This is a genomic window from Moraxella pluranimalium (assembly GCF_002014825.1).
GTDB classification, from domain to species: Bacteria; Pseudomonadota; Gammaproteobacteria; order Pseudomonadales; family Moraxellaceae; genus Moraxella; species Moraxella pluranimalium.
Map to the genome: position 1 here is coordinate 1 of NZ_MUYU01000006.1, position 230686 is coordinate 230686.

The window sequence follows — 230686 nt, forward strand, 5'->3', positions numbered from 1 at the left end:
TTGAAATCACAATGCAACATACAAAATGTAAAAAGCAAACAGTGATACTAAAATAAAATAACAGACTCATAACAGCGTTGTTAATCCTTTTACGCTGACGACAATAGCAAGATGGAACCACCTGATCCCTTCCCGAACTCAGAAGTGAAACGTCTTAGCGCCGATGGTAGTGTGGTTCGCCCATGTGAGAGTAGGTCATCGTCAGCACCTTATTTGAAGCCCCCGCCAAGAGATTGGTGGGGGTTTTATTATGCAATTTTCGCTAACTTTGATATAATGCTTATCAATCGTGTTATGGTGTGATGACGGTGCAAAAAGGCTTTACGCTCATTGAGATGCTTGTGGTGTTAGCGATTATCGCTGTGATGGCGATGGTGGCGATACCTGCTTATCATGCGATGATGCAGCGATTCGAGTCCCAAAGTAGCAAACGGCATATTGCCGAAGCGATTCGCCGTGCTAAGATTGAAGCCAATTTACACCAAAAAGACATCATTTTATGCCCTTATGGTGTCAATGAGCAGTGTGATAGACTGGGGCAGGTGGGTTTGCTGGTATTTGTTGATAAAAATAGCAATAACCGCTTGGATGATGCGGACATTGTTTCGATGAAACAGCCGCTTGATTTGCGCTACGGGTTATTGTCCATGCGGGTATCGCTTGGGCGGCACTATATCAAATTCATGAGCGACAATGCCAAACCGCGTGGACATATTGGCAATATTCGCTACTGCAACACCGAACAAAACAACAGTCTAAGCCATCTGACGACCATCAATATGCACGGTGTGGTTACAGCCAAATCGGGTGATGTGGTGAGCATTGACTGTGGATAAGAGATAAGATTATGGCGGTAGATTTTTCAGAAACGCTAATTGTTGCGATTTCGGCAACGGCACTATTTGATTTGGCGGATAATGAAGCCAAATTAGCAGATTTTATTGCAACGGATAAAGACAGTGCCGCTCGCAATTTTCAAAATTACTTACAAAAACACGAAAACGAAATCCTGCAAAAAGGCTCGGGTTATCCGCTGATTGAAGCCTTGTTAAACCTGAATCAATTCCAAGAAAATCAAGATTATGAAGTTGAATCACCTTATGTTGAAGTGGTGATTGTTTCCAAATCTTCGCCTGATATGGGTATTCAGGTGCTAAACTCCATCCGTGCTTATGGGCTTGGCATCACCCGCTCGGCATTTATCTCGGGTGATTCGGTAGCAAGTTATATCAAAGATTTTAATGTTGATTTATTCTTAACAACCAATCGTGAAGATGCACAAGCTGTCGTTGATGCTGGTGTCTGTGCTTGTGCGGTGCTTGATACGACGCCTGTCAAGGTGCATGAGCTAGATAGCGAACAGTTGCGCATTGCCTTTGATGGTGATGCGGTGCTGTTTGATGATGCGGGTGAACTGGTGTTCCAACAAGAAGGTTTGCAGGCATTTCATCATCACGAAAGCACCAAAGCGGATTTACCGATTGGTAAAGGTCCGTATGCTGATTTTTTAATAAAACTATCAAAACTACAAGCCAAATTGCCCAACCAAAGCACCGATGCACCGCATAATCCCATTCGTATTGCGCTTGTGACCGCTCGCAATGCACCAGCGGATTTGCGTGCGATTAAGACCTTGCGTGAGTGGGGCGTGGTGGTGGATGTGGCGTTTTTCTTGGGTGGGCTTGATAAGACGGGCGTGCTCAAGACCTTTGCGCCGCACATTTTCTTTGATGATTCGATTAAGCATATCAATGCAGCTCGTTCGGTTGTGCCATCGGCATTGGTGCCGTATCATTCTGAATCATTGCTAAATGGTTTTGGGCAAGCGACTCGTGCGACACATGACACATTGACCCGTGTCAAAGAGAGTAAAGCTACCAAAGAGCCAAAGTCTAGCCATGCCAAAAAGAGCAAATCATCATGAAGACAGCATTAAAAGTTGCCATTGTATTGGCTTTGGTGTTATTGCCAAGACGCAGTAGCAAAACACCACAAGCCAAAGCCACACGGCATGACAGCCAAATAGCGAATTGAACACAACCATGATTCCCAAGTTGATTGATACGCACACGCATTTTGATGTGCCTGAATATGACGACACTCGTGTCCAGATGGCAAATCGTGCTCATCAGCATGGCGTGCGTCATTTGATTTTGATTGGATTTCTTGCCAAATATTTTGGGCAGATGGCAGCTGCCAATGAGCAAATCAATGGATTGGATGGTGCGCCAAAGTCGCATTTGGCATCTGGCTTGCATCCTTTATATATCCAAGAGCAACAGCATCAAGATTTAGAGATTCTTGAAGAATTTATAAAAAATCATAAGCCCATCGCCATCGCTGAAATTGGTTTGGATACTTATCCAAGTGAATTAAAAGAGCCAAAAATCTTTGCCAAACAAGAGCTATTTTTTGTTGAACAGATAAAGCTTGCCAAGGCGTATGAGCTGCCGATTTTATTGCACATTCGCAAAAATCATGCCGATGTCCTACGCCTGCTTGAGCGGTATCGCTATGATGCACATGAGCGTGGCGGTATTGCACACAGCTTTAGCGGTGGCGAACAAGAAGCCTTAGCCTTTGTCAAACGGGGCTTTAAGCTTGGTATCACGGGACAAATTACCAACCCTAATGCCAAAAAACTGCGTCGTGCGGTGATGGCGGTGTTTGCCAAATATGGGGCGGATGCTTTTGTGATTGAAACTGATTGTCCTGATATGATGCCGCTGCCGTGTCAGCACTTGGGGCAGTTCAATGAGCCTGCCAATTTGCCCTATGTGCTTGATGAGTTATCAAGTCTATTTAATATTGCTAAAGATGAATTGGCACGCACTTTGTGGGATAATAGTTGCCAAGCTTTACAAGTTGATTGGAAATATCATGACCCAAATTGATGATTATGAACGCCGATTTACCGGTGTACGGACGCTGTATGGCGATGCGTTTGACAAATTTACCAATGCCATTGTCTATGTCATCGGCGTCGGTGGTGTCGGTTCGTGGGCGGCTGAGAGTCTTGCACGCACAGCGATTGGCAAAATCGTGCTTGTGGATATGGATGTGCTGGTGGCCAGTAATATCAATCGCCAGCTGCCTGCACTGACTGACACCATTGGTGAGAGTAAGATTGATGTGATGGCAGATCGCATCCGTGGGATTAATCCAAAGATTGAGCTTGAGCTGATTGATGACTTTTTGACACCTGAAAATGTGGCATCGATTTTGCCAAACAAGACACAAGCACAAGCTTTGGTAGCTGATGGTAGGCAGGTGGTTGTGCTTGATTGTGTTGACGATATGGCAGCGAAATTTGCCATCGCCATGCATTGCCGATACCACAAAATCCCATGTATCGTCTCAGGTGGTGCAGGGGCGAAATTTGACCCAACACGGCTGAAAGTCGCTGATTTGCGTGATGTTACCCAAGATCCACTACTTGCCAGACTGCGTGCCAAACTGCGTGAAAAAGGCATCGCCAAAGGGGGTAAGACCAAATTTGGGCTAAAATGCGTCTATTCGGATGAGCAGCCGACGGTGAATAAGTCTTGCCAAGCAGGACTTAACTGCGGTGGCTATGGCTCGGCGGTGGTGATGACAGCGACGGCAGGAATGGTGATGGCAAGTACGGCACTACAGATGATTGCTAAGAAATAAAAAAATTGGGCGTATCATCGGATACACCCAATTTTTTTTATGCAGATGAATGATTATTCAGCACGCAATAGGTCGTTTAGACTTGTTTTGGCACGAGTTTGTGCATCGACTTTTTTGACGATGATGGCAGCGTATAGGCTGTATTTACCATCTGCTGATGGTAGGCTGCCTGGTACGACGACAGAGCCTGCTGGTACACGACCATAGTGGATTTCGCCAGTTTCACGATCGTAGATACGAGTTGATTGACCGATATATACGCCCATTGAGATGACTGAGCCTTCTTCGACGATGACGCCTTCGACGATTTCAGAGCGAGCACCGATAAAGCAGTTGTCTTCGATGATGGTTGGGTTGGCTTGTAGCGGCTCAAGTACGCCACCGATGCCGACACCGCCTGATAGGTGGACATTTTTACCGATTTGAGCGCATGAGCCGACAGTCGCCCAAGTATCAACCATCGTACCTTCATCGACATATGCGCCGATATTGACATAGGATGGCATTAGTACGACATTTTTGGCTTGATAGCTGCCGCGACGAGCGACCGCAGGTGGGACGACACGCACGCCAGCTGCTTTAAAATCTTCTTCGCTCCAGTTGGCGTGTTTGGTAGCAACTTTATCAAAAAATTGCAAATCGCCTGATTGCATTGGGGCGTTGTCATTGAGTTTGAACGATAGTAGTACAGCTTTTTTTAGCCATTGATGTACGACCCATTCACCGTCGATTTTTTCGGCGACGCGGTATGAGCCATTATCAAGACCTTCGATGGCTTGTTCAACAGCATCACGAATCTCGGCTGATACGGTTTCGGCGGTGAAATTGGCACGGTCTTCGAACGCTTGTTCGATGATGGCGGCTAGATTTGACATAAAATTTCCTTAAGGTTGGTGAAGTGAATGGGTGTTAAGCTGGTCTTTGAGCCAGCACAAAATATCTTGGTGTACCCGCTGATAATCACGCTCATGCAGTGGCTCATGACGCATATTCGGGTATAGATGCACTCGCACATTGTGTCGGTTGGCACGGATGAGCGCTTGCTGCAGCTGTCTGATATCAGTGCCTAGATTGCCGACGGGATCGTCTTTGCCGCTGACTAGGAGTATGGGATAATGGGCATCCATCATCTGATACCAGTCGCTTTGGCAGGCACGGGCGATGAGTGCTTGCAAGGTGACAAAGCCATTATTGGTAAAACAAAATCCGCATAAAGGGTCGGCTTCAAAGGTCTTAACGGCATCGATATTCTCGCTAAGCCATGCAAATGGTGATGCGCTGATTGGTGATCGCAGCTGATTAAGCAGGTATTGATTGAGTAGATAGCCCATGCGTTCGTTAATTTGCTTGGGGGCAAGGCGATTCATTAGGCTTAATGCACCTAGGCTAAGCTGATTGATCAGTCCAAAGCGATTGCCCGTACCCATCAAAATCACGCCATCAAAGCTTGTGGCATGATGCACAAGCACTGTACGCACGATGAACGAACCCATCGAATGACCCATGATAAAGTGTGGCACGGTGGGTGCTTTTTCTTTTAGCTTGTCTGCCATGATGATAACATCTTTGCACAAAGTCTGCACGGGGTGTTTTTCGTCAAAAAACCCAAGCTCGTATTTGTCCTTGACCGTCTGTCCATGCCCAAGTTGATCATAAGTCGCAACAAGAATGCCATGCTCGGCAAGGAATTTGGCAAAGGCATCGTAGCGACCGCTATGCTCACTCATGCCATGCACGATGAGTAGGGTTGCTTGTACATCGCCTGTCGGCTCATAGAACCGATGGTGTAGGCGATGGACTTGGTTGGATGATAAAATCACACTTTGCATGAGTCACCTGCGATGCTATTTGTGAATTAACAGCCTGTTTTGCCTTCGGCTGCCAATGCCTTGGCACTACGCACAGGCGGTGGGCAGTCTTCGCCATAGTATTGGCGATCGGCAAAGTAGCTTGAGCGTACCATTGGGTTTGCCCAAATGTTAAAAAAGCCTAATTTTTTGCCGTATTCGGTATAGCGTGCGAACTCATCAGGGTGTACATAGCGATCGACTGGCGCATGGTTTTTGCTTGGTGCCAGGTACTGACCGATGGTGACGATATCGACATCATGGGCTTTTAGGTCGTCCAGCAGTGCATAGACTTCTTCTTCGGTCTCGCCAAGTCCCACCATAAAGCCGCACTTGGTTGCCACATCAGGACGGCGTGCTTTATAGTCTTTTAGTAAATTCAATGAGTGCTGATAGTCTGAACCTGGACGAAATGCCTTATATAGGCGTGGCACAGTTTCGATGTTGTGGTTGAAGACATCGGGCGCTGTCTCGGTCAATAGGTCCAGTGCGATGGCTTCACGACCACGAAAATCAGGCACAAGAATCTCAATCAAGCAATTTGGACTAAGTTTCTTGGATTCGGTGATGACTTCAACAAAATGACCAGCACCGCCATCTTTTAGGTCATCACGATCGACTGAAGTGATGACGGCGTATTTTAGCCCAAGACCCAAGATGGTCTCGGCAGTATGGCGTGGCTCATCTTTATCCAGTGGATTTGGTCTGCCGTGTGCCACTTCACAAAACGGACAACGGCGTGTGCAGATATCCCCCATGATCATAAAGGTCGCTGTACCATCACCAAAGCACTGCGGTAGGTTCGGGCAGGCGGCTTCTTCGCAGACGGTGTAGAGCTTTTGTTTGCGAAGCGTGGCTTTGATGCGATCAACTTCGGCAGGGCTTGAGAGCTTGACACGAATCCAGTCAGGTTTTTTTGGTGTTTCGACCGTTGGAATGACTTTGATGGGAATGCGAGCAACTTTATCATAGCCACGCAATTTTTCGCCTTGGACGGCTTTTTTTGGGGCGGGCTTGGCTTCTGGGGTAAAGGTTTGGACAGTCATGGCTTATCCTAATGGTATGATAGCTAATTTGATAGAGGGTGTTGCGATAAATAGTTTATAAAAATTATCGTGTAAAAATCGCCTTATTATACGCCAAAATGCCAAAAATAACACGCACAAATTGGCATTGTCTGTATCTCGGGGCGAATGTCAAAAATACAATCAGTGTGAAATAAAATGTCTGGCTGATTTGAGTGGATTCATAGGATTGATAATCATTTATATTTATAATATACTAAGTTGTATAAAAATCAATCAAGGTGGCGATGTTATGCAAGCATTGGTGGATGCGTTGATCTTTGTGGCAGTACCCACGGTATTTATGTTGTCTGTCCGATGGATGCCATGAATACAAAAGATTTGGATAAAAAACGGCAAATGGCGCACTTGGCGATTTATGCCGATAATTATGTCATTGATTATTATCCAAAATATCATCACAAAGGCGTTTGGTCAGCCAATCACGGCTTGGCTGATAACACAAGGCGTGAGCTTTGGGGCAGCATATGCCGTCTATACACTACTTGTGGTGGTGGCTGTGATGTTGAGTCAAAATACTTCTAAAACTTCTCAAACAACTCCAAAATGGCTGGGTGTTGGCATTAATGTGGTGCTATGTGTGTTGATGCTATCAATGCCATTTTGGGCGTGATAGTATGCAGAAAATGTATAAATATTTACATTCATTCAACATATTTTGATAACTTTTATCATCATTTACAAAATAAATGTTGATTATGGCATCAGATTTTTTGAATTTATGTTAATTTTCCGTTATTATTAGAAGTGGAAACGCAACAGGAAAAAATTGTTGTGCCATACAGCGTCTCTAGGCACTTGGGGTTGACACAAGGCGTGCCACTCAAGCACCGATGGGGACGGTTTTTAAATGAGGAAGCGATTATGTTAGAACAATACAGAGCACATGTCCAAGAGCGTGCCGCATTGGGCGTACCACCACAACCATTGACCGATGCACAGACAGCAGATTTGGTGGCACTACTAAAAAATCCACCAGCGGGCGAAGAAGCATTTTTGGTGGACTTGCTAGAAAACCGTGTACCTGCAGGCGTTGACCAAGCTGCGTATGTCAAAGCGGCATTCTTGTCAGCTGTTGCCAAAGGTGAGGCAGCATCACCGCTAGTCTCAAAAGAGCGCGCTGTATATCTACTAGGCACGATGCTAGGTGGCTATAATGTCGCACCACTGATTGAGCTACTAGACAATGCTGAGCTTGGCGGTTTGGCTGCAGAAGCTTTGAAGAAAACTTTGCTTGTATTTGATGCATTCCATGATGTTGAAGAAAAAGCCAAAGCAGGCAATGCCAATGCTAAAGCAGTGCTAGAATCATGGGCGGAAGCTGAGTGGTTCACTAGCCGTGCTGATGTACCAGAAGAAATCACCATCACTGTATTTAAAGTCACTGGCGAAACCAACACGGACGATCTATCACCAGCACAAGATGCTTGGAGCCGTCCTGACATCCCACTACACGCCAACGCCATGCTAAAAAATGAGCGTGACGGCATCAAGCCTGAGCAGCCAGGCGTGGTTGGCCCACTAAGCCAAATCAAAGAATTGGTTGCCAAAGGCAATCCTGTTGCTTATGTGGGTGATGTCGTGGGTACAGGTTCAAGCCGTAAATCAGCGACCAACTCAGTGCTATGGTTCTTTGGTGATGACATTCCACACATTCCAAACAAGCGTGATGGCGGTGTGTGTCTGGGTGGCAAAATTGCACCAATTTTCTTCAACACGATGGAAGATGCGGGCGCATTGCCAATCGAAATCGATGTGTCTGATATGAACATGGGTGATACTGTTACCCTAAAAATTGACCATGCAACAGCAACTGTGACCGCAGTCAAAGATGGCGCACAAATCGCTGAAACTAAGCTAAAAACCCCAGTACTGCTAGATGAAGTGCGTGCAGGCGGCCGTATCAACCTAATCATCGGTCGTGGCCTGACTGCCAAAGCTCGTGAAGCACTAGGTCTAGCACCATCAACGCTATTCCGTGCACCAGAACAGCCTGCTGACACTGGCAAGGGCTTTACCCTAGCTCAGAAGATGGTTGGTCGTGCTTGTGGTCTGCCAGAAGGTCAAGGCGTACGCCCAGGCACTTACTGCGAGCCTAAGATGACTACCGTTGGTTCTCAAGATACCACAGGTCCAATGACTCGTGACGAGCTAAAAGATTTGGCTTGCCTAGGCTTCTCATCAGACCTGGTGATGCAGTCATTCTGTCATACTGCCGCTTATCCTAAGCCTATTGATGTCATCACGCATCACACACTACCTGATTTCATCATGAACCGTGGCGGTGTATCACTACGCCCAGGTGACGGTGTGATCCACTCATGGCTGAACCGTATGCTACTACCTGATACCGTGGGTACTGGTGGCGACTCACACACTCGCTTCCCAATCGGTATCTCATTCCCAGCGGGTTCTGGTCTTGTGGCGTTCGCTGCAGCGACTGGTGTGATGCCACTGGATATGCCTGAGTCTGTACTTGTGAAGTTCAAGGGCAAAATGCAACCTGGTATCACCCTGCGTGACCTAGTCCATGCTATCCCTTACTATGCAATCAAAGAAGGCGATTTGACTGTTGAGAAAAAAGGTAAGAAAAACATCTTCTCAGGTCGTATCCTAGAGATTGACTTGACCGAGATGGAAAATGACTTGACCGTTGAGCAAGCATTTGAGCTATCAGACGCATCGGCAGAGCGTTCAGCAGCAGGCTGTGCGATCACTGTCTCTGAAGAGAAAGTGGCAGAGTACCTACGCTCGAACATCGTCATGCTAAAATGGATGATCGCAGAAGGCTATGGTGACGCTCGTACACTGTCTCGTCGTGCAGAAAATATGCAAAAATGGCTGGATAACCCAAGCCTAATGAAAGCAGACCCAGATGCAGAATACGCCAAAGTGTATGAAATCGATCTGTCTGAAATCAAAGAGCCAATCCTATGCTGCCCGAACGATCCAGATGATGCTAAGCTACTATCAGAAGTCGCTGGCGACAAGATCGATGAAGTATTCATCGGCTCGTGCATGACCAACATCGGTCACTTCCGTGCTGCAGGTAAGCTACTATCAGAAGTCCCTGCAGGTAGTCTATCTACTCGTATGTGGATTGCGCCACCAACCAAGATGGATGAGCGTCAATTGATGGATGAAGGTTACTACAACACCTATGCGCAAGCAGGTGCTCGTACCGAAATGCCGGGCTGCTCACTATGTATGGGTAACCAAGCGCGTATCGCACCAAACTCAACGGCTGTTTCGACTTCTACTCGTAACTTCCCGAACCGTCTAGGTCAAGGCGCAAATGTCTATCTAGCATCAGCTGAATTGGCATCTGTGGCTGCGGTACTTGGCAAGCTACCAACTGTTGAAGAATATCAACAGTACGCAGGTAAGCTTGACAATATGCAAGCAGAAGTTTATAACTACCTAAACTTCGACCAAATGGCAGATTACACTGGCAAAGCAGACAAAATCAATGTTGCTCAGCTAAGCTAATCGACCATATTGGTAAAAACACCGCTATCACTATGATGGCGGTGTTTTTTTTGGCTTTGATAAGAGCTCGATAAGGCGAATGGGGATTGTGGTGAGAATTGGTTGGTGTGATGACGATAAGTTTCGGCTAAATCGTCGCCCACCATAGCCGAGCGTGTAGCGACCATAGGGGTGCGATGCCGGTAAATCGCTGAACGACTTGCCCATCTTTGATGATGACAAATGATGGCGCCACTTGTCCTTGCCAAGCATCAAAAATCCGCCCATCCATGTCATGCACCACTGCAAAATCATAGCCGTGATTTTTCATAAACTGATGCACTTCATCGGCCGTACCTGATTGGATGGCGATGGTCTGCACGGGGTAGGTTTGGCTGATGGCTTGGATATTGCCACTGGTGATACTGCACACACCGCACCATGTCGCCCAAAAATAGACAAGCACAGGCGTCTGATGACTTTGTTGTAGCACGGCAGGCGAGATGCCAAGTGTCGTGGATGTCTCAAGCGTGCTGACTTGGGATGATAGGGGTGCTGATACTGGCGCACGCCAATAATTCACCACTGTATAGATGATGGCAAAGATAAGCGCATAGCTGACTAAGGTTTTAATCCATTTCATGATAAATCTGCTGGCTCAATAAAACAAAAGCCCTGACGAGCAGAGCTTTTGGGGATATACAAGATTAATCAAAAATCTTGCCCGGATTGATGATGTTGTTCGGGTCAAAGATGGCTTTGACCGCTTTCATATAATCAATCTCGGCGGGCGTACGGGTATAGGTGAGATATGGTTTTTTGGTCATGCCGACGCCGTGCTCCGCTGAGATTGAGCCTTTGTATTTTTTGACCGTATCAAAGACATATTGGTTCACGGTTTGGCATTTTTCAAAGAACTCATCTTTGGTCAGATTGGCAGGCTTTAAGATATTTAGGTGCAAGTTGCCATCGCCGATATGACCGAACCAGCAGATTTCAAAGTCAGGGTAGTTGTCCTTGACAATCGTCTCGATATCGCTGATAAAATCACCCAAGTGGCTAATCAGCACCGATACATCATTCTTGTACGGGGTGAATACCGAGATGGTCTCCGAGATAGACTCACGCAGTTTCCATAGCTCGTGTAGCTGACCGACGCTTTGGCTCATCACGCCATCGACAATCAAACCTTCTTCAGCACAAGTTTCAAAGACGCTCATCGCAAGCTCAAGCACTTCATCATTGAGTGCTTCAAATTCAAGCAAGACATAAAACGGCGTTTCGCTCTCAAACGGTGCTTTGGTATGACCTGCTTCGATGACTTTGGTCACGGCAATATGGTCAAAAAATTCAAAGGCGGTTAGGTTTAACGCCTTGCCAAATTTATCCAGTAAGCCAACCACGCTATTAAAATCAGGCACGCCAAGCACCATTGCGGTTAGATTGACCGGCTGTTTTTCAAGCTTAATCAGTGCTTTGGTCACAAAGCCAAGCGTCCCTTCAGCGCCGATGAATAGATGGCGAAAATCATAACCGGTAGCGTTTTTTAGCATACCACCGTTCAATTCTAGGATGTCACCTTTGCCGGTGACGACGGTCAAGCCTAAGATTTGGTTACGAGTCATGCCATAGCGGATGACTTTGATACCGCCTGCGTTGGTGCCGATGTTGCCACCGATTTGGCTTGAGCCACTCGATGCAAAATCCACGGCATAGTATAGGTCTTTTGACTCGGCAAATTCTTGTAGGGCTTTGGTGACGACACCTGCTTCGACTTCGACCATGCGGTCAGCTTCATAAAATGTGCCGATTTGGTTCATCTTATCAAAGCTCACCACCACTTCGCCAAAGGCAGCCACCGCACCTGCTGACAGACCTGTGCGACCACCGCTAGGTACGAGCGCTGTGCCGTACTCATTGGCTAGGCGGACGATGGTGGCGACTTCTTCGGTGGTCTTTGGAAATAGTACGGCTGTGCAGTCCACCGCAAAATGCACGGTCCAATCACGACCCCAATGGGCAGTGCTGTCGGCATCGGTTTTGATGGTAAGTGATGGCAGCTCGCTACTTAGGGCGGTCAAAAAAGCTTGTGTGGTCATGGGGCTTCCTTTGGTGTATGGCTTGGGAAATTTATTAATTATACCTTATCTATGGCAAATGGGGTAGCTTATCCTGCCAAAATAATCCCAAAATAATCAAAGAAATGAGCACCGATGTGATGCCCATTTCTGATGAATGTTTGTTGATAAAAAGTTATCAGAGTATCAATCAAACACAATGCCCTGTGCCAAAGGCAGTTCTGATGAATAGTTCACCGTGTTGGTTTGGCGGCGCATATAGTTTTTCCAAGCATCCGAGCCTGATTCACGACCACCGCCAGTTTCTTTTTCGCCACCAAAAGCACCGCCGATTTCAGCACCGCTTGTGCCGATATTGACATTGGCGATACCGCAATCACTGCCGCTAGCACTCAAAAAATACTCCGCTTCTTTGACGCTATCGCTAAAGATACATGATGACAAGCCTTGTGGTACATCGTTTTGAAGGGCAATGACTTCGTCAAAATCACTATAGCTCATCACATATAAAATCGGCGCAAAAGTTTCGGTCTTGACCGCATCAGTTTGGCTTGGCATCTCAATGATGGCAGGCTTGACATAATAGGCATCAGGATGAGTGTCCGCAAGCACTCGCTCGCCACCTGTCAGCACGCCACCTTCGGCAACGGCACGGCTGATGGCGATTTGCATGGCATCAAAGCCGTCTTTGTCAATGAGCGGCCCAACGAGATTGCCCTGCATCGGATTGCCGATACTTACGCTGGCATAAGATTTTTTGACACGCTCAAGCACGACATCTTTGATACTGTCATGGACAAACAGACGGCGTAGCGTGGTGCAGCGCTGACCTGCCGTACCCACCGCCGAGAATAAAATCGCCCGCACTGCCAGCTCCAAATCCGCACTTGGGGTGACAATCATGGCGTTATTGCCACCAAGCTCAAGTAAGCACTTGCCAAAACGCTCGGCAACTTTTGGGGCAACCAAGCGACCCATGCGTGTGCTACCTGTAGCACTGACCAAGGCGACATCATGGCTTTCAACTAGGGCATTACCGACATCCGCCTTGCCGAGTAATAGTGCTGATAAGCCCTGTGGCACGGTGATGCCTGTGCTTTGGGTGAATTTGGTGGCTGCTTTTTCAAACAACGCTTGGCAAGCAATCGCGGTCAGCGGTGTTTTTTCGGACGGTTTCCAGACCACCGAGTTACCACACACCCACGCAAGGGCAGCATTCCACGACCAGACCGCCACAGGAAAGTTGAACGCAGAAATCACGCCCACCACCCCAAGCGGATGCCATGTCTCACGCATATGATGGCTTGGGCGTTCTGATGCGATGGTCAAGCCGTACAGCTGACGAGACAGACCAACCGCAAAATCACAAATATCAATCATTTCTTGGACTTCGCCCAAGCCTTCGGCGGTGATTTTACCTGCTTCAATCGACACCAAAGCCCCCAAATCGTCCTTATGCTCGCGCAATACTTCGCCCAAAATACGCACCAACTCGCCACGCTTGGGCGCAGGTATGGTTCGCCATGTGATAAAGGCAGCTTTGGACTGGGCGATAGCGGTGTGGGCATCATCGGTGGAGTGTAGGGCGACTTTGGCAAGTTCACTGCCATCAATCGGACTGTGGACGGCGTAATCACCATTTAGATAGGCATCTGATACGCCCATTTTGGCAAGTAGGGCTTGGGTTTGATTGGCTAAAGACATAAAAACTCCTTGTAAGTTACGGTTCGCTTGATACGAATAACTTATCGTGTTTTGCATAAAAGTGCAACTGCTGAAATTTCTTGGTGCTATTCCTAGGTGGAATGGTGGGCGGAAAAAAGGTTTATTGTGCTAAAATAATGCAATCGCAACGCCTAAGCGTTAAACACAATCTTACCAACAACTAGCAATCAACCCATGACCGCAATAAAAGCCATCAGCATTGGCATATCCATAACCATCTGCTTTGTAGTATCATTTTTTCTAAATAAATATGATACTTGGGGATTGTCCGAAGGTATATGTGTGTATAATGCCGGCTCGGCGGTTACTGCTTTGCTTTTGGCTACTGTATTATTTACAATCAATTTTTTATCATTATTTCTTAATAATACAAACCGACTTGTTCACGGTGTGTTTATCTGTATCGCCATTGGTTTGTTTATCTATTGGTATTCATCGATATATATCGACTTAATTATCTTTTTAAATGAATATGTCGGTATTCAAATTGAGCAGTTGGGACAGGTTGTGGTTTGTGAATGGCAACGCTATGCCGATTTACGCACTTTAGGCACTACAGACTAACCGATACAAAACACCCCAAAGACCACGCTTTGGGGTGTTGTAACTTGCTAAAGCTAATTTATTTAGATAATTTTTCTAAACACTCTGCCAATGACTTGTCCATCATCGCTTGATAGAGCGTGCATTCATCATAGACGGCCACACCCAAATCACGCTCAAAGGCGACTTGGTTGGATGCACCATCATAGCCTGATTTGGCATCATCACCCAGATTGGACTGAAAAATCCCTGCCGCCGACACAGGCAAAAAGTCTTCATAGACAATCGGCTCAAGTCGCAGTACGCCATTGTTTAGCAGGGTTTGCACCGATTTATCGCCCATATCTTTGCTGGCAAAATCATCGCTAAGCTGATAATAAAAATACGCCAAGCCGTCATTGTAGAGTGTCTGATAGTCATCAGGGAAAGCGGTAAAGCTCTCTGACAAAGCCTGATAATACGCATCAGGGTCTTTTTCGGGCGTGGTGGCAAGATTGGCTCGTGCTTTGGCAAGTAGCTCATCGTACAGCGCGCGACCCTTTGGTGTCAAGGCAATGCCACGCTGTTCAATCTCGCCAAATCGTGCGGTATGACTACCTGCTTCTTGCCCATCGCCTGTAAAGATAATGGCTTCATTGAGTGCCTTAAAGCTCGTTTGGCGTAGCAAAATCGGGCAGTTGCGGCGTGGCGGCCCTTCAATGATTTCTTTGGCGGTGATACCACGGCGACCCATTTCGTCCTGTACTGCATCAATATCTAGCGTGCGTGGCGTTAGGTGATTGATGTGTGGACCATAAAACCCTACCACATCGGCAATCAAGCGATGTTGGGATAATAGCTGTTCATAAAACGCCTTGGAAATGGGCGATGTTTTGTGCCATTGAAAGGTTTTGATGGCTTCAGATACAAACTTATCAGCATCATCGGCGTTCAGTCCGCCGTCTTGTTCGCATTTGTCAATCAAAGCTAGTACGCCATCGCTAAAAATTTGGCGGTTTTGCAAGGTTTGTAGGGCGGTATCACGCAGTTTGTCATCGTCAATGAGCTCTGGGCGTAGTAGCGAGCAAAACACCCGAAACGGACTTATCTGTAGCTCGGCACTGTCAATGGCACGAAACGCCGTTGAATGTACGGGCACACCCGCAGGGGCAAGGTCATAATAGCCCACAGGATACATCCCCATCACCGCAAATAGACGACGCATGGTGGCAAGCTCACTCGGTAGCCCCAAGCGAATCGCCCCATGTCGCTCCAAATCAATGCGAGACAGCTCGCCTGTATTGCTAAGGTGTTGTTTTAATTCACCATCTTTGGCAAGCGTATCGGCATTGATGTCCGCCACCAAGTCCATTAAATCTTTGTACAATGGCACTTCGGTTTGGTACATCTTTGACATTGCTAGCGAAAAGGCGTGGCGAATATCAGCTTTTGGGATAAATTGACTCATAAAAAACTCCATTTATTGATTAGCTAATTGGCAATCATAAAGACAATTAATGATAAATTTACTGAACGATCTCATCAGGAATACTTGCCAAGACATCTTTTAAAATAGTCAAGCCTTCATGCAAGGTTTCCATCTCAATGGTCAATGGGGGCAACAGGCGGATGATATGGCGATATTTACCACTTGGCATCAGTAGCAAGCCTTTATCTCTTGCGGTGGTGAGCACATAGTCCATGACCTTAGGATGCGTGCCGTATTTGGGGTGCTTTAGGATGATGCCACGCATCGCACCAATGCCTGTCAAGCCTGCCACCCAGTCGCTGATACCGTCTTGTTGCCAAGTGCTGATGGTCGTCTCAAGCGTGTCGGCGTAGCGTTTGGCATTTTGCCACAGCGTATCATCCGCCATAATCTCAAGCACCGCCATCGCAGCAGCGCACGCCACAGGGTTGCCCGAATAAGTCCCACCAAGACTGCCTTTAATCAGCCCTTGCATGAATTTATCCCGCCCAACGACCGCCCCAAGTGGCATACCGCCCGCCATACTTTTGGCAAGTAAGAGTATGTCAGGCTCAATGCCTAAATGACTAAAGGCAAACGGCGTGCCTGTACGCCCAAAGCCTGCTTGGATTTCATCAAAAATCAGCACAATGCCATGCCTATCACAAAACGCACGCAGATACTTGGCAAGCTCGCTATCCATCACGGCAAACCCGCCTTCGCCTTGTACAGGCTCGGCAATCACCGCACCGATGTTTGCTATATCTACTTCAACGCTAATCAGTCGCTCAAGCGCATCAATCGCCGTCTGAACGCTCACGCCTGTATCACGGCTAGCAAAAGGAATGTGATACACGCCACTTGCCAAGAGTCCCAAGCCTGATTTGTAGGGGGCGACTTTACCATTTAGATTCACTGTGCCAAGCGTACGCCCATGAAATGCCCCATCAAAGGCAATCACGCCTGCTTTGCCTGTGGCTTGGCGGACGATTTTTAGGGTGTTTTCGACTGCTTCAGCACCGCTATTGGTGAGCATGACCGATAAATCATCATCAATCGGGATGATGTCAGTGAGTCGATTAATGTAGTCTGTATAAAGGGTGTGATAAGTGGCGTTATAAGCGGCATGGGTGAGCTTGATTGCCTGTGTGGCGATGGCATTGACAATGGCAGGGTGGCAATGCCCAAAATTAAGCACGCCAATCCCACCAAAAAAATCAATATATGCTTTGCCGTCCGTGTCCCATACACGGGCATTGTTGCCATGACTTAGGGTGATGGGGTGGACGATGCCCATGCCATCGGGCAGATGTACTGGTGTTGCCATGATACTTCCTTATACAAATACACAAAAAATTCAATCATGATGAGTGTAATAAGGGTATTTTGGCAAGTTTGATTCAGTGCATCAAACGAATATTTGGCGGTGGGGTATTCTGTTTTGTCATGGCAATATGGCAAAACTTGGCGATGTGCTGACAGGACACATTATCCACTGTGCTGCTTCAGATACTGATGAATCCAATCAAGCATGGTGCGTACCTTGTGGCTATGACCAAGCTCGGTGCGATATACCATATAGTATGCGCCACGACCTACCATTTGATAAGGGTGGGCTTGGATAAGCTCGCCTTGGCTAAGCTGATTTTTGACAAATCGCAAAGGCACAAGCGCCACGCCACAGCCTAACTTGGCGGCTTTGATACAGGCATTAAAAGTATCAAAACGCACGCCCATCAGCGCCGTATCGGTGGGGTGATTTTGTTCGGCAAAATATTCATACCAAGCACGGGGGCGGGTGCGTACTTGCAGTAGGTGTGATGTGGCAAGTGTAGATAAATCATTGATTTTATCCAAATAATCAGGCGCACAGACCGCCACCGAGCATTCATCAAACAGCTTCACCGCTTCCATACCTGCCCACACGCCATCGCCATACACAAAGCCCATGTCGATATTATCGCCGAGTAGAGCACTGGCTTGTTCGGCGATGTCTAGATGGATGAGTGGATGCGCTTGGCGAAAGCCTTTGAGTGCAGGGATGAGCCACTGCGCACAAAAAGTTGCGTGCGAGATGATGTGCAGGGTATCAGCTTCAACACCATGTGCCATCAGATTGAGCGTAGAGAGTTCAAGCTGTTGTAGGATGTTTTGGGCATCGTGGTAGTAGGCTTGACCGGCAGGGGTCAAAAATAGCCCCGAGCTTGAGCGGTGAAATAGCTGAACGGCGAGCAGTTCTTCAAGTTGGGCGACTTGTTTACTCACCGCACTTTGGGTCATGTGCAGCTCTTTGCTTGCACGAGTAAAGCTAAGATGGCGGGCGGTGCACTCAAAGCACTGCAAGGCGGTGGTGGATGGATAACGGCGGTAGTTGAGCTGGGTCATGGTGGCGATGGCAATAAGTTATGTCAATTTCACATAGAATAGCATACCGCCACTTGCTTTCACAACACGCCCAAAACAAATGACGACATCACCGATTCATGAACTCATCAGTTTATTATTTTGCTATTGATAAATGCAGGGTGTGCCAATACATTTGTGTAATATTTTTCTATTTTATGATTTGGCAAGCCCAAGACAGCCATAGGGGGCTGATAATGACTCAAACAACTAACCCAACCACCAAGCTCTCCATCCTAAACCTAGTACCCGTCCGCCAAGGTCAGACCAATAAAGATGCCATCGATAGCATGATTGCACTTGCCAAGTTTGCCGAGCAGGCAGGCTATCATCGCTACTGGATCGCCGAGCATCATAACACCCGCTCACTAGTGAGCTCAGCAACCCAAGTACTCATCGGTCATACGCTGTCGCAGACCGATCGCATCCGTGTCGGCAGTGGCGGGGTGATGCTACCCAATCACAGTCCGCTGATGGTCGCTGAGCAGTACGGGACGCTTGCGACGATGTACCCAGATCGTGTGGATTTGGGGCTTGGGCGAGCGCCAGGCACCGACCCTAAGACTGCAGCGGCGCTCAGACGCCATGCGCATGATATTTCGCATCAGTTTCCGCAGGATATTGCTGATTTGCAGCGGTATTTTGGTGATGATGCAGTACAGAGTGATGTCAAGGCGATCCCTGCCATCGGCACCCAAGTCCCGCTGTATATCCTAGGCTCGAGTACCGACAGTGCGTATTTGGCAGCCAAGCTTGGGCTGCCTTATGCCTTTGCCAGTCACTTTGCGCCATCGCTGATGCCCGAAGCATTGCATATTTATCGCACTCACTTTGTGCCATCGGATGTGCTGGATGAGCCTTATGTCATCATCGGCTGTAATGCCATCGTCGCTGACAGCGATCAGCACGCTGAATATCTGGCGACGACACAGCAGCAGTCGTTTTTGAATGTCGTGCGTGGTCGGGGTCAGCCGATGCAGCCGCCGGTCGATGACATGAATGCCATTTGGCTACCGCACGAAAAAGCTGCCGTGATGCACATGACTGCCTGCTCATTCATCGGTGGTCGTGATACCGTGAAGGCTCAGCTGCAGGCATTCCAATCACGCTATCAAGCCGATGAGCTGATGGTGATGAGCCATATTTTTGATGAAAACTTACAACAAAACAGCTATCAGATGCTGTATGATATCGTCCAAGATCTCAATCAGACTGCCAAAGCTGATTTGAGTAGTTAATGTTAAATTTTTAATAATTTAATAAATTTAAAAAAATAACCCAAATGATTTTTATAAATCTTTTATGATTAATTAAAAAGAGAAACACTATGCCAAGCTTTCGCCATCTACACACGCCATTTCGCATCAAAAATTTAACACTCAAAAACCGCATCGTCATGCCACCGATGTGCCAATACCAAGCCACAGACGGTATGCCCAACGACTGGCATTATGTGCATTATGTCAGCCGAGCTATCGGTGGTGTGGGCTTGATTATCGTTGAGATGACCAATGTTGCGCCCAATGGCCGCATCTCGCCACGCTGTCTTGGACTTTGGAATGATGAGCAAGCCGACGCATTCAAGCGTATCGTCGATGGCGTACACGCCCAAGGTGCCAAAATCGGTATCCAAATCGCCCACGCAGGGCGTAAGGCGCAAGACTGCCCTGATGCCGTTGCCCCTAGCGCCATCCACTATGGCAAGCTTGACTATGAAGGGCAAAACCTAATCACGCCAAAGGCAATAAGCGTGCAGGAGATTGATGATACCATCGCTGCTTTTGCCGAATCTACTCGTCGTGCGGTGGCGGCAGGCTTTGATGTGATTGAGCTACATGGCGCGCATGGCTATTTGATTCATCAATTTAGCTCGCCTAAGTCTAATGTGCGTGATGATGAATATGGTCAAGATAAATTCTTATTTGGCGAAAAAGTCATCCAAGCGGTCAAAGCTGTGATGCCTGCTGATATGCCACTCATCATCCGTATCAGCGCCCAAGAATACGGCGAAAATGGCTATGATAGCGACTATGGCGTACAGATGGCACAGCGCTTTGCTAAAGCAGGCGTGGATATGATTCATGTCAGCGGTGGCGGTGATGGCGTGTTGGCTCAGGGTCATCACCCAGCCTTTGGCGCAGGGTATCAAGTGGGCTTGGCGGATAAAATCAAAAAAGCCACCGATTTGCCCGTCATCGCTGTGGGTATGCTTGATGATGCGCTGGTCGCTGATTTTGTGCTAGAATCGCAACAAGCTGACCTAGTCGCCATCGGTCGTGGACTGCTCAGAGACCCACATTGGTGGCTAAACGCTCAGCAGAAGTTGGGGCTAACAGCACAACAAATGCAAGACTTGCCACCGTCATATGCTCGGGGGTATTGAGCATAGTCGGATAATCAAACCCTATTCCCAAAACTTACCAATATCACGGCAGGTTTTGGGAATTTTATGACTTTTGGTAATCCTTAGTGGCATACTCGGAATTTTTTGGTATAATAGTCTTTAAAAAACTAAAATGATACTGCGTAGGCTCGCCTTGCTGTACTATTTTGTACTATCTACGGCTCGCCGCCTAGTCTCATTTTGTTTTTTAAGCGACTATATAATATTTTCCCAATATTTCTCATACTTTTTAAAAGAATCACACAGGCAGCCGATGATGAGCCAAACCGCCAATCAACCTACTTCGCCAACCAAAAAAGCCGAACTGCTTTGCCCGGCAGGGACATTCAAGAATATGCAATACGCCTTTGCCTATGGCGCAGATGCCGTCTATGCAGGGCAGGCGCGTTATAGCTTGCGTGTGCGTAATAATGACTTTGATGAAGACAATCTGCGTCGTGGCATCGAGTATGCACACAGTCTTGGCAAGCAGTTTTATGTGGTGGTCAATATCCAAGCGCATAATGCCAAGCTTAAGACCTTTATCGAAGACATCCGCCCTGTGATTGAGATGAAGCCTGATGCGCTCATCATGTCGGATGCAGGCATGATTATGATGGTGCGTGAAGCATTCCCCGAGCAGGCGATTCATCTGTCAGTGCAAGCCAATGCGGTGAACTGGGCGACGGTGAAATTTTGGAAACAAATGGGCGTCAGCCGTGTCATCGTCAGCCGTGAGCTGTCGATGAAAGAGATTGAGCAAATCATCGCCGAAGTCCCTGATATGGAAATCGAAGTATTCGTGCATGGTGCGCTGTGCATGGCGTATTCAGGTCGCTGTCTGCTGTCAGGCTATATCAATAAACGAGATGCCAATCAAGGCACTTGCACCAATGCCTGCCGTTGGTCGTACAACACCTACAAAGCCACCGAGAACGAAACCGGCGACATCGTCCCTGTGACCCAGAGTACAGACACCGCACAAGTCTTTGTCCCAAATCAAACAAACGACAGCAACGCCATCGGCACAATCAACCTAAACGGCGATATGGTGATGGGTGATGACTATGTCGAAAAGCCATCGGATGAAGTGGTGCTCATCGAAGAAGAAGGTCGCCCGGGCGAGCTGATGGCGATGTACGAAGATGAGCATGGTACTTATATCATGAACTCTAAGGACTTGCGTGCGGTGGAGCTTGTGCCTGATTTGGTCAATATGGGTGTACATTCGCTCAAAATCGAAGGGCGTACCAAGTCGCACTACTATGTGGCACGCACCGCCCAAGTCTATCGCCGTGCGATTGATGATGCAGTGGCAGGCAAGCCATTTGACACCAGTCTCATCACAGCACTGGATGGGCTTGCCAATCGTGGCTATACCGAAGGATTCTTGCGCCGTCATGTCCATAGCGACTACCAAAACTATGAATACGGCTCATCCAAGACCGATCATCAGCAGTTCGTCGCCGAAGTCTCTGCCATCAGTGATGAGCGACTCACCCTAGAAGTCAAAAACAAACTGATGGTCGGCGACACCATCGAAATCATGACCCCGCAAGGCAATATCACCTATACACTCGATCAGATGTGGAACAAAAAAGGCGAGCCGATCGATGGCGCACTAGGCTCGGGTTGGATCTGCCAAATCACCAATCCATTCAAAGATATGGATCATGAAGTGCTAAAATTCGCCCTAATCATGAAACAGGTTAATGAGCCGATTTATACATGAGTGATGAAAATAAGGTAGTTGAGATACTGCCTTATTTTATTGAAAATCAAAAATGATTTCTGGTATTGCACTTTGGATGCGGTTTAGTATGTCGTAGCGAAGAATGTCGTCATCCATGCCATTGCAATAGATTTCTATTTGATGAGCATTCAGATGGTCAAATTGAAATAGATAACGAATTTCTACATCTATTTCTTGATTTGTTAGGATGGTGAATTGCCATTCTTGTTGCTCAAAATCAATTGTGCTTAAAAAACTATTCGTCATTAAATCTTGTAGCTTTTTAAAATTTGATAACTTGATGATTAGCATCATTGGCGTACCTTGCGATAGCGACCGCGTCCCAAAAATTCAATCATGCCTTTATCCCTTAAAAATTGTAACTGTTGTCGAATTTTGTCTTTAATATGAGCGTTATTAGGATATTTTAACGCCAATTCATGCTCAAAAGCATACATTTGTTTTAATGAAAACTCATCGTCTGCAATTCTATCAAGACAATTCATAGTTGTTAAAAGCCAGCCTTTGCTGTCTGATTTCATTTCACGCAAATAGAAATTTTTCTTCCACTGTTCTATCACTTTGTCTTGGTTAATAACTTGACCGTGTTCAATGATGCTGATTTTACCATTACTAGGCAGTGCGCTAGTATTTATAGAACACATGATGTAATTGGGGCGATTGGGAATACCTTTTTGTCGTGGAATGATGATATCGGCGGTGAAAAAGTGTTTGGGAACAATGATTAAGTTATTGACTTTGTATTCTTTTTTGTCGTAGCTTAAAAAGAAAAAGCTTGGGTTGGTGTCAGATGTAATGCGCTCAAGCATGGTGCGGTATGCACCATCAGCAATACTATTTCCTAGACTTTTGCCATTTTTACTTTTTAATTCGTATTGCTCTTGGCATGATGTGCAGAAAAAATCACCCACAGGGTTGTTGTTGTCAAATTGAGAAACAGGAAATTGACCACAACAAGGGCAGTAAACATTGTTGGCAAGCCAATCTTCTGTTAATATACGAATAATTTGCGAGTTATTTTGATAATCTTTTGCCAAGTCTTTATTGAAATACAAGTTCATTGATAAAACAACCCATTAAGCATTGAAGAATAAATTGTTATGCCAAATTTTCAAATTGAAATTGTCGAGATGTTGAGTACTGTCATTGATATTCAGGCGGAAAACCTAGATGAGGCGCTATATCTTGCCGAAAAAAAGTATCATGATGAAGAGGTGGTTTTGACAGAAGCTCATCACATGACAACTGATTTTAGGGATTATAACAAAGTCAAAAATGATTTAACATACACATCTAGCACTTATTATTCGGATGAATGATTTATCACTCGCCAAAAGACGATTTCTTGCCATCAATGATGAAAGTAAAATAATTATGAAACAAAAAATCCGTGAGCAAATTAGTTTGATATAATAGTGTTTTATTTGATTACCTTAAAACCCAATGGCACTAAAAATCACCACCGACTGTATCAACTGCGACATCTGCGAACCAGAATGTCCCAACGATGCCATCAGCTACGACCAAAAAGGTCAAAAAACCTATGTCATCAATCCCGACCTATGCACCGAGTGCGTGGGCTTTTATGACGAGCCGACTTGCGATAAGGTCTGCCCGATTGACTGTATCATCAAAGACCCCGAGCGTGTCGAGTCACCCGATGAGCTGATGACCAAATATAAAACCATTTGGAATAAATAAACTTATTCACCTGACACCAATCACCAAATCCGCCTGTGAATCACTGTATCACAGGCTTTTTTTGTGTCTTATCGATAGCCAAATATCAATCTTAATACATCTATAAATACAAATAATTCCCATTTATTTTAGCAAATAGCACTAATTATCATTTACAACTAAGAATTATTCTGCTAAAATTCATTTCCGTAGCGTAACTGATATCACACAAGCATTGCTGCTTTTTGGGTTTTGTAGCGGTGTGTCATGTTATCGTGATGGTTTTTTTTGGCTACGGGACTATTTTTTGAGGGTAATATGAAACGATTTGTAAAATTGCCACTAAGTTTGGCTGTAATGAGTGCGCTGGCGACATCGGCATTTGCCAATGAGCAGGCGGTAGAGCCAACGGTGGTGCTAGAAGGCGACACGATTGTCATCGACCGTCAAGGTACAAAAGTTAAGACCAATGTCGTGACCGAAGAAGAAAAGGACGAAAGCACGGCGACTGATTTGCGTGGTCTATTGACCGAAGAGCCAGCTATTGATTTTGGTGGCGGTAATGGCGCATCGCAGTTTTGGACGATTCGTGGTATGGGTCAAAACTCAATTGATGTCAAAATTGACAATGCTTATTCGGATGCCCAAGTGCTGTATCACCAAGGCAGATTTACACTGGATCCAAGTCTAGTAAAAATCGTCAGTGTCCAAAAAGGTTCAGGATCGGCATCAGCAGGTATCGGTGCGACCAATGGTGCGATCATCGCCAAGACCATCGATGCAAAAGATTTGCTAAAAAATAGCGATAAGAACTATGGCGTAAAAATCAACGCAGGATACAGCAGTAATGATGAATATTCGTATGGCTTGACAGCATTTGGTCGGACGGATAATTTTGACCTATTAATCAGTGGTAACCGTGTCAATCAAGAAAACTATAAGCCAGGCAAAGGTTATGTTAGCCCTTATGATGGCTCAGATAAGGTGGCATTTAGTGCGCTTGATAAGGTCAGTTATCTTGCCAAAGCAGGTCTAAATGTGGGCGACCATCGTTTTGTGTTAAGTCATTTTAAAGAAACCAACAAAGGCACTCGCAATATCCGTGAAGAGTTCGACTATTTTGCTGGTCAAGATCCGCAGTATCGTGAGCTGTCTTTAGAAAATACCAACCTTGAGTGGAAAGCGGATAATATCGGCTTTGATACCGCCGTCGATGCCAATGTGTATTTGATGAAAAATGAGCGCCTGTCAGGCGATGATTCACAGAGCAACTATGGCGGTCGCTTGGCGGGCGAGAACAAAACCGAAGTTGAAACTCGTGGTGCGAACCTAAACTTCACCACCGATGCTAATGATACAACGACATTAAAATACGGTGTCAATTATCGCCATCAACAAACCACGCCGAACCAATACGGTGCAGGTGTGACTGACCAAGAAAAAACCGACACAGGCGTGTATCTTGAAGCCATCGGCGAAATTGGCAATGTAACAGCAACAGCAGGCGTGCGCTATGATCATTTTGATTTCTTGGCGATGGATGGTAAAAAAGTGTCACATGACTCAATCAATCCAAGCGTTGGTTTGATTTGGCAGCCAACCAGTACGCTAAGTTTCAATGCCAACTATTATCAAGCGACTCGCAGTCCCCGCATGGTAGATGCTTTGCTGTCGCATGGCTTGCGTGGTGTGGTGTCGATTGCAGACAATGTTAAGCCAGAAACTGCCAAAAATACCGAAGTTGGCTTTAACTACAATAACGGTAATCTATCGGTGAGCGGTAGTTATTTTTGGCAGCGTATTGATGATTTGCTAAACTCAGGCTCAATCGCTCGTCATGGCACAGGTGCGACGCTATATGACCGCGGTATCGATAATGTCGGCTATGCCAAAAACCATGGCTATGAAGTGAATGCTGCTTATCGTTTGGGTGGCTTGACTGCTCGTGTCGGTGTCGCCGAAAGCAATCCAGAGTTTTATAGCACCCCAGATGATGCAGGTAATCTACCAAGCTTTGCGACATCATCATACGCTGCACGAGTGGGTCGAATTTGGACGGCGGGTCTAGCATATCGCTTTGCTAAGCCAAATCTTGAAATCGGTGTCAATCATCGCCTAGCCGAAGATGCACAAGGCTCAAGTGCATGGATGGTGCATCAAGGCACCGCTGCTCGCCAAAACAACATCTATGCAGAGCGTCCAGGCTACAATGTCACCGATGTTTATGCCAACTGGAAGCCATTGAATAATGATATGTTGAATGTTAATTTTGGCATCAATAACATCACCGATGAGCTGTATCGCTCACATAGCCAAGGCGCTGGTGCTAACAGCTTGCCAGGCGTCGGCCGTGAATACCGTGTGGGTGTGAATTATACCTTTTGATTGACATCATCGGATAATCCTTTCTCCACCTAAAACGCCCAAGTAGATATGCCTACTTGGGCGTTTTTCTGTATAATTAAGAAATGAATCAGAAGTTGAAATTAAGTGTGTCTAATGATGATACAGCTTATCATACACTGAATCTTAGACTGATTGGCGGATAAAGGTGCTGACTTGCCTGCTTAGAATCTGCCATAGCTTGGCTTGTGCGCCAAGACTACCCCAAGCGTTATGCGGGGTGAATAGCACTCGTGGATGGTCTTTGATGCCAAGCAGGGCATCATCATTGGCAAATGGTTCATCATCAAAGACATCGGACGCATAGCCAAGAATTTGCTGTTGATTGAGTGCCTTGACGATGCTATCACCATCCACCACCGCACCACGAGCGACATTGACGATCAGTGGTCGCTTGGTCATCTTGGCAATGGTGTTATCATTGATCAGTCGCAAGGTATCATCGGTCAAAGGGCAATGCAGGCTGATGATATCACTGTCAGCGAGCACGGTGTCAAAGTCGGTATAATCAGCATTGCGTGGCGATTTGCCTTGTCGTTCGGCGTATAGCACAGTCATGCCAAAGACACGAGCAATCTCACCGACGCGGCGACCAATATTGCCACTGCCAATGATGCCAAGTGTACGACCTGCCAAGTCATAAATCGGCTCATCAAGCAAACAAAACCGTCCATCGGCTTGCCATGTACCATCGGTGGCAACACGATGATAATGATTGAGCGCACGCATGGCAGACAGCATCAGCCCAAAGGTATGCTCGGGCACGCTTGCCACCGAGTAGCCGGCGACATTATACAGCTGTACGTCATGCTCATCGCAGGCTGTCTTGTCCACATTATTCATACCTGTGGCGGTCAGTTGAATAAGCTTGAGTTTGGGCAAAGCACTGATGACATCACGAGTGATAAGCACTTTGTTGGTGATGATGATATCAGCGTCTTGACAGCGTTCGATGATGGTGGCGGTGTCGTTTGGCGTGGCATCATAGATTTGATAATCGCTGATGCCATCAGGGGTGAGCAAGCTAACTTGTGCCGAAAACGTGGCTCGATCCAAAAATACAGCTTTCATGGTTTATCCTTATCATACAAAATCTACAGATGGGTGTGATGGCATTGTAGCATATTTTGGTGAATAAGCCATGAATGGATAAAGGGTTGAAAAATTGCCCAAGCGTACAAATTTTAGCCATCAACTAAAGAAAAATAATGCGAAAATCGCCAAACTCAAGTAAAATATAAGGTTTGGTGTTTTATAACAAAATTCGTCCAGTTGCGAAAAAACAATAAGAGCAAGTCAATGAGTGAAAATTTTGCCATCGGTCAGCGTTATTTATCAGACAGTGAAACCAGTCTAGGGCTTGGCGTTGTCATCAATGTTGATGAACGCTGTGTGCACATCTTATTCCCCCAAAGCGAAGAAACCCGAGTCTATGCCAAGGCATCTGCTTTGCTGTCTCGTGTGGTGTTTTCGGTGGGTGATGACATTACCGACCAAGATGGCAATCAGTTCACCATCGAGCGTTGTGAAGACATCGCAGGCGTGATGCGTTATCATCTGACCTGTGGCAAGAGCCTGATGGAGACTCGTTTGGCGGCAAATATCACGCTTGCCAAGCCACTTGAGCGACTGCTCGCTGGTCGTATCGAAGGGGCGGATTGGTATGAGCTACGCCAAGATGCCTTGCGTATCAATGCGATGCTAAGCCGTCATCCTTTGCGTGGCTTGATCGGTGCTCGTGTGGATATCATCAAGCATCAGCTGTATATTGCTCATGAAGTCGGTAAGCGTCTATCGCCACGAGTGCTGTTGGCAGATGAAGTGGGTCTGGGTAAGACCATTGAAGCAGGACTCATTATGCATCAGCAGATTTTGACCGGTAAGGTTGATCGAGTGCTTGTGCTTGTGCCTGATAGCTTGCAGTATCAATGGATGATTGAACTTAAGCGCCGTTTTAATTTGGATTTTGCGCTGTTTGACTTGGTGCGTACTGCATCCATTAAGGAACATAACCCTGAGCAGAATGTGTTTTTGACCGAGCAATTTATCATTGCCGGTATTGATTTATTACTTGACCATCATGACCTGTATGAGCAGGCTTATGCCGCAGGTTTTGATTTGCTGGTCGTGGATGAAGCGCATCATTTGCACTGGGATAGCGAGCAAGGCGGTAATGATAAATATGAGATGGTGGCGGATTTTGCTGCCAATATCGCAGGCGTGCTACTACTGACAGCGACACCAGAGCAGCTTGGCGTGGAGAGTCATTTTGCTCGCCTAAGACTGCTTGATCCGCATCGCTTTGATGATTTGGATGATTTTATCGCTGCCCAAGATGCCTTTGCGGATGTGGCGATGGTGGCGACACTGCTGATTGATGGTCAAGAATTATCCGAAAAGCAAATCCGTGCCGTAGCAGGGTTGCTTGGCTTTGATGAACCTGAGCTTGCTGATATCAATGCCAATGAGCGACTACGCACTCATGTGATTAATGAGCTACTGGATCGTCATGGTACGGGTCGTGTGCTGTTTCGCAATACCCGTGATAGCGTTCAAGGTTTCCACGGGCGCATGAGTATCCCTTATCCATTGCCACTGCCTGATGCATGGAAAGGTACGCACTATACCGATGGCAAACTGCGTGAACAGCTGTGGGGCGAAGAAAATCACCCTGATGGCTCATGGCTTGAGACTGACCCTAGAGTATCATGGCTGATTGGGCTATTACGCCAAGAGCTGAAGCACAAAAAGGTACTGCTGATTGCTCGCAGTGGGGCGACGATTGAGAGTCTGGAAGCGGTGCTACGCTTGCACGCGGGTATCAAGACGGCGATTTTTACCGAGCAGATGAGCCTACTTGAGCGAGATCAAGCGGCGGCGTATTTTGCTGATGATGCGGGGGCGCAGATTTTGTTGTGCTCGGAGATTGGTTCAGAAGGGCGTAATTTTCAGTTTGCCCAAGATTTGGTGCTGTTTGATTTGCCTGCCAATCCAGATACGCTTGAGCAGCGCATCGGACGACTTGACCGTATCGGTCAAACTGCCCAAATCCGCCTGCACGTGCCTTTTGTCATGGGGACTGCCCAAGAGCGTCTGTACAACTGGTATGATGGTGCATTGAACATTTTCCATCAAATCAGCCCAACCGCCCAATCTGTCCAAGAAGCCTATATCGCCACACTCAAGCCACTGCTTGAAGGTGGCGAGAGCGAAGAGAACCGCACAGCGCTGATTGAGCTGATTGCCGAAGCTGCCATCTATCGTGGAGAGCTTGAGGCTGAGCTACAAGCAGGGCGAGATCGCTTGCTTGAGTATAATTCATGCCGTCCAAATGTCGCCACACGCATTGAGACCGCCATGCATGAGCTTGATAACAACAAGCTATTACCTGTGTTCCTAGATCGCTATCTGACTGCAGTCGGTATGGATTATAGCGTTCAGCGTGATGGCTCGTGGATTATCCATCCTGTCGATGCATCCGAAGTGGATATTGAAGGCATTGAGAGCCTACCGATTGATGAAGATGGCATGACTTTGACCTTTAGCCGTCAGCAGGCATTGGCTCGTGAAGACATGGAATACATGACTTATGAGCATCCGCTGGTGCAGGCGGTGCTTGAGATGGTGCTGTCAGGGACTTTTGGTAATACCCAAGTTGCCCTGCTCAAATCATCTGCCTTGCCAAAAGGTATGCTGCTCATCGAAAGTCAGTATCGTATTGAAGCCATCGCTGCCAAGTCATTGAATTTATCCGCTTATTTACCGCAGCAGAGCCTAAGAGTGTTCCTAAGCGAGCGTGGTGATGACTTGACCAAAGTCGCCACCACCGACAAGATTATGCCGCTGATTGACCGCCTTGACAAGCCAAGAGCACGCCAAGTGACCAAAGCTCGTGCCGCCATCATCGATGCCCGTGCCCAAGATGCCAAAGCCCGTGCCACAGCTCAGCTTGATGAGATTAGTGCGCAGGCGATGAGTGCCTTTGGGGAGTATATGGATAAAGAAATCGGGCGTCTGACCCGCTTACAAGCCATCAACCCCAATGTGCGTGATGATGAGATTATCGCACTCACCAAGCGCAAAGAACAAGGTCTATCGGCACTTGCCAATCTATCGCTCGTGCCTGATAGTATCCGAGTGCTGGTGGTGGTCTCGCCTGAATAACGCATTGCGCCGCTGCCACGCTCATTGTGGTATTGATGAATAAAACGGATTGATATGTCATTTGCCAAAGTACATACTCGCTCGGTCATCGGGCTTAATGCCCCGCAGGTCGAAGTCGAAGTGCATTTATCTCAAGGCTTGCCTGCTTTGACCATTGTCGGCTTGCCCGAAGCAGCGGTGCGTGAGAGTAAGGACCGTGTGCGTTCAGCACTCATTAACTCAGGCTTTGAGTTTCCCAATCGGCGCTTGACGATTAATCTTGCACCGGCGGATTTGCCAAAAGATGGCTCACGATTGGATTTGCCGATTGCCTTAGGGATTTTGGCGGCCAGTGGGCAGATTGATGATAAGATACTCGATGGCTTTGAGTTTATTGGCGAATTGGCATTAAATGGTGAGCTGCGTGCCATCACAGGTGCACTGTCTGTGGCTCGTGCGATTAAAAATATGCCTGATACTAGACAGCTGATTGTGCCGACCGCTAATGCCATCGAAGCTGCCAAAGTCGGCGGTATCACCGTGCTATCAGCAGATACGCTAGCGTCGGTCTGTCGCCACCTAGATGTGGTATGCGGTGTCAATCGCAATCAAGCGGATTTATTGTCCATTGCGCCCACCCCTGAATGTGGTGAAGTCGTCAGCTATCAGCAGGATTTGGCAGATGTCAAAGGTCAGCACCATGCCAGACGAGCACTTGAGATTGCCGCAGCAGGCGGACATTCGCTATTATTCAAAGGCACACCCGGTTCGGGCAAGACCATGATGGCATCTCGCTTGCCAAGCATCCTACCGCCACTCACCGACGCCGAAGCACTCGAAGTGGCGAGTATTTATTCCATCGCAGGCGTGGAATATCGTTTTGGCGAGCGACCTTATCGTCAAGTCCACCATACGATATCATCAGCGGCATTGGTTGGTGGGGGTTCAAAACCTAAGCCGGGCGAGATTTCTCTAGCCCACAAAGGCGCAGTTTTCTTGGATGAACTACCTGAATTTGATAGAAAAACTTTAGAAACTTTACGACAACCAATTGAATCTAAAGAAATTATCATATCAAGAGCCAATTCTCAAGTGGCATTTCCTGCCGATTTTCAGCTGATTGCAGCGATGAACCCTTGTCCTTGCGGTTATCATGGCGACTCATCGAACCGCTGTGTTTGCCGTCCCGAGCAGGTCAAAAAATACCAAGAACGGCTTTCAGGGCCGCTGCTTGACCGTATTGATTTGCACATCACAGTGCCGGCATTGCCGATTGATGATTTACAAAATGCCCCAACAGGCGAGCCATCGAGCGTCGTGCGTGAGCGAGTCATCAAGGCACGGCAGATTGCCATCGCTCGTCAAGGCAAGGCAAACTATGAGCTGACACCGAGCGAGCTTGATGGCGTTGCCAAGCTTGGCGAGCACGAACAGCAGATGCTCAAGCTAGCGAGCGCACGGCTTAATCTGTCAGCACGCAGTTATCATCGCATCTTGCGTGTGGCTCGCACCATTGCTGATTTGGCGGGGGCTGACATGATTGGCAGTGCACATCTTGCCGAAGCGCTAAGCTATCGATAGTAGTATTGAGCTATCGATAAGTCGCCACAATCCACGATACAAGACCGTCAAAATCATCAAAGGCAGCATCAGGCTCGCTTGAGTCTATCGGCTCGCCATAGTTATAGCCATAGCGTAGTGCTAGCGTCGTCATACCGCACGCTTTGCCTGCTTGGATGTCGTTTTTTGAGTCACCGACCATGATGGCATCATCAATGGCGACGCCGAGCGTCGTGCAGATATGCTGTAGTGGCGCAGGGTCAGGCTTTTTGGTGGGTAAGCTATCACCGCCCAGCACAATATCAAAGCTATCTGACCAGCCCATCGCCGCCAAAATCCCTGCCAAAAAGCGATATGGCTTATTGGTGCATAACGCCAAGCGAAAGCCATTGGCTTGTAGTGTCGCTAGCCCATCATGCACGCCAGCATAGGCGGTGGTGTCATTGGCGATTTGGCTGTATTCAGCCAAAAAAATCTCATGCGCATCATGCACCGCCTTGTCATCACTTGGCGCGCCATGATGGGTGAGAGCACGGGTAACCAGATTATACGAGCCATTACCCACCCAGCTTTTGACCGTGTCGATGGCAACCACAGGCAAATCAAGCTTGGTTAGCATTCGATTGACCGCCGTCGCCAAATCCAGTGCGCTATCAATCAGTGTCCCATCCAAATCAAAAATAATGACTGATTTTGACATCACATTCCCCTTTTTTGTTGTGCCTTATCTTGGCTTATCATCTGCTTAGTTGGGTGGCGTGCTTGTTCAATAAAAAAATGCACGGTTGTGGCTAAAAATTGACCGCTAAGAATGACTTTTTTACTGAATTTATTAAAAATCCACCCAAAACTGATTGTAACATATCCGATGGCATTTGGCGAAATTTGCCTAAGTGCGTAACAATGCTCAAATTTTCGGCGATTTTGATGAATTTTTTGGGAATAAAAGGATAAAATTATCCAACAAAATCTTTGACAACAACAATTTGCCAAAATCGTGTGATTAAATTCGCCAAAAAAACTTGCCAAACATCAAAAATCACCACCAATTTCCCAAAAATCCCCAAAAATTTGCTAAAATTGATTAAAATTTCATCAATTGGCGATGACTTGTGCCAAATTGCCTGTCAGAGTTGTGCAAAAGACGGGTCTTGGCAGAGAGTTTTGACACAATTTGTTGCATATTTGGGTAGAGTGTTGCTTGGCACACCCCAAAATTTGCAAAACTTTACACAGAACACTCAAAACACGCACAGTCAGTATGAAATATTTTGTTACTATGAACCCATCGTTTGAGATGACACGATTTGAACCTTTCCAATGTGGCATCTTAATTAACCAACTCACTAAGGAGAAAAACGATGAAAACTCTATCAAAAGCACTACTAGCACTATCAGCATCATCAGTTCTAGCGATGAGCGCAAACGCAGCCATCAGCTATGGCACATCAGAAGCAGCACAGCCTTATGCGGGTGTTAAAGTGGGTCAAATCGATAGCGACCTAATTGACGGCAATGTGACTTCATACGGCGTGTATGGCGGTTACAACTTCGACCAAAACTTCGGCGTAGAAGCTGAATACATGGGTTCTGACACCAAAGACTTCAATATCGGTGCAACCGCTGTTGAAGGTGATGTAAAAACTTATGGCGTCTATGGTACATATCGTTATAACTTCAACAACACCCCAATCTATGCCAAAGGCAAGCTGGGTGTGGCAAAAACTGAAACTGACGTAACTAGCCTATCAGGTAACACACGTCTAAGCAGTGATGAAACTGGCGTTGCTGGTGGTGTGGCTCTAGGCTACAAGCCAACTGCTAACTTCGGTGTTGAGCTAGGCTACAACTACCTATCATCTGATGCAAACATGGCAGCAATCGGTGCGCACTTCGCATTCTAATCTTTGCTTAGCCAAAAAAAGCACATCATGACCGTACAAGTTTTGTGCGGTCATTTTTTGTGATAAATAGAAAGCTGTAAGTTCGAATAACAAAAACATCCAAAAATCCACCCCAAAAAATCCCACATTTGATGGCAAAATGGTTATAATAATCAGTTTATGATAATTAATCTTGACCAGTCATCGGTTGCCGTCCATCATGTCCCAAAGCACAGAATTAAACAGTTTTTTTGGTCGATTTAAATCAAAATCCGCCAACGTGGTTCATACCATTGAGCATTTGTCTTATTTGCCATCTGCACGCACGACACTGCTTGTCAGCTTGTCATTGCTTATTTGTATCAGCTTGTTGATGATTGCATCAGCATCTGTGCCTTTTGCGGTCAAAAACGGCATGAGTGAGCTTAGCTTTTTTTATCGTCAGTTGGGCTATATCATCATGGGTGTGGGCTTTGGCTGGTTAGTATATAAAGCAAAACTCAAGACACTGTGTAATATTAGCTTTATTATGTTTAGCTGGCTGGTGTGCGTGGTTTTGCTGATTATTACGTTGCTGGTTGCGCCTGAGATTAATGGGGCAAAGCGATGGCTGAATTTGGGCTTTGGTAATTTTCAGCCGGCAGAGCTGTGTAAGATGGTCATGGCAATGGTGGTGGCAGAATATGCGGTGCGACGTTCGGCAGAAGTGCGTGAGAGTGCGACATCAAGCCTGCGTCTGATTGTGCCGTTTTTGCCGATTGGGTTTTTGCTGATGCTACAGCCTGACTATGGCACATCGCTTGTGGTGATTGCAACGACGCTTGTGATTTTATTCATTGCCGGTGCGCCAATTCGTCAGTATATCCTCGTGCTATCATCATCTGTGGTGGTGCTGTCAATCCCTGTAGTAACCAGTGATTATCGTATGCGGCGATTGACGGGCTTTCTTGACCCATTTGGCACGTATCAAGGGGATGGCTATCAGTTGGCGAACAGTCTGATGGCGCTTGGACGTGGCGGTATCACAGGGCTTGGCTATGGCGATAGCGTCCAAAAACTCTCACATCTGCCCGAAGCACATACGGACTTTTTGCTTGCCATTACAGGCGAAGAGCTGGGCTTGATTGGTGTGTTGGTGGTATTGACGCTAGAGTTTTTGATAATTGGCTCAATCATGGCCATCAGCTATGCGACACTCAAGCGTCGTCAGTTGATTTTGTCCTACACCACATTTGCTTTTGCGATTATCTTTTTTGGGCAAGTGGTGATTAATGCAGCGATGAATTTTGCGACAGCGCCGACCAAAGGCTTGACCATGCCGTTTTTTAGCTATGGCGGTTCGTCAATTTTAATCTCATGTTTGATGATTGGCTATGTGCTCAATGTCTATAAGAATAGCCCAATTATCGCAGCCGACCGAGAAAGTGCACGATATTAATGCCGATTTGGGCAATCACACATGCATTAAAAAACGGGGCGTATCCATCAGATATGCCCCGTTAGTTTTATAAAGCGTTTTCGTCAAATTCGCCAGTGCGGATGCGGATGACACGCTCAAGTGGCGTCACAAAAATCTTACCATCGCCAATCTTGCCTGTATTGGCAGCTTTGATGATAGCTTCGATGATGGCATCGGTCATCTCATCACTGCAGGCGATTTCGATTTTGATTTTTGGCAAAAAATCCACCACATATTCTGCGCCACGATACATCTCGGTATGACCTTTTTGGCGACCAAAGCCTTTGACTTCGGTGATGGTAATGCCATTAATACCAATCTCAGATAGGGCTTCACGGACATCGTCGAGCTTAAAGGGTTTGATGATAGCAGAAATCAGTTTCATAACTCTAAATCCTTGGCAGTTGGCTGGATTTTTTTATTATATCGGGTATGTGGATAATTCACAACTTAAAATCAGCATAAAGGCGGATTTTTTTTGGTGATAAATGGATGAAAAAATGGGATTTTGGGCGGATGTTTTGGGGTGGCTGTGCGCTTGATTTGGCGATAAAATTGACAAGGACTGTCTGTATTTTGGATAAACAATCTCAACACGCCACGCCCAAAACCTGCTACAATAAGGCAGTTTTTGTATCTTTTTTTATGGTGTGCTATGCAAAATCAAAAATACGCCGTCATCGGGCTTGGTGGTTCAGGTTTATCAGCCGTTCATTATTTGACCGAGCAAGGGGCAATCGTCGCTGTCACTGATGCCAACGCCAATCCGCCACTAGCTGACAAGCTACCTGCACAAGTCGCCTGTCATTTCGGGGCGATTGATGGTGAGCTACTGCAGTCTGTGGATGTGATTGTCATCAGCCCGGGGATTGACCCACGCATCCCTGCGGTAGCGGATGCTAAGCGTGCAGGTATCCCTGTCATCAGTGATGTACAGCTATTCATCGATGCGCTCAAGGCTCGTGATACAGCAAATGGCACACGCACGCCAATCATCGCCATCACAGGGTCCAATGCCAAAAGCACCGTCACCACGCTGGTCGGCGAGATGGCAAAAACAGCGGGGCTCATCACTGGTATCGGTGGTAATATCGGCACGCCAGCGCTTGAGCTACTCAAGATTGATGACATGCAAGTTGCGGTGCTTGAGTTATCAAGCTTTCAGCTAGAACATATCAGTCATCTGGGCGCTCAGGCGGCGACGATACTCAATATCTCAGCGGATCACCTTGATCGTCATGATGGCATGGCGGACTATCTGGCGCAGAAACTTCGTATCTTTGATCAAGCTCATTGTGCAGTGATTTGCCAAGATGATGCTGTACTTGCACAGACTTGTGTCGATACGCTAAAGCGAGTCGCACCAACAGCAAGCATCACCACGACAGACAGCTCACTGCAGGCAGGTCGTGCCGATTTTTATCTGTATGATGATGGTCAGGGGCTTGCGCTGTATCATGGCGCAGATAGGCTACTTGCCACGGACAAGCTAAAAATCAAAGGCAAGCACAATCTACTCAATGCACTCTCGGCACTGGCGCTGGCTCAAGCGGCAGGCGTGCCGATGCCTGCGATGATTGAGACTTTGACGACCTTTAAGGGGCTACCACACCGCTGTGAATATGTCGATGAAGTGCAGGGCAAGGCGTATTTTAACGACTCAAAAGGTACAAATATCGGCTCAACCATCGCTGCCATCGATGGACTGGGCACTGTCTATGGCGAACGCTCGCTTGCGCTGATCCTAGGTGGTATGGCAAAGGGGCAGGATTTTAGCGAGCTAAGCCGTGATGTCGTACGCTGGGTCGATACTGTGTATCTGATCGGTGTCGATGCAGGGCATATCGAGCAAGGACTCATCGCAGGTGATGCTACGCTTGCTGATCGCTTGCGTCATGTCGGTACGCTTGATGCGGCGGTCATGCAGGCGAGCCAATCGACTGCCAAAGCTGTACTGCTGTCGCCTGCGTGTGCTAGCTTCGATCAGTTCAAAAGCTATGGCGATCGTGGCGAGCAGTTCGTACAGATGGTGCAAGACTTGGCAAAATAGCAAAAATAAATATGGACACAACAAAATAGCCTTTGAAAACAAAGGCTATTTTTTTATTGCTTGATCGGTATTGCTGATGCTAGATGGTGGGGTGATGACAATTCTGCCAACAACAATCTTGTCAAAAGCAATCCTGCCAAAAGCAGATTATGCCAAATGCAAAATCGCTTCAATCTCAACCACACCGCCTTTTGGTAGGGCAGCGACCTGTACCGCAGCACGGGCAGGATATGGGGCAGTTAGACGCTCTTCAAAGACCTTGTTAAGTAGTGCAAAATCCGCCAAATCGGTCAATGATACATTGAATTTGACCGTGTCATTAAGACTGCCGCCTGCCGCTTTGGCGATGGCTTCTAGATTGTCAAACGCTTGGCGGGCTTGAGCATCAAAGCCTTCTTTAAGTTCCATCGTGACAGGGTCAAGACCCAGCTGACCTGAGATATAGACAGTATTGCCAACTTTGATGGCTTGAGAATAAGTACCGACCGCAGCAGGGGCATCATCGGTATGAATGACTTGTTTGCTCATAAAAAAATCCTAATGGTTATTGGCTAATCTTTTTGGCTTGAAAATAAGCACATAGTTTATCAAACAGGCTCATCGCTGTGCCTGTGTATTCGATGTGTGGGGCGACATTATCTGCGGTTTTTGGCAGAATGTTTGGTTCACCTTTGCCAAGAAAATGTGCAGCGTCTTTTTGGCTATTTAAATCAATTTTACAACACATAACGGCATCCTTTTGGTTGTGGCTGATGGCTTTATGATAAATCATCTTGATGGGCAAATTCAAGTAATAATGAGTTTTTCACAAGCTTTGCCCGACTTAACTTAGATAAGCTTATCAGATGATTATTGATACAGGCGCATGATGTTTGGATAGCCAAGCAAGGTACGCAGTTTTTCAATCCCTTCGGCAAGATGCGAGCGAGAGCGAACGACCACGTGCAAGGTCGTTGTACCGACTTTGCCGTCCTTATCCGCCTTACCGTCTGCTTTGACATGGGTATGCTCAACGCCGATATTCAAGGCGCGCATCTCATAGATGACTTGGCTGATTTGCTCTTCGTTGAGCATGGCATAGATGCGTAGCATGGCAGGGAAATGCAGCTGATGTGGCTGATTTTCGAGTGCGGATGCTGGTTTCCAGTTGAGCTGAATGACTTGGTATGGGGTATCGGCTCGCACGGCTTGTAGCGAGAAGCATTTGTGACGATGCACGACGAGCCCTTGACGAGACAGATGTCCGACGATGTGGTCGCCGTAGATGGGGTTGCAGCAACGAGCGAAGTCCACTTCCACGCCTTTGATGCCAGCAAGCAGGTGCTTGGATTGGGTAATTTCGTTGCCGTCGGCATAATCGACTTCTTCGCTAAATAAGCGAGAGACGACAAGCTGTGGCAGTAGCACACCTGTTGATAACTGCATAAATAGCTCATCAGCGGTGCTAATACCACGCCATTGTAGGATGTCCGCCCAGTCGTTCTCATCCAGATCATTGATGGATTTGCCATAGGTTTGCAAGGCACGATCCAGCGCTTGCTTGCCATAGTGGATTTTTTGGTCTTCGGGCAAGTGTTTTAGGAATTTTAGAATCTCGCTACGAGCTTTGTTGGTCGCCACAAAGCCGAGCCATTCAGCACGGGGGGTGGCATCTTTGTCGGTATCGATGCTAACCGTATCGCCATCAGCGAGTACTAGCCCTAGCTTGCCATGCTCATTATTGATATCAGCACCAGTGGCGATATTGCCGATGGCAGGGCCGACAGCATACGCAAAATCAAGTGCCGTCGAACCACGAGGCAACTCATAAGCACGACCTTGTGGGCTGTAGCAGACGATTTTGCGTTCATGCAGGTAGCTGATCAGCTCTTCGATGATGGCAATGTGCGCATCATCATCGCCAGCTGCATTGCTATTGCCTGCATTGGCAAGGTCTTGCATATTACGCAGGCTTGCTTGGATGACTGACTGACTGACATCAGTATGATCGCTACTGATGATGCCAAGTCGTGCCGCTTCTTGCATACGGCGAGTCATCAGCGTGACTTTGATGTGGTTATAATCTCGCTCATAGATGAGTGTCAGCGATTGATTGCCACCGGCTAGGGGCTTACGGATATGATCTTGGATATTGCGATCGCTGATTTGGTATTTTTGGATCAGATAGTTTGCCAATTTATCACACGATTCGATGTCATCGAGCACGACATCAAAGTCATATTGGCGAATCAGCTGATTGATTTGCCCACGATTTTTGAAAAATTGACGATACATCGACGCACGATTATCCAGTACTTGTACATTGCCTTGTAAGCCCAAATGCACAAGTAGGTTCTGTAAATAGGTGCTGATTTCGGTTTTTTGGAAATTGCGCCCCAAGCCATGCTGAAGTAGCTTATCGGTGAATTTATTGTACATGGCGGGGTTGAGATTGCGATAACACAGCAATTCGATGTAATCGGCAATGTTATTGAGTCCCATCAAGCGAGCAAACGGAATATAAAAATCTAGCGTCTCACGAGCGGTGCGTTTTTGTTTGTCTTCGCTGACAGCATCGAGCGTGGACATATTGTGCAAACGGTCAGACAGCTTAACAATCAGCACTCGTGGGTCAATCAGCGTAGCGGTAAGAATCTTATGAAAAGTTGCCGCTTGGCTTTGCTGCTTACTCATGCCAGATGATTTTAGCTTGGTGACACCATCGACAAGACGAGCCACTGTTTCGCCAAATTCAGCAGTGATGAGCTCTTCGGTCACTTCGGTGTCTTCGACCGTGTCATGCAAAATCGCTGCAATGATGGTATCACGGTCTAGGCGAAATCCCGCCAAAATCTCCGCCACCGCCATCGGGTGCGTGATATATGGCTCACCTGATTTGCGCTTATCCTTGATATGCGCCACATCCCCAAAATGGCACGCACGCAGTACATCCGCCCGTTCAGCAGGCTTTAGGTAGGCGACGGCACGCATTAGACTATCACGAGCTTCATCCACGAGCGGGTGGCTTAGATGTGTTGGAATGTCGTGTGGATGATAGCTGTCTAACATAACTGGCTCTTTTGGCTGGTGGATGTTCGATTGCCATTAGGCAACCACGAAAGGCAAAACAATGTTTGCCAAATTAGTATAATAAATCATTGATTGGGGGTGTTGTCAATACATTCACAATTTATTTTATCAAATCGCATATTTTATTCAGGTAAATCAGCGTTATCATGATAAATTGGTCATCCGTGACTTTATCCACCAACAAAAAAAGCCACGCATCAGCGATACGCAGCTTTTGTGAGCTTGGCTAAGAATTTAAGAATTATAGCTCATTGCCCAATGCTTCAGGGGTGGTTTCGTAGTTCTTTGGCTTGGCGAACAAGTCATCATCAGGCTCATCCAAGATGCCACGATTGACATTGCCAGCGGCGATCTCACGCAAAGCAAGCACGGTTGGCTTGTCATTGTCCACAGGGACGGTTGGATCGACTTTGCCATTGGCAAGTTGGCGGGCACGCTTGCTTGCCACCAAAATCAGCTCAAAACGATTATCAACATTTGCAAGACAATCTTCAATGGTTACTCGTGCCATAGTTTACTCTCAATGATTAATTCAAACATGGGTTTTTGCCCAAAATAATCGCTTATTATAGCAAGCTTTTTGGGCTTTTTTAAGTGCTTTTTGTCAATTCTTGGCAAATTTTTGACCAAAGTTTGCCAAGTTTGGCTAAGATTTTGCCTTAACATTCATCCATTAAGCAAACAAGGCATCAATCAGCTTGCCATTGCGTGCTTGTTGGGTGGCACGGCTTAGGCGATGGCTTTTGATGATGACTTGTAAGTCGGCGAGCGCTTCGGCAAAGTCATCATTGATGACGACATAGTCGAATTTGTCGTATTGGCGCATCTCGGTCAGCGAGCCTGCTAGGCGTTTTTCGATGACTTCATCGCTGTCTTGACCACGATTTGATAAGCGTGAACGCAAGGCATCACGGCTTGGCGGTAGAATAAAAATCATCACCGCATCGCTAAATTTTTCTTTGACCTGTAGCGCGCCTTGCCAGTCAATCTCAAGAATCACATCGACGCCATCGTGAAGCAGGCGTTCGACCGCTTGGCGTGTCGTCCCATAAAAGTTATCAAACACTTGGGCGTATTCCAAGAATGCTGACTCATCAATCAAGCGTTTAAATTCATCCACTGTGGTGAAATGATAATGCACGCCGTCGCTTTCGCCCGGGCGGGGTGCTCGTGTGGTGTGTGAGATGCTAACGGTGAGATTGTCGGTGGTGGCAAGCAGTTCTTTGACCAGTGAAGTTTTGCCAGTGCCTGATGCGGCGGTGATGATGAATAATTTGCCAGTCATGGGATTTTCCTTGTTCAAATCATGATATTTTAGCACAAATTGGCTGAAATTTGCTAAAATAGCAAACAGTGATTTTGATAAACTATTGAGAAAATTATGAAAATTTTATTAGCCAATCCCCGTGGTTTTTGTGCAGGTGTGGATAGAGCCATCGCCATTGTCAATGAAGCGCTACGCCGTTTTAATCCGCCGATTTATGTGCGTCATGAAGTGGTGCATAATAAATTTGTGGTCGAAGATTTGGCAAGTCGTGGGGCGGTATTCGTCGAAGAGCTCGATGAAGTGCCTGATGGGGCGATTGTGATTTTTTCGGCGCATGGCGTATCCAAAGCGGTCGAAGATGAAGCGGCACGCCGTGATTTGACGGTGTTTGACGCTACTTGTCCGCTGGTGACTAAGGTGCATATCGAAGTGGGTAAATTTGCCAAAGAAGGTATGGATGCGATTTTGATTGGGCACGCAGGACACCCTGAAGTCGAAGGGACGATGGGGCGATTTGACACAAGCTTTGGCGGTCGTATCCATCTGGTCGAAGATGCCGATGATGTGGCAAAGCTTGATTTGGATAAAGAAAACTTGGCATTCGTCACCCAAACGACGCTATCAATGGACGATACTGCGGTGGTCATCGATGCACTCAAAAATAAATACCCAAGCATCAATGCCCCACGCAAAGATGACATCTGCTATGCCACCCAAAACCGTCAAGATGCCGTTAAGCTACTCTCAAAAGAGTGTGATGTAGTGCTCGTGGTCGGTAGCCCCAATTCAAGCAACTCAAATCGCCTAAGAGAGCTGGCCGAGCGGATGGGTAAGCGTGCGTATCTGATTGATAATGCAGGACAAATGGACAAAGCATGGTTCGATGGTGTCAGCCATGTGGGCGTCACCGCAGGGGCATCTGCACCCGAAGTACTTATCCAAGAAGTGCTAAATACCTTGCAATCATGGGGTGCTGATGAGCCTGTGGAGCTGTCAGGTATCGAAGAGAATGTGACTTTTAGCTTACCAAAATCATTGACAAAAGCTTAAAAATCTTAAAAAGTTTAAAATCTTAAGAAATTTGCAAAGCTAAGTAATTTACAAAGCTAAAAAAGTCGCCACAGCCTTGATTGCCCATTATCCACTGGATACGCCATGACCCGTTTGACCCTAACTCCACGCCTAGCCGAGCCGACATCGCAGATGCTGATTGATGCGACGGGCTTTCCATCGCTTGCCCGTGTGCTACAGGCACGCCACATCCACAGCGTCGATGAGCTCGATGTCAGCACGACACATCTATTGCCTGCTGATAGCTTGATGGGGATTGATGCAGCGATTGACTTGATTGATACGGCGATTGATCAAGGTGATAAAATCTTAATCATCGGCGACTTTGATTGTGATGGGGCGACGAGCACGGCGCTGATGATGCGAGTGCTACGGCAGATGGGGGCGGATGCCCAGTTTTTGGTGCCTGATCGCTTTAAGTTCGGCTATGGCTTGACGCCACAGATCGTCGAATATGGCGCATCATTGTACGAGCCCAAGCTGATTATCACGGTGGATAATGGTATCTCAAGCCATGATGGCGTTGCCAAAGCGGCGGAGCTTGGCATTCAGGTGGTGATTACCGATCATCACTTGACCACCAAATCATCACCACCTGCTGATGCGGTGGTCAATCCCAATCAGCTTGGCTGTGAGTTTGGCAGTAAATGGCTGGTGGGCGTGGGTGTGGCGTTTTATGTGATGGGACGACTTGCCAAGCATCGCAGAAATCTGGGTAAATCATCGGCAAATGTGGCGCAGTATCTGGATTTGGTGGCGCTTGGCACGGTGGCGGATCTGGGCGTGCTAGATCGCAACAATCGCATCTTGGTCAGTCATGGACTTGCCCAAATCAGACAGGGGCGGGCGTGTGTGGGGATCTTGGCAATCCTTGAGCAGGCGGGGCGAGATTTTGCCAAGATTACCAGCGATGATTTTGGCTTTGCCATCGCCCCACGCATCAATGCCGCAGGGCGTATGGATAATATGCGTATCGGTGTCGAGTGCTTATTGACCGATGACTGGAGCGAAGCGCACCGCTTGGCGATTGAGCTGAACAAACTCAATCACTCACGGCGTAGTGTCGAGACGATGATGAAAGATGAAGCCATCGCCATCATTGATAGCCTGCCACAGATGAGTGATACTTGTGATAGCACGCCAAAATCCATCGTGCTGTACCAAGATAACTGGCATCAAGGCGTCATCGGTATCGTCGCAGGCAGACTCAAAGAAAAGCTATACCGCCCAAGCATTATTTTTGCGCCTGCGGATAATAACGAAATCGGCGAAGATGACTATATCAAAGGCTCAGCGCGCTCAATCGCTGGTATCCATATCCGTGATGCCATCGAAGCGGTCACCATGCGTCATCCGACACTGATTGAGCATTTTGGTGGTCATGCGATGGCAGCAGGCTTAACCATCAAAAAAGCCAATTTTGACGCCTTTGCCAAGGCATTTGCCGATGAGATTGATCGCTTTGATGCGTCGGTATTTCACGAAGAGCAATTTACCGATGGCGCATTGGATGCTTGTGAGTTTAGCTTACAGTTTGTACAGACGCTATCGCAAATCAGTGTCTGGGGCAATGGCTTTGCACCGCCAAGCTTTGATGGGGAATTTGAAGTGCTCAATCATCGAGTGCTCAAGGATAAGCATCTAAAGCTGACCTTGAAGATGGCAGGCGTGCAATATCCGATTGATGCGATATGGTTCAACTACGAGCCGTCTGTGTGGGATTATCGAGCCAGCCGAGTACATATCCTATATACACTGGATATCAATGAGTGGCAGGGCAGCCAAAGCTTACAGCTTGTCATTAAAGATTTGGCAGTGTGTCAGATTAGTGCGTTGGTGTAGGGTGTATTATTAAAAATAAAACCAGTCTTGCAACTGGCTTTATTTTATTGGATGCGTTCTTATTGCTGAGTAATTTGAGGTTGGTCTTTTTTGATATTTAGAGCTAGAATGCCTCCAATGAATGCCAAAATCATGCAAATGAATACAAAAGTACCACCTGAAATGCCACCAATGATAGAACAGGCGATGATGCCAATACCTGTTTTTTAGTTTTTGCACCCATTGCAACTGCGCCAAAAACAATAACCAAAAAAGAAAATAATAGACCAAGCCAACCCATCGAAACAATGCGCGTGTCATTGTTTAATGCAGCATCAAGACCGCCAAAAAATAGGGTAAACAAAGAGGCAAATACAGCAAAGATGCCTGCGATTAAGGCAATAATACCGCCAGCTTTATTCATAAAAAATCTCCTAAATTGTAATTAATTGCCTAAGATGTAAACACTGGTCCAAAAACCAAAATGATTTGCTGAGTGTACCATGCCAACATAATTCAATGTATCACCAATATTTAGACCAGTCACTAGGCTCTCATATTCTTTTGTGAAATATACAACAGGCTTAACCTCACCCAATGTTTCACATTCTACTTCATAATCTGCATTTTGTACCTGTGATGTCCAATTGACTTTTTGAACTTGGACAACTGTGCAAGACCCTTTGGTTGGAATAACTAGTCTATTTTCTTTGTTCCAAGCATCTCTTTGTAGCTCTGTTAGGGAGTTAAAATGCTGACCAACTGCTATTGCATCAACATATTCAATTTCGGCTACTGGTTCTGTAATTGCAGATGTTGATTCCGTAGTTGTCTGCGTTTGAGTAATTTGTTCTGCTGTGGCTTGTTGCGAAGTTGGCATTAGGATGGATCCCAGAATTAGACTTGCAACTGCCGATCCAAAAAAGATAGCAGATGATTGCCCGCGTGACTTCATACCAAATGCTCGAAAGTTAAAAAGTCCAATGCAGCCTAAAATAAGCAATATTAAAGATCCAAATAGCAATAAAGAAGCAAAAATAGACATATTTTAGATACACTCCACGCAAAATTTTAGTTATTATAGTTTGTTTGTTTGTTTGTTTGTTTGTTTGTTTGTTTTTTGTAATAATTGTTTCTAAAAAATAGTTTATGGAAATAAAAAAATTTAAATTTGACAATTTAAAAAGCGGTTTATGAATGGCATTTTGACTTAGGATCATTTTGATTTGTTCTGCTTAACAAAAAAATCTGTTTTTATTAATTTGAAATAGGTGCTGGTTGCGAGTATGAGTGAACAGCAGTAATGTAACGATATTAATATGGTAGCTAGGTGTATATTGCTAAGATAGAAAGTTTGCTTGGTTGGTTTTTGCAAACTCGCCTAAAGCTTACTCATCCACAAATTCACCGCAAAGCCCAAAAATAGCACGCCAATCAAGCTCATACCGCTAATGCTTAGCCAAGGACGACTGGCAAAGCGATACGCCAAGCCCTTACCTGCGACAATCAGCAGGGATAAATAACTGATACTCACCACCTGCAAAATCAGTGCCAAAATCAAAAAGCTGATATATGGCCTCGGATAAGCAGGATCAACAAACTGCACAAAAAACGATAAGAAAAACAAAATCGCCTTAGGATTGGTCAGGCTAAGGCTTAGCGCACGCATTAGGTAGTTTTGATGTGTGGGCTTGGCAAGTGCAACGGGGCTATTGGCTAGGATATGGCGATTGACAAAGGTCCGATACGCACCCATCAACAGCCGAATGCCAAGATATGCCAAATACAGCCCGCCGACAAGCTTGATCGTATCAAACACCGCAGGATATAGGCGAAGTAGCGTCCCTGCGCCCAAGATGGTGGCGATAATCAAGATGCTATCACCGATGACAATCCCCGTCGCCGCCAAAAATCCCGCTCGCTTGCCCTGTGATGCTGAGACCGATAGACAGTACAAGCTATTGGGCCCGGGCAGGATGATGATCATGATGGTGGCAATCAAAAATCCACTGATGTCTGTAATACCAAACATGGCGTATCCCTGTAGAATATTCCTAAAAGCTCATATACAAAGCAATAGCTATAATAGAACAATAGCCGTCGAAACGGCTATTGGCTGTGCATAAAGCTGTATAAGTGCTGATGGTGCAAAGTTAGCCTTTGATTGACCAACCATTGACCAGTGGATAACGACGCTCTCGACCAAAGGATTTTTTGGTGATTTTGGTGCCGATTGCACCTTGACGACGCTTGTATTCAGCACGATCCACGAGTCCAAGCACTTTTTCGACGGTGGCAGGGTCAAAGCCAGCTGCACAGATGGCCTTGTAGCCCAAGTCTTCATCGATGTACATACGCAAGATGCTATCAAGCAGATCATAATCAGGCAGGCTGTCTTGGTCTTTTTGGTCAGGGCGTAGCTCAGCTGACGGTGCACGAGTGATGACACGCTCTGGGATGACTGGATTGTCTTCTAGGCGGTTACGGTAGTTGGCTAGGCGATAGACATCAGTTTTGTAGACATCTTTGAGCACATCAAAGCCGCCGACCATATCACCGTACAAGGTAGCATAGCCGACCGCATTTTCAGACTTGTTGCCTGTTGAGATGACCATGTGTCCAAATTTATTGGACAATGCCATCAAAATCGTACCACGAGCACGAGCTTGTAGGTTCTCTTCGGTCACATCAGGCTCGCTATTGGCAAGTAGTGGCGCAAGCGCTGAACGCAGACCAGCAACCGCATCATGAATCGGGCAGACGGTATAAGAGACATTTAGACGAGCAGCCTGTGCTTCGGCATCATCTAGGCTGATTTGTGCAGTGTATTCATACGGCATCATCACCGCATAGACACGGTCAGAGCCGAGTGCATCGACAGCGATGCATAGCGTCAGTGCACTATCAATACCGCCTGATAGACCGACGATAACGCCCTTAAAGCCTGAGCGATTGACATAGTCACGCAGACCTACGACCAGTGCTTGATACATTTCTGATTCTTCGGACAGTACAAGCGGGGCTTTGCTTTGGTTGTCAAACTGACGGCTTGCCACATCGTATTTTGCCATCATCAGCTGATTCAAAAAGCGAGAACCTTCGTGCGCCACCGAACCATCAGCCTGCATGATGAGCGAACCACCATCAAAGACGATGTCGTCTTGGGCGCCGACGGTGTTGACATAGATGATTGGTAGCTGATAAGCGGCAGATTGCTTGGCAAGTAGGGCTTTGCGAGCGGTTTGTTTACCGATTTCAAAGGGTGATGCGTTAATCACCACGACCAAATCCGCCCCTTCTTCTTTGAGTGATTTGATTGGGGCATCATGCCAAATATCTTCGCAAATCAACAGGCCAATGGTTGCGCCTTTGTAGTCAAACATCACGCTGTTATGACCTTTTTTGAAGTAGCGTCGCTCATCAAAGATGCCGTAGTTTGGTAGGCATTGCTTATGATAAAAACCTTTTTGGCTACCGCCTTGTAAGATGGCAGCTGAGTTGAATGTGCCATGCTGGTCAATGTGCGGATAGCCAAGAATGATGACGATGCCTTCGATTTCGGCAAGCTTTGCCATCGCATCACGCACTCGCTCGCCAAGCGTTGGGCGTAGTAGCAAATCTTCTGGTGGATAACCGACCAAAGACAGCTCAGGAAAGACCACGATATCCGCACCACGATTTTTGGCATCGATGGCGAGTGCGTGCATTTTTTTGACATTACCTGCGATATCACCTACCCAAAAATTGGTCTGAATCATCGCAAAAGTAATCGTGCCGACTGCTGAATCAGCGGTGTGTAGTGTGGTTTTTGCACCATTTGGCGCATCTGTTGGTTTTGTTTTTGGCATTTTTAATAATCCTAACTGGTGGGCAACTCGTGCATCGTGCCAAGTGCTTAATTGGTATGTTGTACTGCCCAAACTTCACTGTCTGATGCAAATACGGAGCAACGCTCAAAAATAATTAATCAGTTCGCCAAATTACGGCAAACCTGCATGATAGTATAGCACAATTTGCCTTGCTTTGTGGTATAGTAATGCTTTATTTGCCACAAAAAGGTCGTTATGTTTGCATTTATTCTCAATATCGTCATCATTGCGGTGGTGATGTGGTTTTTTTTCAAATTTATGTACCCAAAACCGCCCAAAGCATTTTTTCCAAAAGATGGCGATGACACAAGCATCCGCACTTGTCATCACTGCGGACAACAGCTTGCCACCTATCGGGGGCATTTGTTCCACGAAAAATCAGACAATGAGCGATTTTTTTGTAATGATGAGCATCTCATCGCCTACGCACAGGCACATCCTACAGAAAATTTGCCAATCCCTACGGACAAAACCAGTGCCTAAAGCTTTATCTAGCCATCATTTAGCCATCATCTAAGCACAAAAAAGGACGAGTAATTTTCGTCCTTTTTGATATTTTAATCAGCTAAATCAATCAGTTATAGCATTGAGCGAGCTTCTTTGTTGATTTTATCAATCATCGCAGCGATTTGTTTTTGGTCTTCGGCATGGATGATGGCTTGATTTTGTAGGCTTTGGATTTGGTCGTACAAATCAAGGCAAACAAGCACCAAAAACTCTTCGTTGCTTGGGGTTTTGTGCTTGATTTCACGGCGTAAATCACGGATTTTTTGGTTGATAAATTCTGCGCCATTTTCTAGATTTTTGATTTCATCTACAGGGCAGACGATGCGATGTGGCGTGCCTGCGATGCTGATATCTACAGGGCGAAATTCTTCTTTGGCGATGATGGCAGCCGAGTTATAAGCGGTTTGGGTGTTGTCTTGGCTCATAAAATATCCTTAATAATCAATATAATAATCAATATGGATTGGGTAAAAAGATGACATCAGTTTGAGCGGTCAATTTTACCAAGCCAATCACGAATGACTTCGGCACGAGAGATTGCCAATGCGTTTTTGTCCTTGAGATCTTGGTTTTGTTGTACCAGTGCTTGGTTGGCTTGATACAGATCTTCGACTTGTTTTTGTAGGGCATTGCGAGAATGCTCAAGGCTATCGACTTGTTCGCAGTAGCTGTCGATTTCTTGATTTGCTTTGTTTAGCTGTTGTTGAAGATTGATGATTTGCTGTGGGCTGTCATCGTTGGCAAGTCGTTGTTTGAGATTGGCAAGTTCGGTGGCGGTAACAGCATATTGCTTTTTCATCGCTATGATGGTTTGCTCTAGGGCTTGAAGTTGAGCTAGCATAAGATGTCCTGATAAAGTCAATCGATAGAAATATAGAGATATTGCTATGCTAATCTTATCACGGCTATTAGGTCTATTGTCAAATATTTTTTAAATTCTTGAGTAAATTTTCGATGATTGGTGTGATTTTGGCAAAAGATTGCCCTTGTGATTTGCCAAAATGGACGCATAAATGCATCGGCTGTGATATAATCATGGGTTTGATTTTGAATAATAAAAGGTGTGGCGATGGCGACTGATTTTATGTCAGGTTGGGATGACTGGACAAAGGCATTTGAAACATGGACGGATGTGTCAATTAGCGAATTGCACGGTATTATGACGGGCATCATGACAGTGTGTAATGCAACGGATATCGATGGCTGGACGCAGATTTTAGAAGAGCTAAGCTTTGAAGTGCCAAGCGAAGATGCGCTAGAATTATTGACCGAATACGCCGAAGATGTCAGCTTTGCGCTCAAAGACAAAGACGATGCCTATGGCTATGAGCCACTTGTGCCTGATGATGAGCATGAGCTGTACGAGCGTGTGCTTGCGCTCAAAGATTGGGCAGGTGGCTATATCACGGGTATCGGTGTGGCAGGTATCAGCCTAAGAGATGATGAAAATGAGCTGATTCGCACGCTGATGGAGATTGCCGCCATTCGCCTAGATGACGAAGAGAGCCTGGAAGGTGGCGAAGAGATGTGGCTACACCTGTTTGAGTTTGCCCGTATGGTGCCTGTACATCTAGCGACACGCAAGCGTATCGATGTCAAAAGCTTGCCACTGATTAAGGGCTTGTCACCAGATGCCAAAACTGCCAAAGAAGTCGCCGCCGATAAGCTGTCAGTCCCTGTGATTGATGCGATGGCGAGCAAACAATAATCGATACTCATGCAACTCATTCATCTAAATCCCAAACAGCTACCAACCCTGCCACCGCTTGCGATGACCATCGGCAACTATGACGGTGTGCATTTGGGTCATCAAGCCTTATTGACTGCTTTGGCAAATGATGCCAAGCAGATGGGTTTTGCGTCAGCGGTGATGATTTTTGAGCCGCAGCCCAGAGAGTTTTTTGCGCCGCACAATCCGCCTGCGAGACTGACAAGCCTTGACGAAAAAGCAGCCTATATCGCTGAGCTTGGCGTGGATTATCTGATTGTGGCAAGCTTTGATGATGAATTTCGTTCATTATCCGCCAGTGACTTTGCACTGATGCTCAAGGGGCTAAACGCTCGCCATTTGGTGCTGGGCGATGATTTTCGCTTTGGGCATGACAGAGCAGGGGATAAGGCATTTTTGGCGGCGGCAGGCTTTAGTGTTGATAGCCTAGATAGTATCATGCATGATAATCAGCGAGTGAGCTCATCTTTGGTAAGACAAGCTTTGGCAGATGGCCGCTTGGATAGTGCCAAAGGGCTATTGGGTCGGGATTATGCCATTACAGGGCGTGTGGTGCATGGCGATAAGATTGGGCGTACGCTTGATTTCCCAACGGCGAATATTGCGCCAAGCCGCATCAAGCCTGCCCTGCACGGTGTCTATGGGGCGGATGTGTTTGCTTATCGTGATGGCGTGCGATTGGATTGGGCGACACTTGCTCATGATGACGCTGTCGGTGTGGCAGGTGTGGCACAAGGTAGTCTCTTTGGTGCGGTAAGTGTCGGTCTGCGTCCATCGGTGGGCGGTCAAGATTGGCGTATCGAAGTGCATTTACCGAAGTTTGATGGGGATTTGTACGATGTACAATTAACCGTCGTATTTCGGTATTTTTTGCACGGCGAACGCAAGTATGATGGCATGGATGCGCTAAAGGCAGGTATCAGTCAAGATGTGGCGGATTTGCTTGCGTGGCGAGCATCTGTATCTGTTGAATAACGACTATCACATAAAGACTGCCACATAAAGGCTGTCACATAAAGACTAGGGCATAAAAAAGTGGCATAAAAAAGCTAGGCTCACCATAAACCTAGCTTTTTTCGAGTATTGGCTGTGTGTTTTCGCCAAGTGGTATGTTTGCTTATTGACCATGCAAACGGGCGTTTAGCTCATCAAGCACCATCGCCCACACGGCATCTTTTCGCCATTCTTCACGGACAAATGCCATTTGGCTGTCATTCCAAAATGGGGCTTGGTCAAGCTGTGTATCTTCGTCTAGCTGATGTGCGGCGATGAATTTTTCGATGGCTTCATCACTGCTATCAAGTCCAAGCTGAGCAAATAGCTCGTTCATGGTGTATTCGATGTTTCCTAACATAGTTTAGTCCTGCTTTTGTGGGTTGGCTGATTTTGTTTGGGTATCACTTTTCAAAATCATGACTAGATTGTAACAGCTTATACTTAGCCAAACTTTACAAAATTGTATCGTCTGTGTAATAAAACACTTACCACGATGTGTAAGTTTCTTACCAAATTAAATTTATAAAAAATACCCAACTCAGATGAATCGGGCATTTTTTGGCGGTCAGTCAATTATGCAAATAGATGGTCAATCGCTGCACGCTCTTCTTCAAGCTCGTTTAGAGTGATGTTGATGTATTTTTGGCTAAATTCATCAATCTCAAGGCCCTGAACGATTTTGTATTCACCATTTTCGGTAGTTACAGGGAAACCGAACATCACGCCTTCTGGGATGCCGTATGAGCCATCTGATGGGATACCCATAGTTACCCATTCGCCGTTCGTGCCTAGTGCCCAATCACGCATATGGTCGATGGCAGCGTTTGCAGCTGATGCAGCTGATGACAGGCCACGAGCTTCGATGATGGCTGCACCACGCTTACCAACGGTAGGTAGGAATACATTAGCATTCCATTCTTGGTCGTTGATCATGTCTTTGACGCTCTCGCCATTGATGGTGGCAAAACGATAGTCAGCGTACATGGTTGGGCTGTGGTTGCCCCAAACGGTTAGGTTCTTGATGTCTTTGACTTGCTTGCCAGTTTTCTTCGCTACTTGGGTCAATGCACGGTTGTGGTCAAGGCGTAGCATAGCAGTGAAGTTCTTGGCAGGTAGGTCTGGTGCTGATTTCATTGCGATATAAGCGTTGGTGTTTGCTGGGTTGCCCACGACCAATACTTTGACATCACGGCTAGCGACATCGTTAAGTGCTTTACCTTGAACGGTGAAAATCTTAGCATTTTCTTGTAGTAGGTCGGCACGCTCCATGCCCGGGCCGCGTGGACGAGCACCGACTAGTAGGGCATAGTCAGCATCTTTGAATGCGACATTTGGATCGTCAGTACCGATTACATCAACTAGCAGTGGGAATGCACAGTCATCTAGCTCCATGATGACGCCTTGTAGGGCTTGTTGTGCTTTTTCGACAGGTACTTCTAGTAGCTGTAGGATAACAGGCTGATCCTTGCCAAGCATTTCGCCAGATGCGATACGGAATAGTAGGCTGTAGCCGATTTGACCAGCTGCGCCAGTAACAGCAACACGAACAGGTTGTTTCATGGTAAATCCTTCTTTGTTAAGGTGTTAAGTATAAAAACCTTGTGAGTATCATCAATTTTTCTGATGATGCTATCACAATCGCAATTAGTTTAGCACTTTTACCATCAAAAGACAAAGCCAAAAATGCAAAAATCCAAATTGAGTATGTTTCAATTTGGATTTGGTATAGCAATTATACAAAAGATGGTAAGCATCGTACATCAGCCAACGAGCTGTTTGGCAATCCAGTGCTTGACAGGCGGTAGGTTGTTGCTCACTCGTAGTGCCAAATCACGCACCGCACGCACAGGCTTACGATCATCGGTAAATAGCGTCACCATTGCATTAGTGCCGTGATACAGTGGGCGAGTATGGATTTGATGACGACGATTAAAGGTGGCAAGCAGGCGATCAGATGCGATGTCACGCCCCATGCGGTGTGCTTCGATAATAAGTGGCGCTAGAATGTCGGCGCTGATAAGTCCTAGATTGTAGCCGTGCGCGGTCACAGGGTGCATACCGACAGCAGCATCCCCGATGAGTGCGGCACGCTTGGCGTGGAACTGATGTGCGTGCACACCCATCAGTGGGTAGTGATGCACCGACCCTGCAATGCTAAATGTACCAAATTGATCGCCAAACATTCGCTGTGCTTCGCTGGCAAGTGCTTGTGGTGATAGGCTAAGCAGGGCATCGGCTTGGGTGTTGTCAAGAGTGATGACGCAGTTGGTCAGATGGTCATTGAGCGGTAATAGAGCAAGGGTGCGACCGTACAAAAAACATTCTTGGGCAGTTGCACCATTGGACAGCGGATGACTGACTCGAAACACAATCACCGTCCGCCCAAAGTCATGCATATCCGCACCAATCCCAAGCATACGACGCACGCCAGACAGTCGGCTGTCAGCGGCAATCACCAAATCTGCTGTCAGTGTGCGACCATCAGCAAGGCTCACCGTTGCCTGCACATCATCGGTCTTGACATCGGTGACGCCAATCTCGGTAATCAGTGTGACATTATCCATCGTCGCCACTTCGTCATAGATGGCTTTGCGGATATTGTGATTGGAAATCAGATTGCCGAGTCTATCAAGCAAACGCATGGATTTCATTAGGCTTGGCACTTGAAAATGCAGGGCATAATCAAGTGTACCGCTATACACTTTGGCATCGACCAGCGGATAAACCTCATCGGGGTTGAAGCGTTGCCAAGCGCCAAGATTTTGTAGGATTTCTTTTGAACGATTGGTCAGGGCGATTTCACGGCCGTCATAAGCAGGGTTTTGTAGGCTTGATAAAGGGGCTTTTTCGATGATGGTCAAGCGCAACTCGCTACCCTTAAAATAGCGAGCAAAGGCAAGCCCAGCAGGGCCTGCACCGACGATGATGATATCACTATGCATGGTGTCGCTCATAAAAATCCCCTAAAAATCACACAGTGTCAAAAGTCAATGTTTGGTTGCGCCAAAATCCTGTTAAGCCTTGCTAAGCTTTGTCAAATTTTTCAAACTTTTTAAGCTTTGTAAAGCATTTAAATCATGCCAAGCCAAAATTATCAAAAAGCAAATAAGCGTATCTTGGCAAATGGCTAAGTTGGCTTAGTTTTGACGGCTTAATTTTGGCGTTGATAGTTTGCCAACTCGTTACGAATGGTGGTTTGTAGCCAAGCACGCAAATCATCAGACAACTGACTCATGTGGTCGCCCAAAAACTCATCAATCTGTGCTGATAGATTGTGGTTGAGGCGAGCTTCAAGCGCTTGTAAGTCATTATCGGTCAGCGTGGCGGTCGCTTCGCCATCGAGTGATGTGGTGTCAAGGCTGTGCACCAGTCGCATGGCTTGGGTATTGGTGCTGCTGCCATCTTGCATAAAGCCTTGCATCGCTTGATTAAAATCAGGATGGCTAAAGCGAAAATCGCTCACAGGCTCACTGCTATCAAGCAGGCGAATGATGTCATCAAGCTCATCATAAACAGCAGAGCGAGCACTGGCAGGCGTGCCAAGCCAACGCTTAGCAAACTGAATGCTGGGTGAAAAATTTGCCATGATTATCCCTTATAAAAATAGAATATCTGTATTGTAAATCAAACACTAAGCCAAAGTAAACATCAAGCCATCAATAGCGTGCTATTTTGGGAATTGTTGTTGCATGGCGTCGGTTTTGACGATGTCAAAGCCAGTTTTGCTACTGTTTTCGATGACGAATAGGGCTTGGATGCCTTCACGATTGGCAAGCTTGAGCGCATCTGCGTACGGCATGGCGGTCAATGCCGTCGCCCAACCATCTGCCAAAGCCACGCTGTCATGTAGCACAGTCACGCTTGGAGCATTGCCTGCGACAGGATTGCCTGTGGTGGGGTTGATGGTGTGGCTATAGCGTACGCCATTGTATTCAAATGAATTGCGATAACCGCCTGAAGTTGCGATGTGTAGCGAGCCATCTTTTGGCTGAGTCAGCGTCGTGATGGTGTCACGGGTCTTGACTGAGCTGTCAATGACAGGCGCATCGACTGCCAGTGTCCATGGCTTGCCCTTGTCATTTTGTCCAAGGGTGGCAACTTCACCGCCAATCTCGACCATGTAGTTTGTGATGCCATAGCTGTCTTTGAGCGTCTGAGCGATGACGTCGACGGCATAGCCTTTGGCAATCGCCGAAAAATCCAGCCCCAAGCCATCGACGGTTTTGTGAATTTGTGTGCCATTCACCACAACTTTATCAAGCCCGATGAGTGCTTGAGCCTTAGCAATCTCATCGGTGCTTGGTGGGGATTGTAGTCGCTCAACGCTTTTGTGCTTACCAAATCCCCACAGCTCAACGAGTGGATACACCGTCGGGTCAAAGGCATGATCAGATGCTTGATAGATGGTTTGGCTGTCGCTTAGCACCTTGGCAAAGTCAGCATCAATCTGTATTGGCGTCGCTGACGGCAGGCGATTAAATTTACTAATCGTGCTGTCATCCATATAGGTGGACATACTGATGTTGATGGCGTCTAAGCGTTTATCAATCGCAGCTTGGATGGCTTTGGCATCAGCGCCATCAGGATGCTGATAGCTGATGTGGTAGCTTGTACCCATGGTTTGCCCTTCGATTTTTTGATAAGTCGGCTTGTCACTGCAAGCGCTGATGAGAGCGGCTGAACAGATGATGGCAATCGGAGCGTATTTCATGGGTGTACCCTTTATGCTGTTTTAGTTTTTTGATAAGTGACAAAACGATACGCCAAACCACTTTTGTCACAGATATGCGTATCGCTTTGAGCGACTTTGATAAACTCATCAGTGATGACAGGATAATAAGCATCGCCTGTGATGTCGATATCTACTTCGGTAATCTCAAGGCGGTCAGCCATCGCTAAGCTCTGCTGATAAATCTCACCACCGCCGAGGATATAGATGGCAGACTGCCCACGAGCGATGGCATCGGCTTTGGCGGCATTGATGGCGTCCACGAGCGTATGCGACACGGTCACACCATCGTGATGAAAGGTCGTGTCACGGGTGATGATGTGGTGACTGCGGTTCGGCAATAAGCGACCCAAAGACTCAAAAGTCTTACGCCCCATGACAATCACGCCGCCTGTGGTGATGTTCTTAAAATGCTGTAAATCAGCAGGGATGTGCCATAGTAGCTGATTGTTCTTGCCGATACAGTGGTTCGTGCTTTTGGCGACGACATGGATGATATCGATATCTGTCATATCAGACCGCCACAGCTGCTTTGATGGCAGGATGTGATTGATAATTTTCAATCGTGATATCATCAAAGCTAAAGTCAAAAATGTCTTTGATGTCAGGGTTTAGCTTAAGCTGACACAGTGGCAGTGGCTCACGGCTAAGCTGAAGTTTGGCTTGCTCAAAGTGATTGCTATACAGATGCGTATCACCGCCTGTCCAGATAAATTCACCCACATCCAAATCGCACACTTGGGCAATCATGTGCGTCAGCAGTGCATAGCTTGCGATATTAAATGGCACACCCAAGAACACATCGGCACTACGCTGATACAGCTGGCAGGATAATTTGCCATCAATCACAAAAAACTGAAACAGCGTATGGCACGGCGGCAGTGCCACTTGTCCTGCTTCGGCAGGGTTCCAGCCCGAGACAATCAGACGCCGAGAGTTGGGATTGGTTTTGATTTCGTTAATCAGCCAAGTAATTTGGTCAAAGCCATCGACATTGTACGCACCATCGGCATTTTTGCTTGCGCCAAAATTACGCCACTGATGACCATAGACAGGCCCAAGCTCACCTGCAGGACGACCAAAGCGAGCGGTCTGTTCGGCGGTCGCCCACTCATCCCAAATGCTGACACCGTTTGCTTGCAGATAATCCACGCAGGTATCGCCTTTTAAGAACCATAGCAGTTCATGGATGATGGATTTCATGTGGACTTTTTTGGTGGTCAGTAGCGGAAAGCCCTTTGACAAATCAAAACGCATCTGATGACCGAACACCGAGCGAGTGCCTGTGCCTGTGCGGTCGCCTTTATCGCCACCAGTTTCTAGGATGTGCGTCAGTAGCTCAAGATATTGTTTCATTAGGCTTGTTTCCAATCATAAATGCGTTTTTGATACGCCATCACCATTAAGATAATACCAAAAATAATCATCGGCAAACTGTATAATTGCCCCTTGCTCATCCACCCAAAAATCAGCTCATAGCCGACATCTGGCTGACGGAAAAATTCGGTGATAAAACGGCTGATACCATAGCCTAACAAGAACAGCGCAGACACCGCATAGCGTGGGCGTGGCTTGGATGAGAACCACCATAGCAGGATAAATAGTAGCACGCCTTCGGTTGCTGCTTGGTACAGCTGTGATGGATGGCGTGGTAGTAACAGATAGCCACCGATATTGGTCGCAACGCTTTGTAGGGCGGGATTGGCTTGCAATAGCTCAAAATCAGCATTGGCTGCCTGCGGGAAATACATCAAATGGCTGATGTCGGATGTCGAGACACGACCCCATAGCTCGCCATTGATGAAGTTGCCAATTCGCCCAAATAATAGACCTGTCGGCACACATGGTGCGATAAAATCCAGCACGGTAAACGGCGCTTTTTTGTATTTATAGGCAAAATACCACATCGCAAGTAGCACGCCGACAAAGCCACCGTGAAAGCTCATACCGCCTTCCCAAACACGGAATAGGTACAGCGGATTGGCAATAAATTCGCCAAAATTATACAAAATCACATAGCCGATACGACCGCCGAGAATGACGCCCACCGAGCCAAAAAATACCAAATCAGAAACCATCTCAGCGGTAAAATCGGTGCGAGATTTGGTACGATACCAAGCCAAAAAATAAGCCATGCCAAAGGCAAGCAGGTACATCAGACCATACCAATGTAGCTGAATGACGCCTAAGTCTAGGGCGACAGGATTGATTTGTGGGTGGGTGATAGCCATGCAATGCTCGTTTTGTGGATAAAATGGGGATATTATAGCGTATTTTGGGTGTGTTTTTCCAACAAACAATAAAAAAGCCTGTTGGCTAACAGGCTTTGTAAAAGGGTTGCTGCGTAAAAGAGTTGCTACTTGGCAATCACAGCCAACCACTCACCATCAGCTGTACGCCGACGATCATCAGCAGTACGCCAAAGGCACGCTTGAGCGTCTGTGCAGGTAGGGCGTGCGCTAGGCGTGCGCCGACCTTTGCCATCACAAAGCTTAAAATACTGATGGTGATGAATGCGCCGATATGCACAAAACCGATCAAGCCATCAACCTGATCGACGCTGCCGCCTTGATGACCAAACCAAATAAAACCCAAAGCACCTGCGATGGCAATCGGCAGACCGCAGGCGGCTGATGTGCCGACAGCTTGTTTCATTGGTACGCCATTTTGGCTCAAGTAAGGCACGGTCAAACTGCCACCACCGATACCAAAGATGGCAGATAATATACCAATGACGACGCCAGAGATCATCTGCTTGTAGTCGGCAGGGGGTGGGATGTCGAGTCGTTCTTGATTGGGGAAAAATAGCATTTTCACCGCCATCAAGATTGCGCCACCGCCCAAGATGGCTTGGAGCATCGCACCATCAATGAGTGTCGCCATCCAAGCACCGACAAGACTGCCAAGCACCAATCCCTTTGCCATGTTTTTAAAGATTTCCCAACGCACACCACCACGCTTGTGATGTGCTGACATTGAGCTGATCGAAGTCAAAATGATGGTCGCCAGTGCCGTACCGACTGCCACGTGTGGCACGATTTCACTTGGCAAGCCATAATACGCCAAAATCCAAATCAGTGCTGGCACGATGACCATACCGCCACCAACACCAAACAGTCCTGCGCACAGCCCTGCCACGATCCCTGCGATCGAAAACCACAAATAAATCATGATTCAAATCCCATTGTTTTAGTGAAATTGTGCTATTATAACGCAATTTTATGAGTTTTGTGGATGCATTTTCGATGGATTATTTGGGTGGGGTGTGGGATTTTGCGCCGATTTGGGCAGAGATTTGTCGCCATCATCGGCATGATGCGCTGACTGATAGCACCAACACACAGTTGATACAGGCGGTGAGTGCAGGTAAGCTTGATTATCGCCATCATCATCTGCATACGTGTGACGCCCAAAGTGCAGGGCGTGGACAGCATGGCAGATCGTGGGTGAGCGCTCAGGGCAATGTGTTTTTGTCGCTTTATACGCCGATGCAGGCGATGAGTGATGATGGCTTTGGGCTTCTCCGCTTGGATGGCTTTTTGTCATTGGCGGTGGGGTATTATTTGGCACAGCTTGAGATTATCCAAGCCATCAATGCCGAGCGTATTAAGAAAGACTTATCAATCATCGGTGTCAAATGGGCAAATGATGTCGGCTACTATGACGATACAGCACACCTATTCCAAAAGCTGTGCGGGATTTTGATCGAGCCTGTCTATGCCAAAGTCGATGACAAAACTCGTCTGGTCGGCGTGGTTACAGGCGTGGGGATGAATGTTGAGATGAGTCCTGCCATCGCCGATGGACTGTATCAAGCCACCTGCCTAAGACAGCTGGCAGATATGGCAAATCTTGAGTGTGTGCCTAGCTATCAAGCACTGTATCAGCCGATTTGCCAAGCCATCTGCCAAGCTGTCCATCAGCACAATCAGCTGTCTGATGATACTGCCAAGTCAGCTTTCATCGATGCGTTCAACCGTGCTCATGTCTTGATAGGCAAGGTGGTCAATGTCTTTGCCAGAGATGAGATGCGGGTGGTGAGCCAGTCGGGACGATGTATTGGCATTGATTATGATGGGGCGTTATTGCTTGAGCAGGCGGGCAGTATCGAGCGTGTCTTGGCAGGCATGATACAATCTGCATAATGTAGATAATCTAAATTTATAAAGGATAACTATGATTGCACTGTGGCTAGACTTGGGTAATACACGACTAAAATACTGGCTGATCGATGATGGCGAAGTCATCGCATCGGATGCCAAAGAACACCTAAAAGCACCCAATGAGCTACTGATGGGTTTGTTTGGGACTTTTGTGCAATTTCATCCAGAGTTTGTGGGTATCTCAAGCGTACTTGGCGAAAAAATCAACGCCAAAATCGCCGATACGCTCAGACAGCTTGGCGTACCGTTTGAGTTTGCCAAAGTCAATGACAAGCATCCGATGCTACACAGCCATTATGATCCGCTGCAGCTGGGTGTCGATCGCTGGCTACAGATGCTCGGCGCGGTCAATGGCGCTAAGCAGTGCGTGGTCGGCTGTGGTACGGCATTAACCATTGATATCATTGATGGTGGTGTGCATTTGGGCGGATATATCTTGCCCAATGCCTATATGCAGCGACACGCACTGTATGCAGGGACGCAGCAGATTGGCGTCAAGCAGGGGCGATTTGACAGTCTTGAGCTTGGGCGTACGACGGATGATGCGGTGCATCACGGTATTTTGTTTGGGATTGTCGGTGCGGTTAAATCAATACAGGCAAATTATCCTGACTTTGAGCTGGTTTTGACAGGGGGTGGGGCGATGACGCTTGCACCGCATTTGCACGGTGCTATCGTCGATGAAGGGCTGATTTTGACAGGCTTACAGCGGTATTTTGAGCGTTGCCGTGATGGTGAATTTGCCTAAAATTTAACCATCATTAGGGTGTCATCAGATGTACGGGGTGGGCTTGATTATCCAAGCCATCTTGCAAGTCATCCAAGAGATGTTGCCAAATGTATAAGGTATTTGGCTTAAGATGACCTTTTTGGACAATCAGCTCAAGGGCTAAAGCCTGCAAGCTTTTGGCGAGCTCCAGCTGTCCGCACCAAGCTAGCGAGCGCATGATTCGGCTGATTTTCTTTTCTTGATGACCGACTTCTTTGAGCCAATAACCCCGAGCCTTGAGCGTATCGTCGGCAAAGACTTGATTGCCGACTCGCTCAATACCAAAGTAGTGCATGATTCTATCAAACGATGTTAAGAATTTTTGCTGAATTTCAGGATTGCTTTGAAAAAATAGCAAGTCATCGCCGTGTAGGGTCGGCACGGTTCTGTTCCATTTGGATGCGTGATCCACAGGAAATAGCCACTCAATATAAAAATACTGCACGCCAATCATGCTAGGTGGCAATGCCCACAGATCTTCTAGGGTGCAATCAAATGCCGTCGTCTTGCGTAGGCCTAAATAAAATTCATTAATCGGATGCATATCATCTGCCAGTGTTTGCTTGGTTTACATCAACTATAGCATGATGGTGCGATAAATTGTGTCGCCTGTATCTCAAACCCGAGCGATGGCGTATCAGCTACACCCCGAACCAAAACGCAAAGGCAAACAGTCCAAGCGTGCACAGCATCGACAGTAGCCAGTTCACCGAGCGGAGCATACCAAGATTGGCGGCATAGCTTGCAATATAGCCAATGCGAAACAGCACATAGCCTGCTGCCAATAAGTTCACCACCGCCATCGGCACAAAGGTATAAATCGCAATCAGCACCGCCGCCAAAAATACCGGCAAAGTCTCATAGCTATTGGCTTGTGCATGATTAAATCTGGCAGAGATACCCTGTGATGATGCCAAAAAAGCACGGGGGTCTTGGTTGTGCTTACCAAAGCGAAAACCGCCACTGACTTTGGCAAGTACCGAGCACAGCCACGGCAGCAAGCTTGCGATGACCATCAAGATGATGGCAAGCTTGATACCAGTTTGGGCAAAGAATGAAATAATCATAAAATACAGCTTAATAATTAAGCAGGAATGATTTTAAAATCATGAGTGATATTCACGCCACCTGCGGACAGCATACGAGATGCCGAACAGTATTTTTCGGCAGACAATTCAATGGCTTTGGCGACTTGGGTATCTTTGATGTCGGTGCCTGTCACCACAAAGTGCAGATGAATATCGGTAAATACCGCAGGTACGCTATCGGCACGCACCGCACGCATCTCACAGCGGACATCTTGGACATCTTGGCGAGATTTTTTCAAAATTGTCACCACATCGTAGCTGGCACAGCCACCCAAACCGAGCAAAATCAGCTCCATTGGGCTTGCGCCTTGTTCTTTATTGCCATCAAGCTGTACGATATGACCTGATGGGGAAGTGCCTTCAAAATGCACACCGTCTTTCCACACCAAGCTTGCGTTTAATTCTGCCATGAGATGTTCCTTATAAAAAATATTCAAATCATTGTAATGGTTTTGATGGGCTTTGGCAACTTGCATCCAAACTTGAGTTGGGCTTATTTTGGATGCCATCCACCAAAGCAATGATGGCTAAATTGGGGCGAAATGCGATTTTTCTAGCGGTTTTTGGCGAAAAAGCCAAATTATTTTAAAAAACATTACACATTTGCTCGTTTTTTTGGTTTAATAGTCATTAAGTAAAGTCATCGGTAAAAAACCGGTGATATTTCAATGATTTATAAATTAAGAGTTTAGTTATGATTGATGCAGACGGTTTTCGACCGAATGTCGGCATCATCTTGGTAAATGCACAAGGGCAGGTTCTGTGGGCAAAACGCATCGGACATGACAGTTGGCAATTTCCCCAAGGGGGGATTAACCGTGGCGAGACACCGCTTGAAGCGATGTATCGTGAGCTGTACGAAGAAGTTGGCTTGTTACCTGAGCACGTCAAAGTGCTTGCTGTGACACGCGATTGGCTACGCTATCGACTGCCAAAACGCTATGTACGAGCAGGGCAAGAGCCATTGTGTATCGGACAAAAACAAAAATGGTTTTTGTTGTATCTGGATGATGCTTATACCGACCATATCCGCTTTGATGTGGGTGTGCCTGAGTTTGATGATTGGCAGTGGGTGAGCTATTGGTATCCGTTGACGGGTGTTGTACCGTTCAAAAAATCGGTTTATCAGCGAGCCTTAGCAGAGTTAATCCCTGCTGTGCCATTGGCAGATTAAAATTATCACCAAAAACCATCCCAAAAAAATCACCGTATCAAGCGATGCGGTGATTTTTTATGGCTATTATTAGCAAAATTGGCTAAGTAAATTGGATGGATGAATTAGATAAGTAATTGGCTTAATCCCATGCCTTATCCTATTCTCCATCTTGTGAGTCGGTATCGCTGACAGCACGCTTGATGCCGCCAAAGCGTTTTTTGTTGCGACCAAAAAAATGCCGAGCGGGTTTTATCAGACGCACCGCCTTAGCCAGTCGCCCTTCGGTGAATTTGGCATCGCCATCAGGGATGATGACCACATTGCCATGCTCATCGATGGTGCGTCGTGCTTTTGGTTCATAGCCGTTATTGTCGCTTTGCTCGATACTGTCTTGGGTCTCGATGCTGACAATGGGCTGTTTTTCACGCAGGGGTGTGCTGTCGAATAACACGCCAAGCGGTAGATGAAGTTCGTGACTGGCGGTTTTTTCGATTTTGATTAAGTGGTCATACAGCTCAACGAACCACGGATCATAGTCGGTGGACTTGAGTTGATCCAGTTCACTGCGGATCGGTAGTGGATAGGGCAAGCTTTTATAAAATTGCCATAGATTAACTGTATTTAAATCAGTCTTTAGAGTATAGTTATTATCCTTAGTTGGGGTAATCAGATTGTTATCTAGTAGTAGGTTGAGATAAGTGTGCCATTTTGGCAGCTCTTTACGCCCGAGCAATTGACGCAGAGCATCTTCGCTGACTGTGTTGCCTTTTTGATAATTTTTATAAGTAAAATTAAGCATATCAAGCAGGCTAAGCAGTGGATGGCGTACGGGCACTTCTTTGGTGTCAAAGATGGTCAAGGTGTAGCTGATTTGCACGCCAAGCAAAATCAAATTCCACGACAAATAAATCCATAGCAGAAAAATCGGCAACGCAGCAAACGCCCCATAGATGGCTTCATAACTGGTGAAGTTACTCATCGCAACGCCAAAGACTTTTTTGAGTAGCTCAAATAATACGGCAATCACCACCCCTGCAATGACGGCATTTTTGATGGGGACTTGCGCTTTTGGGATAAACCAATACATCCCAATAAAGCCAAGCACCATCAGCCCAAAAGATAGGATATACGCCCACACGCCCCAGTCAATGCCATAGCCTGCGATTTTTTGGTTCAAGAAGTTCAGACTAGCAATCGCACTTGACGCACCAAACACCACACCAAGCACAATCGGGCCAAGCGTAATCATCACCCAATAGCGGATGATGCTTGCCATGCCACCTGAGCGGTCATCGACACGCCAAATCTTATTGAACGCCTGCTCAATGGTAATCAAGGTCAAAATCGCCGTAACGAACAAGCCGACCACACCGATGATACCAAGATTGCTTGATTTTTCGATAAAGCTTTGGATGTGCTGGCTAATCTGCGCACCCGATGATGGTATGAAATTATTATAAATCGCCATCTGTAGCTGTTCACGCACGCCTTCGAGTGCAGGCACGCTCGAAAAAATCACCAAAGTCACCGTCAATACAGGCACGATGGCAAGTAAGGTGGTGTAAGTTAGGCTGGCGGCTTTTTGCATACACTCATCTTCATCAAAATGGCGGATGAGCAAGCAAAGATACATAAACCATGCATGATGTGCAAAGGGTAATTTGTTCAAAAACTGGGTCATGGGTCGTCATTTTTCATCAGTATTTAGACTAGTGTAACAAACTCATCAGCGATTGCTAACCCTTAATTTGTGAAAATATGTGAATATTTGACGGTAGATGATATGTCAGGCATGGGCAATGGTGGATTTTTTGGTATAATGATGGCTCATTTTTGGACGATGAATGGATAATTTTCATGACACAAGCCTATGTGTTGGTGCTGTATGACAGCAATAAAGGGGCGACCAAAGAACTTGCCTATCTGATTGCTCAAGGGGTGATGGATGGTGGTGTTGCGGTGAAAATCCGCCGAGTGCCCAAAGTCTCTGCCGTGTGCGAGCAAGTGGCGGATAACATCCCTGATGATGGCGATTTGTATTGCACCCAAGATGACTTGGCGGATTGTGCTGGGCTTGCACTGGGTAGCCCGACGCATTTTGGCAATATGTCAGCGAGCATGAAGTATTTTTGGGACAATACGGTGAGTAGCTGGCTGTCAGGCGCATTACAGGGCAAGCCTGCGTGTGTGTTCACGAGCACTGGTAGCCTGCATGGCGGTCAAGAGACGACGCTTATTACCATGATGATGCCACTACTGCATCATGGGATGCTACTGATGGGCTTGCCTTATGCACATCCTGAGCTATCGACGACGGCTCGTGGCGGTACGCCTTATGGGGCAAGCCATGTGGCAGGTGCTCGCCAAGAATTTCCCTTGACCCAAGATGAAAAGACGCTCGCCATTGCTCAAGGTGCAAGACTTGCAGGTCTTGTCAAGCAGCTAAACGCACAGCAAGGTGATGCATGAAAAAGTCCAACAAACCCGCCAAACCCGCCAAACCTGTACAGACGGCACTGCGTCATACTTGGTGGCTATGGCTTGCGACTGTATTGATTGCTTATCCTGTGGCGGTGTGGCTCTCGACAGGGGCGTCCTTGTGGGCAGGCATGGGCGTACAGCTACTTGGCTTGATACCTGCGCTACTGTGTACACCTGCCATTTGGCGGGGGAATTCGCCTTATGCCTTGATGTGGGTGAGTATGGTGGCACTGGTTTATCTGGGTGTGGCGAGTGTGATGGCACTTTTTCGGGTTTATGAAGCAGCACCTGTGGCGGTGTGGGCGGTGCAATGTGTTGAAGCGGTTTTGTTATTACTCATCAATTGCCAATTATTCGTACTGCTCAAGCGACTGCCTGCCATGCATAAGCAAAACGCCCAATCTTAATGATAAGGCAAATCAATGCAAAAGCCCTGACGATACATCAGGGCTTTTGCTTATTATAGGCATTATGAATTGGATTAATTCACTTTGGTTAATTCCATCGAAATCACCTTGCCATCAGCGGTTTGGCTGACCTTGATAGGTAGGTAGTTGAGACTTGGGGCAAGCCAAAAGCTTGTCGCACGGTTGCGGTCATCATGGACACGGTCGATACGCACCACATCATAAGTCCCCGCAGGCACGGTGATTTTGGTGTTGCCGGCTTTTTTGAATTTGGTGGTCTCAATCTCGGTACGCTTGACCAAGGGGTATGAACCGCTGAATTTGCCATTAATCAGCTCTTGGCGGATTTGCGCTTCCATACTTAGGTCGTCATAGGCTTGGCGTGGCATGGCGATGGTGGTGGCGTTGCCTTTGTAGGTGCTGACCACCGTTTTTGAGCTATTATTAAAGCGGATATTGTGCGTATTGCCCACGCCAAGAATTTTGGCAGACATGGTAGCAGTGCTTGGTACGATGCGACCATTTGACAGGCTAAAATTCGCTTCTTGGTTTAGGCTAGCAATGCCAAGCGCACGACCATTGACGGTATATTTGTAGCTGTTGCCCGTCTTAATCAGTGTGCGTGTGGCAGTGCCTGTTTTGCCATCGGCACTGATTTTATAAGTTGCCGAAAATGCAGGCAAATCAGCCGCTTGTGCCACAATCGGCGTGACGGCAGTAGCAGTAAGTGCAGCTGTACCAAGTAGGGTTTTGAGTTTATTAATCATTATCGTACTCCAAAAATTTGCGGTATCAAACCATGTGTTTATAATGGACAAATTTTGTTACAAATTCAAGTGCGTATTGATAATAAATTGTCGTGTTTGTGTATGGTTAATTTGCAATTTCTATCAAAAGCATCAATTTGGTTAAGCACTGCAATGAGCACAAAGGACGGTTTGGCAGATGGGGCTTGATACATTTGCCGATAATTTTCATGAAATTTTTGGCAAATTGGCTTGAAAATTACCGAGATAAACACCACTTTATCAAGCAATTGCACTTAGATAGCAAGTTTTATAGCACATTTTTGAAATAATCATTCCAAGGAGTTCTTATGAAAATTCGTCCACTACACGACCGTATCGTTGTTCGTCGCACCGAAGAAGAGCAAAAAACCGCAGGTGGTATCCTACTACCAGGCTCTGCCCAAGAAAAACCACAACAAGGCGAAGTCATCGCTGTGGGTAATGGCCAAATCACCGATGCAGGCGTGCGTGCACTCGATGTCAAAGTTGGCGATACCGTACTATTTAGCCAATATGCAGGTCAGACGGTCAAGGTCGATGGCGAAGAGCTGCTTATCATGAAAGAAGCAGATGTATTGGGCGTGCTAGAAGCCTAATTATCGGTTTTTATAACTTTATAAATTATCTAAATTAAAATATCAATGGAGAAATCACCATGGCAAAAGATGTAAGCTTTGGCACAACTGCTCGTGAAAAAATGATTGACGGCGTGAATATTTTGGCAAATGCCGTCAAAGTCACGCTAGGCCCAAAAGGTCGCAATGTCGTGATTGACAAGTCATTTGGCGCACCAACCATCACCAAAGATGGCGTATCAGTTGCCAAAGAAATCGAGCTTGAAGATAAGTTTGAAAACATGGGCGCACAGCTGGTGCGTGAAGTGGCATCAAAAACCAATGATGTCGCAGGTGACGGTACAACGACTGCAACCGTACTTGCCCAAGCCATCCTAGTCGAAGGCATGAAAACTGTCGCTGCGGGCATGAACCCAATGGACCTAAAGCGTGGTATCGATAAAGCGGTGCGCGCTGCCGTCAGCGAAATCAAAAACCTATCAACCCCTGCCAACGACCACAAAGCCATCGCGCAAGTCGGCTCAATCTCAGCCAACTCAGACACCACCATCGGTGAGCTTATTAGCAAAGCGATGGAAACTGTCGGCAAAGAAGGCGTCATCACTGTAGAAGAAGGTTCAGGCTTTGAAGATGCGCTAGAAGTGGTCGAAGGTATGCAGTTTGACCGTGGCTATATCAGCCCATACTTTGCCAATAAGCAAGACAGCCTAACTTGCGAATTTGACAACCCGTTCATCCTATTGGTTGATAAAAAAATCAACAACATCCGTGAAATCGTGCCACTACTTGAAAAAGTAATGCAAACCAGCCGTCCACTACTAATCATCGCCGAAGATGTTGAAAATGAAGCATTGGCGACGCTGGTGGTGAACACCTTGCGTGGCGGTCTAAAAACTTGTGCGGTCAAAGCACCGGGCTTTGGCGATCGTCGTAAAGCTATGCTACAAGACATCGCAATCTTGACCGGTGGTGTGGTGATCTCAGAAGAAGTGGGCCTAAGCCTAGAAACTGCTGAAATCGCACATCTAGGTACTGCCAAGAAAATCACTGTCGGCAAAGAAAACACCGTCATCGTCGATGGCGCAGGCAACAAAGCTGACATCGAAGCTCGTGTTGAGTCTATCAAACGCCAAGCAGAAGAATCAACATCTGACTACGACCGTGAAAAACTACAAGAGCGTGTCGCCAAGCTATCAGGCGGTGTGGCAGTAATCAAAGTCGGCGCTGCCACCGAAACCGAAATGAAAGAGAAAAAAGACCGTGTCGATGATGCACTACACGCAACTCGTGCCGCTGTCGAAGAAGGCGTCGTGCCGGGTGGTGGTGTGGCACTGGTGCGTGCATTGGCAGCTCTGGCTGACCTAAAAGGCGATAACGACGACCAAAACGCAGGTATCAACATCCTACGCCGTGCGATGGAAGCGCCACTTCGCCAAATCGTCACCAACGCAGGCGAAGAAGCATCAGTCATCATCAACCAAGTCAAAAACGGCTCAGGTAACTACGGCTACAACGCAGCCACTGGCGAATATGGCGATATGCTAGAGATGGGTATTCTTGACCCAGCCAAAGTGACTCGCTCAGCGCTAGAGCACGCTGCATCTGTGGCAGGTTTGATGCTGACCACCGAAGTGATGATCACCGACCTACCAGCGAAAGATAATGGCTTGGCAGGTATGGGCGCAGCAGGTGGTATGGGTAGCATGGGCGGCATGATGTAATTTTACTCGCTTATTGTCGGTTATTGCTTTGTTGGACTCGCTCGATGTACTAAATGTACACCGTCGCTTGTCTGCCTAGCACTAACCTGACACTAAGCATCGTAAAATCCGCTTTTAAGCACTAAACCAAAATCCCCAAAATCTTGATGGTTTTGGGGATTTTTATTGGCATAATGGTTTGAGCTTGACAATCAAATTGGAGTAGGGGTAGAATCAAATTTATTATTTTACTTTTTATGGAGCTGAAGTGATGAAATCACTCTCTAAACTCGTTCTACCTGTTTTATTAGTGATGTTTATAGCACCGAATGTGGCAATGGCGAGTGGTAAAGTACCTTTTGTTGGCACACGTTATTTCAATATCAATGGTACAGCTTCTGGGTCATCTATTACCATTAAGAAAAATGGCAACGTTGTCATTGAGGACGCCCCTGGTTTCTATGGTGAAGTATATCATGGAAAATATTCAACTCTGATGCCTGCTTTTGAATCGGGTAGATATTTTACAATTAAGGGTAATAAAATCTATATCGTCGATAGCAAGGGTAAAATGTTTAATGACTGTACACCATGGCAAAGATCGGATAGTCGTTGTGTTGATAACTTGATTCGGTAAATAAGCAATCCCCAAAATCTTGATGGTTTTGGGGATTTTTATTGGCTAAATGATTGGGTAAAATTGCTTTCGTGATGCGTTTTGGTTATGATAAGTTTATTTTACTGATGATCAATTGGAGTATATCATGAAAAAATTTCTACTAGGACTGGCGATGGCATCAATGACGCTAAGCACGCCTGTATTTGCCGAGTATCAAGCCAATCAGTTGGTGGGTCAATGGTCGTGCAAGATTGATCATGCTGATGAGCTAATAACAGTCAAGGCGCGCGCCATGATGGATTTTCGAGCTGATGGCACAAAGCAGAACAATGAAGTGGGTCAGTTGTATCTATTTGGCATGGGTGGTGCTTATCATTCGATACTTGCAGAAACATGGCAAATCGAAGATGATTATCTTGTCACCGCAGTGACAGATATTATCAAGCTTGATGCCGCCGAAGAGCTAGAGCCATTTATGAATCGTGAAAGCATTGAAGCCGACCCAAACTTCCGCTTACAAATCACCGAGCTTGGCACACAGACGCTCAAATTGCTTGAACCTGAGTTTGAAATCCGCTATGACTGCACACGGCTATAAACTTAAGCCAAAATTAACGCAAATCCCATGCTTTAAAGATTTTGATGAGTGCAACAACTCAAGCTTGACAATTAAACTGGGGTGAGAGTAGAATCAAAAAAACAATGTTTTTGATCTTTACAAGGAACTGAAGTAATGAAACTATTTTCTAAACTTATTTTACCGGTTTTATTGACAATGCTTACAACACCAACTGTTGCATTGGCAAATAGTAAGTTGCCTTTTGTGGGCGACCGTCTATTTAATTTTACAGGAATTGGTGATGGGGTTGAGTCAATTACTATTAGTAAAAATGGCAATGTGACTATTCAGTCTTATGCAGCTGGCGTATCTTATCGTGGCAAGTATAAGACGCTAATGCCTAGTAATGGTGGACTGCATGGTCGTGGTGTATTTTATAAAATTAAAGGTAATAAAATCTATCTGACGAATAAATCTGGCAAAATTCTTAAAAATTGTGGCTGGATGGGAGTGGGGGATGGCAATGAAGCCTGTTGGACGACATTCTATTAAGTGTTGGGCGTAACTCAAAACTATCAATAAAAAGGCGAGGTATCATCTGATACTTCGCCTTTTTTTTATTTCATTGTCAGCACTTATTTAGCAGGCGGGATGACGACTTCTTGTGAAGTTTCATTCAGTGCTTTTACCGCTACTGCATCCGATGGTGCAGGCAGGGCTTGTGCGCCTTTTGGGGTATAAACCAAGCCTAGCGTACGGCTGGTGTCGGTGCGTACTTGGTCAAGCAAGGCAGCATCTTTTGACAAATCTTTGCCATACGATGGGATAATTTCTTGTAGCTTGGCTTGCCATTTGCCCTGCACTTCATTTGGGAATGATTTTTCGAGCAAGTTTAGCAAGATATGCGGTGAAGTCGATGCACCAGGTGATGCGCCAAGTAGAGCGGCGACTGTACCATCTTCTGAGCTAAAAATCTCTGTGCCAAATTGTAGCTTGGCAGGCTCATTTGGTAGCTGTTTGATGATTTGTACACGCTGACCACCTTGGAAAGCTTTCCAATCTTCAAGCTTGGCATTTGGATAGTATTTTTGTAGCTCTTTTAGGCGTTCTGCATCGCTAAGCATCACTTGACTGACCAGATATTTGACCAAATCGGTATTTTCTAGACCGATTTTTGCCATTGGCAGGGCGTTGTCTTTGGTGGTTGAGTTCAGCAAATCAAGCTGTGAACCATTTTTCAAGAACTTATTAGAATAAGTAGCAAATGGCCCAAACAGCACATATTTTTTGCCATCAATATAGCGTGTATCAATGTGTGGCACAGACATCGGCGGTGCACCAAGCTCAGCTTTGCCATAGACTTTGGCGGTGTGTGCTTTGACAATCTCAGGATTGTCTGTCATCAAAAATAGTCCGCCCACAGGGAAACCTGCATAATATTTGCTCTCTGGCAAATCGGTGTATTGTAGCAGTTTGATGGCAGCACCACCTGCACCGACGAACACAAAGCGGGTCTTGGTGTGGGTCATTTCACCGGTTTGTAGGTTTTTGACGCTCACTGTCCAAGTCTTATCAGCATTGCGACTGATACCGGTCACTTCGCTGTTGGTAGCCAGTTTGAAATTCGGACTTTTTTGTAAGCCATCAACCAGCTGTGTGGTGATAGCGCCATAGTTCACATCAGTGCCGATGTCCATACGAGTGGCGGCGACTTTTTGGGCGGCATCACGGCCTTGCATGACCAGCGGTGCCCAGTTTTCGATGGTGGCTTTGTCTTCGGTGTAGGTCATATCGCTAAATAGTGGTGATTTGACCATCGCTTGATAACGGCGTTGCAAAAAGTCCACTTGGTCGCCCCAGACAAAGGCGATGTGCGGGACAGGATTGATAAAGCTTGATGGTGTACCAAGTCTGCCTTGTTTGACTTGATATGCCCAAAACTGCTTGGCGACTTCGAACTGACTGGCGATTTTTTCGGCACGCTCGATATCGATGCTGCCGTCTTTTGCTTCTGCGGTGTAGTTCATTTCCATAAAGCCTGAATGACCTGTGCCGGCATTATGAAAGCCGTTTGAGCTTTCTTGAGCGACTTTATCAAGGCGTTCATACATACGGATTTGCCAATTTGGTTCAAGCTCGCTCAGATAGGTGCCTAGCGTGGCACTCATGATGCCACCACCGATAAGTACCGCATCGACGACTTGTTCGTCATTGGCGGTGTCCACAGGCTTGGTGGCGACATTGCGGAATAAGAAAATCAATAATGCAATCAACGCCAAAGCGATGACGGCAATCAAAAATCGCAAAAATTTTTTCATAAGAATAATTGGAATGTTTGTGACGCTTTGAGATTGTTATATAAATCTACAAGGCAAAAAATATGCACTTGCCATTGGCAAATGCATCCTAGACTAAGCATTATAAAGACTTTGACCAAAAAAGTCAGCAAAAGACACATTAGGTAACAATGCTTAACATTGTGACTAAAGGCTGTGATAAGAAAGGGTTAGTTGGTAGAATTTTTGGGTTTGATGGATGCTCTTGGGTGGGCATTGTCATAGACACGGCTAAGCGCACCAAAATCCACTTGGGTGTAGATTTGGGTGGTGCTGATATTTTGGTGGCCAAGCATATCTTGGATGGCTCGCAGATCACCGCTAGCAGATAGTAGATGCGATGCAAAGCAGTGACGCAACAGGTGCGGATGTAGGTTGAGATCAATGCCTGCCATCGTCGCACAGACCTTGAGCCGTAGCTGTACTGCTCGCACTGACAGCCGAGTGCCGTGCCGTTCGCTGATGAATAGTGCAGGCGAGTTTTGCTCTTGCCATAGATCTCGGTGGGGTAGATAGTCGATGATGGCTTGGCAGGCACGCTGACCGACAGGGACTTGACGAGCCTTGTTGCCTTTACCGATGACACGAACGACTCGCTCATGCAGATCGATATCGCCCACATCCAAGCCAACAAGCTCAGAGACACGCAGACCACTACTGTACATCAGCTCAAACATGGCTTTGTCACGCACCCACAGCCGAGCCTTGTTGCTCTCTTCTGGCATGGGCTGGTCAAGTAGCTGACGCATTAGATCTTCGTCGGCGACGGTGGGTAATTTTCGTGGCGCAGATTTTAGGCGATAGCCTGTGGTGGGATCGATGGTGGTGAGCTGTCTTTCGATCAAGTGCTGATAAAAGCGTCGCACCGCAGTCAAAGCAAGCTTGGCGCTGATGGGCTTGATGGCATCTTCTTCGAGCCGAGTACCAAAAAACCGTGTCAAATCCTGCCGAGTACAGCCAAAGATATCGCCATGAAGTTTTTTGTCTTGATCAACGAAGTTCAAAAACTGCACCAATGCCAGCTGATAAGTATCAATGGTGCGAGCTGAATAATTTTGGCGAGTTAATTCATCAAGCCAATCGGACAAATAACCCCAAGCTACAGAGTTTCCCGACGGGCTTACCGACAGGTCATCTGTTGATGGCTTGGGGCTGTGATTGAGTTGGGTTAGGATATTGGCAAGTCGCATTAATAGACATTATCCGCATCAGGATCAAGCTTAATCCCTGCTGATGCTGCCAGTCCATCTGGGCTAAACACCCCTTCATAGACAAAGGCTGTCGGGCCTGTCATCATCAGCGAGTAGCCATCTTGCCAACGGATTGCAAGACTGCCACCATACAGCTGTGCACGGATATCCACGCCTTCATCGAGCCAGCCTTCACGGATACCGGTTGCGACCGCAGCACACGCCCCTGTACCGCAGGCTTGGGTTTCGCCGACACCACGCTCAAAGACTCTTAGGCGGATATGACGCTGATTGACCACTTGCATAAAGCCGACATTGACACGCTCAGGGAAGGCTTCATGCGACTCAATCAGTGCACCAAGTCGCTCAACATCGGCAGACAGTACATCATCGACCTTGATGACGGCGTGCGGATTGCCCATATTTGCCACATACAGCTGTACAGGCGTGCCATCGACATCTAGGCGATAGGCGTTGCCGATTTTGGTGATGGCTTTTGGGGCAAAAGGAATTTCATCAGGCTCAAACTTTGGCTTACCCATATCTACCTGTACCCAGCCATAGCGGTCAGTGGTCAGCACGATGATACCGCTAGCAGTCTCGACACGCAGACGCTGTTTGAATGACAGCTTGCGTGCTTGTACAAAGGATGCAAAACAGCGTGCGCCATTGCCGCATTGTGAGACTTCTGAGCCATCAGCATTAAAAATACGGTACTTAAAATCCACATCAGGGCGACTTGGCGGCTCTACAATCAAGAGTTGATCAAAGCCAACACCAATACGGCGATCAGCAAGCAGTCGCACCAGCTCAGGCGTGAGAGTCATTCGTTGGGTAACTAAGTCAATGACCATAAAGTCATTGCCAAGTCCATGCATTTTGGTAAATTCGATCAGCATTGTTATGTCCTTCATTTTTTATATATTACCACCGTATCTTATCATGAATGGTTGGTGGTTGGCTAGGTTTATAAGGGTTAAAATCCTTGAAGAAAAGGGTGGGTTTGATTAAAAATATCAATGCTTGCGATTTGGCTGTCGCTACTTGATGACAGCCAATTGTTGTTTATGTGCCAAGGGTGCATGATCCCAGTGTTTGATAGCATGAGCTAGGATTTCGGATGGTGTCGCTGACAGCATCTCGGGCGTGGTGTCTTGACCCAGCAGGGTGAGTGCCTGATACAGTAGCTTGGCAGGCTGTGCGGTATCAATCGGCGTAGCAAGATTTTGCTTGGAGAGCTTTTGACCATCTTGATTGTACAATAGGGGTAGATGATAAAAATGGCTCGGCACAGGCAGGTGGCATAGCTTTAGAATATCAATCTGCGCTACCGTCATCGGCATGATATCAAGCCCACGCATGATGTGGGTGATGCCTTGTAGCCCATCATCGATGGCGCAGGCTAGGATGTAGTTAATCATCTGATTTTGGCGTTTGACCACGACATCGCCTAGACTTGTGGCAGGATTATCCCAAATCACCCCTTGCAGACCATCGACAAAGGCGGTCAGTACATCAGGCAGTTGTAGGCGAATCTTACTATCAGGATGTCGCCAATCGTGATGTTTGTGCAGGCATAGGCGTGGATAGACGATGGGTGTATTTAGACCGTGTGGTACAGGATGGGCAAGACGGTGAGCATCAAGCTGTTTGCGTGAGCAGTGGCAGGCATAGCTGACAGGGGATAATTGCTCGTGCAAAAATTCATCATAAATCGCCACACGCTTGGACTGATACACGGCTTCATCATCCCAATGTAGCCCAAGCGTATCCAAGTCATGCAAAATACTGTCGGCATATTCAGGTTTGCACCGCTCAAAATCGACATCTTCGATACGCAGTAGCCATTTACCACCCAAAGACTTGATATGACAAAAGCTCGCTACGGCTGTCGTGAGCGAGCCTAAGTGCAGATGATGTGTCGGTGATGGAGCAAATCGCCCAATCAAAGCAGCCGTCATCGTAGCGATGAGTTATTGACCGTGATTTTGCTTTTCTTTGATTTCAGACAAAGTCTTGCAATCAATGCACTGGGTGGCGGTTGGTCGTGCTTCTAGGCGACGCAGACCGATTTCGGTGCCACAGGTCTCACAGTAGCCATAATCGCCAGTTTCAATCTCTGCCAACGATTTTTCGATTTTGCGAATCAGCTTGCGTTCACGGTCACGAGTACGCAAAGCGAGTGCAAATTCTTCTTCTTGGGTAGCACGGTCATTGATGTCCGGCATGGTGTTGGTTTCTTCATGAATGTGTTGTTTGGTACGCTCGGCTTCGGACACCAATTCTTCACGCCAATTGGTCAAAATGGTGCGAAAGTGTGCCAATTGTGCATCAGACATATAGTCTTCGTCTTTGGCAGGTTGGTATGGTGCAAAAGTAGTTGCGTTGCTCATGCCCTGTGAGTCCTTATGGGTGAGTTGAGTTGAAAAAGTTTCGCTGATTCATGCAAAATTTGCATGATTTTATCAGTCGAATTGATAATCTTTCAAATAAAAATGCCCTAATTTAACAAAATATCGTCCAAATGCCAATACTTTTTTGTCAAATGGGGAAAATTGGTTGCCTATTTTGCACATTTTTTATGTAACTTGATAGGGTTGCTGTGTTGCTCAACTGTATCATGCGATAGCCAGCGGGGGCATCATCTAGGGTAAATTCATCACAAAATGGCGCAAACTGTCGGTCGGTCGATGGGCAGGTCAGTAGGCGTACAGGATGATGGGCAAAAGGGCGGATGTCATGCGCTTGGTGCACATGACCGCACAGCACCGTGTGTGCGTGGGGGTGCTTGAGTAGCACCTGCCAAAATTCTTCTTTATTATCAAGAATATACGCATCCATCCATGCCGAGCGCATCAGCACAGGATGATGGTGCAAGGCGATGAGTGTTGGGTGTGGATGATGGTATAGCTCGTTATCTAGCCAATCCAGCGATGCGTGTGGCAATGAGCCGTGTGTCTCGCCATTGACTGCGCTATTTAATAATAGCACTCGCCACAGGCAGTCACCGACACGGATATCCATGCTATGACAATCACACAGCCTATCATCGGGCGTGATGGGAATGTGCTGCCGCTCGGCAAAGGGCAATCCTGTGCCGATTTCATGCGTCACATCATGATTGCCAGCGATACAGACAAAGGGTAGGTGTGTGGCGTACAACTGCTCAAATAGCCAATCATACGCACTGCTATTGCCGTCATTGACCAAATCGCCCGTCAAGAGTAGCAAATCAGGCTTATCATCAATAGCAAGGCTTAATACTTGCAAAAATCGCTGATAGCTTGGCGCATGACCGATTTGCCCTGATAGGTGCAAATCAGAAATCTGAGCAATGCTAAAGCTTGGCTTGCTTGTCGTCAGATGGGTAGGTGGATAATTAAAATCGGTCATCGGCTTGGGCGGTTCGTCGTCGTGATACACTGTGTGATTAACTCATTGACATCAAGGTTAAAATCAAGGCTAAAATCAAGATGGCAGTGTAGCGTAATCAAGACAAGCGGTCAATCAGCCACGCTGAACCATGCGACCGCTAAGCTTGAGTACGGTAAACGATACAAAAAACCCAACAGCCAGCATCAGCACGATGGCAAGACCAGTTTGAATATCTAGCCAGATACTGCCCCACACGCCACCGGTGACGGCGATTTGGGCGAATATCATGGCAAATAGCACCATCATGGCAGGGGATTTGGCGTACAAACGAGCAATCAGCGCCGGCAAAATCAATAGACCGCTAATCAACAGACTGCCAACCGCTTGCAATGCCACCGCACAAAAGCCCGCCAATAGCCCCATAAAAAACAGATGCTGATGCGCAGGATTGATACCTTGGATTTGGGCAAGGGCTTCTGATGTGGCAAGCTTGACTTGCGCCTGCCAAATCGATGCCAAAATCACCAGACCAAGCACAATGAGTAGGGCAAGTCGTGGCAAGTCTGCCCAGTCCACATCAAGTAGGCTACCGAATAAGAAACCAAGCACATTTGCCTGTTGCTGAGTGAGCTGAGTTAGGGTCAATAGCCCAAGACACAGTAGCGTCGATGCTAGCACCGCAAGTGTGGCATCATTAGGCAGGCGAGTATCTTTGATAAATGTCAGGATAAGTATCACTACCACACTGATAACGCTGATACCGACATCAGCAGGCAGACTGAGCGCCGATGCCAATGCCACGCCAAGCAATGCCCCATGCGCCAAAGTATCCGAAAAAAACGCCATGCGACGCCACAGCACCAAACAGCCAAGCGGTGCAGACAGTAGAGCGATGAGCGTACCTGCAATCCAAGCAGGGGCAATGATGGGTAGCCAGTCAGTCATAAATCGTCAGTGCGTGTGATGGTGGTTATCATGGTCAAGATGATGCTCACAGTGCGTGTGTTGATGGATGTAGGGTGCTTGATAGCCGAATAATTGGACAAATTCAGGCGAGATGGCGATTTGGCTAGGCACGCCTTGACAGCAGATGTGTTTGTTCAGGCAAATCACACGCCGAGAGCCTTTCATCACCCAGTGCAAATCATGCGACACGACAAGCATTGCACACTGCAAAAAATCCGGCAAAGTATCCAAAAATTGATACAGCCAAGCTTCGCTTTCGGGGTCTAACCCCTGCATGGGTTCATCTAGGATAAGTAAATCAGGCTTATCAAGCAAAGCACGAGCCAATAGCACACGCTGAGTTTCACCGCCTGATAGGTGATGCATTTGCCGCTCAAGCAGTGGCTCGATGGACAGCTTATCATAGATATAGGCTTTTTGGTCGGCGTTTAGGCGTTTGCGATTGGCTTGAGCGAGCAAATCAACCGCCCGCAGTGGCAAAATTGTTGGCACGCTAAAGCGTTGCGGCACATAGCTGATGCGATTGGTTTGTTTATTGATACGCCCTATGGTGGGCTTAAGTAGCCCCAAGATAAGCTTGACAAGGGTAGATTTACCTGCGCCATTTGGGCCGATAAGACTAATCATCTCACCGGCTTTGATGTCAAATGTGATGTCATGCACCAAGTGGCTACCGTCAGCAGTACGATAGCCGACTTGGTCAATGCCAAGCACGACCGATGTGTTATTCGGCAGGTCGGCAGTCACGGCAGACGCCTTTTAGCTCGATGACACTGCGTTCGATGGTGAATTTGGCATCATCGGTGGCGAAGTTCATCATGGCATTGACAGGTAGGTTGCTACATTCTTCGACTTTTTCGCACACACGGCAAATCAAAAATGCCGCCGCATGATTTGAGCGTGGATGACAGCATGGCACATAGGCGTTCATTGAGCTTAGCTGATGAATCAAGCCTTCGTTCAACAAAAACTCAAGCGAGCGATAGACGGTCGGTGGTGCGATATTTTTGCTTTTGGTAGCGATAGATGCAGTTTTGCTATTTTGGCGACTAAGCTGCAAGGCACTGATTAGGTCGTATGCACCCATTGGCTTATCAGCGGCCAAAATCAGGGCGTAAACTTCTTCACGCAGTGGGGTAAATCGTACACCACGCTCTAAACAATAGTCTTTGGCGTCTTGCATACGCTTGGCAGGGTCATTATCATGACCATGATAGACGTCATGTTGGTGGTGATGTTGGCAAGAATGAGAAGATGAAACAGTGGCTTGCATAAAAAACCTTAAGGCGATGATACAACCTGTCGCCGACTTAACACAAAAAACAACGCCATAGAATAATCTTCCAAGGCGTCTTACTACTCGTTACATTATAAGCTACATAAAGCGCTTTGCAAATATCGGCACAATGAGTAAAATCAATAGTTTCGTTTAATAATTGTAAATCATTTGCTCAAAAATTAAGCAGTCATTAACAATTTGTATATAGAAATATTATAACATATAATTTTCATGCTTTGTAGCTCAAATTTTGAACAATTTTTAGTCTAAAATAAATTTGAAAAATGATATCATTTCAAAAAGAATATAAATTGAAAATTTTCCATACCGATATATGCAGATTGTGCATAGCAAAAAACGGCTATCTTTTAAGGTGGCATTAATGATAAAATTGGCAATGTGATGTTATTTAATTTACTTTGTTCGACTTAAAGGAGTGTCCTTGTGCGTCTGATTTCTACACTAAAATATACAATAATGACAGCGATATTGACCATGACAGCTTATGCCCAAGCAGGCACGGTGACGGTGAGTAATTATCCGTTGGCATTGCTGTCAAAAGCCGTCACACAGGGTAATCATGACGCACAAGTACTGCTCGGTGCGGGCGATGTGGGTCATCATGGCTCACTTGCACCAAGCAAAGTCAAGCTTGTCGAAGACAGTGATTTTGTGGTGTGGTTTGGGGCGGATTTGGAACAAAATTTGGTCAAGACGCTTGATAAAGCGCCAAATGCCATCTCGTTATTGCAGTTCAATGCTTTTACCCGCTATCCACAGCGTAACATCGACGGTACTGCCAAGCCGAATACGCTAGACCCGCATATTTGGCTAAACCCAACCAACGCCAAAGCCATCGTCATGGCACTAGCCGTCATTCATGGTCATGCCAATCCTGATGCCAAAGAAGAATACCAAAAAAATGCACAAGCATTTATTGAAGCGATGGATGAAGCCACGCCAAAAGTTGCTGGCTCGGCGCCGGCATCTTATTGGGCGTATCATGATGCTTATCAATATCTTGAGTCATCAGCAGGGCTGAAATTTGCCGGTGCACTCACACCTGACCACCACCTGAACCCAAAAGCCAGCCAGTTCAAGCTACTTAATAGCACACGACCAACGCCGCATATGTGCCTAGTATCACAAGGCCCTGTGTCAGATGGTATCAAAAATAAGCTTGGCAATGTGACTATAACCATCCAACAAGAAGATATGAGCGGTGGCGAAGCGGATTTTGTCGGGGCATGGCAGATGCTTGTGACAAGTATCCAGCAGTGTGTGAATGCAAAATAACACTTGCCCAAGCAAATGACGCTATTTATAATACAACGACTTGGTAAATTGCCAAGTCATTTTTTATTGGCCAATCCATCGGTTCTAAAGGCATTTATAATGACCCAACCCGCCAAGCGCAATCATCAGACACTTATCTATCAGCGTCAAAAACGCCAAAGTTATGCCGTACTTGGTGTGATTGTAATTGGTGTCATCACAAGTCTTGTGATGGGTGATGCTCAGTATGCCATCGCCAAAGGTATGGCGATGGGTAGTATCGTGGCTTACATCGCCCAAAGTGCTTTTACTTATATTGCATATCATACGACAGGTGCTCGGTATGCTCGGCAGATAATGCTTAATATGTATCTAGGACAGATGGCCAAATGGCTCATCACTTTAGTGGGACTCGCGTTTACCTTTATATATTTGCCGACGGCGAATGTGATTGCTGTTATTATTGGCTATTTGCTGATGATGATCGCACATAGCGTGACGATGTTTTTTACAAAAACCTGATTAAATTAAAGCCTAACAAGCCAAAATTGCATCAAAATGTTACCAAATCAGAAAAACCCAATAAAAAACATTGTTTTTATCAAAAAGCATCATAAATTTGCAAAATTTCAGTAATAAAAACCACATTAGCTCTTTACATATCGCCTACACTAAAGTAATATACTCATTTAGTTACAAATGCAATTTATTGTTTAGCTTCGCCGCAGTTTGGGCAAGTCTCTCATTAATCATCGTATCACACTAAGTCAGACACATCGCTTGGTGATTTATCTACGAGATGGGATTTCCAAAAAATAGTTTTTTTGGTGACAATGGATTGAATGTGTTGATATGGTAACTTCGTTTTTGATTTGGCGTATTTTCTCCAATCTTTCTTTTGTTTGAGTTAAAATAAGAAGCTTATTATGGCAGCCGAACAGACATCTTCACAATATATTGCTCACCATTTGACCAACTGGACATATGGCAATCACCCAGAGCACGGTTGGAAAGTTGCAGCAGATGCAAAAGAAGCCGCTGAGATGGGTTTTAGTGCCATTCATCTGGATTCTATGCTATGGTCAGTTGGCTTGGGTATCTTTTTTTGCGCACTGTTTTGGGCGGTAGGTCGCAAAGCGACTTCAGGCGTCCCAAGCAAGTTGCAAGCGTTTGTTGAGCTGATTGTAGATTTTGTGGACAATAGCGTCCGTGAATCATACAATGGGCCATCAAAGCTGATCGCACCATTGGCTCTTACGATTTTTGTGTGGATTTTCTTGATGAACTTGATGGACCTTGTGCCAATCGACTTCATTCCATCACTAGCACAACAAATCGGTGCGGCTATGGGTCATGATCCGCATCATGTTTACTTTAAGATTGTACCAACAACCGATCCAAACATCACTTTGGGTATGGCGATTGGCGTATTGTTTCTAATCATCGGTTTTGGTATCAAGTATAAAGGCATTGGCGGCTTTATTGCAGAATTTACTTTGCACCCATTTAGTGCAAAAAACCCAATTTTGCAAGCCGTACTAATCCCAGTAAACCTAGTACTAGAAATCGTTACTCTATTGGCAAAACCAATCTCATTGGGTCTGCGTCTATTCGGTAACATGTACGCAGGTGAGCTGATCTTTATCTTGATCGCATTGATGCCATTCTGGATTCAGTGGGCATTGAGTGTACCTTGGGCAATCTTCCATATTTTGGTTATTACTCTTCAGGCGTTCGTATTTATGATGTTGACGATTGTATATCTGTCGTTGATTTCAGCACAATCCGAACATTAATTTGAAAACTTTTTCACTAACCCTTTTATTTTAGGTCATTAAGGAGACATCATGGATCCAGTAATCGCACAGTACACACTACTTGCAGTAGCTCTACTAATCGGTCTAGGTGCACTAGCAACAGGTATCGGCTTCGCTATCCTAGGCGGTAAATTCCTAGAAAGCACCGCTCGTCAGCCTGAACTAGGTTCACAACTACAAACCAAAATGTTTATCGTAGCTGGTCTACTTGACGCCGTACCAATGATCGGTGTTGGTATCGCAATGCTACTATTGTTCGCCAACCCATTCGCATAAGCTGAAACCGTCAGTTTAACGACCACCTTTGTATTGATCACTCAAGCAAAGGTGGGTATCACCTGACTTTCACTAACAACGAGGTGATTGGATGATCAATTCTACCATTATCGGTCAGATGATTGCGTTTGCGATTTTTGTGCTATTTTGCATGAAATTCGTATGGCCGCCACTGATCGGCGCGATTAATGAGCGTCAAAGAAAAATCCAAGACGGCTTAACTGCCGCAGAAAAAGCGAAAGCAGACCTAGCTTCTGCTGATAAGCAAATCGAACAAGAATTTGCCGCAGCAAAAACCGAAGCAGCTTCTATCATTGAGCGTGCAAACAAAACCGCTAACCAAATGATCGAAGATGCAAAAGCTCAAGCACGCCTAGAAGGCGAGCGCATCATTGCACAAGCACACGCAACTATCGAGCAAGAAGTTGCTCAGTCTCGTGATCAGCTTCGTAAGCAAGTCGCTCAATTGGCTGTGTTAGGTGCAGAAAAGATTTTGCAAGACAAAGTCAATGAACAAGAACACGCCAGCATGCTTGACCAGTTGGCGGCTAAGCTGTAATTAGAGGATAACATGGCTGAACTATCTACCTTAGCAAGACCATATGCCAAAGCAGCATTTGACTACGCTAAAGAGCAAAATGCAATTAACAACTGGGAAACCTATTTGTCAGTTGCAAGCAGTATTGTGCGTAATGAAGACTTTGCTTCACTACTAAGCAATCCAGCCATTTCTGCAGATCAAAAGGCAGAGATTTTGATTGATGCCTGCAATAAACTATCAGCAGAAGAAGCTTCTCAAGCGTTGGGTAATTTTACCAAACAGCTAGCAGAGCATGACCGTTTGGCGCTATTGCCAGAAATTCATGCGCTTTACAGTAAGCTAAAATCACAAGAGCTAAAACAGGTTGACGCTTACGTTACTTCAGCCTATCCGCTAACAGAAGCCCAGCGTAAAAACCTGCAAGAACGTCTTGCTATCTCGACAGGCTCTATCGTTATCTTGCATGAAGAAGTCGATCCAGAGCTACTTGGTGGGGCGACGATTAAAGTGGGCGACAAGTTTACTGATGGCTCAGTGCGTGGCAAGTTAAAACAATTAAAGACTCAGCTAACTGCGTAAGCGGTCGGCTGTCTAATTTAAAGGAAACAAGGCAATGCAACAATTGAATCCAGCCGAAATCAGCAATCTGATTAAGCAGCGTATTCAAGACCTTGACGTAGGCGCAACTGCAAAAACTGAAGGCGTTATCGTCAGTGTCTCTGATGGTATTGTGCAGATTCATGGCCTAGAAGAGGCAATGTATGGCGAGATGATCGAGTTTGAAGGCGGTGTCTATGGTATGGCACTTAACCTTGAACAAGATTCAGTCGGTGCAGTTGTACTGGGTGAATATCTAAGCCTGCAAGAAGGTCAAAAAGCTTATTGCACAGGCCGTATTTTGGAAGTTCCAGTTGGACCAGAACTTCTAGGTCGTGTCGTTGACGCTTTGGGTAACCCAATCGATGGTAAAGGCCCAATCAATGCGAAACTCACTGATAAAGTTGAAAAAATCGCACCAGGCGTTATTGCTCGTCAATCAGTCGATGAGCCTGTAATGACTGGCTATAAAGCAGTAGATACCATGATTCCGATCGGTCGTGGTCAGCGTGAGCTAATCATTGGTGACCGCCAAACCGGTAAAACTGCACTAGCAATCGATGCGATCATCGCTCAAAAAGATTCTGGCATCAAGTGTGTGTATGTTGCCGTTGGTCAAAAGCGTTCAACCATCGCAAACGTTGTGCGTAAGCTAGAAGAGACTGGTGCATTGGCATATACGACTGTTGTTGTTGCATCTGCTTCTGAGCCTGCTGCACTACAGTACATCGCGCCTTATTCAGGCTGTACAATGGGCGAATACTTCCGTGATCGTGGTGAAGATGCACTGATTGTATATGACGATCTGTCAAAACAAGCGGTTGCTTATCGTCAAATTTCATTGCTACTACGTCGTCCACCAGGACGTGAAGCATATCCAGGTGACGTATTCTATCTACACTCACGCCTACTAGAGCGTGCGTCACGTGTCAATGCTGACTATGTTGAAGCATTCACCAATGGCGAAGTAAAAGGCAAAACTGGTTCTTTGACCGCATTGCCTATCATTGAAACCCAAGCTGGTGACGTTTCTGCATTCGTACCAACAAACGTAATTTCGATTACTGACGGTCAGATTTTCCTAGAGTCAAACCTATTTAACTCAGGTATCCGTCCTGCGGTAAACGCTGGTATTTCGGTATCTCGTGTTGGTGGTGCTGCGCAAACCAAAATCATCAAAAAGCTATCAGGCGGTATCCGTACTGCACTAGCTCAGTATCGTGAACTAGCAGCGTTTGCTCAGTTTGCTTCTGACCTTGATGATGCAACCAAGCAACAGCTAGAGCATGGTGTTCGTGTAACTGAGCTAATGAAGCAAAAGCAATACGCACCAATGTCTATCGCTGACCAAGCAGCTGTCATTTATGCTTCAAACGAAGGCTATTTGGCTGATGTTGCTGTAGAAAAAATTGGCGCGTTCGAAGAGTCGTTCCTACGTTATCTACGTACCGAACACGCTGCATTGATGACTGAAATCGACGAAACTGCTAACTACAATGATGACATTGAAGGTCGTCTAAAAGCTGCAGTTGAAGCGTTCAAAGCATCACACAGCTTCTAAGCTGTATTCAAGCAATATGGTGTGTTAAGCGTTGTTTTAACGCACCATAAACCCATTCTAAGATAAGTCCAGTATTGGAATAACTATGGCAAGCTTAAAAGAAATTCGTGCAAAAGTAACCAGCATTAAAAGCACGCAGAAGATTACTCGTGCAATGCAAATGGTGGCTGCCAGTAAAATGCGTCGTGCTCAAGAGCGAATGGAAGCAGGTCGTCCTTATGCTGACGGTATGCGTCGCGTTATCTCGCATTTAGTGCAGGCACAATCGGACTACAAGCACCCATATATGGTAAGCCGTCCTGTCAATCGTGTTGGCTTTGTGGTGGTTACTTCTGACCGTGGCTTAGCAGGTGGCTTGAACATTAACTTGTTCAAAAACTTGCTTAAAAAAGTCAAAAGTTATCAAGAGCAATCTGTTGAGATTGAGTTTGCTGTTATTGGTGCAAAAGGCGTTGGATTTTTCAAAAACTTTGGTGGCAAAGTAACTTGTGCCGTAACCGATTACGGTGACAATCCATCACTTGAGCAAATTAACACGCCAGTTCAAGCGATGCTTGATGACTACCTAAATGGTAAGTTGGATCGCATTTATTTGGTGTACAACCAATTTATCAATGCAATGGCTCAAAAACCAGTAGCTGAGCAAATTGTACCTTTGGCAGAAGCAGAATTTGATGATGCTAAGCTACAAGCACATAGCTGGGATTATATCTACGAGCCTGATACCAAGACGCTAATTGATAGCCTGCTATTGCGCTATATTGAATCGATTGTTTATCAATCAGTGCGTGAAAACATTGCATCAGAACAATCAGCGCGTATGGTAGCAATGAAGGCAGCAACAGATAATGCTGGTAACTTAATTAAAGAACTACAGTTGGTTTATAACAAGCTGCGTCAAGCGGCGATTACCCGAGAGATTTCGGAAATCGTTGGCGGTGCTGCCGCTGTTTCTTAATTGACTAAATTATAGAAAAATAGGAGAACGCAATGAGCGGTCGTATTGTACAGATTATTGGCGCGGTTATTGACGTTGCATTTGACCGTGGTCAAGTACCACAAATTTACGATGCACTAAGTGTAGATGGCACAGAAACTACACTAGAAGTGCAACAACAGCTTGGTGATGGCGTTGTTCGTACCATCGCAATGGGCTCAACTGAAGGTCTTAAGCGTGGTCTTTCGGTATCTAACTCTGGTGCACCGATTTCTGTACCAGTAGGTCAAGCGACACTAGGTCGTATTATGGATGTCTTGGGTCGCCCAATTGACGAAGCTGGTCCTGTTAACGCAGCTGAAAAATGGTCTATCCACCGTGAAGCACCAAGCTATGATGAGCAATCAAACTCAACTGAGCTACTAGAAACTGGTATTAAAGTTATTGACCTACTATGCCCATTTGCTAAAGGTGGTAAAGTTGGTCTGTTCGGTGGTGCTGGTGTTGGTAAGACCGTTAACATGATGGAGCTGATTAACAACATCGCCTTGAAACACTCTGGTCTATCAGTATTTGCTGGTGTTGGTGAGCGTACCCGTGAAGGTAACGACTTCTACCACGAAATGCAAGAAGCTGGCGTTGTTAATACCGAAGACTTCACTAAGTCTAAAGTAGCAATGGTTTATGGTCAGATGAACGAGCCACCAGGAAACCGTCTGCGTGTTGCTTTGACTGGTCTGACTATGGCAGAATACTTCCGTGACGAAAAAGACGAAGCGACTGGTAAAGGCCGTGACGTTCTGTTGTTCGTCGACAACATCTATCGTTATACCCTAGCAGGTACCGAAGTATCAGCACTTCTAGGTCGTATGCCATCAGCGGTAGGTTATCAGCCAACATTGGCTGAAGAGATGGGTGCGCTACAAGAGCGTATTACTTCTACTCAATCAGGCTCTATTACTTCTGTACAAGCGGTTTATGTTCCTGCGGACGACTTGACTGACCCATCACCAGCGACGACATTCGCTCACTTGGATGCAACAGTTGTTTTGAGCCGTGACATCGCTTCACAAGGTATCTATCCTGCGGTTGACCCACTAGATTCTACTTCTCGTCAGCTTGACCCACAAGTGATTGGTGAAGAGCACTACAACGTCGCTCGTGGCGTGCAAGAAGTTCTACAACGCTACAAAGAGCTAAAAGACATCATCGCCATCTTGGGTATGGATGAATTGTCTGAAGAAGATAAACTGGTTGTTTATCGTGCTCGTAAGATTCAGCGTTTCTTGTCACAGCCATTCCACGTTGCCGAAGTATTTACTGGCGCACCTGGTAAGTATGTTGCACTTCGCGACACCATCGCTGGCTTTAAAGCGATTATCGAAGGTGAATACGACCATATGCCAGAACAAGCGTTCTACATGGTTGGTGGCATCGAAGAAGCAGTTGCAAAAGCTGAAAAACTTAAAGCTGCATAATTGTGCCAAATCAGATGATTGCCTATGTGCAGTCATCTGATTCAACTTAGAACCGTTCCTAGTTATTATGGGAGATTATCATGGCAACTTTTAAATGCCGAGTTGTAAGTGCTCGCGAAGAGTTGTATTCTGGCGATGTTAGCATGCTAATCGCATCGGGTCATGGTGGTGAAATCGGTATTTTGGCAGGTCATACGCCATTAATCACGCTTTTAAAACCAGGTGCAATGCGTCTAAAATCAGCTGATGGCACATCTGAAGAAGTTATCTATGTTTCAGGTGGTGTGCTAGAAGTTCAACCAAATGTAGTAACTGTCCTAGCTGATAGTGCTGATCGAGCTAAAGATCTTGATGAAGCTAAGATTGCTGAAGCTCGCCGTGCGGCAGAGCAAATGCTTGTCAATCAGTCTGACACGCTACAAACAAACGCTGCATTAGCTGCATTAGCAGAATCTGTGGCTCAGCTACAAACCATTCAAAAGTACAAAAACCGTGCCTAATCGGTTTATGAGTTAAGTAATCCGCTTTAAGGATCAATCATGACTGCAACTCCTGAAAAAGAAGGTATGCCGAGAATCTTAATCGTCGAAGATGATGAAAGATTGGCAATGCTCACCCAAGACTATCTAAGACGCAACGATTTGGATGTTGCTTTGGAAACTGATGGTACACGTGCGATTCGTCGTATTATCAGTGAGCAGCCTGATTTGGTTGTGCTTGATGTCATGCTACCGGGTAGCGATGGTCTGACGGTCTGCCGTGAAGTTCGTCCGCATTATCAGCAGCCGATTTTGATGTTGACTGCTCGCACAGACGATATGGATCAGGTGCTAGGTCTTGAGATGGGTGCGGATGACTACGTCGCCAAACCTGTTCAGCCTCGTGTACTATTGGCTCGTATTCGTGCTTTGCTCCGTCGTTCTGAATCAGCACCAACTGATGATTCACCGCAGCGTCTTGAGTTTGGCGATTTGGTCATTGACAATGGTGGCCGTTCAGTCACGCTTAATGATGAATTGGTTGACTTCACCAGTGCTGAATATGACTTGCTATGGCTATTGGCTTCTAATGCTGGTCGTATTTTGTCTCGTGAAGATATCTTTGAACGTCTTCGTGGTATCGAATATGATGGTCAAGACCGTTCAATTGATGTGCGTATTTCTCGTATTCGTCCAAAAATCGGTGACGATCCAGAGAATCCAAAGCGCATCAAAACTGTTCGCAGTAAAGGATATCTATTTGTCAAAGAAGGCAACTAATGCCTTTGTTTGAACTAAAAGCTGGCATTTTGCTGGCTTTTATTTTTGTAGTTAGGTTGTGCCATGTCTCGTGTTACGCTCAATGAACGAAGTATATTTTTTAGAATATATGCAGGACTTTTATTAGTCTGCGTTTGTGTGGCTTTTTTTGCTTATCTATTGGTGGATACACTCAACCAAGAGCGTGTCCAAAGCTACCGTGAGACTGTTGCAACAGGCGTGTTTTATTTGATTGGTCAAGGCGTAACCAATCAGACTTCCGAATCTGCACGGACATATTGGCTAGATGATGCTAGTCGTTTGTTTGGTAGTGCATTTTCGGTCGTCCCTGCTGATAGTGTTGATCTAAAATCACGTGAGCTGAGACGCCTTGAGCAAGAAAAGACCGTCGTTCGCTATGACCATGCTACCAATGAGTACACGATTTATCATCGTATCGCAGGTGAAAATCAGCTTTTGACCGTTCGTGTGCAGCAAGTTGGTGAGCGACAAGTGCGAGCTTTGGCGATTTTTTTGCTTGATGATTTATCTTATTATCAGACGCTGGATTCCAAGCGTCAACGTCTGGATTTTTTGAGTCAAAAATTTTCGTTCCCAATCAACCTACAATCGATTGCTGATATTAATCTTGATCAAGATCAAATCGAACGCCTTCGCCGTGACGATCCTGTGATCGTCTATGAAGAAGGGGGTAGTGTCCAAAACTCGGTGATTACCGTGATTGCGCCATCGGATGTCGAAGGTCGTGTGATTGTCATCGGGCCTGTATCACTGTTTAAATGGTTTCCATTTAATCTGTTGGCTAGTGTCGTATTGATTTGTATGCTGCTGATTGGGCTTGGGGTTTATGGCTTGATTTTCCCACTTGAGCGGCGCTTGCGACTACTACAAGTTGGTGTTGACCGAGTTTCTGAAGGTAATCTTGATACTAAGGTGCAAGTGGTTGGTAATGATGATATTGCTCGCTTGACGACGACATTCAATGCGATGACGGCACACATCAAGCGGCTGATTGAATCACAGCGTGAACTGACTCGTGCGGTATCGCATGAACTGCGTACGCCGGTGGCTCGTATTCGCTTTGCGGTGGATATGCTTGCTGATACCGATGATGCCGATTCTCGTCAGCTCCAAAAAAACTATATCGATGATGATATCGAATCGTTGGATGAATTGATTGATGAGATTTTGACCTATGCCAAGCTAGAAGAAGGCTCGCCAAAGCTGGATTGGGAAATGGTCAATTTGCGTGAACTGCTTGAGCAGATTGAGCGTGAAACTAAGGCATTGGGTAAGCCAATTAATATCGTCAGCCAACTACCATCGCCCAAGATATTTGCCATGGCGGATCGTCGATATCTGCATCGTGTGGTACAAAATTTGGTGGGTAATGCCTTACGTTATGCCGAAGATACTGTCATGGTGTCGGCAGGGGTGGATAAAGGTATGGCATTTATTTGTGTAGAAGATAATGGTCAAGGCATTGCCGAAGAAGATCGTGAAAAAGTCTTTATCCCGTTTGCCCGTCTTGATGACAGTCGCACCCGTGCATCGGGCGGTTATGGCTTGGGTTTATCGATTGTGAGTCGTATTGCTTTTTGGTTTAATGCGACATTGTCAGTGGATGAAAGTCCAAGCCTGCATGGTGCGCGATTTATGATGGTGTGGCCAATCAAGCAAGTGGGCGTTACCATTTTGGCAGATGAGCTTACCCAAGAACGTGTCGAAAAAACTATTCAGCAATCCAGTGGCCTATAAAAAAACGGCTTGTAAAACCTACAAGCCGTTTTTTTTTTGTGAATTTATTTTTCAAATAATTAATCAATTAAGAAACCATTTCTTAGTCGATTTTAGTCAGGTTGTAAGCTTGATGGCTGAGCTTTTTGGATTAATTGTGTCATCAAAGGAATCTTGGCGCAGACTTGCAGACCGCCCGATGGGTGATTGATTGCCTCAACCTCCCCTTGATGTAGGCGAGCAATACGGCTGACGATAGCAAGTCCAAGTCCACTACCTTGTGTGGTGCGAGCGGATTCACCTCGTTCAAAAGGCTGCATGATACGCTCAAGCTGATCTTCGGCGACGCCATCACCCTCATCTCGGACACAAATAACTAGGGTTGGGTGCGCCTCTTCTTCATTATCATCAGGCGGCAATATCGTCGCTGACAAGTGAATAGGCTGCTCACCATAGCGAATGGCATTATTCACCAAATTGACAATCAGACGCTTGATGGATAAAGGGCGGACAGGCAATGGCTGATTAATGGTGGATTCATAAATAAAGCGGGTATCTGCAAATTGAATCATGATTTCCTTAAAAATCACATCCAAATTGGTCGGCTTGACAGGCTCGTCTGAGCCATCTTTCATAAATGAAATAAACTGCTCCAAAATCGCATCCATGTCTTCGATGTCATAGACCAAACCTTCGCGAAAAAACTCATCCGGTAGCATCTCAGCAGTCAGACGCATCCGAGTCAGTGGGGTGCGTAGGTCATGACTGATGCCTGCTAGCATGATGGTACGCTCTTTTTGGGCTTGGTTGAGCGTGGTGAATAGGCGGTTAAATGCAGTATTGACTTGGCGGATTTCGCTTTGACCTGTTTGCGTTGGCAGTGTTGTTGCATGACCTTGAGTGATATAGTCATTGGCAGCACGCTCAAGTCGCTTGAGTGGGCGGTTTAAGCCACGAATCAGCACCCAAATGGTCAGCATAGTCAAAAAAGGAATGCCAAACACAAAACCAACCAGCACCCCTGTACTGTACTGCGAATAGTGCATCATCGGCTCACGAATCCAGATGTGCGGATTGGCACTGTCTTGAATCCAGAGCTTTGGCGATGGCTTGAACTTAAAATACACTTGAACTTCACGACCCAATGAGCGTCCCACTTCATCTGCGATGATTTGCGTGATGTTGGTGATGATGGCTTTGTCGGTCACGTCAGGAAATTCAGCAGGATTATCAATGATTTCTATGTGCGTATTTTCTTTGAGCCAAGCCACAAGCTCGGGATTGTCACGCCATTCTTGTTTAGCAGAAGTTAACAGCTTGATTTCACTGGCTAGATAGCTGGCATGATTTTTGAGCTCTGGCAGATACAGACTACGCCAAAATAACCAAATTGACAGCGACACACTGACAAAGACAATAAAAAACACGATGGCAACAGTCTGTAGTGTATTCGAATATAGGCGATAGTGCAATTTTGATAAAATATGTCGCAAAGTTTTATTCATAAAAAATCTGCCAATAACCTGTTATCGCCATTGTATCACAGCTTTTGTAGCAAAAATGTAGATTATTTGCCAAAAAAGCAAATTTTTACTTTAAAGATGACAAAATCCTTGCTATAATTAACGCCTTTTAGTGGTTCAGGTTCGTAAACGGCTCATCCTCAACTTCATCGAATCTGTATCATGCTCTAATTCTTGCACAAATTATTTTTTTTGTTTTTAAACTTTTAAAGAGAGTTATCATGGTAGTTATTCGTCTAGCCCGTGGCGGTTCAAAAAAGCGTCCATTTTATCAAGTCGTTGTTGCTGACAAGCGTGCAGCACGTGACGGTCGCTTTATCGAAAAAATCGGTTTCTTCAACCCACTAGCTCGTGGTCAAGAAGTTGAAACTCGTATCGACCTAGAAGCTTACAATGCGTGGATTGCAAAAGGCGCACAGCCAACTGACCGCGTTGCTTCATTGGTTAAAGCATTGAACAAAGCTGCTTAATTCGCAATTTTGTCCCAACGGTTTGCACCATCACAGGCATGAGCTTGTATGCAGGGTGTAAGCCGTTTTGTGCTGTCAAATCCTATTGTTTTTATAAAATAAGCCAAATCGTGACTGTTTCAAAACCGAATTTATCTCGTCAAAGTAGCGCACCAGATGCATCGACATTGGTCAAGATTGCTACGCTAAAAAAACCCTACGGCATCAAAGGCTGGCTTTGGGTGTTTAGCGAAACCGACGAACGCTCAGGTATTTTTGAGATGTCGCCATGGTGGATGAAAACAGCCACAGGATTTAAGCCATTAACCGTCAAAGACTGGCGTACTCAAGGTCAAGGCTTGGTTGCTTGCTTTGAAGAGATTGCTGATCGCAATATCGCTGAAACCATGAATGGCACGACCATTTGGGTGTCCAAAGACAGCTTTCCCGAGCTTGGCGACGATGAGTATTATTGGTCAGATTTGATTGGACTGACTGTGATTAACGAGCAAGGTGAAAATCTTGGCGTAATCAAAGAGATGTTTGAAACAGGTGCGCATGAGATTATTTCTGTCAAGCCAACTGCTGACAGTATTGATACCGAAGAGCGCCTAATCCCGTGGCATCGTGATGTGGTGCTATCGGTGGATTTGTCAGCCAAAACCATGCTCGTGGCATGGGGCGCTGATTACTAAAAGTGTGATTGTCATAGGCTGATTAAGACAGCCGTCAAGACTTACCAGTTAACCAAACTTAGGATAAGCCAACTGCCGTGTTTTTTGCTGTCATCAGTATTTTGCCTGAGATGTTCACTGCGATGACCGATTTTGGGGTCGTGGGGCGGGCCATCAAACGACAGCAGGCAAGCGTTGCGCTGATTAATCCTAGAGATTTTACAACAGATAATTATCGCCGTATTGATGAGCGTCCCTTTGGTGGCGGACCGGGTATGGTAATGATGGCAGAACCGCTTGAAAAGGCGATTTTGCACGCCAAAGACTTGGCACGACAAGCTGGATGCCGAGTTGATGATGGTGCGTGCCCTGTGGTGTATTTATCCCCACAAGGCAAACAGCTTGATGAACCGAGCGTGGTGCAGATGGCGTCATTAGACGGCATGATTTTGTTATGCGGTCGTTATGAAGGGATTGATGAGCGACTGCTTAAGCGCTATGTCGATGCCGAAATATCCATCGGTGATTATGTGCTGACAGGCGGTGAGCTACCTGCGATGGTGGTCATGGATAGTGTGATACGCAGACTGCCACAGGTGATGGGTGATGACTTGTCCGCTCTGCAAGATTCCTTTGTTGATGGCTTGCTGGATTGTCCGCACTATACCAAACCGCTTGATTTTCATGGCGATACCGTGCCTGATGTGCTGTTATCGGGTCATCATGCCAATATTGCCAAATGGCGATTTTTGGAGCAGGTCAAACGCACTCAAGCGCGCCGACCTGATTTGTGGGCAAAATTTAGCCCCGCCAAACAGCAACTCAAGTGGCTCAAAGACTTGAAAGATTGATTTTGCCTGTGTGGTTCAGGCGCTGCGTCAATTGACGCTTTATGTAACGATGGTATGCGGTCTTTTAACCATGATTAATCACAAGATTAATAAAAAAGACTTTTTAGCCTATGCCATGATAATTGGAGAATTTCCATGAGCAACAAACATCCACTAGTACAAGTTGTTGAAAATGCACAACTAAAAGACCATCCATCTTTTGCACCAGGTGACACTGTTGTCGTCCAAGTAAAAGTTCGTGAAGGTGACCGTGAGCGTCTGCAAGCGTTCGAAGGCGTGGTTATCGCTAAGCGTAACCGTGGTCTAAACTCAGCATTCACCGTGCGTAAAATCTCAAGCGGTGTTGGCGTTGAGCGTGCATTCCAACTACACTCACCACTAATCGCAAGCATTGAAGTGAAACGCCGTGGTGATGTACGCCGTGCGAAGCTTTACTACCTGCGTGAGCGTTCAGGTAAGTCTGCTCGTATCAAAGAAAAATTGGGTGCGCGTAAAGACGCAGAGTAATCTTGCTGATTGCCCATTGTTCAAAACCCCTAAGTTTGCACTTAGGGGTTTTTGCTTAGGTTTTTTTGGTGATTGCGTTTGGTAATTACAAAAAAATTCCCAAAGTGCAAACACAATGGGAATGTAGATTACTGATAGGCAATCAGTCTTTTTTATAGACTTTATGGCATGAACCACAGGTGCTTGCCATTTCGCCAAATTGTTTTTCGACATCGGCGGCTGATTGAGCGGTCGTAGCAGCGGTCGCTAGTGCGGCCGCAGCAGCGTTGAATTTCTCAGTTTCGGCTTTAAATGCTGCTGCATCAGTCCAGATGGCATCTTGTGCATCACCGCCTTTGGCAGCATCGCCTTCAAAGTGCTTCCACATATCTGCGGTGCTGTTTGCGATGGTGTCAGCATTTTGTTTGAAAGTTGCCGCATCAAAGCTTGATGGATTTTCTAGCATACCTTTCATGGTTTCGTTAGCACGGCGCCAATCTTTCATTAGATTTTCACGAGCTTCTACAGGGTTTGCGCCTGCTTCGGCGGTGTTTGTCGCAGGTGCAGCAGCGGTTTCTGTTTTGCTGCAAGCGCTGATGGCTAGTGCTGATGCAAGTAGTGCAGTAAGTGCAAGTTTTTTGTTAAGCATGGGGCTTCCTTATTTGGTGAATTGAATACACAATTTGCTCAATATCGGTGGCATAACAATTTATCACCTTTGAGCGATGATAAATTGCTCCCATTGTACCCAAAAAATCAATAAAAAGCTGTATTTTTAACCAAAAAAGCACAAAATAACAATAAATAGTGATTTTATCAAACTAAGCCATCAAATCAAGACATCAAAGTGCCAGCCAGTCTTTTGGCTTAAGATAAAAATCAGTCAGCTCAAATTCAGGCGTGCCTGCCGTCGGCTCATAGCGATATTCCCATGCAGCCAGTGGTGGCATCGAGACCAAAATCGACTCGGTGCGACCATTGGACTGTAAGCCAAACAGCGTGCCACGGTCATACACCAAATTGTACTCAACATAGCGACCACGACGATACAGCTGAAAATTGCGTTCACGCTCGCCATAGGCACGGTGTTTGTTATTTTCAAAAATCGGTACAATGCCATCGATATAGCCTTGACCCACCGCCTGTATGAATTTAAAGCAAGTCTCAAAATCCCAGCCCGTGCTATCGGTATTGACATCATCATAAAACAGTCCGCCCACGCCACGGCACTCGCCACGATGCTTGAGATAAAAATACTCATCGCACCATGCTTTGTATTTGTCATAGACACCATCACCAAAGGGCTGACATAAGTCATGTGCTACCTTGTGCCAATGCTTGACATCACCCAATACAGGATAAAACGGCGTCAAATCAAAGCCACCGCCAAACCACCAAATCGGCGCACCGCCATCGGTTGGGGTGGCGACAAATAAGCGCACATTGGCATGGCTTGTTGGTACATACGGATTTTTTGGGTGGATGACAAGCGAAACGCCAAGCGCCTGCGCCTTTGCACCGGCAAGCTGTGGATGGCGAGTGGTAGCAGATGCTGGCATCTGATTGATGTGAATGTGGCTGAACATCACGCCGGCTTTTTCGATGACTTGACCGCCTGCAAACACGCACGAGCGACCGCCACCGCCTTCGGGACGCTCCCAGATATCGGCAATAAATTTGGTGTCGCTACGACCATCAACACCGCCTGTATGTTCTTGATTTTCAAGTGCTTTGATGATATTGTCTTGTAGGCTTAATAAAAATTCACGCACAGTGGCAATTTGCTTTTCCATTGGTTTTTTCCGTAATATTCTCAAAATATGTTTAAAATATGCTTGATGGTGTTTGGTTAATTACTTTATCAATGCGTATCCAAATCATCGGCATTGATAAAGTGATTCATCTTCACGCCTTTGGTAGCCAGATAGTCTTGATTGTGCTCATTGACACCGACAATCAGCGGACGACGCTCAACGACTTCAAAGCCTTGTTCCACCAAGTCATTGACTTTATTGGGGTTATTGGTCATCAATGCTAGTCGTGTCACGCCTAAATGCGTGAGCATCACTTGGCACATCTCATAGGTGCGTGCATCGGCAGGCAGACCAAGTAGCAGGTTGGCGTCCAGCGTGTCATGACCTTGGTCTTGTAGGGCGTAGGCACGGATTTTATTGGTCAAGCCAATGCCACGACCTTCTTGGCGTAGGTACAAAATCACGCCGCAGCCATGCGCTTGGATGGCTTGCATGGCGGCATTGAGCTGTGGGCCGCAGTCGCATTTGAGCGAACCAAAAGCATCGCCTGTCAAGCACTCTGAATGAATACGCACCAGTGGTAAGGTGGCAGAGTCAGCACTTGGCAGCCCAACGCTTAGGGTGATGTGCTCTTGCCCGTTTTCGTTTTCGAATACATGAATGTCAAATTCGCCATGAATGGTTGGCAATTTGGCTTGGGTGATAAATTGATACAAAATTTGCCCCTTGTTGTGGGATTGGCTGTGATGATTTTGCCCAAAATCAGGCATAATTGTCAAAAATCACACAGCAAAAGTCGATATTTAGTAATTTTTGATGAAAATTCTAGGAATAAATGGGGTTTTTCTAGCAAAAACAAAGGCTATCTTGTAAAATAGTCGCTTAATGGCAAATGAAGTTTGGGCATCGCTCATGATAAAATCATTCGCCATACATCATCAAAAATGCTATTATGCCACACTATTTTCGATGATGAAATAAACTTATTTTGTTGGAAGTTAGCCAGTCATGTCAGATTTTGCACCAGCTCACCAAAAATCGTACGCCGCTCAAGTCTTTGATGAGATTTTGACGGTGCGTCCTAATACGCCGATTTTGGATCGGGTGGCATCGCCTGCCGATTTAAAGCACTTATCCAGTGATGAGCTGATTGGGCTTGCTGATGAATTGCGTGCGTATCTACTGTACTCGACAGGCGTGAGCGGTGGGCATTTTGGTGCCAATCTTGGTGTGGTTGAGCTGACGATTGCGCTACACACTGTGCTAAATACCCCTTATGATAAGCTGGTGTGGGATGTCGGTCATCAAGCCTATGCCCACAAGGTGCTGACAGGTCGCCGTGAGCGCCTACCAAGCATCCGTTCAAAAGATGGCTTGACGGCATTTCCCGAGCGTAACGAAAGCGAATACGATACCTTTGGCGTCGGTCATTCATCGACATCGATTTCAGCAGCGCTTGGCATGAGCCTAGCTGCCCGATTGCTTGGCGAAAATCGCAAAGTCGCAGCCGTGATTGGCGATGGGGCGATGACAGGCGGTATGGCGTTTGAAGCGATGAACGATGCTGTGCAACAAAATGCCGATTTGCTCGTTGTGCTCAATGATAATGACATGTCCATCTCGGCGGCGATTGGCGGATTTTCACGCCATTTGGCACGCCTATGGCAGCGTGGACTTGCGATGGATATTGATAAGCATGGCAATATTTTGATGGTCAAGCGTGATATTTCATCCGATGACCGCCGTATTCGCCATTATCTACACATGGCAAATGAGGCGTTCGAAGATGTCTCAAGCCGTCTGCCAAGCAAGATTGGTGAGAAAATCAGCGGACTGTTTAGCGGTACGCCATCATCGCCACTGCCTGATAAGATTGCTGAGAAAATTGGCGATAAGTTATTTGCAGATAACCTGTTTAAGGCGATTGGCTTTACTTATCTTGGGCCGTTTGATGGGCATGATTTGCCAAAGCTTGTCAGCGTGCTTGAGCGAGCAAGCAAGCTCAAAGGCGCGGTGCTTGTCCATGTGCATACGGTCAAGGGCAAGGGCTTTTTGCCGGCTGAAGCTGATCCGATTGGTTATCACGCCATTGGTAAATTACCAAAAACAACTGATGTCGCTCATGCAAGCAAGCCAAACAAGCCAAGCACACCACCTGCCAAAAAATATTCACAAATCTTTGGCGAATGGCTCATGCACACCGCCAAGGCCGATGATAAGCTTGTCGCCATCACTCCTGCGATGGCAGAAGGCTCGGGCATGGTTGAGTATGCCAAAGCATTCCCCGAGCGGTTTTTTGATGTGGCGATTGCTGAACAGCACGCTGTGACTTTGGCGGCAGGTATGGCAACAAGTGTGCTCAAGCCTGTGGTGGCGATTTATTCGACATTTTTGCAGCGTGGCTATGATCAGCTGATCCATGATGTGGCACTACAAAATCTTGATGTGACCTTTGCCATTGACCGAGCGGGGCTCGTGGGTGAAGATGGGGCGACGCACGCTGGTGTGTTTGATTTGGCGTATTTACGCTGTGTGCCAAATATCATCATCGCAGCGCCAAGTGATGAGCATGAATGCCATCAGTTACTGAATGCGTGTTATCAGTATCAAGGCACGGCGGCGGTACGCTATCCACGGGGCGCAGGCATTGGGCGTGCGGTAGATGTGACAGATACGCCGATTCAGATTGGTCAAGCCAATATCGTGTGGCGCTCGGATAATGCTGAGTCGAAGCAAGCGCAAAAGCTTGCCGTGCTTGCCTTTGGGACACGCCTAGCCGATGCCAAGCGTGCTGCCATGCGTTTGGCTGATAAGGGCGTGGCGGTCATTGTGGTTGATATGCGCTGGGTTAAGCCGTTGGATACTGCGCTGATTGATGCGCTCGTTGCCGAAGGCGTGACGCACTTTGCGACGGTCGAAGAGCACCAAATCGCAGGTGGTGCAGGCAGTGCGGTCAATGAATATATGATTGCACAGGGCTATCAAGTGATGCTCAAAAATCTTGGCATTACTGATCGCTTTATTGAGCACGCCAGCCACGAACAACAACTGGCTGCTTGCGGTCTGGATACAGATGGGATTTATCAGTCTTTGGCAGATTGGCTATAAACAAATTGCCCATCATCATGACGAATGATGATGTATTATTTAACTTTGATTTTTAACTTTAGTCATTTACTTGTAAAGGTGATTTATGGAACCGATGGTTGTCATGGCGGCAAACGCTGCCAAAAAAGTGGGTCATGAAATTTTGCGTGCGCATCAAAATCGCCACCGCCTAGATTTGGCGGTTGAGTCCAAAGGGCTTGATGGTTTGGTGACGCAAATCGATCGTTATGCTGAAGAGCTGACCATCGCCACGCTCAAAGAAAGCTACCCAAATCATTCTTATTTGGGCGAAGAATTTGGGCTACAAGAAGGCAAGGGCAACGATGCCGACTGGTGCTGGGTGATTGATCCGCTTGATGGCACCCAAAACTTCGTGCATGGCGTACCGCATTTTTGTGTCTCAATCGCTGTCCAAAAAAATGGCGTCACCGAGCATGGCGTGGTCTATGATCCTGTGCGTGATGAGCTGTTCTCTGCCAGTCGTGGTCGTGGCGCATTGATGAACCAGCGCCGCCTACAGGTGAGCGAACGCAAAACCATCGAAGGCGGTCTATTCACCACTGGTCATCCATACGAGCGCATGGTGGGCGAAGAGCGTGTGAGCTTTGCTCGTCAGCATTTTGCTAGCTTACAAGCCATCTGCGAAAATGGCGGTCAAGTACGCCGTTTTGGTTCGGCGGCACTGGATTTGTGCTATGTGGCAGCAGGTCGCTTTGATGGCTATTTTGAAATGTCACTCAAGCCTTGGGATGTGGCGGCAGGCGAGCTGATTGTCACCGAAGCGCGTGGCGTCGTCGTCGATCATAAAGGCGCACCAAATGCCATGACTACAGGTTCGGTCTTTGCGTGTAATATGAAGCTACTTAAGCCGCTGATGCAGCTGGTTGTCCCACGCTGGGAAAATGCACTGGTTGGCTGATTTGGCGTATTGAGCCACGCTTATCAAGCACTCGAGCAATCGGGTGCTTTTTTTGCCAAAAATTACTCAAATCAATGCGTTAATAAGACTCATTATTATTAAACAGGCGTTAAACAACTGTTTTTCGTTAAATATGACAAACTGTGTCAAAAATGAAACAAGTGTTTACACTTTATCGGGTTAAAATCGCAATAAGTCGTTGTGTACATTCGTAAACTTAGGTTATACTACATCCATCAAATAAATACAGTGTCGAAAGCATCGCGCCATCGACCATAAGATGAGGAAATCACAATGGCAACAGCGACCAATATTACCGAAATGAATGTGCTATCAAAAGGTAAAGAACAGCCAATCACCAGCGAGATGATTGTTGCCGTACTCAAGAAATTGGCACAAGGCAATCCAAAGCCGCTAGCAATGACTGCCTAAGCAGTATTTAGCTTAGCATAGCTAACAAGTTTCATAAATTGGGTTTATAAAAAAGTCGCTTTTGGCGGCTTTTTTGTTTGTGCGGTATGGCTGATTTGGGTAGATTTGATGTTTGGCAATGCTGTTGATAATTGGGCCTAGCAAAGCCTGTGCTGCGACAGTTGCCAAGCTTATTTGGCTAATTGATTGGCTTGTCTTTGGATAATAAATTTTCGTAAACCTGCAAACCTTCTTCAATCAGCCCAATCAGCTTATCAATATGTGGCAGGGCGCTTGGGCAGGCGGTGATACCAAAATCAATGCGATTTTGATAATTGGTAAAGCTGATGTTGAGCGCCTGACCGTCAAACAGCACGGATGCAGGATAGATGCCTGTGAGCCGTGCGCCATTGAGATACAGCGGCGTGTCGTCCCCGGGAACATTGGAGATAATCAGATTAAAGGCTTGCTTGGTGGGCAGTGCGCCTGTGGCAAGGTTCAGCCCCGCCCAGCCGTAGCTGAGCGCTGTATAATTAATCACACCAGCAAATGACAGCCGATTAAAGCGATTTTTGCCATCTTGGATGCTTTGGTGAATGTCCATCAGTCGAGTGAGAGCGTCATCTTGATGGGTGCTAAGATTGGTTGGCACAAATGAGATTTGATTGCCAAAAGCACTGTCATTTTTGCGCAGTGAAATCGGCACAAAAGCAATCAGTGGCTGGCTTGGTAGCTGATTTTCGCCAAGCAAATACTGACGCAGTGCATGAGCACACACCGCTAGGATGACATCATTGGTGCTGACATCGAAGGCTTTGGCAATCAGGACAAATCGCTCTTTGTCAAACGGGCGAAATCCCAGACGGCGAGCCGTGCCAATGCGCTGATTGAGAATGGATTTTGGTGCATCAAAGCTACTGATAAACGGCGTGTCTTGTGCGTATTTTTTGGCAAAATCTTGCATAATCTCACGGCATACAGGGCGGATGCTATCGAGCTGTTCACGGGCGACTTGCTTGATGGTTTTGGGTGCTTGCACAAGATTTTTTTGGCGTTTTAGATTGTGCGCCCACACAGGCAGGATGTTCTTATCCTGTGGATTTTGGGAAAGTGAACGCTGAAATAGACGCATGGCAGCGACACCATCGGTCAGTGCGTGATGCACCTTTAAAAATAGGGCAAATCGCTTGGGTGCACCCAGCGTCTCGGGCAGTAGATTGTCAATCAAATGTAGCGACCATAGCGGGCGAGTACGCTCAAGTCGTCGCTCATGAATGTGCGAAATCAGCGTCATCAGCTCATCATCGCTGCCCGTCTCAAGCTTGTGATAATGGCAATGATGATACAGCTGAAAATCATCTGAAGTACGCCAAAACAATCGGCGATACAGCATCTGATTAAACGGGAAATTCGGCAGTGCGTCGGTGTTGATTTCGCTAATCAGCTTGGCGACAAAGCCGTCATCGCCATCGGCTGGGATTTCAAATGTACAAAGACCTGCCACGTGCATGGGCTGCTTGGCATTTTCCAAAATCAAAAAAAGCAAATCAACAATGCTTAAGGCACGCACAATCTTGTCTCACCTGTGGCTAAATTGAGCCATGATAACAAAATTTCGCCACTTTGATAAGCGTATTGGCGCAAGTTTTTGTTATTTGGTAAAAAAATACCCCGTCTGCGGACTGCTTGCCTGTGCCATATAGCGAGCAGGCATACGACCTGCCAGATAAGCTTCACGACCTGCGATGACGGCGTGTTTCATGGCAGATGCCATCAGTACAGGATTTTTGGCATGGGCAATGGCGGTGTTCATCAGCACGCCATCACAGCCAAGCTCCATCGCAATGGCGGCATCTGATGCCGTACCGACACCAGCATCGACCAGTACAGGCACTTGGGTTTGTTCGATGATCAGGCTCAGCGTGTGGCGGTTGAGTAGCCCAAGCCCTGAGCCAATCAGACTGCCCAATGGCATGATGGCGACACAGCCCATGCTCTCAAGCTCCTTGGCGACGATGGGGTCATCTGAAGTATAGACCATCACTTCAAAGCCATCATCAATCAGCACTTGGGCGGCCTTGACAGTTTCGATGACATTCGGGTAGAGATTTTTGTCATCGCCAAGTACTTCTAGCTTGACCAGATTGTGCCCGTCAAGCAGTTCACGAGCCAGCATACAGGTACGCACCGCACTATCAGCATCAAAACAGCCTGCGGTATTTGGCAAAATGGTATAACGCTCAGGCGAGATGACATCAAGTAGATTTGGCTCATCTTTGTTTTGACCGATATTGGTGCGACGAATGGCGACGGTGACGATTTCGGCACCGCTGGCATCGATGGCGGCAGCGGTTTCGGTCAAATCTTTATATTTGCCTGTGCCGACCAGCAGGCGAGAGCCAAAGGTGCGAGAGCCGATGGTGAGTAAGTCTGCGCTCATGGATAATCCTTGTGTGTAAATCAGCTGATATGCTCAAATTATGCTCAAATATTGTACAGTATAACGGCTGTCGATGCGATGGTAAAGGGTTTTTAGCAAAATGCTGGGTGTCAGAATAAAGGGAAAGGGTAGTGATAGGCAAGCGGATAATCAAAAAGCCCACCGAATATCGATGAGCTTTGATAAATGGGGCGACTGATGGGACTCGAACCCACGACAACCGAGATCACAACCCGGGGCTCTACCAACTGAGCTACAGCCGCCATAATTTTAAGTAGCAGGCAAATGGCGCGCCTGGCAGGATTCGAACCTGCGACCACCTGCTTAGAAGGCAGATGCTCTATCCAACTGAGCTACAGGCGCTCTAGTGGCTTAGGATGTTGGTGTCTTTACCAACAAAAAAAGCCTGTTCGGCTTTAAAACTGGTCGGAGTGGAGGGATTCGAACCCCCGACCCTCTGGTCCCAAACCAGATGCGCTACCAAGCTGCGCTACACTCCGAATTTTTCTTTAACTTCGAGCATTTTGTTCAGTAGCTCGTCGTTGTGGTGCGTATGATACAGTGAAGTGCCTATGGTGTCAACAATAAATTTCTAAAATTTTGCATAAAGTTTATAACTTATTGATTTTTATATAGTTAATTTGATGATTGCTCAATGCTTGAGATATTGCCATCATGCTTGTCACAGATATATGGATGTGTCATGACACGCATGATGGCAATATAGCTAAGAGTTCACTCTTTATAAAGATTGCAAGATTTTTGGCTTTGTGTTACCAATTTAGTCTTGTGGTTCTGCGACAATGGTCATGCCACACGCTGCCGCACCACGAGTACCGCCTGTCAGATGGATGATGGTGCGTGTCGGGTCAAGCTCGTTTAATAGCTCCACTGCTTTGACCGCCTTAGTGCCGCCACCGCACAGCACATAGATGTCGCCATCGGTAGCGTCGAGCAGGGCTTGATTGAGCGTATCAAGTGGCTGAGACTTAGCGTGTTCGATATGACCTTCACGGTATTTGTCCGCATCACGCACATCCCAAATGACCTTATCAGCAGTTGGGGTGAATTGGCTAATCTCTAATGTCTGAATCATAAAAAACTCCTTGCTTGTCAAAGTGGTTAGAATCAAAAAATCAAGGCTTTAGTGTAGCATATATGATATGATGGTAAAAATGGATTTTATAACACTGCGTGATTGCGATGCCAAGCTTACCAAAATTCCTACAAAAATCCTATCATCAGACAGCTGACACCAAGCCCAAATCAACTCGCCATCGACTGACAAGTATGGCGACGCATTGTGCATTTGGGCTGTGGACGGCGTCGGGCGGTCTTGTATTGTGGGTGCATAAGCCCTTTGGCGTGGCGACCTATCCTGCGATAGCGCTGATGGCATCTGCGTATGGGCTGAGTCTGCACCCTAGATATCGTCATGCAAGAGTGGCACTGGCGGTGGGGCTGGGTGTGATTAGTGTGTGGCTACTGTTATCAACACCGAGTAATGATAGAGCGTGGCAGGATGATGTCGCACGCCAGCTAAGCTATGACAAAGCAGGTGATGTGATTACCATTCATAATGTGCGTAATTTTGAGTGGGTGAGCGAATTTAATTATCAGCCACGCTGGGAGACTCGTCAGTATGATTTATCTAAGCTTGCGACGCTCGATTTGATTATCTCGATTTGGGATAATGATAATATTGCGCATACGCTATTGTCGTTTGGCTTTGATGATGGGCAATATCTGACTTTTTCGGTGGAAATTCGCAAAGAAATCGGCGAATCTTTCTCATCAGTGGGTGGCTTTGTGCGACAGTACGAGATGACCGTCATCGCCGCTGACGAAAAAGACATCATTTATACTCGCAGTAATGCCCGTGATGAGCGAGTGTATCTGTATCCGCTTCGCTATCCCAAGCAAAAAATCCGTCAGCTGTTTGTGGCACTGCTTGAGCAGGCGGATGCGCTTAGACTTGAGCCTGAATGGTACAATACGCTGACTGCCAACTGCACCACAGCGTTATTTGAACTCGTACGACAGATTGACCCTGTACCGATGGATTATCGAGTGCTATTGTCAGGGCGATTGCCCGAATATCTGTATGAGCTTGGTGCGATTGATAATCGTTTGCCCTTTGATGAATGGCGGCAGCTTGCCTTGATTAATACCAAAGTATCAAGTACGCCTGAACAGATGGCGACAACGGCAACTTTGTCATCGGCTGAATTTTCACGACTGATTCGAGCGAATTTGCCAAATCGTCAGACATTGAGCCGTCAAGCATTGACAAAACAAACAGCGGACAAGGCGGATAATTGACATAAAACGCTCAAAAATCATCAATATTAAATCTTGTAAAATCAATGAGTTATAAACTATTTTTTTATTTATGACAAATTTGTCAAAAAAATGCTTGCCAAAATTTCAAAACTCTATATAATACGCACCATCAAGACGACGCAGTGATGCGAATAACTTGATAATCAAAACTTGGGGTCGTGGCGGAATTGGTAGACGCACTGGATTTAGGTTCCAGCGCCGCGAGGTGTGAGAGTTCGAGTCTCTCCGACCCCACCAAATTCCAAAAAAGAGACTGGCGAAAGCTGGTCTTTTTTTATTGCCAAAAATTTTGCTCATATAGCCAATCATACCGATAAGACTGATAAGATAAGCGATTTGATTGATCACTTGATATGGGTAAAAAGTCCTTAAATTACAGGGCGTTGAGCAATTTAAGCATTGGGTGCTGACGATGGGTGATATATCGGTGATGCATCGTGGTGCAATTGTGCATAAATGGCGTTGATTTAAGCTTAGGACTTGGTGGAATTTGACACTGGTACGCCTACAGAACACAGCGCCGAACCAATCACTAATGCAATGCCAAGCCACGACAGCCAAGGTAGACTATCGCCAAATGCAATCATCGCCATCACAAGTCCAATCACAGGCTCTAATGCTAATAAAAATCCTGCGATGACAGCATTGGATTTTGCCAATCCTTTATTCCAAAACACCATTGCCAAATAGCTACACGCCACGCCCAGATAGAGTACTGATGAGATTGCTGTTGCGGTGGTGGGTAGTTGCCATTGCTTGGCAAAAATCACGGTCAAAGGCAGACAGCTAATCGCCCCAAACACAATGCTGACCGTCGTATAAGCCTGCGATGACATCTGTGCGATAATAGATTTGCTGACAAACATACAAAGGATAAAGCTAAGACAACCAAGCATCACCAGCAGACACCCTAATAGGCTGATTTGTCCACTGCCTTTGGCGGCAAAAATCATCATAAAAATCCCCACAAATGCCACAATACTTAGCACAAAATCCATCATGCGTGCCCGCAGTCCAAAACAAAAATGCCCCACAAGCACGGATAACAAAGGATTGAGCCCCAAAATAGCAATCGCACTCGATGCCGAAGTCATCGATAAACCCACAAACTGCAACACAAAGCAAACAGGCAATGTCAAAAATGACAATAGCCATACCATCGGCTGTTTGCCCGTTGGGATACGGCGATACGCAGGCAAAAATATAGGCAGGACAATCAGCGCACCAATCACAAGCCGAATCTGCACCAGTATCACAGGGTCAAGCTCATTGGTAGTACTTTTGCCAACAATGAATGAGCTTGCCCAGATGATGATACAAAGTAGCAGATAAATCATGATAAATGGCTGATGGTGCGGTCAGTTGGTCAGTTGGTCTTTTTCGCCTTGCGGTAGTCTTCAGGATAGATGGGGTTGGGGGCTGACCACAGACCGATGCCTTGACTCTTGGCTTGGGTCTCAAGCAGTAGATAATCGCTGTCGGTCATATAGGCACGATACGCCCATGCATAGCCTGTGGCGACCATCAGTTTATTGACATTTTTGCCATCGACGAACACTTCGGCGACGGTGCGTCCGTAGCGGTCCTTATCATGCACGGCTAATGCGACTTGCTTATCAAAAATCAGCTCAGAGAGTTGTTTTTTGGCAGCTTGTCCAAAGTCTTGTCCTTTTTCGGGGGCGTCGATTTGGGCAAAGCGGATTTTGAGCTGTTGATTTTGTTTATCTAGGCAAGTGGCGGTATCGCCATCAGAGATACCGACGATACGGCAGGTGATGGCATTGGTGTCGTCCGATGGGTTTGATTGTATATCAGCACTGTCAGCAGATGGCTTGGTGCTTGATGTGCTACCGCTAAGCTTGGCAAGTTGGTCGCTAAGCGTTTGCACCGAGCGTTGTAGCTTGATGATGGGTTCGGTGATGGGTGTGCTGATGTCTTTGATGGCATCATGAATGCTGTTGGATAAGCTGTCATCTTGATTGGCTGTCTTGGCGGTGCTTTGATTGCTCTCTTTGCCATCTGTATCAGCACCGAGCAAGATGCCGTCGCTCATACCATCACTGATGCTGTCGGCGGCTTGTTTGGCACGCTGTGTGGCAATTGCTTGCGCTTGGCTTGCGATTTGGGCGCTGGTGTCTAGCGTGGCGGTGGGGTTGTGGTCACGATTACCGACAATCACCGAGACAATCAAGCCAAGCACAGTCAGCACAAGGCTAGTCGCCACATGGGTTAAAACTCGCCATCTGAGACGGCTAATCACAGGCGGCGCAAGCAAGATACCGGCAATCAGCCATAGCACACCTGCAATGGGCTGAACCATCATCATGGCAAATGCACACAGCACCATCACAAGCACCATCGCCCACAGTAGCAGGCGTTGCCACTGGGGCAATGCGGTCAAGTGATGGATGGACGTGCTTTTTTTGGGTGTCTTGGCTTTGGTGCGACGCTTGGTGGGCTTTGCCATAAATTTGTCCAAATCCCTTTAGGCTTGCTCAAAGCGACGAAACACCCAGTTATCATCATCGCTGACACCTGAGTCAAAATAATAGCCATCGGTATCAAAGCCCTTGAGTGCTTCGGGGTCGGTGATGCCGTGCTTGGCGGCGTAGTTCACCATCATGCCACGGGCTTTTTTGGCATAAAAGCTGATGACTTTGAATTTGCCATTTTTTTCATCTTCAAAGCGTGGCGTGATGATACGAGCGTTGATATTGCTAGGATTGACAGCGCCATAGTATTCGCTAGATGCCAGATTGACAAGCACATCCGAGCCACTCTCGGCGATACGCTCATTAATCAGATGGGTGATGGTATCGCCCCAATATTGATACAGATTGTCCGCTTGTGGTGTCTTAAATTTTGTCCCCATCTCAAGGCGATACGGTAGCATCAAATCCAGTGGCTTAAGTAGTCCATACAAACCTGACAAAATCCCCAAATGCGTGTTCAGATAGCTGATTTCTTGTGCGTCAAGCGCATAAGCATCAAGCCCTGTATAGACATCGCCATCAAACAAATACACCGCAGGCTTGGCATCATCGCCAAATGGATACGCCCAGCGCTGATTGCGTGCGACATTGAGCTCTGCAATCTTGGCAGACACGCCCATCAGCTCTTGGATGTCGAGCACATCGCAGTGCTTGAGCGTCTGCATGAGCGTTGTCGCATCATCAATCAGTGCAGGCGTGGTGTAGCTGTCCGCCAACGGTAGTGGCACGGGGGTTTTTTCGTCTAGGTTTTTTGCAGGTGAAATTAAAAAATACATTGTAAATTTTCCAATCAATCAACAGAAATTATCCATCATTATAACAAATTTAGCCAGCAAATGCTGACTGCGTGGGCTGTGATTATTGATTGAGTTTTTGGGTGAAGTTTTATACAATTTTGGGCAAGGCGGTTTATCAAAACCAATTTATCAACAGTGAATAACCAAATATCACAAGGAAGTAGCAGGCAAGTCGTATGAGTATCATCCATCAATTTATCACGATTAATGAGTATCAGCGTATCGGCGAGATTATCTTGGATAATCCAAATTCGCTCAACGCCCAGACTTATGACATGGTCAAAACCACATCCAAGCTACTCAGCACTTGGGCGGATGATGCGTCGGTGGTGGCGGTGCTGATGCGTGGTGCAGGGCAAAAGGCGTTTTGTGCAGGCGGTGATATTCGTGGGCTGTATCATGCTTATAATAGTGAGATTTTCCCCAATCCCGAGCCGCTTAAGTTCTTTCAGGTGGAATATGGGCTATGTAAGCAGATTAATAGCTATGCCAAGCCCATCATCGTCTGGGCAAGCGGTATCGTGATGGGCGGTGGTATGGGGCTTGCCACGCCGTGCAGTCATCGCATCGTCAGTGAGACGACGATGATGGCTGTGAATTTCCGAAATAAATGTCACTCTTTCGAAATAAATGTCACCTTTTATGATTTTTTCAAAATCTTCCGAAATAAATGTCACCTTTTTCACCCAGTCTTTAATCTAACTCTACGGTAAACCCTATTTATTCTAAGCTGCTGAACAACTCATCTTCTTTAAGCAATTTAATGGGAGGTCAAATTGCCAATACCATCAGAAACAATATCGTCCGCATCAAGAGTTAAAATTTCAATCTACAATCCAAAGCAAGAGGACAACACGCTCAATGATGGTGATAGATTGGCTCTGATATGGTATGGTGCCATCAAACGCAACGGGGCGCTATATGGTACACGAATGCAAGTTTCTGCGATTTTTGTAAAATTGGATTCTAAAGGCTTAGTATCCAGGGATTCTAAAGGCTTAGCATTTATAAAAACCATATCTATTAATTTGGAGTATGCTCATCGATTGACTATTGGCTCGGTAGTGCGTATCGAACAAAACGACAATGAAAATGAAAAAACTTTGGTATTGGTTGGATATCTAAAACCAGAAACATTCGCATACGCAATCCAAGAAGGGGGTTGTGAGGATTTATCTTTCTATCGTGAAAAAAGAACGTCTGTTAGTGTTGCGCAGGATAAACCCCCTAAGGAGTATCATTACAAAAGTTTAAGCTCAAGCTTCAACGAAATAATCGGTCGGGTGTATAACAGACATCAGGTGCTTTGCTTTAAGCGCGATGGGTACACATTTGTTATGCACCCGCTAACTTGGTTTTTGTCTTATTATGCCTCAACCAAGCGTATTAATCGATACATATTAAGCAAAAAACTATCTGAGTCATTTGAGTTCAATAAGCCCAAAACAAGACGCTCTAAAAATTTCCAAGCCCCATTGTTAGAAGATGGTTTAAGATTAAATGTTAAGACTCACAGTCCTAACTCGGTATTGCTTTCTGATTGGATGCGCCTGCCTGATGTGGTTTTTCTGCATTATCTTAAATTTAATGAAGAGACAAGAGCCCATATCCGAAGAATTCAAGGCAGTTTTGATTCAAGTATTCATACTAGCAATAAAAATTTAAATAAAAATCAGATAGAGTTTAAATCCGAAGAGATTGTAAGTGGTAACGGTTTTTTGTCAGACATTGGCATTTGGCACGATGAAGCTGTTGGCTTCCAATTTAATGCAGTAGATATTGGTGAAAATAAATATCTGATTACGTCAATCACATCCATAACGTACCCAAATGGGGATGGCACACCGCTAGAATATGAAGTTTTTAGCAAACCAGAACCTACTGATGATAAATTAGAAAACGAAATCTTAGATACAGAAGTAAAAAGTTCGCATGTTAAGATATTAACATCGGACATGAACTATGATTCAGAGAGTATAACACTTGTTGATGGGGATGCTAATAATCCCACCCGTTTATGGGTTATGTGTAAGACAGGGGTTATTGGCATGCGCAAACTTGTGAAAATAAAGGATGGTGAGAGTACTAGCGCTTTTGATATGGTTGCAGAAAAGACAAAAACCAAAGGTGTGTTATTGCCTGAAGAATTTGCTACTGGGCAAGATAAGAGTAAGAGCGCGCATGGTAAGATTGGTCAGGCAATGCTATCAAATGCCAATAAATTTGATTCTATTGATAGCTATCCACTAACCCAAAGGCATAAAGAATTATATAGACAGGTCAAAGACCAGTTTCATGAAAATGTTTATTATTATCGTTCTGTTGGAGGTTATGGCCGTCTAACAGATCCTCAAAATTTACCCTATGGGGATTTAAAACGCCTACATTCCAATAACTTTCCGAATAAATTTTTGGCATTGTATGGGTGTGATCAGGGTTGCTGGTATGCCTTTATAGATTTGGTCCCTAAGAATTCAACACACAATTTGGCAGGTGTGGCGATACGATGTCAATCTGAAGAGCTGCTACGTAAAACAATCTATGATGTTTTGTGTTTATTAGCAAAAAAAGGTGGAATAATGAAGCTGGAATCGGAGAAATTGCCAACAGATGTCAAATATGCAAAATACAATCATACAGAAGAGGGCAACTGGGTGAAAACGGCTATCGAAAAGCTGCAACGGTAGCCGAGTAAGAAGGTCGAAATGAGTGTTCGTGGTATTAGTAATAATCACGATGGCGGAAACTCTGCTTTGATTATGGACGGCATGGCGTATGCTGAATCTTTGGAGCTTAATCCTTATTTGATTGGCAGTATTGATGTTCTAAAAAGCGGTATTTCTGCATTATATGGCAAATCATCTCCTGATGGTGTGGTTAACATTAACCTTAAAAAGCAAGTGGCAGTAATGAAAGAGAGGTGTTTTAAAATTTGGTGCAAACAATCGCACGGAAGTTGGTGTTGATATTGACAATGAATTAAATGAAAATATTGATTATCGCTTGGTTGGTGCATTTAAAAAGCTAGAATAGCAAGCTGGCAATGCTGAACAAGAAAGTTATTCTTTTGCTCCATCTATCAATTGGTCAATTGGTGGTCAATTGGTGATAAAACCAATTTACAATTATTTGCTTTGCATGAAAATCAACCTAAAGCAGGCGATCGCAATTTTTTTTGGTTGCTCAAGGCTTGCTATTTCCTGTCAATGGCCAGTATATGCCTTATGATTTTTTTTGCACCCGATCCAAATTATCATGATCTAAACACCAAACAAAACCAAATTGGCTATCAGCTGGATCACCAAATTAATGATAATTTAACATTTAGTCAAAAAACCCGATATGGTAAATACAACGACTATCTCAAATCGCTCATCACTTGGTATTCAGCTGGTGGTAGCGACCTTGTTCGAAAAGCGCGTATTTTTGATTATACTAACCGCTCATTCCAGACAGATAATTCATTGCATTTTAAGACCAATACAGGCAAGTTGTCACATAGTATTATGGCAGGTGTGGACTTTACAAATATTGACCGTCAAGAAAGCACTTATTTGGGTGATGCGCCAAATATTGACTGGCAGGCCACGTCTATGGTGTTACTGTCAACGAACCTGCGCTACGAACCCAAAGTGAACAAAGCAATCGCCAAATAGGTCTTTATGCACAAAATGAGATGTCTTGGGGTAAGTGAAATTTTTTTTGGTTGGTGGACGATATGACAAATCAAAAATAGACAATACCAATCTTCTGACAGATACATCTAGCAGTCAAAGTGATAGTAAGTTTACTTGGCGAACGGGTGCTTTGTATGCTTTTGATAACGGTGTATCACCTTATGTGAGCTATGGTACAACTTTCACGCCTGAATTTGGTACAGATTAAAATGGAAATGCGCTAAAACCAAGCACTGCGACCCAAGCTGAAATTGGTGTCAAATATCAAATATCGCCGAGAGTTTTATTAACTGGTTCGCTATTTGATATCAAACAAGACAATTTGGTCTTATTTGACCGTACAACATTCAGTAATAAACAAATTGGTGAAGTACAGACACGTGGCGCTGATTGATGGACTTGATGAGTTGTTTGTTGAGAAAGGGCGGTGAATGGTTATGTTATTAATTAGACATATATCTTTGTTGTGATTAAGCCCAAACCTTAGTCTGTAAACCAATTATGCTGCGTCATTTAATCAGCTTAAGCTATTGATAAAATGGCGCAGCATTTCAATTTTGATGGTGAATTTATATCGCTACTTACTTGATTTCAAGCTCGCTTAAATTCTGTACCACGCGATATTTTACGCCATCAAATACAGAAAAATGCTTTTTCGCACATGCGATTTTTTGCTGTTCTTCCAGGTGTAGTTTAGATAAATCAACGCCATCCTGAATGCCTTTGCCTGTGTTTTTGGTTTCAGCAACAAAGTAAACTTTATCATGATGGTTCATCACAATAGCCCAATCGGGATTGTAATTGCCAATCGGTGTAGGAATTTTAAACCAATCGGGTAATTTGAAATATAAGCGCACATCTTCACGACTTTCACACTGTTGGGCAAACGTGTTTTCTGTGCCAGAATCCAGTGAAATATAGTCCGCAAAAATCGTTTTATCAGCATTTTGAATCGCGAACGTATGCTCGTTTTTGAAAAATTCTGCACCATTATGCTCTAAATCACGCCAACGTGCCAAGGTTTGCGTATAGGCGGCTGCATCTTTTTCAGGCTGTCTGAAATACTCAATGCCATCAATCATCAACCCATGCAATGCCAACAAAATCTTCTCGCTGACCAAATCAATAAAGCGCTGCGGATTATTTGCCAATTCATCAATTCGCTCGGATTTATGAATGATTTCAAAAATCGTTTGGCGGGTAAGTTGTGTTTTACATTGGATTTCATGCAATACATCAGGAATTTCCCAATTGTTGTCCAGTGCGTGAGTTTGCGAAGAAATTTCTTCGCCCCAGATGCCGTCTGTCTGTGTTTGGTTAATTTTGGCCTTTTGCACAACCAATTGTGTTTTTTGAATAGGCGGCATATCTTTAACCAATTTAGCGGCAGCTTGAACTAAATACTCGCGTTCAAACGCCACTTTGTAATAGGTTTGAGAGCATAATTTTTGCCAAATTGCTAAAAATTCAGGGTCGAGTGTAAAACCTTTGCGATAGGTCTGCTTGGTTCTGTCGCTCGCCTTTTTAACACCACCGTTAGCAAATGTGATACCGCATTCGTCTTCATATTCTTTTTGCAGATTGGCGGCGAAACTTTCGTAGCTTTCATTCGGTATAACCGTCAAAATATTCACACCGTCATCGCGCACACGCTCGCCTTGTTGATTGACTGCCAAACGCAAACCGCGCCCGATTTCCTGCCGTTTTTTAATTGGCGAACGTGTTTCGTTGAGCGTACAAATTTGAAACACATTCGGATTATCCCAACCTTCTTTCAGCGCGGAATGCGAAAAAATAAAGCGCAATTTACTGTCAAACGACAATAATTTTTCTTTATCTTTCATGATCAAATCATAAGTTGCCTCATCTGCTTTGCTGCTGCCACTGGTATCTTTTTCCTTACCCTTGTCTTGTGAAAAGTAACCGTCATGCACGCCATCCGCGCTTTCGCCAGTTTCGCGTTCGTAAATTTCCGCAAACCAGCGCGCAAACTTACCATGCTCGCGGTAATTTGCCACTTTATCAATAAAAAACAACGATAAAACCTTAATTCCCTTAGGATTTAAACGCTTTTCTTTTTTCAGATGCTCTTTGATTGTGCATTCCATTTGTTTTTTCATAATTTCATCGCGAATCAAGTCATCATCTTCACCCAGCGTAATTACTTGACCGCTGGACAAGTGCATTTCACCTGATTCTGCATCCAGTCCATTGACGATAAAACCATGTCGATAACTTTCATTATTTCCTGATTTATCAAACAAATCATCATTTGAACCCACGCTGATAGTTTTTTTCTTGGTTTCTTTTGTATCTTGAACATGGATTTCCACTTTAGCAGTTAATTTTCTTTTGCCAGCTACAAACTCTTTCAATACCACATACGCGCCATTGACATCATTTTTTGCTAGCACTGGCTCCACTTCAATCTGTTTCACCAATTTTTTGTTATAGGCTTGCACAGGGTTTAGGCTATAAATTTTGTGATATGGATTTTTGTGTGTAGCGGAATAACGTAAGACAAACAATGGGTTTAACGAATCAATCGCTTGTTTTGCCAAATCCGTTTCCATGTTTTGCGGTTCGTCCACAATCACAATCGGGTGGGTTTGGCTGATTTGTAAAATAGGGGCTTCACCGCTTTCATTGGCACGGTTAATCACGTTGTCGTCTTTTTTGAATGCATCAATATTCATAATCAAAATATCGATATGGGTGTTCATGGCAAAGCTACGCAATCGGTTCAAACGGTCACTGCTATACACTGAGTGGGAAAAGTGCACGCCATCAAACACTGATTTAAAATGCGTTGTCATTGCACGAATGCTTTGTAGCACCCCTTCACGAATGGGTACACTTGGCACGACAATCACAAATTTCCGCCAGCCATACTGACGGTTTAGCTCAAAAATTGTTCGCAAATATACATAGGTTTTACCCGTACCCGTTTCCATTTCAACAGAGAAATTCAAGCCATGCTCGCTGATTTGCGTCTCTGGTAGACTGAACGATTGCTGCACTTCGTTTAAATTTTTGCCAATTTCGTCCAATGGTAAAACTCGCTGATTGCTCACGATGGGCGAGAAGTTCGATTGCAAGGCAAAAACTTGTTCTTGACTGGGTTCGCCTTGGAACAGGCGTACTGCCGCGTTAATGGCTTCGTGCTGATAATCTAGTTGTTCAAATTTCAATTCCATGTGGCACCACCGTTACAGCGTCTCAAAGTTGATATTGGCATCTTTGAATTGCAATGCGGCATTGGTTTTCAGCGCATCATTGCCTGCAAATGCTTTATCCAGCACAAACACTTTTTTGGGCGACTGGGCGCGCACTTCGTCCAACACCGCTTGATTGACGGTATCCAACAACAGCGCGGTTTTGCGCGTTTGTGCGGTATTGTTCAGCCAAGCCACATTGTCAATAAACTCAATGCTATCCGTTAATTCAAAACCCAAACGCAACATCAATTCATAAGCCATATTTTCAATGCTAGCGTGTTCATGCACCACATTTTGAAATTCTTCTAGCAAAGCCAACTGTTGCGGTGCATTCAGGCTGGCTGAAAGCGGTCTGCGCCATTGTTTGAAATGGCTTTCGGTTAATTTGAATACTTTGAAACCTGTATCCACGCTTTGTCCGTCTTTTACGCTGGCTGAAATTTGCGTTCCTGCACGGCGAATGCGTTCTTTGGAAATTTCGGCGATATTGGCAAAACCTGCCTTGCGTGCTTCGGATTTTTCGTCCGTTTCTTCGGGAAGCTGCACGCAAATATAACGGCGGTTGCCACCGTCTTCGGCGTTGAGTTGCATCACGGCGTGGGCAGTTGTACCGCTGCCTGAAAAGAAGTCTAGGATTAGGTCGTTTGGCTTTACAATTACTTCAAGAAATTTTTTAGCAACTGCAACAGGTTTTGGATTTTCAAAAGGCATATCTAATGCAGTATCACTTCCCCCAAAATAAAAAAGAGATGGCACATTTTCATAGATATTTTCTTTTAACAAATATTTTCTATTGGGTTGAGTTGTTTCATCATAACCAAATAAAATCAAATTTTTATCAAGTAATTCTTTCATTGTTTTAGGTGGGTTACGCCAACCTTTTGCAGGAACTGGACAAGGTTTTCCTGTAACTGGATGAATAAGCGGAAGAAAATATTCATCTGGTGCTTTTTTATTATTGGGCCAAGCCATAGAAACTGGACGGAATACTTCTCCGTTTTCGTCAATTTGATTGTATGCAAGTTCTCCACCGCTAAAATTTTGTTTTCTAATCCATTCTTTGAACTCTAATCTCATTTCATCTGTTATTCCTAATTTTTCAATCAAATTTTTTGCTTTTGTCATAATTACTTCTGCATTTTCCTTTTTTCTAACTAATTTATTTTTATTAATAAATTCATCTTTATTCTTAGCAAAAAATACAATATATTCATGTTGTGTAGCAATTGTCGTAGCATCGCCTTTTGGATTTCTCTTATCCCAAATAATTATCCCTAAATTATTTTCTTCTCCAAAAATCTCATCACAAAGTAATTTCAGTTGTGCTTGTTCATGTTCATCAATATGCAACATGATCACGCCGTCTTCGCGCAACAGCGTTTTTGCCAAATGCAAGCGTGGTAACATCATAGACAGCCAGTTGCTGTGATAATGTCCGTTGTCTTTGCTATTTTTACGCCACGCACCAGCAAATGCACCGTCACGCAATAAATAGCCGTCTTGGTCTTTGTCACCTACGCGTTTGGCGTATTCATCACGGGTTTCAGCGAATTTGTCGGGATAGATAAAGCTGTCGCTACCTGTGTTGTAAGGAGGGTCAATGTAAATCATTTTTACTTTGCCTGCGTAAGATTTTTGCAGAATTTTCAGGGCTTCCAAATTTTCTGCTTCAATAAAGACGTTTTGCGTGTCGTGGAAATTCACGCTTTCAGCAACGCAAGGTACAAGCGTGTTGAATGTTGGCGATTGTAAAGTGCGATAAGCATCGGATTTGCCTGCCCAGCCCAGTTGATAGCGTTCATTTTGGGTGCAAAGATTATCTTCGCCCAACACCAATTTGAGTTTTTCAAAATCAATTTGTTCTTCACAAAAGATTTCGGGGAATAATTGTTTTAATTGTAAGATTTTGTTTTGTTTGAAGTTGTCTTCTAAATCGTGTGCGACTTTGGTTTGTTCGGTAACCATTACTATATCCTGTTTGCCGGTTTGGGAGATTAATATGGAGCGACATGCCAATTAAAGTCTATATCACCAATGTATTATCATTGAAATATTATTCATATATTCTAAAAAATATTTCAATTCATATTTTGGGATACTTTAGAGCTTTAATATCCTGCTTATAAAACATTGATTATGCTCGCAACTAATGAGTTTTCATTTTAATACAGCAAATAAAAATGTCAATCAAACACCTTTGTTCGTCAAAATTATTTCTTGGATTTATATAAATACCAATACGGTTTAAGGCGACTGCCAAAAATCTTATAACCACCCTTGGAGCGACGAGTTGTACCTTTAATTCAAAATAATTCTTTAGCGTTATTTTTTTTAATCAAGAATTTGGTTTACATAGTTATCCTGCATCATTGCTATGCAATTCAACCAAAATTGGAATACATGCACCATATTCCCGCTTGATTTTCTTGCGCTGGTGAATGTTTGCAACTCCACAAATTGCAAAAGAAATTCTAAGCACAGGGCGGGGCGTGGTGAGAGTAGGGTGCATAAAATAAGCACTCTTATTGCTAAGAGTGCTTATTTTATAATTGGATAGCACATGAACATGTTTATTATAACACAAATTTAATAAAAGTAAATAAATTAATAATGTAAAAATAAAAAAACAGCCCAAGCAGGGCTGCTTTTATTTGAGAGAGATTGTGAGTGCCTTACCACTGGAAGCCCAGACCCAAGCTAACACCAAGTTTATTTGTATCTTTGGTGTTTGCATCAATTGAGCCTTTTAGGATGGTTCTGGCGTTATCACTAAGACGGCTAAAGCCTACAGCAAGTGCTTGAGCATCACCATAGTTACCTAGTCCAACACCCACCATTGACTTACCTGGTAGTGTGACTTGTGGGATACCTAGTGCTGCACGTGCACCAGCAGCTTGTGCATCTAGGGCATCATCAAACTCATCCATACGCTCTTTTAGCATGCCAATGTTCTGTGCGTTATTAGCCACATTCATATTGGTTGCATATAGCTGACTGCCATTAACAGCATCCATTGAACTTGGACTGATGGTACCTGCTGCTACATTGTAGATCTTATTACCACCAGCGCTGATACCACCAGCACCCATACCCACAGAAGTGCCTTCAATGACAACACTGCCTACTTTTAAGTTATCAGCCATTTGTACACTGATTGCACCAGTATCGGTAGTCACTGTCTTGATGTTCTTGCCATCACCTAGTACAGCAACAATGCCTCCTAGTGGATGATTAGTGACTTTACCATCATCTGCTGTGGTATTGATACCTTTAGCAATGGCAGCTTTGTTGACATCTACTTGAGCTAGTTTAGCTTTAGTGCCATCATCTAGAGCCACTGCATAATCCACACTGGTTGCACCATCTTTAGTGGTTTGTGTGGTTGTGATGGTGATACCATCACCCTTACTTACTGTGGTCTTGCTATTATCTACATAGGCTTTATTAGCAGCATCAGTAGCATTGACAGGACTTGCTACATTAGTGATGGTAGAACCACCAACATTCACAGCACCATCACCCAGCTTAACAGCGGTGTCACCATTGCTGATTGATTTAATGCCAGTCAAATCAGATGCCAAGGATACATTGTAGTTCTTACCACCAGTGCTGTTTAGCTTGTCTTGCTTCACAACAATGTTGCTACCTGCAGATACTGACTCTTCTTTAGCTAGCTGTGCTTTAGTAGCATCGTCTAGAGCGACTGTGTACTCAGTATTAACCGCGCCACTTGGTGTAGTGGTTGTTTTACTGGTTACACTAATACCATCACCCTTAGCAACTGTAGTGGCTTTATCATCCACATACGCTTTAGTCGCTGCATCAGTCGCATTGGTTGGATTAGCGATATTACTGATAGTAGCACCACCTGCATTAATGGTGTTGTCACCAAAGCTGATTGATGATCCTGCACCAGTACCACCACCAATCTTATCAATGCTAGTTAGTGTTGAGTTTAGACTTACCTTAAACTCTTTACCACCAGTAGCATTTTTACTATCTTGGCTAACAGTGATGTTATCACCAGCAACTACTGATTCTTCATGGGTGATCAGTCCTGATAGATCAACTTCAGGGATTTTGATTTTAGCAATTTCGTCAGCGACAAACTGCTTATCAGCAATGGTATCATCAACAGCAACTGTGTAGGTAGTTGTATTACCATTGGTTACTGGAGTAACTTCAATGCCCTTACCTGCATCCACAACAGTGCTTGGAATCATGCTGGTATTAACTGTCAGATCAACAGAGCCATCAGTATTTGGCTTAGTCACAATAGAACCATCTGTTGATTTAACATTTATGTCATAAGCAACACCACCGTTTTTAACAACAGCTTTCGTACCATTACCATCAACAAAGCTTAGGGTATCACCAAAGCCCACATCAGCAAGTTTAGTGCCACCAGCAGTGACTACAAATGAACCTGAGTTAATTGCATCAGCAACATCAGCAGTGGTTGCAACACCATCTGTTGGTGCAGTTACTTCACCTGTGGTAGGATCTGTTCCAAAGGTGCCTTTGTTGATAGATACTGTGTAATCAGTCATAGTAGTGATACCATCAGTAGTACCTGCTGCACCAGTAACAGTCAATAGCTCACTACCTGACTTCACACGCACTGATTTATCAGTATTGGTATCTGCACTACCTGCTTCTAGATCTTGTACTGCTTTTACTACAGCATACAATTGGCTACCATTCACCGCATCAGTAGAGGTTGCTGTCACTTGACCCGCTGCAACATTAGTGATTTGACGCTCATTACCTGCTGAACCTACAGTCACAACAGAGGTTGGATTAGTACCAGCAAAGTTATAGGTCGTACCACGAATATCAACAGATTTCGTTGGTACAGCAGCGCCAATCACAGAGTCATTACCCAAGGCAACATTACCTACAGTAGCAACACCTGCTGCAAAGGTTACGGCATTACCTAGGATGTTATTACCCGCAGTGGTAACAGTGTTGTTATTACCAACCACATTGTTATTATCAGCAGTTACGGTGTTATGTGTACCAAACACATTTGCTTGATTACCAGTTACCTTGTTACCATAACCTACACCAACAGATTCATCACCTGAGACATAAGCACTGTTACCAATAGCAATCGCACGGCCTGCTTTAGAACCAAATACATCAGATAGTGATTCAAAGGTACCATCGAAACCAGCAGCATTAGCCAACTTAGTCAATTCAGCACGCTTCTCAGCCAAAGCAGCCTCATAAGCAGCCAAATCAGTGGTTGTTGTGGTTGTACCACCAGTACCACCTGCTGCGACAGCGGCTTCGTATTCGGCTAGGGCTTGATCATAAGCAGCCTGTGCATCTTGGCGAGCTTGGATGATGGCTTTGGCGGATTCGTATGAACGGTTTAGGGCTGCTTCTAGTTGCGCTGGGTCTACATTAGAGAAGCCTTGCATATAGCTGTAGTCGTTTGGAACCCATGCCCATGAAGTTAGACCGCCAGCTCCAATATTTGAAGCTACTGTATATGTATTACTAAGCGTGTATGCAGCGTTTGATATACCATCAAAAATTCGCTCCTCCACTAGCATTATACCGTCTTCTGGTAGCGCTGAATAAATATCCACAGATTTAGCCGCGGCAGCCACAAGCATAGTATTGATGAAATCTTGCTCTTGTGGCGTGCCCTGATATTTATCCAACAATTCTTGTGTTAGACCATCGTTGAGGGCGCTTAAAGCATCCTGCTTCACCTGAGGGTCTACATTTTGGGCGTATGTGCGGACGGTATCTTCCCACATTTTTGCATACATATCGCCAACGTCCCCACCACCGTACTTTTTATAGACTGATAGCACTTCCTGTCCGGCTAAGTATTGCTTTTCAACATCATCCATCGTCGTTGTTTCTTGAACAATAATAGCATTGTCGCCCTGCAGTCCATTTCCTTCTAACCAATCGCGATAATGTATTCGGCTTGCATCAAATAAACTATTTGAATTTGGGTTTGCACCTGGGTTCATGAATATTTCACCATCTAAAGGAGCACCGTATTTTTTCGCTAGTGCCACAGTGTCTGAAATAGTGTTCATATCAAAACCAGACTCTTTAGCCAATGACATAATATGTCCAAGAGATGCAAAATTACGTGTAGTTGGCGAATCTGGGCGTCCTGGTAAGGTTTCGTGTAAGTTGCCAGTAGGGACGGCTAATTTATTATACACATCTGCAATAGCGCCAGTAAGCTCTGTCTTTTGAATAATGTTTAGTCCCGCCGGTGGTGGTCCCTCTCCACCATCAGGTAGTGACATGTACATCGGTGATGGTGAGGTACTTTGTGCGTAACCAGTAGTATACTGCCCCTGTTTCAAAGCCTCATCCAACACCTTCTTCGCCTCATCCACAGGAGTTCTATCAGGTTCGCCGCCCGGCGTCGTCACAGTCTTAGTAAACTGGCTAGGGTCAAGCTCTTTAATTTCTCTGTCAATGACAATTAGCTTATCCCAATCTTCCTTACTCATTGATCCACCAGCAGCACCAGAGTTTACACCAATAGCAATAGTATCAATTGCCATAGCTGATGATGCATGACCATTTGATGTTGATTGATTGCCATCTGCAAAAGCATAAGATCCTGTTGCTGTTGCTTGATTACCAAAGGTAGTTGCTCTTTCACCTAGTGCAGTAGATTCATCACCAGTAGCTTTAGTATAATCACCTACTGCTACGGTATCAGCACCAGTGGCAATTACGTTATTACCAATAGCTACAGATGTTGTATCTGTAATAGTTTGGTTTTCACCTAGTGTTGTAGCAGCCATAACATCTACTGATGCCAACATTGCTGATGCAGCAGTCATAGCCAACACAAGTGATTTAACTTTACCACGAGCGCGTGTCTTTTCTGAGCAGACAACTGTTTTACCGTCATGCCCGCGTTTAGTTATGTAGATTTTGTTCATTTTTTTACCTCGGTAATTTATAATTTTTTGAAATCGATTATCTCTTAAAGTTTAAGTTAATATTCTTTTAATTTAAGAGATAATTTAATTTTACTTCAAAATAATAATAAAATCAATTAATAAAAATACTAATTAGAAATCATTAACACAAAATATACATAATTTGCGCATCTCTAATATATTTTTGAAATATTTTTTTAAAAAAAAGAGGTCTTACCGATTGGTAAGACCTGAAATTTAACCATTCTTTGTCGGTATTTTTGGCAACCAAAAATCTTGCCCGTTAAACCGCCAACACTCAAATTGACCATCTGAGGACGTTTTAATTAATTCCCTCGTATCCATCACTTTGGGGTCTTTTTTCACCTTTTGTTTATGGAATATCCACATACCGCAACGAAACCATTCCCGTTTTTCTCTTAAGGTGAGCTTGGTCGGCTTGTTAACCAGACGGATAAGAACTTTCTCAGCAAATGTGTTTTTACAGCGCGTTCTTGGTTTGACTTTGCCGTCAGTTACGGATAGTTGAATTTTTCTGCCAAATACATCCCTTAAATAGATTGCAAATCCCCAAATGTTGCCTTTTTGAGCTGGTCGATGTTTTAAGTAGCTGTCAAAATACTGCGCTTCAATCACATCGCCTTTATGTAGATTGTTATAAACACACAGATCGACCGCAGGCTGCATGCATGCTCTTATCCGTACGATATTGGCATTATCTTTAAGCTTATTCTCAAGATGGGTGATATATTGAGTCAGCTCAAAGGGAGGATCTGAAATTTTATTTTTAAGCTTTTCTATACTCTCGCTCGCAGCATAATATTTTTTAAGTGTCAAATCCTCTTCAATGCGATTTGATTGAATCAGCCAACGTAACACTCTTAAATACGTCCGAAGTCCATTGGGCTTAAAGTGTGCAACCAAGGTTTTGTAATCAGGTATTTCGCCCCATAGATTTTTGCAATCAATGAAGAACTGTAGATATTTTGGGTATTGTTTTTGTGCGTACGCCATATATGCAATTCTTGGTTGAGTTAAGTACTCCATAAAATCCATATAGTCATCTCTAAGCTTGCCTTCTGGTAGGGCAAGCCTGGCAAATTTAGCGCAGGTTAGTATTAAACGTTTGCAGCTACAATTTATACACTCCGATTCTCGTCCAGCAAAGGTTTCCGCGCCACACACTTTGCATGCAACTTTTCCTTTTAAACAGGCTTTACAGTACCCATCATCTGATACTTTGAGGTTACGGCGACACCCTTTGCAGTGTCCACGAGTATGGCGTCGTATAAGTTTGTCATAACATTCTTGGCAGAGTGGGGCGTCAATGGGCGAATTCCTGTATCGATAGGTTTTCCTTTTTAATTCTTTGCAATGTCCACAGATATGCTTTAGTGTAAAGAAGTTATTATGGCAAGGTTTGCAAATATCGCCATAGATGCTTGCTACCAATGTTGTCACTTTGTGCATGCATGTTGGGCAAACCAGAAGTGCTTTAAAATCTGAATTGGTGAAATCTTGCACTGTGTTTTGTTTAGTAATATTTACTGGATTGGATTTAAAATCAAACATAAAACTCTCTATCCATTTTTTTTAACAGTTGTGACCAGCGAGTTTTAACCTGTTTTAGGCTTCTGCCTGCTTCAGTTGGGCGGTGACTTTTGGCTCTTTTCTTGGACTCGGTCACTGGCAAATTACCAATAATTCGCAAGAGCGGTTCTGGTAAATTATCTTTATCGGGAACGGCGCTGAAATAACCCTGTTTTATATTCAGCTCATGCGTGATTTGTACCCAATTATCGGCACTCAAATCTAAAAAATCACAAGCGCAAGAGAGTAATAAGGCTCTCTCAACAGCTGATAGGGTGTTGAATACACCAACAAATTTGTAACCAGAAGCATATCGCTCCCATTTCATTGCTTTAATGAACTGGTTGTAAATACTATTTTCCTTGTGTGTAGGTATGCCGGCATGATGTCGTGCTAATTTAATAAAATAGACTAGCAAAGACAAAAAATCTCTAAACTCCAATTGCATACCCAAATAATAAAAAGAGTGGGTGTGATTTGGATGACTATCAGCACATATTTGAGGATGGATGCTGCTGTCTATATAATTATTAATTTGTTGCTGCAACTTAAGAAGCCGCGGTATATTAATCTTGTCATACAAAGGGTGTGTGGAAATATCCTTATTGATGATTGCCATAGAACAGCCACAATAAGCGCATTGCTCAATTGGTCTAAGGCTGGCCTTATGGGGTGTATAAAACTTTCCGCAATTTGTGCATGAATTTTGCATTAAGATATGATGTTTGGTGCATACGGTGTGGCTGGCCATATCCCATTCGATTGGCAAGTACGCATTTTCTTGTTGCTCAGCAATACATTTGGGGCAATATTGATAGCCATGTGCAGAACCACTTCTCTTGTAAAGATGAGATAAGAGAAAGTAGGTGTGATTGCAATCATCAACATTTAAGAAGTCAGCAAAGACGATTGGCTGCTTCCCGCAAAGCTGCAATATTTCATCTTTAAAGGTTTTATTGGGATATTTCTTGTTAAGCTGTATATGCAAGAGACGATTTTTGTATGTCCAGTACAAGTTGGTAAAAACAGGCGCTGGCAGACCGTTGTACGAAGCCGCTCTTATAAGCCATGAATATAGGGATTCTCTTGGGTATAATTTGGGTTTAATTGCCAATGGCAACAAAGGTTGTTTGGCAGATGGTTGAGTCATAAATAGCACCTCCGAATGATAATATTGGCAATACAAAGCCTTTGCCATGACTGCAAAGCAACCATAACTGTTGATGTATATAAAAAAATCGTTGTTTTACTATAGTGATTGGGAGCTACAAGGGTATAAAATGACAAGACTTGGCCAGTATCTTATGTCATCAACCCTTGTGTGAGCGTATTAAATTACTTCAATTACAGAATTAAACGTCTTTCTCCTCGGTTAATGCTTACCCATTTATTCTCTTCAATGTCTTTTGAAGTAATGGATTCGCGCCCATTTTTAATTGCGGAGGTTGCAGCAGCAACCAATAGTCTTTTGGTATCACCAAGACAGCCTCGGCTAATGCTATGAATCATAGGCAGCTTGTCTGCAGCATCAAGAAAGGAAGGTTCTTTTAGTGGCAAGATGCGTTCAAAACTAGCAACCATCGTGGCGTATTCTTCATCAAGTTTCCATAAAGGCAGTTCCACCACATCAAATCGACTGGCATGCTGTGGGTCTGTATGAAGCACTTGTACTGCATCAATGGTTCCAGACAATACAAAAGGTATTTTAAGCTCATTGCATAGATGCTTTAAGCTATTCATTACCAAGCGCTGCTGCCTGGATGTGCCGGTTAAGATGGAGTGGATTTCATCAATAATAATTAGTCGTGTCTGACACCATCTCACAAAATGCAGCAGTTGGTCTTGTAGCTGTAATGCAGTGTATTTATGCGTATAAGGTGCAGAATAGGCATTTAAAAGACTCATATAAATTTCCTTACCGCTTGTGCCAATCGTTGCAGGTGCTTGCACAAATACAACAGGCAACACCGGCTTGTCATCAGCACTAAGATAAGGTTCGTGCGCATCCACAAACTTATTTAGCAGGGCGGTTTTACCGTTATTTGACTCACCAATCAGCAACATATTTGGCATTCTTGATTGCGTTGGCACTTTTAATAAGAAATCAAGCATGCCCATCACTTGCTTGGCAACAGGATAGGTTAGCCAGCGAGGTTCTGCCATGAACAATAATCTTTCATCATTTGACATAAAAGCCATATGTGCAAATTTAGGGTGTAGATGAGCAGGCATTTCTTTGCGGTTTGTCATTTTAGTATCCTCCAGTTAGGTGTTTGGATGTGTGTGCAAGTTTATCTTTGTGGCCATTTAAGCTTGCTTTACATGATGTCGTCATCATCATAGTGGCGAGCAACCCGATTGTTGTTGTATTTGGCAACCGATTGACCTAAATTGTCATCAGCGTTGTCAAGCTGAGACTTTTGAGCGGTTTTGGCAAACAAGGGCTTGGCTTGTTTGAGTTTGGATTTTCTGCCCGTAACCGTACTTACAACGTTGTTGGCAACATCTGAGCTATTGATGATTTTGCCATCAGAACCAACCATGTAGCTTTGCTCATCAACCATTACTTCAGCCTTGTGATAACTCTGGCTTTCTTTATGCAGTTTTTTGCGTTGATTGCTACGTCGTGCCTTATTAGTCGCTTTCTTGGCTTGTTCAGCAATTTGTTGCATTTCCTCCCAACCGGTGTAAATCAAACGATTGTTCACAACGCCTTTTGATTTTTTGACCTGCTTACGAATTTGTTCGTATTCCCAAATGCTCATTGCAGGCAAAGACTGGTCAGCATAGGGGATTTTGAAGTAACGTTGAAGACTATCGTCGTAGAACCAAATAGCACTGATGTCTCGTGGGTCTCTTCTAAATATATACTTCTTTTTTTCACCAGTTTTGGCATTGGCTCGATTGATGTGAGCGTTGAGCACAGGGTCATAATAGCGAATACCATCAATGGTCACGCCAGTCACTTGAATCGTTCTGTCAAACATGGGTAGAAAATCCAATGTCAGCGTTAGGTTATCAGTTGGCATGGTTGGCAAGCCTGAGCCTGCCTGATGTCTATCCCCATATATCCCAATTTTCCAGCGATTTGCAGGCGTTTGGTTGGTTGCGCTATGTACGCTTTGGTGATACACCTTAACCACATAGGTCAAGAACCAGTGTTCTAGCTCTCTCATGGTCATACAAGCATGTTTTTCAGAATCATATTCAGCTTTTTCTTGGATGTTGGAAAACGTTGTTCCGCTAAGTTCATGCACTCGTTTCATGATGTGACCAATAAAACGCTCAACATGACCGCCAAATTCTGGTCTTGCCAGTGGGCGATACTCGATTTGGATCCCATAAGCAGCACATGAGCGCTGTAGCGAAAGCGAACGAAAATCTGCACCGTTATCCACATGGATTTTCTTGGGTAAGCCATATACGTCCCAATCCATGTCATGAATGTTGTATTCAGACAATAAATCTTGCTTCGGCAAAATACTGCGGACCAAACACATGCCAACACTGGTCATACTTGGCGCATCCAATGAAATGTAATATCCTGTGAGTATTCTGCTGTAAATATCAATCGCAACCGTGATAAAAGGGCGGCCAATGGGCTGGCGTGACACATCATCCACCACAATAATATCCATAGGTGTATGATCAATCTGTACCACCTCTAAAGGATAGTTAGTGGTTGGAAAGCTACCAGGTTTTGGTGTTGTCAATGCTTTTGCTTTCCTTCTTTGCCCACGAGCCCTAAGTGTTTCTGCCAAATCCAGCTCATCAATTGATTTTCGGATGGCATTGCTGCTTGGCCATTTTGATTCTGGAATGCCCAAACGAGTTGCCTCAAGGTACACTGCATTTACGGTTGCCTCAGCGCTTGGCTTTTGCGGCGTGAGATAAAATTTTTTAATCACAGAGTCAATCAGCGCTTTGATTTCTTTTGAAAGTCGGCGACGACCATTCTGCCAACCTCGCTTTAAGGGAATTAAAGACACGATTGAGTTTGTTGAGCTGTAGTCTCGGAGCCATCGCTGTATGGTTCTTTTATGCACACCTGTCTTTTTTGCGATTTCAACAAGGGTTGGTCTTTGTGAGCGATGTTGGTTAATTAGGGGGTCAATCACCCGGTAGCGCTTAAAGGCCTCTTTCCATTGCTCATCACTGATTTGTGACAGGTCGATAGTAGAGACATCCTCTTGCTGAGTACAAGGCATGAAATCATCCAGGCTAAACACTGATGTTTTAAGGTTTTTAAGTGTCTTAAAAGCCGCCTTATGATTGTCTATGAGCACTAACAAGAGGTGCTCTTCACCCGTTTGCTTATGTCGGTATAATTGACCTTCTTTGAAGCTAATTTGCTCTCGATTTGGTGTATAACCGCCAGTTTCGTTGATTGCTGTAGTTATTTTGCGAGCCATACTTTTGTCTCCCCATGCATGACATCGTAATTCGCAATGTCACAATCTAAGATTCTATTTGCCAAGGCGTGCCAAATGATGCGATAAACATCAAACTTTGTGCCAGTCTCACCAGTGTGTAAAGCGTGAAGTGACCCTTCTAGCGAGCAAGCCAAGTCATTGATTGAAATGGCGTGCGCCTGACTGGTAATACGAGTTACTTTCTCAAGCATAAAAGGCTCAACATGCATGCTCTTAAATCTGAGTAATTGGTTGATATTGGCTAGTGTAAAATCCCGTATCCTGTCTTCATCATATATCCTGAAAGAACAATTGAGTTTGGTGGCAAATGCTTTCATAGCAGCCCATTTACACAACCACTGCTTGTGATGTTTTCGCCATTCTGACTTGGGCTTGACTTCAACAAACATACCGGTTCGACCGTAGGCATTGGGCGTCTGATATGCAACAAAGAAGTCGGGCGTGTAAGGGTGGGTTCTACCATTTTTCTGAAACTCTATTGTGACCGGTTGAGCGCTGATAGTTTTGGTATTAACAAAGAAGCTTTCTCTGATAATAAAATCTCGCTCAAGTGTAGATTCATAGGGAATCAGCTCTCCACAAAAAGGGTAGTAGCCAGTAACGCTCCCGTGATTGGCTTTAAATTTTCGTGCTTGTTTGAATTTCATGTTGTATCCTAAAGTTAATATTAATTTAACTATTATTTAATTATTTTAATAAATAATTAAGATAATTGGAATAGGCAATTCAAGATAACTTACCTTGATGTCTCTATTTTATGGTAATTCACCTACAACTCACCCAACCATCTGACACATTAATCATGGCGAAAGCAAAAAATGACGTTAGGCTAGAAGGCGTTGGTTGCTTGTCATGCAAAATTAGGGAAAAATAAGAAAAATCATTTGGAATGGATTTTTCAAACCCTTTGATTTCAAGGCTTGGCAAGCGGTTTAAATGAATTTAAGAAACGACATTTATTTCGAAAGAAAGGTGACATTTATTTCGGAAATTTGGTGGTTTTTTGGGCGAAATTGAGTAAATTTTTCCCAAAAGATGACATTTATTTCGAAAGAAAGGTGACATTTATTTCGGAAATTAACAATGGCGATGCCTGAAGTGGGGATTGGGCTATTTCCTGATGCGGGTGGTTCATATTTTCTTAAGCAGATGCCAAAGCGGTTGGGCTTGTTTTTGGGCTTGACCGGCGCACGCTTTAATGGTGCAGATGCGATTGCGCTTGGTGTGGCGGATGTGATGATGGCAAGCGATGATTATGGGCGATTGGTTGATGCGCTACAATCAGCGACTTGGGCGGATGATGCGTCCAATCATCAGATGCTAGATGACTTGCTTGACACGCTACACCGCACCGATTTACTTGATGATGGGTGGCTATTGCCACATCAGGCAGTGGCAAATGAGCTTGTAAGTGTCGATAGTCTATTGGCATTTGATAACAAAGTGCAAAGCTATATGACGCAAGATGACTGTGATAACTATATCAAAACAGCACTGACCAATTACCAAAAAGGCTGTCCAACATCAGCAGGGCTGACTTGGCAGATTTATCATCAAGTCGAGAACAAAAGCTTTGATGAAGTGATGGATATGGAGCTGATAGTAGCACTGTATTGCTGTCATTTTGGGGAATTTGCCGAAGGGGTGCGGGCGTTATTGATTGATAAGGATAAAAACCCCAAGTGGCATTATACGGTGGATAGTTTGCCACAGGCGCATCTGGATCGGCATTTTATCGCTTGGTAAGCTTTTACAAAGCAAAAAAAATCACGGCATGAACGCTAATTTATGCCGTGATCAGTGCTTGATAACCCATCATGTAGCTGATTAAAATGATGGATTAAGCAGTGCATTAATAAAATGTAGCATCAAGCGTGGCTCAATGGCAATGGTCGCCACCACGCCAAACACCGCACCAAACAGATGTGCTGAATGGTTGGTCGTACCACCGCCACGGCGATCCGCCCAAATGCTATACGCCACATAAGCAATGGCAAAGACAATCGCAGGAATGGGCAACACCGCAAACAAATAAATCGTCTCCCACGGCGCAAACAAAATAAATGCAAACAGCACCGCCGATACCGCACCAGATGCGCCTAAGCTTGAGTAGCGGGGATTGTCCTTGTGGGTCAGATAAGTAGGAATAATCGCCACAATCACCGCCAATACATAAAACGCCACAAAGCCCAAATTGCCAAAGCGACTGATATAAAACTGCTCAATCACCCGCCCAAAAAAATACAGCGTAAACATATTAAACAATAGATGCATCCCATCGGCATGAATAAATCCATGCGTCAATAGGCGATCGACTTGCCCACGCTTGATGGCAGGTGGCCAAAAAATCAACCGCTCAAATAACGCTCGAGATTGCCAAGCGGCGATACTGATGATGACAGTGATGATGATAATGGCAGTAGTGTGGTTCATATCGTGTGAATTTATTAAAAAAATTGCCGTCAGTATAGCATTATCTGCGTGTTTTGGCTGTGTTTTTGGTCAATTAATTGGCAAATTTGCCATCGAAAAATCAAGCGCTTGATGGCATTTGATAAAATTTGCTCGGCTGTATGATGTTTTTGTAACAATTTGGTGTATTTTTGGTGGTAATGGGGTGATTTTGTTTATCTATTGTTGCAAGCCCTTTTATCTGTCTGCAAAATCGGTCAAAATATACGCAAGTTTTATCGATTGGCGCAAGCCTTATTTTTTACGCTTATTTTTACGATTGCATCGGAGCAACCCATGAATTTATTTGAAAAATTAAACGAATTTGTTACCCCTTATGTCCTTGCGATGACTAAGGATGTGGCAGGTGATAGCCAAACCAAATCAAACATTTTGTCTGTGTTTTATCCACTATTCACCGCTTATCTATCGCAAGGTGATGCGGCTGCCCGTGTTGCCGACGTCTCTGATGAATCAGCAGATTATGGCAAAGCAGTTCTTGATGCAGTCATGCCAAGCGATGTACAACAAGCGATGAGCGCTAAGCTTGCCCAGGAATTTGGCGTATCAAGTGATGCAGTGTCTGCCATTAGCGCATCAGCATCGGCGCATAGCTTTGCAAAAATCGAAGAATTGGCAGGCAGTGCATCGATTGCTCAATTTGCTAAATCAGCATTGACAGGCTTTAATGGCGTATTACCTGCATGGGCAAGCTCACTGCTACCTGCAGGCGTGTTGGCAGGTGGCGCGACTTTGGCAAATGCTGTGGTGAATAAACAAACCGCTGCAGCACCTGTGGCTGCACCAGTTGCCGAAGAAAAAGATGGCTCAGTAGCCCCTGTTGCCGCTGCGGCTGTAGGTGCAACTGCTGCGACAGCTGCTGCTGCGACTACCGCAACTACCGCCACTGCTGCTACACCAAAAGCTGCACCAGCTGCCACCCATGTTGATACTTCAGCACCTGTGGCAAGCGAAGAGAAAAAGGGCGGTTTCTTAAAGAGCCTATTGCCGATTATCGGTTTGTTGATTTTTGCAGGTCTAGCATGGCTACTACTGCGTAGCTGTCAAGACACCCCTGCGCCTGTGGCAGCACCAGTTGCCAAAGAAGCGACCGCAGGTAATGCAGCAACCGCCATCAACCCTGCCGTACTTGGCGTAACGATGGATAGCACAGGTGAGGCTATCGCATCATGTACCGCTCAAGCAGGTTCAGAAGGCTTGGTGGGTAATATCCGTGCCGCTATCGCAGGCGTGTTCACCGCTGATAAGTGTGAGCTAAACACAGCAACCGACCGTGCCGATAGCATGGCAGCCGAACCGCACCTACCAGCACTACTTGGCTTAATCAAAGGCGTGCCAAATGCTACTTTGGGCGTGGCTGACAAAGCCATCCGTTTTGGCGGTGCTGATGATGCGACTGTGGCAAAATTGGTTGAGCAAGCCAAAGGCATCGTGCCTGCTGATTTTGATGTCCAAGCAGGTACAATCGAATCGCTACTAAACCCACAAGCAGCAGATGCTAACGCTAACGCAGCTGCCAACGCTGATGCCGCCCCTGCAACTGTCAATATCGCTATGGATGACACTGGTAATGCCGTACAGTCATGCCGTACCCAAGTAGGTGCTGAAGATGTCGTTACTGGTATCAAATCAGCCCTAAGCACAGCATTTGGCGCTGATGCGTGTCAAGCAGATGTCGCTGCATCACACGCTGCTACGCTACCAGCTGCAGAGCAACTACCTGCCATCCTAGGCGTGATGAAAGGCGTGCCAAATGCGTCTGTGTCAATCGTTGATAAGACCATCCGCTTTAATGCTGCTGATGAAGCAACAGTGGCAAAACTGGTTGAAGCTGCCAAAGCTGCCGTACCTGCCGACTTCACCGTCGAAGCAGAACCAAAGCTTGACGCTGCTGCTGCAACTGCATCAGGCAACGAAGCTGCCAAAAAAGCACTTGAAGCGCTAACTGCAAGCTCAACCGCTGAAGATTTGGTCAAGGCATTGAACCTACAAATCATCAACTTTGCATCAGGCAAGAGCGACATCCCTGCGGATAACAAAGCCATCCTTGATTTGGCAGTCGCAAAAATGGCTGAAATCAAAGATGCAGGCCTACAAATCACAGGTCATACCGACAGCCAAGGCAATGCTGAGATGAACAAAAAACTGTCTGAATCTCGTGCCAATGCCGTGCGTGACTACCTAGTGTCAAAAGGCGTGGATGCATCACGCTTGGCGACTGCTGGCATGGGTCCAGACCAACCAGTAGCAAGCAATGCCACCGAGCAAGGCCGTTTCCAAAACCGTCGTATTGAATTTGCTGTCAAAGGTGCAACTGCGCCAACTGCACAGCCTGAGTCAAAATAAGACGCTCGGCAATTGCCAAAAATCAAACCAAGCGGTATGATATCGCTTGGTTTTTTTGTGGGTTTGATTTGGCTTAAGCGTGTTGCTTAAGTGTGTTGCTTGGCCGGTCTGTGGGTGCGTTTGGGTAGTATGTTTGGGTGGTGATATGGCAAAAGTTGTATTGTTTAATAAACCCTATGGGGTGCATAGCCAATTTCGCAAAGATTATGACGAGATGGCGACTTTGGCGGACTTTATCAAGGATAAGACCTTGCGAGTGGCAGGCAGGCTTGATAAGGATTCTGAAGGCTTGCTGGTACTCACGGATCATGGCGGGCTCAATCACGCCATCACCACACCGCCAACCGCCATCAATGCCAAGTATGATGCCAAGCACGCCAAGACTTATTTGGTACAAGTTGAAAATATCCCGACGGCTGAGCAGTTAGATACCCTGCGTACAGGCGTCATGCTCAAAGACGGCAAAACCTTACCTGCCATCGTCAAGCATCTAGCTGATGATGAGCTACCCATCACGCTATGGGCTCGTATGCCACCGATTCGCACTCGTGCCACAATCCCCACCGCTTGGCTTGCCATCAGTATCGTCGAAGGCAAAAACCGCCAAGTCCGCCGTATGGTGGCGCAAGTGGGCTTGCCATGTCTGCGTCTGATTCGCTATCAAGTGGGGCAGTGGACGTTGGATGATTTGGCAGTGGGTGATTACCGTATGCTAAATGTGCCTGATGATGAACTTAAAAAATTAGGCATCAGCGATGCACCAAGACCTGCTCATTCATCTCATCATCATAAGTCATCAATGCCAGCAAATCGACGCTTAATGGCATCAAAGCCAAAACGCCCACGACCACCGAAATTTGGTGGATGATGGGCGTATAGCGGATGATTTCGTTTAGTATTAGCTTAATAATGTGCCATCACCCAAATGTCAGCCATTGACCACCGTTGCCGCTTAAGCGAACTTCTTGATGAATCGTAGCGGGCACAGTTTCGCTAACGGCAGGTACTTGGCAGATGATGAGCTCATCTCGGCGAAAGGCGTGCACTTGTACCGCTTGCCCTGTGGCTTGCTGATGGGCGATTTGGCGGTGTAGTAGGGCGGTCGTCGCCTTAAGTCCATTGATGGCAATGATGACATCACCAAAGCTTAGACCCGCTAGGCTTGCTTGGCTATCACGGTGTAGGTGTTTGATTTTTAGCCCTGTGGCTTTTTCGTCCACGCTCATGCCCCACGGCTTGGCTTTATCTGTGCTTTCAAGTGTGATACCGACTTTGGCAAGGGCGTCCGATAGTGGCAGCGTATCAGTGCCGATGACATAGGCTTGATAAAATGCTTGCCATGGCGCATCACCCATCATCGATGCGATGACTTGACCAAGCGTATCAGTGCTAATGCCCATAGGCTCACCGCCTGATTGCTCATACAGGGCTTTGACGACATCAAACAGACGATACTTGCCATCACTATGCTCAAGCAGCGCCAAATCCAGTAGCAGGGCAACCAGCGCGCCTTTGTTATAGTAGCTGATGCCTTGATTGGCGGTGTTTTCATCCGCGCGATACAGCTTAATCCAAGTATCAAAGCTTGATTCAGCGACGCTTTGGTGCACTCTGCCGTCGGTTTGTAGATAGCGATTGATTTGGGCGGTGAGTAATTTTAGATAATTTTTCTCATCAATCACCCCCGAGCGTAGCAACATCAAATCATCAAAATACGAAGTAAAACCTTCAAACACCCAAAGCAGCGGCGTATAAGCTTCATTGGTAAGCGGATTATCCACCATCACATCAGGTTTGACGGTCTTGACCCACCATGCATGAAAATACTCATGGCTACACAGCCCCAAGTATCGCTGATAGTCACTGCTTGGCATGGCAGGCTCGGCGATGCTCGGCAAATCGGTGCGTGGACTGACAAGTGCCGTCGAATTGATATGCTCAAGCCCACCATAGTCATTGCCCGTGACCATTGTCATAAAGGTATAATCAGCAAACGGCGTATCACCGAGCCAATCCACATAAGCTTGGCAGATTTTTTGTAGGTCATTTTTTAGTCTGGCTAAATCAGACTGATGGCGACCTGCGATGAATGAGCGATGGCGAACGGTGTGTCCGTGTTGGTCTGTGATAGTAAAGTCAAACACATCCTGCGTGCCAATCTCAAATGGATAATCCAAATAATCAAAAGCAGGCATCGACGCAAAATGATAAGTGATACCATCATCATTTTGCGTGCTTACAGGGAGTAATCCGCAGGCGATGGTGCAGTTTTGGTGTTGATTTATAAAGGTATTTGGGATATGTAAGCTGACAGTCGCAGGACAGTATTTGTCATGATTTAATAATAACAATAATGAGCTAAAATTACCAAAAATCCGCTGACCATCGACAAATGCCGTACGCACGGACAAATCATAACAATACACTTCATAACGCACAGTTACAGCATCACCTGTTTTGGCGTGGTCGAGCCTAAAGGTGTGCTTATCGGCTTTGGTCGCACGATATTCTACGCCATCAATCGTGTAGATAACCTTAGTAATGTTCTTGGCAAATTCACGAATCAAATAACTGCCGGCAATCCAAGTCACCATCGATAACTGTGGTGCATCTGTATCCGCGCTAAACCGCAACTCTACATCGCACAGATGGTCATAATAGCGTGTAAAATCAAGATGATAGTGAATGGTCATGGGTTATTTCCTTAATGTTTTTTGTGATTGATGAATTGGTGAAATATCATAGCAAACTTGGCTGATTTTGCAATCACTGGGCTGAAATTTACAGCTTGTAACGACTTTTTTGTAATCGATGGGCAAATTTGCCAAACTTCTGTTATAATGGCGATAACTTTTTGCCAATTTGGGCGGCTATGGCATTTGGCCTGGACGCTTTTGGCACAATTTTGTAAGGAATCTCTTATGACAACTATCGCAAATGATACCGTTGTAAAATTTAACTACACCCTAACCAACGACAAGGGCGAAACCCTTGACCAATCTCGTGGCGAGCCTTTGGCGTATCTACATGGCCATCACAACATCATTCCAGGTCTTGAAAAAGAAATGACCGGCAAAGCTGCTGGCGACAAATTTAAAGTCACCGTCGCCCCTGAAGAAGCATACGGCGAATACATCGCAGAAGCAGTGCAAGAAGTGCCACGCGCCAATTTCCAGGGTGTGGACAATATCGAAGTGGGTATGCAGTTCCAATCACAAACTGACGATGGTCATGTGATGCTGGTTACTGTCAAAGATGTCAATGATGAAGTGGTCGTGGTTGATGGTAACCATCCGCTTGCAGGTGTTGAGCTGACCTTTGATGTCGAAATCGTCGAAGTGCGTGCTGCCACAGCAGACGAAATCGCACACGGCCATGCGCATGGTGTCGGCGGTCATCACCACTAATAACTAATCCATACAGGATTAACCATCGCTCAAGTCTATGGCTTGGGCGATTTTTTTGTGAGTCATAACAGGTTGAATGTTTGTTAATAAGCAATTAGAAGCTGTTGCCAAGCCATGTCAATTTACAAAAAGTGTATAAGCGTTCACCAAAATTACTTGATTTTTTTTGCATTTGGGTTTAGGCTTGTACACTTAAGATTTTTGACAAACAAGCACAGGCTATGGTTACATTTATCCGCACTCAATACAATCGCAGCAAAAAACTCATCGGCATGACAGGCACTTTGGTGGGTGGCTTTCGTGCCGCCCAAAAAGTGGGCGCTTTTGGCGGTCAAGCATCTCGTGAGAAACTCTCGCCTTATGTTCAAGAATTTTGCCGTCGCATGGCAGGCTCATTTGGGGTGAATGTCGTGCAGGTTGAGCCTGTGCCACAGACGCATGGTCTGTGGGTGAGTAATCATGTGTCATGGCTTGATATTCCTGTGGTCGGCAGTGTGGCGCCGGTGTTTTTCTTGTCCAAAGCAGAAATCGGCGAATGGCCAATCTTTGGTAAGCTTGCCAAGGCGGGCGGGACGCTATTTATCAAGCGTGGCTCGGGCGATACAGGCTCGGTGTCTGACCAGATTACAAGCTTTTTGCAAGGTGGCTCATCGGTGGTATTTTTCCCCGAAGCGACCACCACAGACGGCAAACAAATCAAAAAAATCTATGGCAAACTGCTCAAATCCGCCATTGATACTGGCTTGCCGATTTGTCCACTGGTGATTGCTTATGTGGATAAGGATGGTAAGCTATCTGATGATGCGGCGTATTATGGCGAGCGTTCGATGGCTGATAGCCTAAAAAAAGTCGCCGATTCAAAAGGCATCACCGCTCATGTGCTACCGCTTGCGCCGATTTACCCAGAGAATAAAGACCAACGCACGCTGACCGAAGAGCTACAATCAGCGATGGAAGCAGGGCTTGCCGAGCTACACCGCCGAGTGCTGACAGCTTAAGCTTAATCTGCGGCTATCATAACACAAAACCCAGTTCAATGAACTGGGTTTTGTGTGGACGGTGTGCAAATTATCTTAATTGAACACCGACTTCACCTTTTGGTGTGACCTTAAAGATTTGTACCTTAAACAGTACTTCTTGACCTGCCAAAGGGTGATTAAAATCCACCTTAACTTCATCATCATTGACTTCGCTGATGACGCCCACGAGCGAATTTTTGCCTTTATCGGCAAATTCCATCATCATCCCAACCACAGGATTTGGCTCAGACAGTGCAAACTGCGCACGGGCAAAGGTCTGCACATTATCACTATTCCATTGCCCAAAGGCTTCATCGGCAGGCAGATGTGCCGTGCGAGTATCGCCTGCTTTTAGGTTGATGAGCACCTTTTCAAAACCGGCAAGCAAGCTTTCGTCACCGATGGTTAGGCTGACAGGTTCAGGACGCTCAAAGGTAGAGTCAATGACAGTGCCATTTGGTAGGCTAACTTCAAAATGTAGGCTGACTGTACTGCCGTGTGCGATACGCACTTCTTCGCTGGGTAAAATCGTAGTATTCATAATCCATCACACATCAAAAAAAGTGCTTTAGTTTAGCATAATATCCATTGACATTCACCACCAAAACTTGCAAAATCTAAACAAGTTTCCAAATCACAGGACTGACCATGTTTGGCGAGCTACTCTTGCAGTTTGGCGATTTATCATGCCATCAAAAATCCAACTAAGCTTGCCATTCATAGCTCTAGCAATGCCATCCCCATCAGTGCATGGCAAGCCTATCGTTCAGGCTTACTGACCAATGTACTCAATCCCAAAGTGGCACTGTTTTTCTTGGCGTTTTTTCCGCAGTTTATTGTGGCGACACAAGTGGATAATGCTGCTGCCTATCTGCTACTTGGCGTGGTTTATGCCATAATCTCGGCGGTATGGCTTGTGGCTTTGGCGATGTTGGCAGGCGCGGTATTATCCAAGCTACTCACCAGCCAAAAAGCTAAGCGTTATATGGATATTGGCTCGGGTGCGGTGTTTGTGTTGATGGGTGCAAAAGTTGCGGTGTCGGATTAATGATAGGGTATAAGTGATGAAATTGATTCATAAATTAATAGCAATGGGACTACTTAGCGTGGCGACAGTGGCAATGGCGGATGATGCTAGTCCTGTCTTACAATCAGTGCAAGCATCCCAAACATCCAAACAAGGCAGCGGTCAAATTCGATGGGTGAAAAAGCCCAAGATGTCCACGCTGAATGCATCATCTTTTTCAAGCGACCCTGAGCTGTGCTTTGAAATTGATATACCGCTGTTTCAGCACTGTAATTATGAACTAAGAACTACTGCTAAGATGCTGATTAATCCAGATGGTAGCGTTGCTAAAGCATATGTGAACACTGGTTCAAATGAGTTTGATCACAATATCATTCGAGAGCTTAGACGCTCAAAATTGACACCACATGACAGACAAGACGGGCTGATAGTTCATTATCCAATCGTTTTTAAAATTGATACACAGCAAAGCAAAATTACCAAAGTATGGCAGGTTGAACTCTTGCGTGAAGAATGCAAAAAAGCAAATGATATCAGCCAATGCGATCCTGCCAAGCTTGAAGCAGAGTTTCGACGCTTGGGCGTGGATCAATTATCCAATGAGAGTACATCACAGAATTAATGCGGTGTCGGATGCTAAAAAGGCTTAATTCATCTGATTAAGCCTTTTTTGATTGTCTTATAAGTTTTGTCCAAGTGTGCGTTTCTTTTCTAAGAACAGCATATCATAGACCACAAGCATCATCCCCACGCAGATACCGATATCGGCGATATTAAAAATCGGATAATGCCATACATCAGCATAATGCACATGAATAAAATCAATCACATGACCATGCAATACTCGGTCGATGACATTACCAATCGCACCGCCAAGCACCATTGCAAGCCCTAGACTGAGTACGCTAGCCGATTTTGGTACTTTTCGCAGATAAGCAATGATAAAGCCTGATACGGCAAGCCCTAGAATGGCAAAGAACCATTTTTGCCAACCTGCTTGATCCGCCAAAAAGCTAAAGGCAGCGCCACGATTATACGCCAAAGTCCAGTTGAGCACAGGCTCAATGACGCTCACCGTATCGCCTTCTTCAAAGGCAAATTCAAAATAGTATTTGCTAATCTGGTCAAGAACCAGCACAACGATGGCGATGAGATAGTATCCCATCGCCTTGCTGCCGTTTGGTATTTGATTGGCATTAGGCATAGTGGCGTACCTCGCCATCGCCTAAGTTCTCTACGCAGCGGGTGCACAGCTCAGGGTGTGCGCTGTCTTGACCGACATCGGTGCGGATGTGCCAGCAGCGGACGCATTTTTGACCATCGGCAGGGGTGATGACAGCAGACAGTGCGCTACCCGTGCTGACGGTAGCGTCGCTTGTGATGAATACAAATCGTAGCTCATCGCCAAGCTTCGCCAAAATCTCGGCAGTCTCGGCAGGTGCTGTGATGGCGACTTTGGCAGTCAGGTTACTGCTGATGACCTTGTCGGTGCGAGCATCTTCGATGGCTTTGTTGATGATGTCTTTGGCATCGACGATGGCTTGCCATTCATCGCTTGAGATGTCGGTCATCGCAGGCTGTGGCAGCTCATACCATTCGGCGGTAAAGATATAGCCATCAGTGCCTTTGAGCACTTGCCATGCTTCTTGGGCGGTGAATGACAAAATCGGTGCAATCCAGCGCAGTAGTGCATGAGCAATGTGATACAAGGCAGTCTGTGCCGAACGGCGTGGATGACCGTCTGCACGAGTGGTGTAGGTGCGGTCTTTGATGATATCCAAATAAAATCCGCCCAAATCCTGAGAACAAAAGCCCATCACTGCTTGGCAGACTTGGTGGAAGTCCATATTGGTGTAGGCGCTGATGATTTCGTCTTGGACAGCTTTGGCACGAGTTAGGATAAATTTATCTAGACTGACAAGCTTATCAGCATCGACCAAGTCACTTGCAGGGTCAAAGTCATCGGTATTGGCAAGCAAGAATCGGATGGTGTTGCGGATACGGCGATACATATCGGTCGTACGGTCAAAGCCTTCTTTGCTCACTGCCATCTCATAGCGATAATCCGATGAGCCGACCCATAGGCGCAGGATATCCACGCCAAGCTTATTGGCGATGTCTGATGGCTCAAAGCCTTTGGTATTGCCTTTGGATTTGGACAGTTTATGACCTTTGGCATCGACGGTAAAGCCGTGCGTCAACACTTGCTTGTATGGCGGACGACCATAGATGGATTCGCTGACCAATAGCGATGATTGGAACCAACCACGGTGCTGATCAGAGCCTTCTAGGTATAGATCGGCAGGGTTTGATAATTCATCACGGCTAGCCAATACGGCAAAGTTCGTTGAACCTGAGTCAAACCACACATCAAGCGTGTCGGTGCATTTGTTGTATTCTTGAGCATCAGCACCGATAAACGCTTCGGCACTAGCATCAAACCATGCTTCTACGCCACCTTGTTCGATCAGCTTGGCAACTTCTTCCATCAGCTCAAAAGTGCGTGGGTGCAGCTCGCCTGAGTCCTTGTGAATAAAGAACGGAATCGGCACACCCCAAGTACGCTGACGGCTGATGCACCAGTCAGGGCGACCATTCATCATCGACTCGATGCGGTTTTGACCCCATGCTGGCGTCCAGATGACTTCAGGAATGTCTTTTAAAGCTTGTTCACGCAAGCCTTTGGCTTCCATGCTGATAAACCACTGTGGCGTTGCTCGGAAAATAATCGGTGTCTTATGTCGCCAGCAGTGCGGATAGCTGTGGCGGATTTTGTTGTGTGCCAGTAGATGACCTGTTTGGCTTAGCGTATCGATGATTTTTGGTTGAGCTTTATAGATGTGCTCTCCGACGAATACTTTGGCTTCAGGTAGATAGACACCGTTGCCTGCGACTGGGTTTTCGGTCGGTAGGTTGTACGCACGGCCGACATTATAGTCATCGACACCGTGTGCTGGAGCGGTATGTACAAGACCTGTACCGCTATCAGCTGTGACATGATCGCCTAGGATGATTGGCACTTGACGCTCAGCAATCAATGGGTGCTGGGCTTTTAGGGTGTCAAGCTCGCTACCTTTGACGGTCGTGATGATGGCAACATCTTCCAAAGCGATGGCTTTGGCAAAGTCTTCGACTAGATCTTTGGCGACGATAAAATAACGCTCACCCGATGAGATGATGGCATAGTCAAGCTCGCTGTGTGCACTGATGGCTTGGTTGGCAGGCAACGTCCATGGCGTCGTTGTCCAAATCACTGCTTGTAGGCTGCCTGTGATGTTGGCAGTCTGTGCCAGAGTTTCACGATTGACAATATCAAAGCCAACATAGATGGCGTCAGAAGTTTTGTCTTCGTATTCAACTTCGGCTTCAGCCAGAGCAGAGCCACAGTCCAAGCACCAGTTCACAGGCTTCATGCCACGCACGATATGACCATTGTCATAAATCTTGGCAAGGGCACGCACGGTATCAGCTTCGGTCTGAAAATTCATGGTCAAATAAGGATTGTCCCAATCGCCAAGCACGCCCAGACGCTTAAAATCCGCCATTTGTAGCGCAATTTGGCTTTTGGCGTATTCACGGCAAGCACCACGAAATTCGGTCGATGAGATGATGCGACCGTCTTTTTCTTGACCGACTTTACCAAGCAGACCTTCGACTTTTTGTTCGATTGGCAGGCCATGACAGTCCCAACCGGGCACATATGGCGCATCATAGCCGTCTAGGGTCTTGTATTTGACAATGATGTCTTTTAGGACTTTATTGACCACATGGCCTAGGTGGATTTGACCGTTGGCATACGGTGGGCCATCGTGTAGGGTGTATTTTTTGCGACCTTGACGAGCCTTGCGAATTTGACCATAGACATCGTCTTTTTGCCATTGCTCAAGCCATTGCGGTTCACGCTTGGCAAGATCACCACGCATGGCAAAGGCGGTATCGGCAAGATTTAGGGTGTTTTTATAATCGATTGGCTCGCTCATGAGTATCTCGCTACTGGATAATTTTAATAAACTCCTTATTATAAGCCAAAATGATGCAAGTTACAAAGGATAATGACCCAATCCATTTAAGAAAAAATGTCAAACTCTATACTGAATTTGACATTTGGTTTGATAGTTAATCAATAGGCGCAGAATTCGATATCAAAGTATTTTGGTGTATCTTCATAAGGATGAATCATCACAATATGAGTACCTGAAGAAATAGTATGCCACTCACCATAATCTTGCCCATAATAGGGTAATTCGCTACCATCCGGATTTAGGACGGTGATATCTTGGGCATAAGCCTGTACTTTTAAAATTTGGTTTGCACCCAAGTTTAGACGATATAAATGCGAGCCACTGCTATTATAGCCACAGTATGTACCTGATTCAAATTGTACCGGTACGGAATTTTCATAGATATCGTATGCGCCATCTTCCTCAACAGATGATTCTTCTAATGCTTGCAAATCCGTCAAATCCTCACCATCATCTTGGATTGGCTCTTCAGTCGCATTGCCTGTTTCGTAGGTTGCGCCCTCAAGGCTTGGCGAAGAAGTGGTAGTAGTGCTGGTTGAAGATGATTCTTGGGTGGGTGACACAGTATCTTTTTTACCAATGAAGAAACCTAACGCAACAGCTGCTAAGACGAGTATGCCAATTGCTAAGCCAAATAAAATTAAGGTTGTTGGCGATGTGTTTGATGTATTGGTTGGTTTGGGTTCTGATGGCGTTTGCATAAATAATCCAATGAAATCAATAAGTCAAATCAAAAGAACTTAGTATAGCAGAGAATTTATCGAGTTAAAACATCTGAATTGATGACCAAATTTGAACAATGTGAATTGTAAGTTGTTCTGTGTCAAGTTTTACCTACCAAATTCTCATCAAAACCTACACATTCATCACCCAAATGTAGTACAATAGTGAGATTTTATTCAAATTATTTCACTTTATTGAGCAGTTGATGCAAGGTGATTGGAAAATTCCATTCGCCGTTTTTTGGTGCATCAAATACCGTTGGAGTTATTATGAGCTGGTTCCCAAAATGGCAGCCTTACCAAGGCGATATCAATACACAACCTGTCGCCACCAATGAATATCTACCTGTGGGTCAAAGCATCATGCTGGGACTACAGCATGTGCTTGCGATGTTTGGTGCGACGGTGCTTGCGCCACTATTGATGGGCTTTGATGCCAATCTTGCCATCATGATGTCAGGCGTGTGTACGATTTTGTTTTTCTTGATGACTGGTGGGCGTGTGCCAAGTTATCTGGGTTCAAGCTTTGCGTTTATTGGTGTTGTGGCAGCGGCGACGGCACACGCCACAGGTTCAGGGGCAAACCCAAATCTCTCGGTAGCGCTCGGCGGTATCATTGCGTGTGGTGTCTTGTATGCCATCATCGGTCTGATTGTCATGGCGACAGGTACTCGCTGGATTGAAAAACTTATGCCGCCTGTGGTAACGGGTGCGGTGGTGATGATTATTGGTCTAAACCTAGCACCTGTGACTGTCAAAGGCGTACAAGGTAAGCCATTTGAGCTGTGGATGGCTCTAATTACCGTGCTGTGCATGGGGATGATTGCGGTGTTTGCTCGTGGCTTTATGCAGCGTTTGCTACTGCTACTTGGTCTTGTGATGGCGTATGTGATTTATGCCATTGCCACCAATGTGATGGGACTTGGCGAGCCGATTAATTTTGCGCTGATTCGTGATGCGGCATGGTTTGGTCTGCCGAATTTTAGCTCACCGACTTTTGACACCAATGCCATGCTCATCATTGCACCGGTGGCATTTATCCTAGTGGCAGAGAACTTAGGTCATATCAAGGCAGTGGGTGCGATGACGGGTGAGAACCTGACCCCACAGCTTGGCAAGGCGTTCTTTGCCGATGGCGTGGCAACCGCACTGTCAGCAGGCGTGGGCGGTACAGGCATGACCACTTATGGCGAGAATATCGGCGTGATGGCGGTGACTCGTGTATATTCGACCATTATTTTTGTGGTGGCTGGTGTGTTTGCGATGGTGCTGGGTTTTTCACCGAAATTTGGTGCGATGATTCAGACCATTCCAAGCCCTGTCTTGACCGGTGCATCTATCGTGGTCTTTGGTCTGATTACCATTGCAGGTGCGAAGATTTGGATTGATAATAAGGTGAATTTTGCCAGTAACAAAAACCTGATGGTCGCTGCCATCACCATCATCCTAGGTACGGGTGATTTTGGCTTGATGATTGGTGAATTTAATCTGGGTGGTATTGGTACGGCGACCTTTGCGGCGATTATTCTGCATTGGTTCTTAAGCCTACGAGAAGAAAAAGCAGGTCAAGCAGAATCATACTGAGTAGTGTGTCATATCATGTAACATTTTGGGCAATTGTTGTGTAAAGATTGCCCAAAAATTGCGTGATTGTTACCAAAAAATCAGTTATAATAGGCATTACTTTTTATATTGTATAATCAAATATAAAAACTTGTTAATTAAGGAAGATGATGGCACGGTGCTGTCATCTTTTTTTTGTGCTTTTTTGTCTTGGGTGGCGATGGGTTGCCATCATAAGATGGAGTGTGTTATGTACGAAAATCCACTTTCTTGTACGGCAAAGCCAAACTTTGTCGAAATTTTACATTGTACGGTCAATGCCTTTAATGCGCCTTTGTGGGATGTGTTGATTTGGATGTTGGTCGGTATTGGTCTATTTTTTACCGTGATTTCAGGCTTTGCGCAGTTTCGCTTATTTGGTCAAAGTATCAAAACCATGCTTGGCAGTCGCAGTAATGATAACGAAGCCGATGGCATTTCAGGCTTTCAGGCGTTTGTGACGGGTCTGGCTAGCCGTGTCGGTGTCGGTAATGTCGCAGGCGTGGCGATTGCCATCGGTATCGGTGGCGCGGGTGCGGTATTTTGGATGTGGCTGATTGCCTTGATTGGTATGTGCTCGGCGCTGGCTGAGAGCAGTCTTGCGCAGTTATTTAAGGTGCGTGATGAGCACACCAATCGCTTTCGTGGCGGCCCTGCGTATTATATCGAGCAAGGGCTTGGTCAAAAATGGCTCGGCGTGGTATTCGCTATCGCCTTGATTGTGTGCTTTGGCTTTGTGTATCAGTCGATTCAGTCAAACTCAATTGCGCTCGCCATCCAATCAGCAGCAGGCTGTGTGGGTGAGAATGATGCGTGTCAAGCGGATTGGCAGATTTATAAGCACGTCGTGGGTGCGGTGCTTGTGGTGATTACAGCACCGATTATCTTTGGTGGTATCACTCGTGTGGCAAAAATTGCTGAGACTTTTGTGCCGGTGATGGCGCTGTTTTATCTGTTGGTTGCACTGTATATCGTTGGCGTGAATATTGATAAAATCCCAAGCGTGATTTCATTGATTTTTACCAAAGCATTCACCTTTGAAGCGGCGGGCGGTGGTCTGTTTGGCTCGATGGTGTCAGTGGCGATGATGCAGGGTATCAAGCGTGGTCTATACTCAAATGAAGCAGGTCAAGGCTCTGCGCCAAACGCTGCTGCCGCTGCCAATGTCAAGCATCCGGTGGAGCAGGGCGTCATTCAGATGCTTGGCGTATTTGTGGATACACTGATTGTCTGTTCGTGCACGGCGTTTGTGATTTTGCTTGCGGTGATGCCAGAGAACGCCGCTGATTTGTCAGGTGTACAGCTGACTCAAGCAGCGCTTGAGAGTCATGTCGGTGCTTGGGGTCAGTATTTCTTGGCAATCGTGCTATTTATGTTTGCCTACTCGACCATCATCGGTAACTATGCTTATGCCGAGTCAAATATGCAGTTTTTGAAAAATAACGCATTTTTATTGACCTTATTCCGCATGGCGGTGCTTGGCTTTGTGTACTTTGGTGCCGTGACCAAAGTGGCTGTGGTATGGGATATGGGCGATTTGACGATGGGCGTGATGGCGTTTATCAACCTAATTGCCATCGTGCTACTGTCTGGCTATGTGTTTACACTGGTCAAGGACTATAATGCTCAGCTCAAAGCAGGCGTTGCTAAGCCTGTGTTTGATATCAACAAATATCCAAAACTTGCCCAAAAGGTGCGTTCAGATATTTGGAAATAATCCGCTTAGCAATGAAGTTAAACAGCAGGCGTGTGAATACGCCTGCTGTTTTTTTGCAACAAAAAACCCCGCAACAGCAGGGCTTTGGCGTGATTGACATCACAAAAGATAGGGCATTAGCGCTCAAGATATTGAAGCTTGCCTTCGACACCGTCCCATTTTTCGTGGTCAGGTAGTGCGTCTTTTTTCTCGGTGATGTTCGGCCAGATGCCTGACAACTCTTCGTTGATGGCAAGAAATTCTTCTTGACCGGCAGGGATTTCATCTTCAGAAAAAATCGCATTGGCAGGACATTCAGGCTCGCATAGGGCGCAGTCGATACATTCATCAGGGTTGATGACTAGGAAGTTTGGGCCTTCATAAAAGCAATCAACAGGGCAGACTTCGACGCAGTCAGTGTATTTGCAGCGGATGCAGTTATCAGTTACAACAAAAGTCATAATAGTACCTTGGCTTATTGGCTCGGTGAGAATTTGTGGCGAGCGATGTGATATCACTCGCAAATAAACTAGATGGGCAGTGCACCCTTAGACAGTGTATTTTATCCTGTTTGGCAAATTTTCTCAAACAAAACTGTGGCTTTTATTATGCCAAAATCGAAAAAAGATGCCATCAAACGGCAAAAGCCATCAGCTATTGATAATGATAATCACTAAATGGCTTAATTTATCAAAAATACATAAAGATGATAAGCCAAACCGCACGCCGTGATACCAAAGGCAATGTGGAAAAAACCGTTTATGCGTGGATGGATTGAAGCATAAACGGTTTTTTTGATAAGTAGGTTTGCTAATTAAGCGGGTTGTTATACCGCACTTGCTTGTTGGACTTTTTTGGCGATAGTGTAGCACTCTTCGATGTGGTCAAAGGCGATTTTTTTAAAAATCATATAACCCAAAGTCGCCGCCACAAGCTGACCGCCAAACGGCACATATTTGCTGACTTGCTTGCCAATGAACTTACCGCCAAAGCCTTGTACGGTCTTATTGACCAAGCCACGCGCAGCAACTAGGCTACCGACAGCGATGATTTTTTCTTTGAGATTTTGCTCATTTTGCGCTTGGATGTGCTCGCTTTCAGACAGTCCAAAACGGCGGCTGATTTCAGGGAGTAGCTTTGAGAGCATGGCGACATCGATGGCGACATCAAGTAGCGGTAGCGGAATGATGGCGACGCCTGCTGAAATCTTGGCACGAGATTTGGCAAGGTTTTGGCAGTCGTGGCGTACCGCTTCTAGGTTGATGCTTGGGTCGATGTGGGTGGCAAATGGCTTTTGCATAATACATTCCTTAATTGAATATCAATAACTTATTATCTTGATAGGGATAAAATAACAAAATACCAAGCGCTTGCGGGCGGGGTTTTGTATGCGTTTTGTTGCAAAAAAGCCACAAACTTACTTGTGGCTTAATGATGGTTGTCGGGTGGTGAATTGTGCATGGCTTTTGTGGCCGTGTTATCAGCTTATCAATAGCCAAGACGGTTTATAGCTTATCACACCTACAATTAATTGTGGCGTAGCTGTCTTGGACGAAAGCCTGTTGCCAGTAGCACCACGACATAGACGGCAGCACCAAGGGCGCAGATGGCAAGCAAGATGGCGATTTTTAGCCATTGACTACCGCCGACAGGATAAAAAGGTAGCGCAAAGTACAAGGCGGCGACCATCGCGGCGCTTGCGATGCCAAACTGGGCAAATAGCTTTTTCCAAGCTGTGCCAAAGTGATAAATGCCACGCTTTTGTAGGATAAAGTATAGTAGCCCCGCATTGACAAAACTTGCCGCCGTCGTCGCCAGTGCCAAACCGCCATGAAGTGGCAGTTGTGCCAAATAAAACACGCCAATAAACAGCACGCTAAAAATCATATTGGCAAATACCGAAACGATACCGACTTTGACAGGGGTTTTGGTGTCTTGACCGGCAAAAAACGCAGGCGCAAAAATCTTAATCAGCATAAAGCCTAGAATGCCGCCCGATAGTGCCTTGAGCGCCACACCGCTCATCAAGGCGTCATTGTGGCTAAATTCCCCACGCACAAACAGTGCATCCATCAGCACATCAGACAGCACAAACATCGCAAGGCTAGCCGGCAGACCCACTAGGATAATTAGCCGTGCCGCCCAGTCCATCGTCTTACGAAAAGTTTCGTCATCGGCTTTGGCGCGGCTTGACGATAAGCTTGGCAAAATCACCGTGCCAATCGCCACGCCAATCAAGCCAAGCGGTAGCTCGCTTAGGCGTTCAGCGGCATACATCCACGACACTGAGCCTGCCACCATCAAGGATGCAAATACGGTGCTAAGCAGTAAGTTGATTTGGGTAACAGACACACCAAAGATGGCAGGAAGCATCAGCTTTAGGATACGCACGACGCCTTCGTCTTTGAAATCAAAACTTGGAGCGACAAGCAGTTTTTGTTGCCATAGCTGTGGTAGCTGAATGAGTAATTGTAATAGTCCCGAGATGGCAACCGCATAGCCAAGCGCCATAATCGGCGTATCCATCATCGGTGCGACGAGTAGCGCACCACCAATCATACACAGATTGAGTAGCACAGGGGCAAAGGCAGGCGCGGCAAATTTACCATAGCTTTGCAAAATACTACCAAAAAATGCCGTCATCGAGATGAATAGCAAATAAGGGAAAGTTAGGCGAAGTAGCTCGGCTGCGGTGTCAAACTTGGTCGTATCACCCACAAAGCCCGGGGCAAAAAGGGTGATGACCTGTGGCGCAAGCAAAATCACCGCCACCGTCAGCACAAGCAATATCGACGACAGCACGCCTGATACTCGGCTGATGAGTAGCTGCACTTCATTGAATGAGCGAGTTTCTTTGTATTCGGTCAAAACGGGCACAAAGGCTTGGCTAAACGCCCCTTCGGCGAACAGTCGGCGCAAAAAATTGGGGATTTTGAACGCCACCAAAAAAGCGTCCATCAGTCCGCCTGCACCAAACACACTCATCAATACCACATCACGCACCAAGCCTAAGATGCGAGATAGCATGGTCATTGAGCTGACGATCATAGTCGAGCGAAAAAGCCGTGATTTTGCCATAGAAGTTACTTGTTTGCCAAAAGTGCTATATTTTACTCGCTTTTTGGCAAAAGTGTTGTAAATTTGTGCAACGGCAGGCGATGATGGCTAAGCGTTAAACAAACGAAAGCTAAAGTTAGGATATTGGCAATACAATTCATCCAATCAACCCAAATGATTGGCGACCATTGCACGCAGTTTTTGCCAATCAAAAAACTCACCGGGGTCGGTTTTGCGAGTTGGGGCAATATCGCTATGACCCATCAAGTGCCTGCGTGTGGCGGGATAAGCCTTATAAATCTCGGCGATAATTTGGCTAAGTACTTGATATTGCACACTTTCATAATTGGTATCATCACTGCCTTCGAGCTCAATACCGATGGTAAAGTCATTGCAATTGTCTTGCCCAAGATAGCAAGATGCCCCAGCGTGCCATGCACGGTCATCAAAATTGACAAACTGCGTCACGCTGCCATCTCGCTCGATGAATAGATGCGCCGAGACCTGCATGGTGTGGATGGTCTGAAAATACGGATGGTCATCGGCATTGAGCTGATTTTGAAAAAACGCTTTGACATGGTGCACGCCATCAGCATTGACTTGCCCGAAGTTTGACGGCGGCAAGCTGATGTTGTGAATGACGATGCCACGAATGACACCGCTACTGTCGGTTGGGCGGGCGTTGAAATTGGGCGATGGCAAAAAAGTCGCCCCATGCAAAATACCATCTTTGATAAAAAACTGTGTCGTCATAACAAATCCATGCAAGTTTTTGGCTATTGTAGCACAAATCGCACAGACAAATGGGTGAAATGCTGTGATACAATGGCGATACTTACAAGACATCACTCTTTGCATCAACACAAGGTCGGCTTATGTCACACATCGCCCACAAACTTGGCATACTCACAGTATCATTGGCGTGTCTGCCGTCGATGGCATCAGGCACAGCGCATGGTATCGCTGATGGCACGCAGCTATCTGATACGATTAAATCCCTGTCAAATCAATCACTTAAAGCAAATCCCTATGGGCTAAGTGATGTACAAATACAAGCCATCGCATCGTCAGTGGCATGGCGACGACTGCTATTGTTCAAAGATTATCCAACGGGCAAGGATGAGAGCCGATTGGACAATCCCAAGTTCTTTGTGGCGGCAACTGGTCATAACGATGCCAAAGCCGAGCTTGTGGCGACTTTGGATGCGCTCGCTCGCCAAAATCAAGCGGTGCTGTGTCAGTTTCCTGCTCGGGCACATTTTTTGGCAAATCAGCTTGGGCAGATGGGCGTGCCCCATACTATTGATTTGACGGCGTGCAGTGAATTTCAGGCATTTGCCAAGTCATTGGATGCCAAGCGATTGTCGCTGATTTTTGCCGAAGAGCATCCCAACGCACTGGCATCTGCCTTCGCTCATGTGCTACTCAAAGCAGATAATGGCAGTGATGAGGACAAGCGGGCGATGGCGGTGAATTATACGGTGGCAAGCGATGCCAAAGATGGCACTGTGAAGTCCACCTTAAAATCCATCTCGGGCAAATACGCAGGCGTGATGGAGATTTTACCTTATCAAGATAAGCAAAATGACTATCTTGTCAAAGATGAGCGGGATTTGTGGCAATACACCCTAAACTTATCCGAAGCAGAAGTGGCACAAATCGTACGACACATTTGGGAAGTCAAGGACATGGCACGCCCGTATTTTTTTACTCATGATAATTGCGCCACTGAGATTGTGCGCTTGATTGATGTCGTGCGTCCTGATGGTCGTCTCAAGGATAAAGTGGGTAAAATCGTGATTCCGTCACGCATTGCATCGATTTTGGTGGAGCAAGGCGTGGTGGCACAGACGCAGTTTATCCCATCGGTATCGACCTTGCGCCAAGCTCGGCTTAATGCGTCTCATCAGTCGGCGGGTGCAGTTGATGCGACAGATGTACTGTTGCCAAGTCGTAATAATCCTGCCAATGCCACACCAGTTCATCGCATTGGGCTGGGTATAGGTATGGATGAGCGATATACTGATAAGGCAGTTTATGGGCTGTCATTGAATGGTGCTTATCAAGATTTACTTGATAATCCAAATGGCGTGCGACCGCTACTTGATTTGCAATTGATGTCGCTTGAAGCCATCGTTGATGATGAGAAAGTGAAAATTAAGGACTTGACCATATTCTCGACTCGCAGTCTCAATCCTGCCAATACCGCCAAAAATAACGCCACTGCCCCAATAGGCGTGGGCAAGGCATGGGGGCAACGACTCAAATTCAGCCAAGTCATCGACGCATCGACGCATGATAACGATGACCATCTGGTGCTGGATGTCGGACTACAAAAAGGCAAGGCATGGAATCTTGGGCAAGCTCGTGCACACACCGGTGAGATTGCTGACACGACTTGCTATGTACTTGCCGATGGTGGCGTGCAGATTGGACAGGTGAATCAAGGTTATCGTGTGGGCGTTGGCGCAGTTGCTGGCTGTGTGCACTATGCCACCGAGCGAGTGCGTGGCTTGGTGGAGCTGTCTGTGCCTTATTATTATCATGCTGATAGTGCCGATGGCGTACGCTCAGGTTATTTTCAGCCGTCGGTCAGTATTGGTGCGCAGGCGGATATCAGCCGTGACTATGCCGTGCGACTGGTATCAAAAACCGAACGCTTGTACGATAACACCAATACCCAAGCCATGCTGTATTTATCCAAGTATTTTTAAGGGGACTAAGCTGATTTTATGAAGCGATTTTTAATCATTGGTCAAGGTTCAATCGGCAAACCGTTGGCGGAGCGACTGACAGTACACGGACAGGTGATGGCAGTGGCAACGAGTACTAAGGCTTATCAAGCGCCTGTGACATTGCTACAAAAACCCGCTCAAACGCTCACCGCTGATGACATCTGTGGCGTGACACATATCGCTATCATCATCACACCGCGTAAGCAGGGCAAAGTCGCCACCGCTGATGATTATAAAGGCAGCTATCTGTCCGTCTGCCAAAGCGTGACACAGCTGTATCGTGATAGTGCATCACAGGTACAGCTTGAGCAGGTGCTGTTTGTCTCATCGACAGCGGTCTATGGCGAGAATGCAGGCGAGTGGATTGATGAGCGAACGCCTGCCGTGCCGACTAGCCCGACCGCACAGGTGCTACTACAGGCAGAGCAAGCGTTGCAATCGGTCTTTGGTGATAAAGCAGTCATCGTGCGACCGAGTGGCATTTATCATCTGGGCAGTACACGACTGATTGAACAGGCAAAATCTGCGCACCACGCAGGCGTGCCAAGTCATCATTATACTAACCGTATCATGGATAGTGATTTGATTGCCATTCTTGAGCGTATTCTGATGACAAGTACGCCAAAGCCTATTTATCTTGCGACGGATACTTTGCCTGTCACAAGCTTTGATGTGCTTAGCTTTATCGCCGATACGCTTGGCCATCCACCACCTACACCGATTGATGGTGCTATGACCGGCAAGCGTATCCGCCACAATCTGCCTGATGGCTGGCTGGCTGTGCCTGATTATCGGGTGGGCTATGGGCAGGTGATGGCAAAGATGGCTGAATAATCTTAATCAGCCATTGATGAAAGGGTATCAATAGAGCAAAAAACATGGCTTAGGTGAGTTGCCTAAGCCATGTTTGTTTAACCAATACAGTGAAGCAGATCTAGTTTTTAGGTTTGGTTGTTGAATTGTCTGCTTTGGCATTTTGACCGTCATCAGTTAATTCTACAACTTCTTGGGTTTCGATGGCTGCTTTTGAGCGGTCTTCTTTGCTGACCCATTGTGATGGTGTACCGCTAAGTGCTTTACGCATATAGCTTACCCAAATTGGTAGGGCGGCAACACCACCATACTCTTTAGCGCCGAGTGTAGATGGCTGGTCAAAGCCTACCCAAACAACCGCAACATTGGTTGGCTGGAAGCCTGCAAACCAAGCGTCTTTTGCAAGGTTGGTTGTACCGGTTTTACCACCGACATCGCTACGACCCACAGCACGGGCTTTTTTACCTGTACCATAGCTGATGACTTCACGCATCATATTGGCGACATTATAAGCTGTCTCGTGTGATAGTACACGTGGGGCTTGTTGTGCCATCATGAGCTGTGGTGCAGTTTTTGGGTGTAGGCGGTCGCCAGCAGGCGTGCCGTCATGAGTTTTGGTTTGGGCTACTGCATCGCTTGCTTTATCATCTGCTGCTTTGCCATCTTTTGTTGTATTGGCAGCTGATGACTTGCTTGCGTTAGCAGTTTTTTGTTGTGCTTCAAACGTCTCTAGAAGTTTGGCATTGGTTTTTTCAAGATTCTTATTAAAGCACAATGCACACGCTTGTACAGGATTGGCTTGATAGACCAAATCATTATTAAAGTTATAAATACGCTCGATGAAATATGGCTGAATACGATGACCGCCATTGGCGATGGTCGCATAGCCTGTCGCCATCTGTAGCGGTGTGATGTCAGCAGCGCCCAGTGCCAGCGCAAGCGTCGATGGCATACGGTCCATCTCAAGACCACCCATCTGGTTCATCAGCTGACGTGTCTCGTCGATACCCGCTGAACGCATCAAGCGAATCACAGGCGTGTTACGAGACAGTGCCAATGCACGGCGTAGGGTCATCATACCAGTAAATCGACCGTCGGCGTTCTTTGGTCGCCAGCTACCGATACGGATTGCCGCATCCGAGATTAGGCTGTCTGGTGTGTATTTGCCAGTTTCGAGTGCAGCGGCAAATACAAATGTCTTAATGGTCGAGCCAGGTTGACGATAGCCTTGAGTTGCGCGGTTGAATTTGCTGTGATTGTAGTGGAAACCACCGACAACCGCACGCAATGCGCCATTTTCAGGGTCGAGTGATACCAGTGCGCCTTGTACTTTTGGGATGGATTCCATTTTCCAAGCGGTTTTGGCTTCGTTCAGTGGCGAGATACGCACGATGTTGCCGACTTTGACCATTTGGTGGGCATTGCTGTAGCCACCGCCGACACGGTTGGCGCTATAATAGCGTCTTGCCCAGTTCATGCCTGACCAGTGAATGGTGACTTTGTCGCCAGATTGTAGCTCAGCTTCAAAGCTGTTGTTATTCACCTTAGTGACTTTGGCAGGATAGATGTTGTCAAAGTTGCGACGACCTTCAAGCTCGCCTTCTTCGGCTTCGACACCACGCCAGCCATGACGACGGTCATAGCTACGCAGACCGCCAACGAGTGCAGAATCAGCAGCGAGCTGGTCTTGACTGTCAATGGTCAGCTGTACACGCCAGCCGGAATCCATCACTTTTTCGCCGTATTTTTCGACCAATGAGCTACGAGCCATCTCAGCCACATACGGCATATTCAAATCAAGCTGTTCTTTATATAGGTTGAGTCCCATCGGTTCTGCAATGGCGGCATCTCGCTCAGCAGCACTGATAAAGCCTTCTTCGTGCATACGACCGATAATCCAGTTGCGACGCTCCATTGCACGCTCTGGATTGACCACAGGGTTATAAGCCGATGGTGCTTTTGGTAAGCCCGCAATCATTGCCATCTCAGCGATGGTCAGCTTATCAAGTGGCTTACTAAAATAACGACGTGCCGCCGCTTGGATACCATAAGTGCCTTCGCCCAAATAGATTTTATTGACATATAAAGTTAAAATCTCATTTTTGGTGAGTTCAGCTTCAATCTTACGAGCGATAAACAGCTCAGTCAGCTTACGGTCGATGGTACGCTCAGGGCTTAGAAAATAGTTTTTTGCCACCTGCATGGTGATGGTCGAACCACCCGTTTGCGAATCGGAATTTGATGCCACTTCGGTGAGCGCACGACCCATACCTTTGACACTGATACCGCTATGCTCAAAAAAAGTATCGTCTTCGGCAGCCAAAAACGCATGAATCATATGCTGTGGAATTTCTTCAAAAGTCACTGGCAATGATAAAGTATTGCCATATTGTCCAATCAGCTTATTATCTGAAGTATAGACCTGTAGTGGCATCTGAAGTTCGGTTTGGTTGATGTTTTTGACATCAGGCAAGGTTGGCTCAAGATACATCGCCATCCCATAAAAGCCAATCGGAAACGCCAATACCAAAATCAAGACCAGGGCAATGATTGCCACCAAGATTTTTAGCAATACAGACCAAAGCGTCGCAGTAAAAGTTTTTTCAGCCATAAAAAATCATGCTTAATTGTTTTAAACTAACTGACCATTTTACCAGTTTGACAAAAAATAGCTAGTAATAGTTGGTAAATAAGTGTAGTTATTGAAAATCACTATAAATTACAACGCTGATGGTTGATGGTTTTTATACTGATAATGCTCATAAATTGCTTGAAAAAATTTGCTACGACCCGATTATGATAGCCATCAAAACAATTGCAAACAATAAGGAGAATTTTATGACCACAACCAACCATCATTTTGAAGCCGAAGTCGCACAGCTACTGCATTTGGTGACGCATTCACTGTACTCAAACGCCGACATCTTTGTGCGTGAATTGGTGTCAAATGCCTCTGATGCCTGCGACAAACTGCGTTTTTTGGCGACAAGCGATGACAGCTTGTATGAAAACGATGGCGAGCTTGCGATTAAAATTGATATCGACAAAGACGCCAAAACCATCACCATCAGCGATAACGGCATCGGTATGAATGAAGCAGATGCCATCGAGCATCTGGGCACGATTGCCAAATCAGGCACAAAGGCATTTTTGGATAAGCTGTCTGATAGCGACAAAAAAGACGGCAATCTGATTGGTCAGTTTGGCGTGGGCTTTTATTCAGGCTTTATTGTCGCGGATAAAATCACTGTCGAGAGCCGAAAAGCAGGCGAAGCGGCTGATCAAGGCGTACGCTGGGTATCTGATGGCACAGGCTCATTTACCACCGAGACCATCACCAAAGACAGTCGTGGCACAAGCATCACCTTACACCTAAAAGATGAGTACGCAGGCAATGGTGATGAGACCACCAATTATCTAGATCGTCATGCCATCAAATCACTGGTGAATAAATACTCAGACCACATCAGCTTGCCGATTCAGATGCGTAAACAAGAATGGCAAGATGAGCTTGATGACAATGGCGAAGTGGTCGCAGGCAAGGGCGAATACATCACCACCGATGAGTACGAGACCATCAACCAAGCCAATGCACTATGGACACGCAGCCCAAGCGACATCAGCGATGATGAGTATAACGAGTTTTATAAAAACCTAAGCTATGACTACACAGACCCATTAGCACATACGCACAATCGTGTCGAAGGCCGTGTGCAGTACACTCAGCTGCTGTATATTCCAAAAAAAGCACCGTTTGACCTATATGCCCGTGAACAACAGCGTGGGCTTAAACTCTATGTCAAGCGTGTGTTCATCATGGAAGATGCCGAACAGCTGCTACCGATGTATCTGCGCTTTGTTAAGGGCGTGATTGATACCGCTGATTTGCCACTCAATGTCAGCCGTGAAATCTTGCAAGAATCTCGTGATGTCAAGGCAATCCGTGATGGTAATGCTCGCCGTGTGCTGACTTTGTTGGCAAGTTTGGCAAACAGTGAAGATGCGGATAAACAAGCCAAATTTAAGGAATTTTATCAAGAATTTGGTGATGTCCTAAAAGAAGGCTTGGGCGAAGACCAAAGCAATCAAGAGCGTATCGCTAAGTTACTACGCTATGCCACCAGCCAAAATGACGCCGTTGAGACAGGCTTTGCCGACTACAAGGCTCGCATGAAAGACGGTCAAAAGGCGATTTATTATCTGACGGCGGATAATTTGGCAGCTGCCAAAAACAGCCCACAGCTTGAGCTGTTTAACAAAAAAGGCATCGAAGTCATCCTGATGACCGCGCGTGTGGATGAGTGGGCGATGAATTTCTTGCATGAGTTTGATGGCACACCGCTCCAAAATATCGCCAAAGGTGCGGTGGATTTGGGCGAGTTGACCGACGAAGCCGAAAAAGCAGAAGTTAAACAAGCCGAAGAAAACCTAAAACCTGTGGTGGATAAGCTCAAAACCGCTCTGGGCGAGCGTGCCAAAGATGTGCGTGTCTCTAGCCGTCTGGTGGATAGTCCGGCTTGTCTTGTAGTGGGTGATGGCGAGCTATCACCGCAGATGGTGCAGATGCTAAAAGCGATGGGACAACCTGTGCCTGATGTCAAGCCGACGCTTGAGATTAACCCGACGCATCCGCTCATCACCAAGCTTGAGAATAGTGCCGAGTTTGATGATTTGGCGCAAGTCATCTTTGACCAAGCTTTACTTGCCGATGGCGGACAGCTTGATGACCCAGCAGGGTATCTAAAGCGTATCAATAAGCTGTTGATGAAATAAGCTTATCGGTCTAAAAATCTGTTTGTGCATAATCAAAACCGCTCTATCATGGATAGGGCGGTTTTTGAATGTTGTATGTAATAAAAATAACAGATACAAAAAATTTACCACCGTCATAATTACAATATGCTACAATAGCCACACATTTTTATACCAAAAATTCGAGAGCTTGATGGGTTTTTTCTCAAATTTTTTCTCAAATTTGGCAGCCGCCTTGTGGATGCTCTTGGGTAGTACCAAAGCATTTGGGCGGGTTAAGCCAACCTTTGCGCAGTTTGTGTGCTTTTTGGTGCTGGCATTGTCAGCCAACATTCTTTTTGCTTATTTGGCGGCGCCGACCTTCGGTTATTTTAATGAACAAGGTCTGATTAGCTACTTGGTGTGGCCGGCGATTATTGTGGTGGCGGGGATTATTCTTGCCAAGCGTTCGCTGAATTATTCGTTATTATTCGTGCCTGCGATTTTGTGGTTGACGGCGGATACTTTGTTAATCTTGCTACAAAGTGCCATTCAGTTTCTTGAAAATGAAAGCCTGCTACCGTATTGGCTACATCATATCATGCCGACCTTGTTTGCCATGCTGTTTGTGTGGCAGACCACTGCACTTTTATGGATTTTTGCCAAGCGGTTGCATTGGCCGTGGTGGGAGCGAGTGCTGATGCTCGTTGCGACGATTGCACTACTGCTTGTATGGCAAAAAAATGTCGTTGACCAGCCGATTTTTAAGGAATATAGCCAAGAAAACAAGCTTGCCGAGTCGCTATTTTATGCACAGCCACCTGTGATGCAAAAGGCGCTCAATAATATCAGCAAAGGGCAAGCAGGCGTGAGCGAATGGTATTTTATGGGTGTGGCAAGCTATGCTGAGCAAGATGTATTCATGAGCGAAATCCTGCAAGCCAAGCAGCTGTTTGATGTCAAATTTGGCACGGCAGAGCGTTCGATGGTGCTTATCAATAACCCAAAAACTTGGTTTGATTATCCGATTGCATCTCGCACGGGCATTGAGCAGGGCTTGGATGAATTTGCCAAAAAAATGAATGTCGATGAAGATGTGCTATTTATGGCGTTAAGCTCGCATGGCGTGGTCGATGAGAATGATTTGCCATTAGGCGAGCTTGCTGTGACTAATGAGCCGCTGGATTTATCACCGATTGACCCAGTGTGGCTGAAGTCCGCACTCGATAAAGCAGGCATCCGTTGGCGGGTGATTGTGGTATCGGCGTGCTATTCGGGGACTTTTATTGAGCCTTTAAAAGATGAAAACACACTCATCATCACTGCTGCCCGTGCCGACAGAGCAAGCTTTGGCTGTACCAATGATGCGGATTTGACTTATTTTGGTCGTGCGTTTTTTGCCGAAGGGATGCGTGAGCAGAGCAGTCTTGATGGGGCGTTTTTGCAGGCGGTGCGCCGAGTGGGTGAGCGTGAGACTTTGATGGGCTTTGAGCCATCTGAGCCGCAGCGATATATTGGCGAGACGATGCAACTTGCCTTGCCTGAGCTTGAAAAAGCCTTGTTTGAGCACGGCTCAAATCCTGTGGTTAATCTTGATGCCGTACTTGCACCCCAAAGTGCAGAGCAAAGCACGGAACAGGGCGTAGAGCAAGGTGCAGAACCAGCATCAAACACTGATGCACAGCCAAGCACCGCGACACCTTAGCGATATACCCAATGTCTAGCATTGGGTATTTTTTTGGTTATGATTAAGCAAGCAAATATTTATACAAATTTGCCAAAAATTACTTGTCAGGCAGGCTTTGGGTCTGTTATATTGTCTTTTGCGATGAGTATATTTGTTTTTTATGATTTGTTAATGAAATATTAATGATATATTCGGATTGATTGACACTTAATACATTCATTGACCTTGTATTTGGTCTTATAAAAAGGAACACATCATGTCTATCCAGTCAGCCGTCGAAGCGGTCAAAAAAAATTACGCCCACCAACCAGAATTCATCCAGGCTGTCCAAGAAGTGGCGATGACCGTCGAGCAAGTCTATGCCGACAATCCGCAGTACGATGCCTTGAAAGTCTTTGAACGCCTATGCGAGCCTGACCGTATCATCAGCTTTCGTGTGAACTGGGAAAATGACAAAGGCGAAGTGCAGGTCAATCGTGGCTGGCGTGTACAGTTTAGCAATGCCATCGGTCCATACAAGGGCGGTATCCGCTTTCACCCAACGGTGAACGAAGGCGTGCTAAAATTCTTGGGCTTTGAGCAAATTTTCAAAAATGCCCTAACAGGTCTACCAATGGGCGGTGCTAAAGGTGGCTCGGATTTTGACCCAAAAGGTAAATCAGATGCTGAAATCCGTCGTTTTTGCTATGCGTTTATGCGTGAGTTGCACAAAAATATCGGCAAAGACATGGATGTGCCAGCCGGTGACATCGGCGTCGGCGGTCGTGAAGTGAACTATATGTTTGCGATGTACAAGAATTTGACCCGTGAATTTGAAGGTGTTTTGACCGGTAAGGGCGTAGGTCATGGCGGTAGTTTGATTCGTACCGAAGCGACAGGCTATGGCTTGGTGTATTTCCTAGATAATATGCTAAAAGCCAATAACGACAGCCTTGATGGTAAGACTGTACTGGTCTCAGGTGCGGGTAATGTGGCGCAGTACGCTGCCGAAAAAGTCGTTCAGCTTGGCGGTAAGGTCATCACTTTCTCAGACTCGCAAGGCGTGCTACACGACCCACAAGGCTTTGACCAAGCCAAGATTGATTGGATTAAAGCTCAAAAAGACGCTCGCAAGCCACTAGCTGACTATGTGGCGCAGTTTGGTGGTGAGTGGCTAGCTGGTGCTAAGCCTTGGCAGTTTGCCGCTGACATCGCTTTGCCATGCGCTACCCAAAACGAAGTCAATGACGACGAAGCTCGCCAGCTAGTCGCAGGCGGTGTCAAATATGTCGCCGAAGGGGCGAATATGCCACTGACTGCCGAAGCTATCGATGTCGTGCGTGAAGCAGGCGTGGCTTATGCACCAGGCAAGGCATCTAACGCAGGCGGTGTGGCGGTCTCAGGTCTTGAGATGAGCCAAAACTCAGTGCGTCAGTACAAGTCATTTGAAGAGCTAGATGCTCAGCTACAAGACATCATGAAAAATATCCATGATAATGCCCGTGCCGCTGCTGACAAATATGGCACAACCAAAGGTGCAATCGACTATATGACCGGCGCCAATGTCGCAGGCTTTACGCAAGTGGCGAATGCGCTCGTGGCTTATGGTATCTTGTAATTGGTATCGTGCCATCAGCGACCTTGACAGCTAAATTAATCATGAAAAAAATCTATGATTGACAAAACTAATAGTTTTGATTAGCATAGTGCATACAGGACAGCAGGCGATTTCGCTTGCTGTTTTTGATTGAGTTTGTTTTATATCGAACAAGATAAATCAAAAAGGAATGCTTATGCAATTTAACAATACTCGCAAGCACTTTGCGTCGGATAACTATTCAGGGGTGCATCCTGCATTTATGCAAGCCTTGCACACTGCCAATCAAGGACACGTGGCAGCTTATGGGGATGATTATTTTACCCACGAATTACAACGCCTAATCAAACAGCACTTTGGCGAGCAGGCTCGTGGCTATCCTGTATTCAATGGCACAGGGGCGAATGTCTTGGGGCTACAGTGTCTATTGCCACGCTGGGGTGCTATCATCTGCCCAAGCACAGCGCATATCCACACCGATGAGAGTAATGCGCCACAGGTGGTCGGCGGTTGTAAGCTGATGCTGGTTGAGTCACCTGATGGCAAATTGACCCCAGAGCTGATTGCCAAAGAAGCTTATGGCTTTGGTAATGAGCATCGCTCTCAGCCTGCGGTGGTGTATATCAGCCAAGCGACCGAATGTGGCACTTGCTATACGCTTGATGAGCTTTCGAATTTGGCGGATGCGACACATCGCTATGGTATGAAGCTATTCGTCGATGGCGCACGACTGTCCAATGCGGTATGTCATTTGCAGACTGATTTTCATACCATGATTACCAAAACAGGCGTGGATATGGTGTCGCTTGGCGGTACAAAAAACGGCATGATGTTTGGTGAATGTTTGATTGATGTGACGGGCAATACAGGTGATGAGCTGCGTTATCTGCGTAAGATGTCCATGCAGACCGCATCCAAGATGCGCTATATTTCAGCTCAGCTGATTACCTTGCTCGAAGATGAGTTGTACCGCACGCTTGCCACACATTCTAATGCGATGGCGATGTATTTATCACAGCAGTTGTCCGTATTGTCTGGCGTTGAGATTTGTTATCCTGTCGAAGCCAACAGCGTCTTTGTGCGTCTGCCTGATGGTGTGGCGGACACGGTGCGTCAGTCGTTTGCGTTTTATGATTGGGGTGGAGATGGTATGGCACGCCTGATGTGTAGCTTTGATACCACACAGCAGGATGTCGATGCACTTGTCAGCGCTATTAAACAAGCGATGTAAATAAAAAATCCGCTTAATCGTATATTAAGCGGATTTTTTTTGATAGTTATGATTTATCACTCATTTTGTAGATAGCCAATCAAGCGTAAGAACTCAATATACATCCACACAAGCGTCGATAAAATACCGATACTAAACACCCATTCGTATTCACGACCGACACCGTATTGTACGCCTTTTTCGACATTATCAAAGTCAAGCAACAGGCTAAATGACGCAATCAAAGTCACAAACACACTAAAGCTAATCGCCACCAAGCCACCGTCAAATAGTAGCGGTAAGCTTGAGCCAAACAGTCTAAAGCCAAGCTGTACAAGGTACAAAATACCGATGGCGATGATGGCAGATGTGATGATAGAGCGGAATTTGTCCGTCACCTTAATCATGCCTGTGACATACAAGGTTAGCATCACTGCAGCGGTGATAAAGGTCGCCGACAGTGCTGATAGTGGCACGCTAGGATACATACGGTACATAATCATGCTAAATGCGCCCAATAGCACACCTTCGGTCAGTGCATAAGGCACAGCAAGCGACTTGGCAAGATGTGGCTTAAATGAGCTGGCTAGACCCAGCCCCATCCCTGCAAATACAGCGACAATCGCCATCGCATACAAAATGCCTGATGACAGACCGGCTGCCAACGCATAAAAAAACACACCAAAGCCTGACACTGCTGCCAAGCTCAACAAAAATGCGCTCTTGGCGACCACGCCTTTGGTACGCATGGCGACACTGCTCGTCATGAGCGTGGTGCGACTGATGATGGGATTTGCCATAAAATTAAGTTCCTTATTAAATACTTAGTCAAATAATTGGGTCAAATAATTGAGCTAAATGATTTAAGTCAAATTATTCAAAAGTTGTTCATTGTATTGAAATCTATATATGTGTTTAACAATACAAAATACAAGGGTTTTTGTCAAGATGGTATAAAATTTATGCCCAAGCCATCAGTTTTATTGTGTTGATGGGCGAATTTGGGTATCATACACCTTTAATTTGTCGCTAAGTGCAGTATCATGTCAAATTTTATTAATAATCACCCAAAACGCCCCCAATTTCGTCGTATCGGTCTGATGGGTCGAGCAGGCAAATCCAGCGTGGTTGAGACGCTCAATGAGCTGATTGGGCTGCTGAACGCACGCCAACTGTCGGTGGTCATCGATACCGAGACAGCGGCGATTGATGGCATTTTGATTGATTTTGACAAGATTGATGGCGTGATGCTAAAAATCGTCCCACGCCAAAAGATGGGTGAGCATTGCGACCTAGTCATCGTCGTCGGTGGTGATGGCTCAATGCTACAAGCGGCATCGGTGATGGCGGGTACAGATGTGCCTGTGCTTGGTATCAATCGTGGTCGATTGGGCTTTTTGGCGGACATTAATCCTGAAGATGTCAGCGAAAAAGTTGGGCAGGTGCTCGACGGACAGTATTGGCTTGTTGAGCGGTTTTTATTAAAATTCCAAATCGTCCAAAACGACGAACAAGGCAGCCCAACCGATGAAGTCATCCACGAAGATGTCGCGCTCAATGACATCGTCCTGCACGCAGGTAAATCGGTGCATACCATTGATTTTAAACTAAAAATCAATCAGCACGATGTCTATCGTCAGCACGCTGATGGGCTGATTGTGGCGACACCAACTGGCTCGACAGCCTATGCACTCTCGGCAGGCGGGCCGATTATCCATCCGACGCTTGATGCGATTTGTCTTGTGCCGATGCATCCGCATACGCTGTCTAGTCGTCCGCTAGTGGTGGCAGGTAGCTGTCAGATTGCCATCAATATCCACAAGGACAACCGCACGCAGCCGATGGTGGGTGCAGACGGCAAGGCTTCAGCACCGCTTGAGAATGACCAGACGCTACTGATTGCCAAGCATGACAAGACCTTACTGCTGCTGCACCCTGACAGTTATAGTTTTTATGAAGCGTGTCGCACCAAGCTGAACTGGAACTTATACAGCGAAGAATTTGCCCTAGATAAATAACCCAACGACAGCCAAGCGTACATAAGGAATCCTACAATGAACAAACAAGATATTCTAGACAGCTTAACCCCCGAAATCGTCGAAAAATTCCGCACCGCCATCGAGATTGGTCGCTGGGAAAATGGCGAAAAACTCACCGACGCACAACGCACCACCTGTATGCAAGCGGTGATGGTGTGGGAACATGAGTATCTGCCCGTCACCGAACGCACAGGCTATATCCATAAGCCCAAAGATAAGCAGGGCAATACCATTGGCGAAGAGTGTGATGTCGAGCATGACCATCATTACCCAAATGCCGAGCAAGTGGTGAAGTTTAAGCACTGATGGCTGATAAGCGTTTGCAACTGTATCGTGCAAACGCTTTTTTATGGTGGGGGTGGTGATATTATGCACCACTAAAATTGGGTTGGTGGTGTGCCGTGTGCGTCCTATGCACTAATTAATCACGCCCAAAAAGTTCAAGACAAGCAAGAAAATCGCAAAGATGATAAAGGCGAAAAGTAGCAACATGGCGATTGAAAAAGCAGCCACCAAGCCATCAATAATAGACTTAAGCATTTATTGTCCCTGTGTTATATAAAAATCATCATAAATTTCAATTAATTAAAAGTAGCGTGCGTACCACGCACCATCAAATTCCACTCAATCAATGGTGCACGGTGTGCACCCTACGCACTGGTTTTAAGTAATTAAATACTCCTTTGCCCCATTCGTCAATTCTATCACATACCAATTAACAGTAATGAGATAATTAAATTTTTCATCACAAAGAAAATATTCCATACCAAAGCTTTCAGACATAATGTCACATGTATTTTGTACATTATCCAAAACAAAAATATTATTTTTATCTTTAGATTCCAAATCAAAAAAAATGTATCCTTTTCCTTCTGGCAATTTTTTTGAATATGTAAACTCATTGTGTTCTAATGAAATTTTAAATACTTTATTGTTGCTATTGGAAATTGACAGATGACCAGTTATCTTTTCTGGATTAAAAAGATTAATTGCTTGTGCTATTATTTCATTGGCTTCATCTCCATTTATAATATGGAATGAAATATTTAAATCATTACAGATATTTTCAAGTTCAGAAATATTACTCATATTCTATCTCTTGGTAGCAGGTATTTCATCTACAAAAATATGTCTTTTGATGCGATTAGGAGTAGCGCGCGTACCACACACCATCAAAACCAATAAAAAAAGCGTTTGCAAAGTTGCAGACGCTTTTGGTGGGTTTATTTTTCGAGCACAGTCCAATAGGTTAGCCCCAGATCCCCATGCAATGCCGGCAAATCAAGCAATACCAATGAGCCAAGCGGTGTCAGATTCGCCTTGACACACAGCGAATGAGCAGCCTTGAGCGTGCCACCGGTGGCAAGCACATCATCGATGATCAGCACTTTGGCAGGCTCAAGCTCGGCGCTGATTTCTAGGGTGTCTTGCCCGTATTCTAGCCCATAGCTTTGGGCGTGCACAGGTGGCGGTAGTTTGCCTGCTTTACGCACTAGGATCAGTTTTTTGTTTAGGCGGACAGCCAGCAGGCTTGCCAGTACAAAGCCACGCGACTCGATACCGACAATGGCATCCGTGTCAGCCATCACATCGGCAGGCACAGCAGCAATCATCGCATCGATGAGCTTATCATGATGGCCGTTCAGTAGTGGCGTGATGTCATAAAATTCGATGCCTGATTTTGGGAAATCAGGCACAGTGCGGATATGTTCCCATAATGGATGTGTCATAACAGATTCCAACTCATAAAAAAATAAAAAGATTACAACAGTACTCGCCAAATCACAAAGCCAATAGCAAGCACAAAAAACACAGGTGCAAGATACAGATGAATGGCAACTGCTGACCACCATGCCAAGGCAATCATCAGCACAAAGCCACCACCTGCGATCCAGTCATGGCGTCGTTCGTTGAGTGCATCTGCTCGCATGGCTTGTAGCTCACGGATGGTGGCATCTTGACTAGCACCAAGTGTGGCAAGGCTTTGGATGCTTTGGCTTAGTAGCTTTGGCAAATCGGTGGTGGACAATAAAATCTCGGGCAGCTCAGCTTTGATGTCCTGTAGATTTTTGACAGGATCCAGCTGATCTTTGACCCAAGCGGTCAAAATCGGCTTGGCAAGCGACCAAATGTCAAGCTCAGGATACAGCTCACGCCCAAGCCCTTCGACATGAACCAAAGTCTTGAGCAGTAGCATCAGCTGTGGCGGGATACTCATGCGGTGGCGTCGTGCGATGGATAAAATCTCAAACAGCACACCGGCAAAGTCAATCTCATCAATGGGCTTGGTCACCATCGGGCTGACCGTACGGCTCATATCACGGATCAAGGCGTGCTTATCGGCAGATGGCGGTATCCAGCCAGCGGCAGCGATGATATCGACGAGTGCGGTATAATTGCCATTCATCACCGATAAGAGCAGGCGAGCGACAATCAGCTGATCTGCTTTGGACAGCTCACCCATGATGGCACAGTCAAGCCCGATATAGCGTGGCTCAGCGACCGCACTACCATCAGGCATGGTTTCCACAAAGATATTGCCAGGGTGCATATCCGCGTGGAAAAAGTTATCTCGAAAGACTTGGGTAAAAAAGATGGTCAAGCCTTTTTCGGCAAGTGTCGCACGGTCATAATTGAGCCTATCAAATACTTGGGTCTGCGAAATCGGCACGCCAAACACACGCTCAGCGACCATCACCTGCTTGGTGGCTGCATAGACCTGTGGCACATAGATGAGCCGTGAGCCGGTGAAATTGTTGCGCATCTTGGTGCTATTGGCGGCTTCGAGTGTCAAATCCAGCTCATTGAGCATGATTTGGCGATAGTCTTCGACGATGTCAATCAGATGAATGGCACGAGCCGCTTCGATACGAGCCGATGCCCATGATGCCATTTGGCGTAGTAATTCAAAGTCATCAATGATGCCTGTGCGAATATCAGGGCGTACCACCTTGACCACCACTTCACGACCATCGAGCAAGGCAGCGGTGTGTACCTGTGCGATACTAGCAGCTGCCAGCGGTGTCTCATCAAAGCGAGCAAATAGCGTATCAATCGGCTGACCCAGACCGACTTTGGTATCTTCGATGATGGATTTGGCGGTGGCGACATCAAATGGCGCAACTTTATCTTGGAGCAAGGATAGCTGAGCGATAATCGCAGGCGGGAGTAAGTCGGCACGGGTGGAGAGTAGCTGACCTAGCTTTAGAAATAGCGTGCCCATCTCTTCGAGTGCCAGCTTGACGCCGAGTTCTTGGTGTGATTTGCCAAGCGCAGCAGGGTGCAGACGAATGAGCCGAGCAATGGGCGCAAGTTCGGGCACATCCGCAAAATGCGTATCCAAGCGATATTTGGCAGCGATACGATACAGTGTCAATAGGCGTTTGCGATGAGTGATGAGCATATTGGTCTGCTTGAGTTAGGCGTTGTGTTGGTCGTCAAGTGCGCTTTGTAGCTGTGCTAGGCGTGCTTGACTGCGTTCGATGTCGGCTTGTAGGCGTAGCAGTTCTTGCTTTTTGTCTTGGATTTGTAGGGCTAATAATTCATCGTCGATAGCGTGCGCTGACGGACTGTGCGGTGTCAATAGCTGCGCGGCGGACTCTTTAAGCATCTGTGCAATCGGTGATAACACAGGACTAAGCTCTTTGCCCAGTAGATACAGATGGCTTGTGGCATCAGTGCCGATGACTTGCTCAAGCTGATACCAAATATCAGGCTCAAAGCCTTCGAACAGGGCTTTGGCTTGTAGTAGCACCTGATGGTCGCCACGAATAGGCAGATTGCCCACAGGGTTTTGGATTAGGCTAAATAGATGTGCCGGATTATCCACGCTCAAGGTGCAGTCAGGTGTCGTGCTGATACCGCCTTGTGGCTCAAAAATCGCTTGGGGTACAGGCTCAAATCGCACACGCCCATCGCCAAACAGCACATCGACGCTGATGGCAGGGGCGTGCATGACGATACGCAAGGTCTTGCCTGACAGTGCAGACAGCCCGTCTTGGGTGAAGTTGTCCGTGGCGATGGCGCTATTGAGTAGCTTTTCGCACATCGCTAGGCTGAGTACACCAAGCATACTCATTAGCGTGCCTTAAATCCACGATGCACAGCGACGATACCGCCAGTTAGGTTGTGATAATCGCAGTTGACAAAGCCTGCATTTTCCATCATGCCTTTGAGTGTGGCTTGGTCAGGATGCATACGGATGGATTCAGCCAGATATTGATAGCTTTCGGCATCGCCTGCGACCAGCTTACCCATGATTGGTAGAGCGGTGAATGAGTACAAATCGTATGCTTTGGACAGTGGCTCAAACACAGGCTTACTAAATTCAAGTACCAATAGGCGTCCGCCTGGTTTTAGCACACGGTGCATGGCAGCAAGGGCTTTGTCTTTGTCCGTGACATTACGCAGGCCAAAGCTGATGGTCACCAGATCAAATGAATTATCCGCAAATGGCTCAAGTGTCTCAGCATTGGCAAGGACAAAATCGACATTATTACAGCCGGCATTGATCAGACGAGTGCGACCCACTTCTAGCATTGCTTCGTTGATGTCGGACAGCACCACTCGACCTGAGCGACCCACTTCACGGCTAAATACCTTGGCAAGATCCCCTGTACCGCCTGCGATATCAAGTACGTGCTGACCGCTACGCACACCTGTCAGGCTGATGGCATAGCGTTTCCACAGGCGATGGATACCAAAGCTCATCAAGTCGTTCATCACATCGTATTTGCGAGCCACAGAAGTGAATACTTCGGCGACTTTGGCTTGTTTTTCTGACTTGCGCACCGTCTGATAGCCAAAGTGTGTGGTTTCTTCGGAGACAGGCTCGCTACCTTGTGGGCGTTGCAGTTCGCTTTGACCTTGGGGTGCGCCCGTTGGCAAGATATTTGGGTTGGTGAATTGGGTGTCGGTGTTGTTTTCGCTTGTCATAATTAAAGCCTAATTTTGAATAAAATTTTCAACCTTTAATAATACACTATTTTGCCATCATTTTGGGAAAATTTGCCAAATTCTGTCATAAAATTGTCAATCAAAGCGTCAATCAAAGCCGCAAATAACACAGTCATCGCACGCCATCAGGCGAATGTGTCATAAATCGGCTTGTCATCATAAATCCGCTCAATGATACCAAGCTCGGTGGCAACAAACGGCACACTAAAGCTGTCAATCTTATCAATCGCAGCGATGGCCTGTAGTCCATCATGGATGAAGTCATACAGGGGCTGATAGCCGTTACTGTAGGCGGTGGATTTGGCAAGCTTAAAGGCTTTTTGTAATAAAAATGAATTAAATTGCTGATACGACGCATGGCAGACATCACTGATATGGCGAATTTGGCGAATGCGTTCGGCCTTATCATTGCCCGCTTGATATAGCCTTATCATCAGTGCGTCATCAATCGGTGTGCCTTGATGGTGCGCTACATAGACTTTGGCAAGTGCCAAATCAAGCTCGATGGCATCGCAAGTGGCACTTACGCCCATTAGCCCTGTGGCTAGGGTGTTTTTTGGGATGAGTTTTTCAAGCTTGCCTGAGCCTGCTTGGGCATTATTGCCTGCGGTGAGCAGCTGCTCGGCTAGTATATCAAACGCCGTATCGCTATAAATACGGTCAATGATATAGTGCGCCAGCGGTGCGGTTTTTGGGTTAGTAAATAGCGTATGATTGGCACGGTGAATACGGGTGCGTTGCCATGCTTGGATTTGACGGAGTGCATCAGCAAGCTCAGTGTCTTGGTGGTGGGGCAGGGCAAAATACCGCTCGAGCATCTGCACCATATCAGAGATGAGTGACATGATGATTTCCATAGTGATGAATGGCTTATCATCTTAGCATAAAATGATCGCACACGCCAAAAAGCTTGCTGGGTCGGCTTGTGGTCTGTTTACATAACTTTACATTCAGTAATTTTGTAAAATAAAATGATTACCTTTGGGTAAATGTGGTAAAATTGTCATAAAACTGTCATATTTGGCACTTATAATATGACAATATTGAGTGACTGCCCAACAAGGATGCGATTGTGACAGCCTTGGGCGGTTTTTTGTTATGATATTTTGGCTTGATTTATGGTAAATTCAGCAAAACAAACAACACCAATGGCAGGCAACCTGCTATTTGGCTTGATGATGGCGGCGGTCAGCATCTATTTTATTTGGTGGGGTCTGGACTACACCATGCACCAACAAGTGTTGCTATTTTTGATCGCAAGCTTTTTTGGTATCTTTATGGCGTTCAACATCGGTGGTAACGATGTCGCCAACTCATTTGGTACATCAGTTGGTGCAGGGACGTTGACTGTCACTCAAGCATTGGCGGTGGCGGCGATTTTTGAAGTGTCAGGTGCGGTGCTCGCTGGTGCTGCGGTAACAGACACCATCCGTAGCGGTATCGTTGATATCGGTAAGCTTGGCGTATCGCCTGATCAGTTCATTTATCTGATGCTATCAGCGCTGATTGCGGCGGCGTTTTGGCTACTATTTGCCACCAAAAAAGGTTTGCCAGTCTCAACCACGCACGCCATTATCGGTGGTATCGTCGGTAGTTCGATTGTGCTTGGTATCAGCCACGGCGGTACAGCATTGGCATTTGAGACGGTCAAATGGTCTAAGATTGGTGAAATCGCTATCTCATGGGTAGTGTCACCACTATTGGGTGCTATCTTGTCATACATCATTTATAGCATCATCAAAAAGAACATCTTGGCATATAATGATCAAGCTGAAGCACGTGTCAAAGTGATCAAAATCAACAAAAAGACACTAAAACGTGAGCAAAAAGAGCACTTTGATAGCCTAAGCGAAGAAGACAAGCTGCCATACACCAACGCCATGTTGCGTGACCAAGAAGTCTATAAAGATGCAGACTGCGCTCGTGAAGATCTAGAAACGGATTATTATCGTTCGCTGTATGATCTTGAGCGTGAGCGTGACAGTATCGACACGCTAAAAGCACTAAAAACTTGGGTACCATTGATTGCAGCGTTTGGTGCGGTCATCATGACAGCGATGGTTGTGTTCAAGGGTCTATCAAATACTGGTCTAAACCTATCAACGCTACAAGCAGCGCTGGTCATGGGTATGCTAGGTGCAATTGTTTGGCTTGCGGCGTTCATCTACACCAAGACCATTCGTGGTAAGCACAAAGAAGACTTGGGCAAAGCGACATTTATCCTATTTAGCTGGATGCAGGTATTTACTGCGTGTGCGTTCGCCTTTAGTCATGGCTCAAACGACATCGCTAACGCTGTCGGGCCATTCGTTGCCGTCATGGAAGTCATCAGAACTAATGCCATCGAAGCCAAGAGTATGGTGCCAGGCCCTGTGATGGTAACCTTTGGTGTGGCATTGATTGTTGGTCTATGGTTTATCGGTAAAGAAGTTATCCAAACTGTCGGTACTAACCTAACCGAAATGCATCCTGCATCAGGTTTCTCAGCGGAGCTTGCTGCTGCTGCGGTTGTGATGGGTGCATCAAGCCTAGGCATCCCTGTCTCAAGTACGCATATCCTAGTCGGTGCGGTATTGGGTATCGGTATCGTCAACAAGAGCACCAACTGGAAGCTAATGCGTCCGATTGGCTTGGCTTGGGTGGTGACACTACCTGCCGCTGCTGCTATCAGTGCGATTGCTTTTGTTACACTAAACGCAGTGCTATAATCAGCCGCCTTAGTAAGCAAAACCCCTTGGTGATGTCATCAAGGGGTTTTGTATTGGGCATTATCTTGCGTTGCATCAATAGTAGTGCTGTGTGGTATCACCATTGATGCTTGAATTTATTCAGCTCTCGGCGTTGTTTTTTGTCAGGTTTGGTGTCGGGACGGGCAAGGTTCAAAAGCTTTCGCTGTTCGGCAAAAAACTCTCGCTGTACCATGCTCTCTTCGGTCTCATCATACAGTGTTGCTGCGATGGTGGCATTGCCACGATTTTCGGATAAGGCTTTGATGACCACAGTTTTTTCTTCTAGGCGGGTGGCGTGTCCTTGGCGGATGGTGAGTGTATCCGCCATTATGTAGCACTTGCACAAAACTTTTAGTTATAAAAGCAGCCAAATAGCTGCTTTTTTGGCTGTACCACTCTATCGCACTAAAAGCCCCAAAGCTTCCTGCAATATCGTCGCAACTCGCTGTCCTTCAAATTGTGTTTTGAACACAACATCAGCGCCACAACCAATTTCAGAAAATAATTTTTGCGCATGTTTAATTTTCTTGCTTTCCTCTTTTCGCAATGAATCAGAGTCCGCCACATTTTTACTCTCTAAAACCAAATTCAGCGTCTCGCCAGAGTCGGTTTTCACGATATAAGCAAAATCGGGCGAATAAGTCCCACCACCTGCTACTGGAATTTTGATAGAATTTTTTGGGATTTTAGTGAATACGATCACTTCTTGAACTTGATTGTCTGTGATGTTTTCACGCTCTAATCCGCTGTCGTAAAATACACTTTCAAACAAAAATTCTGACAACGGAGTGGCATTGTCATATTGCGTACCCAAATCCGAAGCATTAACTTCTGTCAAGGCATTGCCTTGATTATCGGTAAATTTTGTCGGATGAATGCTGCCGCCAATATGATTATAACCTACTTCAAATGTATTGAATGAATTGAGTAGCAACCAGCGGTTAAAACCTGCATGAATTGCTCTGATCGTTTGTTCATTTAGATATTTTGAAATATCTAGGGTATCACGCACAGCAAAAAAGGCTTGATGCAAGGTTTTGATTTGGATCAACGCCGTTTGCGATAATTTCAATAAAAATTCACGGTAATTAATCGTATTAATCGGCTCAAACACTTCATCATACACGCTGCCTGTCGCTACAGAGGTCAACAGCCCATTACTCACTTTGATTTCTTGCTGCGCAGTGCGTATGCTTGTTGGTGTGAATTTATCAGTATTATCACGCAAATACTGTGTGAATAAAGCCAGAAATTCTGCTTCATCTTTGATTTTATATTGCAACAAGGCTTTTTGGTTAATCGCCTCCCATAAAGCTTTGAGTTCATCATATTTACCCACGCGCATTTTGACTTTTTCCATCTTATCACCCGAGCGGATAATTTTGTCTTTTTTCAGGCTACCTGAAACTTCAAACGCTTTGGGAAACATATTTTTGGTTTCAGTAAAACCGTTTTCCACAAAAACATCATTGTCATCAATCAAATCTGCTAATTTCTTACGAATATTTTTCTTGCTTTCATCAGGATAGGCTGCCAAGATTTTTTCAAGCAATTCATCATTCAATTCTGTAAAAATAATTGGCTTTGTTATCGTGCTATTAACTTCTTTTGTTAATTTTTCAATAAAATCACTTTCACTGCTATCCACAAAATAGTTTAAGAAAAACGCATGATCTTTCACACGAGCCATATATTCATTCACTGGCAAGCGCAAACCACGCCCAACTTCCTGTAATTTACTGGTTTCACTACCACTGGAGCGTAATTTACAAATTTGAAATACATTGGGATTATCCCAACCTTCTCGCAATGTCCATTTTGAGAAAATAAAACGACGAGGATTGGCCAGCGATAACAAGGTTTCTTTATCGTGCAAAATTTCATTTACTTCCTGCTCGATTTTGTCGTCTTTATCGCTGTTATCGCGTGAAAAATAACCGCCATGTGTCTTACTAATATCACTTAATGCCGTTTGCCAATATTGGCGTAAAAACTCATCGCTTTCATTTTTGAGAATATTTTCTAATTCGGCTTTTACAGTTTTCTCAAAAATACTTTTTAAACTGCCTGAAAGCTGATTTTTGTCATCACGATAGCCTTGAATATCGTCAATAAAAAACAAAGTCAGCGGTTTGATGCGTCCGCCATTACGCATAAGCAGTTGTTTTTCTAATGCAAAATGCTGTTTTACCGCTTGGCGCATCATCTTATTTCGCACACTGTCATTGTATGAATAAGGGTTTAAGCTATCCCCTTTTTTCAGCTCGATACCGTTACTCAACACCAACTTGCTTTTGTTCATTTCCGCAACAAACAAATCATCAATCGCTTGATGAATACGGCTTAACAAATCGCCTTTGCTTAATTTAAGTTCTTGTTTATTTGAAATAAAAGTCGCTTCTTTGCCGTCCAAATCAATCAGCTTAATTCGCTCGCCGCTATCGCCGTCAATCTGTTCGGTAAACGCACGAATACCCTTGACCAAATCATCATTAAAGGCATCAATCGCACTTAGGCGATAAAGCAAGTTATCAAATTGATTATTAAATGTCGCGCCATATCGCAAGATAAATTGAGCATTGAACTTTAGAATATTTGCCCATGTTTTAGCTGTATCTCGGGTTGGGAATTTATGCGGCTCATCCACAATCACAAACGGTTTTATTGCTGCCAACGCCTCAAACGGCACATGATATTTATCTTTGAGCAGATAACTGCCATCATTGCCTTTGTCTGTGCCAGCCATCGTGTCGGAATTAATCATGCCTGCATTGATAAGTAGTACATGGATTTTTTGTTCATCATCCGCTTCTACAAAGCGCACGATTTCATAAGGCATGGACGATTTTTTTGCCCTAGACTTTTGGCTTTCCACCACATACAGTTTGATTTCTTTTTCGCCATAACGCCCTTCAAAATCTTTGCGAAAATGCTCGGCAAGGGACGTGCTTTGCAAAAAATTCTTCGTTCCTGCCTTAATGGAAAGGGTCGGCACTACCACGATAAACTTAAACACGCCAAGTGTGCGGTTTAGCTCAAACATGGTTTTGGTGTAGGTATAAGTCTTACCCGTTCCTGTTTCCATCGCAATATCTAGTACATTACTGCCTGAAAGCGGTATGTCTTCCACGCCATTGGCTCTTTGGATTTTCTGCAAATTATCCGTTTTCAGATTGCCTGAAAACACAATTTCGGGATTTTCATCTCGGCCGCCGTGTTTTAAATGCACACAGTCGAACACACTCAAAACCGATTCAATCGCCCGTTCTTGGTGTGGTAAGTTTTTTTCGTAAGTAAAACCAGCCATTAAAAAACCCTCGCAAGCACGCTTAAATTATTCAAACCTTTTTTATTGGCATAGGTTTTCACCGCTTGCGCCAATTCTTTCTGTATGGCACTGTCCATATTTTGGCTAAACAAAACAATGCGTCCAGGCACAAAATCCTTGTCGTTGTCCAGTTTTTCAATCAAGGCTTTGACGCATTCAGAATGAAAACCGCTTGCCAGCAAATACAGATGCTGACGGCAGTAATAAGCCGTGTAGCCTGCCAAATCAATGGCTTGCACTTTTTCAGGCAGTCTGCAACCGTCATACACACGCCAAGTGGTTAAAAGCGTGTGTAATTGTTCATCGCTCAAAGCCGTATCTTTGGTATCGGGCAAATCCGCTTGTTGTGGGTTGAAATCATCGGTTAAAGCAGCCTGAAAATTGGGGACGGTTTCAAAGATTTTGAAACCCAAATCGCCTGAATAATCGGGATTTTCAGCGTGGATTTTTACGGCCGCTAATTCAATTCTTGCCTTTGTGATTTCAAATAAATTATGTGGCTTTTGGTGTTTCTCCAACCAATTAATTGCATTTTGAATTATTTTTTTGTTTTCTGCGCTTGCAGTCTTTAATGCTTCATCTAAATTTTCTGGTAATTGGATACAGATATATCTTAAATTTAAGTCTTGATTTTCTCTATTTAGTTGCTTAACAGTATGGGCAGTTGTGCCAGAACCTGCGAAGAAATCTAATACAAAGTCATTATTTTTTGCATTAGATATAGCAATAAGTGATTTAATTAAAGTAGTGTTTTTGGGATTTGAAAATATATTTTTCTGTCCAAATAAATCAGTTAGTTCTTGGCTACCCAGTTGATTATGACCAAATAAAGTATGCTCCCACCAGTTTGTTGCACACTGTCCTTCTTCCTCTCTTTCAAATTTGAAATATTTTTTTCTTGGCAAGCCATCCCCATTATTTGTGAATATAATACGATTGTCTTTTAATAACTTATCAAAAGTTTCATATTCTCCCATCCATTCTTCAATATATACTTTCCCAGTAGGCGTAGTAATTGAATAGGTTGTTCCAGTTTGGTCAGAACCAGTTTTCCAAGGTTTAGTTGCCCAATCCCCTCTTGGGTCATTATCGGGATTTGAAAACCTTCCAGTTAGAGGCAGTTTGCCAACACCACTTGTTTTATAATATTGTGAATTTTTTGCATAACACAAAATATGTTCTGCGACCAAACCTATCATTTTTGTTTTATCATTTGGTTGATTGTGCCTACGTCTCCAGTGAATATGTCCTTCAAAATTCTCTTCCCCAAACACTTCATCACATAAAATCTTTAATTGTGCCTGTTCATTGTCGTCAATGCTGATAAAAATCACACCATCTTCACGCAATAATTCACGTGCCACATACAAACGCGGATACATAAACGTCAGCCACGCACTGTGCGAATTGGATTTTTGGCGGTAAATTCCAGTACACGTTCGGCCTCTTCCAAGCTCATACCGCCCAGTTCCGCCAACTGCTGCGGCGTAAACTTACGATCGTCTTGATAGACAAAGCCGTCCGAACCTGTGTTATACGGCGGGTCAATGTAAATCATCTTAATTTGGTTTTTGTAGGCGTGTTTCAAGTGTTTTAGCACTTCCAAATTGTCGCCTTTAATCAACAGGTTTTCGCTGTTGGCGTTTTCAGGCTGCCTGTTGTGTTCCGTATCTTCTGCCAGTAAAGTTTCAGGGGGCGTATCTTTCAAAACACGCGCATAGGATTTACCCAGCCAATTTAGGCTATAACCTTCTTTTTGTGTATGAATGCCGTCTGAATGCAAAATTTCTGCCAATTTATCAGGCAAAAATGCACCATGCTTGTCAAAGCAATTGGGGAAATGCTGTTTTAAGAGTGCAAGCCGTTCATTTTCAGGCTGCGTGTTTGATGAAAACAAGGTTTCTTGGGTAAGCTCAGTCATGACTTACCCCCTTGAGTTTTATACTGTGCTGTGCTGTGCTGTGCTGTAAAGCATAGTCAATCCTTTATTTAAGTCAATATTTTATAGAAAAAAATGGCTTGTCTTATAAAGACAAATTCTCACAACCTATAATTTTTAACACCTGCATCATAAAAATCGCCCCAAAAGTACCTCTGGCGATTTTATTACTGATGTTTTGTGGGCTTTCATGAATGCCTTGGGTCGCCAATCTTTCTGAGATTTCTACATAGCTGATATTGCGTCTGGCGATTTCAGCCTTAAGCAAACCTCTTACATAGTCTTTCCAGTAAGTTTCATCGGAAAAATCGTGATTTTGTTTTGTCATCATTGTTTCTCTAACAACACTAAATATATGTTTTCATTATACATGATGAAAAAAGTATTTGCAAATGTATATTATTGTGATATAATCATCATATATGATGATATAAACACATATTGGTTGCTAATTAATTATTATTGGAGAACACCATGCCACAACACTTCCTCCTCTCTGCTGAAGCACGCAATCTATCACCGATTGCTATTGCTCGCATGAGTGAACATGAGGCAGTGATGACAATGAAGAAATTGCGTTGGGGTGAGGGTAAGGATGTAATATGCCCTCGTTGTGGCAAGAAGCATGAGGCTTATTACATCAAATCTCGTAAACAGTGGCAATGCAAGGAATGCAATTACCGCTTTTCAGTGACAGCGGGTACGTTATTTACTCATCACAAATTGCCGCTTCGTGATATTTTATTTGCCTGTAGCTTGTATGTGAATGCAGCCAAGGGTATTTCTGCCTTACAAATTGCCCGTGATTTAAATGTACAATACAAAACCGCTTTTGTACTGCTGCATAAAATCAAAGAAGCTTTAAAGGTGCATAAACAGCGAGAGTCGATGCAACTGAGTGGCGTGGTGCACATGGACGCTACTTATGTCCATTCTAGTCAAAAACCCAAGAATAAAAAGAGTGAGCGTGTTGATAGACGCTTAAAACAGCATGAGAACCCGCTAAAGCGTGCGATTTTGGTTATGCGGGATAGTTTTGCCAAGCAAGATGATAAACAAGACGCCAAACAAATTGGTGCAAGAAATACCATTGCCTTTGTTGCCAAGTCTGAAAACAGCAAAGTTGTTAATAATCTTGCCAATAAACATATTGCCAAAGGCAGTACCATCCATACCGATGAAAGCCCAGCTTATGACAACCTGATTTATTTTCACGACCTAAAGCGCGTCAACCATCAAAAGGAATATCGCTCTGATGCTGGTGTGACCAATAACTTAGCAGAAAGCTATTTTAGTCGCTTTAAGCGTATGTACTATGGGCAAGTTCACAAGATGAATAATACCTACCTATACGAATACGCCAATGAAATCGCTTATCGTGAAGATACTCGCCGTCTTAGTAATGGTGTCATTTTTAATGATGTGGTATCCAAATGCTTAACCAGTTTGCCTTCTGATGATTGGCGTGGTTATTGGCAAGGCAATAAAAAGCGCGTCGAAACTTTGGCAGCGTAGTTTTATGATTGCGATAGATTGCGATAACTTACGATAAACTGCGATAAACCACGATAACTTACATAAACAACAATCAATCATTGGAGTATCTCTCATAGCTCAATCTCATGTCACAAGCGGTATCGCCAACAAAATCAATCTCCTAAATAAACACAAGCAAGCTTTACTTAAGCAAATCCAAGATATCGATCAACAAATCAGCATTCTCACCCAAGCAGCTTACATCATGGGTGAGGCCGAACAACTACCAAGGCTACGCAGCTCAGTGTTTAATCAAAGCATCAAGACACTTGTTGTACAGGTGCTTAAGCAAGCAACACAGCCTTTATCCGCCAATGAGATTACAGAACAGGCGGTGTCACTTGACAACCAACCACAATCAAACCAAGAACCCATAGAAGTCACCGCCAAACACCTAAAAGCTGCTCGTAATGCACTGAATTTTTTAATCAATGATGGCGTGGTTAATAAGATTGGCTCAAAGCGGGGTGAAGTGAAATATTTATGGGCAGCAAATCAACAAAACCTTGAATAATCAGCTACATTCACAAATAAAAGCAGCCATTTGGCTGCTTTTTAGTGGTAGTTCTTGTGCAGGTGCTACATAATGGCGAGTGTATCGCCGACTTGCAGTTCTTTACTTACCTTGATTTTAGCACCGTTCATGTGCACTTTGCCAGACTCGATGGCTTCTTTGGCTAGGCTACGAGTGCGGAAAAATCGTGCTGCCCATAGCCATTTATCGGCTCGTACCCGAGTTAAAGTGTGTTCTGTCATGAGTTAATTACCAATTCGTAGCTATATTGCAAGCCTTTTATTCCCATATAATCTTTTGAAGTTCTGACAAACCCAACTTTTTGATACAAAGCTTGAGCGGTGATATTTTTGTGGTGAACACCGAGCACAACTTTATTGGCGTGCAAGCCATGATGGCAAATAAACTCACCCAATCGCATCAAAGCTTGTTTGGCATAGCCTTTACCTTGATGGGCAGGATTGATAGACATTGAGCGTAGCAGCAAGGAATTTTGATCGTCGGTATAGTGATATTTATTATCACCTTGATCTAATACAAAAAATCCAACAACCTCATCATCTGATACAATCACAATTTTATGTACGTCAAGCGTATGATTGTCAAGCCATTCGTGGGGTGGTCTGGTAAATTTCGATTGCTCATCATCAAGAGAATACATCAATGATAAATGATGCTGTGGCTGCAACAATGTCAGCTGAATCATATTCAACCCCAAAATAAATCCCTATTAAGCTTTGGCAGTAGATTGGATAACAAACGTCATAAAATTTCAATCACTGTAAATTCTTCAAAAATTAGCCACATTTTATCATCAAATACGCCAAACTTTTCAAAAAATTCTTGATGAACTGTCCGCCAATATGCTAAGGATAAATCGCCTTCGCCTTCTTTTTTGGCAAGTGTTTCATCCACTTCATCAAAGCGGATGATGAATTGAGCGGTGTTTTGGATAACGCAGGCGGGAACATTTTGCCCATCGGTGATGACCTGTAGGCTGCCCACAGGCGGGAGTGGCTCAGCCAAATGCCATGCCAAAGCCGTGCAAGTGGCTGTCTTTTTGCCACTTAGCACGAGCTGTACGAGTTCATTTGCCATTTGTGGATTATCGCCAAATGACCAATGGGGTAGGGTGCTGATATCCATCACTTCAAAAACAGTTGATAGCCCACATTATCCGTCAAATTATCACATTCATAACCAATCTCGGTGAGTGCGTCTAGGATTTGGCGGCTGCTGCCTTTGGATGCTTGTAAGCCGACCATGATACGACCTTCGGCGGCACCATGATTGCGATAGTGAAATAGGGTGATGTTAAAATCTTGACCCAGTTTTTCAAGGAAATTAAGCAATGCCCCCGGGCGTTCTGGGAAAATCACACGGAACAACTGCTCATCGTCCAGATTGGCATGACCGCCAATTAGATAGCGGATATGGGTTTTTGATGCTTCATCATCGGTCAAATCATGAGCGGTGTAGCCGCCTTTGGCTAGGATATCGCTGATGATGGCACGCTCTTTTTGACCTTCTTTAAGCCCGATACCGACGAACACATGAGCGGGGGCGGTGGGGTTCAAAGCATCGACACGATAGTTAAACTCGGTGATGTTGCGACCTTGTAGCACACGACAAAAGTCCAAAAACGCCCCTGTTTTTTCGGGTAATGCCACTGCAAAAATCGCTTCTTTTTGTTCGCCAATCTCGGTACGCTCGGCGATGTAGCGTAGGCGGTCAAAGTTCATGTTCGCACCAGAGACGATGGCGACGCAGTTTTTGCCCGTGATGCCGTGCGTGCTTAGGTATTTTTTCATCCCTGCCACAGACAATGCCCCTGCAGTCTCGACGATGGCACGATTTTCTTCAAAGACATCTTTGATGGCGGCACAGATTTCGTCATTGGTGCAGGTGATGACATCAGGCTCAACGACCGTGCCTGTGCCGTCTGATTTCATCATTTTGGCGACTTCAAAAGGCTTTTCGCCGATTTGGGCAACTGCCACGCCATCGGCAAAGAGTGAGACTTGTGGTAAGCGAACTCGCTCGCCTGCTTCAAGAGCGGCTTTTAGGCAGGCTGCGCCTTCAGGCTCGACGGCGACAACCTTGATGTGCGGGGCGACTTCACCCAAAAATGCCGCCACGCCTGCAACCAAACCACCACCACCGACAGCAACAAAGACATAATCAATCTCACGCCATTGTGAAGTCAGCTCAAGCCCGATTGTGCCTTGACCTGCAATAACCAGCTCATCATCATAAGGGGCGATGTAGGTCAGTCCGTCGGTCTGCGATTTGTCAATGGCAAAGTGGTTGGCTTCATCAAAGCTATCGCCATGCAGATGTACCGTACCGCCAAGTGCCTTGACTGCTTGGACTTTGATGTCAGGTGTGGTGGTTGGCATGACGATGAGATTATTAATCCCAAGTCGGGCAGCAGAGTAGGCGACGCCTTGGGCATGGTTGCCAGCGGATGCACAGATGACGCCTTTGGCTTTTTCGGCATCGGATAGTTGGCTGATTTTGTTGTATGCACCACGCAATTTAAAGCTAAACACAGGCTGCAAATCTTCACGCTTGATACGAATGTCGTTATTAAAGCGTTTGGAGAGCTTGACGGCAGGCTCTAGCGGTGTGCGGACAGCGACATCATAGACGGTGGCTTGTAGGATGGCACGAACATAAGGGGTAAGCATGGGGTTTTCCTTTGATATATTAAATTATGAATTTGATTGAGAAATTTCTTTTTGGTATTTGTTCATCAAGCCATGATCTAAGCTTAATAATTCTAAATTGTATGTCAATGCAGTTGCTAAGACAATCGCATCGGGCAGTTTGATTTTGTGGCGACTGCGCAGATTGATGACAGTATCTTCAACAGTTTTATCAATTGCCACTTTGCTGATGCTGTTTAAGAGATGTTCAAGATTTTGTCTGTCTTGGTCTGATAATTGACCAAAGCCCAAAACTTCCATACGGTTGATTGGGCTGATGACGCAATGGTTTAAATCAATGCGATTATTCTTAATAATCTCAATGACATCTGGATGGCCATTATACAGCTCAATGATAAAGCAGGTGTCCAATAGATAATTAGTCCCACTCATCACGCAATGCCTTTTGAATTGCCAAGCCATCACCCAGCTGGTTGCGGTTTGGTAGGGTTTTTATAAAATCAGTGAGTAGCTCGTCTTGCTTTGGCGTAGCAAAAGATTGTAGGGCTTTTTCGTAAGCACTAATGGTGATAAAATCTTGAATACTTTGTCCGTTTTTTTGGGCAACTTGTTCAATGATTTGTAATGTTTGTGGCGGTAGGTCTAGTACAATCATTGGATTTTCCTAAATTTGATACCGTTTATTTTGATTAAAAAAATTGGATATGATAATCAGCTATCATATCCAATTTGTCTTATAAATTCAATGACAAATCAAGCATCCAACTGTGCCATCACATCATCGCTAAAATTGACATTGGTATAAACTTCTTGGACATCGTCCAAATCTTCGAGCATATCAATCATCTTCAGCACTTTTTGGGCGTCATCGATGTTGTCAATATCCGCTGTGGTGCTTGGTGACATGGTGACTTCCATGTTATCAGGCTTTAATTCTGCTGCCAGTAGCGCATCGACCACCGCACCAAAGGCAGTAGGGCTTGTGATGACCAGTAGGCTTTCACCATCGTTTTCGATGTCGTCAGCACCTGCTTCTAGGGCGACTTCCATTACGCTGTCTTCTAGTGAGATGTCATTGAACACAATCTCGCCACGCTTGCTAAATAGATAAGCGACTGAGCCTGATGTGCCAAGATTGCCACCGTGCTTACTAAAGGCGTGACGCACTTCGCCAACGGTACGGTTGACATTGTCGGTCATGGTCTCAACGATGACCGCCACACCGCCGACGCCATAGCCTTCATAGGTGATTTCTTGGACATTGTCGCCTTCGCCACCACCTTGACCACGCTCAATGGCACGCTTGATGACATCTTTGGTCATGTTGGCGGCGTTGGCTTTTTCGAGCACGGCACGCAGGCGTGGGTTGTTGTTCGGGTCTGGGTCACCGCCTTTTGAAGCTGAGACGATTTCACGGATGATTTTGGTGAAAATCTTGCCTTTTGCGGCGTCTTGTTTGGCTTTACGATGTTTGATGTTCGCCCATTTACTATGACCTGCCATAATGCACCTTTTAACAATAACCCAAGCATTTGGGATAAAAATTGAACAAAATTCAGAAAAAATAACTAGGTATTATACGCTTTTTTGCTGATTTTTTCCAATGTCTTTTTTGATTGGTGTACGATGAGCTAAAACCGTTTGCTTAATTCTACAAATGCATGGTTTTTGCGATACTCATATAAGGCGATGTTGCTGTTTTGGTGTTGATACTGCCATGTTAGACGCGGTGTGATGCCCATAAAATGAATATTGCGATGCCAGATACTGCCTTGGATGTGATACTCGTGATTGGACTGAGTTTGGTTAAAAATTGGCATCGGGGCATGATAGCGTCTGTGAGCATAACCAAGGTCAAGCTGAGTGCTGATACCGTGTGCCCATTCTTGTTGCCATGAAGCACGTACGCCATAGCGATGATAGCTGTCATCTTTGTCTTGGGTATCTGCGTGTGTGTAATTGATGCCCAGTTGCCATTGCTGCATGGCAGATGGTGCATGAGCCAGACTTGCTTGGGTAAAATAAGTCTCACCATCTAAATGCGTACGTGTCTGGTAGCGTGGTCTGGCATAATCAAGCAGTACAGTGCTTTGCCACTGGGGATGTGGTGTATATTGCCATGATAGGCTTAGACCTTTTGTCTGCGAAAAATGCTCAAGCTTGGCGGATGGATTGTTTTGACTATGACCGCCGGCATAATAGGTGTGCTCAAGATAAGGGGCGAGACGGACGGCATGATGGGCATCATGGTGAGTGATGCCGATACTTAATTTGCCTGTGGCTTCATTATAAGACTTGGCATCATGATAATACTTAGCACCCAGATGTAGGTCGCCATCAAGCTGATAGCCGTGTGCTAAGGTATGTTTTTTGGCAATGCCGACATGAGCGCCAATCCCGTGTGCGGATTGAGCTTCTTGTGCTGTCCAGTGCTCCGATAGATTGGGGTTGGTTGGTGCGTTGTTGATGTTTTGATCTTGGATATAATTGATACCGCCTGTCAATTGCCAGTCGTCAATTTTATCAATCAAGGTCAAATAATGCGTGATATGCGGGCTGATGATGGGGGATAAATTGCTTTGACTTTCAAGCTTTTGTAGTTGACCTTTGGCGGCATCATATTGGCGATCATAAAATAAAGCGATTGCAAGCTGAAGTCGAATGGTGTTGTGCTCTGGATGCTTGGCAATCAGATGGCGATAGTGCTCAATGGCAGTGCCAAATTTACCTTGATGTTGTGCCAATAAAGCCTGTGCCCACCAAATGAGTGCATCATCTGGTTGATCATGAGCTTGATACAAAGGTAGTAAGTACTGCACGGCTGATACCTGCCCATAAGCCAAAGCACTACCAAAGGCGTGTGCCAGTAGTTGTGGCTGGGCAAGTAACTCATCTTGACTCAGTGTGATAATGCCTGTATCTGAGTCTGCATCTGTAGGCGTAGATGATGTCGCCACAATCGTGGGCAAGGGTGTTATCTGTGCCACAGAGAGTAGCTCTTGGGCATGGCGATCATCCAAGCTTTTGACATTGGCAGTGTCATCAGATGCTGATACAGGTAAGCTGTAGGCAAGTACAGTCAAAATCGCCATAGGGCGTATCTTTGGGCGTGTCAGTGTGTTAAGTGTAGATAAAATTGTCATAATATCCAAACAAAAAAAGGACAGCCTAATGCTAAGGCTGTCCAAAATAGGATTAAAACTTCATTTCTAGTGAAACAACAAAGTTGCGATCAGGTGCGGCAAAACTTGCACTTTGGCGAGTGCTTGGATTGACGGTATTGGCAGATGACTGGCGTACCGCTTCCCAAGTACTGTATTTGCGATTGAACAAATTATACACACCTGCTCGCAGAGTGACGTTATCACTGAGATTGACATAACCATTCAGGTCATGCGTGTACCAATGGCGAGAACGTTGGTTGTTGGCATTGTATGCGGTGTTGCCGACATAATTCACGCCTGTCAACTCATCATCTCGCTTAGCCTTAGAGTAGGTTGTGGTAGCACTGACACCCCAAGTGCCTGTTGGGTTATCATAACCCAGTCCTGCAACAAGGCGAGCTGGCTGGATCGCATCAAGTAGTGGATCGCTGGTGTTGGTGAAGTTTGGATTGACGGTGCGTTCTTTGACTTTGACTTGGTTGTATGCCAAGCTTGAGTACCAACCTTCTGGAATGGCTTTGTGCACACTGTGCCAATCCACTTTGCCAAGCACGTTGATGCCATGCAAGGTGACGTCTTGGATGTTATGATAGCCAAATTGGTTATTGGTTAAGCCACGCAGTTCTGCCAAGGCGATCATGTCTTTGTAGCGATTATAAAAATAACTGGTTTCTAGATAACCAAAATCGCCTTTTAGACCAATGCCAAATTCTTGGTTAAGTGATTTTTCGGGTCGAAATTGACCGACATGATGAAACTCGCCTGATGTGTCTCGTTGACTGCCCTGAACTCGGCGACCAAACATTTCATAAAATGCCGGCACACGAAAACCGCTTGAGATACGATACGATAGTGCCAGATAATCGGTCGGCTTGATGGTCAAGCCAGCATTCCATGACCAATTGCGATAATTGCCTGTGGCTGTCCAGTCATCATTTGAGCTGTAGCGATGTTCATCATAACGTAGACCTAGCCCCAAATCGGCAAATTTACCAAAAGCAATGGTATCTTTGAGAGTAATAAAGTAGTTCTTGCCATCGATGCGTCTGGCTGAACAGTCGCTCAAATCCGTGCTGTTGCCACTATAATCACACAAATCAGCACGCACGATGGTGGCTGGATTGGCGGTATAGACATAAGGTCTGTCATACGAACCATTTGGGCTAAAAGTGAGACCATCACGCACGCTTTGCCAAGTTTGCTCGGCGTATTCGTGCATATAGTCACTGCGTTTGAGCGTGGATTGTTGTTTTTGTGCACCTAGACCCAGCTGTAGTTTGTGACTGGATTTGGCAAAGTCAAACGCTTTTTGTAAGCTGATGTCTAGCTGGTCCACTTGTTCACTGTAGCCATTTTTTTCGGATTTATAATATGACCACGGCTTATCTGTGCTTGCACGGCAGGTGGCATCGACAGTTGGATAAGGGGCGCAGCGTCTGTCATGGCTTGTGCTATCTAGCTCAATGCTTTGGCGGTTGTAGGCAAGTTTGAGCTTATCAATGATGCCCAAGTCTTGGTTGTCAAATTGATAAAACACGCCTGCACGGGTTTTGCGATGTTCTTCATCAAAAAACTGCGTACGTGTCCAGTTCAGACCAGCAGGTAGATTGGTGTAATTGAGTCTGAGTCCATTGAGTAATTGGTCATTGGCATAGACGCTGTGAGCCACTCTTGTGCCATTGGCATTTTCTTCGGGCAGATAATAAGCAGGGACGCTCATATCTTGGATGTTGTACTGCTGTTTGGTGTGTTCATAGACACCACCAACATGGTGCTCGGGGCTAAAGCGATAGCCACTTTTGAGCAGCAGTGAGTCTGATTGATAATCCATCGGGTCAGGCATAATACGCTCGCTACCTGTGTAGGCATCTGCTGTCAAAGTTTCGCTAGGATGTAGCATACTTTGGCGATTGGCAAGCTCAAGCTCGCTTAGCGGTGGATGGGTGCGCAGTGTCGGTAGTGTATCTCTGGTCAAAGCAGCACTTGGTTTGGGTGCGCAATCTAGCGTTGGACATTCATCTTTTAGGATAAACCAGCCGTTTGAATAGGCATTTTGGGCAGTGCCAAGTCGCATATCATAGACATCAGCATAGCCTGATAGCCGTGTGATGGTGTGCTCATGGGTGGTTGCATCTTTGTGGACGGCAGTCTCATGACCATCACGATGCGTGTAGATTGCCATTGCTTCAAAGGCACCTTGACGAGCGGCTGCGGCGATGGAGTTGGTGAGTTGACCATTTTTGCTACTATAGGCAGTTTTGGTGTTGAGCCCCCAGTTTTTGTCCTGCTTGATGATGTCACTGGCTTCTTTGGTGGCAAAACCAACCGCACCGCCTAATGCGCCGTTGCCATAATCAGATGAGCTAGAGCCTTTGCTTAGCTCGATGCCACGAATGTTTTCGTACTCGATTTCGTTGATAGCACCGCCATTGGCTTTGGAAAATAGCGTGGTATAAGACTGCGCCTGTGGCAAGCCGTCCACCAGTAGGGCGACACGGTTTTTATCCACACCACGCATGGCATAGCCACTGGTTGCGCCACGTCCTTGTTCGACGACTGAGATACCGGGGTCATATCGGGTCAAATCACGGATACCAAGAATTTGTTCATCATCAATATCTTGGATGCTTTTGACGACTTTGCCCAGTCCTGTGACTTCATTATCCTTACGGCTGATGCGTTTTTTGACAACGATAGTATCAGTTTCAAGGACGACAGTGGGCACGGTGTCTGTGGTAACTTCTTGGGTATCATCATCAGCATAAGCAGTACTGCTGATACTTGCCAAAATAGCACAGATGGCGACACTGAGCAGTGTTGGTTTGCCAAGCTGCGGCAGGGCGTTGGCTGTGTTGATGGATGTATTATGATGCATGGATTATCCTTGTTGTTCAGCTTTTTTATACTTTGCTGTTATGCCTTTTTTAGGCTTTGTTGATTGGGTGGATGTGGCTTATTGGGTTTGGCGTTTGCCACCAAAGACCACGCCGATTTTGTCTTCGCCATCGGTATTTTTATAAATATGACCGCCGACTTCTTGGGCATTTGGCCCATAAAAGCCACCCGTCACTGTGGCATTGTTGATATTGACATACGCTGAAGCGCCAGTGCTGCCACCATCAAGATTAAATCCACCTGCACCTGTATTGGCAGTACCGCTAAAGCCATTGCCTGTAATTTGACCGCCAAGCGTCAACACAGGATTGACACCGCCTGCGGCAAATAGGCTACCGCTAAAGGTCTTGCCCGAAAAATCAAAACTCAAATCAGCACGGCTTGCACTGGCTGGATTGCCCGCATCAGCAATCCAGCGATGCTGACCAGTTTTGTCCACCAACGTTCCTGCCCATGTTCCCTTGTAATAAGCAGTCCCTGTTTGGCGTGCGACATCTTGGCTTGATGTGCGTTCACCAGTGATAAAGTAGGTATAATCTTGAGCATTGACATCGTCGGTGCGATAAAAATAACTGCCCAATTTGACATAGTCCAGATTTTGACAGCAGCCAAGAATACGCAAGGTTTTGGCATTGCCCAAATCATAGTTTAAAATCGGTGCAAATTCTTGGTTGGTCGCACTAGGCAATAGCGAAAACGCCTTGCCATCAATCACAAGCTGTGTGGCATTGCCAAAGGTGTCAAGCGTGCCATCGGTCAGTGTCAAATCACGGGCGACATGGATTTTGTGCGCATCAAACGCTGTTTCGGTATCGGCTTTGCCATCTTGTTTGGCGGCAAATACCCCAAAGACTGAGCTGTCATCTGCCATGAATTTACCTGCCAGCTCTTCGGCATGAGCACCAAAAAATCCCCCTTCAAGCGATGATGAATTTTTGCCAAATAGTGGGTCATTGGGATTGGTTGCGGTGGCAGTACCACGAAAACGGTTGCCGTGTAGTTTGGCATCGACGGTATAACGCTCGGTGGTGCTTTGTGTACCACCACGGGCGAGGTCGTTTTTGGTCAGCTTGCCACTTAGGGTCTTGTTGCCAAAATCAACTTGAAATTCACTGCTATGACCGATGGCATAAGGTGTGCCATCAGTGGCCGTGCCATGACTGCGTTGGGTCTTTTCTTGGGCGGAAGTGGCACCAAAATGGTCGCCTGTATAGACGCCATAAGTTAGGTCTTCAAAGCCGTCAATCACTCGGTCTTTTTTGGCATCGGTGACAAAATCCCAAGTGCCCTTGTAGGTGACAGTTTGACCAACGGGTAAATGGGTAGCAGGGTTGATGCCACGATAATACACATAGCCATTTGCGCCACGATACCACGTTTTATTTTCTCGGTCGATGTAGCGACCTTCGATGTCTTGGACATAGCCTGAGCGGACATAGTCAAATTTGCGCTTGTGAGTATCGCCATAGCCATCATGCGTATGTGTCACCCAGCCACTACTGCCATTGGTGCTGGTTAGCTCATTGACAAAAGGAATATCAAGCGTGCCATCGGCGAGTGTGATGATGTTATCGCTATTTAGATTGGCTTCATTTTCGACCAAATTAGGATAGGTATTACGCATCGGGATTTTGATAGCAGCACCAAGACTTGGCTCCATGAGTGCTTCTAGTGTCTCATCAGATGGACGGGGTGTGCCTGCCACATCGGTTAGGGCGGTGGGTGTGGTGTCTGCACTCACCGTTTTGGTTGGGGTGACGGCATCGGTCTCAAAACCGCCTTTGTTGGTTGTGCATCCTGCCAAAATAGCACCAATTGCCAGTGCCAAAACATGATACTTGGTATAAGTCATTAGCAAAGCTCCAAGAAAAACTGTGATTGTCGGTGGTTAAAATGAGACAGCTGCATCATCCTGCAAGGCCAATGCATGACAGCAGTTGAGCATGGGCTCATTTTGCTATACCACCAAAAAATATGTTATAAAAATGCATTTTGGTTAATTTTAACTCAATTTGTTAATGAAAACAAGAATAATTATCATTAGAGTTACTATTTATTATTGATTTGTAATTTCAAATGAAATTTTGTTTCAACTTGATGTGGCTTGATTGGCGCGCTTGTGTTGTGCTTAGAGTGTAAATTCAAGAGAATAAAAAAGCGTCCATCACTCATGATAGACGCTAAGGGGTAGATGCTAAAAGATGGACTTAGGCTAAACGGACTAAACCAAACCAAGCTTAGTTAAGCTTAGCAAACTAAGTGTCTCACGCTGATTGATTGCCAAGGCTTTGTGCCAACCACTCAACAAAACTTCTCACCGCAGGCACTGCACCGCGATTTTTATAATAAATCATCGACACAGGCACTTGGGGAATCTGCCAATCACTTAGCACTTGCACGAGATTTGGATATTTATCACTGATAAAACGGGGCAACATCCCAATGCCCATGCCTTTATTAATCATCTGCTCAATCAGCAAAAAATCATTGCCAGCGACTTTACTCGCTGGGGTGATTTTGACCGTTTGCCCTTGTTTGTCAAATTTCCAAGGCATAGATAGCGACTGCCCGATAACCTGATGCTGATACAGCTCATGGGGCGTGGCAGGCGTGCCGTGTTTGTCCAGATATTCTTGGGTGGCAAAAATCCCAAAATCCATCATAAACAACGGCCTAGCCACCACATTATCATTCATAATAGAGCCAACCCGCAGTGCGATATCGACGCCGTCTTGAATCATGTTGATTTTTTGTTGGGTGGCATTGATATCAAGATTGACATCAGGATAATGTGACAAATACTCATCGAGCCGCTCGGCAAGCACATGATGGTACAAGTCCACAGGGGCAGAGATTTTGAGCAGTCCACTGGGTTTATCAAGGGTGGTGTGAATGCTTTCGATGGCGATTTGCGCTTGGCTGAGCATATTTTGAGCGTGAACAAAAAACCGCTCGCCCAAGTCATTGAGACTTACACCTTTTTTGCCACGATTGAGCAGCTGAGTGCCGAGTGTTTTTTCAAGTTGGGTCAATCGGCGACTGAGTCGAGAGACAGGAATTCCTGTCAAATCTGATGCCGAACTTAGACTACCTGCCTGCACCACAGCGACAAAAAGACGAATATCATCAAGGCTGACTGTGTTCATGTTATCTTTCCATTTTTGCAAAGATGTCTTGTAAAAGTGTACCTTGTTGCAAAGATAAAAGCAACTATAATAGCCCACATCTTAATCAATCAACGAGAGTAATACGATGACTGCTTTTAAACATCTTGCCAGCAGCTTAAATGATTATGTCCTACTACTGACCCGTGTGGTGGTGGGCTATATGTTCTTATTACATGGCACAGCCAAATTCTTTGAGTTTCCTGTGTCAATGACAGGTGGCAATGGCGCTGTACCGCTGCTTTCGGTGTTTGGTGTGGGCGGTGTGCTTGAGATTGTCGGCGGTGTGCTGTTGATGCTTGGCTTATTTGTGCGTCCTGTGGCATTTTTGTTGGCGGGTCAAATGGCGGTGGCGTATTTTGTGTTTCATGCAGGCGTTGCGCAAATCTTTGACCCGATGAGCAACAAGGGCGAAGCGGCGGCGTTATACTGTATGGTGTTTTTACTGTTTTGGCTGAACGGTGCAGGTAAATTTTCATTAGATAATAAACTGTGTAAAGCCTAACTATTTGATTAATCATTAAACTTATGGAGAAATCATCATGAACAAGCTACCTGTGTTATTTTTGGGTCATGGCAATCCGATGAATGTGCTTGAGCCTGATAATCGGTTTAATCGTGCAATTGCGGATATTGGACGAACTTTACCAAAGCCAAAAGCCATCTTAATGATTTCTGCCCATTGGTATGATGAACAATTACAAGTCTCATCAAGTCCCAATCCGCCGATGATTTATGATTTTTATGGCTTTCCAGAGTCTCTTTATCAGGTGGAGTATCCTGCCAAAGGTGATGTACAGCTTGCGCAAACCATCAGCGAGCTGCTGCACGATGATGGCATTGTCCAAAATGGCGAGCAGGGTTTTGACCACGGTATGTGGACAACGCTCAAATACTTATACCCAAATGCAGATATTCCTGTGGTGCAATTATCCATCAAACGTCATCAGCCGATGGCATGGCATATTGCCATTGCCCAAAAGCTCAAAGCGTTGCGGTCTCAAGGCGTGCTGATTGTCGGTAGTGGTAATATCGTGCATAATCTGCGAGCGGTGCAGTTTCGTGGCGGACAAGCCTATGAGTGGGCAAGTGAATTTCAGCACACCATCAATCAAACGATTTTGGCAAAGGATTTACACACTTTGGCAAATTATCACACCTTGCCCCATGCGTCTTTGGCAGTGCCGACCGAAGAACATTATCTGCCGCTCATCTATATCATGGCGATGGCAGACGGCGATGAAAAAATGATGATTTTTAATGATGAGATTGACATTGCGTCCATCAGTATGACGTCGGTGGCGGTGGGGTTACCCTAATTTATCTTTGCAAATTTGCAAAATAAAATTGCTAAATCCCATCTTGTTGCAAAAATGATAATCATGGATAATACGCTCATCAACTTAAAATTTAAAAAGTGAGCAAAATTATGAAAACCATTTATCATGCAGCAAATACTCGTGGCATTGCCAATCATGGTTGGTTAAACAGCCATCACACCTTTAGCTTTGGTGGTTATTATGACCCTGACCGCACCAATTTTGGCGTACTGCGTGTGATTAATGATGATACGGTCGCAGGCGGTCAGGGCTTTGGCACACACCCGCACAATGACATGGAAATTATCTCTATTCCGCTTGAAGGCGATTTGGCGCACCGTGATAGCATGGGCAATGGCGGTGTGATTCGTCAAGGCGACATTCAGGTGATGAGTGCAGGCACAGGTATTCGCCACAGTGAGATGAATGCCAATACCGACCGTGCGGTGAAGTTCTTGCAAATTTGGGTCTTGACTCGTAAAAATGGCGTAGAGCCCCGTTATCAACAAATCCGCATCGCCGACAGTGCCACACCAAATGATTTTCAACAAATTCTATCGCCAAATCCTGATGATGCAGGCGTGTGGATTCATCAAGATGCGTGGTTTAGCCTAGCGGATTTTAGCGATGGTACAAGCAAACATTATGATGTTAAGCGTGATGGTAATGGTGTGTATATCTTTGTCATTAAAGGCAGTGCCAAAATCGGTGAAATTGTACTCAATGAGCGAGATGGCTTGGGCGTGTGGGATACTGATGGCTTTGATGTGAGTGCGATTGGCGACAGTCAGATTCTGCTGATGGATGTGCCGATGGATGTACGCAGTGCCACCAATCAATGATTGAGCAACGATTGGGCTGTGTAGCAAGCCATCTTTGCAAATTTGCAAAATTATCTTGTAAAAATGCTACTTGTTGCACAGATGAAAATCACAGATAATAGCAAGCAAGTTCGGTATTGAGCAATATTTGTTACCAAACACCCATTTAACCAAAAATATCTTGTGGTATGCTAAGTCCACAAATCAAAGACAAAGAAGGAAAATTCTTATGACTAAACAAGTTGCCGTATTGATTGGTAGTGCCAGCACAACATCATTCAACCACCTAGCGGTGAAACATCTACAACAAATCGCTCCTGCGTCGATTCAGCTAAATATCGTAGAAATTGGCGATTTACCCCTATATGACCGTGACCTAGACAGCCAAGATGTGCCACAGTACACTCGTGTGCGTGAAGCGGTAAAAGCAGCTGATGCCGTGATTTGGGTGACACCTGAGCATAATGGCAGCTATTCTGCGATGCTAAAAAACGCCATCGATGTGGTTTCACGCCCAGCAGGTCAAAGCCTGTGGATTGGCAAGCCACTAGGTCTGGTGAGTGTCAATGCAGGCGGTAGCAATCGCGCCGTAGATGCACTGCGTACAGTGGCGGCGTGTGCTTATATCAGTATGCCTGTTGCGCCATTTGCAGCGGCGGTCGGTGGTATCTTTGCCGGTGCGTTCAATGAGCAAGGCGAATTGGTTTCTGAGCAAGCCAAAGGCACGCTACAAGGCTTTATCAATAGCTTTGCCGAGTTTGTCGCAAAATTCTAATTGGCTTGATACAATTTAATACTAATAGTGTCTGACAGACCTAAGCCATCCATGAATTATGGATGGTTTTTTTTGCGCAACTGTTGCTATTCATTCGTGATGATTTAGGCTAAAATATAGCATCTTTTGTTATTTTGCTCGATTTATGCAACCAACTCACCACAAAACCCATTCGCTCAAAGAGCGGATTCATGTCATCATCGAAGGCACAGACACGCCTGCGGGTAAGCTGTTTGATGTCTGTATTTTGGTGGCGATTATTGCCAGTGTCCTTGTGGTGATGCTCGATAGCGTGCTTGAGCTACGCATTGCTTATGGTCGCTATTTTGCGGTGGCAGAATGGCTATTTACCATTTTATTCACTATCGAATATGCCTTACGCCTGTATTCATCACCCAATCGCCGAGCTTATGCGTTTAGCTTTTTTGGGGTGGTGGATTTGCTTGCGTTATTGCCGACTTATTTGAGTCTGTTTTTTGTGGGTACGCATTATCTGCTGGTGGTGCGTATTTTGCGTATTTTGCGGATTTTTCGGGTATTTCGCCTAAAATCCTATATGCAGCAGGCGGGGTTTTTGGCGGCGGCGTTCAAGACCAGTCAGCATAAGATTACCGTATTTTTCTTATCTTTATTGCTACTTGTCACCATCTTTGGGGCGGTGCTGTATGTGGTCGAAGGCCCAAAGCATGGCTTTACAAGTATTCCTAAGTCCATCTATTGGGCGGTCGTGACACTCACCACTGTAGGCTATGGCGATATTTCGCCCAAGACACCGCTTGGTCAGGCGATTGCAAGCATGGTGATGATTACCGGTTATGCCATCATTGCCGTGCCGACGGGGATTTTTACCGCTGAGCTGACCCGCACCATGCGCCCACAGCTGCAGCCAGTCTCTTGTCCCAACTGCGGTAAATTTGGCCATGCGACCAATGCCAAATACTGCGACCGCTGTGGTCATGATTTGCACGTATAAATCAGTGGTAGATAAAATTGCCCCAAGCACACACTTGGGGCAATTTGTTTGGGTAAGTGAACAGATTTAGAACTGATAAGTCGCTGAGATACCAAAGTTGCGACCGGGAGCGGTATAGCGAGCAAAGCCATAACCATCAGCACCTACCATCTGATTGGTGTTGGTGGTGTTGAACATTCTTAGGGTTTCCCACGGGATGTATTTGGTGTTGGTCAGATTGTACACGCCAGCATTGACGATGAACTGTTTATTTTGACCAAATTTTTTGGTGCCATAAATATCCACGACCATTGCGCCTTTGCTCTTATCGGCGTATTTATAGGTATCTACATATTCATCATAGCCTGTGACGGCGGTGGCGGTTTTGGTATAACTGCCTGTGGCGCTATCGTAATTATATCCGCCATAGTAACATTCATAAAAGCCACCGGTGCAAGTAGTAGTAACCGTTTCTTTGATTTCTGCAACTTCAACAGATTTGGTGTCTTTGGCTTTTTTGGCGGCGATACCACGCACACGAGCGTGCAGTGACCAGTCTTCATTGGGTGAAATATAATCAGCGCCGACAATCAGCGTCGCAGGCACGGATGCCAATGTATTAATGGTCGCCACTGAGCCATCATCGAGTGTGACTTTGGCGCTGTCACGAGCGGTATGATAATCTGCTGAGACGCTCAAGCGACCTTTGGTGTTGAGCCAATTAGATAGGTCGGCTTTTGCGCCTAGGCGTACGCCATAGATTTTGGCAGTATCAAGGTTGGTGGACTGTAGGCAAGTGCTGCGACTATCACAGCCGTTGGTATTGCCTTGCCAAAAACGGGTATGGATAAAATCATCATACTGTGTCAAATAGCCTGATGCGGTCAGGGCAACATCATCATTCACCGTCCATTTGAGCTCAAGCTCTTGGTTGAGTGATTTTTCGGGTTTGAGTGCATAGTTTGGCACTTGGCGAATACCCATACCTTCAAAGTTACTATAAATCTGCGATACCGTCGGCGCTAAAAATCCCGTGCCAATCTTATAACGAGCATCAAGCTTATCAGCGATGACTTCATAATCAAAGCCAGTATTCCAAGTCAGATGATGAAATTTGCTTTGTGCCAAGCCATTGCCTGAGCGATACAGTTGGCAGTAGATGGTGGTGTTTGAGCTGTTGTTGCAGACATCATTATTACGAGTGGTTTCGCTAAGCCCATTGACATCATTTTGGAAATACGGTGAATAAGTAAAATTATCATATCGAAGCCCTGCCAAAGCACGCAGGCGGTCATTTAGGCGTACACTATCGGTCAATGTGATGCTGTAGTTGGTCTTGTCGGCATCGGGGAAGGCATACGATAGGTGGTCCTTGATGTATGAGCTATTAGATAGATAAGTCGCTGAGCTTGTGTAGTCGTGCTTGGCGTATTTGGCATCTAGGCTAAGCTTATGTTCGCCAAATTTACCAAAGTCAAACGGCACGGATTTTAGGCTTAGGCTGACTTGGTCGGTCACTGTCTGAGTGGGGCGATATTCACGGTTGGATAGGGTGACGTTGTCTTTGTTGAGCACCATTTCTTTGCCACGATATTCACACATCCATGATGAAATGCTCGGGTCAGAGCAAGTAAATTCACGGCGATACACCCAAGTATCTGCAAGACCCAGCACATCACTGTGCGTATAATCCACGCTTAGCGTATCTAGTGCAGAGCTGTTGTCAGGTTGGTAGCGATAGTTTGCGCCATAGCTTTTGAGCTCTTCGACATCGTGTGCGCGGCGAGTGGTGTTGCCTGTGCGTGAGCCTGTGCTGTTGGTGCTTTCGACGTTGATGTCATTTTCGGTGCGTTGGTACATACCGTGTACGCCTAGGCGGTGTTCATCGGTTGGTAAGAAATACAGCTTGGCAAGCACGCTCTCTTTGTCAAACGACATCGGGTTGGGATAAATGAGTGATGCGGTATCATAAGCTGATGGCATCTCTTCTTCACTAAATAGATACTCTGGATTGACACGTGCATAGTCAGCACGACGCATGGCGTGGTTCTTGGTTTCGCTACCTTCTTTATAGCTGTAGTTGAGCAGACCTTGTGCACGGCCGTGGTCAAAGGCTAGGCCTGTGGCGATCTGCTTTTCGCTATTTTTACTGTTGTAGCCGATTTTGGCATAGCCACCAGCGGTATCATCACCTTGTAGGATATCGCTTGGCTCTTTGGTCAGATATGCCACTGAGCCACCGACAGCGCCTGAGCCTGAAGTCAGACTGTCAGCACCTGCGGTGATGCGAACGCTATCCATCAACTCAAGGTCAGGACTAAAGCGGCCTTCGTACATATAGCCATAGGGTGAAAAAATCTCATTACTCTCAACATCAGGCAATGGCACGCCGTCGATATTCATCGCGACACGGTTGCCATCGACACCACGAATGGCAAAGCCTTTATTGCCGTAGCGACCCACGTCGGCGACATCCACTTCGGTATTGTAGCGTACCAAATCTTTGGCATCTTGGATATTTTGGGCATCCAGCGTATCTCGGCTGACCACTGCTTGTCCGACTTGGGTCGGGGCGGTGCGTTCAAGGATAATCTGATCACCTTCAAGCACGACGGTCGGTGTCGTGCTTTGAGTATCTGCTGGTTCGCCATCATTGGCATAAGCCTGTGTGGACATGGCAAGTAGCACGGATAAACTCAGTGCTGATAACGCGGATGGATGGGTTTGGGTTGTCATGGTCATGATCCTTATTGGTTCATCATTAAGCAAATTATGCAAATGTTGCACTATTATAAATCAGCCTAATTATTTTGTAAATAATAATTACTATCATTACCATTTGTATTATTAAATGATTATCAATTAAATAATATCGTCTGTTATGACGTGGAGTCGGTCAATGGATTTGTGATACAATTCGGTGCAGATACCTAGTGATGGACTCAGATAATATGACACTTCGACAGCTATGGCGATATGCGCCGATGACCATTGTACTTATCGCAAGCTTTGTGGCTATGGCGATTTATCAGATGATGGCAGGTGTGAGCATTGATGCACAGACAAATGCTGATTTGATACGCTTTGGGGCGGATTTTGTGCTGCTGAGCATGAGCGATGAGCCGTGGCGACTGCTGACGAGTGCGTTTTTGCACATTGGGCTGATGCATTTGTTGTTCAATAGCTTTGCGATGTACTTTTTTGGGCAAGTGGTCGAAGTCATCACAGGCTCGGTGCGGTTTTTGGTGCTGTTTGGCTTGTCGGTGGTGGGTGGTAATCTGTTGTCCAATTATCAATCATGGCAAGCCATCCTAGCAGGCGAGCTACCCACCATCTCGGCAGGGGCATCAGGCGGTATCATGGGTATGGGGGCGTTTTTGCTCGTGCTTGCACTCATGAAAGCGCCCATCGGTATTCAGCTAAATACCAAAAGCCTAGCCATCGTCATGGGACTCAATATCATCATGGGCTTTGCCATTGCAGGGATTGATAATGCAGGGCATATCGGTGGGATGCTGACAGGGGCAGTGCTTGGTGTGGCGTTGAGCGCGGAGCGTCGGCTGACGCATCGACTGGGGCATTTTCCGTATTTTTGGGCGACGGCGATGCTACTTGCGCTTGGCTTTATGGGCTTTTGGTGGGTGCTACAAGGCGAAGTGGTGGCAAGGTTGTAGCATTTTGACTAAACCGTATTCAGTATCAAAAATTTGGGCAAGTAAATCAACTTGCTCATTTTTTTTTGGCGATTACACCAACCATTCATAAGAAAAATCTGTATCTTAATAATTAAATCTTATCTAAAAAGGTTATTTAGTTTATAATAAATTTCCATATTAATAAAACGATATTACCCAAAGTTTATCATTTAAAAAATGAATGTAAAAGCACCTAAATTGATGTTGGTTTTTGGTAAATACTTTGTTATGATGGCAAGCGTTCACACCGACTTAATAACAAGGATGGGCAAGTCTTTGGGCTGATTTTTGCCCCATTCTTTTTAGCAAGCTTGAGTGTGTTGCCTGCTTTGATAAGTCGTACGAACATCCTATTTTTTTATCAAAAGGGGGTTTGGTATGATTACCGAGCATCTGGTCGATATATCTCGGCTTCAATTTGCCGTAACTGCATTATTTCACTTCTTATTCGTGCCTTTGACGCTTGGGATGACTTGGATGCTTGTCATCATGGAAGCAGTCTATCTCACAACAGGCAAAGAGATTTGGAAAGACATGACCCGTTTTTGGGGTAAGCTGTTCGGCATCAACTTCGTTCTAGGTGTTACCACTGGTATCACGATGGAATTTCAATTCGGCACCAACTGGGCATATTATTCGCACTATGTCGGCGATGTGTTTGGTGCGCCGCTTGCCATCGAAGGCTTGATGGCGTTTTTCTTAGAATCGACGATGGTCGGTCTGTTCTTCTTTGGTTGGGAGCGTATGTCTCGCTTACAGCATTTCACCACCACACTACTGATGGCACTGGGCACAAGCTTATCTGCGCTATGGATTTTGGTAGCGAATGGCTGGATGCAAAACCCTGTTGGCGCTGAGTTCAATTATGAAACCATGCGTATGGAGATGACAAGCTTTGCGCAGATTTTCCTAAATCCAGATGCCCAAAACAAATTCTTGCACACAGTATCAGCGGGCTATGTGACAGGGGCGATGTTCGTGCTTGGCGTGTCGGCATGGTATCTACTCAAGGGTCGTGATATCGAATTTGCCAAGCGTAGCTTTCATGTGGCGTCTGCCTTTGGCTTTGCGGCGATTTGTTCTGTCATTGTCTTGGGTGATGAGTCAGGTTATTCGATTGGTCATGCACAGCAGACCAAACTAGCTGCCATCGAAGCGATGTGGGAAACTGAGCCTGCACCGGCAAGTTTTAATATCATCGCTGGCATCAATGAAGCTGAGCAAAAGAACGACTGGTCAGTGCATGTGCCCTATGTGATGGGTATCATTGGTACTCGTTCATTAGACAAACAGATTCTTGGCATTCATGACATCAAAAAAATCAATGAAGAAAAAATCCGCAATGGCATCACAGCGGTCAGTCTGCTTGATACCATGCGTGCCCAAAAAGAACAAGGCGTCGCCATTGACCCTGCGATGATTGCACAGTTTGATGCGCACAAAGAAGATTTGGGCTTTGGTTTATTGATTAAAAAATACACCAATGATGTCACTAAGGCGACGCCTGAAATGATAGCACAAGCGGTCGATGACAGTGTACCTGCGGTGACACCGATGTTTTGGACATTCCGTGTGATGGTGGGTATGGGTATGCTGATGCTATTGCTGTTTTCTTTATGCCTATTTTTCACCATCAAAGGCAACTTTATGCAGAAAAAATGGCTGCTAAAATTTGCTGTGCTGATGATTCCTGCGCCGTGGATTGCGATTGAATCAGGCTGGTTCGTCGCTGAATATGGTCGTCAGCCGTGGACGGTATATGGCGTCTTGCCGACGCACTTATCGGTATCGAATATCAATGTCAATAGTGTACTGATGTCATTGGCAGGGTTTGTGGCATTTTATACCATCCTTGCTATTGTTGAGATGTATTTGATGGTGAAATATGTCAAAATTGGGCCTGCATCACTGGGTACAGGTAAATACTATGGCGAAAAAACTTCACCACACCTAATCAATACGACAGATGCTCATACTTCACAAAATAAAGGAGTATCGCCATGATGATACCTTTAGATTATGAAACGCTCAAACTGATTTGGTGGCTACTGGTCGGCGTACTACTGATTGGCTTTGCCATCATGGATGGTCATGATATTGGCGTGTGTTCATTGCTACCGTTTGTCGGTCAAGATGACACCGAACGCCGTGTGATTGTCAATACCATTGGCCCGCATTGGGAAGGCAACCAAGTGTGGTTCATCACCGCAGGCGGGGCGATTTTTGCGGCATTGCCATTGGTGTATGCTACAGCGTTTAGTGGATTTTATTGGGCATTGATTGCGGCACTGTGGGCGATGTTTTTCCGTCCTGTGGGCTTTAAATACCGCAGTATGATTCATAATGACACATGGCGTAAGATTTGGGATTGGCTATTGTTTGTCGGCTCGTTTGTGCCTGCGCTGATTTTTGGCGTGGCATTTGGCAATCTGCTACTTGGCGTGCCGTTCCATCTTGATAGCCATTTGGTATCGACTTATACCGGCTCATTCTTTGGACTGCTTAGCCCATTTGCACTGCTGTGTGGTCTGATTAGTGTGCTGATGCTCATCATGCATGGCGGTGTGTATTTGGCACATCGTACGGTCGATGGTATCCAAGCGCGTGCATCGACTTATGCCAAGATGGCGGCGATTGTGACTGCGGTGCTGTTTGTGGCAGCGGGCTTTTGGGTGGTGAATTTGGATGGCTATGTCATCACAAGCACCATTAATCCCAATGGCATGATTGACCCAATCAGTAAGACTGTCAGCACCGAACAAGGCGCATGGCTAAACAACTTCTACGCACATTCTATCCTGTGGGCAGTGCCTGCACTGGGCGTTGTGATGCCATTGATTACCGTTGCTTTGTTGAAGCTTGGTCGCACCTTATTGGCATTTATTACATCGAGCCTAAGCCTACTTGGGATTATTGGTACGGCAGGCGTGGCGTTGTTCCCATTTTATATGCCGTCATCAAGCGACCCACGCTCAAGCTTGACGGTGTGGGATTCGACATCAAGCCATTTGACCTTGTTTATCATGCTACTTGTGGTGATTTTCTTATTGCCTGTGGTGGTGACTTATACCAGCTGGGGCTATGCCGTGATGCGTGGCAAAGTGACCAAAGCCTACATCAAAGAAAATGAAAAATCCCTATACTAAGGAGTAACTCATGTGGTATTTTGCATGGATTTTGGGCTTGGGATTTGCGGTGCTTCTTGCAATTCTAAGCGCAGTTTGGGTGGAATTTGAAGCGTCACGCAATGAGTCGTTTGGCGAATCAGATTCGGATAAATCCTAAGCGATTTTGACAATCAAATTTTGATAGTCGTAATTTGAAAGTCACATTTTGAAAGTTATAAAAGCACTTTGGGGCAACTCAAGGTGCTTTTTTGTGTTTGGCAAGATGTTTAAAAACCAATTTTGCCAAATTCTTACTAGTGATTTGCCGAAGTTTTGCAATTTTTATCATCTGATTAGCACTGTATTTGTATTGGCTAAATCAGCGTGCAAAGTCTGGTCAAAGCCTTGCAAATATTGGTATTTGTGCCAATTTTTATGCGTGGCTGACTGCCTATTTGGGCAAAATAATGCTAAAATATTAGCAATTTTTTTAGCCGTAGAATAATAATGAACAAAGCCATTCGCCCACGATACCTGATTTTGACCGCCATGATGATTGCGAGCATCTCGGCGGGTGTGCCTAGCGTGACCCATGCCAATTCTGGCAGTGGGGCGTTTGGCGGTTTGAGCAGTATTTTTGGCTCAAAGTCCCAAGACATCTTACCTGTGCATGAAGCGTTTGGCGTGACCACGACCCAAGATGGCGAGCGTCTGACAGTGCAGTTTCGGGTAACTGACGGTTATTATATTTATCAAGATAAAATTGCGCTCAAGCTACCCGATGGCGTGGTAGCAGGGCAGTGGCAGTTTGACCAGTCGCCGAACTGGGTGGATGATCCGCAGTTTGGGCGTGTGGCGGTGTTTGAAAGTGATGTCATCGCAACAACGACCCTTGCTAGCACCCAAGCGATAACTGATACCGCCATCGGACTAAAGTGGCAAGGCTGTGCCAAAGCAGGGCTGTGCTATCCGCCTGAGACCACCAATGTGACAGTATCGCTTGCCGCCAATCCTGATGCCGTCAAGGCGATGCAGGCAGATGGTATGGCTGATAATAACCAAGCCGACACCAAAGCAGATACGCCAAATACAGCCAATTCTGCTACACAAGCCACAAGCCAAGACAATACCAATCTATCAGCTGATATCATTGGTACAGATGGCACGGCACTGCCATCGGCTGAGCGTTATACGCTGGATCATAGCTACACGCCAAGCCAAGCAGGTAGTAGCAATCCTGTGATGATGATTGGCTTGTTGTTCTTGGCAGGGTTGGTGCTTGCCTTTACGCCGTGTATCTATCCGATGCTACCCATCGTCGCCAATATCGTCGCCAAACAGCGATCAAGTAGTGCCAAGCGTGGCTTTGTGCTATCCACCGCCTATGGCGTGGGTGTGGCGAGTGCTTATGGTATCTTGGGTGCGCTGATTGCATGGTTTGGTCAGGCGCTTGGGATTACTGCATGGTTTCAAAAAACTTGGGTGCTCGCCATCGTCGCAGGGCTGTTTGTGCTCTATGCGATGATGATGTTTGGCTGGGTGCAGATTCGTTTGCCATCAGCGCTGGCCAATTTGTTACAACAAAATGCCACACGAGCGGATGATAAGCTTGGGAGTATCACAGGCAGCTATCTGGCAGGGATGCTCTCAGCACTCGTGGTGTCGCCTTGTGTGTCAGCACCGATGGCAGGGGCTTTGACAGCCGTGGCAGGTAGCGGTAGTGCGGTGTTTGGCTTTTTGGCGATGTTTGCTCTGGGGCTGGGTTTGTCAGTGCCGTTGATGGTGGTTGGTGCGATGCAGGGCAAATATATGCCCAAAGCAGGTGCATGGATGGATAAAGTGCGTCAGTTCGGTGGCTTGATGTTGCTTGGTGTGGCACTGCTCATGATTGAGCGAATCTTGCTAAATTCGTTGATGCTGGTGCTGTGGGCGGTGTGGTTTTTGGTATTGTGCCTTTGGTTTTGGCGATTATCAAAAATGGGCTTTCGTGTGCTATCGGTGCTGTCTGCGATTTGGGCAGGCTGTCTGATGGCAGGGGCGTCGATGGGTGCAACTGATGCTTGGCGACCGCTGAACACCACTCAGAGCACCACAGGCTACACCCAAACATATCCTGATATGCATATCACCACTTTATATGAGCTGGATCAGATTCTCGCCACTCGCCAAAAGGTGCTTGTCGATCTCACTGCTGATTGGTGTATCGAATGTCGCATCATGGAGCGAGAGCTATTTACCCATCGTCCTGCTGCGCTGTCTGATTATCAAGTGGTCAAGCTTGACATCACCGAGACGACCGATGAGAGCCGTGCTGTCTTGGCTCGCTATCAGCTGTTTGGGCCACCAGCTTTGCTGATTTATCAAGAAGGCAAGCTTGAACAAGTGCTATTAGGACAAGTAAAGCGTGCGGATTTTGAGATGGCTTTGGTGAAATAAATTATCCAAATACAGCCTGATAATCCCTAAAAGTTCTACCCCTTGAAAATCCCCATCGCCACCCCGATGGGGATGATTTTTATCTTTACAATATTTCCTAGAAAATTTAAATAAAAACAATAAAATCAATATCTTATAAAATTATTATACCATTACAAATACAGATGCTTGAAAATTATCCACAGGCTAACCATATAATAATCAACCAAACATTGATAAGGATAATAACATGAACTTTGATAAATATACACGCACCTTACAAGACATCATCCGTAAAGCCAATGAGCTTGCCATCAGTCGCAAGCATACCGCCATCAGCCCTGCGCATTTATTGTCAGTATTGACACAGAACGAAACTGCGGTATCGATACTGACAGCGAGCGGAGCAGCTGTGCAGACCTTACAAGAGCAAAGTGAGACTTTGCTGTCGCATTTGGCAGTGGCAACGACACCACCGGCTCAGATAGGATTGGCGCCTGATACCGCCCGAGTGCTACAAGCGACTGAGCAGTTTGCCAATAAAGCTGGTGATGAGTATGTGGCGGTCGAGTGGTTGCTGCTTGCATTATTTGAAGAAAAAAGCACGCACAAAGTACTGGCATCAGCCGGCATTACCGCCGAGACTTTACAAAACATCATTACAAAAATCCGTGGAGATCAAACCGTGAATAATCAAAACAGCGAACAAAACCGACAAGCTCTAGATAAATATACCATCAATCTGACCGACCGTGCCCTACAAGGCAAGCTTGACCCTGTCATCGGTCGTGATGACGAAATCCGCCGTACCGTGCAGGTGCTGTCTCGCCGTACCAAAAATAACCCTGTGCTCATCGGTGAAGCAGGCGTGGGTAAGACCGCCATCGTCGAGGGGCTAGCTCAGCGTATCGTCAATGGCGAAGTGCCTGAGAGCCTGCGCAATAAGACCGTGCTATCGCTGGATATGGGCTCGCTGATTGCAGGGGCGAAATATCATGGCGAATTTGAAGAGCGTCTAAAAGCCGTGCTGAACGAGCTTGCTAAGCAAGACGGCAATGTCATCTTGTTCATCGATGAGCTACATACCATGGTCGGCGCAGGCAAAACCAGTGGCGCGATGGATGCAGGCAATATGCTAAAACCTGCTTTGGCTCGTGGTGAGTTACGCTGTGTGGGTGCGACGACTTTGGATGAATACCGCCAATATATCGAAAAAGACCCAGCGCTTGAGCGTCGATTCCAAAAAGTGCTCGTCGATGAGCCAAGTGTCGAAGATACCATCGCCATCTTGCGTGGACTCAAAGAGCGTTATGAGCTACATCACGGTGTCAAAATCATGGACTCTGCCATCATCGCAGCTGCCAAGATGAGTCATCGCTATATCACCGATCGTCAGTTGCCTGATAAGGCGATTGATTTGATTGATGAAGCAGCAAGCCGTATCAAGATGGAGCTGGATTCCAAGCCTGAAAGCCTAGATAAGCTGGATCGTCGTATCATCGCACTCAAGATGCAGCTAGAAGCGGTCAAAAATGAAGATGATGCTGGTGCAAAAGCACAGGTGAAATCATTGACCGCCCAAATCGATGAAGCTCAAAAAGAATACAGCGAGCTTGAGCAAATTTGGAAAACCGAAAAAGCAGGCGTTGAGAACAGCAAACAGCTACAAGCCAAGCTTGACAATGCTCGTATCGCACTCGACAAGGCGTTGCGTGAAGGCGACTATGCACGAGCATCACAGCTACAATATGGCGAGATTATCGAGCTTGAAAAAGCGCTGGAACAAGAACAGCTTGATGAGAGCGATAACGCATCAGGCGCACCGAAGCTACTGCGTAATAAGGTGACCGATAACGAAATTGCCGAAGTGGTCTCAGCTGCCACAGGTATTCCTGTTGCCAAGATGCTACAAGGCGAACGCAATAAACTACTTGCGATGGAAGACATCCTGCATGAGCGAGTCATCAGCCAAAACGAAGCCGTCACCGCTGTGGCAAATGCCGTGCGTCGTAGCCGTTCGGGGCTGTCTGATCCAAATAAACCAAGTGGTTCATTCTTATTCCTTGGACCAACCGGTGTGGGTAAGACCGAGCTGACCAAAGCTTTGGCGAATTTCTTATTCGACTCAGAAGATGCGCTCGTGCGTATCGATATGAGTGAATTTATGGAAAAACACAGTGTCAGCCGCCTTGTCGGTGCACCCCCAGGTTATGTCGGCTACGAAGAAGGTGGTGTCTTGACCGAAGCGGTACGCCGTAAGCCATATAGCGTGGTGCTGTTCGATGAAGTTGAAAAGGCACATCCTGATGTGTTCAACATCCTACTACAAGTGCTCGATGATGGCCGCTTGACCGACAGTCAAGGTCGTGTGGTGAATTTCAAAAACACCGTCATCATCATGACCAGTAACCTAGGTAGTCATGCGATCCAAGAGATGGCAGGCGATGATTATGACACCATCAAATCAGCGGTGATGAGTTCGGTCAATAGCCACTTTAGACCTGAATTTATCAACCGTATCGATGAGATCGTGGTGTTCCACAGTCTAGGTCAAGCGCAGATGGCAGGCATTGCCGAGATTCAGCTAGATCGCTTGCGTGCTCGCCTAAAAGAGCGTGAGCTGGGACTGGTGCTGAGTGATGAGGCGATGACGCATTTGGTTGAGATTGGCTATGATCCTGTGTTTGGCGCACGACCGCTTAAGCGAGCCATTCAGCAAGAGATCGAAAACCCATTAGCACAGCTGCTGCTATCAGGCGAATTTATCGCAGGCGATGTCATCAGCGTTGAGTGGGTGGATGATAAGTTTGCGTTTAATAAGCTGCGTTATAACTAACTTTTCTGCTAGTGTATTCACCACCATGCATCAAGCATGACAAAGTGCACGCCAAACCAAACCGCTTATCCTATAATGATGGGGTAGGCGGTTTTTTTCATGGATAAATTCATCGCTTTTTTGGCAATTTTTGTGAATTTTTGGTATGATGACACTTTTATTATTTTTCCAAAAATTCCAATCAAAAGGCAAGCCATGACCACGACCAATCCTTTGACCGCCACCCAAAACAACTTGGTACTTTATGATACCTTAAGCGCTACCAAACGCCCATTTACACCCATTCAAGCGGGTAAAATCGGCATCTATGTCTGCGGTATGACGGTCTATGATTATTGCCATATGGGCCATGCACGAGTCATGGTGGGCTTTGATGTGATTGTGCGATGGCTTAGAGCGCTTGGCTATGATGTCAATTATGTGCGTAATATCACCGATATTGATGATAAGATTATCAATCGTGCCAACGAAAACGGCGAAACCATCAACGAGCTGACCGCACGCTTTATCACAGCCATGCACCAAGATGAGCAAGCATTAGGCTGTGCATCACCCAATAGCGAGCCAAAAGCTACCGACCATATCGACGATATGCAGGCGATTATTAATACTTTGATGACCAAAAATCTTGCCTATCAAGGCAGTGGCGGTGATGTGTATTATGCGGTGGATAAATTTAGCGATTATGGCAAGCTATCTAAGCGTAAACTCGATGAGATGCAAGCAGGGGCATCAGAGCGTGTCGGTGCGACAGATGATAAGCATAATCCGTTTGACTTTGTGCTGTGGAAATCTGCCAAGCCATCCGAACCACATTGGCAGTCGCCGTGGGGTCTGGGTCGCCCGGGTTGGCATATTGAGTGCAGTGCGATGAGTACCTGCTGTCTTGGCGAGACCTTTGATATTCATGGGGGCGGGCATGATTTGCAGTTCCCACATCACGAAAACGAAATCGCCCAATCCGAAGGCGCAAGTGGCAAAACCTATGCCAACAACTGGATGCACATGGGCTTTATTAATATCGATGGCGAAAAAATGAGCAAATCGCTCAATAACTTTTTTACCATCCGTGATGTGATTGCCAAATTCCACGCCGAGACGGTGCGTTTTTTCTTGTTATCGAGCCATTATCGTAGCCCTGTCAATTTCTCAGATGCGGCGCTCAAAGAAAGCCATACAGCGCTCACTCGCCTATACCAAGCGCTCAAATCTGCCGAAAGCTATGGCGATGTCCAGATTAGTGATACAGCATGGGCAAGCGAGTCAGGGCAGGCATTTGCAGCAGCGATGAATGATGACTTTAATACCGCCAAGGCAGTGAGCGTGCTGTTTGATGTAGCAGGTAAATTAAACCGTGCCATCAAAGCGGATGATGTCAATGAGGCGATGAATCAAGCAGTGATTCTAAAGACTTTGGCAAGTGTGCTTAATATCATCCAAGCGGTGCCAACCGAATTTTTGCAAGCCAAAATCGGTGCTGATGAAGATGGGCTGAGTGATGCTGATATCGAAGCTAAAATCAGCGAGCGCGCCAAAGCCAAAGCCAATAAAGACTTTGCTAAGGCTGATGCCATCCGTGAAGCGCTAAAAGCACTAGGCATTGAGCTAGAAGATAGCCGAGCAGGCACGACTTGGCGTCGGGTGTGATAGATCTCTTTACTTTCTGATTTGGTTGGATGATGGTTATGATAAGCCCAAGATCTTATGTGCTAAATCTAATAATGATGTTAGTGTTATCGCTCAATACCAGTCATGCGTCTATCGATGATGAAGCTTACAGCCAGATGGCGTGCATCAAGCCAAACACTGAACTAGAGTTTGATCATGTGGGCTGCTTAAATAAAAAAGGCGTCGCCATTGTCGGTGATAATTTGCAAACGGTTTTTGGCGATTTTCCTTATCCGATGGGCTTGGTGGATGCATCGGGTAAGCTGATCTTGCCCAATCAATATCATCAGATCTATATGCCAAGCGATTGGGGGTATGACAATTCTTTACCGATGTCTGATGCGCTGATTTTGGTTGAGACTCGAGATTTAAGCCAAGATAGTTTGTTTGGTAATTTGGGTGTGGTCAGTGATGGATGGGGATTGGTGGATACCAAGGGTAATTTTATTATCCCTATTGGTATGTATGACGAGATCAATCAGTTCTATGACAATGGCTTGGCAGCAGTCGAGGTTGATGGTAAATACGGCTTTATTAATACCAAAGGGGAGCTTGTCATTCCTCTGATGTATGACTATGCTTTTGGATTTTCTGATGGCTTGGCTGGGGTCAAATATCAGGGTCTGTATGGCGTCATCGATGTCAATAATCGCGCAGTCATCGATTTTAAGCACCAACATCTTGAACTGCTAAAGCCAAACCTTGTCGCTGTCAAAGATGGTGACCGATATGCCTTGATGGATATTCATTCAACCCGATTAACTGGCTATGATTACGATCTGATCTCAGACTTGGATTTTCAGGGTTTATATCTGGTAGAGCAGTCCAATAAATACGGCGTGATCAATACCAAAGGCGAGATTGTCGTGCCTGTGATGTATGACTCTGTGGATATTAACTACGAAAAATCTTCATATCATGACAACAAAACCTATCTGTCTGCCAAACGGGCTGACGGCAACTATGATCTTTATGATGAGCAAGGCGTTTTGGTGAATGACTAATTGTTTAATGGTGTCATGCCGTACTGATTTAATCTATCACCATTAAAAAGACGACCATCAGACCGTCTTTTAGTTTTCGCGACAGTTAAAGCCAAGCGATTATTCCAAGCTTTCTAGGCGGATACGCACCACAGGCTCAACCACCGCACCCAAGGCTTCGATTTGCTCAATGGCGGTGTTCATTTGCTTCTCGACCACAGGCAGGGTGAGAATAATGATTGGCACCAGACCTGATTTGTGTGCATCACGCTGTAGGATAGCATCGATATTGATGCCATTATCACTTAGGATACGCGTGGTGTCAGCCAGTACGCCGACTTCATCTTTGACTGTCAGGCGTAGATAGTAGCCAGAAGTCATCTCATCGCTTGGTAGGATGCGGGTGTCTGACAGTTGGTCGGATTTGAACGCTAGATGCGGCACAGCAAAGTGATTGTGTGAGCTCATCGCACGAACCAAGTCCATCACATCCGCCATCACTGCCGATGCAGTCGCACCTGCACCTGCGCCATCGCCATAGTATAGCGACTGTCCAAGTGGGTGTGCATCGACCATCACGGCATTTTTGACGCCATTGACATTAGCAAGTAGTGCTTGATTGGGAATCAGTGTCGGATGTACGCGTAGCTCGACGCCATTATCACGACGGATAGCAAAGCCTAGATGCTTGATGGTATAGCCAAGCTCTTTGGCATAGACGACATCTTGTAGGCTGATTTTGGTGATGCCTTCGCAATATACTTTATCAAACTGCACAGGAATACCAAAGGCGATCGATGCCAGTAGTGACAGTTTGTGTGCTGCATCAATACCTTCGACATCAAAAGTCGGATCAGCTTCGGCATAGCCTAAGGCTTGTGCTTCAGCGAGGACATCGCCAAATTTGCGGTTCTTAAGCTGCATTTCTGACATGATAAAGTTGCCAGTGCCGTTAATGATACCAGCCAGCCAGTCGATTTTGTTGGCAGCAAGTGCTTCACGCACGATTTTGATGATTGGGATACCGCCTGCGACCGCAGCTTCATAGCGGACTTGCACGCCATTTTCTTCAGCAAGTTTAAAGATTTCGTTACCATGTTTGGCAAGTAGTGCTTTATTGGCGGTGACGACGTGTTTTTTGTGGCGGATGGCGTGGGTGATGACATCATAAGCCACACCAGTACCGCCAATCACTTCGATGACGATATCAACATCATTAGCAGCAGCAATCGCCATCAAATCGGCAGTTTGGTTGATGCTAGGGTCGATATCATCACGCTGACGGCGAGTGCCTGCATGGGTGATTTTGAGCTGATGACCGGTACGGCGTGACAGCTCGTCGGCGTTGTCCTTGAGTAGATTTAGCACACCTGTGCCAACAGTGCCTAAGCCAAGTACGGCAAGATTGATCGTGTTATTCACAAATAGCCCCGTGGGATATATCTTTGAAATAAAGTAAAATCGCTACAAATGTAGCCAAAAATCGAAAAAATAGCGGCTTAACTTAACAAGCCTAATAAACTGCCTAAATTACCACATCTTATGGTTTCGTGCTACTAATTTTTTATGAAATTTGGTGCGAATCGCTTAAGCCTTTTGGAATAAGCGTTTTGATTGCCGAATTTGTAATAGTACAAATAAGGGCTTTGTTTGACATCTCACCAAGCAAAGCCCTGAATCTAGCCCAAAGTCAGTGATGAGCTTTGGCTGATTTAAGCGGATAATCAGGCATTGGTTTATTGATTATCAATCGCTAATTTAATGAGTTCATCAGCAGGCACGTAGCCGCCGATTTGCATACCTGATGCGGTAAAAATCGCTGGCGTACCACTGACACCGAGTGTATGCCCCAATGCCATGTGCTGCTCGACAGGATTGTCGCAGTCAGGTGCGTTGATGGCTTTGCCTTGTTTGGCTTGAGCCAGTGCATCTTGGCGGTTGCTGCTACACCAGATGGCCTTGGCAAGCGGCACATCTTTTTGGGCGCGTGGCCAAGCCAAGTAGCGAACTTCAACACCGCCTGTAGTAATGGCGTCAATCTCACTGTGTAGCTTTTGGCAATAGTGGCAAGTCGGGTCGGTGAACACATAGATGTGGGCTTTTTTGTCGCCTTTGGCAGGGTAGATGATTTGCTCACTTTCGGGGACTTTGGCAAGCGCGTCTTTGGCAATGGCGGATAATAAATCGGCGCCAATGTCCACAGGCTCGCCATCGCCAAGCTTGGCAATTTGCCCTTGGATAAGATAAGTGCCTGATTTGTCAGTGAACATGGCAGGCGCATTATCAAAGCTCACCCAATAAATATCAGGCATCTGTGTGGCAATGGCATTGGTGACTTTGATGGTGACGCCCGATTTGTCCAGATTGGCTTGCAGGGCTTGGATAACAGCGGTATCGCCACTGCTTGTCGTTTGGGCGGTGGCTTTGGTGTCGGTTTTTGCTTGGTTTTGGGTTTGAGCCTTATCACCACAGGCGGTCAGTAGTAGGGTGCTTGTGAAGATGGCAGTTAGTAGGGTGGTTTTGGTGGTCATAGTAGTCTCAAGTTTCTAAAATTAACAACCCATAGTAAGGTGTAGCTGTGTGACATTGCCTTGACGGGTAAAGTTTGCCAAAGGCTCGCCAATACCCCAACAGCCATCACCTTCGGTTTCTTGTTTGAATTTAACCGATTTGATAAGTGCATTGTATTGAGCATTGGTCATGGGCTTGAATGTTGCATAAAAACCAACATGGCCGCACTCGGTACAGCCTAGATAATATGTTAAATTTTCCAATGGATAGCCGTATAGTTTGGCATTTTTCAGTGGATAAACAGCCGTCAACAATAAGTCATCTTTGCCGTAATAAGATTTGGCTGGCAACATATCATTGCGATATGGGGCTTTGATGGCGGTAAATTTGCCAGATGCTGCCATTTTGGTCAGTGGCTGTTTGGGTAATTTGCCATCATCATAATCATAGATAGCCTTTGAAAAAGTATTATCCATAATTGCACCAAGCATAGCACCGCCATCACCACTTTTACCTGTTTCCAAATATCGAAATGCAGGCGTCCAATCAGCGGCAAATACAGTACTGCTAAGTAGCAAGCTAGATGCTAATAGTAAGTGTTTCATCATCAATTCCAATCAAAATCATTGTTCACTTATCTTAATCGAAATTCACCTAACATTCAAATTTAAAACAAAAATAACCGTAAATTTATCGCTAATCATCATAACGCCTATTGCCAACACCCCGTAATTTTTGGTACAATACGGCGTTATTTCATCATCCTAATTATCTGATTTTTGGATAATTTGGCACACCACAAGGAAATAACCTATGCTACGCATTGCCTACGATGCCTTGACATTTGACGATGTCTTGCTCTTACCTGCCTACTCAGAAGTCCTACCAAAAGAAACCAACCTAACCACTCGCCTAACCACCGACATCAACCTAAATCTGCCAATCATCTCAGCAGCGATGGATACCGTCACCGAATCCAAGATGGCGATTGCGATGGCTCAGCTTGGCGGTCTGGGCATCATTCACAAAAACATGGACATCGCACACCAAGCCCGCCGTGTCCGCCATGTCAAAAAATTCGAAGCAGGTACAGTTGCCGACCCTATCACTGTCAATCCTGATGCCACTGTGGGCGATTTGCTACGCATCACTCGTGAGCACAAAATCAGTGGTGTACCTGTCGTCGAAGCAGGTAGCAATCAGGTTGTGGGTATCGTGACGCACCGTGATTTACGCTTTGAAACCAACCTAAATCAGCCTGTGTCCAATGTCATGACACCAAAAGATAAGCTGGTGACTGTCAAAGAAGGTGAGTCTCAAGAGCGTATCAAAGAGCTACTTCATAAGCACCGTATCGAAAAAGTCGTGGTGATCGATGATGATTTTCGCCTAAAAGGTCTCATCACCGTCAATGACTTCACCAAAGCTGAAAATAACCCAAATGCCGCCAAAGACAGCCGTGGCCGTCTGCGTGTCGGTGCCGCTGTCGGTACAGGTGCAGATACCGAAGCACGTGTTGAAGCCTTGATTGATGCTAATGTCGATGTCATCATCGTCGATACAGCACATGGCCACTCAAAAGGCGTCATCGACCGTGTGGCATGGATCAAGAAAAACTATCCAAACATCCAAGTCATCGGCGGTAATATCGCAACAGGCGATGCAGCACTTGCCTTGATGGATGCAGGTGCAAACGCTGTCAAAGTCGGTATCGGCCCTGGCTCTATCTGTACCACGCGTATCATCGCAGGTATTGGTGTACCGCAAATCAGTGCGATTGACAATGTCGCCACCGCACTCAAAGACCGTATCCCATTGATCGCTGATGGCGGTATCCGCTTCTCAGGCGATATGGCAAAAGCCATCGCAGCAGGTGCGTCGTGCATCATGGTGGGTAGTCTATTGGCAGGCACCGAAGAAGCGCCAGGTGAAGTTGAGCTATTTCAAGGTCGCTACTACAAGGCGTATCGTGGCATGGGCTCGCTAGGTGCGATGAGTGGTCAAAACGGCTCATCAGACCGCTATTTCCAAGATGCCAAAGACGGTGTTGAAAAACTTGTCCCAGAAGGTATCGAAGGCCGTGTACCATACAAAGGTCCAGTGGCAGGCATCATTAATCAGCTGGCAGGTGGCCTAAAATCATCAATGGGCTACACAGGCTGCCGCACCATCGAAGAGATGCGTGCTAATACCACCTTTGTCAAAGTGACATCAGCAGGTATGAAAGAATCGCACGTCCATGATGTCCAAATCACCAAAGAAGCACCGAACTATCGTCAAAACTGAGTTTAAGTGACGATAAAAAACAGCGATAATCATCAGGTTATCGCTGTTTTATTTGCTGATTGTGTATCATACAAAAAAAGCGAGAACATCCATTCTCGCTTTTTATTTTAAGCTTATAAATCAGCTATTGGCAGTTTGCATCACAGATTCCAAACCCTTTGGCTTGACTTCGCTTAGGTGTTTTTTGATGGTGTCAATTGGCAAACCTTGCTTATCTAGGCGTTTTGGAATGATTTGGCTGCCTTTTTGACCTTTCATTTCAAACATCATAAACAAAAATTCATCCGTCTCATCCCAGCTGGTTACTGTATCCCAGCCAATTACCGCCGATTGGGTTGGTGCGGTTTTCATCTGCATACCACGCATCTGTGGCGAGTTCATGATGGTTTGCGGTGCAGGGATTGCCATAACCAAGCCATGCGACTGCACGCCAAGCTGAATGCCACTCATCTGCTCAGGCATCTCGGTGCTAGCGACTTGTTTTTGGTATTCTCTTTGCATATACCATTTAAGACCCAATGTGCGCGCCAGTAGATACAAACCCACAAGCACAAGCATCAACCAAAAAATAATGGTCGAATAGCCACTGACAAACACAAGACCAGCAATCGCAGCAGCCACAGCAATCGCCATCACAATCCACTCTTTTGGCTTGATGGATTTGATGGAATAATGGCTTGAGCTTTTGTCAAACAGGGCAAGCTGTGCCGCACGAAACTCCGCTTCGGTCATGTTTAGGGCAACAGGCTTTAGGGTATAAGGGTACAACGCTTTTGACATAATTTTCATTTCCATAAAAAGACTGTGCTTATATTACCATTTTATACAAAAAAATAAACCAAAACTTGGAATTTGCAAAAATTTTTTGGGCAAATTGGCATGAAATGATGAAATTGGCTGAAATTTTGGGGAAAATTTGCTATCATTGGCAAGTATTTATGTGTCATACATAAATTTTTAAACTTAGTAAAAACAGTATAAACTTTACAAAAACATTTTGGGCTACTAGGTTTGTTAATCACCCAAAATGCTTTGATAGGATTTTTGATATGCTAGACCCAAAATTTTTGCGTGGTAATTTAGACGAACTTAAGGCAAAATTGGCAACTCGTGGCTATGAGCTCGACATCGCTTTTTGGCAGTCAGTGGAAGAGCAGCGAAAATCCATTCAAGTAAAAACCGAAGAGCTACAAGCCCAAAAGAACGCAGGTGCTAAAAAAGTCGGTGAGCTCAAGCGTAACGGAGAAGATGCTACTGAGCTGATGAATCAGATGCAAGCGGTTTCTGAAGCGATGAAAACCGCCGAAAACGAACTGCGTGATTTGCAAGCAACCATCACCAATGCAAGCCTACAAATCCCAAATATCCCTGCCGATGGCGTGCCTGTGGGTAATGATGAAAATGACAATGTCGAAGTGCGTCGCTGGGGGGTGCCAAGAGCCTTTGATTTTGAGATCAAAGATCATACCGATGTCGCCGAACAGCTTGATATGCTGGATTTTGAGATGGCTGCCAAATTGACAGGTGCTCGTTTTAGCGTGCTAAAAGGGGCGGTTGCTCGCCTAAATCGTGCATTGATTCAGTTTATGCTAGATACACACACTACAAAGTATGGCTACACTGAGATGTATGTGCCGTACATGGTCAATGCCGACAGCTTACAAGGCACAGGTCAGCTACCGAAGTTTGAAGAAGATTTATTCAAACTGCGTGGCGACAAAGAATATTATCTAATCCCGACATCAGAAGTGCCATTGACCAACAGCGTGCGTGACACCATCTTGTCACCAAGCGATTTGCCGATTAAGCTGACCGCACATACGCCATGTTTTCGCTCTGAAGCAGGCTCGGCAGGCCGTGATACCCGTGGTCTGATCCGTCAGCATCAATTCGAAAAAGTCGAGATGGTACAAATCGTCAAAGCGGATACATCGATGCAAGCACTTGAGGACATGACTGCTCAAGCTGAATACATCCTACAATCGCTTGAGCTGCCGTACCGTGTGGTGCAGCTATGTACAGGCGATATGGGCTTTAGTGCGGTCAAGACCTATGACATCGAAGTGTGGCTACCGTCGCAGGATACCTACCGTGAAATCTCAAGCTGCTCAAACTGCGGTGATTTTCAGGCACGCCGTATGGCAGCACGCCTAAAAGACGGCAAGCAAACTGAGCTGGTGCATACGCTAAATGGCTCAGGCTTGGCAGTTGGTCGCACATTGCTTGCGATTCTTGAAAACCATCAAAACGCTGATGGCTCAGTGGCTATCCCTGCTGTGCTACAGCCTTATATGGGCGGTGCGACAGTGATTACTGCGTAATTTTGGCTTGATTTATCTTGCCAATGACCAATCAACAAGCTATTTGATGCTTTGATATTGATATTATTTTATTTTTTTATAAAAATTTCTTAAAACTTAGGTGGATACTATGCCAACCCAACTGAATCAACGACCAAATGCCAATGCCATCCGTATTCTAGCGATGGATGCGGTTCAACAAGCCAACTCAGGCCATCCAGGTGCGCCAATGGGTATGGCGGATATCGCCGAAGTGCTGTGGCGTGAATTTCTAAGCCACAACCCAAACAATGCCAACTGGGCAAACCGTGACCGCTTTGTATTATCTAATGGTCATGGCTCAATGCTGATTTATGCACTATTGCATCTAAGCGGCTATAATCTTAGCCTAGATGACATTAAAAATTTCCGTCAGTTACATTCAAAAACTGCAGGTCATCCAGAGCATGGCTATGCTGATGGCATCGAGACTACCACAGGTCCATTGGGTCAGGGTATCGCCAATGCGGTCGGTTTTGCTTTGGCTGAGAAGACTTTGGCAGCACAGTTTAACAAAGCGGATAATGCCATCATTGACCACTACACCTATGCATTCTTGGGTGATGGCTGTTTGATGGAAGGTGTCAGCCATGAAGCGTGCTCATTGGCAGGGACTTTGGGGTTGGGCAAGCTGATTGCTTATTATGATGACAACGGCATCTCGATTGATGGTGAAGTGGAAGGTTGGTTCAGTGATGACACCGCCAAGCGTTTTGAAGCATATGGCTGGCAGGTGCTTCATGTGGATGGCCATGACCAAGATGCCATCCGTAGAGCCACCATCGAAGCCAAAGCCGAAACCACCAAGCCAAGCCTAATCATCTGTAAGACTATCATCGGTCTAGGTTCACCAAATAAGCAAGGCAAAGAAGACTGCCACGGTGCACCGCTTGGTGCTGATGAGATTGCATTGGCTCGTGAAGCGATGGGCTGGGCGGATAGTACGCCATTTGCCATCCCTGATGAGATTTATCAAGCGTGGGATGCTCGTGAGGCAGGTGATGCGCGTGAAGCGGCGTGGAATGAACAATTTGCCAAGTATCAAGCAGCCTATCCAACCGAAGCAGCTGAACTTAGCCGTCGTTTGAGCGGTGAGTTGCCTGCTGATTTTGAAACTGTGGCGAATGACTACATCAAAGCCTGCAATGACAAAGGCGAGACCATCGCAACTCGTAAAGCCAGCCAAAACGCCATCGCAGCACTAGCGCCAAATCTACCTGAAATCCTAGGCGGCTCAGCTGACCTAGCAGGCTCGAACTTGACACTATGGTCAGGTGCAAAAGGCGTCCAAGATCATGCTGATGGTAACTATGTTCACTATGGCGTGCGTGAATTTGGTATGACCGCGATTGCTAATGGTGTAGCACTACACGGCGGATTTATCCCTTATACAGCGACTTTCTTGATGTTTATGGAGTATGCACGCAATGCGGTGCGTATGTCAGCACTGATGAAGCAGCGTGTCATCAATGTCTATACGCATGACTCTATCGGTCTAGGTGAAGATGGCCCGACGCATCAGCCTGTTGAGCAAGTGGCCAGCCTACGCAATACGCCAAATCACTTCACTTGGCGTCCATGCGACACGGTCGAAACAGCAGTCGCTTGGAAAAAAGCACTACAAACCACCAATGCACCATCATCATTAATCCTATCTCGTCAAAACTTGGCATTCCAAGCACGTACCGATGAGCAAATCGCAAGCATCGAAAAAGGCGGCTATGTCTTGGCAAGCGAGCAAGGCGCGCTACAAGCCATCATCATCGCCACAGGCTCAGAAGTAGAGCTTGCGATGAATGCACACAAACAGCTGACTGACGCGGGCGTGGGCGTGCGTGTGGTATCAATGCCATGTGCCGAAATCTTTGTTAAGCAATCAAGCGACTATATCGAATCAGTACTGCCATCTGTGGTGCGTGCTCGTGTCGCCGTTGAAGCAGGTATCGTTGATTATTGGTACAAGTTTGTTGGTCTAGATGGCAAAATCATCGGTATGACGACCTTTGGTGAGTCAGCACCTGCTAAGGACTTGTTCGAGCATTTTGGTATCACGACCGAAGCTGTGGTAGATGCGGTCAAATCTTTGGTCTAATCCGCTAAACTAAATAAAATCGGGCGTATCGTGTGATATGCCCGATTTTTTTCTTATATTGGTTAAAGCATAGAGTGGTCAATCCAGCAAATCTCCAAGCCTTGACGATTTTTGATGCATGGCATGGTGGTTTCAGAATAATCCTTGTTTTTTGCCAACTTTAATGATTTTTTAATGCGTCTTTGGTAAGTGGCTGGTTTTTCATTAAAATCGCCAATGAGCGTTCTGGATGAACCGTTATTATTGGTTACGCCTAGCTCATAAGTGCCATGCTGTGGAATGCGAACGGTGTATGAGCCCCAAGTGCCAGCACCACCGCTATAGCCTGAAAAATCATAAGTGCATTTGCTTTTTGCTATATTTTTGTTGTTTTTAAAAATATAGCAAGTGGTTTGAGTATTGCTACTTTCATCATATGCTGCATAACTGGTCGAAGTTATGGCAATTCCACTGCATAAGGCTGTAGCTAGAGCAATCTTGATAACTGGTTTCATAAAAAAATCCTTTTATGGGTTTGTTATATTATTATAGATAATTGCATTGATTAATACAAGTAACTTATTAGCAAATAATGAAATTGATTAATGGAAATCTGTCCATTTTCAAACCATTTCGATGGTTGTGCATGAGCTATTTGGGGTTTGTTGCGAAAAGATATGGCTAATTTCTACAAATTAAGTCCAAAAATATGCTATCCTAAGCAATTTATTTGATTGCCAAATCGACACACAATGAAACAATCCACCGCATTATCCATTCTAAAAACAGGGCAAAATGTCTTTTTGACAGGGCAGGCAGGCGCAGGCAAGACCTATGTGCTCAACCAATACATTGACTATCTGCGTGTTCGTGGCGTGCCTGTGGCAATCACCGCCAGCACAGGCATTGCCGCCACACACATGAATGGCATGACCATTCATTCATGGTCGGGGATTGGTATCCAAAATGAATTTGATAAAGTAAATCTACAAAAACTTGCCAGTCGTGAAGAGTTCGTCGATCGCCTGCGTAATGCCAAAGTGCTGATTATTGATGAGATTTCAATGCTGCATCTTAAGCAGGTGGATACCATTGATGCGGTGATGAAATATTTTCGCAAAAATGATATGCCCTTTGGTGGCGTGCAGGTGATTTTTTCGGGTGATTTTTTTCAGCTGCCACCTGTGGGCGAAAAAGGCGAAACTTCCAAAGAAAAATATGCTTTTATGTCAAAGGCTTGGCTTGAGTGTAATTTTCAAATCTGCTATCTGACCGAACAGCACCGCCAAGCAGGACATGGCGAAAGAGAGCAATACGGACTATCGCTCAATGATATTTTGAACCAAATCCGCTCGCAGACGGTCACTCAACAGGCAGTCGATGTGCTGACACAGACCCTGCATCATACCATTGAGCTCAACCGCACTCGTCTATATACACATAATGCCGATGTTGATAAGATTAACTTACAAGAAATTGCCAATCTAGACACCAAGCCACAGTTGTTTACTGCGACCATTTCGGGCGAAAAACCGCTACAAGAAGCACTAGCAAAATCGGTGCGAGCACCAAGCGAGCTGACACTCAAGCTTGGCGCAAAAGTGATGTTTGTCAAAAACTTACCCCTGCTTGGCGTGTATAATGGCACGATGGGCAAGGTGGTCGGATGGCAGGGGCAATCGGGCAAGACTTATCAAACTGATGATGTCGATGAGCAGGTGTATCCGATTGTACGGCTCAATAATGGCGGTGAAGTGCTTGCCGAGCCTGAAGAATGGACGGTCGAAGGTAGCGACGGCGAAGTGCTAGCAAGCTTTTGCCAAGTACCGCTTTGCCTAGCATGGGCGATTACTGTGCACAAATCACAGGGTATGACGCTGGATGCTGCCGAGATTGATTTGTCCAAGACCTTTGAGATGGGGCAGGGCTATGTGGCGCTATCAAGATTGCGGTCATTGGATGGGCTAAAACTACTCGGATTTAACCTAAAAAGCCTATTGCTCGATGAATGGGTACAGCGAGTGGATCAGCGATTGATTGAGCTGTCTGCTGAGCACGCCGAGAAATTTGCCATCCTTGATGATGAGATGCTTGCCACTGTCTATACCGCCTTTATTGATGCTTGTGGTGGTATCACCAACCCTGTACAGATTGCCCAAAATGAAAAACATTTGACATTAAAAAAACAAGCCGTACAAGCCAAAAAAGCGCAAGCCAAAGCCCGAGCCGATGCAGATAATACAGGCGTGCTACTTAGCCCAACCTTGTCAGCGACATTGGATTTGATGAAAACGGGTATGTCGCTTGAGAATATCGCCGCCGAGCGAAATTTGGCAGTATCGACCATCATCGGACATTTAGAAGATTTGCTTAAGCGTATCGAAACTACGCAAGCTGATGAAAAATTATCAAAAAGCGCTGATGGCAAATCGCTACTTGAAGCACTGCCAACCATCACGAGCTATCGACCGGATGATGAGATGATACAAGAAGTCGAACAAGCCTTTGAGCTGCTTGAATCGCAAGGCGAATTTGCCGATGGCATCCGCCTAAAACCCATCGTCGAAGAGCTTAGAGAATCTTATAGCTACAACCAAGTGCGTCTTGCGCTACTATTCATCGATACCAACACAACACAGGCAACCACTGATGACAGCGAATCATAACCAAAAACTACGCTTGGCGATCAATGGCTTTGGGCGTATTGGGCGCAATTTATTGCGAGCCTATCTCAAGCATTGTGATGCGTTTGCCACGCTTGAGATTGTGGCGATCAATGATGTGGCGGATGCGTCGATGCTGTTGCATTTGCTTGAGTATGATAGCGTGCATGGGCGACTTGCCAATCTGTGCTATGGCGTGACGACGACTGCCAAGATTGCCATGCAAGACGACAAGCGTTATCTATGTATCACGCATGGTACAAAGACACAGCAGATTTTGCTTGTCAATGAAGCTAAGCCTGAAAACTTGCCTTGGTTGGCGCTCGGTGTTGATGTGGTACTTGAATGCACGGGGCATTTTCGCTCATATCAGGATGCCAGTCGCCATCGCACAGCAGGGGCAAAGCAGGTCATCGTCGGGGCAGCGCCATTTGATGAAGTGGATGCCAGCGTGGTGATTGGGGTGAATGATAGTGTCCTGAATCGACAATTGCCGATTATCTCAGGGGTGTCCTGCACCACACAGGCGCTTGTGCCGTTATTGTCGGTGCTTGATGATGCCTTTAATATTCATTCGGTGATGATGACCGAGATTCATGCGGTGACCGCAGACCAAAGCGTGCTTGACCAAGCGCATCGAGATTTTCGCCGTGCGCGCGCCAGTGGGCATAATATTATTCCGACAACATCAAGTAGTATCAATGCCACCGAGCGAGTGCTGCCTGCGATGCGTGGCAAGATTAACGGTCATTCTATCCGAGTGCCGACCATCAATGTCGCTGCCATCGATGTGACGGTCAAGCTTAGCCAAGCTGTGTCCATTGATGAGATTCGCCACACACTACAAGCCAAGAGCACAGGCGATATGGCAGGTATCATGGGTTATACCGATGCACCACTGGTGTCGAGTGATTTTATTGGTGATAGTCATTCGCTGGTGATTGATGGCGGTCAGCTGATGGCAGCAGGTGAGCTGATTAAGGTCTTTGCTTGGTATGATAATGAGTGGGGCTATGCCAACCGCTTGCTTGAGATGTGCCACAAGATTGCGATGAGTGCTTAGGCTTTAATATTGGCGAGATAGTGATTGATATGATGACAAAAAATTAGCACCCAATCGGATGCTAATTTTTTTGTTTTGGCGGATTTATAGTGGCACGCCACCAAAGCTAAACATACCAAGTAGGAACAGTACAAAGACACCGATACCCCATTTGGCAGATTGGATTTGCCATTTTTTATTATAATATAACAAGTCAAATGGCGAGCTTATTCAAGCCAAGATGCTCGGTGTAGATTGTTTTAAACACCTACGCACTATAGGCAAACTTGGCGATACCGCTTATAATATCGATAAAAGTGTATTGAGCGGATATCATGCTTTTAAAAAGATATTTTGGATAAATGGTGTATGGTGCGCACCCAAAAATAGTCAAAGGAGAATCCAATGAATAATACATTTATAATAATTGCTTTGTTTTTCTTTATAATTATCTATTTTTTATTCAGTAAAGATCCAAGTCCATATCATGAATATGATAAGTATAATTTTACATATAGATATGAAATGTTTAAAAATCAAAAATATTATATGAAAAAGATAACTGAAAATATATCACAAATATCTGACATATCGGAAACAAATAGATCAGATGGGGTGTTTGTTATTTATTATTATGATAGTTTTACATTGAGTGACATTGAGAAGATAAAAAATAATGCTAAAAATAATGGATGGATTGATATAAACCTTCCAAATGAAGATAATATTATATATGCATCATGCAATAATAATATTGCCTTTAATATTTATCAAGAACATGGATTAAAAGTTGCTATGTACTGGTACAGAAAAAACCATTATTGTCCAAATTAAATTTACTGATTTTAAAAAGTCTGTAGTCTAGTAGGGTGCATACCACACACCATTGACTAAATGGTTTTGATGGTGCGCCGTGCGCACCCTACGCACTATCCAACAAGGTAAATTATCATGACAAACCAAGAAATCCACCTGCCATTTTTTTGATCTAAATTTGAATGAAATCAAGCCGCTGTTTAATCCAACAGAACAATCGATCAAGCTGCTGTATGATTTTTTAAAAACTTATAATCGAGATATTCGTGATGAATTATTTGTTAGGGCTGGTTATAGCAAGCTAGAATTTCCTTATGCTATTGATTTTACCGATGATGATTTGGAGTTTGAAACCAATTATTGTGAAGTGGTAATTCCAATGTTGCTACAAAGCTATTGTGCAATAGACGATACGCTTATCTTCTTTTCCGATTCTGAAAAAAAGGCACAGCCATCATTGAAACACTTGAATGGTATACTCCACCGATGATTGCCGAAACTCCTTGTAATGCTGAATATTATTACATGTTGCTTGGTGATTTTATGGGTGCTCTTGCTACTGATAATCATACCGAGTTTTGCATGATGACGAGTTCACAAAACTTATTTTTATTCGCTGCTAATCCAGAGTATATCGTTGCTTATGTAAGGCGGGCTTTGTAGGTTTTTAAGCATAGTCCAGCAGGGTGCGTACCACGCATCATTGATTGAATGGTTTTGATGGTGCGCCGTGCGCTCCCTACGCACTGGCAGAACAAAAGCTGAGTATCATGAAGTTACTCATTTCAAGGTGAGCAGATAATTAAATATGGCTAAAATAAGAAAAATTTCCATACCTATATCTATGGATGCTTTAAATAGATTAAATTACGATGTTTGCGAGAGCGGGGATTTACTTGAAATAATTATTGAAGAATCTGAATTTGATTCTTTATTGAAAACAGGAATATTTATTGAAATCAATAAACAACTGGATGTATTGGTCGGTGATTACGAAGATGAATTGATTTCTTTTAAGGATTTTGAAGCGTTGGGAAAAATTCTATATGATTTTATTTGTATAAATCCAAATAATAAGGTTTTGCACAAGGTGTATTTAATTTATGAAATAGCCTGTATTCTAAAAACAGGGATGTTAATTAGCTTTACTCCTATAAACTTGGGGTCTGTGTAGCACGGCAAGGCGTACATCATGCACCTTGCCGTATAAATCCCCACAAAGAAAAACACGCTTAAGCAAATCGCTCAAGCGTGTTTTAGAATATTGGCATCCCATAGGGGATTCGAACCCCTGTTACCGCCGTGAAAGGGCGGTGTCCTAGGCCTCTAGACGAATGGGACACTAGGTCGTAAAGTCAATCTGTATCAGTTTGCTTTACCAACTTTCGGCGCTTTCACCGTTGTTCCGAAAGTGGGCACATTATAGCACAGTTTTGATGTTGGTCAAGCGATTTTTATAAAAATTTTGCCAAAATGCATAATATTTTTATAACTCATTGATTTATATAGATTTTAAATTGCAAATTATCCACCATAATCAGCCCAAGCCATCGATTTATTTTAACAAACAAAAACCGTTCGTTCTGTGATTCATAAAAGGCAAAGAACGAACGGTTTGATGGCTTGGTATCAATCAATCTTTGAAATTATTGAATTGTAGCGGTACGCCAAAGGATTTTTCTTTTAGAAATGCCATCGCTGCTTGTAGATTGTCCTTTTTCTTGTCGGTGACACGCACCTTGTCGCCTTGGATGCTGGCGGCGACTTTTAGGTCGGATTCTTTGAGTGCTTTGGCGATTTTTTTGGCACTGTCGGCATCCAGACCGTCTTTTAGGTTGATGACTTGTTTGGTGTGCTTGCCTGATTGTGCCTTGTCCTGTGGGTCAAGCGATTGCAAATCCACGCCACGCTTGATGAGCTGTTTTTCAAAGATGGCATAGACATTGTCCGCCTGTAGCTCATTGTCTGTGGTGATGGTGACGGTTTTGGCTTTTTCGTTCAGCTCGATGCTGATGTCACTGCCTTTGAAGTCAAAACGAGTGGCGATTTCTTTGTCGGCATTGCCGATGGCGTTGCGGACTTCTTGGACATTCAATTCAGATACGATATCAAAAGACGGCATAATTTACTCCAAATTTTTCATAAAAACTTTTAAAATCAACATTCTACGCCATTATCATCGGCATGGTCATCCCCATCCCCATCGGCTGTATCAGCATCATCGCTTGGGTAGACAGGGCTAAGTAGCGGTGTGTGATTGACGATGTGACAAAACAGTTCGGCGGTTTTTTGGGTGTCGTACAAGGCAGAATGGGCGTGCGAATTATCAAACTCAATCCCTGCCATGATACAAGTGCGAGCAAGCACCGTATGACCATAGGCAAGGGCGGCAAAGCTTGCGGTATCTAGCACGCTAAAGGCATGAAATGGCGAATGATTTTTGCTGTTGGTGCGGGCAATCGCCGCATTCAAAAATCCCAAATCAAAATGCGCATTATGACCCACAAGGATGCACTGACGACAGCCGTGTTCTTTTTTGAGTGCTTTGAGCTGCTTAAAAATACGGCGTAAGGCGACTTTTTCGTCTTCGCTGATGGCTTTGCGAAATGGGCTGTCAGGATTGATGCCCGTGAATTTGAGCGCGGCAGGTTCAAGGTTCGCCCCTGCAAAAGGCTCAATATGTGCATTGAGCGCTTCGCCTTGATACAGTTTGCCCTGCTCATCCATCAAAATCGGCACGCAAGCAATCTCAAGCAGTGCATCGGTCACAGCATTGAACCCTGCGGTCTCAACATCGACAACCACCGGCAAAAATCCACGAAAGCGATTGGCGATGGTCGGTGTTACAGCATCACTCATTGGCTCACCACTTGCCAGTCGATATCCGTGCCTGCCAGTAGTGGCGTCAGTGTCTTATCGCCAAGATAGGTGTAGCTAGTTGGGATGGTTTGGGCTTGTTTGATAAGCGTGATGGTGCTGGTATTGACGGGTAAGCCATAGAAGTTTGCGCCAAAGACCGATGCGAAGTTTTCAAGCTTATCAAGCGCATTCATCTGTTCAAAGGCGGCGGCATACAGCGGTAGGGCGTGCACAGCACTATAGCAGCCAGCACAGCCACAGGCGGACTCTTTGGTGTGGGTGGCGTGCGGTGCAGAATCTGTACCCAAGAAAAACTTCGGATTGCCACTGGTGGCGACTTGTAATAGACGCTGTTGATGGCTTTGGCGTTTTAGGATTGGTAAGCAATAATAATGCGGTTTGACACCACCGACCAGTAGATGATTGCGATTGAACAATAAATGCTGCGGCGTGATGGTGGCAGCGACATTGTCAGCTTGTGCTAGGACAAAATCAGCTGCATCGCTTGTGGTGATATGTTCACAGACGACTTTGAGCGATGGGAAGTGGCTGATGATATCGCTTAATACATCATCCAAGAATCGCTTTTCACGGTCAAAGATATCAATATCGCTGTGCGTCACTTCGCCATGCACCAGTAGTGGCAGGCCAATCTCTTGCATGGTCTCAAAGACACTGTAGCGACCTTTGATATCGGTGACGCCATCGGCTGAATTGGTGGTTGCGCCTGCTGGGTATAGTTTGACCGCTGACACGACACCTGATGCGACTGCGGCACGGATGTCATCGCTCGTGGTATGGTCAGTCAGATACAGCACCATGCGTGGGTCAAAGGCATCTTTGCGTGCTTGCGCCAAATCACTTGCCATCAGTGCATCCAAGATACGCTCACGATAAGCGATGGCTTGTTCTGTGGTTTTGACAGGCGGCACCAAATTTGGCATACAAATCACACGGTTAAAGCTACCTGCGGCGTGTGGCACAGTCGTCGCTAGGGCATCACCATCACGCAGATGGATGTGCCAGTCATCAGGCTGAATGAGAGTAAGAGTAGTGGTCATAAAAGGCTCGCTTGGCTGATAATCTATTGAGTAATGATTGATAAATTATACAATATTTCTCAATGAAATGGCTAAAAATCAATATCTTGTCATTATTCTAGTATGGGGCGGTTTTGTCAAGCTGTTTGCAGGATAAATTTCTCAAGCAGAGCAGAAAAAGCCAAATTGATACTGTATACCTAAAAAAGTGCCTAAAAAAGCGTCCAATAAATAGGCAAAAAAAGATAAAAAATTCCCAACCGCAGTACGATTGGGAATTTGATGGTTTTAGAAAAACTGGCTTATTTGCCTTTATTCTCAAGCTGTGGCACAGCATTGCCACCGCCCAGACCAAGCAGACCTGATTGGACATACAGACCCAGTTTTTGGCGGGTGTCGGCGATGTCAAGGTTACGCATGGTCAGCTGTCCGATACGATCAAGCGGGGTAAATGCCGCATCTTCGACTTTTTCCATCGATAGGCGATCAGCTTCGTAGGTTAGGTTTGGTGACTCGGTATTTAGGATGCTGTAGTCATTACCACGGCGTAGCTCAAGGGTAACTGTACCTGTGATGGCTTTGGCGACCCAGCGCTGTGCTGTTTCACGCAGCATTAGAGCTTGTGAGTCGAACCAGCGACCTTGATACAGTAGGCGACCGAGACGCAGACCATTGATACGGTATTGCTCAATGGTGTCTTCGTTGTGGATACCGGTCACGAGACGCTCATAGGTGATGTGTAGTAGTGCCATACCCGGGGCTTCATAGATACCACGAGATTTGGCTTCGATGATGCGGTTTTCGATTTGGTCAGTCATGCCTAGACCGTGGCGACCGCCGATTTCGTTGGCTTTTAGAATCAAATCAACTAGGCTGTCAAATTTCTCACCATTGATGGCGACAGGCACACCTTCTTCGAATGTGACGCTGACGGTTTCAGGTTTGATTTCGACAGTCTCATCCCAGTAGCGTACGCCCATGATTGGCTCGACAATCTTGTGGCTGGCATCCAGATACTCAAGGTCTTTGGCTTCGTGTGTTGCACCAAGCATATTTGAGTCAGTTGAGTAGGCTTTTTCTTTACTCATCTTGTAGTCATAGCCATTATCAATCAAGAATTGGCTCATCTCAGCACGACCGCCAAGCTCATCGATGAAAGTTTGGTCAAGCCATGGCTTGTAGATTTTTAGCTCAGGATTGGCAAGCAGGCCATAGCGATAAAAACGCTCAATGTCATTACCCTTATAAGTTGAGCCATCACCCCAGATATTGACATCATCTTCACGCATGGCTGACACAAGCATCGTGCCTGTCACCGCACGGCCAAGTGGCGTGGTATTAAAGTACGGCATACCGCCTGTGGTAACATGAAATGCACCACACTGAATGGCTGCGATACCTTCTTGGGCAAGCTGTAGGCGGCAATCAACTAGGCGTGCCTTGACTGCGCCGTATTGCTCAGCTTTGGCAGGGATGGCGTTATAATCATCTTCATCAGGCTGACCCAGATTGGCGGTATAAGCATAAGGCTCAGCGCCTTTTTGTTTCATCCAAAGTAGGGCAGCAGAAGTGTCTAGACCGCCCGAAAAAGCGATACCGACTTTTTTGCCGACAGGCAGGTGCTGTAAAATGGTTGCATTACTCATTGCATAATCCTTGATTTATCACAAAAAGAAATAAGGTCATGGCTGATTATAACATTTTGGCGGTTGTTGTGGGGGCTTTTGCAGAAAATTTCTTAAAAAAATGATAAATTTTGTCAGCGAACTTTGATATTTATACCCA

General features: G+C 45.7%; 206 protein-coding genes, 5 tRNA genes, 1 rRNA gene and 4 pseudogenes. 101 read left to right on the forward strand and 115 right to left on the reverse strand.

Translation table 11 applies throughout. The annotated features are described in order from the left end of the window. Positions 1 to 93 precede the first annotated feature (93 nt). From rrf to B0680_RS01210, 5 genes are all read left to right on the forward strand, one after another. Positions 94 to 207, forward strand: a 5S ribosomal RNA gene (gene rrf, locus B0680_RS01190). Between the two features lie 95 nt (positions 208 to 302). Further along, positions 303 to 836: a pilus assembly FimT family protein gene (locus tag B0680_RS01195; RefSeq protein WP_078253232.1), complete on the forward strand. Its 534-nt coding sequence runs from the start codon at positions 303 to 305 to the stop codon at positions 834 to 836. Between the two features lie 11 nt (positions 837 to 847). Further along, entirely contained in the window at positions 848 to 1924 is a 1077-nt protein-coding gene (locus B0680_RS01200; RefSeq protein WP_078253233.1) for a 5'-nucleotidase, read from the forward strand. 121 nt (positions 1925 to 2045) lie between these two features. Then, positions 2046 to 2894 (forward strand): TatD family hydrolase, encoded by an 849-nt coding sequence (locus B0680_RS01205; protein ID WP_143821332.1) that lies wholly within the window; start codon positions 2046 to 2048, stop codon positions 2892 to 2894. Beyond that, a complete protein-coding gene (locus B0680_RS01210) occupies positions 2881 to 3654 on the forward strand; it encodes a tRNA threonylcarbamoyladenosine dehydratase (protein WP_078253235.1) in 774 nt (257 codons plus the stop codon). Before B0680_RS01205 ends, B0680_RS01210 begins: the two co-directional genes overlap by 14 nt. A gap of 53 nt (positions 3655 to 3707) precedes the next feature. Here the strand turns inward: B0680_RS01210 and dapD are convergent, their stop codons facing one another. From dapD to lipA, 3 genes are read right to left on the reverse strand one after another with little or no spacing between them, the layout of a single operon-like run. After that, on the reverse strand, positions 3708 to 4529 hold the full coding sequence (gene dapD / locus B0680_RS01215; RefSeq protein WP_078253236.1) for a 2,3,4,5-tetrahydropyridine-2,6-dicarboxylate N-succinyltransferase: 822 nt from the start codon (positions 4527 to 4529) through the stop codon (positions 3708 to 3710). A 9-nt stretch (positions 4530 to 4538) separates the two neighbouring features. Next, a complete protein-coding gene (locus B0680_RS01220; protein WP_078253237.1) occupies positions 4539 to 5483 on the reverse strand; it encodes an alpha/beta fold hydrolase in 945 nt (314 codons plus the stop codon). Between the two features lie 26 nt (positions 5484 to 5509). Continuing rightward, a complete protein-coding gene (gene lipA / locus B0680_RS01225; RefSeq protein WP_078253238.1) occupies positions 5510 to 6547 on the reverse strand; it encodes a lipoyl synthase in 1038 nt (345 codons plus the stop codon). A gap of 409 nt (positions 6548 to 6956) precedes the next feature. On the opposite strand from lipA, the gene B0680_RS01230 reads away from it, so the two are divergent. Both B0680_RS01230 and B0680_RS01235 read left to right on the forward strand, forming a co-directional pair. Then, positions 6957 to 7199 carry a hypothetical protein gene (locus B0680_RS01230; RefSeq protein ID WP_078253239.1) on the forward strand — a complete coding sequence of 81 codons (243 nt, stop codon included), beginning with the start codon at positions 6957 to 6959 and terminating at the stop codon, positions 7197 to 7199. 251 nt (positions 7200 to 7450) lie between these two features. Beyond that, complete coding sequence (locus B0680_RS01235) at positions 7451 to 10075, forward strand: bifunctional aconitate hydratase 2/2-methylisocitrate dehydratase (protein ID WP_078253240.1); 2625 nt, start codon at positions 7451 to 7453, stop codon at positions 10073 to 10075. Between the two features lie 127 nt (positions 10076 to 10202). Here the strand turns inward: B0680_RS01235 and B0680_RS01240 are convergent, their stop codons facing one another. The 3 genes from B0680_RS01240 to amaB all read right to left on the reverse strand — a co-directional run bounded on the left by B0680_RS01240 (position 10203) and on the right by amaB (position 13836). Further along, positions 10203 to 10697 carry a redoxin family protein gene (locus B0680_RS01240; RefSeq protein ID WP_078253241.1) on the reverse strand — a complete coding sequence of 165 codons (495 nt, stop codon included), beginning with the start codon at positions 10695 to 10697 and terminating at the stop codon, positions 10203 to 10205. A 64-nt stretch (positions 10698 to 10761) separates the two neighbouring features. Continuing rightward, positions 10762 to 12153 (reverse strand): FAD-binding oxidoreductase, encoded by a 1392-nt coding sequence (locus B0680_RS01245; RefSeq protein WP_078253242.1) that lies wholly within the window; start codon positions 12151 to 12153, stop codon positions 10762 to 10764. Positions 12154 to 12318: 165 nt separating this feature from the next. After that, on the reverse strand, positions 12319 to 13836 hold the full coding sequence (gene amaB / locus B0680_RS01250) for an L-piperidine-6-carboxylate dehydrogenase (protein WP_078253243.1): 1518 nt from the start codon (positions 13834 to 13836) through the stop codon (positions 12319 to 12321). A 195-nt stretch (positions 13837 to 14031) separates the two neighbouring features. On the opposite strand from amaB, the gene B0680_RS01255 reads away from it, so the two are divergent. Continuing rightward, entirely contained in the window at positions 14032 to 14421 is a 390-nt protein-coding gene (locus B0680_RS01255) for a hypothetical protein (protein ID WP_078253244.1), read from the forward strand. A gap of 58 nt (positions 14422 to 14479) precedes the next feature. On the opposite strand, the gene hglS is transcribed toward B0680_RS01255, so the two are convergent. The 3 genes from hglS to B0680_RS01270 form a co-directional block, all read right to left on the reverse strand. Beyond that, the gene (gene hglS / locus B0680_RS01260) at positions 14480 to 15847 is read right to left on the reverse strand and encodes a 2-oxoadipate dioxygenase/decarboxylase HglS (RefSeq protein WP_078253245.1); all 1368 of its coding nucleotides are present in this window, start codon (positions 15845 to 15847) and stop codon (positions 14480 to 14482) included. Positions 15848 to 15905: 58 nt separating this feature from the next. Further along, on the reverse strand, positions 15906 to 17174 hold the full coding sequence (locus tag B0680_RS01265) for a 2-aminoadipate transaminase (protein WP_078253246.1): 1269 nt from the start codon (positions 17172 to 17174) through the stop codon (positions 15906 to 15908). Between the two features lie 161 nt (positions 17175 to 17335). Continuing rightward, the gene (locus tag B0680_RS01270) at positions 17336 to 18232 is read right to left on the reverse strand and encodes a LysR substrate-binding domain-containing protein (protein ID WP_078253247.1); all 897 of its coding nucleotides are present in this window, start codon (positions 18230 to 18232) and stop codon (positions 17336 to 17338) included. A 215-nt stretch (positions 18233 to 18447) separates the two neighbouring features. On the opposite strand from B0680_RS01270, the gene B0680_RS01275 reads away from it, so the two are divergent. The 3 genes from B0680_RS01275 (at position 18448) to trhP (ending at position 22365) form a co-directional block, all read left to right on the forward strand. Further along, positions 18448 to 19488, forward strand: coding sequence for an LLM class flavin-dependent oxidoreductase (locus B0680_RS01275; protein WP_078253248.1), 1041 nt, complete (start codon positions 18448 to 18450; stop codon positions 19486 to 19488). Between the two features lie 89 nt (positions 19489 to 19577). Beyond that, positions 19578 to 20633: an NADH:flavin oxidoreductase/NADH oxidase gene (locus tag B0680_RS01280; protein WP_078253249.1), complete on the forward strand. Its 1056-nt coding sequence runs from the start codon at positions 19578 to 19580 to the stop codon at positions 20631 to 20633. Between the two features lie 277 nt (positions 20634 to 20910). Next, positions 20911 to 22365: a prephenate-dependent tRNA uridine(34) hydroxylase TrhP gene (gene trhP / locus B0680_RS01285; RefSeq protein WP_078253250.1), complete on the forward strand. Its 1455-nt coding sequence runs from the start codon at positions 20911 to 20913 to the stop codon at positions 22363 to 22365. Positions 22366 to 22401: 36 nt separating this feature from the next. Here the strand turns inward: trhP and B0680_RS01290 are convergent, their stop codons facing one another. Both B0680_RS01290 and B0680_RS01295 read right to left on the reverse strand, forming a co-directional pair. Further along, entirely contained in the window at positions 22402 to 22680 is a 279-nt protein-coding gene (locus B0680_RS01290; protein WP_078253251.1) for a hypothetical protein, read from the reverse strand. Beyond that, a complete protein-coding gene (locus B0680_RS01295) occupies positions 22677 to 23447 on the reverse strand; it encodes a DpnI domain-containing protein (protein ID WP_078253252.1) in 771 nt (256 codons plus the stop codon). The genes B0680_RS01290 and B0680_RS01295 overlap by 4 nt, the downstream gene beginning before the upstream one ends. Positions 23448 to 23486: 39 nt before the next feature. On the opposite strand from B0680_RS01295, the gene B0680_RS01300 reads away from it, so the two are divergent. The 3 genes from B0680_RS01300 to B0680_RS01310 all read left to right on the forward strand — a co-directional run bounded on the left by B0680_RS01300 (position 23487) and on the right by B0680_RS01310 (position 26451). After that, positions 23487 to 23705, forward strand: a complete 219-nt coding sequence (locus B0680_RS01300; RefSeq protein WP_078253253.1) for a DpnD/PcfM family protein — start codon at positions 23487 to 23489, stop codon at positions 23703 to 23705. Positions 23706 to 23829: 124 nt separating this feature from the next. Beyond that, positions 23830 to 24087: a YfhL family 4Fe-4S dicluster ferredoxin gene (locus B0680_RS01305; RefSeq protein ID WP_078253254.1), complete on the forward strand. Its 258-nt coding sequence runs from the start codon at positions 23830 to 23832 to the stop codon at positions 24085 to 24087. A 297-nt stretch (positions 24088 to 24384) separates the two neighbouring features. Then, positions 24385 to 26451, forward strand: a complete 2067-nt coding sequence (locus B0680_RS01310) for a TonB-dependent siderophore receptor (RefSeq protein WP_078253255.1) — start codon at positions 24385 to 24387, stop codon at positions 26449 to 26451. Positions 26452 to 26595: 144 nt separating this feature from the next. Here the strand turns inward: B0680_RS01310 and B0680_RS01315 are convergent, their stop codons facing one another. Beyond that, the gene (locus tag B0680_RS01315; RefSeq protein ID WP_078253256.1) at positions 26596 to 27540 is read right to left on the reverse strand and encodes a D-2-hydroxyacid dehydrogenase; all 945 of its coding nucleotides are present in this window, start codon (positions 27538 to 27540) and stop codon (positions 26596 to 26598) included. A gap of 228 nt (positions 27541 to 27768) precedes the next feature. Between B0680_RS01315 and rapA the strand changes: the two genes are divergently transcribed. Both rapA and B0680_RS01325 read left to right on the forward strand, forming a co-directional pair. After that, the gene (gene rapA / locus B0680_RS01320) at positions 27769 to 30633 is read left to right on the forward strand and encodes an RNA polymerase-associated protein RapA (protein WP_078253257.1); all 2865 of its coding nucleotides are present in this window, start codon (positions 27769 to 27771) and stop codon (positions 30631 to 30633) included. Positions 30634 to 30687: 54 nt separating this feature from the next. Beyond that, on the forward strand, positions 30688 to 32193 hold the full coding sequence (locus B0680_RS01325; RefSeq protein WP_078253258.1) for a YifB family Mg chelatase-like AAA ATPase: 1506 nt from the start codon (positions 30688 to 30690) through the stop codon (positions 32191 to 32193). 10 nt (positions 32194 to 32203) lie between these two features. On the opposite strand, the gene B0680_RS01330 is transcribed toward B0680_RS01325, so the two are convergent. Then, positions 32204 to 32872, reverse strand: a complete 669-nt coding sequence (locus B0680_RS01330) for a phosphoglycolate phosphatase (protein WP_078253259.1) — start codon at positions 32870 to 32872, stop codon at positions 32204 to 32206. 661 nt (positions 32873 to 33533) lie between these two features. Here B0680_RS01330 and B0680_RS01340 point away from each other — a divergent pair. Both B0680_RS01340 and B0680_RS01345 read left to right on the forward strand, forming a co-directional pair. Continuing rightward, positions 33534 to 34076, forward strand: coding sequence for a porin family protein (locus B0680_RS01340; protein ID WP_078253261.1), 543 nt, complete (start codon positions 33534 to 33536; stop codon positions 34074 to 34076). Between the two features lie 199 nt (positions 34077 to 34275). Next, positions 34276 to 35493: an FtsW/RodA/SpoVE family cell cycle protein gene (locus B0680_RS01345; RefSeq protein WP_078253262.1), complete on the forward strand. Its 1218-nt coding sequence runs from the start codon at positions 34276 to 34278 to the stop codon at positions 35491 to 35493. A gap of 67 nt (positions 35494 to 35560) precedes the next feature. On the opposite strand, the gene glnK is transcribed toward B0680_RS01345, so the two are convergent. Beyond that, positions 35561 to 35899: a P-II family nitrogen regulator gene (gene glnK, locus B0680_RS01350; protein ID WP_078253263.1), complete on the reverse strand. Its 339-nt coding sequence runs from the start codon at positions 35897 to 35899 to the stop codon at positions 35561 to 35563. Between the two features lie 270 nt (positions 35900 to 36169). On the opposite strand from glnK, the gene murD reads away from it, so the two are divergent. After that, positions 36170 to 37564: a UDP-N-acetylmuramoyl-L-alanine--D-glutamate ligase gene (murD, locus tag B0680_RS01355; protein ID WP_078253264.1), complete on the forward strand. Its 1395-nt coding sequence runs from the start codon at positions 36170 to 36172 to the stop codon at positions 37562 to 37564. 147 nt (positions 37565 to 37711) lie between these two features. Here murD and B0680_RS01360 read toward each other — a convergent pair whose 3' ends face one another. The 5 genes from B0680_RS01360 to gmk all read right to left on the reverse strand — a co-directional run bounded on the left by B0680_RS01360 (position 37712) and on the right by gmk (position 41918). Beyond that, positions 37712 to 38092 (reverse strand): RidA family protein, encoded by a 381-nt coding sequence (locus B0680_RS01360; RefSeq protein ID WP_078253265.1) that lies wholly within the window; start codon positions 38090 to 38092, stop codon positions 37712 to 37714. A 16-nt stretch (positions 38093 to 38108) separates the two neighbouring features. Next, the gene (locus B0680_RS01365; RefSeq protein WP_078253266.1) at positions 38109 to 38291 is read right to left on the reverse strand and encodes a hypothetical protein; all 183 of its coding nucleotides are present in this window, start codon (positions 38289 to 38291) and stop codon (positions 38109 to 38111) included. Between the two features lie 122 nt (positions 38292 to 38413). Next, a complete protein-coding gene (locus B0680_RS01370) occupies positions 38414 to 40612 on the reverse strand; it encodes a RelA/SpoT family protein (protein ID WP_078253267.1) in 2199 nt (732 codons plus the stop codon). A gap of 262 nt (positions 40613 to 40874) precedes the next feature. Further along, on the reverse strand, positions 40875 to 41144 hold the full coding sequence (gene rpoZ / locus B0680_RS01375; RefSeq protein WP_078253268.1) for a DNA-directed RNA polymerase subunit omega: 270 nt from the start codon (positions 41142 to 41144) through the stop codon (positions 40875 to 40877). Between the two features lie 162 nt (positions 41145 to 41306). Then, positions 41307 to 41918: a guanylate kinase gene (gene gmk / locus B0680_RS01380; RefSeq protein WP_078253269.1), complete on the reverse strand. Its 612-nt coding sequence runs from the start codon at positions 41916 to 41918 to the stop codon at positions 41307 to 41309. Positions 41919 to 42014: 96 nt separating this feature from the next. Here gmk and ispH point away from each other — a divergent pair, with 96 nt between their 5' ends. Then, the gene (gene ispH / locus B0680_RS01385; RefSeq protein ID WP_078253270.1) at positions 42015 to 42950 is read left to right on the forward strand and encodes a 4-hydroxy-3-methylbut-2-enyl diphosphate reductase; all 936 of its coding nucleotides are present in this window, start codon (positions 42015 to 42017) and stop codon (positions 42948 to 42950) included. A gap of 105 nt (positions 42951 to 43055) precedes the next feature. Continuing rightward, entirely contained in the window at positions 43056 to 44813 is a 1758-nt protein-coding gene (gene recJ / locus B0680_RS01390; protein WP_078253271.1) for a single-stranded-DNA-specific exonuclease RecJ, read from the forward strand. 130 nt (positions 44814 to 44943) lie between these two features. Here the strand turns inward: recJ and B0680_RS01395 are convergent, their stop codons facing one another. The 4 genes from B0680_RS01395 to B0680_RS01415 all read right to left on the reverse strand — a co-directional run bounded on the left by B0680_RS01395 (position 44944) and on the right by B0680_RS01415 (position 48640). Continuing rightward, complete coding sequence (locus B0680_RS01395; RefSeq protein ID WP_211271243.1) at positions 44944 to 45216, reverse strand: hypothetical protein; 273 nt, start codon at positions 45214 to 45216, stop codon at positions 44944 to 44946. Positions 45217 to 45237: 21 nt separating this feature from the next. Continuing rightward, positions 45238 to 45837, reverse strand: a complete 600-nt coding sequence (locus B0680_RS01400; protein WP_143821321.1) for a hypothetical protein — start codon at positions 45835 to 45837, stop codon at positions 45238 to 45240. A gap of 336 nt (positions 45838 to 46173) precedes the next feature. Then, complete coding sequence (gene leuE, locus B0680_RS01410) at positions 46174 to 46824, reverse strand: leucine efflux protein LeuE (RefSeq protein WP_078253274.1); 651 nt, start codon at positions 46822 to 46824, stop codon at positions 46174 to 46176. 121 nt (positions 46825 to 46945) lie between these two features. Then, positions 46946 to 48640 (reverse strand): NAD+ synthase, encoded by a 1695-nt coding sequence (locus B0680_RS01415; RefSeq protein WP_078253275.1) that lies wholly within the window; start codon positions 48638 to 48640, stop codon positions 46946 to 46948. Between the two features lie 216 nt (positions 48641 to 48856). Between B0680_RS01415 and B0680_RS01420 the strand changes: the two genes are divergently transcribed. Then, positions 48857 to 49144: a hypothetical protein gene (locus B0680_RS01420; protein ID WP_078253276.1), complete on the forward strand. Its 288-nt coding sequence runs from the start codon at positions 48857 to 48859 to the stop codon at positions 49142 to 49144. 95 nt (positions 49145 to 49239) lie between these two features. Here B0680_RS01420 and B0680_RS01425 read toward each other — a convergent pair whose 3' ends face one another. Beyond that, a complete protein-coding gene (locus B0680_RS01425; RefSeq protein WP_078253277.1) occupies positions 49240 to 49593 on the reverse strand; it encodes a cell division protein ZapA in 354 nt (117 codons plus the stop codon). 56 nt (positions 49594 to 49649) lie between these two features. Beyond that, on the reverse strand, positions 49650 to 50009 hold the full coding sequence (locus tag B0680_RS01430) for a hypothetical protein (RefSeq protein WP_078253278.1): 360 nt from the start codon (positions 50007 to 50009) through the stop codon (positions 49650 to 49652). A gap of 228 nt (positions 50010 to 50237) precedes the next feature. Here B0680_RS01430 and B0680_RS01435 point away from each other — a divergent pair, with 228 nt between their 5' ends. Then, complete coding sequence (locus B0680_RS01435; protein ID WP_078253279.1) at positions 50238 to 50876, forward strand: UPF0149 family protein; 639 nt, start codon at positions 50238 to 50240, stop codon at positions 50874 to 50876. 9 nt (positions 50877 to 50885) lie between these two features. Further along, a complete protein-coding gene (gene ribF, locus B0680_RS01440; RefSeq protein WP_078253280.1) occupies positions 50886 to 51872 on the forward strand; it encodes a riboflavin biosynthesis protein RibF in 987 nt (328 codons plus the stop codon). A 142-nt stretch (positions 51873 to 52014) separates the two neighbouring features. Here the strand turns inward: ribF and B0680_RS01445 are convergent, their stop codons facing one another. From B0680_RS01445 to B0680_RS01490, 9 genes are all read right to left on the reverse strand, one after another. Continuing rightward, the gene (locus B0680_RS01445; RefSeq protein WP_078253281.1) at positions 52015 to 52251 is read right to left on the reverse strand and encodes a DUF2789 domain-containing protein; all 237 of its coding nucleotides are present in this window, start codon (positions 52249 to 52251) and stop codon (positions 52015 to 52017) included. A 215-nt stretch (positions 52252 to 52466) separates the two neighbouring features. After that, on the reverse strand, positions 52467 to 53453 hold the full coding sequence (locus B0680_RS01450) for a malate dehydrogenase (protein WP_078253282.1): 987 nt from the start codon (positions 53451 to 53453) through the stop codon (positions 52467 to 52469). A gap of 200 nt (positions 53454 to 53653) precedes the next feature. Continuing rightward, positions 53654 to 54847, reverse strand: a complete 1194-nt coding sequence (ubiM, locus tag B0680_RS01460) for a 5-demethoxyubiquinol-8 5-hydroxylase UbiM (RefSeq protein WP_078253284.1) — start codon at positions 54845 to 54847, stop codon at positions 53654 to 53656. Positions 54848 to 55044: 197 nt separating this feature from the next. Then, positions 55045 to 55479: a hypothetical protein gene (locus B0680_RS01465; RefSeq protein WP_078253285.1), complete on the reverse strand. Its 435-nt coding sequence runs from the start codon at positions 55477 to 55479 to the stop codon at positions 55045 to 55047. A gap of 81 nt (positions 55480 to 55560) precedes the next feature. Beyond that, on the reverse strand, positions 55561 to 56604 hold the full coding sequence (locus B0680_RS01470; RefSeq protein WP_078253286.1) for an FAD:protein FMN transferase: 1044 nt from the start codon (positions 56602 to 56604) through the stop codon (positions 55561 to 55563). A gap of 11 nt (positions 56605 to 56615) precedes the next feature. Beyond that, positions 56616 to 57134 (reverse strand): dihydrofolate reductase, encoded by a 519-nt coding sequence (locus B0680_RS01475; protein ID WP_078253287.1) that lies wholly within the window; start codon positions 57132 to 57134, stop codon positions 56616 to 56618. A gap of 1 nt (position 57135) precedes the next feature. Continuing rightward, positions 57136 to 57978 (reverse strand): thymidylate synthase, encoded by an 843-nt coding sequence (locus B0680_RS01480; RefSeq protein ID WP_078253288.1) that lies wholly within the window; start codon positions 57976 to 57978, stop codon positions 57136 to 57138. Beyond that, complete coding sequence (lgt, locus tag B0680_RS01485; RefSeq protein ID WP_078253289.1) at positions 57978 to 58853, reverse strand: prolipoprotein diacylglyceryl transferase; 876 nt, start codon at positions 58851 to 58853, stop codon at positions 57978 to 57980. The genes B0680_RS01480 and lgt overlap by 1 nt, the downstream gene beginning before the upstream one ends. A 136-nt stretch (positions 58854 to 58989) precedes the next feature. Next, positions 58990 to 59793 carry a sulfite exporter TauE/SafE family protein gene (locus tag B0680_RS01490; protein WP_078253290.1) on the reverse strand — a complete coding sequence of 268 codons (804 nt, stop codon included), beginning with the start codon at positions 59791 to 59793 and terminating at the stop codon, positions 58990 to 58992. 50 nt (positions 59794 to 59843) lie between these two features. Between B0680_RS01490 and B0680_RS01495 the strand changes: the two genes are divergently transcribed. Continuing rightward, the gene (locus B0680_RS01495) at positions 59844 to 60767 is read left to right on the forward strand and encodes a biotin--[acetyl-CoA-carboxylase] ligase (protein WP_143821322.1); all 924 of its coding nucleotides are present in this window, start codon (positions 59844 to 59846) and stop codon (positions 60765 to 60767) included. A gap of 34 nt (positions 60768 to 60801) precedes the next feature. Continuing rightward, on the forward strand, positions 60802 to 61533 hold the full coding sequence (locus B0680_RS01500; RefSeq protein WP_078253539.1) for a pantothenate kinase: 732 nt from the start codon (positions 60802 to 60804) through the stop codon (positions 61531 to 61533). A 13-nt stretch (positions 61534 to 61546) separates the two neighbouring features. Here the strand turns inward: B0680_RS01500 and B0680_RS01505 are convergent, their stop codons facing one another. The 3 genes from B0680_RS01505 to B0680_RS01515 form a co-directional block, all read right to left on the reverse strand. After that, positions 61547 to 62098 (reverse strand): opioid growth factor receptor-related protein, encoded by a 552-nt coding sequence (locus tag B0680_RS01505; RefSeq protein ID WP_078253292.1) that lies wholly within the window; start codon positions 62096 to 62098, stop codon positions 61547 to 61549. A 97-nt stretch (positions 62099 to 62195) separates the two neighbouring features. Beyond that, on the reverse strand, positions 62196 to 62621 hold the full coding sequence (locus B0680_RS01510; RefSeq protein WP_078253293.1) for an MAPEG family protein: 426 nt from the start codon (positions 62619 to 62621) through the stop codon (positions 62196 to 62198). 17 nt (positions 62622 to 62638) lie between these two features. Further along, positions 62639 to 63052, reverse strand: coding sequence for an OsmC family protein (locus B0680_RS01515; protein ID WP_078253540.1), 414 nt, complete (start codon positions 63050 to 63052; stop codon positions 62639 to 62641). 284 nt (positions 63053 to 63336) lie between these two features. Here B0680_RS01515 and B0680_RS01520 point away from each other — a divergent pair, with 284 nt between their 5' ends. Beyond that, on the forward strand, positions 63337 to 63816 hold the full coding sequence (locus B0680_RS01520; protein WP_078253294.1) for an RNA pyrophosphohydrolase: 480 nt from the start codon (positions 63337 to 63339) through the stop codon (positions 63814 to 63816). Positions 63817 to 63955: 139 nt separating this feature from the next. On the opposite strand, the gene B0680_RS01525 is transcribed toward B0680_RS01520, so the two are convergent. Next, positions 63956 to 65479 (reverse strand): YihY family inner membrane protein, encoded by a 1524-nt coding sequence (locus B0680_RS01525; RefSeq protein WP_078253295.1) that lies wholly within the window; start codon positions 65477 to 65479, stop codon positions 63956 to 63958. 176 nt (positions 65480 to 65655) lie between these two features. On the opposite strand from B0680_RS01525, the gene wrbA reads away from it, so the two are divergent. Both wrbA and B0680_RS01535 read left to right on the forward strand, forming a co-directional pair. After that, entirely contained in the window at positions 65656 to 66267 is a 612-nt protein-coding gene (gene wrbA / locus B0680_RS01530; RefSeq protein ID WP_078253296.1) for an NAD(P)H:quinone oxidoreductase, read from the forward strand. Continuing rightward, the gene (locus B0680_RS01535) at positions 66264 to 66686 is read left to right on the forward strand and encodes a hypothetical protein (protein ID WP_078253297.1); all 423 of its coding nucleotides are present in this window, start codon (positions 66264 to 66266) and stop codon (positions 66684 to 66686) included. The genes wrbA and B0680_RS01535 overlap by 4 nt, the downstream gene beginning before the upstream one ends. 74 nt (positions 66687 to 66760) lie before the next feature. On the opposite strand, the gene B0680_RS01540 is transcribed toward B0680_RS01535, so the two are convergent. Further along, entirely contained in the window at positions 66761 to 67453 is a 693-nt protein-coding gene (locus B0680_RS01540; protein ID WP_078253298.1) for a DUF3108 domain-containing protein, read from the reverse strand. Positions 67454 to 67782: 329 nt separating this feature from the next. Here B0680_RS01540 and B0680_RS01545 point away from each other — a divergent pair, with 329 nt between their 5' ends. From B0680_RS01545 to B0680_RS01565, 5 genes are all read left to right on the forward strand, one after another. After that, a complete protein-coding gene (locus tag B0680_RS01545; protein WP_078253299.1) occupies positions 67783 to 68070 on the forward strand; it encodes a co-chaperone GroES in 288 nt (95 codons plus the stop codon). Positions 68071 to 68129: 59 nt separating this feature from the next. Beyond that, positions 68130 to 69770: a chaperonin GroEL gene (gene groL / locus B0680_RS01550; RefSeq protein WP_078253300.1), complete on the forward strand. Its 1641-nt coding sequence runs from the start codon at positions 68130 to 68132 to the stop codon at positions 69768 to 69770. A gap of 250 nt (positions 69771 to 70020) precedes the next feature. Then, a complete protein-coding gene (locus tag B0680_RS01555; protein WP_078253301.1) occupies positions 70021 to 70386 on the forward strand; it encodes a hypothetical protein in 366 nt (121 codons plus the stop codon). Between the two features lie 127 nt (positions 70387 to 70513). Continuing rightward, a complete protein-coding gene (locus B0680_RS01560) occupies positions 70514 to 70966 on the forward strand; it encodes a hypothetical protein (protein WP_078253302.1) in 453 nt (150 codons plus the stop codon). 135 nt (positions 70967 to 71101) lie between these two features. Next, positions 71102 to 71479, forward strand: coding sequence for a hypothetical protein (locus tag B0680_RS01565; RefSeq protein ID WP_078253303.1), 378 nt, complete (start codon positions 71102 to 71104; stop codon positions 71477 to 71479). Between the two features lie 83 nt (positions 71480 to 71562). Here B0680_RS01565 and mqo read toward each other — a convergent pair whose 3' ends face one another. From mqo to B0680_RS01610, 9 genes are all read right to left on the reverse strand, one after another. Beyond that, positions 71563 to 73245 carry a malate dehydrogenase (quinone) gene (mqo, locus tag B0680_RS01570; RefSeq protein ID WP_078253304.1) on the reverse strand — a complete coding sequence of 561 codons (1683 nt, stop codon included), beginning with the start codon at positions 73243 to 73245 and terminating at the stop codon, positions 71563 to 71565. 188 nt (positions 73246 to 73433) lie between these two features. Next, the gene (gene xerA / locus B0680_RS01575; protein WP_078253305.1) at positions 73434 to 74453 is read right to left on the reverse strand and encodes a site-specific tyrosine recombinase/integron integrase; all 1020 of its coding nucleotides are present in this window, start codon (positions 74451 to 74453) and stop codon (positions 73434 to 73436) included. Further along, complete coding sequence (dapF, locus tag B0680_RS01580; RefSeq protein ID WP_078253306.1) at positions 74453 to 75352, reverse strand: diaminopimelate epimerase; 900 nt, start codon at positions 75350 to 75352, stop codon at positions 74453 to 74455. Before dapF ends, xerA begins: the two co-directional genes overlap by 1 nt. 141 nt (positions 75353 to 75493) lie before the next feature. After that, positions 75494 to 76414, reverse strand: a complete 921-nt coding sequence (gene gluQRS / locus B0680_RS01585; protein WP_078253307.1) for a tRNA glutamyl-Q(34) synthetase GluQRS — start codon at positions 76412 to 76414, stop codon at positions 75494 to 75496. A gap of 12 nt (positions 76415 to 76426) precedes the next feature. After that, complete coding sequence (gene dksA / locus B0680_RS01590) at positions 76427 to 76846, reverse strand: RNA polymerase-binding protein DksA (protein WP_078253308.1); 420 nt, start codon at positions 76844 to 76846, stop codon at positions 76427 to 76429. 148 nt (positions 76847 to 76994) lie between these two features. Next, positions 76995 to 77846, reverse strand: a complete 852-nt coding sequence (locus B0680_RS01595) for a metallophosphoesterase (RefSeq protein WP_078253541.1) — start codon at positions 77844 to 77846, stop codon at positions 76995 to 76997. Positions 77847 to 77960: 114 nt separating this feature from the next. Continuing rightward, positions 77961 to 78773 carry a metal ABC transporter permease gene (locus B0680_RS01600; protein ID WP_078253309.1) on the reverse strand — a complete coding sequence of 271 codons (813 nt, stop codon included), beginning with the start codon at positions 78771 to 78773 and terminating at the stop codon, positions 77961 to 77963. Positions 78774 to 78779: 6 nt separating this feature from the next. Further along, positions 78780 to 79541 (reverse strand): metal ABC transporter ATP-binding protein, encoded by a 762-nt coding sequence (locus B0680_RS01605; RefSeq protein WP_078253310.1) that lies wholly within the window; start codon positions 79539 to 79541, stop codon positions 78780 to 78782. After that, complete coding sequence (locus B0680_RS01610; RefSeq protein WP_078253311.1) at positions 79519 to 80067, reverse strand: Fur family transcriptional regulator; 549 nt, start codon at positions 80065 to 80067, stop codon at positions 79519 to 79521. Before B0680_RS01610 ends, B0680_RS01605 begins: the two co-directional genes overlap by 23 nt. 501 nt (positions 80068 to 80568) lie before the next feature. On the opposite strand from B0680_RS01610, the gene B0680_RS01615 reads away from it, so the two are divergent. From B0680_RS01615 to B0680_RS01670, 12 genes are all read left to right on the forward strand, one after another. Continuing rightward, positions 80569 to 81369, forward strand: a complete 801-nt coding sequence (locus tag B0680_RS01615) for a metal ABC transporter substrate-binding protein (protein ID WP_228143730.1) — start codon at positions 80569 to 80571, stop codon at positions 81367 to 81369. A 99-nt stretch (positions 81370 to 81468) separates the two neighbouring features. Continuing rightward, positions 81469 to 81870 (forward strand): ATP synthase subunit I, encoded by a 402-nt coding sequence (locus tag B0680_RS01620; RefSeq protein ID WP_158078286.1) that lies wholly within the window; start codon positions 81469 to 81471, stop codon positions 81868 to 81870. A 404-nt stretch (positions 81871 to 82274) separates the two neighbouring features. Further along, positions 82275 to 83144, forward strand: coding sequence for a F0F1 ATP synthase subunit A (gene atpB / locus B0680_RS01625; protein ID WP_078253313.1), 870 nt, complete (start codon positions 82275 to 82277; stop codon positions 83142 to 83144). A 51-nt stretch (positions 83145 to 83195) separates the two neighbouring features. Further along, positions 83196 to 83441, forward strand: a complete 246-nt coding sequence (atpE, locus tag B0680_RS01630) for a F0F1 ATP synthase subunit C (protein WP_078253314.1) — start codon at positions 83196 to 83198, stop codon at positions 83439 to 83441. A 91-nt stretch (positions 83442 to 83532) separates the two neighbouring features. Further along, entirely contained in the window at positions 83533 to 84000 is a 468-nt protein-coding gene (locus B0680_RS01635; RefSeq protein ID WP_078253315.1) for a F0F1 ATP synthase subunit B, read from the forward strand. A gap of 12 nt (positions 84001 to 84012) precedes the next feature. Next, the gene (locus B0680_RS01640) at positions 84013 to 84561 is read left to right on the forward strand and encodes a F0F1 ATP synthase subunit delta (RefSeq protein ID WP_078253316.1); all 549 of its coding nucleotides are present in this window, start codon (positions 84013 to 84015) and stop codon (positions 84559 to 84561) included. Between the two features lie 34 nt (positions 84562 to 84595). After that, positions 84596 to 86140, forward strand: a complete 1545-nt coding sequence (gene atpA / locus B0680_RS01645; protein ID WP_078253317.1) for a F0F1 ATP synthase subunit alpha — start codon at positions 84596 to 84598, stop codon at positions 86138 to 86140. A gap of 85 nt (positions 86141 to 86225) precedes the next feature. After that, positions 86226 to 87098 (forward strand): F0F1 ATP synthase subunit gamma, encoded by an 873-nt coding sequence (atpG, locus tag B0680_RS01650; protein WP_078253318.1) that lies wholly within the window; start codon positions 86226 to 86228, stop codon positions 87096 to 87098. A gap of 32 nt (positions 87099 to 87130) precedes the next feature. Beyond that, positions 87131 to 88555 (forward strand): F0F1 ATP synthase subunit beta, encoded by a 1425-nt coding sequence (gene atpD, locus B0680_RS01655; protein ID WP_078253319.1) that lies wholly within the window; start codon positions 87131 to 87133, stop codon positions 88553 to 88555. A gap of 80 nt (positions 88556 to 88635) precedes the next feature. Next, the gene (locus B0680_RS01660; protein WP_078253320.1) at positions 88636 to 89055 is read left to right on the forward strand and encodes a F0F1 ATP synthase subunit epsilon; all 420 of its coding nucleotides are present in this window, start codon (positions 88636 to 88638) and stop codon (positions 89053 to 89055) included. A gap of 66 nt (positions 89056 to 89121) precedes the next feature. Then, positions 89122 to 89814, forward strand: a complete 693-nt coding sequence (locus B0680_RS01665; protein ID WP_407661990.1) for a response regulator — start codon at positions 89122 to 89124, stop codon at positions 89812 to 89814. Positions 89815 to 89877: 63 nt separating this feature from the next. Next, on the forward strand, positions 89878 to 91572 hold the full coding sequence (locus B0680_RS01670; protein WP_078253322.1) for an ATP-binding protein: 1695 nt from the start codon (positions 89878 to 89880) through the stop codon (positions 91570 to 91572). A gap of 92 nt (positions 91573 to 91664) precedes the next feature. Here B0680_RS01670 and B0680_RS01675 read toward each other — a convergent pair whose 3' ends face one another. Then, the gene (locus B0680_RS01675) at positions 91665 to 93056 is read right to left on the reverse strand and encodes an ATP-binding protein (RefSeq protein WP_078253323.1); all 1392 of its coding nucleotides are present in this window, start codon (positions 93054 to 93056) and stop codon (positions 91665 to 91667) included. Positions 93057 to 93295: 239 nt separating this feature from the next. Between B0680_RS01675 and rpsP the strand changes: the two genes are divergently transcribed. From rpsP to rplS, 4 genes are all read left to right on the forward strand, one after another. Next, complete coding sequence (gene rpsP / locus B0680_RS01680; protein WP_078253324.1) at positions 93296 to 93544, forward strand: 30S ribosomal protein S16; 249 nt, start codon at positions 93296 to 93298, stop codon at positions 93542 to 93544. Between the two features lie 110 nt (positions 93545 to 93654). Further along, positions 93655 to 94218 carry a ribosome maturation factor RimM gene (rimM, locus tag B0680_RS01685; RefSeq protein WP_228143731.1) on the forward strand — a complete coding sequence of 188 codons (564 nt, stop codon included), beginning with the start codon at positions 93655 to 93657 and terminating at the stop codon, positions 94216 to 94218. A gap of 77 nt (positions 94219 to 94295) precedes the next feature. Continuing rightward, entirely contained in the window at positions 94296 to 95048 is a 753-nt protein-coding gene (gene trmD, locus B0680_RS01690) for a tRNA (guanosine(37)-N1)-methyltransferase TrmD (protein ID WP_078253326.1), read from the forward strand. Between the two features lie 135 nt (positions 95049 to 95183). Beyond that, positions 95184 to 95555 (forward strand): 50S ribosomal protein L19, encoded by a 372-nt coding sequence (rplS, locus tag B0680_RS01695; RefSeq protein WP_078253327.1) that lies wholly within the window; start codon positions 95184 to 95186, stop codon positions 95553 to 95555. A 142-nt stretch (positions 95556 to 95697) separates the two neighbouring features. Here rplS and B0680_RS01700 read toward each other — a convergent pair whose 3' ends face one another. The 3 genes from B0680_RS01700 to ribA form a co-directional block, all read right to left on the reverse strand. Next, positions 95698 to 96183 (reverse strand): c-type cytochrome, encoded by a 486-nt coding sequence (locus tag B0680_RS01700; protein ID WP_078253328.1) that lies wholly within the window; start codon positions 96181 to 96183, stop codon positions 95698 to 95700. A 193-nt stretch (positions 96184 to 96376) separates the two neighbouring features. Further along, positions 96377 to 97327, reverse strand: coding sequence for an oxygen-dependent coproporphyrinogen oxidase (gene hemF, locus B0680_RS01705; protein WP_078253329.1), 951 nt, complete (start codon positions 97325 to 97327; stop codon positions 96377 to 96379). Between the two features lie 68 nt (positions 97328 to 97395). Further along, the gene (gene ribA / locus B0680_RS01710) at positions 97396 to 98004 is read right to left on the reverse strand and encodes a GTP cyclohydrolase II (protein ID WP_078253543.1); all 609 of its coding nucleotides are present in this window, start codon (positions 98002 to 98004) and stop codon (positions 97396 to 97398) included. A 292-nt stretch (positions 98005 to 98296) separates the two neighbouring features. On the opposite strand from ribA, the gene dxs reads away from it, so the two are divergent. From dxs to B0680_RS10860, 3 genes are all read left to right on the forward strand, one after another. After that, entirely contained in the window at positions 98297 to 100396 is a 2100-nt protein-coding gene (gene dxs, locus B0680_RS01715; protein WP_078253330.1) for a 1-deoxy-D-xylulose-5-phosphate synthase, read from the forward strand. Positions 100397 to 100481: 85 nt separating this feature from the next. After that, positions 100482 to 101315, forward strand: coding sequence for an inositol monophosphatase family protein (locus tag B0680_RS01720; protein WP_078253331.1), 834 nt, complete (start codon positions 100482 to 100484; stop codon positions 101313 to 101315). A gap of 294 nt (positions 101316 to 101609) precedes the next feature. After that, positions 101610 to 101747, forward strand: coding sequence for a hypothetical protein (locus B0680_RS10860; RefSeq protein ID WP_169835324.1), 138 nt, complete (start codon positions 101610 to 101612; stop codon positions 101745 to 101747). A 178-nt stretch (positions 101748 to 101925) separates the two neighbouring features. Here the strand turns inward: B0680_RS10860 and B0680_RS01725 are convergent, their stop codons facing one another. The 6 genes from B0680_RS01725 to B0680_RS01750 all read right to left on the reverse strand — a co-directional run bounded on the left by B0680_RS01725 (position 101926) and on the right by B0680_RS01750 (position 105262). Beyond that, positions 101926 to 103296 carry a wax ester/triacylglycerol synthase family O-acyltransferase gene (locus B0680_RS01725; protein ID WP_078253332.1) on the reverse strand — a complete coding sequence of 457 codons (1371 nt, stop codon included), beginning with the start codon at positions 103294 to 103296 and terminating at the stop codon, positions 101926 to 101928. A gap of 81 nt (positions 103297 to 103377) precedes the next feature. Continuing rightward, positions 103378 to 104166, reverse strand: a complete 789-nt coding sequence (locus B0680_RS01730; protein ID WP_078253333.1) for a thiazole synthase — start codon at positions 104164 to 104166, stop codon at positions 103378 to 103380. Between the two features lie 187 nt (positions 104167 to 104353). Next, positions 104354 to 104429: transfer RNA gene (locus tag B0680_RS01735), tRNA-His, on the reverse strand. A 23-nt stretch (positions 104430 to 104452) separates the two neighbouring features. Further along, positions 104453 to 104529 (reverse strand) — tRNA-Arg (locus tag B0680_RS01740). A 60-nt stretch (positions 104530 to 104589) separates the two neighbouring features. Beyond that, positions 104590 to 104666 (reverse strand) — tRNA-Pro (locus B0680_RS01745). A 281-nt stretch (positions 104667 to 104947) separates the two neighbouring features. Beyond that, a complete protein-coding gene (locus B0680_RS01750) occupies positions 104948 to 105262 on the reverse strand; it encodes a rhodanese-like domain-containing protein (protein WP_078253334.1) in 315 nt (104 codons plus the stop codon). A gap of 107 nt (positions 105263 to 105369) precedes the next feature. Between B0680_RS01750 and B0680_RS01755 the strand changes: the two genes are divergently transcribed. Together B0680_RS01755 and B0680_RS01760 are read left to right on the forward strand one after the other, a co-directional pair. Beyond that, the gene (locus tag B0680_RS01755) at positions 105370 to 106488 is read left to right on the forward strand and encodes an Lnb N-terminal periplasmic domain-containing protein (RefSeq protein ID WP_078253335.1); all 1119 of its coding nucleotides are present in this window, start codon (positions 105370 to 105372) and stop codon (positions 106486 to 106488) included. A gap of 173 nt (positions 106489 to 106661) precedes the next feature. After that, positions 106662 to 106746 (forward strand) — tRNA-Leu (locus tag B0680_RS01760). A 236-nt stretch (positions 106747 to 106982) separates the two neighbouring features. On the opposite strand, the gene B0680_RS01765 is transcribed toward B0680_RS01760, so the two are convergent. The 3 genes from B0680_RS01765 to yaaA are packed head-to-tail and all read right to left on the reverse strand — an operon-like array spanning position 106983 to position 109777. After that, complete coding sequence (locus B0680_RS01765) at positions 106983 to 107846, reverse strand: DMT family transporter (RefSeq protein WP_078253336.1); 864 nt, start codon at positions 107844 to 107846, stop codon at positions 106983 to 106985. A 29-nt stretch (positions 107847 to 107875) separates the two neighbouring features. After that, positions 107876 to 108976 (reverse strand): thermonuclease family protein, encoded by a 1101-nt coding sequence (locus tag B0680_RS10900; protein ID WP_211271244.1) that lies wholly within the window; start codon positions 108974 to 108976, stop codon positions 107876 to 107878. A gap of 18 nt (positions 108977 to 108994) precedes the next feature. Beyond that, positions 108995 to 109777, reverse strand: coding sequence for a peroxide stress protein YaaA (yaaA, locus tag B0680_RS01775; RefSeq protein WP_078253337.1), 783 nt, complete (start codon positions 109775 to 109777; stop codon positions 108995 to 108997). A gap of 197 nt (positions 109778 to 109974) precedes the next feature. Here yaaA and B0680_RS01780 point away from each other — a divergent pair, with 197 nt between their 5' ends. From B0680_RS01780 to B0680_RS10995, 5 genes and pseudogenes are all read left to right on the forward strand, one after another. Continuing rightward, the gene (locus tag B0680_RS01780; RefSeq protein ID WP_078253338.1) at positions 109975 to 110511 is read left to right on the forward strand and encodes an enoyl-CoA hydratase/isomerase family protein; all 537 of its coding nucleotides are present in this window, start codon (positions 109975 to 109977) and stop codon (positions 110509 to 110511) included. Positions 110512 to 110730: 219 nt separating this feature from the next. Further along, positions 110731 to 112485: a hypothetical protein gene (locus B0680_RS01785; protein WP_078253339.1), complete on the forward strand. Its 1755-nt coding sequence runs from the start codon at positions 110731 to 110733 to the stop codon at positions 112483 to 112485. A gap of 18 nt (positions 112486 to 112503) precedes the next feature. Continuing rightward, complete coding sequence (locus B0680_RS01790) at positions 112504 to 112764, forward strand: TonB-dependent receptor plug domain-containing protein (protein WP_078253340.1); 261 nt, start codon at positions 112504 to 112506, stop codon at positions 112762 to 112764. A 117-nt stretch (positions 112765 to 112881) separates the two neighbouring features. Further along, positions 112882 to 113454: a TonB-dependent receptor domain-containing protein gene (locus B0680_RS10960; RefSeq protein WP_078253341.1), complete on the forward strand. Its 573-nt coding sequence runs from the start codon at positions 112882 to 112884 to the stop codon at positions 113452 to 113454. A gap of 34 nt (positions 113455 to 113488) precedes the next feature. Further along, positions 113489 to 113869 (forward strand): annotated as a pseudogene (locus B0680_RS10995) (TonB-dependent receptor domain-containing protein). Positions 113870 to 114056: 187 nt separating this feature from the next. Here B0680_RS10995 and B0680_RS01805 read toward each other — a convergent pair. From B0680_RS01805 to B0680_RS01840, 8 genes and pseudogenes are all read right to left on the reverse strand, one after another. After that, the gene (locus tag B0680_RS01805; protein WP_078253343.1) at positions 114057 to 116672 is read right to left on the reverse strand and encodes a restriction endonuclease; all 2616 of its coding nucleotides are present in this window, start codon (positions 116670 to 116672) and stop codon (positions 114057 to 114059) included. Between the two features lie 12 nt (positions 116673 to 116684). Then, positions 116685 to 118658 carry a site-specific DNA-methyltransferase gene (locus B0680_RS01810; RefSeq protein WP_078253344.1) on the reverse strand — a complete coding sequence of 658 codons (1974 nt, stop codon included), beginning with the start codon at positions 118656 to 118658 and terminating at the stop codon, positions 116685 to 116687. 722 nt (positions 118659 to 119380) lie between these two features. Continuing rightward, positions 119381 to 123625: pseudogene (locus B0680_RS11010) on the reverse strand (YadA-like family protein); the annotation flags it as partial. A 237-nt stretch (positions 123626 to 123862) separates the two neighbouring features. Further along, the gene (locus tag B0680_RS01820) at positions 123863 to 125197 is read right to left on the reverse strand and encodes a hypothetical protein (RefSeq protein ID WP_078253346.1); all 1335 of its coding nucleotides are present in this window, start codon (positions 125195 to 125197) and stop codon (positions 123863 to 123865) included. Further along, positions 125190 to 126365: a TniQ family protein gene (locus B0680_RS01825; RefSeq protein ID WP_158078287.1), complete on the reverse strand. Its 1176-nt coding sequence runs from the start codon at positions 126363 to 126365 to the stop codon at positions 125190 to 125192. The genes B0680_RS01820 and B0680_RS01825 overlap by 8 nt, the downstream gene beginning before the upstream one ends. A gap of 194 nt (positions 126366 to 126559) precedes the next feature. Next, positions 126560 to 127465, reverse strand: a complete 906-nt coding sequence (locus B0680_RS01830; protein ID WP_078253348.1) for a TniB family NTP-binding protein — start codon at positions 127463 to 127465, stop codon at positions 126560 to 126562. A 68-nt stretch (positions 127466 to 127533) separates the two neighbouring features. Beyond that, complete coding sequence (locus B0680_RS01835) at positions 127534 to 129627, reverse strand: Mu transposase C-terminal domain-containing protein (protein ID WP_078253349.1); 2094 nt, start codon at positions 129625 to 129627, stop codon at positions 127534 to 127536. After that, positions 129612 to 130295 carry a TnsA endonuclease N-terminal domain-containing protein gene (locus tag B0680_RS01840; RefSeq protein ID WP_078253350.1) on the reverse strand — a complete coding sequence of 228 codons (684 nt, stop codon included), beginning with the start codon at positions 130293 to 130295 and terminating at the stop codon, positions 129612 to 129614. Before B0680_RS01840 ends, B0680_RS01835 begins: the two co-directional genes overlap by 16 nt. A 436-nt stretch (positions 130296 to 130731) precedes the next feature. Between B0680_RS01840 and B0680_RS01845 the strand changes: the two genes are divergently transcribed. Further along, entirely contained in the window at positions 130732 to 131394 is a 663-nt protein-coding gene (locus B0680_RS01845) for an enoyl-CoA hydratase/isomerase family protein (RefSeq protein WP_078253351.1), read from the forward strand. Between the two features lie 81 nt (positions 131395 to 131475). Here the strand turns inward: B0680_RS01845 and B0680_RS01850 are convergent, their stop codons facing one another. Then, entirely contained in the window at positions 131476 to 132081 is a 606-nt protein-coding gene (locus B0680_RS01850) for a rhomboid family intramembrane serine protease (RefSeq protein ID WP_078253352.1), read from the reverse strand. 315 nt (positions 132082 to 132396) lie between these two features. Here B0680_RS01850 and B0680_RS01855 point away from each other — a divergent pair, with 315 nt between their 5' ends. Both B0680_RS01855 and B0680_RS01860 read left to right on the forward strand, forming a co-directional pair. Next, the gene (locus B0680_RS01855) at positions 132397 to 134466 is read left to right on the forward strand and encodes an OmpA family protein (RefSeq protein WP_143821323.1); all 2070 of its coding nucleotides are present in this window, start codon (positions 132397 to 132399) and stop codon (positions 134464 to 134466) included. Between the two features lie 145 nt (positions 134467 to 134611). Continuing rightward, positions 134612 to 135334, forward strand: coding sequence for a pseudouridine synthase (locus B0680_RS01860; protein ID WP_078253354.1), 723 nt, complete (start codon positions 134612 to 134614; stop codon positions 135332 to 135334). Between the two features lie 49 nt (positions 135335 to 135383). On the opposite strand, the gene B0680_RS01865 is transcribed toward B0680_RS01860, so the two are convergent. Then, complete coding sequence (locus tag B0680_RS01865; protein WP_078253355.1) at positions 135384 to 137159, reverse strand: M61 family metallopeptidase; 1776 nt, start codon at positions 137157 to 137159, stop codon at positions 135384 to 135386. Positions 137160 to 137387: 228 nt separating this feature from the next. Between B0680_RS01865 and B0680_RS01870 the strand changes: the two genes are divergently transcribed. Together B0680_RS01870 and B0680_RS01875 are read left to right on the forward strand one after the other, a co-directional pair. Beyond that, positions 137388 to 137873, forward strand: coding sequence for an FKBP-type peptidyl-prolyl cis-trans isomerase (locus tag B0680_RS01870; protein WP_078253356.1), 486 nt, complete (start codon positions 137388 to 137390; stop codon positions 137871 to 137873). A gap of 221 nt (positions 137874 to 138094) precedes the next feature. After that, complete coding sequence (locus B0680_RS01875) at positions 138095 to 138871, forward strand: lysophospholipid acyltransferase family protein (RefSeq protein WP_078253357.1); 777 nt, start codon at positions 138095 to 138097, stop codon at positions 138869 to 138871. Positions 138872 to 138941: 70 nt separating this feature from the next. Here B0680_RS01875 and B0680_RS01880 read toward each other — a convergent pair whose 3' ends face one another. Then, positions 138942 to 139433: an FKBP-type peptidyl-prolyl cis-trans isomerase gene (locus B0680_RS01880; protein ID WP_078253358.1), complete on the reverse strand. Its 492-nt coding sequence runs from the start codon at positions 139431 to 139433 to the stop codon at positions 138942 to 138944. Positions 139434 to 139544: 111 nt separating this feature from the next. Here B0680_RS01880 and B0680_RS01885 point away from each other — a divergent pair, with 111 nt between their 5' ends. After that, a complete protein-coding gene (locus tag B0680_RS01885; protein WP_078253359.1) occupies positions 139545 to 139940 on the forward strand; it encodes a LysE family translocator in 396 nt (131 codons plus the stop codon). Positions 139941 to 139956: 16 nt separating this feature from the next. Then, a complete protein-coding gene (locus B0680_RS01890) occupies positions 139957 to 140541 on the forward strand; it encodes a hypothetical protein (RefSeq protein WP_143821324.1) in 585 nt (194 codons plus the stop codon). Positions 140542 to 140598: 57 nt separating this feature from the next. Here the strand turns inward: B0680_RS01890 and lspA are convergent, their stop codons facing one another. The 3 genes from lspA to B0680_RS01905 form a co-directional block, all read right to left on the reverse strand. Continuing rightward, positions 140599 to 141123 (reverse strand): signal peptidase II, encoded by a 525-nt coding sequence (gene lspA, locus B0680_RS01895; RefSeq protein WP_078253361.1) that lies wholly within the window; start codon positions 141121 to 141123, stop codon positions 140599 to 140601. After that, entirely contained in the window at positions 141116 to 143899 is a 2784-nt protein-coding gene (ileS, locus tag B0680_RS01900; RefSeq protein ID WP_078253362.1) for an isoleucine--tRNA ligase, read from the reverse strand. Before ileS ends, lspA begins: the two co-directional genes overlap by 8 nt. Before the next feature lie 140 nt (positions 143900 to 144039). After that, a complete protein-coding gene (locus tag B0680_RS01905; protein ID WP_078253363.1) occupies positions 144040 to 144642 on the reverse strand; it encodes a hypothetical protein in 603 nt (200 codons plus the stop codon). 288 nt (positions 144643 to 144930) lie between these two features. Here B0680_RS01905 and B0680_RS01910 point away from each other — a divergent pair, with 288 nt between their 5' ends. Then, on the forward strand, positions 144931 to 146247 hold the full coding sequence (locus tag B0680_RS01910) for a solute carrier family 23 protein (protein WP_143821335.1): 1317 nt from the start codon (positions 144931 to 144933) through the stop codon (positions 146245 to 146247). Positions 146248 to 146476: 229 nt separating this feature from the next. Next, the gene (locus B0680_RS01915; RefSeq protein WP_078253365.1) at positions 146477 to 147982 is read left to right on the forward strand and encodes an alanine/glycine:cation symporter family protein; all 1506 of its coding nucleotides are present in this window, start codon (positions 146477 to 146479) and stop codon (positions 147980 to 147982) included. Positions 147983 to 148098: 116 nt separating this feature from the next. Here B0680_RS01915 and fdxA read toward each other — a convergent pair whose 3' ends face one another. The 4 genes from fdxA to ampD all read right to left on the reverse strand — a co-directional run bounded on the left by fdxA (position 148099) and on the right by ampD (position 151771). Continuing rightward, the gene (gene fdxA, locus B0680_RS01920) at positions 148099 to 148422 is read right to left on the reverse strand and encodes a ferredoxin FdxA (protein WP_078253366.1); all 324 of its coding nucleotides are present in this window, start codon (positions 148420 to 148422) and stop codon (positions 148099 to 148101) included. Positions 148423 to 148787: 365 nt separating this feature from the next. Beyond that, on the reverse strand, positions 148788 to 149261 hold the full coding sequence (locus B0680_RS01925; protein ID WP_078253367.1) for a hypothetical protein: 474 nt from the start codon (positions 149259 to 149261) through the stop codon (positions 148788 to 148790). Positions 149262 to 149488: 227 nt separating this feature from the next. Beyond that, positions 149489 to 151039, reverse strand: a complete 1551-nt coding sequence (gene murJ, locus B0680_RS01930) for a murein biosynthesis integral membrane protein MurJ (protein ID WP_078253368.1) — start codon at positions 151037 to 151039, stop codon at positions 149489 to 149491. A 144-nt stretch (positions 151040 to 151183) separates the two neighbouring features. Then, entirely contained in the window at positions 151184 to 151771 is a 588-nt protein-coding gene (gene ampD, locus B0680_RS01935; RefSeq protein ID WP_078253369.1) for a 1,6-anhydro-N-acetylmuramyl-L-alanine amidase AmpD, read from the reverse strand. A gap of 122 nt (positions 151772 to 151893) precedes the next feature. Between ampD and B0680_RS01940 the strand changes: the two genes are divergently transcribed. Continuing rightward, positions 151894 to 153732: an Lnb N-terminal periplasmic domain-containing protein gene (locus B0680_RS01940; protein ID WP_078253370.1), complete on the forward strand. Its 1839-nt coding sequence runs from the start codon at positions 151894 to 151896 to the stop codon at positions 153730 to 153732. Positions 153733 to 153750: 18 nt separating this feature from the next. Continuing rightward, positions 153751 to 154587 (forward strand): NAD-dependent epimerase/dehydratase family protein, encoded by an 837-nt coding sequence (locus B0680_RS01945; protein WP_078253371.1) that lies wholly within the window; start codon positions 153751 to 153753, stop codon positions 154585 to 154587. A gap of 100 nt (positions 154588 to 154687) precedes the next feature. Here the strand turns inward: B0680_RS01945 and B0680_RS01950 are convergent, their stop codons facing one another. Further along, the gene (locus B0680_RS01950) at positions 154688 to 157177 is read right to left on the reverse strand and encodes a penicillin-binding protein 1A (RefSeq protein ID WP_078253372.1); all 2490 of its coding nucleotides are present in this window, start codon (positions 157175 to 157177) and stop codon (positions 154688 to 154690) included. Positions 157178 to 157404: 227 nt separating this feature from the next. On the opposite strand from B0680_RS01950, the gene htpG reads away from it, so the two are divergent. The 4 genes from htpG (at position 157405) to B0680_RS01970 (ending at position 163791) form a co-directional block, all read left to right on the forward strand. Further along, entirely contained in the window at positions 157405 to 159339 is a 1935-nt protein-coding gene (htpG, locus tag B0680_RS01955) for a molecular chaperone HtpG (protein ID WP_078253545.1), read from the forward strand. Between the two features lie 172 nt (positions 159340 to 159511). Next, positions 159512 to 161002: a C13 family peptidase gene (locus tag B0680_RS01960; RefSeq protein ID WP_078253373.1), complete on the forward strand. Its 1491-nt coding sequence runs from the start codon at positions 159512 to 159514 to the stop codon at positions 161000 to 161002. A 238-nt stretch (positions 161003 to 161240) separates the two neighbouring features. Further along, the gene (gdhA, locus tag B0680_RS01965; protein ID WP_078253374.1) at positions 161241 to 162581 is read left to right on the forward strand and encodes an NADP-specific glutamate dehydrogenase; all 1341 of its coding nucleotides are present in this window, start codon (positions 161241 to 161243) and stop codon (positions 162579 to 162581) included. Positions 162582 to 162756: 175 nt separating this feature from the next. Further along, positions 162757 to 163791, forward strand: coding sequence for a threonine aldolase family protein (locus tag B0680_RS01970; RefSeq protein ID WP_211271245.1), 1035 nt, complete (start codon positions 162757 to 162759; stop codon positions 163789 to 163791). 56 nt (positions 163792 to 163847) lie between these two features. Here the strand turns inward: B0680_RS01970 and B0680_RS01975 are convergent, their stop codons facing one another. Beyond that, complete coding sequence (locus B0680_RS01975) at positions 163848 to 164570, reverse strand: Bax inhibitor-1/YccA family protein (protein ID WP_078253376.1); 723 nt, start codon at positions 164568 to 164570, stop codon at positions 163848 to 163850. Positions 164571 to 164813: 243 nt separating this feature from the next. Between B0680_RS01975 and B0680_RS01980 the strand changes: the two genes are divergently transcribed. Then, positions 164814 to 165788, forward strand: coding sequence for an NAD(+) kinase (locus B0680_RS01980; protein WP_078253377.1), 975 nt, complete (start codon positions 164814 to 164816; stop codon positions 165786 to 165788). 36 nt (positions 165789 to 165824) lie between these two features. Then, positions 165825 to 166115, forward strand: coding sequence for a YeaC family protein (locus tag B0680_RS01985; protein ID WP_078253378.1), 291 nt, complete (start codon positions 165825 to 165827; stop codon positions 166113 to 166115). A 111-nt stretch (positions 166116 to 166226) separates the two neighbouring features. On the opposite strand, the gene B0680_RS10965 is transcribed toward B0680_RS01985, so the two are convergent. The 7 genes from B0680_RS10965 to B0680_RS02015 form a co-directional block, all read right to left on the reverse strand. Continuing rightward, positions 166227 to 166349: a hypothetical protein gene (locus B0680_RS10965; RefSeq protein ID WP_265734169.1), complete on the reverse strand. Its 123-nt coding sequence runs from the start codon at positions 166347 to 166349 to the stop codon at positions 166227 to 166229. A 123-nt stretch (positions 166350 to 166472) separates the two neighbouring features. Further along, the gene (locus tag B0680_RS01990; RefSeq protein WP_211271246.1) at positions 166473 to 166898 is read right to left on the reverse strand and encodes a hypothetical protein; all 426 of its coding nucleotides are present in this window, start codon (positions 166896 to 166898) and stop codon (positions 166473 to 166475) included. 134 nt (positions 166899 to 167032) lie between these two features. Continuing rightward, entirely contained in the window at positions 167033 to 167539 is a 507-nt protein-coding gene (locus tag B0680_RS01995) for an adenine phosphoribosyltransferase (protein ID WP_078253379.1), read from the reverse strand. A gap of 32 nt (positions 167540 to 167571) precedes the next feature. After that, complete coding sequence (locus B0680_RS02000; RefSeq protein ID WP_078253380.1) at positions 167572 to 169212, reverse strand: ABC1 kinase family protein; 1641 nt, start codon at positions 169210 to 169212, stop codon at positions 167572 to 167574. Between the two features lie 15 nt (positions 169213 to 169227). Further along, positions 169228 to 169887 (reverse strand): hypothetical protein, encoded by a 660-nt coding sequence (locus tag B0680_RS02005; RefSeq protein WP_228143732.1) that lies wholly within the window; start codon positions 169885 to 169887, stop codon positions 169228 to 169230. After that, the gene (gene ubiE / locus B0680_RS02010) at positions 169887 to 170744 is read right to left on the reverse strand and encodes a bifunctional demethylmenaquinone methyltransferase/2-methoxy-6-polyprenyl-1,4-benzoquinol methylase UbiE (RefSeq protein WP_078253381.1); all 858 of its coding nucleotides are present in this window, start codon (positions 170742 to 170744) and stop codon (positions 169887 to 169889) included. The genes B0680_RS02005 and ubiE overlap by 1 nt, the downstream gene beginning before the upstream one ends. A 146-nt stretch (positions 170745 to 170890) precedes the next feature. Continuing rightward, on the reverse strand, positions 170891 to 171610 hold the full coding sequence (locus B0680_RS02015; RefSeq protein WP_078253382.1) for an FFLEELY motif protein: 720 nt from the start codon (positions 171608 to 171610) through the stop codon (positions 170891 to 170893). 273 nt (positions 171611 to 171883) lie between these two features. Here B0680_RS02015 and B0680_RS02020 point away from each other — a divergent pair, with 273 nt between their 5' ends. Then, positions 171884 to 173473 carry an inorganic phosphate transporter gene (locus B0680_RS02020; RefSeq protein WP_078253383.1) on the forward strand — a complete coding sequence of 530 codons (1590 nt, stop codon included), beginning with the start codon at positions 171884 to 171886 and terminating at the stop codon, positions 173471 to 173473. A 97-nt stretch (positions 173474 to 173570) separates the two neighbouring features. Here B0680_RS02020 and B0680_RS02025 read toward each other — a convergent pair. From B0680_RS02025 to B0680_RS02040, 5 genes and pseudogenes are all read right to left on the reverse strand, one after another. Beyond that, positions 173571 to 173822, reverse strand: a pseudogene (locus B0680_RS02025) (RNA-binding protein); the annotation flags it as partial. Between the two features lie 69 nt (positions 173823 to 173891). After that, entirely contained in the window at positions 173892 to 176801 is a 2910-nt protein-coding gene (locus tag B0680_RS02030) for a type III restriction-modification system endonuclease (protein ID WP_078253384.1), read from the reverse strand. After that, the gene (locus B0680_RS02035) at positions 176801 to 178204 is read right to left on the reverse strand and encodes a site-specific DNA-methyltransferase (protein WP_265734170.1); all 1404 of its coding nucleotides are present in this window, start codon (positions 178202 to 178204) and stop codon (positions 176801 to 176803) included. The genes B0680_RS02030 and B0680_RS02035 overlap by 1 nt, the downstream gene beginning before the upstream one ends. 5 nt (positions 178205 to 178209) lie before the next feature. Then, on the reverse strand, positions 178210 to 178743 hold the full coding sequence (locus tag B0680_RS10940) for a hypothetical protein (RefSeq protein WP_228143733.1): 534 nt from the start codon (positions 178741 to 178743) through the stop codon (positions 178210 to 178212). Between the two features lie 103 nt (positions 178744 to 178846). Beyond that, positions 178847 to 179089 (reverse strand): DUF6471 domain-containing protein, encoded by a 243-nt coding sequence (locus B0680_RS02040; RefSeq protein WP_078253548.1) that lies wholly within the window; start codon positions 179087 to 179089, stop codon positions 178847 to 178849. Positions 179090 to 179235: 146 nt separating this feature from the next. Between B0680_RS02040 and B0680_RS02045 the strand changes: the two genes are divergently transcribed. Next, positions 179236 to 180276, forward strand: a complete 1041-nt coding sequence (locus B0680_RS02045) for an IS1595 family transposase (protein WP_078253385.1) — start codon at positions 179236 to 179238, stop codon at positions 180274 to 180276. Positions 180277 to 180502: 226 nt separating this feature from the next. Next, positions 180503 to 180811 carry a hypothetical protein gene (locus B0680_RS02050; protein ID WP_078253386.1) on the forward strand — a complete coding sequence of 103 codons (309 nt, stop codon included), beginning with the start codon at positions 180503 to 180505 and terminating at the stop codon, positions 180809 to 180811. Positions 180812 to 180882: 71 nt separating this feature from the next. Here B0680_RS02050 and B0680_RS02055 read toward each other — a convergent pair. The 11 genes and pseudogenes from B0680_RS02055 to B0680_RS02105 form a co-directional block, all read right to left on the reverse strand. Next, a pseudogene (locus B0680_RS02055) lies at positions 180883 to 181053 on the reverse strand (RNA-binding S4 domain-containing protein); the annotation flags it as partial. Continuing rightward, positions 181050 to 181517 carry a GNAT family N-acetyltransferase gene (locus tag B0680_RS02060; protein WP_078253387.1) on the reverse strand — a complete coding sequence of 156 codons (468 nt, stop codon included), beginning with the start codon at positions 181515 to 181517 and terminating at the stop codon, positions 181050 to 181052. The gene B0680_RS02060 and the pseudogene B0680_RS02055, both read right to left, overlap by 4 nt. Before the next feature lie 56 nt (positions 181518 to 181573). Continuing rightward, positions 181574 to 181957: an ASCH domain-containing protein gene (locus tag B0680_RS02065; protein WP_078253388.1), complete on the reverse strand. Its 384-nt coding sequence runs from the start codon at positions 181955 to 181957 to the stop codon at positions 181574 to 181576. After that, positions 181957 to 183501: a threonine ammonia-lyase, biosynthetic gene (ilvA, locus tag B0680_RS02070; RefSeq protein ID WP_078253389.1), complete on the reverse strand. Its 1545-nt coding sequence runs from the start codon at positions 183499 to 183501 to the stop codon at positions 181957 to 181959. The genes B0680_RS02065 and ilvA overlap by 1 nt, the downstream gene beginning before the upstream one ends. 24 nt (positions 183502 to 183525) lie before the next feature. Then, positions 183526 to 183912 (reverse strand): PIN domain-containing protein, encoded by a 387-nt coding sequence (locus B0680_RS02075; protein ID WP_158078288.1) that lies wholly within the window; start codon positions 183910 to 183912, stop codon positions 183526 to 183528. After that, positions 183899 to 184135, reverse strand: coding sequence for a hypothetical protein (locus B0680_RS02080; protein ID WP_078253391.1), 237 nt, complete (start codon positions 184133 to 184135; stop codon positions 183899 to 183901). Before B0680_RS02080 ends, B0680_RS02075 begins: the two co-directional genes overlap by 14 nt. Before the next feature lie 98 nt (positions 184136 to 184233). Further along, positions 184234 to 184983 carry a YebC/PmpR family DNA-binding transcriptional regulator gene (locus tag B0680_RS02085; RefSeq protein ID WP_078253392.1) on the reverse strand — a complete coding sequence of 250 codons (750 nt, stop codon included), beginning with the start codon at positions 184981 to 184983 and terminating at the stop codon, positions 184234 to 184236. Positions 184984 to 185111: 128 nt separating this feature from the next. Continuing rightward, positions 185112 to 186623 carry a surface lipoprotein assembly modifier gene (locus B0680_RS02090; RefSeq protein ID WP_078253393.1) on the reverse strand — a complete coding sequence of 504 codons (1512 nt, stop codon included), beginning with the start codon at positions 186621 to 186623 and terminating at the stop codon, positions 185112 to 185114. Between the two features lie 52 nt (positions 186624 to 186675). After that, the gene (locus B0680_RS02095) at positions 186676 to 189519 is read right to left on the reverse strand and encodes a lactoferrin/transferrin family TonB-dependent receptor (RefSeq protein ID WP_078253394.1); all 2844 of its coding nucleotides are present in this window, start codon (positions 189517 to 189519) and stop codon (positions 186676 to 186678) included. A 78-nt stretch (positions 189520 to 189597) separates the two neighbouring features. Further along, complete coding sequence (locus B0680_RS02100) at positions 189598 to 191391, reverse strand: transferrin-binding protein-like solute binding protein (protein ID WP_078253395.1); 1794 nt, start codon at positions 191389 to 191391, stop codon at positions 189598 to 189600. Between the two features lie 412 nt (positions 191392 to 191803). Further along, positions 191804 to 192685: a LysR family transcriptional regulator gene (locus tag B0680_RS02105; RefSeq protein ID WP_078253396.1), complete on the reverse strand. Its 882-nt coding sequence runs from the start codon at positions 192683 to 192685 to the stop codon at positions 191804 to 191806. Positions 192686 to 192791: 106 nt separating this feature from the next. On the opposite strand from B0680_RS02105, the gene B0680_RS02110 reads away from it, so the two are divergent. From B0680_RS02110 to B0680_RS02130, 5 genes are all read left to right on the forward strand, one after another. Continuing rightward, positions 192792 to 193208, forward strand: coding sequence for a DoxX family protein (locus B0680_RS02110; protein ID WP_078253397.1), 417 nt, complete (start codon positions 192792 to 192794; stop codon positions 193206 to 193208). A 37-nt stretch (positions 193209 to 193245) separates the two neighbouring features. Continuing rightward, positions 193246 to 194022, forward strand: a complete 777-nt coding sequence (gene ygiD, locus B0680_RS02115) for a 4,5-DOPA-extradiol-dioxygenase (RefSeq protein WP_078253398.1) — start codon at positions 193246 to 193248, stop codon at positions 194020 to 194022. Positions 194023 to 194132: 110 nt separating this feature from the next. After that, on the forward strand, positions 194133 to 194864 hold the full coding sequence (locus B0680_RS02120; protein WP_078253399.1) for a pirin family protein: 732 nt from the start codon (positions 194133 to 194135) through the stop codon (positions 194862 to 194864). 208 nt (positions 194865 to 195072) lie between these two features. Continuing rightward, complete coding sequence (locus B0680_RS02125) at positions 195073 to 195618, forward strand: NADPH-dependent FMN reductase (protein WP_078253400.1); 546 nt, start codon at positions 195073 to 195075, stop codon at positions 195616 to 195618. A gap of 145 nt (positions 195619 to 195763) precedes the next feature. Beyond that, complete coding sequence (locus tag B0680_RS02130; protein ID WP_078253401.1) at positions 195764 to 196591, forward strand: ion transporter; 828 nt, start codon at positions 195764 to 195766, stop codon at positions 196589 to 196591. 66 nt (positions 196592 to 196657) lie between these two features. Here B0680_RS02130 and B0680_RS02135 read toward each other — a convergent pair whose 3' ends face one another. Then, positions 196658 to 199306, reverse strand: a complete 2649-nt coding sequence (locus B0680_RS02135; RefSeq protein WP_158078289.1) for a TonB-dependent hemoglobin/transferrin/lactoferrin family receptor — start codon at positions 199304 to 199306, stop codon at positions 196658 to 196660. Positions 199307 to 199521: 215 nt separating this feature from the next. On the opposite strand from B0680_RS02135, the gene B0680_RS02140 reads away from it, so the two are divergent. The 8 genes from B0680_RS02140 to B0680_RS02175 all read left to right on the forward strand — a co-directional run bounded on the left by B0680_RS02140 (position 199522) and on the right by B0680_RS02175 (position 211295). Continuing rightward, positions 199522 to 200244 carry a rhomboid family intramembrane serine protease gene (locus B0680_RS02140; protein ID WP_143821325.1) on the forward strand — a complete coding sequence of 241 codons (723 nt, stop codon included), beginning with the start codon at positions 199522 to 199524 and terminating at the stop codon, positions 200242 to 200244. Between the two features lie 399 nt (positions 200245 to 200643). Further along, the gene (locus tag B0680_RS02145) at positions 200644 to 202269 is read left to right on the forward strand and encodes a cytochrome ubiquinol oxidase subunit I (protein WP_078253404.1); all 1626 of its coding nucleotides are present in this window, start codon (positions 200644 to 200646) and stop codon (positions 202267 to 202269) included. Continuing rightward, complete coding sequence (gene cydB, locus B0680_RS02150) at positions 202269 to 203411, forward strand: cytochrome d ubiquinol oxidase subunit II (protein ID WP_407661992.1); 1143 nt, start codon at positions 202269 to 202271, stop codon at positions 203409 to 203411. The genes B0680_RS02145 and cydB overlap by 1 nt, the downstream gene beginning before the upstream one ends. A gap of 10 nt (positions 203412 to 203421) precedes the next feature. After that, positions 203422 to 203550, forward strand: coding sequence for a cytochrome bd-I oxidase subunit CydX (cydX, locus tag B0680_RS02155; protein ID WP_078253406.1), 129 nt, complete (start codon positions 203422 to 203424; stop codon positions 203548 to 203550). A gap of 329 nt (positions 203551 to 203879) precedes the next feature. After that, the gene (dsbD, locus tag B0680_RS02160; protein ID WP_078253407.1) at positions 203880 to 205808 is read left to right on the forward strand and encodes a protein-disulfide reductase DsbD; all 1929 of its coding nucleotides are present in this window, start codon (positions 203880 to 203882) and stop codon (positions 205806 to 205808) included. 229 nt (positions 205809 to 206037) lie between these two features. Next, the gene (gene clpB, locus B0680_RS02165; protein WP_078253408.1) at positions 206038 to 208623 is read left to right on the forward strand and encodes an ATP-dependent chaperone ClpB; all 2586 of its coding nucleotides are present in this window, start codon (positions 206038 to 206040) and stop codon (positions 208621 to 208623) included. Between the two features lie 195 nt (positions 208624 to 208818). Beyond that, a complete protein-coding gene (gene cysS / locus B0680_RS02170; protein WP_078253549.1) occupies positions 208819 to 210270 on the forward strand; it encodes a cysteine--tRNA ligase in 1452 nt (483 codons plus the stop codon). Positions 210271 to 210344: 74 nt separating this feature from the next. Beyond that, a complete protein-coding gene (locus B0680_RS02175; RefSeq protein WP_211271247.1) occupies positions 210345 to 211295 on the forward strand; it encodes a WG repeat-containing protein in 951 nt (316 codons plus the stop codon). 99 nt (positions 211296 to 211394) lie between these two features. Here the strand turns inward: B0680_RS02175 and B0680_RS02180 are convergent, their stop codons facing one another. The 3 genes from B0680_RS02180 to B0680_RS02190 form a co-directional block, all read right to left on the reverse strand. Continuing rightward, positions 211395 to 212696, reverse strand: coding sequence for a homoserine dehydrogenase (locus tag B0680_RS02180; RefSeq protein WP_078253410.1), 1302 nt, complete (start codon positions 212694 to 212696; stop codon positions 211395 to 211397). 314 nt (positions 212697 to 213010) lie between these two features. Then, the gene (locus tag B0680_RS02185; protein WP_078253411.1) at positions 213011 to 213805 is read right to left on the reverse strand and encodes a DsbC family protein; all 795 of its coding nucleotides are present in this window, start codon (positions 213803 to 213805) and stop codon (positions 213011 to 213013) included. Between the two features lie 21 nt (positions 213806 to 213826). Continuing rightward, complete coding sequence (locus B0680_RS02190) at positions 213827 to 214390, reverse strand: hypothetical protein (protein WP_078253412.1); 564 nt, start codon at positions 214388 to 214390, stop codon at positions 213827 to 213829. A gap of 208 nt (positions 214391 to 214598) precedes the next feature. Here B0680_RS02190 and guaB point away from each other — a divergent pair, with 208 nt between their 5' ends. Further along, on the forward strand, positions 214599 to 216071 hold the full coding sequence (guaB, locus tag B0680_RS02195) for an IMP dehydrogenase (RefSeq protein ID WP_078253413.1): 1473 nt from the start codon (positions 214599 to 214601) through the stop codon (positions 216069 to 216071). Positions 216072 to 216191: 120 nt separating this feature from the next. On the opposite strand, the gene B0680_RS02200 is transcribed toward guaB, so the two are convergent. Beyond that, positions 216192 to 216851: a YcxB family protein gene (locus B0680_RS02200; RefSeq protein WP_078253414.1), complete on the reverse strand. Its 660-nt coding sequence runs from the start codon at positions 216849 to 216851 to the stop codon at positions 216192 to 216194. A gap of 269 nt (positions 216852 to 217120) precedes the next feature. Between B0680_RS02200 and serS the strand changes: the two genes are divergently transcribed. Then, a complete protein-coding gene (gene serS / locus B0680_RS02205; protein ID WP_078253415.1) occupies positions 217121 to 218392 on the forward strand; it encodes a serine--tRNA ligase in 1272 nt (423 codons plus the stop codon). 109 nt (positions 218393 to 218501) lie between these two features. Continuing rightward, entirely contained in the window at positions 218502 to 220502 is a 2001-nt protein-coding gene (tkt, locus tag B0680_RS02210; RefSeq protein ID WP_078253416.1) for a transketolase, read from the forward strand. A 62-nt stretch (positions 220503 to 220564) separates the two neighbouring features. Here tkt and B0680_RS02215 read toward each other — a convergent pair whose 3' ends face one another. Further along, entirely contained in the window at positions 220565 to 220996 is a 432-nt protein-coding gene (locus B0680_RS02215) for a PA14 domain-containing protein (RefSeq protein WP_078253417.1), read from the reverse strand. 237 nt (positions 220997 to 221233) lie between these two features. Here B0680_RS02215 and B0680_RS02220 point away from each other — a divergent pair, with 237 nt between their 5' ends. The 5 genes from B0680_RS02220 (at position 221234) to B0680_RS02240 (ending at position 226176) form a co-directional block, all read left to right on the forward strand. After that, positions 221234 to 223147 carry a helix-turn-helix domain-containing protein gene (locus tag B0680_RS02220; protein WP_078253418.1) on the forward strand — a complete coding sequence of 638 codons (1914 nt, stop codon included), beginning with the start codon at positions 221234 to 221236 and terminating at the stop codon, positions 223145 to 223147. Next, positions 223131 to 224207: a type I glyceraldehyde-3-phosphate dehydrogenase gene (locus B0680_RS02225; protein ID WP_078253419.1), complete on the forward strand. Its 1077-nt coding sequence runs from the start codon at positions 223131 to 223133 to the stop codon at positions 224205 to 224207. Before B0680_RS02220 ends, B0680_RS02225 begins: the two co-directional genes overlap by 17 nt. A 384-nt stretch (positions 224208 to 224591) precedes the next feature. Then, positions 224592 to 225020: a hypothetical protein gene (locus tag B0680_RS02230; protein WP_078253420.1), complete on the forward strand. Its 429-nt coding sequence runs from the start codon at positions 224592 to 224594 to the stop codon at positions 225018 to 225020. A gap of 160 nt (positions 225021 to 225180) precedes the next feature. After that, positions 225181 to 225492 (forward strand): hypothetical protein, encoded by a 312-nt coding sequence (locus tag B0680_RS02235; RefSeq protein ID WP_078253421.1) that lies wholly within the window; start codon positions 225181 to 225183, stop codon positions 225490 to 225492. A gap of 318 nt (positions 225493 to 225810) precedes the next feature. Continuing rightward, positions 225811 to 226176 (forward strand): hypothetical protein, encoded by a 366-nt coding sequence (locus tag B0680_RS02240; protein ID WP_078253422.1) that lies wholly within the window; start codon positions 225811 to 225813, stop codon positions 226174 to 226176. Between the two features lie 91 nt (positions 226177 to 226267). On the opposite strand, the gene B0680_RS02245 is transcribed toward B0680_RS02240, so the two are convergent. The 5 genes from B0680_RS02245 to argG form a co-directional block, all read right to left on the reverse strand. Then, a tRNA-Glu gene (locus B0680_RS02245) sits at positions 226268 to 226343 on the reverse strand. 292 nt (positions 226344 to 226635) lie between these two features. Next, the gene (locus B0680_RS02250) at positions 226636 to 227124 is read right to left on the reverse strand and encodes a YajQ family cyclic di-GMP-binding protein (protein ID WP_078253423.1); all 489 of its coding nucleotides are present in this window, start codon (positions 227122 to 227124) and stop codon (positions 226636 to 226638) included. 35 nt (positions 227125 to 227159) lie between these two features. Then, on the reverse strand, positions 227160 to 227861 hold the full coding sequence (gene rnt / locus B0680_RS02255) for a ribonuclease T (RefSeq protein ID WP_078253424.1): 702 nt from the start codon (positions 227859 to 227861) through the stop codon (positions 227160 to 227162). Then, positions 227858 to 228922: a dihydroorotase gene (gene pyrC / locus B0680_RS02260; RefSeq protein ID WP_078253425.1), complete on the reverse strand. Its 1065-nt coding sequence runs from the start codon at positions 228920 to 228922 to the stop codon at positions 227858 to 227860. Before pyrC ends, rnt begins: the two co-directional genes overlap by 4 nt. 281 nt (positions 228923 to 229203) lie before the next feature. After that, the gene (argG, locus tag B0680_RS02265; RefSeq protein WP_078253426.1) at positions 229204 to 230547 is read right to left on the reverse strand and encodes an argininosuccinate synthase; all 1344 of its coding nucleotides are present in this window, start codon (positions 230545 to 230547) and stop codon (positions 229204 to 229206) included. Between the last annotated feature and the right edge of the window lie 139 nt (positions 230548 to 230686).

Coding starts and splice junctions, on each gene's coding strand:
- B0680_RS01195 (WP_078253232.1), top strand. CDS start 303: ATGACGGTGCAAAAAGGCTTTACGCTCATTGAGATGCTTGTGGTGTTA.
- B0680_RS01200 (WP_078253233.1), top strand. CDS start 848: ATGGCGGTAGATTTTTCAGAAACGCTAATTGTTGCGATTTCGGCAACG.
- B0680_RS01210 (WP_078253235.1), top strand. CDS start 2,881: ATGACCCAAATTGATGATTATGAACGCCGATTTACCGGTGTACGGACG.
- dapD (WP_078253236.1), bottom strand. CDS start 4,529: ATGTCAAATCTAGCCGCCATCATCGAACAAGCGTTCGAAGACCGTGCC.
- B0680_RS01220 (WP_078253237.1), bottom strand. CDS start 5,483: ATGCAAAGTGTGATTTTATCATCCAACCAAGTCCATCGCCTACACCAT.
- lipA (WP_078253238.1), bottom strand. CDS start 6,547: ATGACTGTCCAAACCTTTACCCCAGAAGCCAAGCCCGCCCCAAAAAAA.
- B0680_RS01230 (WP_078253239.1), top strand. CDS start 6,957: ATGTCATTGATTATTATCCAAAATATCATCACAAAGGCGTTTGGTCAG.
- B0680_RS01235 (WP_078253240.1), top strand. CDS start 7,451: ATGTTAGAACAATACAGAGCACATGTCCAAGAGCGTGCCGCATTGGGC.
- B0680_RS01240 (WP_078253241.1), bottom strand. CDS start 10,697: ATGAAATGGATTAAAACCTTAGTCAGCTATGCGCTTATCTTTGCCATC.
- B0680_RS01245 (WP_078253242.1), bottom strand. CDS start 12,153: ATGACCACACAAGCTTTTTTGACCGCCCTAAGTAGCGAGCTGCCATCA.
- amaB (WP_078253243.1), bottom strand. CDS start 13,836: ATGTCTTTAGCCAATCAAACCCAAGCCCTACTTGCCAAAATGGGCGTA.
- B0680_RS01255 (WP_078253244.1), top strand. CDS start 14,032: ATGACCGCAATAAAAGCCATCAGCATTGGCATATCCATAACCATCTGC.
- hglS (WP_078253245.1), bottom strand. CDS start 15,847: ATGAGTCAATTTATCCCAAAAGCTGATATTCGCCACGCCTTTTCGCTA.
- B0680_RS01265 (WP_078253246.1), bottom strand. CDS start 17,174: ATGGCAACACCAGTACATCTGCCCGATGGCATGGGCATCGTCCACCCC.
- B0680_RS01270 (WP_078253247.1), bottom strand. CDS start 18,232: ATGACCCAGCTCAACTACCGCCGTTATCCATCCACCACCGCCTTGCAG.
- B0680_RS01275 (WP_078253248.1), top strand. CDS start 18,448: ATGACTCAAACAACTAACCCAACCACCAAGCTCTCCATCCTAAACCTA.
- B0680_RS01280 (WP_078253249.1), top strand. CDS start 19,578: ATGCCAAGCTTTCGCCATCTACACACGCCATTTCGCATCAAAAATTTA.
- trhP (WP_078253250.1), top strand. CDS start 20,911: ATGAGCCAAACCGCCAATCAACCTACTTCGCCAACCAAAAAAGCCGAA.
- B0680_RS01290 (WP_078253251.1), bottom strand. CDS start 22,680: ATGATGCTAATCATCAAGTTATCAAATTTTAAAAAGCTACAAGATTTA.
- B0680_RS01295 (WP_078253252.1), bottom strand. CDS start 23,447: ATGAACTTGTATTTCAATAAAGACTTGGCAAAAGATTATCAAAATAAC.
- B0680_RS01300 (WP_078253253.1), top strand. CDS start 23,487: ATGCCAAATTTTCAAATTGAAATTGTCGAGATGTTGAGTACTGTCATT.
- B0680_RS01305 (WP_078253254.1), top strand. CDS start 23,830: ATGGCACTAAAAATCACCACCGACTGTATCAACTGCGACATCTGCGAA.
- B0680_RS01310 (WP_078253255.1), top strand. CDS start 24,385: ATGAAACGATTTGTAAAATTGCCACTAAGTTTGGCTGTAATGAGTGCG.
- B0680_RS01315 (WP_078253256.1), bottom strand. CDS start 27,540: ATGAAAGCTGTATTTTTGGATCGAGCCACGTTTTCGGCACAAGTTAGC.
- rapA (WP_078253257.1), top strand. CDS start 27,769: ATGAGTGAAAATTTTGCCATCGGTCAGCGTTATTTATCAGACAGTGAA.
- B0680_RS01325 (WP_078253258.1), top strand. CDS start 30,688: ATGTCATTTGCCAAAGTACATACTCGCTCGGTCATCGGGCTTAATGCC.
- B0680_RS01330 (WP_078253259.1), bottom strand. CDS start 32,872: ATGTCAAAATCAGTCATTATTTTTGATTTGGATGGGACACTGATTGAT.
- B0680_RS01340 (WP_078253261.1), top strand. CDS start 33,534: ATGAAAACTCTATCAAAAGCACTACTAGCACTATCAGCATCATCAGTT.
- B0680_RS01345 (WP_078253262.1), top strand. CDS start 34,276: ATGTCCCAAAGCACAGAATTAAACAGTTTTTTTGGTCGATTTAAATCA.
- glnK (WP_078253263.1), bottom strand. CDS start 35,899: ATGAAACTGATTTCTGCTATCATCAAACCCTTTAAGCTCGACGATGTC.
- murD (WP_078253264.1), top strand. CDS start 36,170: ATGCAAAATCAAAAATACGCCGTCATCGGGCTTGGTGGTTCAGGTTTA.
- B0680_RS01360 (WP_078253265.1), bottom strand. CDS start 38,092: ATGAGCAAACAAGTCATTCATACCGATGATGCCCCTGCTGCGGTCGGT.
- B0680_RS01365 (WP_078253266.1), bottom strand. CDS start 38,291: ATGTGTTGTAAAATTGATTTAAATAGCCAAAAAGACGCTGCACATTTT.
- B0680_RS01370 (WP_078253267.1), bottom strand. CDS start 40,612: ATGTTAGACAGCTATCATCCACACGACATTCCAACACATCTAAGCCAC.
- rpoZ (WP_078253268.1), bottom strand. CDS start 41,144: ATGGCACGAGTAACCATTGAAGATTGTCTTGCAAATGTTGATAATCGT.
- gmk (WP_078253269.1), bottom strand. CDS start 41,918: ATGACTGGCAAATTATTCATCATCACCGCCGCATCAGGCACTGGCAAA.
- ispH (WP_078253270.1), top strand. CDS start 42,015: ATGAAAATTTTATTAGCCAATCCCCGTGGTTTTTGTGCAGGTGTGGAT.
- recJ (WP_078253271.1), top strand. CDS start 43,056: ATGACCCGTTTGACCCTAACTCCACGCCTAGCCGAGCCGACATCGCAG.
- B0680_RS01395 (WP_211271243.1), bottom strand. CDS start 45,216: ATGAATAAAGCTGGCGGTATTATTGCCTTAATCGCAGGCATCTTTGCT.
- B0680_RS01400 (WP_143821321.1), bottom strand. CDS start 45,837: ATGTCTATTTTTGCTTCTTTATTGCTATTTGGATCTTTAATATTGCTT.
- leuE (WP_078253274.1), bottom strand. CDS start 46,824: ATGTTTGGTATTACAGACATCAGTGGATTTTTGATTGCCACCATCATG.
- B0680_RS01415 (WP_078253275.1), bottom strand. CDS start 48,640: ATGCCAAAAACAAAACCAACAGATGCGCCAAATGGTGCAAAAACCACA.
- B0680_RS01420 (WP_078253276.1), top strand. CDS start 48,857: ATGTTTGCATTTATTCTCAATATCGTCATCATTGCGGTGGTGATGTGG.
- B0680_RS01425 (WP_078253277.1), bottom strand. CDS start 49,593: ATGAGCCAAGACAACACCCAAACCGCTTATAACTCGGCTGCCATCATC.
- B0680_RS01430 (WP_078253278.1), bottom strand. CDS start 50,009: ATGCTAGCTCAACTTCAAGCCCTAGAGCAAACCATCATAGCGATGAAA.
- B0680_RS01435 (WP_078253279.1), top strand. CDS start 50,238: ATGGCGACTGATTTTATGTCAGGTTGGGATGACTGGACAAAGGCATTT.
- ribF (WP_078253280.1), top strand. CDS start 50,886: ATGCAACTCATTCATCTAAATCCCAAACAGCTACCAACCCTGCCACCG.
- B0680_RS01445 (WP_078253281.1), bottom strand. CDS start 52,251: ATGTTAGGAAACATCGAATACACCATGAACGAGCTATTTGCTCAGCTT.
- B0680_RS01450 (WP_078253282.1), bottom strand. CDS start 53,453: ATGAAACAACCTGTTCGTGTTGCTGTTACTGGCGCAGCTGGTCAAATC.
- ubiM (WP_078253284.1), bottom strand. CDS start 54,847: ATGAGCGACACCATGCATAGTGATATCATCATCGTCGGTGCAGGCCCT.
- B0680_RS01465 (WP_078253285.1), bottom strand. CDS start 55,479: ATGGCAAATTTTTCACCCAGCATTCAGTTTGCTAAGCGTTGGCTTGGC.
- B0680_RS01470 (WP_078253286.1), bottom strand. CDS start 56,604: ATGAAATACGCTCCGATTGCCATCATCTGTTCAGCCGCTCTCATCAGC.
- B0680_RS01475 (WP_078253287.1), bottom strand. CDS start 57,134: ATGACAGATATCGATATCATCCATGTCGTCGCCAAAAGCACGAACCAC.
- B0680_RS01480 (WP_078253288.1), bottom strand. CDS start 57,978: ATGAAACAATATCTTGAGCTACTGACGCACATCCTAGAAACTGGTGGC.
- lgt (WP_078253289.1), bottom strand. CDS start 58,853: ATGGCTATCACCCACCCACAAATCAATCCTGTCGCCCTAGACTTAGGC.
- B0680_RS01490 (WP_078253290.1), bottom strand. CDS start 59,793: ATGATTTATTTGTGGTTTTCGATCGCAGGGATCGTGGCAGGGCTGTGC.
- B0680_RS01495 (WP_143821322.1), top strand. CDS start 59,844: ATGAGTTTTGTGGATGCATTTTCGATGGATTATTTGGGTGGGGTGTGG.
- B0680_RS01505 (WP_078253292.1), bottom strand. CDS start 62,098: ATGCATCCGATTAATGAATTTTATTTAGGCCTACGCAAGACGACGGCA.
- B0680_RS01510 (WP_078253293.1), bottom strand. CDS start 62,621: ATGATTATTTCATTCTTTGCCCAAACTGGTATCAAGCTTGCCATCATC.
- B0680_RS01515 (WP_078253540.1), bottom strand. CDS start 63,052: ATGGCAGAATTAAACGCAAGCTTGGTGTGGAAAGACGGTGTGCATTTT.
- B0680_RS01520 (WP_078253294.1), top strand. CDS start 63,337: ATGATTGATGCAGACGGTTTTCGACCGAATGTCGGCATCATCTTGGTA.
- B0680_RS01525 (WP_078253295.1), bottom strand. CDS start 65,479: ATGACCCAGTTTTTGAACAAATTACCCTTTGCACATCATGCATGGTTT.
- wrbA (WP_078253296.1), top strand. CDS start 65,656: ATGACACAAGCCTATGTGTTGGTGCTGTATGACAGCAATAAAGGGGCG.
- B0680_RS01535 (WP_078253297.1), top strand. CDS start 66,264: ATGAAAAAGTCCAACAAACCCGCCAAACCCGCCAAACCTGTACAGACG.
- B0680_RS01540 (WP_078253298.1), bottom strand. CDS start 67,453: ATGATTAATAAACTCAAAACCCTACTTGGTACAGCTGCACTTACTGCT.
- B0680_RS01545 (WP_078253299.1), top strand. CDS start 67,783: ATGAAAATTCGTCCACTACACGACCGTATCGTTGTTCGTCGCACCGAA.
- groL (WP_078253300.1), top strand. CDS start 68,130: ATGGCAAAAGATGTAAGCTTTGGCACAACTGCTCGTGAAAAAATGATT.
- B0680_RS01555 (WP_078253301.1), top strand. CDS start 70,021: ATGAAATCACTCTCTAAACTCGTTCTACCTGTTTTATTAGTGATGTTT.
- B0680_RS01560 (WP_078253302.1), top strand. CDS start 70,514: ATGAAAAAATTTCTACTAGGACTGGCGATGGCATCAATGACGCTAAGC.
- B0680_RS01565 (WP_078253303.1), top strand. CDS start 71,102: ATGAAACTATTTTCTAAACTTATTTTACCGGTTTTATTGACAATGCTT.
- mqo (WP_078253304.1), bottom strand. CDS start 73,245: ATGAAAAAATTTTTGCGATTTTTGATTGCCGTCATCGCTTTGGCGTTG.
- xerA (WP_078253305.1), bottom strand. CDS start 74,453: ATGCGACTTGCCAATATCCTAACCCAACTCAATCACAGCCCCAAGCCA.
- dapF (WP_078253306.1), bottom strand. CDS start 75,352: ATGCTGATCGAATTTACCAAAATGCATGGACTTGGCAATGACTTTATG.
- gluQRS (WP_078253307.1), bottom strand. CDS start 76,414: ATGACGGCTGCTTTGATTGGGCGATTTGCTCCATCACCGACACATCAT.
- dksA (WP_078253308.1), bottom strand. CDS start 76,846: ATGAGCAACGCAACTACTTTTGCACCATACCAACCTGCCAAAGACGAA.
- B0680_RS01595 (WP_078253541.1), bottom strand. CDS start 77,846: ATGACCGATTTTAATTATCCACCTACCCATCTGACGACAAGCAAGCCA.
- B0680_RS01600 (WP_078253309.1), bottom strand. CDS start 78,773: ATGACTGACTGGCTACCCATCATTGCCCCTGCTTGGATTGCAGGTACG.
- B0680_RS01610 (WP_078253311.1), bottom strand. CDS start 80,067: ATGCAAGCCACTGTTTCATCTTCTCATTCTTGCCAACATCACCACCAA.
- B0680_RS01615 (WP_228143730.1), top strand. CDS start 80,569: ATGACAGCTTATGCCCAAGCAGGCACGGTGACGGTGAGTAATTATCCG.
- B0680_RS01620 (WP_158078286.1), top strand. CDS start 81,469: ATGACCCAACCCGCCAAGCGCAATCATCAGACACTTATCTATCAGCGT.
- atpB (WP_078253313.1), top strand. CDS start 82,275: ATGGCAGCCGAACAGACATCTTCACAATATATTGCTCACCATTTGACC.
- atpE (WP_078253314.1), top strand. CDS start 83,196: ATGGATCCAGTAATCGCACAGTACACACTACTTGCAGTAGCTCTACTA.
- B0680_RS01635 (WP_078253315.1), top strand. CDS start 83,533: ATGATCAATTCTACCATTATCGGTCAGATGATTGCGTTTGCGATTTTT.
- B0680_RS01640 (WP_078253316.1), top strand. CDS start 84,013: ATGGCTGAACTATCTACCTTAGCAAGACCATATGCCAAAGCAGCATTT.
- atpA (WP_078253317.1), top strand. CDS start 84,596: ATGCAACAATTGAATCCAGCCGAAATCAGCAATCTGATTAAGCAGCGT.
- atpG (WP_078253318.1), top strand. CDS start 86,226: ATGGCAAGCTTAAAAGAAATTCGTGCAAAAGTAACCAGCATTAAAAGC.
- atpD (WP_078253319.1), top strand. CDS start 87,131: ATGAGCGGTCGTATTGTACAGATTATTGGCGCGGTTATTGACGTTGCA.
- B0680_RS01660 (WP_078253320.1), top strand. CDS start 88,636: ATGGCAACTTTTAAATGCCGAGTTGTAAGTGCTCGCGAAGAGTTGTAT.
- B0680_RS01665 (WP_407661990.1), top strand. CDS start 89,122: ATGCCGAGAATCTTAATCGTCGAAGATGATGAAAGATTGGCAATGCTC.
- B0680_RS01670 (WP_078253322.1), top strand. CDS start 89,878: ATGTCTCGTGTTACGCTCAATGAACGAAGTATATTTTTTAGAATATAT.
- B0680_RS01675 (WP_078253323.1), bottom strand. CDS start 93,056: ATGAATAAAACTTTGCGACATATTTTATCAAAATTGCACTATCGCCTA.
- rpsP (WP_078253324.1), top strand. CDS start 93,296: ATGGTAGTTATTCGTCTAGCCCGTGGCGGTTCAAAAAAGCGTCCATTT.
- rplS (WP_078253327.1), top strand. CDS start 95,184: ATGAGCAACAAACATCCACTAGTACAAGTTGTTGAAAATGCACAACTA.
- B0680_RS01700 (WP_078253328.1), bottom strand. CDS start 96,183: ATGCTTAACAAAAAACTTGCACTTACTGCACTACTTGCATCAGCACTA.
- hemF (WP_078253329.1), bottom strand. CDS start 97,327: ATGGAAAAGCAAATTGCCACTGTGCGTGAATTTTTATTAAGCCTACAA.
- dxs (WP_078253330.1), top strand. CDS start 98,297: ATGTCAGATTTTGCACCAGCTCACCAAAAATCGTACGCCGCTCAAGTC.
- B0680_RS01720 (WP_078253331.1), top strand. CDS start 100,482: ATGGAACCGATGGTTGTCATGGCGGCAAACGCTGCCAAAAAAGTGGGT.
- B0680_RS10860 (WP_169835324.1), top strand. CDS start 101,610: ATGGCAACAGCGACCAATATTACCGAAATGAATGTGCTATCAAAAGGT.
- B0680_RS01730 (WP_078253333.1), bottom strand. CDS start 104,166: ATGAGCGCAGACTTACTCACCATCGGCTCTCGCACCTTTGGCTCTCGC.
- B0680_RS01750 (WP_078253334.1), bottom strand. CDS start 105,262: ATGATTCAGACATTAGAGATTAGCCAATTCACCCCAACTGCTGATAAG.
- B0680_RS01755 (WP_078253335.1), top strand. CDS start 105,370: ATGCCAAGCTTACCAAAATTCCTACAAAAATCCTATCATCAGACAGCT.
- B0680_RS01765 (WP_078253336.1), bottom strand. CDS start 107,846: ATGATTTATCTGCTACTTTGTATCATCATCTGGGCAAGCTCATTCATT.
- B0680_RS10900 (WP_211271244.1), bottom strand. CDS start 108,976: ATGGCAAAGCCCACCAAGCGTCGCACCAAAGCCAAGACACCCAAAAAA.
- yaaA (WP_078253337.1), bottom strand. CDS start 109,777: ATGTATTTTTTAATTTCACCTGCAAAAAACCTAGACGAAAAAACCCCC.
- B0680_RS01780 (WP_078253338.1), top strand. CDS start 109,975: ATGAGTATCATCCATCAATTTATCACGATTAATGAGTATCAGCGTATC.
- B0680_RS01785 (WP_078253339.1), top strand. CDS start 110,731: ATGCAAGTTTCTGCGATTTTTGTAAAATTGGATTCTAAAGGCTTAGTA.
- B0680_RS01790 (WP_078253340.1), top strand. CDS start 112,504: ATGAGTGTTCGTGGTATTAGTAATAATCACGATGGCGGAAACTCTGCT.
- B0680_RS01805 (WP_078253343.1), bottom strand. CDS start 116,672: ATGGAATTGAAATTTGAACAACTAGATTATCAGCACGAAGCCATTAAC.
- B0680_RS01810 (WP_078253344.1), bottom strand. CDS start 118,658: ATGGTTACCGAACAAACCAAAGTCGCACACGATTTAGAAGACAACTTC.
- B0680_RS01820 (WP_078253346.1), bottom strand. CDS start 125,197: ATGTTTGATTTTAAATCCAATCCAGTAAATATTACTAAACAAAACACA.
- B0680_RS01825 (WP_158078287.1), bottom strand. CDS start 126,365: ATGACTCAACCATCTGCCAAACAACCTTTGTTGCCATTGGCAATTAAA.
- B0680_RS01830 (WP_078253348.1), bottom strand. CDS start 127,465: ATGACAAACCGCAAAGAAATGCCTGCTCATCTACACCCTAAATTTGCA.
- B0680_RS01835 (WP_078253349.1), bottom strand. CDS start 129,627: ATGGCTCGCAAAATAACTACAGCAATCAACGAAACTGGCGGTTATACA.
- B0680_RS01840 (WP_078253350.1), bottom strand. CDS start 130,295: ATGAAATTCAAACAAGCACGAAAATTTAAAGCCAATCACGGGAGCGTT.
- B0680_RS01845 (WP_078253351.1), top strand. CDS start 130,732: ATGGCGATGCCTGAAGTGGGGATTGGGCTATTTCCTGATGCGGGTGGT.
- B0680_RS01850 (WP_078253352.1), bottom strand. CDS start 132,081: ATGAACCACACTACTGCCATTATCATCATCACTGTCATCATCAGTATC.
- B0680_RS01855 (WP_143821323.1), top strand. CDS start 132,397: ATGAATTTATTTGAAAAATTAAACGAATTTGTTACCCCTTATGTCCTT.
- B0680_RS01860 (WP_078253354.1), top strand. CDS start 134,612: ATGGCAAAAGTTGTATTGTTTAATAAACCCTATGGGGTGCATAGCCAA.
- B0680_RS01865 (WP_078253355.1), bottom strand. CDS start 137,159: ATGACCATTCACTATCATCTTGATTTTACACGCTATTATGACCATCTG.
- B0680_RS01870 (WP_078253356.1), top strand. CDS start 137,388: ATGACAACTATCGCAAATGATACCGTTGTAAAATTTAACTACACCCTA.
- B0680_RS01875 (WP_078253357.1), top strand. CDS start 138,095: ATGGTTACATTTATCCGCACTCAATACAATCGCAGCAAAAAACTCATC.
- B0680_RS01880 (WP_078253358.1), bottom strand. CDS start 139,433: ATGAATACTACGATTTTACCCAGCGAAGAAGTGCGTATCGCACACGGC.
- B0680_RS01890 (WP_143821324.1), top strand. CDS start 139,957: ATGAAATTGATTCATAAATTAATAGCAATGGGACTACTTAGCGTGGCG.
- lspA (WP_078253361.1), bottom strand. CDS start 141,123: ATGCCTAATGCCAATCAAATACCAAACGGCAGCAAGGCGATGGGATAC.
- ileS (WP_078253362.1), bottom strand. CDS start 143,899: ATGAGCGAGCCAATCGATTATAAAAACACCCTAAATCTTGCCGATACC.
- B0680_RS01905 (WP_078253363.1), bottom strand. CDS start 144,642: ATGCAAACGCCATCAGAACCCAAACCAACCAATACATCAAACACATCG.
- B0680_RS01915 (WP_078253365.1), top strand. CDS start 146,477: ATGTACGAAAATCCACTTTCTTGTACGGCAAAGCCAAACTTTGTCGAA.
- fdxA (WP_078253366.1), bottom strand. CDS start 148,422: ATGACTTTTGTTGTAACTGATAACTGCATCCGCTGCAAATACACTGAC.
- B0680_RS01925 (WP_078253367.1), bottom strand. CDS start 149,261: ATGCAAAAGCCATTTGCCACCCACATCGACCCAAGCATCAACCTAGAA.
- murJ (WP_078253368.1), bottom strand. CDS start 151,039: ATGGCAAAATCACGGCTTTTTCGCTCGACTATGATCGTCAGCTCAATG.
- ampD (WP_078253369.1), bottom strand. CDS start 151,771: ATGACGACACAGTTTTTTATCAAAGATGGTATTTTGCATGGGGCGACT.
- B0680_RS01940 (WP_078253370.1), top strand. CDS start 151,894: ATGTCACACATCGCCCACAAACTTGGCATACTCACAGTATCATTGGCG.
- B0680_RS01945 (WP_078253371.1), top strand. CDS start 153,751: ATGAAGCGATTTTTAATCATTGGTCAAGGTTCAATCGGCAAACCGTTG.
- B0680_RS01950 (WP_078253372.1), bottom strand. CDS start 157,177: ATGGCTGAAAAAACTTTTACTGCGACGCTTTGGTCTGTATTGCTAAAA.
- htpG (WP_078253545.1), top strand. CDS start 157,405: ATGACCACAACCAACCATCATTTTGAAGCCGAAGTCGCACAGCTACTG.
- B0680_RS01960 (WP_078253373.1), top strand. CDS start 159,512: ATGGGTTTTTTCTCAAATTTTTTCTCAAATTTGGCAGCCGCCTTGTGG.
- gdhA (WP_078253374.1), top strand. CDS start 161,241: ATGTCTATCCAGTCAGCCGTCGAAGCGGTCAAAAAAAATTACGCCCAC.
- B0680_RS01970 (WP_211271245.1), top strand. CDS start 162,757: ATGCAATTTAACAATACTCGCAAGCACTTTGCGTCGGATAACTATTCA.
- B0680_RS01975 (WP_078253376.1), bottom strand. CDS start 164,570: ATGGCAAATCCCATCATCAGTCGCACCACGCTCATGACGAGCAGTGTC.
- B0680_RS01980 (WP_078253377.1), top strand. CDS start 164,814: ATGTCAAATTTTATTAATAATCACCCAAAACGCCCCCAATTTCGTCGT.
- B0680_RS01985 (WP_078253378.1), top strand. CDS start 165,825: ATGAACAAACAAGATATTCTAGACAGCTTAACCCCCGAAATCGTCGAA.
- B0680_RS10965 (WP_265734169.1), bottom strand. CDS start 166,349: ATGCTTAAGTCTATTATTGATGGCTTGGTGGCTGCTTTTTCAATCGCC.
- B0680_RS01990 (WP_211271246.1), bottom strand. CDS start 166,898: ATGAGTAATATTTCTGAACTTGAAAATATCTGTAATGATTTAAATATT.
- B0680_RS01995 (WP_078253379.1), bottom strand. CDS start 167,539: ATGACACATCCATTATGGGAACATATCCGCACTGTGCCTGATTTCCCA.
- B0680_RS02000 (WP_078253380.1), bottom strand. CDS start 169,212: ATGCTCATCACTCATCGCAAACGCCTATTGACACTGTATCGTATCGCT.
- B0680_RS02005 (WP_228143732.1), bottom strand. CDS start 169,887: ATGAGTATGCTTGGTGTACTCAGCCTAGCGATGTGCGAAAAGCTACTC.
- ubiE (WP_078253381.1), bottom strand. CDS start 170,744: ATGACAAGCGAAAACAACACCGACACCCAATTCACCAACCCAAATATC.
- B0680_RS02015 (WP_078253382.1), bottom strand. CDS start 171,610: ATGTCACTCATCTCTGATATGGTGCAGATGCTCGAGCGGTATTTTGCC.
- B0680_RS02020 (WP_078253383.1), top strand. CDS start 171,884: ATGGTAAATTCAGCAAAACAAACAACACCAATGGCAGGCAACCTGCTA.
- B0680_RS02030 (WP_078253384.1), bottom strand. CDS start 176,801: ATGGCTGGTTTTACTTACGAAAAAAACTTACCACACCAAGAACGGGCG.
- B0680_RS02035 (WP_265734170.1), bottom strand. CDS start 178,204: ATGTATCCGCGTTTGTATGTGGCACGTGAATTATTGCGTGAAGATGGT.
- B0680_RS10940 (WP_228143733.1), bottom strand. CDS start 178,743: ATGACTGAGCTTACCCAAGAAACCTTGTTTTCATCAAACACGCAGCCT.
- B0680_RS02040 (WP_078253548.1), bottom strand. CDS start 179,089: ATGACAAAACAAAATCACGATTTTTCCGATGAAACTTACTGGAAAGAC.
- B0680_RS02045 (WP_078253385.1), top strand. CDS start 179,236: ATGCCACAACACTTCCTCCTCTCTGCTGAAGCACGCAATCTATCACCG.
- B0680_RS02050 (WP_078253386.1), top strand. CDS start 180,503: ATGGGTGAGGCCGAACAACTACCAAGGCTACGCAGCTCAGTGTTTAAT.
- B0680_RS02060 (WP_078253387.1), bottom strand. CDS start 181,517: ATGATTCAGCTGACATTGTTGCAGCCACAGCATCATTTATCATTGATG.
- B0680_RS02065 (WP_078253388.1), bottom strand. CDS start 181,957: ATGGATATCAGCACCCTACCCCATTGGTCATTTGGCGATAATCCACAA.
- ilvA (WP_078253389.1), bottom strand. CDS start 183,501: ATGCTTACCCCTTATGTTCGTGCCATCCTACAAGCCACCGTCTATGAT.
- B0680_RS02075 (WP_158078288.1), bottom strand. CDS start 183,912: ATGAGTGGGACTAATTATCTATTGGACACCTGCTTTATCATTGAGCTG.
- B0680_RS02080 (WP_078253391.1), bottom strand. CDS start 184,135: ATGATTGTACTAGACCTACCGCCACAAACATTACAAATCATTGAACAA.
- B0680_RS02085 (WP_078253392.1), bottom strand. CDS start 184,983: ATGGCAGGTCATAGTAAATGGGCGAACATCAAACATCGTAAAGCCAAA.
- B0680_RS02090 (WP_078253393.1), bottom strand. CDS start 186,623: ATGACAATTTTATCTACACTTAACACACTGACACGCCCAAAGATACGC.
- B0680_RS02095 (WP_078253394.1), bottom strand. CDS start 189,519: ATGCATCATAATACATCCATCAACACAGCCAACGCCCTGCCGCAGCTT.
- B0680_RS02100 (WP_078253395.1), bottom strand. CDS start 191,391: ATGACTTATACCAAGTATCATGTTTTGGCACTGGCAATTGGTGCTATT.
- B0680_RS02105 (WP_078253396.1), bottom strand. CDS start 192,685: ATGAACACAGTCAGCCTTGATGATATTCGTCTTTTTGTCGCTGTGGTG.
- B0680_RS02110 (WP_078253397.1), top strand. CDS start 192,792: ATGACTGCTTTTAAACATCTTGCCAGCAGCTTAAATGATTATGTCCTA.
- ygiD (WP_078253398.1), top strand. CDS start 193,246: ATGAACAAGCTACCTGTGTTATTTTTGGGTCATGGCAATCCGATGAAT.
- B0680_RS02120 (WP_078253399.1), top strand. CDS start 194,133: ATGAAAACCATTTATCATGCAGCAAATACTCGTGGCATTGCCAATCAT.
- B0680_RS02125 (WP_078253400.1), top strand. CDS start 195,073: ATGACTAAACAAGTTGCCGTATTGATTGGTAGTGCCAGCACAACATCA.
- B0680_RS02130 (WP_078253401.1), top strand. CDS start 195,764: ATGCAACCAACTCACCACAAAACCCATTCGCTCAAAGAGCGGATTCAT.
- B0680_RS02135 (WP_158078289.1), bottom strand. CDS start 199,306: ATGACAACCCAAACCCATCCATCCGCGTTATCAGCACTGAGTTTATCC.
- B0680_RS02140 (WP_143821325.1), top strand. CDS start 199,522: ATGACACTTCGACAGCTATGGCGATATGCGCCGATGACCATTGTACTT.
- B0680_RS02145 (WP_078253404.1), top strand. CDS start 200,644: ATGATTACCGAGCATCTGGTCGATATATCTCGGCTTCAATTTGCCGTA.
- cydB (WP_407661992.1), top strand. CDS start 202,269: ATGATACCTTTAGATTATGAAACGCTCAAACTGATTTGGTGGCTACTG.
- cydX (WP_078253406.1), top strand. CDS start 203,422: ATGTGGTATTTTGCATGGATTTTGGGCTTGGGATTTGCGGTGCTTCTT.
- dsbD (WP_078253407.1), top strand. CDS start 203,880: ATGAACAAAGCCATTCGCCCACGATACCTGATTTTGACCGCCATGATG.
- clpB (WP_078253408.1), top strand. CDS start 206,038: ATGAACTTTGATAAATATACACGCACCTTACAAGACATCATCCGTAAA.
- cysS (WP_078253549.1), top strand. CDS start 208,819: ATGACCACGACCAATCCTTTGACCGCCACCCAAAACAACTTGGTACTT.
- B0680_RS02175 (WP_211271247.1), top strand. CDS start 210,345: ATGATGTTAGTGTTATCGCTCAATACCAGTCATGCGTCTATCGATGAT.
- B0680_RS02185 (WP_078253411.1), bottom strand. CDS start 213,805: ATGACCACCAAAACCACCCTACTAACTGCCATCTTCACAAGCACCCTA.
- B0680_RS02190 (WP_078253412.1), bottom strand. CDS start 214,390: ATGAAACACTTACTATTAGCATCTAGCTTGCTACTTAGCAGTACTGTA.
- guaB (WP_078253413.1), top strand. CDS start 214,599: ATGCTACGCATTGCCTACGATGCCTTGACATTTGACGATGTCTTGCTC.
- B0680_RS02200 (WP_078253414.1), bottom strand. CDS start 216,851: ATGTCAAAAGCGTTGTACCCTTATACCCTAAAGCCTGTTGCCCTAAAC.
- serS (WP_078253415.1), top strand. CDS start 217,121: ATGCTAGACCCAAAATTTTTGCGTGGTAATTTAGACGAACTTAAGGCA.
- tkt (WP_078253416.1), top strand. CDS start 218,502: ATGCCAACCCAACTGAATCAACGACCAAATGCCAATGCCATCCGTATT.
- B0680_RS02215 (WP_078253417.1), bottom strand. CDS start 220,996: ATGAAACCAGTTATCAAGATTGCTCTAGCTACAGCCTTATGCAGTGGA.
- B0680_RS02220 (WP_078253418.1), top strand. CDS start 221,234: ATGAAACAATCCACCGCATTATCCATTCTAAAAACAGGGCAAAATGTC.
- B0680_RS02225 (WP_078253419.1), top strand. CDS start 223,131: ATGACAGCGAATCATAACCAAAAACTACGCTTGGCGATCAATGGCTTT.
- B0680_RS02230 (WP_078253420.1), top strand. CDS start 224,592: ATGAATAATACATTTATAATAATTGCTTTGTTTTTCTTTATAATTATC.
- B0680_RS02240 (WP_078253422.1), top strand. CDS start 225,811: ATGGCTAAAATAAGAAAAATTTCCATACCTATATCTATGGATGCTTTA.
- B0680_RS02250 (WP_078253423.1), bottom strand. CDS start 227,124: ATGCCGTCTTTTGATATCGTATCTGAATTGAATGTCCAAGAAGTCCGC.
- rnt (WP_078253424.1), bottom strand. CDS start 227,861: ATGAGTGATGCTGTAACACCGACCATCGCCAATCGCTTTCGTGGATTT.
- pyrC (WP_078253425.1), bottom strand. CDS start 228,922: ATGACCACTACTCTTACTCTCATTCAGCCTGATGACTGGCACATCCAT.
- argG (WP_078253426.1), bottom strand. CDS start 230,547: ATGAGTAATGCAACCATTTTACAGCACCTGCCTGTCGGCAAAAAAGTC.